Origin of the sequence: Amycolatopsis orientalis DSM 40040 = KCTC 9412, from assembly GCF_000478275.1 — a bacterium.
In the GTDB taxonomy this organism is placed as follows: Bacteria; Actinomycetota; Actinomycetes; order Mycobacteriales; family Pseudonocardiaceae; genus Amycolatopsis; species Amycolatopsis orientalis.
This window is the reverse complement of sequence record NZ_ASJB01000043.1, coordinates 1-230,686: the sequence shown is the minus strand read 5'-3', so window position 1 is coordinate 230,686 and position 230,686 is coordinate 1. Positions and strand designations below refer to the sequence as shown.

Genomic DNA, 230,686 nt, shown 5'->3' with positions numbered 1-230,686 from the left:
AGGAAAGGTCCTTTCCTAGCAAATTTTGCTAGGAAAGGACCTTTCCTGGCGCGCGGGGGTTAGTGGGCCGAAGCGACCAGGGGTTCGGGTTGGCGCTGTTTCGGGACGAAAGCGGTCAAGACGAGACCGAGGAGCGCCGCGCCGGCGGCGACCACGAAGCTCAGCCGGAATCCGGTCGCGGACGGGACGGAGACCCCGCCGACGGTGATCGCCAGTGAGGCGAGCATGGTCGCCATCACCGCACTGGACGTCGACGTGCCGACGGACCGCATCAGCGAGTTCAGCCCGTTCGCGGACGCGGTTTCGGTGACCGGCACCGAGCCCATGATCAGCGCGGGCATGGCCGCGTAGGCGATGCCGACCCCACCGCCGATGATGATCGACGCCACGATCAGCTCGAAGGCGTTGTCCATCAGCACCGTCGCGAAGAGGTACCCGGCCGCGATGGTGGCCGCCCCGGTCATCAGCGTCGTACGCGGGCCGTAGCGCTCGATGAGCCGCGCCGAAACCGGCGACAACATGAACATGACCACGCCGTTCGGCGCCAGGCAGAGCCCGGCCTGCACCATCGTCAGTCCGAGTCCGTACCCGGTCGAGGCCGGAGCCTGCAGCAGCTGCGGGAACGACAACGCCAGCGAGTACAGCGCGAACCCGATCATGATCGACGCGAGGTTGGTGAACAGCACCGGCCGCCGTGCGGAGACCCGCAGGTCCACCAGCGGATCGCGGCGCCGGAGCTGGTAGAGGCCCCAGACCAGCAGGATCGCCACCGCGACACCGGCGAAGCCGAGCGTGCGGACGCTTCCCCAGCCCCATTCGCTGCCCTTGACGATCGGCAACAGCAGGCAGACCAGCCCGGCCGTCAACCCGAGTGCGCCGAGGTAGTCGAACGGCGCGGGTGTCTTCAGCGGCGACTCCGGGATCACGAACAGGATCAGCAGGCCGCAGACCAGCCCGAGCCCCGCCGACGCCCAGAAGAGGACGTGCCAGTCGGCGTTCTGCGCGACCAGCGCCGACACCGGGAGTCCGATCGCCCCGCCGACGCCGAGCGTCGAACTCATCACGGAGATCGCGGCACCGACACGTTCGGGCGCGAGTTCGTCGCGCATGATGCTGATGCCGAGCGGGATCGCGCCCATCGCGCAGCCCTGCAGCCCGCGGCCGACGACCATCAGCGCGAGCGAACTGGTCAGCGCGGACACCACCGAACCGGCGACCAGGAAACCCAGGCTGATCAACAACAACCGGCGCTTGCCGTAGAGATCGCCGAGCCTGCCGCTCACCGGCATCACCACGGCTCCGGCGATGAGGGTCGCCGTCACCACCCACGACGCGTCAGCCGGAGTCGTGTCGAGCAACCGGGGAAACGCCGGGATGAGCGGGACGACGAGCGTCTGCATGAACGAGGCCACCAGACCGCAGGTGGCGAGCACGACGACGAAGAGCCGGGGCGAAGGTGCCCGGCCTGCCGGATTCACCATGCGCCATCCCATGATCCGACCTTACACAGCACCTCCCTCCCTCGTGAACCTCTGACCGACGGGATCACAGCCAGGTGCGGACCCCACCATGACCCGAGCAGGTGCCCCGGCGATTCTGGCTGTAGCTATAGGAACCGTCCTTGCAAAGAGCGGTCGCGCCGTCGGGCGCGCCCGGGCCGGTCGCCGGCCGGTGGACACAAACGCCGTCGGTATTGCGGTAATAGTCGCTTCCGCACTCCGTCAGGTCCGGCGCCTTCGCCGTGGGCGTCGTCTTCGGACGCGTCGTCGGCAGCGGCTGAACCGGTGTGGATACCTCGACCGAGGTCGGGGTGGACTGGACGAGTGGCTCGGGGGTGGGCACCGACGTGGGTGGCGCCGAGCTGCTGGTCGGTGACGGCGACGTCCGGACGGTGCTGCTCGGCGAGCCCACCTTCCCGGTGGGCGCGGTCTCCACGCCACAGCCACCGGCGACGAGAATTCCTATCGCCAGGGCCATGCCCAGCTTCATCGTTCTCTTCGGCAAGACGACCTCCCCGGCACTTGGTAGTGCCGCGTAGTCGGGAGATCGTCAGCCGGTGTTACGGCTGCCAGAGGGTCAGTCGACCATCGTGCCGCAACTGATGTTCAGCGCCGTCGCCGTCATGCTGCGCGCATGATCCGATGCGGCGAACGCGGCGACACGGGCGACGTCGTCCAGTGACGCCGTTCGCTTGAGCATCGTCGACTCGGTCATGTCGCGGATGGCGTCTTCGAGTCCGGCGTCCGCCGGGATCGTCTCCGGGATCCCGCCGGTGCGCAGGGTCACGACCCGGATACCGTGCGGGCCGAGTTCGCACGCCAGCCCCCGGCGCAACGCTTCCATCGCGCTGAACGCGACCTGCAGCCCGCCGAGGTGATACCCCGGCAGCGGATCACCGTCACCGCCGAACATCAGGATCACCCCGGAGCCCTGCCCGATCATGTGCCGGGCGGCCGCCCGCGCGGTCAGGAAGTTCGTCCGCACCGCCGTCCGGACCGGGCTTTCGAAGTCCGCCAACGACATCTCGACCAGCGGAGTGCCCTGGACGTCGTTGTGCGTGATCACGTTCATCGAGACGTCGACACTACCCGCCGAAGAGGCCACCGCGGCGGCATGCTCGTCGATGGCCGTTTCGTCGAGCGCGTCGAACTCCGCCGTCTCCGCTTTCCCGCCCGTGGCACGGATTTCGTCCGCCAGTTCGTCGAGCTTCTTGAGTGTGCGGCCGGTGAGATGGACCGTCGCGCCCTCTCTGGCGAACCCGCGGGCCACCGCGCTCCCGATTCCTCCCGCCGCCCCGTAGATGATCGCGTTCCTGCCTTCGAGCAACATCTGATCCTCCTACTTACCGTCGAGTGCGATGAGACCTTCGGGCATTCCTTCCAGGTGGACTTCGGTCCACAAAGGAACCCAGTCGTCGATCTCGTGGAACCGGCGCAGTTCGGCCACGCCGCTGAGCCAGCCCATCCACGAGCCGTAGGGCGGCTTCTCCTCGGAAAATCCACTTTGGACAAAGGTCAGCTTCGTTCCCCCGCCGGAGTCTTCGAGTTCCCAGGAGGTGACGACACCGTGCTCGTACGCGAGCGACATCCTGGAGCCGGGTATCAGATCGACGATCTTCGCCGGGGCGGGATCCTGCTCCAGCGAACCCATCGCCCACCGGCCGCCGACCTCGACCTCCGCCTCGATCCGGGCGCCGAACCAGCGGGTGAACACGCCGGGGTCGGCGATCGAGGCGTAGACCTCGCCTCGCGGCGCGTCGATCAGTACTTCTTCGCTCATCCGGGGAGAAGTCAGGTCGCAGCGGGCGGTGAGCGAGCGGCCTTCGACGTGGTCGACCAGGTTCGTCACGGACAGCGCCCAGAACGTGTGCATCATCCCGAGCGGCGAATCCGGGTCGGCGAGCAGCGCGTCGAAGTCCGGCAAACCGGTCTGGCTGAACGACAGGGCGGTCGTGTCCCCGTCTTCCGTCAGCGCGATCTCGACGACCGTCTCCTTCCCCTCGACCGTCCAGGCGAACCGCAGGACGTTGTCCTCGGCCAGCAACAGTCGTTGTCGCGGACGATCGCCTTCCGGCGTGTAGCGGCCCCAGAACTCGTACCGGGACGGCAGTTCGACTTCCGCGTACTCGGAAAGCCACGTCCGCAGAGCTTCGGCCTCGGTCAGCGCACGCCAGACCTCGTCGATCGGCGCACGCACGCGCACCCGGAACCTCGTCGGTTCAGTCACGGGCATCTCCCTTCGGGTAACAGGCCACGGCGAGCTTGAAGGCGTCGCCTTCCGCTCCGCCGTAGCGGGTGAACAGGTCCTGCAAAGTCGTCTTCAGTTCGTCGAGGAATTCCTGGCGCCGCTCCGGTTCCACCCGGATCTCGCCGGAGACGCCGATCGACGGCAGTTCCGGCGCGGTCCGGTCGAGCGCGGCGACGTCGGACTGGACCTCCTCCATGAGGTCCACCAGGTAGCCGAGGCTCAACTCGTCCCGCGCCGCCCGTGGGCCGATCCGGCCGACCAGAGCGGGCGACAACCAGTACGAACGCGCTGTCGCCTGGTACACGCCCTCACTGACGGCGCGCACCTTCCGCTCCGACACCTGCTTCACGAGCCCGGCGTCCACCAGGCGTTTCACGTGGTAGTAGACCCGCTGCGGGGTCTGGTCCAGCACTGCGGCGACCTCGGTGCAGGACCGCGGCTCCGCCAGTTGCCGCAGAACGTCCACCCGCTGCGGTTTCAGCAACGCCTCCGCCTGGTCCATCCGCTCCAGGTACTCGACGTCCTTCACGGCACCTCACCCTCGATCACAAAAACAAGTTTGAACGTAAAAATCTCTTTTGTCAATCAGGTCCCTGCTCCCGGACGCACGAAGGCCCCCTTCACCGCGTGAGACGCAGTGAAGGGGGCCTTCACGTACTGGACGGACCCAGATGGGGCCGTTTACTCGTAGATCTCGCCCTTCGCGGCCTTCTCGACCAGCGACGCGGGCGGGGTGAAGTGGTCGCCGTAACGCTCCGCCAGCTGACGCGCGCGGTCGACGAAGCCCTGCAGGCCACCCTCGTACTGGTTGATGTACTGGATGACACCACCGGTCCACGCCGGGAAACCGATGCCGAAGATCGAGCCGATGTTGGCGTCGGCGACGGTGGTGAGCACGCCCTCGTCGAAGCACTTCACGGTCTCGAGCGCCTCGGCGAACAGCATGCGCTCCTTGAGGTCCTCGAACGGGACCTCGGCGCTGCCCGACTTGAACGCCTCGCGCAGACCCGGCCACAGACCGGCCCGCTTGCCGTTCTCGTCGTAGTCGTAGAAGCCCGATCCGGTGGAGCGGCCCTTGCGGTCGAACTCCTCCACCATCCGGTCGATGACGCCCTCGGACGCGTGCGCGTTCCAGGTACCACCGGCCGCCTCGATCGCTTCGCGCGTCTCCTTGCGGATCTTGCGCGGCAGCGTCAGGGTCAGCTCGTCCATCAGCTGCAGCGGCGGGGCCGGGTACCCGGCCTGCGAACCGGCCTGCTCGATCGACGCGGGCTCGACACCCTCGCCCAGCGCGGCGACGGCCTCGTTGATGAAGGTGCCGATGACGCGCGAGGTGAAGAAGCCGCGGCTGTCGTTGACGACGATCGGGGTCTTCTTGATCTGCAGGGTGTAGTCGAAGACCTTCGCCAGCGTGGCGGGCGAGGTCTTCTCACCGCAGATGATCTCGACCAGCGGCATCTTGTCGACCGGCGAGAAGAAGTGGATCCCGATGAAGTCCTCGGTCCGCTGCACGCCCTCGGCCAGCGAGGTGATCGGCAGGGTCGAGGTGTTCGAGCCCAGCACGGCGTCCGGGTTGACGAAACCTTCGATCTCCTGGAAGACCTTGTGCTTCAGCTCGACGCTCTCGAAGACGGCCTCGATCACGAAGTCGACGCCGGCGAAGTCCTCCGCCTTGTCGGTCGGCTTGATCTTGGCGAGCAGCGCGTCGGACTTCTCCTGCGTGGTCTTGCCGCGGGAGAGGGCCTTCTCCTCCAGCTTGACCGCGTAGCCCTTGCCCTTTTCGGCGCCTTCGAGGGTGACGTCCTTGAGCACGACGTCGATACCGGCCTTCGCCGAGACGTACGCGATCGCGGCGCCCATCATGCCCGCGCCGATGACGCCGACCTTCTTGGCCGTGTACTTCTCGAAGCCTTCCGGCCGCGAGCCACCGGAGTTGATGCTCTGCAGGTCGAAGAAGAACGCCTTCGTCATGTTCTTCGACACCTGGCCGGTGGCGAGGTGCACGAAGTAGCGGGTCTCGACGGTGATCGCGGTGTCGAAGTCGACCTGCGCGCCCTCGATCGCCGCGGCCAGGATCGCCCGCGGGGCCGGCATGTTCGCGCCCTTGATCTGCTTGCGCAGGTTCGCCGGGAACGCGGGCAGGTTCGCCGCGAAGCTCGGGTTCGACGGGGTGCCGCCCGGGATCTTGTACCCCTTGACGTCCCACGGCTGCACGCCGCCCTCGGGGTTGGCCTTGATCCACGCCTTCGCGGCCGGGACCAGTTCCTCGACGGTGCCGACGAGCTCGTGCACGAGGCCGAGTTCCTTGGCCTTGGCCGGACGGTGGCGCTGGCCCTGCAGCAGGACGTTCAGCAAGGCGCTCTGGATGCCCAGCAGCCGCACGGTGCGGACGACGCCACCGCCGCCGGGGAGCAGGCCGAGGGTGACCTCGGGGAGGCCGATCTGGCTGCCCTTGACGTCGGCCGCGATGCGGTGGTGCGTCGCGAGCGCGAGTTCGAGCCCGCCGCCGAGCGCGGCGCCGTTGATGGCGGCCACGACCGGCTTGCCCAGCTGCTCGAGCCGGCGCATCTGGCTCTTCATCAGGGCGCTGCCCTCGGTGAGCTCGGCCGCGTTCTCCGGCTTCGCCTTGATCAGGTCGTTGAGGTCGCCACCGGCGAAGAAGGTCTTCTTGGCCGAGGTGAGGACGACACCGGTGATGCTGTCCTTCTCCGCCTCCAGGCGGTCCACGACCACGCCGAGCGACTCACGGAAGTCGGCGTTCATCGTGTTGGCGGACTGCTTCGGGTCGTCCAGGGTGAGCACGACGATGCCGTCGGCGTCCTGCTCCCAGCGGATGGTCTTCGCTTCAGTCATTGTCTCTTCCTCAGACCCGCTCGATGATGGTCGCGACGCCCATGCCGCCGCCGATGCACAGGGTGACCAGGGCGCGGCGCGCCTGACGGCGCTCCAGCTCGTCGACGACGGTGCCGACCAGCATCGCGCCGGTGGCGCCCAGCGGGTGACCCATCGCGATGGCGCCGCCGTTGACGTTGACCTTCTCCTCGTCGAGGTGCAGGTCCTTGATCCACTTGAGGACGACCGAGGCGAAGGCCTCGTTCAGCTCCCACAGGTCGATGTCGTCCGGGGTGAGACCGGCGAGCTTGAGGACCTTCTCGGTGGCCGGGGTCGGGCCGGTGAGCATGATCGTGGGCTCGGAGCCGACGGTCGCGGTCGCCACGATGCGGGCGCGCGGGGTCAGGCCGAAGTCCTTGCCGATCTGCTCGTTGCCGACCAGGACCACCGCGGCGCCGTCGACGATGCCGGAGGAGTTGCCGCCGGTGTGGACGTGGTTGATCTTCTCGACCGAGTGGTACTTCTGCAGCGCGACGGCGTCGAAGCCGCCCAGCTCGCCGATGCCGGCGAAGGCGGGCTTGAGCTTGCCGAGGCCCTCGATGGTGCTACCCGGGCGACGGTGCTCGTCGTGGTCGAGGATCGTGACGCCGTTGATGTCCTTCACCGGGACGACGGACTTCGCGAAGTAGCCGCCGGACCAGGCCGCTTCGGCCTTCTCCTGCGAACGCACGGCCCACGCGTCGACGTCCTCGCGGGAGAAGCCCTCGATGGTCGCGATCAGGTCGGCGCCGGTGCCTTGCGGGACGATGTAGTTGTCGTAGGCGGTGGCCGGGTCCATGAACAGCGCGCCGCCGTCGGAACCCATCGGCACGCGCGACATCGACTCGACACCGCCCGCGATGATCAGCTGGTCCCAGCCGGAGCGGACCTTCTGCGCGGCCGTGTTGGTGGCTTCGAGGCCGGAGGCGCAGAAGCGGTTCAGCTGGACGCCGGCGACCGACTGCGGCAGGCCCGCGTTCAGCGCGGCGGTGCGCGCGATCACGGCGCCCTGCTCGCCGACCGGGGATACGACGCCGAGAACGATGTCGTCGATCACGGCGGGGTCGAGGTTCGGGTGCCGGACCTTCAGTTCCTCGATGAGGCCGACCACGAGATCGACCGGCTTGGTGCCGTGGAGGGCACCGCCCTTGTTCTTGCCGCGAGGCGTACGGATCGCCTCGTAGATGTAGGCCTCGCTACTCACAGAAAAACTCCTCCGCAGTACGGCGCTGTATCAGGGATGGACACAGCCGGGTCGTACCGGCCGGTAGCCATGCTAATGGGGATTAACATAAACCGCGATAACCCCATGGTGTCAATGGGTTGCGATCCACGCAACCGGCGCTATCGTGTGTTCACCTATGGATCACCCGACCGAGCGCCAGGCCCGACCGCGCGACCGCAAGGCCCAGCTGGCCGGCCTCGCCGCGGAGCTGTTCCGCGCCCGCGGGTTCCACGGCGTCGGGATCAACGACATCGCCGCCGCGGCGGGGATCACCGGGCCCGCCCTGTACCGGCATTTCGCGGACAAACAAGCGGTGCTGTCCTATGTCGTGCTCTCGGGCATCGACGAGATGGAGGCGGCGACCACCGAGACCCTCGCCGACCTCGATCGCCCCGTTCCCGCCCAGGTCAAGGCCCTGTTGGACACCCTCGCCGCCCAGGCCGTGGAGCGGCGTGAGGTCGCCGCGCTGTGGCGCTGGGAGGGCAGGCACCTGCCCCGGGAGGGCCGCCGGGAGATCCGCCGCCGCTCGGGCGCGGTACTAGCGGCGTGGTCCAAGGCACTCCTCGCGCTGCGCCCCGAACTGACCCCCGACGACGCCGAGCTGCTGTGCTGGGCGGGCCTGAGCGTCTTCGGCAGCGTGTCGGTCCATCACACGTCCGTGGCGAAGAAACGCTTCGCGCAGATCCTCGTGCAGCTGGCGGAGGCGGTGCTGCATGTCACACTGCCCGAACCCGCCGAACCGCCGGAAGACACGCCGTCGATCGCGCTCGGTGAGCCGTCCCGCCGCGAGCAGCTCCTCGCGGCCGCGACCGAGTTGTTCGGCCAGCGCGGCTTCCGCGCGGTGAGCATGGAGGAGATCGGCGCGGCGGCCGGGATCGCCGGTCCGAGCGTGTACCGGCACTTCCCCAGCAAGGCCGCGCTGATGGTGGCGATCGGGCACCGGGCGGCCGACAGGCTCGCGCTCGCCGCGGAACGCGCCTTGCGGACCGACGACGAACGCGACGCGCTCCGCAGGCTGGCGGCGTCCTATGTGCACACCCTGCTGCACACGCCCGAACTGCTGGTGTCCTTCTCCGGCAGTCCGATGGAGCTGCCGGAACGGGACAAGGCGGATCTGATCAGGGTCCAGCGGGACTACGTCGCGCGCTGGATCGCGCTGACGTCGGAAGTCCGCCCGGAGCTGAGCCTGCGCGAAGTGAAGATCACCGTGCACGCGGCGCTGACCATCGCGAACGACCTCGCGCGCACCCGGCGGGTCAACGGCCGCCCGAACATCGAGGCCGAGCTGACGACGCTGATGCACGCGGTGCTGGGCGTCTGAAAGTCAGCTCTCGGCAAACTCGCGTGTGCCGCAAAGGCGCGAAGGGCACGATGTGCGCGTGCCCACGAAACGCGGCCTGCATCTGGTGACCCGGGAAGAAGACCACAAGGTCACCACGCTGGAACTCTTTTTCGACCTGGTCTTCGTCTACGCCATCACCCAGACCACGCAGCTGATGGCCGATCACCTCAGCCCGCTCGGCATCGGGCAGGGGGTGGCCATGATCGCCGTGCTGTGGTGGTGCTGGTGCGCCTACGCCTGGCTGGCCAACACCCTGCACGTCGACCGCGGCCTCACCCAGCTGGCGATGTTCGCCGCGATGGGGACGATGTTCCTGGTCTCGCTGACCATCCCGGAGGCGTTCACCGACCTGCCCGGCGGCCTGTACGCGCCGCTGATGTTCGTCGGCTGCTACTTCGTCGTGCGGCTGCTGCACCTGATCGCCTACCTCGGGGCCGGGCGGAACGATCCGGAGCTGCGCAAGACCGTGCTGAAGATGTTCGTCGGCCTGCTCCCGAGCGTCGCGCTCCTGACCGTCGCGGCCTTCTTCTCCGGCTGGGTGCAGCTCGGCATCTGGGCCGCCGCCCTGCTCGCGGACTACGTCAACGTCTTCCGGACGCGCTCTTCGGACTGGCGGCTGCACCAGCCCGGCCATTTCGCCGAGCGGTTCGGGCTGATCGTGATCATCGCGCTCGGCGAGTCGATCGTGGCGATCGGCATCGGGATCAGCTCGTATCCGATGTCCTGGCCGATCACGCTCGCCGCCGTCTTCGGGCTCACCCTGGCTTCGGCGATGTGGTGGATGTACTTCGCCGTCGTCGCGCACATTTCCGAGCGCAACCTCAAACGCGCGGAAGGCGTGGAGCGGGTCCAGATCGGGACGGACACCTACACGTTCCTGCACCTCCCGCTCATCGCCGGGATCGTGCTCGTGGCGCTGGGGCTGAAGAAGACGCTGCTGTACGTGTCCGACACGGTGAACCACAGCCTCTCCGACGGCCTGCACGGCACGCCGATCTGGGCGCTCACCGGCGGGCTCGCGCTGTACCTGATCGCGTTGAGCGGGCTGCGGCGCCGCAACCTGGGCGCGTGGAACATCCAGCGGCTGGTGCTCGCGGTGGTCCTGCTGGCCGCGACGCCGTTGCTGGAACTGGTACCCGCGATCGCCCTGATCGGCGTCGTGGCCCTGGCGACGGTGGGGCTGGTGACCTTCGAGCGGACACGGCTGAAGAAGCTGCCTGCGCCTCGTGAGTGGTAATGACGGTTCTAACCGTCATTACCACTCACGAGGCGACCCAGGCCCCGCCGCCGCGCAGATCCGATGACGTCGCGAAAGCCGGCGCGCCGTGAGTAATCCGGGCCCCCACCACCATCGAAATCACTCACCAGCGTGACGTTCGCCTCCCCCGTGGTGGCGCTTCCGCCCGAGGAGAGTTAACCTACTCGTGAGTAGGTAAGCGAGGCAGGGAGACTCACCGTGGGTGCGCCTAGGAAACGAGACGCGATGGGCCTTGGCCTGTCCGCGCTCACCCGGCTGGCCGGGAGCAAGGTCATTGAACGGGCAGGACTGCGGAAGCCCGTGCAGAACCTGGTCAGCGCCGGGACGCGGAACGGCTTCCGGGTCGCCGGGGCGGCGGGAAGGACGTTCAAGTCCGCCCAGCGGCTCGGCAAGCCCGCGCGGCTCGCGCCGGCGGAGGACACGGGGCTGTTCGATCTCACCCCGAGTGAGGATCAGCAGCTCATCGTCGAGACCGTGACGGAGTTCGCGGCCGAGCAGCTGCGGCCCGCCGCGGCCGACGCCGACGCGAAACTCCAGGCGCCCGAAGGCCTGCTGAGCCGCGCCGCCGAACTCGGGATCACGCTCGTCGGCATCCCCGAGGAGCTGGGCGGCGTCGGCACCGAGCGGTCGGTCGTCACGAACGCGCTGGTCGCCGAGGCCCTCGCGCACGGCGACCTCGGCCTCGCGGTCGCCGTGCTCGCGCCGTCCGCGGTCAGCACCGCGCTGGTGTCCTACGGCGACGAGCAGCAGCAGGCGGACTACCTGCCCGCGTTCGTCGGCGAGAACGTCCCGGCCGCGGCGCTGGCGCTGCAGGAACGCACGGCGCTGTTCGACCCGTTCAAGCCCGCCACCAAGGCCCGGCGCACTCCGAAGGGCTACCAGCTCGACGGCGTGAAGTCGCTCGTCCCGAGGGCCGCGGACGCCGAACTGTTCATCGTGTCAGCCGACCTCGAAGGGCGCGGCCCGGCGCTGTTCCTCGTCGAGTCGTCGAACTCCGGTGTCACCATCGAGTCCGAACCGGCGATGGGCCTGCGCGGCGCGGCGACCGGGAAACTGCATCTGGAGAAGGTCGCCCTGCCCGCCGGAGCGCTGCTCGGCGGCGGCAAGGCCGAGGTCTTCACCGAGGTCGTCCGGCTGTCGCGGCTCGGCTGGGCCGCTCTGGCCGCCGGGACCGCCAAGGCCGTCCTCGACTACGTGGTGCCCTATGTCAACGAGCGCAAGGCGTTCGGCGAACCGGTGAGCCACCGCCAGGCCGTCGCGTTCTCGGTGGCCGACATCGCCATCGAACTGGAGGGACTGCGGCTGGTCGCGCTGCGCGCCGCCGCCCGCGCCGAACAGGGCAAGCCGTACGCCCGCGAGGTCGCGCTGGCCCGGAAACTGGCCACCGACAAGGGAATGCAGATCGGCAGCGCCGGGGTGCAGCTGCTCGGCGGGCACGGGTTCGTCAAGGAACATCCGGTCGAACGCTGGTACCGCGACCTCCGTGCCATCGGCGTGATGGAAGGCGCCGTCCTTCTCTAGGACTTGCGAAAGGCAATCATGATCAACCTTGAGGTTCCGAAGAAGGCCGGCACCCTGATCAACCAGGCGTACCAGGCCGCGGCCGAGGTGTTCCGGCCGATCTCGCGCAAATACGACCGCGCGGAACACACCTACCCGGCCGAACTCGACATGTTCGCCGCGTTGCTGGACGGGCTGAACTCCTCCGGTGAGGGCGGCGCGGGCGCGGCGGGCGTCCGCCGGTCCGAGAAGAACGAGAAACCGGGCAACCGCAACGGTTCCAACCTCAACATCGTGCTCGGCACGATCGAGATGTGCTGGGGCGACGTCGGTCTGCTGCTGTCGATGCCGCGCCAGGGCCTCGGCAACGCCGCCATCGGCTCGGTCGCCACGGACGAACAGCTCAAGAAGTTCTCCGGGCTGTGGGCCGCGATGGCGATCACCGAACCGGACTGCGGCTCGGACTCGGCCGCGATCACCGCGACCGCGCGCCTCGACGGCGACGAGTACGTGATCAACGGCGAGAAGATCTTCGTGACCGCCGGTGAACGCGCCGACGCCGTCGTCGTCTGGGCCACCCTCGACAAGTCGAAGGGCCGCGCGGCGATCAAGTCGTTCGTCGTCGAGAAGGGCACGCCCGGCTTCGAGGTGGTGCGCGTCGAGCACAAACTCGGCATCCGCGCCTCCGACACCGCCGTGCTGCGGTTCGAAAACGTCCGCGTGCCCAAGGAGAACCTCCTCGGCACACCGGAGATCGACACCGCCAAGGGTTTCGCCGGGGTCATGCAGACCTTCGACAACACCCGCCCGCTGGTCGCCGCCATGGCGATCGGCGTCGCCCGCGCGGCCTTGGAGGAGACCCGGAAGATCCTCACCGACGCCGGGGTGACCATCGACTACGACAAGCCCGTCCACAGCCAGCACGCCGCGGCCGCCACGTTCCTGCAACTGGAGGCCGACTACGAAGCGGCGTACCTGCTGACCATGGAGTCGGCGTGGATGGCCGACAACCGCAAGCCGAACTCGCTGCAGGCCTCGATGGCCAAGGCGAAGGCCGGCCGCTCGGTCGTCGAGATCACGCTGAAATGCGTCGAACTCGCCGGAACCCTGGGCTACACCGAGGAATCACTGCTGGAGAAGTGGAGCCGGGACGCGAAGATCCTGGACATCTTCGAAGGCACGCAACAGATCCAGCAGCTGATCGTGGCGCGCCGGATCCTGGGCAAGACGAGCGCGGAGCTCAAGTAGCGCGTGAAGTGTCATAAGGGGTCCCCATAGGGCGATTTCGGTCCTATGGGGACCCCTCATGACACACGTGAGGGGTCCCGTGCAGCTGCACACGGCGTCCGCACCGGCACGCTTTTCGTTTATCACCAACAGACTCCGCGACCACGACAACACCATCCGGCGACCCTCGTGACGGGCCCGGCAGGGGTACTCTTCTAGTTTTCCCTGCCCGCCAAGGCCGGAGTCGCGATGAGACTCTCCGCTCGACAGCTCTCGCCCGTCACACACTGGTGCCTCATCGTCCTCAGCGTCACGGCCTGCTACTTCGCCACCGGCCAGATCGGCATCCAGTGGGCGATCGTGCGGGAGCAGATCTCGCCGCTGTGGCCGGCGGCCGGGGTCGCGCTGGCGGTGCCGATCCTGCTCGGGCCGCGGTTCTGGCCGGGGATCACCTTCGGCGCGCTCCTGACGAACATCACCCTCGGGCCTTCGCTGCTCGTGGTCGTGGTGATCTCCGCGGGGAACACCCTCGGTCCGCTCCTGGGCTACCACCTGATGCGACGGCGCGGGTTCCGGCCTCAGCTCGACAGGCTCCCGGACGTCGTGCTGCTGGTCGTCGTCGGCGCGATCGGGGGTACGGCGATCAGCGCCTTGATCGGCACCGGCGCGCTGGTCACCGGGGGCGGGCTCGCGGCCGCCGACTTCTGGCCGACCGCGCTGGTCTGGTGGACCGGCGACGCGATGGGCGTCCTCACCATCACTCCCCTGTTGCTGCTCGCACAGAGATTCCAGCGGCCGAGCCGGATTTCCCTTGCCCGCTGGGCGGAAGCGGCCGCGCTCGGCGTCGGCACGATCGGCGTGTCGATCCTCGCCGGGACCAGCCCGCCCAAGCTGTTCGTCGTGTTCCCGGTGCTGATCTGGGCGGCGCTGCGTTTCCGGCAGGCGGGGGCGCTGCTGTGCTCCCTCTGCGTCTGCGCCTTCACGATCTTCGCCGCTGCACGCGGCCTCGGGCCGTACGGCGGCTACGAACTGGTGACCAGGATGCTGCTGGTCCAGGCGTTCGACGCGGTCGTCGGGCTGACGGCGCTGATGCTGTCCACGATCGTCCTGCAACGTGACCGCGCGACCGCCGAGATCACCGACGCCTGGCGTCAGATCACCGAAATGGTCGACCTGATCGCGCCGCGCCAGTCGTTGCGCAGCGCGATGACGACGCCGCGCGAACCTGACAAGGGCGACGAACTCGCCGGCTGAGTGTTTTTGAGAGGTAAGGCAAACGTGGCGTGATCGACTCGATGCCGTGAAGGTCCCCTTCCCTACCCTCAAGGTAGCGAAGGATGCCTTCACTACTTGGCGACCTACGTGGGACTCCCTCACGAGACGCACGTTCCTGACCGGGGTCGTGAGTGGTAAAGAGCGTTCTAACGCTCCTTGCCACTCACGACCACCTCGCGAAACCGCACAAACGACCCAAGCCGGACACTTGTCTTCAGAAGACCCTCAAATAAGGCTCAGGCGACCTGCTCGTCGAGGAAGCGGTCGAGGTAGCGCCACGTGGTCCCGCGCGCCTTCCGGCCGGTGAGGACACCCAGGTGCCCGCCGGGCGCCGTCTCGAAGGTGACCGACGGCGCGTTGTCCAGCAGCCCGGTGAGCCGCTCGACGGCACCGCGCGGCGCGATGGTGTCGTTCTGCCCGGCGATGACCAGGGTCGGCACCTTGACGCCGGACAGCGCGATGATGCGGCCGTTGAGGTCCACTGTGCCCTCGGCGAGGTCGTTGGCGCGGAAGAACCGGTGGTAGATCTGCCCGAAGGTCCGGCCGGGGTAGGCGATCATGTTGTCCATGAAGTGGTCGACGGCCTCGATCTGCGCCAGATAGTCCCGGTCGTCGAGATTCTTCAGGATCGCCAACGGTTTGGTGATCTCTTTACTGATCCCGGTCGCGCGGAAGACGCGGCTGACCAAATAGGACGGTGCGCCGCCGAGCACGCGGTAGATCGGGGTCAGCAGGTGGCCGCCGGTGAGGTCAACCAGCGGGCGGAACGGCGCGATCAGCGGGATCGCGGTGAAGTCGAACGGCGACGCGATGGTCGCGATCGACTCGATCGGCAGCTCGGGCTGGTCGGCGGCGGTCAGCAGGGAGAAGATCCCGCCGAGGCACCAGGCGATGACGTGCACACCCTGGCCGCCGGAGTCCTCGCTGACCTTCCGGATCGCCCGCGGGAGCACCTCCTCGATCCAGTGCTCGATGCCGAGGCGCCGGTCGGAGAAGGCGACGTTCCCGTAGTCGACCAGGTAGGTGTTGCGGCCGCCGTCGACCAGATGCTCGGCAAGGCTGCACCCGCGGCGCAGGTCGAAGCACAGCGCGGGCGCGGCCAGCGGCGGCACCAGCAGCACCGGCGGGCCGGAGGCCGGGGCCTTGCCGTTCGTCAGCCGGTACACCGACCGGTTGGGGCCCTGGTCGATCAGGACGCGCGGCACCGGGCGGAGATCGGCGACCCCACCGTGCAGCACCTTCCCGACGACGTTCGACGCGGCGGCGGCGAGCCGTGCCGGGGGTGTTGCCATGAGGTGCCTCCTGGAGGGATGAACGCGGTAAGACGCAATCTTGCCGCCTACGGGCGCACGACTCAACACCGTCGCCGTTCCAGGCCGTCCACTTCGGACGGTCGCTAGGCCGTCCGAGTTAAGAACCGGGCTCCTTCTCCGCCGCCGGGGCACTGCGCGCGGCCCGCGATTCGTAGTCCGCGCGAGCACTGGAATGCGTTGCCGAGGCCAGAATCCGGTCGCCACCGAGCGCGCGGACCAGCCCCTCGCCGACCCGCCTCGGCAGCAGCCGTGTGATCCTGCCCATGGCGTCCAGCGATCCGGGAACGAAGACGTCGAATTTGGGACGGCGCAACGCATCGGCAATGGCCTGCGCCACATCTTCCGGCCCGACCGACTTGAAGAACTTCGCCTCGCCGAGTCCGCTGGCCAGTTCCGTGCGCACGACGGCGGGCATCACGCACGAGACCAGGACCCCCGTCCCCCGCAGCTCCAGATGCACCGATTCCGACAAACCGACGACCGCGTGCTTCGTGGCGCAGTAGGTGGCCGCACCGGGGAAACCGGCCTTCCCGGCCATCGACGCGATGTTCACGATGTGGCCGGTGCCACGCGGGCGCATCCGTTTGACCGCTTCCCTGGTGCCATGGATGACCGCGTGCAGATTGATCTCGAGCAGGCGCCGGGTGGCGGCGTCGTCCTCTTCTTCGAGCGGCGCGAGCGGCATGATGCCCGCGTTGTTGATCAGCACGTCGATCGGGCCGACGCGCCGCTCGACCTCGTCGAGGAACTCGGTGAAGCCCTGGGTGTCGGTGACATCGAGCGGCAGCGCCTCCGCGCCCAGTTCGGCCGCGGTCTTCTCGGCGAGGACCTGGTCCAGGTCGCCGATGACCACCTTGGCGCCGAGCCGGGACAGCGCCGTCGCGGTGGCGGCTCCGATGCCCTGCGCCGCTCCGGTGATCACGACGACCTTGCCTGCCAGGGAACGTTCACGCTTGGCCATGCTGGGCTCCTCTGTGACTTCACTGTCCGGGGCACTGTTGGCGATGTGTCAACTATGGTGCACCCGAAGCCGCGACGACGCCAGTCCTAGGGCCGCTGCTCGAACACCTGCCCGATCCAGCCGTTGACGTCGAAGCGTTCCGTCGGCTTGAAGCCCTGACTCTCGTAGTAGCGCTGCAGGTCGCCGTCGCCACCGGCCCAGCAGTCGACCCGCACCAGCCCGATGCCGCGTTCCCGCGCCTCGGCCAGCGCGAACTCGATGAGCCGCGAGCCGACCCGGTGACCGGTGAACCGGCGCGAGGTCAGCAGCAGGCCGATGTAGATCTCCGGCTCGTCGACCGGCGAGACATGCGGGAAACGGTCACCGAGGATGATCGCCCCGGCCACCTGGCCGTCGATCTCGGCGAGGTACAGCCCCGGCCCGTCGGCCATCCCGCGGACCCGCTCGACTCGCTTCGGGATCGTGGACCACGGCTCGCTCCCCCACTGCCCTTCACTGCCGCGCGAGGCCAACCACGCGACGACCTCGTCGAACATGTCCAGCAACGTTCGGAAGTCCCCAGAACCACCCTGACGGATGACGAAATCGCTCATTTCTCCGTTCTACAACATCGTGAGGACACGCGGGCCTTCCGTCGTGATCGCGACCGTGTGCTCGACGTGCGCGGCCCGGCAGCCACTCGCGGTGTGCAGTGTCCAGCCGTCTTCCGCGGTCCGGTACTCGTCGGTGCCGTCCGCGATGTACATCGGCTCGATCGCCAGCACCAGCCCCGGCTTGAGCCGCATGCCGCGGCCCGGCCTGCCCTCGTTCGGCAGATGCGGGTCCTCGTGCATCGCGCGCCCGATGCCGTGTCCGCCATGGTTTTCGAGGAGGCCGTACCCGGCCTCGCGGCCGACGGTCCCGACAGCGTGGGAGATGTCGCCCATCCTGCCGCCCGCCAGCGCGGCGGCGATCCCGGCGGCCAGGCCACGCTCGGTGGTCGCGATGAGTTCGAGGTCGGCGGGGTCGGCGGTGCCGACGACGTAGCTGATCGCCGCGTCACCGTGCCAGCCGTCGATGCAGGCGCCGCAGTCGATGCTCACCAGGTCGCCGTCGTTCAGCCGGTAGTCCGACGGGATGCCGTGGACGACGGCGTCGTTGACGCTCGCGCAGATCACGCCGGGAAACGGCGTCGGCGCGGAGTGCGGCCGGTAGTTCAGGAAGTTCGGCTTCGCGCCGGCGTCCCTGATCACCTGCGCGGCGACCTCGTCCAGCTCCTTCAAGCCGACGCCGATCGCCGACGCCTTCTTCACCGCTTGCAACGCCTGTGCCACGACCCGGCCGGACTCGCGCATGGCGTCCAGCTCACCAGGGGACTTCAACTCGACCATGACGATAACTATACCGGTATAGTTATCGCCATGGTCAAGTGCGACCGGCCACCCCACGCATCCAGAGGACTGAACGCGGGGGTCAGGCGACGCCGAGGTGCCTCGCGATCAGCATCCGCTGCACCTCGGAGGTGCCTTCGCCGATCTCCAGGATCTTCGCGTCCCGATAGAACCGGCTCACCGGGAACTCGTTCATGAAGCCGTACCCGCCGAAGATCTGCGTCGCGTCGCGCGAGTTGTCCATGGCCGCGTTCGACGCGACCAGCTTCGCGATCGACGCCTCCTTCTTGAACGGCTCGCCGCGCAGCATCTTCGACGCCGCCGCGTAGTACGCCAGGCGCGCGGTGTGCGTGCGCACCTCCATGTCGGCGATCTTGAACTGGATCGCCTGGTATTCGCCGATCTTGTGCCCGAACGCCTCGCGTTCCTTGACGTACCGCAGGCATTCGTCGACACAGCCCTGCGCGAGACCGACGCTCAGCGCGGCGATCGCGACCCGGCCTTCGTCCAAAATGGACAGGAACTGGGCGTAGCCCCGGCCCCGCTCGCCGACCAGGTTCTCCGCCGGGACGCGGACGTCGTCGAACGAGAGCTCGTGCGTGTCCGAGCAGTTCCAGCCGACCTTGGAGTACTTCGGCGCCACCGCGAAGCCCGGCGTGCCGGACGGGACGATGATCGCCGAGATCTCCTTGCGCCCGTTCTCCTTCACGTCGGTGACGGCGGTGACCGTGACCAGTTTCGTGATGTCGGTACCGGAGTTGGTGATGAACGATTTGCTGCCGTTGATCACCCAGGTGTCGCCGTCGAGCTTCGCGCGGGTGCGGGTGGCGCCCGCGTCCGAGCCGCCGCCCGGTTCGGTGAGCCCGAACGCGCCGAGAGCGGTCCCCGCGCACAGCTCGGGAAGCCACTTCTCCTTCTGCTCCTCGGTGCCGAACCGGTAGATCGGCATGGCGCCCAGGGAAACCCCGGCCTCGACGGTGATCGCGACCGAGGAGTCGACCCGCGCCAGTTCCTCCAGCGTCAGGCACAGCGCGAAGTAGTCGCCGCCCATGCCGCCGTACTCTTCGGGGAAGGGCAGGCCGAACAGGCCCATCTCGGCCATTTTCGCGACGATCTCGTACGGGAACTCCTCCCGCTCGTACAGGTCGCCGATGACCGGGGCGACCTCGGAGCGCGCGAACTCCTCGACCGTCTTGCGCAGCGCCTCGTACTCGTCATCCAGCCGAAAGTCGATCATTGGTCATCCTTTTGGGGTGTCACAACGGCTACCGTCTCGTCCAGCGCGACCTGTTGGCCCGCCCGGACGGGGAGTTCGCTGACCACGCCGTCGATCGGCGCGGTGATCGTGTGCTCCATCTTCATCGCCTCGACGACCACGAGCGGCGTCCCCGCGCTCACGACGTCACCGGCGGCGACCTTGACCACGAGCACGGTGCCGGGCATCGGGCTGGTGACCGGTCCGGCGCCGCCCGCGGCCCCGGCGGCCGAGCGCAGCCTTTCCCGCTCACCGATCGCGAAGCTGTGCCCGTCCCGCGCGAGCCAGACGGTCTTCCCGCGTCCGGCGGCGTGCCGGTAGCGGTGGAAGCCGGTGGGATGCCGGACTTCGAGCAGATCGCCGTCGCGTCGCGCGGAAACCCGCGCCGGGGCACGGCCGTCGACACTGACGAGCGCGTCCGCCGGGGTGCCCTGCACCCGGACGACGACTTCGGAGCCGCCGGACTTCAGCGCGAAGTCGATCCCGCCGGACGCGCCGAGCCGCCAGCCGTCGGGAACGTCCCAGGGATCGACGACCGATCCATGCGGCTGCAGGGAAAGCAACCTGTCGAGCGCGGCGGCCACGAAGAACTCCGGCGGCACCTCTTCGGAGACCAAAGTGGACAGTCGCCGGTCGACGAGCCCGGTGTCGAGCTTGCCGTCCCGGACATCGGCGTCCGCGAGCAGTCCGCGCAGGAACGCGACATTCGTGCCGAGGCCGAGCAACGCGGTGTCGGCGAGCGCCAGATCGAGCCGGTGCAACGCGGCCGCGCGGTCCGGTCCCCAGGCGATGACCTTGGCCAGCATCGGGTCGTAGTTCGAACCGATGACCGCGCCCTCGCTCATCCACGAGTCGACGCGCACGCCTTCGCCGGACGGTTCGTGGACCGCGAGGACGGTTCCGCCGGTCGGGATGAAGCCACGGGCGGGATCCTCGGCGTACACCCGGGCTTCGACGGCGTGGCCGTCGAGCCGGACGTCGTCCTGCGACACCGTGAGCACGTCGCCCGCCGCGATCTTGACCTGCCACTCGACGAGGTCGAGCCCGGTCACCAACTCGGTCACCGGATGCTCGACCTGCAGGCGCGTGTTCATCTCCATGAAGAAGAACTCGTCGGGCGCGGTGGCCGAGACGATGAATTCGACCGTGCCCGCGCCGACGTAGCCGACCGACCGCGCCGCTTCGACGGCGGACGCGCCCATCTTCGCGCGCGTGTCTTCGTCGAGGAGCACCGACGGCGCCTCTTCGATGATCTTCTGGTGCCGCCGCTGCAGGCTGCACTCGCGTTCACCGAGGTGGATCACGTTGCCGTGGGTGTCGGCGAGTACCTGGATCTCGATATGCCTCGGCGTGGTGACGAACCGCTCCATCAGCAGGGTGTCGTCGCCGAAGGAACCCTTGGCCTCACGGCGGGCGGACTCCACCGCGTCGTCCAGTTCGGACAGCGCGGTCACCAGCCGCATCCCCTTGCCGCCGCCACCGGCGGACGGCTTGAGCAGCAGCGGGAACCCGACCTTCTCCGCGGCAGCCGCGAATCCGCCTTCGGGAATGTCCACATCGGACGCACCGGGCACGACCGGGACACCGGCCTTGGACACCGTCGCCTTGGCGCGGATCTTGTCGCCCATGGCGTCGATCGCCTCGACCGGCGGCCCGATGAAGACCAGCCCGGCTTCCGCGCAGGCGCGGGCGAATTCCGCGTTCTCCGCGAGGAAACCGTAACCTGGGTGGACCGCCTGCGCGCCCGTGTCGAGCGCCGCCTGGACGATCGCCGGGATCGACAGATAGCTTTTCGCCGCTTCGGCCGGGCCGATGCGGACCGCCGTATGCGCCTCGCGGACGTGCTTGGCGTCGGCGTCCGCGTCGCTGTACACCGCGACCGAGCGGATGCCGAGCCCCCGCAGTGAACGGATCACGCGGACGGCGATCTCCCCGCGGTTGGCGACCAGAACCGTGTCGAACATGCTCACATCCTGAAGACGCCGTAGTTGACATCGGACAAAGGCGCGTTGGCCGCCGCGGAGAGCGCGAGACCGAGCACCTTGCGGGTGTCCGCCGGGTCGATCACGCCGTCGTCCCACAGCCGCGCCGTCGAGTAGTACGGGCTGCCCTGCGCCTCGTACTGCTCGCGGATCGGATCCTTGAAAGCCTCTTCGTCCTCTGTGGACCATTCGCCGCCGCGGGCCTCGATGGCGTCGCGGCGGACCGTCGAGAGGACCGACGCCGCCTGCTCGCCACCCATCACCGAGATGCGCGCGTTCGGCCACATCCACAGGAACCGGGGCGAGTACGCGCGGCCGCACATCGAATAGTTGCCCGCGCCGAACGAACCGCCGATGACGACGGTCAGCTTCGGCACCCGGGCGCAGGCCACCGCGGTGACCATCTTCGCGCCGTGCTTCGCGATGCCGCCCGCCTCGTAGGCGCGGCCGACCATGAAACCGGTGATGTTCTGCAGGAACAGCAACGGGATCGAGCGCTTGTCGCACAGTTCGATGAAATGCGCGCCCTTCATCGCGGACTCGGCGAACAGCACACCGTTGTTCGCGATGATGCCGACGGGATGGCCGTGGATCCGGGCGAACCCGGTGACCAGCGTCGAGCCGTACTCCTTCTTGAACTCGCCGAACCGGCTGCCGTCGACGATGCGGGCGATGACCTCGCGGACGTCGTAGGGCACGCGCGGGTCGGTCGGGACCACGCCGTACAGCTCGTTCGGGTCGGCGGCAGGCTCCTCGGTCGGGAGGACGTCCCACGGGCGGGGCGTACGCGGTCCCAAAGTTGACACGATCGAGCGAACAATGCGGAGCGCGTCGGCGTCGTCGTCGGCCAGGTGGTCGGTGACGCCGGACTGACGCGAGTGCACGTCACCGCCGCCGAGTTCCTCGGCCGTGACGACCTCGCCGGTCGCGGCCTTCACGAGCGGCGGGCCGCCCAGGAAGATCGTGCCCTGATTGCGCACGATGACCGCTTCGTCGCTCATCGCCGGGACATACGCGCCGCCCGCGGTGCAGGAGCCGAGCACGGCGGCGATCTGCGGGATGCCGCGTGCGGACATGGTCGCCTGGTTGTAGAAGATCCGGCCGAAGTGTTCACGATCCGGGAAGACCTCGTCCTGCCTCGGCAGGAACGCGCCGCCGGAGTCCACCAGGTAGACGCACGGCAGGTTGTTGTGCAGCGCAACCTCTTGGGCGCGCAGGTGCTTCTTGACCGTCATCGGGTAGTACGTGCCGCCCTTGACCGTGGCGTCGTTCGCGACGATCACGCATTCGCGGCCCGAGACCCGCCCGATTCCGGTGATGATCCCGGCCGCGGGCGCTTCGTCGTCATACAGTCCGGTGGCGGCCAGCGGGGACAGCTCCAGGAACGGCGAACCCGGGTCGAGGAGGGTGTCGACCCGGTCGCGCGGCAGGAGTTTCCCCCGCTCGACGTGGCGGGCGCGGGACTTCTCCGTGCCCCCGAGCCGGGCCGCGGCGAGCCGCTTGCGCAGGTCCTCGACCAGCTCGGCGTGGGAGGTGACGCTGCGGGCGTACTCGTCGCTGCCCGGGTCGGCGGAAGTGCTCAGTACGGGTGTGTCCATGGCTCCTCGTCGCCAAGTTAGCCGTCGTTAACTTGCCCGCGTAGGTTAACGCCCACTAACCCACTCTGTCCACCGGTCCGTCCACCGGGCGGGGACTGAAGGACGCTTTACCCTCATGACATGCGACGAAGGGGCCCTTCACCGCGTGACATGCGGTGAAGGGCCCCTTCAGCCCTCGCTACGGAAAATCAGCCGATCGCGGAGACCAGCGTGTTGTAGTAGCCGCCGCGCTGGCCGGCGACGGTCGGGTGGTACGAGTTGACGATCGGCCAGGTGAGGCTGTGCAGGTAGTCGTCGGCCGACGAGCAGATGTTGTGCCCGGTGAAGGCACCGCGCACGTCGACGAACTTCGCGCCGTTCGCGGACGCACGGGCCGAGAGCACCGACGCCAGCGCGTCGGAACCCGAGTTGATCGCCGTGCGCTTCGTGTCGCTCAGCCCGACCGAGCACGAACCCGGCACCGTGTAGAAGCGCGGGTACCCGAGGACGACCAGCTTCGCGCTGGGCGCCTTCGACCTGATCTTGCTGTAGACGTTGTCCAGCAGCCCGGGAAGCGTGTTGTTCACGTAGGTCTTCGCGGTGTTGACCCGGTTGACGCAGGTCTGGTCACTGCTGGTGGTGCAGGTGGTCATGACGTCGGCGAAACCGGCGTCGTTGCCGCCGACCGAGACCGTCACCAGCGTGGCGCTGGAGGTGACGTTCGCGATCTGGTTGAGGACGTCGCCGGTGCGAGCCCCCGAGCACGCGACGAACTTGAAGGTGGTCCCGGCGTGGGCGTTGGCCCACAGCTGGGGATAGGCGTTGGCGCTGCGCATGCAGTCACCCGAGCTCCCGTAGCTGCCGGCACCGACGCCGGACGAGTACGAGTCGCCGAGCGCGACGTAGTTGGTGGCGGCTTGCGCGGTACCGGCAAGACCGAAGGTGGCAAGGACGGCGACCCCCAGGGCCGCGATTGAACGAGTGAAGGAAAGAGCTTTGATCCGAGCAGGGACGGCCATGGTCACTCCTTCGTGACAAGTTAACGAGACACAGCATTACCAGGTGGTAGCTCCACGCAAAAGGGTCATTTCCCCAGGTAACCCGCTTGGCCCAGGCTGGAAGTACGGCCGCGTGTTAGCGCTCGCTAACACGCGGCCTTAATATGGCCAGATGCCGGCGAACCCCACCCCACTCGTGAACGGCGAGAAGGCGAACAGGCGCGAACAGATCATGGCCGCCGCCGCCGAGCTCTTCGCCCACCACGGTTTCCACGGCGTCGGCATCGACGACATCGGCGCGGCCGTCGGCATCTCCGGGCCGGCGCTGTACCGGCATTTCCGCAGCAAGGACGCGATTCTCGGGGAGATGCTGAACTCGATCAGCCGCTATCTCCTCGACGGCGGGACGGCGAGGGCGAGCCAGCGGGACGAGCCGGGCGAGGTTCTCGAAGCACTGGTGCATTTTCATGTGGACTTCGCGCTCGCGCATCCCGCGTTGATCACCGTCCAGGAGCGCAACCTCGCCAACCTCACCGACGCCGACCGCAAGCAGGTCCGCGCCATGCAACGGCAGTACGTCGAGGTGTGGGTGCGCGCGATCAGCGACGCCGTCCCCGGCATCGGCGAGCGGCAGGCACGGTCGGCGGCGCACGCGGTCTTCGGGTTGATCAACTCGACGCCGTACAACCGCCATCTCGGTGACAGCGAACTCGCCGAAATGCTCTGCCGTCTCGCGCTCGGTGCGCTGCGCTCGGCCAAGTGACCCCGTCCGGGTTTCGGCCTGTCGCCACTTTTCCGTTCTCTGGTGTTTGATAGGCACGTGGAGCCGGACAGGAGCGAGTACGAGCGGAGGCTCGTCGAGAAGGCGCAGCGTGCGCTCGTGGCGATCAGCCTCGGGGACGACGCCGAGGCGCTCGACGAGCTCACGCCGACCGCCGTCGAGCCGAAGGCCCGCTCCGAAGAGACCAAAGAACTCGTGATGATGCTGTTCGGCGAATGCAGCGCCATGGTGTCGACGCTGGGTGATGGAGGAAGTGCCCCGGTCAAGGTCCAGGTGTTCGACGAGGACGGCGAAGAGGTCTCCATCGACCAGGCCGACCCTCCCGTCCGGACGGCCGTGCGCACGCTGCTGGCCGAGGTGCACGGCAACAGCGAAGCCGCGCAGGAGCAGGTCGAGATCGCGCTCGCCAACGCCGCCCCGGACGAGGTCGACAGCCTGGTGCTGCAGGCCCTGCGCTGGACGATCCGGCTTTCGGTGGAATGCCTCGACCGGGATCTGCCGGTGGCGCCCTGGATCTCGGACGCCGTCGCCGACTAGGCCACGCCCTGAGCCTCGTGAGTGGTAATGACGGTTCTAACCGTCATTACCACTCACGAGCCCCTTTACCAACCGCGCGATCTGCTCGGTCTCGATCAGGAACGAGTCGTGTCCGTAGGGCGAGCCGATGACGGCGAAGTCCGCCCCGGCGACCCCGTCCGCGATCGCCCGCGAGTGGTAGAGCGGGTAGAGCCGGTCGCTGTCGACTCCGGCGGCGATCGTGCGCGCGGTGACCCTGGCGAGCGCGTTCGCGACGCCGCCGCGTCCGCGGCCGACGTCGTGGGTGTTCATCGATTCGGTGAGCACCACGTAGCTGCCGGCGTCGAACCGGCGGGACAGTTTCCCGGCATGATGGTCCAAATAGGACTCGACGGCGAACCGGCCGCCGTGCAGTGGATCCTCTTCCTCCTGGTACCGGCGGCCGAACCGTTGCGACAGCTCACCTTCACTGCGATAGGTGACGTGCGCGATCCGGCGCGCGATACCCAGCCCGACGTGCGGGCCGCCGCCGGGGAGGTCGTGGTAGTCGCCGCCGTGCCAGCCCGGATCGGCGCGGATGGCGTGCAGTTGCGGTGCGGCCCAGGCGATCTGGTCGGCCGAAGCCTGCGCCGTCGAAGCGAGGACGAGCAGGGCCTCGACCCGGTCCGGGGTGCTCACCGCCCATTCCAGCGCGCGCATCCCGCCCATGGAACCGCCGAGCACCGCGGCCCACCGGCCGATGCCCAGCGCGTCGGCGAGGACGACCTCGGCCGCCACCTGATCCCGGACGGTCACGGCGGGAAACCTGCTGCCCCATGCCTTTCCGTCCGGATGCCGCGACGACGGCCCGGTCGAGCCCTGGCAGCCACCGAGGACGTTCGGGACCACCACGAAGAATTCGTCCGTGTCGATCGCCTTGCCCGGTCCGATCAGGCCGTCCCACCAGCCGGGGCTGACGTGACCTTCCTCCGCCGGCCCGACCGCGTGACTGTCCCCGGTCAACGCGTGTTCGACGAGGATCGCGTTGGAGGCACGGGAATTCAGTGTTCCCCAAGTCTCGTAGGCGAGGGTGAAACGCAGTTCCGGCCCGGTTTCGAGCATCTGGACGCCGGTGACGAACCGGCGCCGCCCAGGCGGATCTCCCTCCCGCCACGCACCGGTGACGGGAGGGAGATCGGGAGCCTGGGTCACAGAGCCGCCTTGGCCGCCCGGAATCCGGCCTCGAGGTCGGCCTTGAGGTCCTCGATCCCTTCCAGTCCGACGGCGAGCCGCACGAGCCCGGGCGTGACCCCGCTCGCCAGCTGCTCCTCCGGGGCGAGCTGGCTGTGCGTCGTCGAGGCCGGGTGCACGATCAGGCTGCGGACATCGCCGATGTTGACCAGCTGACTGTGCAGTTCCGTACCGTCCACAAAGGCCCGTCCGGCGTCGGCACCGCCGCGCAGGTCGAAGGACAGGACAGCGCCCGCCCCCTTCGGCAGGTACTTCTTCGCCGCCTCGTGATACGGGCTCGACGGCAGTCCGGCGTAGTACACCTTCTCGACCTCGTCGCGCTGCTCCAGCCATTCGGCCAGCGCCTGCGCGTTGGACACGTGCCGCTCCAGCCGCAGCGACAGCGTCTCGATCCCTTGCAGGATCAGGAAACTGTTCAGCGGCGCGATCGCGGCGCCGGTGTCACGCAGGATCTGCACCCTGGCCTTGGCCGCGTACGCGCCGGGTCCGAGCGCCTCCCAGTACTTGAGGCCGTGATAGCTCGGATCGGCCTCGGTGAAACCGGGGAAACGCGCGGGATCCTTGCCGAAGTCGAAGGTCCCGCCGTCGACCAGCACGCCGGCGACCGTGGTGCCGTGGCCGCCGAGGTACTTGGTCGCCGAGTGGACCACGATGTCGGCGCCGTGCTCGATCGGGCGGACGAGATACGGCGTCGGCACGGTGTTGTCCACCACCAGCGGGACGCCGGACTCATGCGCGGCGTCGGCGACCGCGCGGATGTCGAGGACGTTGCTGCCCGGGTTGGCCAGCGTCTCGGCGAAGAACAGCTTGGTGTTGGGCCGGACGGCGGCCTTCCACTGCTCGATGTCGTCCTGGTCCTCGACGAACGAGACCTCGATGCCGAGTTTCGGCAGCGTGTAGTGGAAGAGATTGTAGGTACCGCCGTAGAGCGACGGGCTGGAGACGAAGTGGTCACCCGCGTTCGCGAGGTTGAGGATGGCCGCCGTCGTCGCCGCGGACCCGGAGGCGAACGCCAGCGCCGCGACACCGCCTTCGAGTGCGGCGACGCGCTGCTCGAGGACGTCCTGCGTGGGGTTGTTGATCCGGGTGTAGATGTTGCCCGGCTCGGCGAGGCTGAACAGGTCGGCACCGTGCTGGGTATCGCGGAACACGTACGAGGTGGTCTGGTAGATCGGGGTGGCCCGCGCGCCGGTGGCGGTGTCCGGCGCCGCGCCCGCGTGGATCTGCTTGGTCTCGAACGACCATCCGTCCGCGCTCATCGCGATTCTCCTAGCGGCTCAAGGGTTTCGGCTGTTGTGACCGAAGCTAGCTCCGCCGGACGGAGCACCCAAGCACTCTCAGGAGGTGGGATTCCGTTCCTGAAGAGCGGATAGCGAGGTCTGAGGTGTGCGGCGGTCCCACCTGCTGGACAATCGCCCCATGGTTTCCGTGCGGAGCGTGGTCGATCGAGTGGGTCCGACCCTGCTGCACGCCCTCCAGGTGCCCGAAGAGTCCCCCGCCGTCGGCGACGTCGTCATCGCCGAACCCGGCAACACGCTCGCCGCGGGCGACCTCGTCCTCGGCGTCGCGATCACGGAGACCCCGGACGCGGCGGAACTCGTCAAGCTCAGCGCGTCGAAAGGCGCTGCCGCGGTGCTGCTGAAACCTCCGCTCGCGGCGAAACCGTCAGTGAAACGGGCGGCGAAGGCGGCGGACATCGCGTTGATCGAAGTCCGCTCGGCGGCTTCGTGGGCTCAGCTCGTCTGGCTGCTCAGGACCGTCCTCGACGCGCTCGCCGACGAGTCCGACGCACTGGAGGACGGCGGCGGCCCCGGTTCGGGCGATCTCTTCCGGCTCGCCGACGCGGTCGCTTCCGTCGTCGACGCGCCCGTCACCATCGAGGACACCAACTCACGGGTCCTCGCCTACTCGGCCCGGCAGGATCTGACCGACTCGGCGCGCGTGTCCACGATCATGGGCCGCCGCATCCCCGACGACGTACTCGCGCGGTTCCGCTCGCGAGGGGTGTTCCGCGAACTTTCCCGTGGGCGGCAAACGATCTTCGTGCCCGCGCAGCGCGACGGCACGCTGCCGCGGCTCATCGTGCCGATCCGGATGGGCGGGGAACTGCTGGGCTCGATGTGGGCGGTCGTCGCGGGCCCGGTCTCCGACGAACGCGCGGCCGCCTTCGCCGACGCGGCCCCCGTCGTCGCGCTGCACCTGCTGCGCCGCCGCGCGCACACCGATTCGCAACGCCGGGTCTCGGCCGAACTCCTGCGTGCGGTGCTCGAAGGGAAGGCCAGCCCGCGCAAGGCGATCGCCGAACTCGACCTCTCCGAGGAGCCGCACCGCGTCGTCGTCATCGAGGTCTCCGGCGGTGACGGCCGCGACGACGAAGGGCTGCGGCTCGCCCTCCTCGAACGGATTTCGCAGGGCGTCGGCAGGCGGCCGGTGGCCACCGAACTCGGCGGCGTCCTCTACGCCGTCGTCCCGGACGGCGACGGCTGGGGCGAACTCCGGGCCGCGCTCGAAGCCCTGCCGTCGTCGAGGAGGGGCGGGACACCGCGGGCGGCCGCGGGCTCGGCCTGCGAGATCGGCGACCTCGCGACGTCGCGCGCGCAGGCCGACGAGGCGTTGGGCCTGCTCCGCGCCAAGCTCGTCCCCGGCCGCGTCGTCGCCTTCGACGAGGCGTGGACGGCCCTTTCGCTGCATCGCGGGGCGACGGCGGCGAGTACGGCGAAGGTCGCCGAACTCGGTCCGCTCGGTCTGCTGCGCGCACACGACGAAGCCCACGAGAGCGGCTACGTCGACACGCTCTACCAATGGCTCCGCTACCCCGGCGACCCGCGCGCGGCCGCGAAGGAACTCCGGATCCATCCCAACACCCTGCGGTACCGCATGCGACGGCTGCTCGACCTCGTCCCGCTGGATCTCGACGATCCCGACGTCCGGCTGGCGTTGATCACTCAGCTCGTTTCCCTGCGGTGGAGTTGATTCCACTACAAACTGCGCGATAACGAACACTTTGTAGTTCGACAAAATCGTGTGCAGACGTCAGGAAAGGGTCTTTCAGGACTTATATCGTCGTGAAAGACCCTTTCCTGACATCCGGCGGCTAGTGCGCGCTGGCGCGATATCCGTCCTCGATGGTCTGACGTACCGCGGCGAGCAGATCCGCACCGGGGTAAAGCGGCAAAAGCACACCGGGTCCGCCGTCGACCCGGAGCGCGGCTTCGTAGCCGTGCCCCGGAGTTTCGACCAGGCCAACGATGACATCGGCCGGATTGCCTTCGGTGTCGACGGTGCGGACACGCCGCTCCCGCCGCCAGTCCTGATTTGTCATGCGCAACAGAATGGCAGCTTACCGGCCAGTAAGATCAACATCTTGACTCGATCGTGCTGCATTTACCGATCCGCAGGTTGCACGGCCGCGTCCACCCCCAGCGAACGCAGCCGTACGTCAAACCCGATAACCGAGGTCGTCGGCGACGAATCGCTTCGGCACCATCCGGATCCAGACGGTCCCTTTCACCTCAGGATCATCGTGCAGGTAGGAACGGAAACGCGCATCCCATTTGCCCTCGTCCGGCCCGAGATACCGGCTGAGCAGCCGCTGTCCACGGGGGACGTCGAACGGCAGCACCTCCGCTTCGCCTCGCGCGAGCACCTGCCTCACCAGGCCGGTTCCGACGTCACAGACGTCGACCGTGAGCGCGATCGACGGCGACTCGCGGACAAGACCGGCCAGCCGCGCCCAGGGTCCGGTGAGGATCCAGAACGCCCGGTCCTCCCAGAGATACCAGGTCGGGCGCACCGTCGGCCCGGCCGTGGCGACCCTCGCCGTCAGCGGACCGGCGAGGAATTCGTCGACGTCGAACATCAGATCTCGAGCAACGTCTTGCCGACCGTGCCCCGCGACTGCATCGCCGCCTGCGCGTCCGCCGCCCGTTCGAGCGGGAACCGTTGGCCGATCACGGGTTCCAGCCGTCCCGCGGCGGCTTCGGCAAGGGCGGACTCGGTGAAGGCCCGCATCTCCGACGGCCCGCCGAGCCCCCGGATCACGGTGACACCGCGCGCGGCGGCGTCCTCTTCGGACACCTCGGTCCACGCTCCGCTGGACAGTCCGTAGATCAACATCCGCCCGCCGGGCTTCAGCAACCCGAACGACGCCGTCCCGACCTCACCCCCGACCCCGTCGAACACGACATCGACCTCGCCCGCCTTCGCCGCCCAGTCCGGCTCCCGGTAGTCGATCGCCAGATCGGCTCCGCGCTCACGGACGTGCTCGACCTTCGCCGGACCGCCCGCCGCGCCGACGACCTCCGCCCCCGCCGCCTTGGCGAGCTGGACGACGAGCCCGCCGACACCCCCGGCCGCGGCCTCGACCAGCACACGCTCCCCTGGCCGGATCCGCGCGGCGGTCACGAGCGCCGTCGCCGTGCGGCCGTCGGCGAGGATCGCCACCGCCGCGTCCAGTGCCAGGCCGTCCGGAACCTCGAAGACGGACTCGGCCGCGACGGCGACGCGCTGTGCGTACCCCCCGGAGCCTCCGGTCGACGTCACGACGCGTTTGCCGACCAGCGCGAGGTCGGTCCCCTCGCCGACGGAGCTGATCACGCCGCCGACGCCGTTGCCCGGGATCATCGGCAACTCGGCGCGGAACGGCCCGCCGCCACCCGCCCGGAACTGCGTCTCGACGAACGTGATGTTGGCGTAAGCCACCTCGATCAGCACCTGGCCCGCTGCGGGCACCGGATCGGGGGCCTCGCCCGCGACGAGTACTTCGGGCCCGCCGAACTCTTTCAACCACACGGCTCTCATGTGACCCAAGGTGCAAGCTCCAGCTGACTGGAGGTCAAGCGCCTGTGCCGGGAGAACCACGATCGGTTCTTCAGATTGTCGTCCGCACACGATGACACCGCCGTCCGGGTGCATCACCGTGAGTGGCAGCACCTTCTAGTTAACCGCCGCAGGAGGCATCCAGTGCGTATCGCCGTCCCCCGTGAAATCAAGAGGCACGAATACCGGGTGGCGCTCACCCCGGCGGGCGTGCACGAACTGACCGGGCGCGGCCACGACGTCTTCGTCGAGACCGGCGCCGGCCTCGGATCGTCCATCACCGACGAGGAGTACGTCGCCGCGGGCGCGAAGGTCCTCGCCACGGCGGAGGAGACCTGGTCCGAGGGCGAACTCGTGCTCAAGGTCAAGGAGCCGATCGCCGAGGAGTACCCGCGGCTGCGCGGCGACCAGGTGCTGTTCACCTACCTGCACATCGCCGCCGACCGGCCGCTGACCGACGCGCTGCTGGCCGCGGGCACCACCGCGATCGCGTACGAGACGGTGCAGACCCCGAACCGCGCGCTGCCGCTGCTCGCGCCGATGTCGGAGGTCGCCGGGCGGCTGGCGCCGCAGGTGGGCGCGTTCTCCCTGATGAAGCCGAGCGGTGGCCGTGGTGTGCTGCCCGGTGGCATCCCGGGTGTCCACCCGGCGCGCGTGGTCGTGATCGGCGGCGGTGTCGCCGGCCTCAACGCGGCGCGGGTCGCGCTCGGCCTCGGCTCGGATGTCGAGATCCTCGACACCAACGTCGACCGTCTCCGCCAGATCGACAACGACTTCGGCGGCCGCATCCGCACGGTGACCTCGAACGCGCTGTCGGTCGAGCAGGCCGTCCTCGAGGCCGACATGGTCATCGGCGCGGTGCTCGTGCCGGGCGCGAAGGCGCCGAAGCTCGTCTCGAACGAGCTCGTTTCGCGGATGCGTCCCGGCAGCGTGCTGGTGGACATCGCGATCGACCAGGGCGGCTGTTTCGCCGACTCGCGGCCGACCACGCACGACGAGCCGACCTACAAGGTCCACGAGTCGGTGTTCTACTGCGTCGCGAACATGCCGGGCGCTGTCCCGCGTACGTCGACCTACGGGCTGACCAACGTGACGCTGCCGTACGCCGTCCAGCTGGCGGAGCACGGCTGGCAGAAGGCGCTGCAAGCCGACGCTTCGCTGGCGAAGGGCCTCAACACGCACGCGGGCGCCCTGACCAACGCCCCGGTCGCGGCCGCGCACGATCTGCCCGCCACGGACCTGGCCACCGTCCTGGCCTGATCCCCACCGAAGCCACACTCCCACGCGAGGGGCCTTTGCCACCCCAGTGCAAAGGTCCCTCGCTCCTTTTCTCGTGAGTGGTAATGACGGTTAGAACCGTCATTACCACTCACGAGCCCAGCACCCACAAGACCTACCCGCACTCCTGGCCCACGAGACCTACACGCACTCCGGTCCCACCACTCACTGGGCCAGGGCGCTCTGCGCCCGACGCCACCCACTTCCGACCGGCAAGGGCCCCCTGCGCCCGAAGCCAACCCACTCGAGACCGCAGGCGGACGCACCGTCGGGGCTCCGGGGGCTCGGCCCCCGGGAGATACGACGAAGCCCCACCTCGGGGCAGACGCGCCAGCGTCAACCAAGGTGGGGCACAGGGGCTGAGGGCGGCCCGCTCAACCAGCCTGGGGGTCACTGGGAGCGGGCCGCCTCCTACATCGTAGGTAATAAGTCGCCGTCGCGCTGCATGGGGTTGCCATGTCGTTCGAATTATTTCTTCACAGACTGCCGCGTCAGTCGGTGAACTTCCGCGCTCTTCGACCTAAAACCGGTAGTCAGCGGCCGTTCGGCCCAGCGGCGGCTGCGCTGGGGGACGGAGTCGTCACCGCATCGAACGTGATGAAGGTCGCTTTCGGCGGATTGACCCCTTCCGCGGGTGCGGACTCACCGCGTACGGCAGGATGTCGCGTGATCGGCCTTCGTCAACAAAAGGGGACGGTATGCACGACGGCAGTGGCCGCATCGCGGTGCAGAATCTGAGCAAGCAGTTCGGTGCGGTCAACGCGGTCCAGAATCTGAGCTTCACCGTGGAGCCTGGTTCGGTGACCGGCTTCCTGGGGCCCAACGGGGCCGGGAAGACCACGACGCTCCGGATGCTGCTCGGGCTGGTGACGCCCACGAACGGCACGGCGACCATCAACGGGCGCCCGCACGACCAGCTGGGTAATCCGGCGAGGGTCGTCGGCTCGGTGCTGGAGAACGAGGGCTTCCACCCTGGACGCACCGCGCGGAATCACCTGCGCGTGTACTCCGCGGCGATCGGGATGCCGGATCAGCGGGTGGACGAGGTCCTCGGCCTGGTCGGCCTGTCGTCGGCGGCGGACCGCAAGGCGGGCGGGTTCTCGCTCGGTATGCGGCAGCGGCTGGCGCTGGCGACGGCGTTGCTGGGGAATCCGCAGGTGCTGGTGCTGGACGAGCCCACGAACGGTCTCGACCCCGAAGGCATCCTGTGGCTTCGGAACTTCCTTCGCGCCTACGCGCGTGAAGGGCGCACGGTGCTGGTCTCGAGCCACCTGCTGAACGAGGTGGAGCAGACGATCGACCAGGTCGTGATCATCAGCCAGGGCATGACGCGCTACAACGGCTCGCTGGACCAGTTGCGCAAGAGCAACCAGTCCCGCGTGCTGGTGCAGTCCGCCGACGCGAGCGGGCTGGTCGCGGCGATGCAGGAAGCGGGCATCACGCAGGTCTCGCCGATGCCGGACGGGCGCGTCGCGGTGTCCGGTGCGACGGTGCAGCAGATCGGTGACATCTCCGCCAAGGCGAGCATCGCCGTCTACGGCATGCAGGAGGAGACCGCGGATCTGGAGCGGATGTTCTTCCAGCTGACCCAAGGGCAGTACGCCGCGCCTCAGCCCGGCATGCAGGGCCCGCCGCCGGGCTACCAGGGTCCGCCCCCGGGTTACCAGGGCCCGCCGCCCGGTTACCAGGGTCCGCCGCCGGGTTATGCCCCGCAGAACACCCCGCCGCCCGGGTTCGCGCCGCCGAACACGCCGCCGCCGGGGTTCGCGCCGCCGCAGCAGCAACAGCAGCAGTTCCAGCAGGGCCAGCAGCCCCAGCAACAGCAGTACCAGCAGGCGCCCCCTCAGCAGGCGCAGCAGCAGGGTCAGAACGAGGGCTGGGGAGGCCAGGGCTGATGGGCAACCTGATCAAGGCGGAGTTCCGCAAGACGCTCACGCTCAAGGCGTGGTGGGCGCTGATGATCCCCGCGGTGGTCTTCGCGTTCGCGTTCGCCCTGTTCTGGGGCATGGTCACCAACGACTTCAGCGACTTCCTCGGCCGCTCCGACACCCGTGAGCTGACCGAAGCGCTCGGGATCTCGACCGGCGAACTGCCGGTCGGGCTGCTCGCGCTCGGGCACGGCATCAACATCGGCACGATGATCCCGATCATCTTCGGGGTCTTCGCGCTCGCCGGTGAGTACACGAAGAAGACGATCACCACGACGTTCCTCACCGCCCCGAACCGGGTTTCGGCGCTGAGCGCGAAGATGATCACCTACGTGGCCTGGGGCGCGATCTACGGCGTCATCATCGTGGCCGCGGCGAGCCTCGGGACCGTGATCACGGTCGACAGCGAGCGCCTCCCGACCGCGGGCCAGTGGCTGGGCGTGCTCGGCGCGGGCGTGCTCGCGACGATCCTGGCGACCCTGTTCGGCATCGGTGTCGGCGCCGTGTGGCGCAGTGTGATCGGAAGCATCATCACGCTGACGATCTGGATGCTCGTCGTCGAGAACGTCCTGGTGTTCGTCTCGTTCGGCGCGTGGGACATCACGTGGCTCGGCGGGGTGCTGCCGAACGGCACGGTCAACGGCATCGTGGGCGCCATCGGTGCGGAAGCCTTCGGCGCCGCCGGCGTCAAGGTGCCGGGTCTGCAGGACGAGACGGCGTGGGCGCTGCAGTACGCGGCGGGCGCCCCCGGCGCGTTCTCGTGGTGGGCGTCCGCGCTCATCTTCTTCGGCTGGACGATGATCTTCTTCCTCGCCGGATGGGCCGTGAACCAGAAGAAGGACATCACGTAAGTCGCAGCCACACGCGCCATGAAAGGTCCTTTCCTTGCAAAATTTGCAAGGAAAGGACCTTTCATGGCGTTCGGCCCTGCGCGAACCGGCCGGGGTTGTCGGTACCGCCGCCTAGGCTGGCGGGGTGACCACTGCTCCACCTCGCCCGCGTCAAGCCAGCCCTGCTCGTGAGACGGCCCCGGTACCCACCGGAGGCTGGATCCGGCGGTTGGCCGCTTCGTGCTGGAAACACCCCTGGCTGGTCGTGCTGTCGCTGGGCGCGGCGATCATCGGCGTCGGCCTCCAGGCCGCCGGTCCTCTGCTGATCCGCGAAGCGCTCGACGACGCAGTCGCGGGCGAAACCTCCCGCCTCGGCCTGCTCGCCGCCGTGATGGCGGTGGTGCAGGTGCTGACCTTCGGCAACGCCTTCGCCCGCCGGTACGTCGGCGGACGGCTGGCCCTGGACGTGCAGCACGATCTGCGCCGCCAGGTGTTCAACGCGGTCTCCCGGCTCGACGGCGGCAAGCAGGACGCGTTGCGCACCGGCCAGGTCGCCTCGCGCGCGATCTCGGATCTGCAGCTGGTCACGTCGGTCCTGATGCAGGTGCCGCTGTCGGCGGGGTCGGTGATCTTCGCGCTGCTGTCGCTGGGCGCGATGCTGTGGATGTCCCCGACGCTGACCTTGATCGCGATGGTGGTCGCTCCCGCGATCGCGATCATCATGGCGGTGAGCCGGAAGCGGCTGTTCCCCGCGACGTGGGCGGCGCAGCAACGCGCGGCCGATGTCGCGCAGCAGGTCGAGGAGACCGTCACCGGCGTACGCGTCGTGAAGGGCTTCGGTCAGGAAGCGCGCGAAGTCGCGAAGTTGGAGAACACGGCGAAGAAGCTCTTCGCCGAACGTATGCGCGCGGCACGGCTGTCCTCCCTGCCGACGGCCACGACGGCCGCGCTGCCCGCGGCGGGTCAGGTCGCGGTGCTGGCGGTCGGCGGCGTACTCGCGCTGAAGGGCGAGATCAGCCTCGGCACCTTCCTGGCGTTCGCGACCTACCTCTCCATCCTGATCGGCCCGGCCAGGATGATCTCCAGCCTCGTCGTCCAGGCCCAGCTGACCAGGGCGGGCGCGGAACGGGTCAACGAACTGATCGACGCGCAGCCGGACGTCGTCGACAGCCCGGACGCGCGCCCCTTGCCCGAGGGCCCGCTCGGTGTCCGGCTGGAGGACGTCTCCTTCGGCTACACGCGGTCGGATCCCGTGCTCGACGGCCTCACGCTGGAAGCCCGGCCGGGCGAAACGCTCGCGCTGGTCGGCACCGCCGGTTCGGGCAAGTCGACGATCTCCCTGCTGCTGCCCCGGTTCTACGACGTGCACAGCGGTTCCGTGCAGGTAGGTGAGCTCGACGTCCGCGACGTCCGGCAGCGGGATCTGCGCAGCGTCATCGGCGTGGTCTTCGAGGAGGCGTTCCTGTTCTCCTCGTCCGTGCGCGACAACATCGCCTATGGCAGGCCGGACGCGAGCGACGAAGAGATCCGGGCGGCCGCGCGGGCGGCGGAAGCGGACGAGTTCATCCAGCGGCTCCCCGACGGCTACGACACGCTCGTCGGCGAGCGCGGCCTGACGTTGTCGGGCGGTCAGCGGCAGCGGCTCGGCCTCGCTCGGGCGCTGATGACCGATCCGCGTGTGCTGGTCCTCGACGACGCGACCTCGGCCATCGACACGGTCACCGAAGCGGCGATCCACGACACGCTGCGATCGGTCACCGAGAGCCGGACGACCCTGCTGATCGCGCACCGCCGTTCCACCCTCGCCCTCGCCGACCGGATCGCCGTGCTGGACAAGGGCCGCGTCGTCGACGTCGGCACGGAGGAGGAGCTGCTGGCGCGGTGCCCGCTGTTCCGCGAACTCGTCGCGGGTCCGGGCGACGACGTCGAGGAGCCGCATCGCTGCGAGGGTCTCGACTGCGGCCCCGCCGGGATCACCCCCGCCCTGTGGCCACGGCAGGAGGACGCCGACGAGCTGGCGGGCGAGCGGCGGAAGGGCTCCGGCGGCGAATGGGACGTCGACCTGCCGCCGAGCGGCGAACTCCTCGAAGGTGTCCGGAAGCTGCCGCCCGCCACGGACACTCCGCGGCTGCCGGGCACGGATGTCACCGCGCCCGAGCCGAAGTTCCGCCTCGCCCGCCTGCTGAAACCGGTGCGCGGCCCGCTCGCCGTGGTGATCGGGCTGGTCGCCGCCGACGCGCTGGCCACCATCGCGATGCCCGCGCTGTACCAGCACGGCATCGACAACGGCGTCCGCGCCGGGGCGGAGGCGGTGATCTGGCTGGCCGCCGGCATCGGCGCGTTGGTGATCCTCGTGGACTGGCTGGTGGTCTACCTCCAGACCAGGATGACGGCACGGGTCGGCGAGACGGTGCTGTATTCGTTGCGCGTACGCAGTTACGCCCATCTGCAACGACTAGGGCTCGACTTCTACGAACGCGAACTGTCCGGCAAGATCATGACCCGGATGACGACCGACGTCGACGCGCTGTCGACGTTCCTGCAGACCGGCGTGGCACAGGCCGTGGTGAGCGCGCTGACGCTGGTCGGCATCGCGGCGGCGCTGATGATCACCGACATCGGCCTGGCCGCGTATGCGCTCGCGGTGCTCCCGATCCTCATCGTGGCGACGGTGATCTTCCGCCGCGCCTCCTCGAAGGCGTACACCGAAGCTCGCGAACGCGTCAGCGTGGTCAACGCGGACATGCAGGAGAACGTGAGCGGGCTGCGGGTCGCGCAGGCGTACACCCGCGAGGAGCGGACGGCGGAGAAGTTCGCCTCCCGCAGTGACGAGTACCGGCGTTCCCGGCTCCGCGCGCAACGCTATGTCGCGACGTATTTCCCTTTCGCGGCAATGCTTTCCGGACTGGCCGAGGTCGTGGTGCTGATCGTCGGCGCGAACCGGGTCGCGGCGGGCACCCTGTCGGCCGGTGTGCTGGTGGCGTTCCTGCTGTACCTGGGCCAGTTCTTCTCGCCGATCCAGCAGCTGTCTTCGGTTTTCGACGGCTACCAGCAGGCGCGGGTCGGCCTGACGCGCATCGGCGATCTGTTGCGCACGCCGACTTCCGTCCCCGAAGCGGAAAACCCGGTCGCGGTCCCGGAACGACTGCGGGGTGAGGTCTCCTTCAAGGACGTCGACTTCGCTTACACCGCGACGGACGAGCCCGCCTTGACCGGGCTTTCGCTGGAGGTTTCGGCCGGGGAGACGGTCGCCTTGGTCGGCGCGACGGGCGCCGGGAAGTCGACGGCGGTGAAGCTCGTCGCGCGGTTCTATGACGCGACCGGCGGCGTGGTCCGGATCGACGGGACCGACATCCGCGAGTACGACCTGGCCGCGCTGCGCGCGCGGATGGGCGTGGTGCCACAGGAAGCGCATCTGTTCTCGGGGACCGTCGCGGACAACGTGCGCTACGGCAGGCCCACCGCGACGGACGCGGAGGTCGAGGAAGCGGTCCGGTCGGTCGGCGCGCTCGACGGGGTCGCCGCCCTCCCTGCCGGTTTCCACCAGCCCGTCGGCGAACGCGGACGGTCGCTTTCGGCCGGACAGCGGCAACTCGTCGCCCTCGCCCGCGCCGAACTCGTGGACCCGGACGTCCTCCTGCTCGACGAGGCGACCGCGGCCCTCGACCCGTCCACCGAAGCCGCCGTCCTGCGTGCCACGGAACAACTCGCGCGCCGCCGCACGACGTTCGTCGTCGCGCACCGCCTCGCCACCGCCGCCAAGGCCGACCGGATCGTGGTCCTGGACCACGGCCGGATCATCGAACAGGGCACGCACAGCGAACTCCTGGCCGCGGACGGCCACTACGCGCGCCTGTGGTCCCTGGGCTGACAACGATGCCCCGCATTCAGTCCTCTGAATGCGGGGCATCGCCCGGCGGGCAAGGGAATTTCGGTCGCGCGCGAACACCCACGCGTGTCAGCATCACGGCAAATGAACGAAGAGATCCCGGCGCGGCAGATCCGCGCCGTCCACACCGAAACCACGATCCGCGTCTACCAGGCGTATTCACCGGCCATCGCCGACGCGGCGCTGAAAGCGGGCACGTTCGCGCCGCCGTTCAAACGCGAACGGATGACCTGGATCAAGCCGTCCTTCCTGTGGATGGCGTACCGCTGCGGCTGGGCGGCCAAGCCCGGCCAGGAACGCGTACTCGCCCTCGACATCACTCGCGAGGGTTTCGCCTGGGCGCTCGAACACGCGGCGCTCAGCCACTACGACCCGGACGTCCACCCCGACCGGGAGACGTGGCGCCGCCAGGTCAAGACCAGCCCAGTCCGCGTCCAATGGGACCCGGAACGCGGCATCCGGCTCGGTCCGCTGAAGCACCGCTCGCTCCAGATGGGGCTGAGCGGCGAAGCCGTCGATCGCTATGTCGACAAATGGATCACCGCGGTCACCGACGTCACCACGACCATGCGCGACATCGGCGCGCTCGTCGCCGCGAACCGCATCGACGAGGCCGAAGCGCTGCTGCCCGCGGAACGTCCGTACCCCAGCGTTTAGTCCTCTGAATGCGCAGGGCTCTGAATGCGGAAACCCTCAGGACCGCCAGGCGAGACCGCTCATCCCGGCGTCCTCCAGGTCCCGCTCCGACGCCCACCGGAAGGTCCCCGGCCGGACGTGGACCCCGGCCGTCACCGCCCAGTCCGGCTCGTCGGGCTCGACGTGCTCCATCTCCTTGAAGTCGGAGAGCGTCGGCCACACCGCGCAGCACGAGTCGCACATCAGCACGACCTTGCCGGATTCGGTGACCAACGGGCGCACGCGCCCCTCGTCCCAGAACGACGGACACTCGTCCAGCCACATCGGCTGCCACCACCTCGCGGGCGACCGGCGACCGGCACGACACCGGCCGCATCCTCCAGCCAGCAAAGCCCGCCGACGTGAACTCCAGGCTGTCCTGGCACGACCACTTCACCAAGCTTACCCGACAAAACAGTGACCTGACCTGCACAGATATCGACAGCGACAGCAAAGGTCCCCCGCTCCCCCGAGTGGCCGCGACCCCTTCCCCCGCGTGGCCTGTTTTCGATCTCTTGATCGAGTCAGTGACCCATCACCTAGTGCGCCACGCCTCACACAGGCCAGTTCCATCACACGGCCGCCACCGAGGGGGTTAGCCTGGTAGGCGCATCAGCGGTGTTCAAGATCTCGAGACGGATAGAGGCGAGTCCAAGCCGTGTCCAGCAGCAGCCCTGCGTCACAATTCGGCCCCAACGAGTGGGTCGTCGAGGAAATGTACGACCAGTTCCTCGCCGACCCCACCTCAGTCGATGCCGCCTGGCACGACTTCTTCGCGGACTTCAAGCCAACGCAGGCCGCGCAGACGAAGGCTGACGACGCACGTCAGACCGTCAAGGATGGCCCGGGCACCAACGGCCAGGCCTCCACGCCGTCGCCGCAGACGGTCCGCAACGCCGAGTCCACCGCGAAGCAGACCGCTCCGAAGACGGAGACCAAGGCGCCCGCGAAGCCGGCCCCGAAGACCGAAGCGAAGGCGGCCGCGCCCAAGGCGGCCCCCGCGAAGGCCCCGGCGAAGGCTCCCGCCAAGCCGGCCGAGAAGGACGCCGAGCCGGAGTCGAAGCAGCTCCGTGGCGCCGCGGCCGCGATCGCGAAGAACATGGACGCCTCGCTGTCGGTGCCGACGGCGACGAGTGTGCGCGCCGTTCCGGCGAAGTTGATGGCCGACAACCGCATCGTCATCAACAACCACCTCAAGCGCACGCGCGGCGGCAAGATCTCCTTCACGCACCTCATCGGTTACGCGATGGTCCGTGCGCTGAAGGACTTCCCGAACATGAACCGGCACTACCAGCTGATCGACGGGAAGCCGTTCGCGATCACGCCGGAGCACGTGAACTTCGGTCTCGCGATCGACATGAAGGGCAAGGAAGGCTCCCGCACGCTCGTCGTGGCCTCCATCAAGGCCACCGAGAACATGACCTTCATGCAGTTCTGGCAGGCCTACGAGGACATCGTCAAGAAGGCCCGCACCGGCAAGCTGACCGCCGACGACTTCGCCGGCACCACGATCTCGCTGACCAACCCCGGCGGCATCGGCACCAACCACTCGGTGCCGCGACTGCAGGCCGGTCAGGGCGCGATCATCGGCGTCGGCGCCATGCAGTACCCGGCGCATTTCGAGGGCACCAGCGAGAAGGCCCTGGTCGACCTCGGCGTGTCGAAGATCATGACGCTGACCTCGACCTATGACCACCGCATCATCCAGGGCGCGGAGTCTGGCGAGTTCCTCAAGCGCATCCACGAGCTGCTGCTGGGCGAGGACGGCTTCTACGACGACGTCTTCACCAGCCTGCGCCTGCCGTACGAGCCGATCCGCTGGGTCGCCGACATCCCGGACGGCCCGGTCGACAAGACCGCGCGCGTGATCGAGCTGATCGACGCCTTCCGCATGCGCGGTCACCTGATGGCCGACACCGACCCGCTGAACTACCGGCAGCGCAGCCACGCCGACCTCGACGTCCTCTCCCACGGCCTGACCCTGTGGGACCTGGACCGCGAGTTCCCGGTCGGCGGCTTCGCCGGCCAGGAGCGGATGAAGCTGCGGGACATCCTCGGGGTGCTGCGCAACTCCTACTGCCGCACCGTGGGCATCGAGTACACGCACATCCTCGACCCCGAAGAGCGCCGCTGGATCCAGGACCGCGTCGAGATCCCGCACGAGAAGCCGGACCCCGCCGTCCAGAAGTACGTGCTCTCCAAGCTCAACGCCGCCGAGGCGTTCGAGACCTTCCTGCAGACCAAATACGTCGGCCAGAAGCGGTTCTCCCTCGAAGGCGGCGAGACCGCGATCCCGCTGCTGGACACGCTGCTGGACAAGGCCGCCGAGCACGAACTCGACGAGGTCGTCATCGGCATGCCGCACCGCGGCCGCCTGAACGTGCTCGCGAACATCGTCGGCAAGCCGATCGCGCAGATCTTCCAGGAGTTCGAGGGCAACCTCGACCCGGGCCAGGCGCACGGCTCCGGTGACGTGAAGTACCACCTCGGTGCCGAGGGCAAGTACTTCCGCATGTTCGGCGACGGCGAGACCAAGGTGTCGCTGACCGCGAACCCGTCGCACCTGGAGACCGTCGACCCGGTCCTCGAGGGCATCGTCCGCGCGAAGCAGGACATCCTCGACAAGGGCGGCGAGGGCTTCACCGTCCTCCCCGTCCTCATGCACGGCGACGCGGCCTTCGCCGGCCAGGGCGTCGTGGCCGAGACCCTGAACCTGGCGCTGCTGCGCGGGTACCGCACCGGCGGCACCGTGCACGTCATCGTCAACAACCAGGTCGGCTTCACCACCGCGCCCGAGCACTCGCGCTCGAGCCAGTACGCCACCGACGTCGCGAAGATGATCGGCTCGCCGATCTTCCACGTGAACGGCGACGACCCCGAGGCCGCGCACTGGGTGGCCAAGCTGGCCGTCGACTACCGCCAGGCGTTCCACAAGGACGTCGTGATCGATCTGATCTGCTACCGCCGCCGCGGCCACAACGAGGGCGACGACCCTTCGATGACGCAGCCGGCGATGTACGACATCATCGACACGAAGCGTTCGGTCCGGAAGACCTACACCGAATCGCTGATCGGCCGCGGCGACATCTCCGTCGAAGAGGCCGAAGCCGCGTTGCGCGACTTCTCCAGCCAGCTGGAGCACGTCTTCAACGAGGTCCGCGAGCTGGAGAAGCACCCGGCGAAGGCCAGCCCCTCGGTCGAAGAAGAGCAGCAGGTCCCGGCCAAGGTGCCCACCGCCACCACCACCGAGGTCATCGAGCACATCGGTGACGCGTTCCTCAACGTGCCCGAGGGCTTCACCCCGCACCCGCGGGTCAAGCCGGTCATGGAACGCCGCCACAAGATGTCCCGCGAAGGCGGCATCGACTGGGCCTTCGGCGAACTGCTCGCCTTCGGCTCGCTGGCCATGGAAGGCCGCCTCGTGCGCCTGTCCGGCCAGGACTCCCGCCGCGGCACCTTCACCCAGCGCCACTCGGTGCTGATCGACCGCAAGACCGGCCAGGAGTACTCGCCGCTGGCCAGCCTGGCCGAGGGCCAGGGCCGCGTCATGATCTACGACTCGGCGCTGTCCGAGTACGCGGCGGTCGGCTTCGAATACGGCTACTCCGTGGCCAACTCCGAAGCGCTGGTCATGTGGGAAGCGCAGTTCGGTGACTTCGTCAACGGCGCGCAGACCGTCATCGACGAGTACATCTCCTCCGGCGAGGCCAAGTGGGGCCAGCTGTCGGACGTCGTGCTGCTGCTGCCGCACGGTCACGAGGGCCAGGGCCCGGACCACACCTCCGGCCGCATCGAGCGCTTCCTCTCGCTGTGCGCCGAAGGCTCCATGACCGTCGCCGTGCCCTCCACCCCGGCGAACTACTTCCACCTCCTCCGCCGTCACGCGCTCGACGGAGTCAACCGGCCGCTGGTGGTCTTCACTCCCAAGTCGATGCTGCGCAACAAGGCGGCGACTTCGGCGGTCGAGGACTTCACCGGCCAGTCGAAGTTCATGTCGGTCATCGACGACGCCGTCGTCGACCCGTCGAAGGTGCGCAAGGTCCTGCTGACGTCGGGCAAGCTGTACTGGGAACTGGTGGCCGAGCGGGCGAAGCGCGAGGCGAACGACATCGCGATCGTGCGCGTCGAGCAGTACTACCCGCTGCCGAAGAAGAAGCTGCTGGCGGCGCTCGAGCGCTACAACGGCGCTCCCGCGGTCTGGGTCCAGGAGGAGCCGGAGAACCAGGGTGCGTGGCCGTTCTTCGGCCTGAACCTGCCGCGGAAGCTCCCGGAGGTGTTCTCCGGCCTGGACGTCGTCTCGCGGCGCCCGATGGCGGCGCCGTCGGCCGGTTCGTCCAAGGTGCACGAGGTCGAGCAGAAGGCGCTGATCGCTCGGGCCTTCGACTGAGCCACTGATCGCCTGACGTGAGCTGAAAGGGCCCTTCACCGCATCCCACGCGGTGAAGGGCCCTTTCGCTGCGTCTGATGCGGGGAAAGCGTCCTTCAGCCCCCGGTGTCGAAAACGGTGGGTCCCGTTCGTATAGGGGTAAACGAACCGAAGGAGACACCATGAACACGCTGCTCGACGGCCTCAAGCTCCCCGAATCCGCCCGCTGGCACGACGGCCGCCTCTGGCTCGCGAACTGGGGAACCGGCCAGGTCCTCGCCGTCACGCCCGACGGCGAAAGCGAAGTGATCGCGACCGTGCCGACGATGATGCCGATCACGCTCGACTGGCTCCCCGACGGCCGCCTTCTCATCGTCGACGGCCCGAACGCCCGGCTGCTCAACGCGGATCTCAGCACCTACGCCGATCTCTCGCCCGTCGCCTCCCTGTGGAACGAAGTCGTCGTCGACAGCCGCGGCAACGCCTACGTCAACGGCTCCAGCGACCTGCAGCAGCCCGGCGTCATCGCCGTCGTCACTCCGGACGGCGAAGTACGCCAAGTCGCCGACGGCATCCTGTTCGGCAACGGGATGGCCATCACGCCCGACGACAAGACGCTGATCGTCGCCGAGTCGTACGGCAGCCGGCTCACCGCGTTCGACCTCGCCGAGGACGGTTCACTGTCCGGCAGGCGCGTGTGGGCCGACCTCGGCGGCGACCACCCCGACGGCATCTGCCTCGATGCCGAAGGCGCCGTCTGGTACGCGGACGTGGCGGGCAAGCACTGCGTCCGCGTCCGCGAAGGAGGCGAAGTTCTTCAGAAGGTCGAGTCCGACCGAGGGTGCTTCTCCTGCACGCTCGGCGGCGAGGACGGGCGTTCGCTCTACGTCCTCGCCGCGGAGTGGCACGACTGGGAGAACCCGTTCGGCGACGGACCGACCGGACAGGTCCAGGTCACCGAAATCGGCTAACCGATCGCCTCGGAGGTCGCCTTCGCGACCTTCAAGGCGTTCTCTTTGCACAACGTCTGGTCGAGGGGCTTGGACGGATCGGCACCGCTCACGATGATCTGTGCTTCGACGTTGCCTTGATAGAGCTTGATCGAGCACTGCCCGTCGGACCGGATGTCGTTGTAACCCGCCTTGGTCGCCTTCGCGAGACTCTGGATCACTTCGCCGCCGTCCTTCATGGCGTTGTCGTAGCCCGCTTTGGCCCACTCCTCGCCCGCGCCCGTGCCCGGTTCCTTCGACTTCGCCAGGTACATGGTCACCGAGGCCGACGGAGCACCGGATTCACGCCAGGAGCACGAAGAGGCGGTGTAGATGATGTCGTTGTTCGAGGTGCTCGCCGGTTCCTCGCCCTTCGGCGGTTCGAGCGGCGGCAGGTTCCTCACCCCGGTCCCGATCTTCTGGCAGGCGGGCAGCGTGGAGTACTTGTCCGGCGGCCCGGTCTTCTTGGACGAGGTCGGCGCCGCGGACGAGGACGAACCGGAGTCGCCGGACAGCAGCAGGAAAGCGGCGACCCCGCCACCGCCGAGCAGCACCACCGCGCCGACGACGAGGCCGACGATGAGCCCGGTGTTCGACTTCTTGGGCGGGGGGCCGTAACCGGGCGGCGGATACCCCGGATATCCCTGCGGCGGATACGGCTGCTGAGGTCCCTGCTGATAGGGCGGTCCGGGGTGCATGCGGAGAGGTTAAAGCCTTACCAAGGTCCTTAGTGGACGAACCCGGCAACTGGGGGCCGAATCACCCTCCGGAGACGGGAAGGCCCCCTTCCCAGCAGGAGGAAGGGGGCCTTCACGTACTCCAGGGGTGGATCAGAGGGTCAGCGACCAGCTGTTGATCGTGCCGGTGTCGACCCGGTACACGTCCTGCACCTTCAGCTTCCAGGCGCCGTTCGCGGCCTCGGCCGAGGCGTTGACGGTGTACGTGGTGTTGATGTTGTCGGACGAGTCGTTGCTCGAACCCTTCAGGCGGTAGGAGCTGCCGTCCGGCGCGACCAGGTCGATGACCAGGTCACCGACGTAGGTGTGCGTGATGTTCACCGCGACCTTGGTGGTGCCCGAGGCGTTGCGGGCGCAGTTGGCGACGGTGACCGTGCTGGTCACCGCGGCACCGGCGTCGGGGATGGCGACGGGGGTGCTGTTGGTCTGCGTGCCACAGGGCGTCGGCTCGGGGCCGGGGCCACCGGTGCCGGTGTAGAGCAGCACGTTCGGCGAACCGGTGCCCGGGTTGGTCACCTTGTCCTTGGTGCCGTTGGCGACCAGGGCGTCACGGACCTGCTTCGGCGTGGCCGACGGGTTCGCGGAGGCGTAGAGGGCCGCCGCGCCGACGACGTGCGGGGTCGCCATCGAGGTACCGCTGATGGTGTTGGTGCCGTTGTTCAGCCACGTCGACGTGATGCCGCTGCCCGGCGCGAAGATGTCGAGGCAGGTGCCGACGTTGGAGAAGCTGGACCGAGCGTCGGTGTTCGTGGTCGAGCCGACCGTGATCGCTTCCGGCGTCCGGGCGGGCGACGTGTTGCAGGCGTTGGCACCGTTGTCGTTACCGGCCGCGAGACCGTAGGTGATTCCCGCCGCGATCGACCGCTGGACGGCCTGGTCGAGGGTGCTCGAAGCACCGCCGCCGAGGCTCATGTTCGCGACGGCCGGCTTGACGGCGTTCGCGGTCACCCAGTCGACACCGGCGATGACGCCGGCGGTCGTACCGGAACCGGAGCAGTTCAGCACGCGGACGGCGACGAGCTTGACGCCCTTGGCCAGACCGTGCGCGGTCCCGCCGATGGTGCCGGCGACGTGGGTGCCGTGGCCCTGGCAGTCCGTCGCGTCGTTGTCGTTGTCGACGGTGTCACGACCGTGGGTCGCGCGTCCGCCGAAGTCGGGGTGCGTGGTGAGGATGCCGGTGTCGATGACGTATGCGGTGACGTTCGACGCCGTGGTGCTGTAGCTGTACTTCTGGTCCAGCGGAAGGCTTTGCTGGTCGACCCGGTCCAGGCCCCACGACGGCGGGTTCAGCTGGTCCGCCGAGATCGAGACGGTCTGGTTCTGCTCCACGTAGGCCACCGCGGAGTCGGCGGCGACGCGCTTCGCCTGCTTTTCGGTCAGTGCGCCGGAAAAGCCGCGGACCGACGAGGCGAAGGTCTTCTCGACCGTGCCGCCGTGACGGCTCGTCAGGCTCTTCGCGGTGGCTTCGACCGACGAGCCGTCCTTCAGCACGACGATGTAGCTGTCCTTGATCGCCTTGTCGCTCCCGGCGTTGACGATCGAACCCTCCGCCGCCGACGCGACGGTGGTGCCGCCGAGCGCCGTGAGCGCGGCGACCGCCGCCGCCACACCGAAGACCGGCAGCCGTCTCTTCAAGGTTCCCAGGGAATTGTTCAAGATATTCCTCCCAGGCAGGGTCGACCCACGGGCGTGAAACGGCCCGCCGGATCTAGGGGATGACTCAGAGGTGAAGCGCGTTCCACTTAGGAGCGCAGGCTGAGACTAAGTCGCGTTTTCACCCCAAGGAAGACCTTGCATTACGGACATCTCGGGAGTAATGGGTGCGTCTCAAGTGCAGGTCGGGCACCGTTCAGCCCCCGCCTTTAGTCGCTTTTTGCGCCCGTACGGCCCACGAAGAATTGGGGATCCGCACACCTGGTGGTCGCTTTCCCGCCCACCGGGCGTTTCACCGGCATGGAAGTACACACGGATGGCCGCCTACGAAAGTCGCGACCTCGCCGCGCGGAAATCGATTTCCATCCTACCTTCGGATGGAGCATGCTCGTGCCCATGTTGCTCAGACAGGAGATCCCGGCCGACCGCGAGGCGATCCACGCCGTCCACCTGGCCGCGTTCGCGAAACTCAGTGTCCCGGTGGTCGAGGCGAAACTCGTCGACGAGCTGCGTGACGACGGCGACCTGATCACCGCACTGTCCATCGTGGCCGAACGCGACGGCGAAGTCGTCGGACATGTCTGTTGCAGCCCGGGATGGATCGGCGAGGACGGGAAGTCGGCCGTCGGTCTCGGCCCGCTCGGCGTGCTGCCGGAGTACCACGCCTCGGGTATCGGGTCGGCGCTCGTGCACGCGGTCCTCGGCGCGGCCGACGCGCTCGGGTACGGCGCTGTGGTCCTGCTCGGCGATCCGCGCTACTACTCCCGCTTCGGCTTCGTCCTCGCCGAACAGCACGGGATCACGCCGCCGGTCGCGGAATGGGCGCAGCATTTCCAGGTCCGCACCCTTCGCGCCCACGACCCCGGTCTCCAGGGCACTTTCCGCTACTCGCCCGCTTTCGATCGCCTCTGACCCTCCGCCCCTCTTGCCCCCTCGCGTTTCGTCCTCTGGATGCGGTACTTGCACGCGCAACCACCGCATCCAGAGGACGAAACGCGAGGGGTCAGGAGGGCGCGAGGAGGTTGTTCCGCCGCAGGAAGTCCTCGGCGACGTCGAGCGGGTTACGCTTCTCCTCGCTGAACTGGACGTTCAGTTCGGTCAGCTGATCGGTCGTGAGCGCCGCCGAGACCCGGTTCAGCGCGTCGACCTCCTTGGGCGACAACGTCCCCTTCGCGACGAGCGGCACGATGTTCTGCGCGGGGAACATGTTCTTGTCGTCCACCAGCGGCACGAACCCGTTCGCGGCGATCGTCGACGACGTGCTGAAGAGGTCGGCGACCTGGATGTCCCCGGACTTCAGCGCGGCGACCGTGACCGGACCGCCGGTGTCGGTCGTGCGGATCTCGGCGAACTCGCAACCGTAGAGGGTCTTGATCTTTTCCTTCCAGCGGCTGCTCCACTGGCCGGGGCCACCGAACACGAGGTCCCGGCAGCGCGGGCCGAGGTCGGAGAACGTCCGCACCCCGGAATCGGCGAGTTCCTTGCGCACCACCAGAAGATCCTTGTCCTCGGCGGGCGCCTGGTCGAGTACCTCGAATCCGGACGGCAGTTTCCGCTTCAACTGGGCGTAGACGTCCTGCGGCGTGGTCGCCTGTGTCTCCTTGTCGAAGTAGCGCAGCAGGTTCCCGCTGTAGTCCGGAACCACCGAAAGCGACTTGTCCTGCAGTGCCTTGACGACGACCTCGCGGCTGCCGACCGGCGGGCGCACGGTCACGTTCTCCGCACCCGCGTTCCGCAGCGCGCCGGCGTAGATCTGGGCCAGCAGAAGACTTTCCCCGACGTCGGACGCGCCGATGATGATGTCGCCGGTCGCGCCGCCCTCGGCGCCCCCGGCCAGCGGGTTACCACAACCCGATGCCAGCAAAGCGATTCCGGCGAACAGTGCCGCCACCGTCCGCCTCATACCTTCGCCTTCTTCCCGCTCGCGGCCTGCGCCAGCCGTACTCCCTTGGGTACCAGCGCGCGCTGGACGCCCGCCAGGACGAGATCCAGCGCGACGGCGAGCAACGTCGTCAGCACCGCGCCCGCGACCACCTGCGGATAGTCCAAAATGGCCAGTCCGTCCAGCAGGAACCGGCCGAGTCCGCCGAGTCCGACGTAGGCGGCGACAGCGGCCGTCGCCACCAGTTGCAGCATCGAGTTCCGCACGCCGCCGAGTACCAGCGGCAGCGAGATGGGCACCTCGACCTTCCACAACCGTTGCCAGCCGGTCATCCCGATGCCCTGCGCCGCGTCGACCACGCCGTGATCGGTCGCCTGCAGGCCCGCGTAGGTCCCCGCGAGGATCGGCGGGATGGCGAGCACCACGAGCCCGATGATCGTCGAGATCTCGCTTTCGGTGAAGAGCAGGAACAAGAAGGTCACCAGGCCGAGCGTCGGCAGCGCGCGGATCGCGTTGCCCCCGCTCACCAGGAGTACCGCGCCGCGGCCGGTGTGCCCGACGTACAGCCCGAGCGGGATCGCGATCAGCAGCGCGAAGCACAAGGCCAGCACCGTGTAGCCGAGATGCTGCAGCAGCCGGGTGAGGACACCGTCCGTACCCTGCCAATGGGCCGGATCGCCGAACCAGTTCAGCACGTCGCCGATCATTTCGCCCCCGCCGTGGTCGCCACCCGGTCCCAGGGTGTGAGGAGATCGCGCAGCCGCACCAGCACCAGATCGACGATCAGCGCGAGCAGCAGCGTCGCGACGATGCCGACGACGATCGGGGAGAAGTACTCGCGCTGGAAGCCGTCGGTGAACAGCACGCCGAGCCCGCCGGTGCCGATCAGCGCGCCGACGCTGACCAGGCTGATGTTGCTGACCGAGGCCACCCGGATCCCGGCGGCGAGCACCGGCACGGAAAGCGGCAGTTCGACGGTGAGGAACCGGCGCGCGGGTTTGTAGCCGACCGCGGTCGCCGCCGCGACCACATGCGGCGGGACGGCGTCGAGCGCGTCCAGCACCGGGCGTACCAGCAGGGCGGCGGTGTAGACGGTGAGCGCGACGATGACGTTGACGCTGTCGAGGATCTTCGAGCCGATGATGCCCGGGATCACCACGAACAACGCCAGCGACGGGATCGTGTACAGCAGGTTCGACACCACCAGCAGCACGGACCGCACCGCGGGGAACCGGTGGCCGAGCCAGCCGGCCAGTACCGCGATCAGCAGGCCGAGTACCAGCGGCACCAGCGAAAGGTAGACGTGGTCGAGCAGGTCACCGAAGAACTGCGCCCGGTTGTTGGCGCTGCCGAGATAGCGCCCGAGTTCCCCGAAGAAGTCGCCCATCAGGAACCCAGCGGCAGCGCTTCGATCACCTCGAGGACCTGCTTGGCTCTGACCACACCGAGGACCTTGTTGCCGGAATCGACGACGACGCCGAGGCTCGCGGGCGACGACAGCGCCGCGTCGAGCGCGCCGCGGACCGGGGCCCCCTGCACGTACAGCGATCCGCCGGCGACGAGGTCGCTCTCGGCCAGCTCACCGTCCACAGAGGACTGAGGGCGGAGCCAGCCGCGCGGCTGGCCCTCGGCGTTCACCGCGAGCAGCCACTCGTCGGACGGCCCCGGCGCCGGCTTGCCGACCTCGACCCGCTCGACCTCCTCGACGACGATGCCGTCCGCCGAGAGGAACGAGAGCCCGCGGTACCCGCGGTCCTTGCCCACGAACGACGCGACGAAGTCGTCGACGGGATGGCGCAGCACGTCCGACGGCGTGCCGTACTGGGCGAGCACACCGCCCACGCGGAGCACGGCGATCTTGTCGCCGAGCCGCACGGCCTCGTCGATGTCGTGGGTGACGAACACGATCGTCTTCCCCAGCTGCGACTGCAGGCGCAGCAGCTCGTCCTGCAGTTCTTCCCGCACGATCGGGTCGACGGCGGAGAACGGCTCGTCCATCAGCAGCACCGGGGAATCCGCCGCGAGCGCCCTGGCGACACCGACGCGCTGCTGCTGGCCGCCGGAAAGCTGCGCGGGGTAGCGCTTGCCGAGTTCCGTGGGCAGGCCGACGGTTTCGAGCAGCTCGGCCGCGCGTTTGCGCGCCTTGCCCTTGTCCCAGCCGGACAACAGCGGCACGGTGGCGATGTTGTCCAGGACGGTCCTATGTGGAAAGAGACCCGCGTGCTGGATGACGTAGCCGATGCCGCGGCGCAGCAGGGCCGGGTCGCCGTCGCTGACGTCCTTGCCGTCGAGCAGCACCGTGCCCGAGGTCGGCTCGACCATGCGGTTGATCATCCGGAGCGACGTGGTCTTGCCGCAGCCGGACGGTCCGACGAAGACGGTGATGGTGCCGTCCTCGACGGTGAGGTTCAGGTCGTCGACCGCGACCGTCCCGTCCGGATACCGCTTGGTCACGCCACGGAACTCGATAGTCACGTGTCTCTCCCCATGTCTGGTCGAAAAACCGTAGCCCAGATCGTGGGCGTTGGCACGGTGTCTCAGGGATCGGTTCGCCGTCCCGTGTCCTAGGCTGCGCGCTGTGAGTTCTCTCGTCGACGACGTCCTGGCGGCGCACGGTGTCCAGGTGCGACCGCTCCATCAGGTGATTTCCCTGCTCCGGACGGATTGGCGTGACCTCGGCGAACTCATCCGCGTCAGCGCCGCGCCACGCCGGAGTGTCGAAGACGTCCTGAACGCGCTCGGCGACGACCTCGAACGAGTCGAATCCCGCTTCCGGCTGGCCCCGGCCGCCCGCGAGAAGTACGCGCGCTTCGAGGCGCGGGACCGGAAAACCGACCCCGACCTGCTGAAGACCATCACCAGTTACGTCGAGAACGTGCCCGCTCCGATGGCCGCGCTCGACCACGTACAGGCGACGCCGGAGACCGTGCTGAACCGCGCGCTGTGGCTGGACGAGCGGTACGACCTCGGCACGGCGAAGCTGCTGTTCCTCGGCGACCACGACCTCACCTCCTTGGCCGTGCGCTCGCTGCGGCCCGACGCGGACCTCACCGTCGTCGACCTCGACGATCGCGTGCTGGCCTACATCGACGAACTCAGCGAGCGGTCGATCCGCACCCTCCACACGGATCTGCGGGTCGGCCTGCCACCCTCGGTCACCGGGCGGATGGATCTCGTGTTCAGTGATCCGCCTTACACTCCCGAAGGCATGGGCCTGTTCGCGGCACGCGGCGTCCAGGCGCTCGCCGAACCCTCGGACGGGCGACTGCTGCTCGCTTACGGTTACAGCCCCCGCCATCCCGCTCTGGGCGCACAGGTACAGCGGGCGCTCGCGACACTCGGGTTGACCTTCGAGGCGATCCTGCCGGATTTCAACCGGTACTTCGGGGCGCAGGCGATCGGGAGCGCGGCGGACCTCTACGTCTGCCAGCCGACCGCGAAGTCGAAGAAGAACCGCGGCGGCAAGGGGAAGGCCGCGATCTACACGCACGGCCCGCAGTCGGTGGAGTCCGCCGGGGCGGCCAAGCCGTCGCTGCTCGACAAGCTGCACGAGATCGCCACCGAAGGCGGGCTGGCGCTGGAATCGCGGCCGGTCGACTGGTCCGTCTCCGGGCCGGAGGGCGACGCGGTCGCGATGGACCTCTCGGCCGACCCCGGCCCGTGGCTCCTGCGGACCCTGCTGGGCACCAACGCGCGACGTCTGGCGCTGCTGGTCCCGAACTCGCATCCGGACCTGACCAACGCCGAGGCGCAGGGCGCGCTCAACCGGCTGGTCGGGGCGAAGTACCGGCTGCGGCTGCTGCGCAGCACCCCGGACAACCGGCACGCCGTCGTCGTCGCGGACGCCGTCGAACATCCGTCGGAACTGCTCACCCGGGCACACGCGCGGCTGGCGAACGTCTCGCTGGACGTCCCGTCGGATCTGACGGACGCGCGGCTGATCGACCTGCCGCGGCACCGGCTGACCGAACTGCTCGACTGAGTTCTGCTCGGCTGGGTTCCGCAACCCCCACACGCCATGAAAGGTCCTTTCCTTGCAAAATTTGCAAGGAAAGGACCTTTCATGGCATTTGAGAGGCTGTGAAAGTGCCCGTCACACCACGCCGTCGGCCTCGGCGGCCTTCGCGACCGCGGCGGCCACCTCGGGCGCGACCCGCGGGTCCAGCGGGCTCGGGACGATGCGGTCCGGACCCAGGTCGTCCTGCGCGACGGAGAAGATCGCCTCGGCCGCGGCCAGCTTCATGTTCTCGGTGATCGCCCGCGCACCGGAATCCAGCGCGCCGCGGAAGACGCCGGGGAACGCCAGCACGTTGTTGATCTGGTTCGGGAAGTCGCTGCGCCCGGTCGCCACGATCTTGGCGTACCGCGATGCCACGGCCGGGTGAACCTCGGGATCCGGGTTGGACAGTGCGAACACGATCGCGTCGTCGGACATCCCGGCCAGCAGCGTCTCGTCGATGGTCGCCCCGGACAGGCCGAGGAAGACGTCGGCGCCCTTCAGCGCCTCACCGAGTCCGCCGCGCAGACCGGCCGTGTTCGTGGTCTCGGCGAGCTTCCGCTTGATCGGGTTCAGCCCTTCGCGGCCCTCGTGGATGATCCCGCGCGAGTCGAGCACGGTGACGTCCGCGACGCCGGCGTTCTGCAGGATCCTGGCGCAGGCCACACCCGCCGCGCCCGCACCCGAGACGACCACGCGCTGACCGGAGATGTCCTTGCCGAGGACCTGGTTCGCCCCGCGCAGCGCGGCCAGCGTGACGATCGCCGTACCGTGCTGGTCGTCGTGCATGACCGGGCAGTCGAGGGCCTCCTTGAGCCGGTCTTCCAGCTCGAAGCAGCGCGGCGCCGAGATGTCCTCCAGGTTCACCGCGCCGTACGACGGGCGCAGCCGGACCAGGGTTTCGATGATCTCGTCGACGTCGGTGGTGTCGAGCACCAGCGGGATCGAGTCGAGCCCGCCGAAGGTCTTGAACAGGACCGACTTGCCTTCCATGACCGGCAGCGAGGCGCTCGCGCCGATGTCACCGAGACCGAGCACCGCCGTACCGTCGCTGACCACCACGACCAGCCTGTCCGCCCACGTGTACCGCTTCGCCTTGGCCGCGTCCTCGGCGATCGCCCGGCTCACCTTCGCCACCCCAGGCGTGTACGCGACCGAAAGGTCACGGGGCGAGGAGATCGGGCGTGTCGCGGCCACGGAGAGCTTGCCGCCCTCGTGTCCTTCGAAGATCTCGGTGTCGGTCACTGGCGTGGTCATCGTGGTTCCCGTCATTGCTTCCGCCGTGTCTAAGGACGGCGAAGTCTCGATTCGAGCGTAAGTCACTGCATTCTCCTGGGACTGCGAGCGGGGGAACTGGTAGATGGGCAGGCCGAAGGGCATGGCCCGGCCCACCTGGGGTAACTCGTCCTCCGACACGGCAGCCCAGCGCGGTAGCGCCGGCCTGTCGGCGAAGCGTCCAATCGGCCGTCGGTGCCGTGGGTGTGGCGACGGCCGCGGACGCGGCGGTCCGATCATTGTGACAGGACCACGGACCAGTGTGCCCCTCTGGTGCGGTTGATGTCACAAACGGGCCCGGCTTTCCGCAGCTCAGGAGTGGTTTCCCAAGACGTCCGTCCGGCTTGGGAAGGCGGTGCCTGCCCTCGTTAGCATTGACGTCATGCAAGCCAGGCGCCTCAGCATCCCCGAGTGCTTCGAATTCACCCCTCGGGTTTTCCCCGATCACCGCGGCCGGTTCGTGGCGCCTTTCCAGGAGGAGACGTTCACCAAGACGGTCGGGCATCGGCTTCGCCTGGCACAGACCAACACCAGCGTTTCCCGGCGCGGCGCCATCCGCGGCGTGCACTTCGCGGACACGCCTCCCGGGCAGGCGAAATACATCTACTGCGCACGCGGTTCGCTGCTCGATGTCGTCGTCGACCTCCGTGCCGGCTCGCCCACCTTCGGCGAATGGACGTCGGTGCTGCTCGACAGCACCGAGTACAAATCGGTCTACCTCGCCGAAGGCCTCGGCCACGCCTTCATGGCGCTGGAAGACGACACGGTGATGGTCTACCTCTGCTCCGAGCCGTACAACCCGGCGGCCGAGCACGGCATCAACCCGATGGACGCCGACCTCGCGCTGCCGTGGCCGCACGACATCGAACCCCTGCTGTCCGAAAAGGACACTGACGCGCCCAGCCTCAAAGAGGCCTTGGAGCAGGGAATTCTCCCGCGTTACGACGAGTGCGTCGCGTACTACGAGAAGCTGCGGGCCGAAGGCTAGGGCAGCACGTCCTCCCGCAGCACCCGGTCCACGTTCCGCTCCGCCAGCGCGGTGATCGTCACGAACGGGTTCACCCCGGTGCTGCCCGGGATCAGCGATCCGTCGGTCACGTAGAGGTTCCGGTAGCCCTTCACCCGGCCGTACAGGTCGGTGGCCTTGCCGAGGACCAGCCCGCCCAAGGGGTGATAGGTGAACCGGTTCTCGAACGACCTCGTATCCCCGAACAGATCACTCCGGTAGATCGTGCGGTTCGCCCGGTTGACCTTGTCGAACAACGACTTCGCCGCGTCGATCGACGGCCTGCCCTGCGAAGCGCGCCACTGGAGCCGCGCGGAGTCGCTGGCGGCGTCGTAGGTGAAGTGGCCGCGTTCGGGGTTCTTCGTGATCGCGAGGTACAGGCTCAGCCACGTCTCGATCCCGGCGGGCACCGGCGCGACCTCGGCGAAGACGGGGTTGACCGGGTCGTCCCACGCGTCGATGCCGAGCGCGGGCATCCCCGACTGCAGTGAGCCGCCGAGGTCCCACGCGTGGTTGGCGCGGCCCAGCATCACGTTGCCGTTGGTCCCCCAGCCGCGGCCGACCTCGTCGTTCAGTTCGGGCAGCGTCCCGGTTTCCCGCGCCCGCACGAGCAATTCCGTCGAACCGAGGCTGCCGGCACCGAGGAAGAGGTACTTCGCACCGAGCTGTTTCCTCGCCACGACCGTGCCGTTCTCCGACGTTTCGTGTACTGCCAGCACGTAGGTGCCGTCGGTCTGGCGCGTGATCCCGCGGACCTGGTGCAGCGTCTTGATGGTCACGTTCCCGGTGCCGAGCGCGGCCGCGAGATAGCTCTTGTCGAGGGAACGCTTGCCGTGGTTGTTGCCGTAGATGACCTCGGACGCGAGCGCCGACCGCGGCACCGTGCCCGCTTCTTCCTGTTTCAGGTACTCGAAGTCGTAGACACTGGGCACGAACACCGTTTTGAGTCCCGCTCGCGCCGCCGCCTTCCGGGAAACCCTCGCGTAGCGGTAGGAACGACAGGTTTCGAACCACCGCGGGTCGATGTTGTTCACCCCGAGCGCCCGGTTGGCCCGGGGAAAGTACGTCCCGTACATCTCGTCCGCGTCGACGGCGGGCAGGATCTCCTCGAAGTACGACCGCCTCGGCGTCACGGCCATCGCGCCGTTGACCAGCGAACCGCCGCCGACCCCTCGGCCGACGTAAACGGACATGTCGCCGTAGTCCACCCTGTCGAGGACACCGGGGTACCGGTCGATGTCGCGGTTGGCCAGGTCGAGCCAGAGGAAGGACGCGAGCGGGGCCTGCGTCCGGTTCTTGAACCACATGGCCCGCCGGTCGGGCTGGAGCATGTCGCAGAAGACCTTGCCGTCGGGGCCGGGTTTCGCCCACAGCTTGCCCATTTCGAGCATGACGGTGGGGATCCCGGCCTCGCCGAGGCGGAGCGCGGTGACGGCGGCGCCGTATCCGGTGCCGATGACGACGGCGGGCGAGAAGTTTTGTGCCGGCTGCCCGGCACGCGCGGTGGAAATCGTGGTCAGCCCGAGAGCGGCGGCGGAGTTGAGTGCGGTGAACCCGAGGAAAGTGCGGCGCGACAGTGGGGACATGGGCCGATGATCACCCGCCGCTTCCGGCCGCTTCAAGACCGAATCCGAAGAGGATTCGCGTCAGCTGGGTAAACACCGTTAATGTTCACTCGAACGTGGCGATTTCCGGGATCCCCCTGGGTACTTTCCCCGATGTGGCCGCAAGCGGCGCAGACCACTCTTTCCAGTCATGAGACGTCTTCTCGCAGCGACCGCGGCCGCACTGTCCGCCGCCGCCCTCTTCGCTTTCCCCGGCCTCGCCTCCGCGGCGCCGTCACCCTTGCCCGACTTCGACTTCTCCGCGTGCCCCGCCCCGCCCGCCAACGCCGATCCTGGCACCTGGCGCTGTGAAGTCTTTGTCTCCCAAGGAGTCCTGACCGTCGGCGACCGGGAGATCGCGCTCGGGGAGATGCGGCTGACGTTCTCCGAGGGCGAGGTGGACGGGAAGTACGCACAGGTCTTCGGCGAACTGCGCCACGCTCCCGCGAGGATCGATGGCGCTTTCGGCGCGAGCATGCAGCTGAAGTACGGCGGCTACTCGGACTTCCAGTCGAACGACGAACGCCGCGGCGAACTGGACCTGTACGCCGTTCTGCGACATCCCTTGCTGCCCAAGGGATGCACGCTCGGGACGTTCGACGCGCCGCTCCACTCGGTCGTCAAGGACGATCCCGCCGTGCCCTTCGAGGTGCTCTCGCAGAACCCGAAGACGGTGAAGTTCGGCGTCGTGGACACGCAACTCGCCCTGCCCCGCACGACCGGTTGCGGACGGCTGGCGCCGGTGGCCGACCGCCTGCTCGGCCTGCCGTCACCGAGCGGCGCGAACACCTTCAAGCAGACGACCTACGTGCAGTTCAAAACCCTCTGACCACCCGCATTTCGTCCTCTGAATGCGGCGCTGGGGTCGTGAGTGGTAAGTGTCGTTAGAACGACACTTACCACTCACGACGCAAGTCGGCGAGGTGTTCGGTGACGCGATCGAGGAACCTCCTCAGCGAGGTCAAAGTGACCACTTCGCCGGTCTCAAAGGAGACGCAGGGAGGCTTCTCGACATCAGGGTCATATGCCGTCACCGTGACCAGTGCGTCACCCGGCAAGACTGCGCCCGCCGAGGACGTTCCACCCCACGAAGACGGGGCTGGACGCGCCTCGCTCAGCTGATAGATCCAAGCCTCGTCGCTGTCCAGGCGGGTCGCCTGGACGCACAAGAGTTCGTCACCGTCCTCGAACACCTCGATCGCCATTCCGGAATCCTGGCATGCCGATCCGCGAAGGTGCTCACTTCTTCTTTGTCACCCAGATGGTGATGGTCGCGGTCACGACGACCTTCCCGTTCGTGTCGGTGATCGTCACCGGTACGGGAAGCTCGAAACCCTCGTCGCCGAATTCCGGCAACTCCGGCAGTTCGGCGACGGCCCGCAGGCCGGTCTCCGCCTTCGCGACGTAGGAGACCGTCATCCCCTTGGGCAGCCAGCGATGCGTCGTCGGGACGGTCGCCTCGGCGAGCATGCCCATGGCGATCTCGGCGAGGTTGCACGCCGCGATCGCGTGAAAGGTCTTGATGTGGTTGTAAACACCCCACCACTTCGGGGACGTCACCTCACACCGGCCGGGACGCAGTTCGCGCACCGACGGGAGCACCGTCCGGAAGTACGGCACACGCAGGCACATCGCCGCCGAGAACAGCTGTTTGCCGACCGGCTTGCCCGCCAGCCGGTTCCACATCGCGTAGGTCGGGTTCTGCGCCATCACGGTCTCCTCACCATGTTACTCGTCGGTAGCATAACCGGACCGCAGGCTATATTCGCAACGTGGCACATCGGCTCTTCCTCCTCCGGCACGGCCAGACCGAGTGGTCCGTCAACGGGCGGCACACCGGACGCACCGACATCCCGCTCACGACGGCGGGCGAGGGACAGGCCCGCGCGGCGGGCGGTTCCCTGCGCGCGGTGCTCGGCGGCTCCCCCGCGCTCGTCCTGTCCAGCCCCCGCACCCGCGCGCTCCGGACGGCCGAACTGGCCGGGCTGCGCGTCGACGAGGTCACCGAAGAGCTGGCCGAATGGGATTACGGCGACTACGAAGGCATCACCACCCCGGTGATCCGCGAGACCGTTCCCGGGTGGACGGTCTGGTCGCATCCGATCCCCGGCGGCGAAAGCGCGGAGGACGTCAACACCCGCGCGGACAAGCTGATCGACCGCGTCCGCGAACCTCTCGGCAAGGGCGACGTGATCCTGGTCGGCCACGGGCACTTCAGCCGTGTCCTGGTCGCGCGCTGGATCGGGCTGCCGTCGACGGCGGGCGTCCACTTCGGACTCGACCCGGCCGGCATCGCGGTACTCGGCGACGAACGCGGCGAACCGCAGATCGAACACCTCAACCTGCTCCCCACCACGGAGGATTAGTGTCCGACGAGCGCATCCGGCGCATCAAGGAAGAAGACGTCGACGCCGTCGTCCGGCTCGTCTACGACCTCGCCGAATTCGAACGCGCCCCCGACGAATGCCACCTCACCCCCGAGCAGCTGCGCACCGCGCTGTTCGGGGAGGCACCGGCACTGTTCGGTCACGTCGCCGAGGTCGACGGCGAAATCGTTGGTTACGCGCTCTGGTTCCTCAACTTCTCCACGTGGCGCGGGGTGCACGGCATCTATCTGGAGGACCTCTACGTCCGGCCCGAACAGCGCGGCTCCGGCCTCGGCAAGGCACTGCTGGCCACCCTCGCGGCGGTCTGCGTCGAGCGCGGTTACGCCCGTCTCGAATGGTCGGTGCTGAACTGGAACCCGGCGCAGGGGTTCTACAAGTCCCTCGGCGCGGTGCCGATGGACGAGTGGACCGTGGACCGGCTCACCGACGAGCCCTTGAAGGCGCTCGCGGCCCAGGTCTAGCCGTTTAGCGTCCGAGGTCTAGCGGCCGTCCTGTTCCTCGCGCTCACGCCGCGCCGCACGACCCGCGGCACCGTCGCGTTCGGCGGCCTCTTCCTCGGTCTCGCCTTCGCGCAGCCCGAGCGCCCAGGCGCGCGACGGGCGGCGGAACAGCAGCACGATGACGCCGACGCCGATCAGGCCCAGCGGCACGCCCCACAGCGGCTGCCCGGAGGGGCCCGCGCCGTACCAGCCGACGCCGACCAGGATCAGCGCGACGACCACCCCTGGCGACCTCGCCCAGGTCTTCCCCAGCACCAGGCCGGCCGCGCAGGCCAGCGTCCCGGCGGCGAGGACGAGGTAATAGGCGACCTCGGCCACCAGGTTCTCCGGTCCGGCCTGGCCGTTGACCAGGAGCAGGACCGCGAACACGATCAGGGCGAGTCCCGGCAGCGCGGTGATGATCCCGGCGAGGCGGACTTCGCGGGGCGCGGGCGAGAGCTTGTCGGCGATGGACACGGCGAAACAGCCTTCCAGGCTTCCGGACACGGAGATCCACCAGGGCGGGTCACCGTACGTGAGCACATTCGATCGTATGCCACCCGGACGGCCGGTTTCCCCTGACCGCCGGGTGGGAAGAATTGGAGACGTCGTCGATGAGCGGGCGGTCGGCCCGGGTGCACTTGTCACGACGCGCTGTCATCCCCGGCAGTGAGGAGGGACGCCCGCCACAGGGTCACCAGGTGCAGCTTCGAGGACGCACGTGCCGTTGAGCTTCGCGTCACCTGACGCTCCCCTCTTCGGGCCGAAGTCACTTACCCTGCGGTAGTGCGTGCCATCCTCGTCGTGAACCCCCAGGCCACCTCGACCACCGCGGGTGGCCGTGACGTGCTGGCGCACGCGCTGGCCAGCCAGGTGAAGCTCGACGTCGTGGAGACCGACTACCGCGGCCACGCGATGGCCGTGGCGCGCTCCGCCGCCCGCGACGGGATCGACCTGGTGGTCGCCCACGGCGGCGACGGCACGGTCAACGAGGTCGTCAACGGTCTGCTCGCGGACTCCGACGGCGATCCGGCCGAAATCGGCGAAGTCCCCATGCTCGGGGTCGTGCCGGGAGGCTCGGCGAACGTCTTCGCCCGCGCGCTGGGGATCGCGCACGATCCGGTGGAAGCGACCCACCAGCTCCTCAACGCCATCGAGAACGACCGGAGCCGCGCGGTCGGCCTCGGACTCGCCGACGGCCATTGGTTCACCTTCAACGCCGGCCTGGGCTGGGACGCCGACGTCGTCGGCCGCGTGGCCAAGCGACGCGGCAAGCAGACCACCGCGGGGCTCTATCTCCGGGCCGCCGTGGCGTCGCATCTGCGGCCCCCGCTCGGCAGGCCACCCCTCACCGTGCGGATCCCGGGTGAAGAGCCCACCGAAGTGCTGACCGCTTTCGTGTCCAACACCGATCCATGGAGTTACCTGGGTGACCGTCCCGTTCACCTGAACCCGGGCAGCTCGTTCGACACCGGATTGGGCCTTTTCGCGTTGAGCGGTCTGGGATTGCCCACCGTGTTCAAGCATGTACGGCAGGCATTGCTCACGAAGAGCAACCAACGCGGACGACGTCTCCTTCGTCACGATGACCTGCCGATGATCCGCATCGACGCTGCTGAACCGGTAAACTTCCAGGTGGACGGCGACCTCGTCGGCCAGCGGACGAGGGTGGAGTTCTTCAGCGTCCCGGGAGCACTGACAGTAACCGTCTGACGACCGGACCGCTGATCGCCTGCGGCAAAGTACGACCTGCCGCTCATCGACGCAGAACCTCCGCTCACCGCATCGGCCTTCCCTTCGGGAGACCGTTTCGGAACGAAACCGCAGGTCAGGAGCGTCGCTCGGCCGGGTGAGCTGACTCACCGATCTTCAGAAAACCCTTGTCGAAACGGGTGCTTCGTGAAAGCATTCACAAGCACCCAAAAAAACGACCGCCATGACGACTATGGCGCGGAGTACCGCGCCGTTATGAAGGAGCTCAGAAACATGGACTGGCGCCATGACGCGGCCTGCCGAGACGAGGACCCCGAGCTGTTCTTCCCCGTGGGAACCAGTGGTCCGGCTCTGTCGCAGGTAACGCAGGCGAAGGCCGTGTGCCACCGCTGCACCGTCGCATCCGACTGCTTGGCCTGGGCATTGGCCAGCGGGCAGGACGCAGGCGTCTGGGGCGGGATGAGCGAGGACGAGCGACGGGCCCTGAAGCGCCGTCGTACGCACATCGGCACGCGTACCTCCGCCTGAGTCTTTCGAGACTCAGCACTCTTCATCTCAGCATCACAGCGCAGAACTCAAAGTAGCGACAACACCCCAAGCTTCGGGAAATCCCGCGGCGCAGTGGCTGCATGGCCCTGCGTTGCGAGGTGACACGTACCCGACTTGAGCTTAACAAGCGAGGCCGACACGCCCCCACGGGGGTGTGGCTTCACTGGACTTTCACGAAGTCCTCCCGCGGAACCGTTGCAGGGCCGGCGCCACTTCTCTTCGGGCGCCGGCCCTTAAACGTGTCCGGGTGGGACAGTCCACTGAGGATGATCAAAGAGGACTGTCCACTACGGCCGGTTCAGAGCCTGCGCGAAAGCGGGATCCGCAAGGCGGCCTCGGTGCCCGCCCGGCGGCCGCCCGATTCCTCGGATTCCCCGCGTAGTCCGCGCAGGGACAGCGAACCGCGCAGTTCCGACTCCACCAGCGTCCGCACGATCTGCAGCCCGAGGCCGTCGCTGCGTTCGAGGGAAAATCCCGAAGGCAGTCCGCGCCCGTTGTCCCGGATGACGACGTCGAGCCAGCGGGCCGACCGTTCCACCACGAGTTCGACCTTGCCGGGCCGTCCGCCGGGGAACGCGTGCTCGATGGCGTTCTGGACCAGCTCGGCCAGCACCATCACCAAGGGCGTCGCGATCTCGGCGACGACAACGCCGAACGAACCGGTGCGCGAAAGCCCGACCTGGGATTCGGCCGTCGCGACCTCGCCGACCATCGGCAGGACGTTGTCGAGCAGCTTGTCGAGATCGACCCGCTCGTCCACGGAGATGGACAGCGCCTCGTGCACCATCGCGATCGACGAGACCCGGCGCACGGACTCGCCGAGCGCCAGCCGTGCCTCCTCGCTGGAGGTCCGGCGCGACTGGAGCCGCAGCAGCGCGGCCACGGTCTGCAGGTTGTTCTTCACCCGGTGGTGGATCTCGCGGATGGTCGCGTCCTTCGACAGGAGGGCGCGGTCGCGGCGCTTCACCTCGGTGACGTCGCGCACCAGCACCAGCGCGCCGGCGGCCTGCCCGGCCGGGCGCAGCGGCAGCGCACGGAACAGCACGACGGCGCCGCGGCGTGAATCCGCCTCCGTACGGCTGCTGGGCTTGCCGTCGAGCGCCTCGATGATCCGGTGCGAGACCTCGGTCGCGTCGAACGGGTCGCGGATGAGGGACCTGGTCAACGGCGCCAGCCGCTGCCCGACGAGGTCGGATTCGTGCCCCATCCGGTGATAGGCCGACAACCCGTTCGGGCTGGCGAAGACCACGGTGCCGGTCGGGTCGAGGCGGATCAGGCCGTCGCCGACCCGCGGGCTGGTGTGCGTGTCCGTCTGGTTCCCCGGGCTGGGGAAGGTGCCGTCGACGATCATCTGGCACAGGTCGCCCGCACTGCCGAGGTAGGCGATCTCGAGCGGGCTCGGCACCCGGGAGGCCGCCAGGTTGGTCTCGCGGCTGAGGACGGCGATCACCGTGCCGCCGAACACCACCGGGATGGCCTCGCGGCGCATCGGCAGGTCGCGGTACCAGTGCGGGTCTTCTTCACGGCAGATCCGCACCTCGCGGCTCGCCTTGGCCAGCTGCGGATGCTCGTCCACGGTGAACCGGGAGCCGACGACGTCCTCCGGATGGGCCGTGGGCGCCGTCGTAGGGCGTGCGTGCGCGACACAGACGTAGTCGCCGCCGTCGGGCTGGAGCTCTTCGGAGACGGCGACCCAGAGCAGGAAGTCGGCGAAGGAAAGGTCGGCCAGCAGCTGCCATTCGGCGACCACGGTCTGGAGATGATCCGCGGCTTCGCCGGACAGACCGGTGTTCTCGGCGAGCAGATCGGAAAGGGTGGACACGTCCCCATCCAAGCAGGGTGAGGGCCGCATGACACACTGAAGAGGTTGACCCTGGCCCAGCGGTGTCGTATCACCCCGCGAGGGCCACTTGGACAAGGAGTGGAACATGTCGAAGCGCGCCCGCAAGCGTCGCGACCGTAAGAAGAACGGCGCGAACCACGGCAAGAAGCCCAACGCCTGATCATCGATCAGACGGCGAAGGCCCCCGCACCGATCCGGTACGGGGGCCTTCGCGTGTCCGAGGCGCTTATTCGAAGGTCTGCTCGATCTTGAGCTCGGTGCGCTCGATGGTGATCGCGCCCTTGCTCTGCACGGTCTGGCGGATCGAGGCCCGCAGCCGGGACTTCAGGTCGTCCGGCGCGTGGTCACCGCCGCACTTCCTGGCGAGCAGCTGCTTGATGTGCTCGTCGATGCCGTATTCCTCGAGGCACGGCGGGCAGTCCTCGATGTGCTTGCGCAGGGCCGCGTCGCGCTCGGCACTGCACTCCTTGTCGAGCAGCAGGTAGATGTCGGCGAGGGCTTCCTCGCATTTGACCTTGTCGTCCGCGCCGCTGCAGTAGTCGTCGGTCATCGCCCCGCCACCTCCTGCTGTTTGCCGGCGCGGATGAAGCCCCGCTCGCGGGCGACATCGGCGAGCAGGTCACGGAGCTGGGCGCGGCCGCGGTGCAGCCGGGACATCACGGTGCCGATGGGCGTGTCCATGATCTCGGCGATCTCCTTGTACGCGAAACCTTCGACATCGGCGAGGTAGACCGCGAGGCGGAACTCCTCGGGCAGCTTCTGCAGCGCTTCCTTGACGTCGGCGTCAGGCAGGTTGTCCATCGCCTCGACCTCGGCCGAGCGCAGCCCGCTGGAGGTGTGGCTCTCCGCCTTGGCGATCTGCCAGTCGGTGATCTCCTCGGTGGGCTGCTGCACCGGCTGGCGCTGACGCTTGCGATAGCCGTTGATGTAGGTGTTCGTGAGGATGCGGTACATCCACGCTTTGAGGTTCGTACCCGCCTTGAAGGAGGCGAAGGCCGCGTACGCCTTCAGATACGTCTCCTGGACGAGATCCTCGGCGTCGGCGGGATTCCGGGTCATCCGCATGGCGGCCGAGTACAACTGATCGAGCAGGGGCATCGCGTCCCGCTCGAAGCGCTCGGCCCGCGCGGCCACCTCTTCGGCGTCCGTGCCCGTTTCCGGCGCGGGATTCTGCGTGCTCGGCAAACCGTTCCCTTCCCGATCGGCGTCGATGCGCTTGTGCGCATGAGACGTCGTCGAGTTTACGCGCGGGCGGATCACCTGGCCGCCCGGCGTGCGCGGGATCAGGATTCGGGGAGCTTCGAGTGTGGTGGACACGTGCCTTTCAACAGTGCGGCCCGGCCGGGCATTCCCGGGCACGCTCGTAGACTCCGCCCATGGCAGGCAAGGGAACCCCGGCGACGGCGCTGCTGGCGAAGCAGAAGGTGCCGCATGTGCTGCACGCTTACGAGCACGATCCGCGCGCCGAGTCGTACGGCCTCGAAGCGGTCGAGGCGCTGGGGCTGGAGCCCGCGCGCGTGTTCAAGACACTGGTCGCCGAGGTCGACGGGAAACTGACCGTCGGTGTGGTCCCGGTCACCGGTCAGCTGGATCTGAAGGCGCTGGCGGCGGCCGCGGGCGGGAAGAAGGCGAAGATGGCCGACCCCGCGGCCGCGCAGCGCGCGACGGGGTACGTGCTCGGCGGGATCTCCCCGCTCGGACACCGGAGCCGGCTCCCGGTGGTGATCGACGCCTCGGCGGAGAAGTTCGAGACGGTGCACTGCTCGGCCGGGCGCCGCGGCCTGGAGGTCGAACTCGCACCCGCCGACCTGGTGCGGCTCACCGGTGCCGTCCTGGCCCCCATCGCCGCCTGACTCCCCTCCCCGCCGGACCCCTCGCATTTCGTCCTCTGGATGCGGTAGTTGCCATACGCAAGTACCGCATCCAGAGGACGAAATGCGTCAGGTGAGGGGGCGCAGCACTCGCTCGAGCCATTCGGCGGCCGCGCGAGACACGCCTTCGAGGTCGGCGCTGAGGTTGTGGTCGCCCTTGAGCACCACGATCTCGTGATGCGGACCGCCCTTGGGCAGGCCGAAGGGGTCACGCTCGCCCTGGACGACCAGCGTCGGCACCTCGACGGCGTCCAACTCGGCCTGTCGGGTCTTCTCCGGCTTCCCCGGGGGATGCTCGGGGAAGGCCAGGCAGAGCACCGCCACCGCCTGTCCCGCCGCGGCCGTCCGGCAGGCGACGCGAGCGCCGGAGGACCGGCCGCCGAACACGATCGGGAGATCGTCGAACCGCGCGGAGATCTCGTCGGCCACGGTGAGCCAGGCGGTGTCGAGCTGCGTGGCCGGAGCGGGTGCGCGACGGCCCGCGACCCGGTACGGCTGCTCGACGAGCGCGACGTGCACCCCGGCCGCCTGCGCCGCCCGCGTGACCGCGACCAGATCCTTCGCGCCGATGCCGCCGCCCGCGCCGTGACCGAGCATCAGCACGGCGATGCCCTCCTCGGCGCAGTGCAGCTCGGCCCGCGCGGGGCCGTAAGCGGTGTCGATCTCCAGTTTCGTCATGGGTTCGGCAGCTCGAAGAGCGCGCTGTCGGCGGCGGGTTCGACGCGGTCCAGCAGCTCCGGGCCGTTGTTGCGGACGTTGTTGACCAGGCTGGACACCGGCCGCAGCTCGATCGTGTCGACCAGTTCCGCCGGGGGCGGGACGAGCAGGTCTGTGACGTCCGGCAGGTCGGGGTCGAGCCAGGTGTCCCACTTCTCGCGCGGCATCAGCAGCGGCATGCGGTGGTGGATGTCGGCGAGCCTGCCGACCGAGTCCGTGGTGATCACCGAAAAGGTGATCAGCGGGTCGGCGTCCTTGTCGTCCTTCGGCCGCCAGCTTTCCCAGATGCCGGCGAAGGCGAGCGAAGCGTCGTCGGGGCCTGTCATGAAGAAGGGCTGCTTCTCCTTGCCGTCACGGCGCCACTCGTACCAGCCGTCGGCCGGGACGAGGCAGCGCCGGGCGGACACCGCCTTCTTGAAGGACGGCTTCTCCTTCGCGGTCTCGGCGCGCGTGTTGATCATCTTCGAGCCGATGCCCGGGTCCTTCGCCCAGAACGGGACCAGGCCCCACCGCATCATCCTCAGCGACCGGACGGCCGGTTCGTCCTCGAGCACCGCGCCGTCGGCGTCCCGCGGATGCCGCTGCACCACGGTGACGACGTCCTTGGTCGGCGCCACGTTGTGATCGGTCCGGATCCGGCCTTCGGTCAGGTCCACCGCGGCGAACTCGTCGATCAGCGCGGCGGGGTCCTTCGTGGCGGCATAGCGCCCGCACATGCGAAAACCTCCTCGTCGAAGAGCCATCGTTACACGCTCGCCAGAGGTTGGCGAGCGGCATGGGATCATTCTTCCGCGGTGTTCGAAGAGCAGGAGGCGGTTTGTCGGGCAAGGACTGGCGCAGACTGGACGAATCCGATGTGCGGATCCGTCCCGGCAAGGGCACCAGACCGCGCAGCAAACGCCGCCCCGAGCACGCCGACGCCTCCACCGCGATGGTCATCGGGAAGGACCGGGGGCGCTGGACCTGCGCCATCGACGCGGATCCGGACCGGGTCGTCACCGCGATGCGGGCGCGCGAGATGGGCCGGGTCTCGGTCGTCGTCGGCGACACCGTCGGCATCGTCGGCGACGTGAGCGGCAAACCGGACACCCTCGCCCGCATCATCCGGGTGGACGAACGCTCCAGCGTGCTCCGCCGGACGGCGGACGACACCGACCCCTTCGAACGGGTGGTCGTCGCCAACGCCGCGCAGTTGCTGATCGTGACCGCGCTGGCCGACCCCCCGCCGCGCACCGGGTTCATCGACCGCTGCCTCGTCGCCTGCTACGCGGGCGGGCTCGAACCGGTCCTGTGCCTGACGAAGGCCGACCTCGCCAGCCCGGACGAACTCCTCGCCGGGTACGCGGGCCTCGACATCCCGGCCGTGGTCACCCGGCACGACGAGCATCCGGACGAGCTGACCGAGCGGCTCAAGGGCCGGGTCACCGCGCTGGTCGGGCATTCCGGGGTCGGGAAGTCCACTTTGGTCAACCGGCTGGTGCCGGACGCCGGACTGGCGACCGGCGTGGTCAGCGCGGTCGGCAAGGGCAGGCACACGTCCGTCGCCGCGGTCGCGCTCGCCCTGCCCGGCGGCGGCTGGGTGGTCGACACCCCCGGCGTCCGCTCGTTCGGGCTCGCGCACGTGACCGCCGACGACATCGTGCTCGCGTTCGAGGAATTCGCTGAGGCGGCCGAGGAATGCCCCTCCGGCTGCGGTCACCTCGGGCCGCCGTCGGATCCGGACTGCGCCCTCGACGACGTGGTCACCGAGGGTCACGCTAGCCCGGAGCGACTGGTCTCTCTGCGCCGCCTTTTGGGCTCCCGAGCAGGTCACGAAGACGATCGGTAACTAATTTCGGCGAGCCGCGATAACCCGTTCGGATTAGATCAACTTTTCTGAGGGGTCCTTTTGAAGCGCGTAACCATCCTCGCCGCCATCACGACGGCCGCCGCACTGGCGCTGTCCGCTTGCGGCGGCGAGACGCAGCCCGGCGCGGCTGCCCCCGCTTCTTCCGAAGCGAAGAGCTCACTTTCGTCGCCGCTCGGCGACTCGATCCAGCTCGCGGCGCTGACCCGCGAGAGCACCAAGAAGGCCAAGTCGTCGAAGATGACGATGGAGACCGTCGCGGGCGCCGAGAAGAGCACCGCGTCCGGGCAGGGCCTGTACGACGGCGAGAACAGCAAGCTCGCGATGATCATGGACAGCGACGGCAAGAAGCTCGACATGCTGTTCATCGACAACGCGCTGTACTTCAAGCTCGACGCGGAGGACAAGGCCGAGCTGAAGACCGACAAGGCGTACGTGAAGATCTCGCCCGAGGGCAAGGATCCGATCTCGCAGCTGCTCGGCAAGATGATGTCGAAGGCCGTCAAGGACAGCGACCCGTCCCGCACCCTCGAGCAGATCTCGAAGGCGGGCAAGATCACGAAGTCGGACCAGGTCGAGCTGAACGGCGAGCTGACCAACCACTACGTCATCGACGTCGACGTACGGAAGGCACTCGCCCTGATCATGGGCGAGATCGGCATCCCGCTGCCCGCCGAAGCCGTCAAGCAGCTCGACGCGAAGCTCGAGGGCAAGAACGTCACCATCCTCACCGAACTGTGGCTCAACGCCGACCAGCTGCCGGTGCAGGTCATCTCGGACCAGACCGCGTTCGTGAAGGCGATGGGCGCCCCCGGCGACGGTGTCGCCAAGACCACGGTCAAGTACACCGACTGGGGTGGCCCGGTCACCGTCGCCGCCCCGCCCGCGGACCAGGTCGGCGACATGGCGGAGATCATGAAGAAGGGCGGCCGGTGACGGGCACCGCGGTCAAACTCGTCGCGGCGGCCGCGGCCCTGGGCCTCCTGCTCACGGGCTGCGGCACCCGCCCGGACGCCCCGGCGGAGAACAAGGGTGGCGAGCTCGCGCTGGCCACCCCGTTCACCGACGCGCTCGGCCTCGTCGAAGCCGCGAAGCAGGGGACGCGCAAGTCCAAGTCCTCCAAGGCGACCATCGACGCCGTACAAGGAGACTCCAAGGTCACGGGCACTTTGCTGGCGTACTACGACGGTGTCGCCACGAAGGTCGAGGCGAATATGACCGCCGACGGCGAATCCGGCATCCTGCGCCTGGTCGACCAGACCCTGTTCGTCAAGCTTCCCCCGGCCGAGAAGGCCGAGCTCAAGACGGACAAGAACTGGGGCAAGATCGACCTGAACAGCGAGGACCCCCGAACGAAGGCCATGGGGAAGGCCATGCTGAAGTCGTTCGAGATGGGCGACCCGGCGAAGCTGCTGGAACTGGTCGAAAAGACCGGCAGCATCATCAGGTCGGAGCAGACCCAGCTGACCGGCGTCCCGGTGAACCACTACTTCGTGGAATTCGACGCCAAGAAGCAGTTCGACCTGTTCGTCGGTGATGACATCCCGGCCGACCAGCGGGCGAAGTTCGAAAAGCGGTTCGAAGGCAAGGATCTGCGGATCCCGGCGGAGCTGTGGCTCAACGCCGAGCAGCTGCCGCTGAAGATCACCATGGACATGACCTCGTTCATGAAGTCGATGGGCGGTCGCGAGACCGGCGAGGCCAAGTCGACCTACCTCTACAGCGACTGGGGCACGCCGGTGGACGTCACCCCGCCGCCCGCCGCCGAAGTCGGCGACTACCTCGAAATGGCGAAGAAGGCAGGGCGCTGAAGCCAGGCCATGCGCGTGAAGGCCCCCTTCCCTCGGTTCAGCCGAGGGAAGGGGGCCTTCACGTTCCGCGGTTCACTGGCTACGGTAGTGGTACAGACCATTCACCCGAGGGAGTCCTATGCGTGCCACCGGATTCGCCGCCGTCTGTACCGCTCTCCTGTTGCTGGGCGGCTGTTCCGCCGGCCAGGAACCGGCGGCGCCACCGGTGGCCGCCGACGCGGCGCAGCTGGCCTCGGCGGCAGGTGCGGGCACGCAGAAGGCCCGGTCGTCCAAGATCGCGCTGGAGACCACCGCCGACGACGGCCGCAAGGTCGTGGTGACCAGCTCCGGGCTCTACGAAGGACCGAACAGCAAGTTCTCCATGGTCGCCGAGGTCGCGGGCGAGAAACGGGACCTGATCTTCGCCGACGGCGTCCTCTACTACCACCTGTCCGACGCACAGGTCCAGGAACTGAAGACCGGCAAGGAATGGGTCAAGATCACCGCCGGTGGCAAGGACGCGATCTCCGCGGCGAACGGCGAGCTGATGACGCAGGTCGTCGAGACGATGGATCCGACGCGCACGATCGACCGGATCTCGAAGTCCGGCAAGGTCGTCAAAACCGAGCAGGCCGACGTGAACGGCACGGCCACCACGCATTACGCCCTCGACCTCGGCGGTGCGCCCGCCGAGATGTGGCTCGACGGTGACCAACGCCCGGTACAGGTCAAGCTCGGCAAGGCCACGGTCAAGTACGACAGCTGGGCCTCGGACGTGGTGATCATCGCGCCGCCGCCCGAGGCGATCGCCGACAGCCGCTGAGCCGTTCCCCCGATCGGGGTGTGACCCACCGCTGTGTTTCGCTTGGGTACCCGCTCTCGAAAGCAGGTCCTCATGCGGAGAACGGCACTACCCGCCGTCGTGCTCGTCCTCGGAGCGCTGCTCGGTGCGTGCGACGGCGAAACCGTCTCGTTCGCCGACGCCCGCGCGCTAGCCGACGGGACCACGTCCGCCATCGACGGCAAGGCCGCGAAGTTCGCCACCGACGTCACGGCGGGCGCGATGCGCTCGAAGAGCCAAGGGCAGGCCCGGGTCGCGCGAGCGGGTACCGCGCTGACCATGACCACGGACTTCCTCGGCGAACCGCTCGAACTGAGGCTGATCGACAAGGTCGTCTTCGTGAAGGTCCCCGAGAGTGCCCGCGAGGACGTTCCCGGCGGCAAGCCGTGGGTCAAGGTGTCCGCCGACGGCGCGGATCCGTTCTCCCAGGTCGCCGGCGGCAGCATCGACCAGCTGGCGAAGCAGAACGACCCCGGCCGTGCCCTGGACCAGATCCGGCGGGCGGGCACGCTCGTCGAGTCCGGGCATACCGAACTCGACGGCGTGTCGGCCGAGCGTTACCGGCTGGATCTCGACGTGGCCGCGCTGGGCGGCGACCTGCCTGCCGGGCTGTCGGCGGAGGCCGTCGGGGAGCTGGGCGGCAAGCTCGGGAAGCTCCCCATGGAACTCTGGCTCGACGACGCGCATCAGCCGCTGCGGGTGGTGCTCGATCTGGCGCCGGTCCTCGCCGCGTCGGGCGTACCGGACAGCGCGCAGGCCAGGATCACCACGCGCTACACCGACTGGGGGACGCGGGCCGAAATCCAGGCGCCGCCGCCGGACCAGATCGGGGAGATCCCGGCGGGCTGACCCCGTCACCCCCGTCGCGTGGCGTCCCGCCCCACTCGCGTTTCGTCCTCTGGATGCGGTACTTGCGCGCGCAATTACCGCATCCAGAGGACGAAACGCGGGCGTGGGTTACAGGAGTTCCAGGAGGAAAGGGAGTTCTTGGGGGGCGTACCAGGCGAGTTCGTGGTCTTCGGCGTCGCCGAGGGTGAACTCCGCGTCCGGGTCGCCGAGGTCGGCCTGGTCGATCACCGCGGCGGCGGCCCGCACGGACTCCGCGGCCTCGGCCGCGTCGACGTGGATCGCGGCGACGTCGGAGATCTTCACCGGTCCGGACAGCCGGACGACGGCGGCGTCGAGATCCGGGCGCAGCGTGACCTCGTCGATGTCGGCCGAGATCACCACCCGCCGCGGCTCCGGCTTCTCCTCGGCCGCGATCAGCCGGAGCGACGCCCTCGCCGCGTCGAGCAGCGCGGCGTACTCGAGTTCTTCGTCGGATCCGCTCGCGTAGGACTCCCGCAGCGCCGGCGTCAGCGCGAACCCGGTGCCACTGCGCGCCCGGAACTCACCGGCGGTCTCGAGATCACGGAGCATCGCGATCGTCCCGGGAAGATAGACCCTCACCAGTGCGCACCCTTCAGTTCTTCCAACGATTCCTCGATCATCCCGGCGAGCAGGTCCACATCGGACACGGCCTTGCGATCACCGTTCAGTCCGAAGTAGACACCCCCGTGATACGAGGTGACCCCGATCGCCAGCGCCTGATTGCGCACCAGCGGCATGACCGGGTACATCTCCACCATCTTCGCCTGTCCCGCGTAGAGCGGCACCTGCGGGCCCGGCGAATTCGTGATCAGCACGTTGAAGATGCGGCCCGACATCGACCCGGCGGCCCGCGCGCCCAGCGAATGCAGCGTCGCGGGCGCGAAACCGCCGACCGTCAGCAGGCCGCGCGCGGCGACCGAGCGGCCCGAGTCGAGGTGATCCGCCATCGCATGACCGATGTGCTGCAGCCGCAGCACCGCGTTCGGCTCACCCACCGGCAGATCGACCAGATAGGCGTCGACCTGGTTCCCCACCAGCGCGGGCGTCGAGTACTCGGCCGTCTCGGCGTCGCGGACGGCCATCGGTACCAGCGCGCGGACCGTGGTCGCCGCGGTGAGGCTCGACCCGCGGGAGAGCAGCCATTCCCGCAGCGCGCCGGTGATGGCGGCCAGCACGACGTCGTTGACCGTGCCGCCGTGCGCGGCGCGGACCTTGCGGTAGTCCTCCAGCCGCGTGCGGACCACGGCGAACATCCGGCCGCCGGAGGTACGGACGTTGAGCGGCCCGGACGGCGCCGGATACACCATGGTCTTCAGCGCCGACGCGACATCGCCGACCGTCTCGGACACCTTGCCCGCCATCGCGGCGGCGTCGTGGGTGATGGACCGGACGTTCTCGACCAGTTCCGTCGGCCGCTGCACCGTCTCGGCGACCGCGTCGAGGATCAGCTGTGTCCGGCTCGGTTCGCGGCGCGGATGCCAGGTGTCGTCGAACGGTTCCGGCTCCTGCGGGGTGGCGTCGAGGATCAACTGCCCGATCTCGATCGTGCCCAGCCCGTCCACAACGGACTGATGCGTCTTGGTCACCAGCGCGATGCGGTCCCCCGCGAGGCCCTCGACGAAGTACGCCTCCCACAGCGGCCTTCCGGGGTCGAGCCGCCTCGACATCAGCCGCGCCACGAGATCGAACAGCTGGCCGTCGGAGCCCGGTTGCGGCAGCGCGGACCGGCGGACGTGGTAGTTGAGGTCGAAGTCGACGTCGTCGACCCACACCGGCCGGGCGAGGTGGCCCGGCACCTCCAGCACCCGCTGGCGATAGCGCGGCAGGAACGCCAGGCGCTGCCCGATGAGGTCCAGCAGCTGCTCGTAGGTGAAGCCGTCGCGCGGCCGTTCGAAGGTCGCCACGCCACCGACGTGCATCGGGGTCGAGTGGTCTTCCACGTACAGGAACGAGGCGTCCAGCGCGGAGAGGCGGTCGGGCATGAGCCGATCCTTACATAGTGGGACACTCGCCGGTGTGGGTGATGACTCGGTGATCTCGCCGAAGGACCGGTTCCTGACGGTGTACGGCCGGAAACCGGTGCTCGAGGCATTGGACGACGCGGCTCTCGAGGTGGACAAGGTGATTCTCGCCGACACCGTGCGCGGGCCGAACGCCGCCGAGATCCAGCGTGCCGCCAAGGCCGCCGGGGTGCCGGTGCAGCGGGCGAGCGCGCACCGCGTCAAGGTGCTGGCCGGCAACGGCAAACAGGACCAGGGCGTGCTCGCCGACGTCGTCGCGCCGCGGATGCGGTCGCTGCACGCGGCCCTGTCCGAGGGCAGGCCGCCGTCCCGGGTGCTGCTGCTCGACGGGATCACCACCCCGGCGAACGTCGGGATGATCCTGCGCACGGCGACCGCCGCCGGGCTGGAGGGTGTCATCGTGCCGCGGCGCGGGGTCGCCGCCCTCGACCCGATGGTGGTCAAGGCCTCGGCCGGGGTCGCGTTCCGCGCGCCGGTGCTGCGGTGCGGCAGCGCGCGCGAGGCCGCCGAAATGCTCACCGAGGCCGGGTACGGGATCTACGCGCTGGGCGCTTCGGCCCGCGATTCGGTGTTCGACGTCGAACTGCCGCAGCGCGCGGCGTTCGTACTGGGCGGGGAGACGAACGGCGTCGGCGCCGAGGTCGGCGAACTCGTGACGGAATGGGTGTCGATCCCGATGCCGGGCGAGGTCGAGTCGCTGAACGTCTCGGCCGCCGCCGCGGTGCTGTCCTTCGAGCTGGTGCGCCGCGCTAGGGCTTCAGGAACCGCTAGGGCTTCGGGAACAGGGCGCTGAGCTCGGTCAAGGTCTCCTCGACCGACGTGTGGTGCACCCCAGCCATCCCGGCGGCCACCGCCGCGCGGACATTGTGCGAAGCGTCGTCGACGAACACGCACCTTTCGGCGGGCAGTTCGAGCAGCCCCGCGGTGAGCAGGTAGACCTCACGCTCGGGTTTCGCGACGCCGACCTCACCGGAGAAGACGAGCGCGTCGAAGAACGGGTCCAGCGTGCGCTTGGCCTCGTCCGACGCCCCGGGTGCGTTGGAGAGCAAGGCCGTTTTGATGCCGCGTTCCCTGGCCGCCAGCAGGAAGGCGTACGGCTCGTCCGCGCCGGCGTCCGTCAGCACCCCGACGTAGTCGATGACCAGCCCTTTCAGCATCGGCCCACGGTACACAAGCGATCACCACCCGGTTCATCCTCTCGGGCGGTTCCTGTCGCCGCCTCGCCCGCCGCCGGGCCCTGAGTTGCTGGGCGTGGCCGAGGGGGCCGCGGAGGGGGACGACCGATGACTTCGTACACACTGAGACGGCTGAAACCGTGTGAACCGGCCTACCGGACCACGAACCGCCCCGACGGGCCGACACACCGGGCTCCGACGCCGGACAACCAGCTCGTACTGGACCTGCGACTCCCCGGCAAGGAGTTCACCGAGGTACCCCGTACCGAACCCGGGCCGGACACGCCGGACAGACGGCAGGTGGGCAGGCTGCTGACCACCATCCTCGAAGCCTGCGACGGGCGCCGTCCGGCCGCCCAGATCGAGCCGATCCTCGATCCCGCCCTCCACAATGCGCTGCTCGCCCGCAGCCGTCAGCGGCCGCCGGGCGGCTACCGGCCGAAGTCGATCCACCTGTGCCATCCGGCGGACGGCGTCGTCGAGGCCTGCGCGACCGTCGAGCAGAACGGGCGCTGCCTCGCGCTGGCCGCGCGGTTCGAGCGGACCCCGGCGGGCTGGGTGTGCACCCGCTTCCACCTGCTGAAGCCTCCGCGCCGGGTCTCCGCGCTCCGGCTGGCGGCATGAGAAAGGGGCCTTCACCGCGCCGGTCGCGTGCGGTGAAGGCCCCTTTCCCTGTCTGTCTTAGCGGCGCGGGCCCTTCTTGCCCTTCTTCTGGGAGGCGCGCTGCGCGGCGCGACGCTCCCGGCGGGTCCCGCTCTGGTCTCCGCCGTCGCTGCCGGCACTGTCCGAATGCGACTCGACGCCGCCGTCCTCGGACGGGCCCGACATGGTCAGCCCGGATCGCGCACCGCCGCCGAGTCCCTTGCCGCGCAAGGCGGACGGCACGGATTCGGTGTCTGTCGCCGGACCCTGCGGAGGCGTCGGACGGGCGTGGCGGCCGTCGCCGTTGGCCTGGCCGTTCCCGGACGCGACCCCGGCGGGCAGCGCCGCCGCGGACTCCGGCGCCGGGGCGGCGGGCTCGGCCTGCTCGACCTGGAGGTTGAACAGGAAGCCGACGGCCTCCTCCTTCAGCGACTCCAGCATCGCGCGGAACATGTCGTAGCCCTCGCGCTGGTACTCGATGACCGGGTCGCGCTGCGCCAGGGCCCGCATGCCGATGCCCTCCTTGAGATAGTCCATCTCGTAGAGGTGCTCACGCCACTTGCGGTCGAGCACGGTGAGCATGACCTGGCGCTCCAGGCTGCGCATCGCGCCTTCGCCGACCTTGGCGTCGATCTCGGCCTCACGCTCGTCGTACGCGCGGTGGGCGTCTTCGAGCAGCGCCTCGCGCAGCCCGTCGGCGTCCAGGTCGTCGTCCGCGGTGAGCTCTTCCCAGGTGACCTTGACCGGGTACAGCGTCTTGAGCGCCGTCCACAGCTTCTCGTGGTCCCAGTCCTCGGCGTAGCCCGAGGAGGTCTCTTCGGTGACGTACGCGTTGATGACGTCGACCAGCATGTGCTCGATCTGCTCGCGCAGATCCTCGCCCTCGAGGACGCGCAGGCGCTCGGCGTAGATCACCTTGCGCTGCTCGTTCATCACCTCGTCGTACTTGAGGACGTTCTTGCGGATCTCCATGTTCTGCTGCTCGACCTGCGTCTGCGCGCTCTTGATCGCCTTGGAGACCATCTTGTGCTCGATCGGCACGTCGTCCGGCAGCCGCATGGTGGTCATGACCCGCTCGACCATCGTCGCGTTGAACCGGCGCATGAGCTCGTCACCGAGCGACAGGTAGAACCGGGACTCGCCCGGGTCGCCCTGACGGCCGGAACGACCGCGGAGCTGGTTGTCGATCCGGCGGGACTCGTGCCGCTCGGTGCCGAGCACGTAGAGCCCGCCCGCCGCGCGGACCTCCTCGGCCTCGGCCTTGGTCTCCGCCTGGATCTCTTCGAGCACCTTCGGCCAGGCGGCCTCGTACTCCTCGGAGTGCTCGACCGGGTCGAGGCCGCGCTCACGCAGTACCTCGTCGGCGATGAGGTCCGGGTTGCCGCCGAGCACGATGTCGGTACCGCGGCCCGCCATGTTGGTGGCGACCGTGACCGCGCCCTTGCGCCCCGCCCTGGCGACGATCAGCGCCTCCCGGTCGTGGTGCTTGGCGTTGAGGACCTCGTGCGGGACACCCAGCTTGAGCAGCAGCTTCGACAGGTGCTCGGACTTCTCGACACTCGTGGTGCCGACCAGGACCGGCTGGCCCTTCTCGTGCCGCTCGGCGATGTCCTCGGCGACGGCCTCGAACTTGGCCTGCTCGGTCTTGTAGATCAGGTCGGCCTGGTCGGCGCGGACCATCGGCTTGTTGGTCGGGATCGGCACCACACCCAGCTTGTAGGTCTGGTGGAACTCGGCCGCCTCGGTCTCGGCGGTACCGGTCATCCCCGACAGCTTGTCGTAGAGCCGGAAGTAGTTCTGCAGCGTGATCGTGGCGAGCGTCTGGTTCTCGGCCTTGATCTCGACGCCTTCCTTGGCCTCGATCGCCTGGTGCATGCCCTCGTTGTAGCGGCGGCCGTGCAGGATGCGGCCGGTGAACTCGTCGACGATCAGGACCTCGCCGTCGCGGACGATGTAGTCCTTGTCGCGCTTGTAGAGCTCCTTGACCTTCAGCGCGTTGTTCAGGTAGCCGACCAGCGGCGTGTTCGCGGCCTCGTAGAGGTTCTCGATACCGAGCTGGTCCTCGACGAAGGCGACACCCTTCTCGGTGACACCGACGGTGCGCTTGCGGATGTCCACCTCGTAGTGGACGTCCGGCTTCATCAGCGGGGTCATCCGCGCGAACTCGATGTACCAGCGCGAGGACTGGTCGGCCGGGCCGGAGATGATCAGCGGCGTCCTGGCCTCGTCGATGAGGATGGAGTCCACCTCGTCGACGATCGCGAAGTTGTGGCCGCGCTGGACGCAGTCCTCGAGGCTCCACGCCATGTTGTCGCGGAGGTAGTCGAAGCCGAACTCGTTGTTCGTGCCGTGCGTGATGTCGGCGGCGTACTGCTGGCGGCGGACCTCCGGCGTCTGGTCGGCCAGGATGACCCCGACCTCGAGACCGAGGAAACGGTGGATCCGGCCCATCCATTCGGCGTCACGTTTGGCGAGGTAGTCGTTCACCGTGATGACGTGCACGCCCTTGCCGGAGATGGCGTTCAGGTACGCGGGGAGGACCTGGGTCAGGGTCTTGCCCTCACCGGTCTTCATCTCCGAGACCTGGCCGAGGTGCAGCGCGGCGCCGCCCATCAGCTGGACGTCGTAGGGCCGCTGGCCGAGCACGCGCCAGGCCGCCTCCCTCGCCACCGCGAACGCCTCCGGCAGGAGGTCGTCGAGTGACTCGCCGTCCGCGTGCCGCTTACGGAACTCGTCGGTCTTCGCCCTCAGCGCCGTGTCCGAAAGTTCCTTGACGTCGTCTTCGAGGGTGTTGATGTGATCGGCGATGTTGCGCAGCCGCTTCACCATCTTGCCCTCGCCCGCGCGGAGCAGGCGGTTCAGCACCATCCGGTCGACCTCACTAGCTGAATTGTGATCGCACCCGAGCCGATCCCGGGCAGTCTCGTATGCGGCGGCGCCGGGTTACGCACCGCCATCCGACCCCCATCGTAGGGAACACCTCGGTGTTCGCGCACGCACCGTCGGTCGGTACCTGACCGGAGCGGGACATATCCCGCCTGATCCGGACATGACGGCGGCCCACACGCGAGCACGTGCGGGCCGCCGTTCGTGGACGTTGCGGACGTGGGAGGCCGGCTAACTCAGCCGGATGACGCCGTAGTCGAAGCCTCGCCTCCGGTAGACGACGCTCGGGCATCCGGCGTCGGAGTCGTTGAAGAGGTAGAAGTCGTGGCCGACCAGTTCCATCTCGTAGAGGGCCTGGTCCACCGTCATCGGTACCGCGTCGTGTTTCTTCTCGCGGACGACGCGACCGGGCTGATGTTCGGTCACCCCGTCATCCCAGCGCTGCTGCTGGGGCATCTCGAAGTCGTCACCGCTCTCGACAGCGAAACCGTTGGCCATGGGTTCGGCCTCTGGCGCTTCGAGCACAGCGGTGCCTGCCAGATGTCGGGTGTCGGTGGTCATCCCACCGGCGACCGCGATCGAAGTCGCCTCGGCGACGGATTCCGGGCGGCTGCGGCCATAGTGCACGCGCCGTCGGTCGTGTGTCTTCCGCAACCTGTTCTCGAGCTTGTTCAGTGCGGAATCCAGCGCTGCGTAGAAGTCGCCGGCACACGCTTCGGCGCGTACGGCGGGGCCTCGGCCCTTCCCGGTGATTTCGACGCGCTGACAGTTCTTCGACTGTCGGCGATTGGGCTCGTGGAAGAGCTCCACGTCGTAACGGATGACCTTCTTGTCGTAGCGCTCTAGCCGGGCCAGCTTTTCGCTGACGAGTGCCCGATAGTGGTCGGGCACCTCCACGTTGCGGCCCTTAACGACGATGTCCATACACGACCTCCCTCGCTGAAATGACTGCGAGCTGTAGATGTGTTCACTAGGGCGCCGGTAAAGCGGGGACGAAGCCCGGATCGCGGGCGATGAGGGAACTCGGCATGCGGCAACGACGTCTCGTGTCGGATGTCCGAGCGCGGACTCAGCGCGGCTCCGGCGCCAGGGACATGGGCTGGTCACCTCCCTGCCTGCCGGGATTGCTGATAGCGCTGCACGTTAGCTGCATCACGCCGCGAGCAACAGCCCCCGAGCCGGGGGATATCAGGACGTGAGACCTCGTCACCGCACGCGACGACGATCGTGGGGACAGCGGGACAATCCGGCCTGTCGGGCGTCGTCCCCGTGATTTGTTTTCACGCGGACGGCGCAAGCCTTCGGACAGGAAAAAGCCGAGGGTGACGCTGCCCGGGGAATCCGCCGCCACCCCGGTGGAGTGGCGGGCAGTTGGAGTGCTCCCCGGTAGCTGCCTCATATCCCGTCAACGCCCTTGTACCCATTCTCGTTCCCGATCATTCATCACTCTTGTAGGTGACCTTCCGATCACCCGGCGGCGGCCAGTGCGATCACCGCGGAAACGTGAATTCCGCTTGCGTCCAAAAGGCGTGCACAAGCGGCAGCCGTCGCTCCGGTTGTGATCACGTCGTCAAGAAGAATGACCGGCGTCCCCCTCGGCGGGGCGGCTCCGACTGCGATGCGGATACGTCCGTCGAGATTCGCCACCCGCTCGGTTTTGGACAGTCCCGCGGCGTCACGGACACCCGCCTTGAGCCTGAGTACGGGCGCCACCGTCGCGTGTTTTCCGTGCCATGCCAGGTATTTCGCGCATTCTTCGGCCATGCGCTGGACATGCGGACCGCCTCGGACGCGCGAGGCGTGACGTCTCGACGGGACCGGGACGAGACAGCAATCCGGCTCAGGGAGCTGGAGCAGGGCCTCACCGATGGCCATGCCGAGGGACGGCGCCAGGTCGCGCCGCCCGCGCTCCTTGTAGGCGAGGATCAGGCGGCGGGCTTCGTCGGCGTAGCGGGCCAGGGCGTAGACGGGGACGAGGCCGATCGTCGGGGCGCGGGTGATCTCACTGAGCGAACCCCAAGCGGTCTGACAGGTGGGGCAGCACGGGGCGCCGGGAGCGCCGCAGGCGGCGCAGCGGGCGGGGATGAGGAGATCCAGGAGTGCGGACACGGGGCGAGTGTCGTGCTGGGCTCCGACAGTTCTGGGGTCCGGTGTGTCATGAGGGGTCCCCTTTGGACACTTTTGGTCGTCAAGGGGCCAGTGATGCACGCTCGGGGTGCCGTTGGGGTGGGAGACCGCAGTCGAGGAGAAGGCACTGTTGCCGCTAGTGTCTCTAGTGGCGCCAGGAAAGCTGGCGATACTAAAGGTCCCTTGCTCCCTTTTCGGTCGGGAGCAGCCGGGGTCGTGGACGGAACACCGCGCGTCAATGAGGGAATTGGGACGTTGAGTGCCCCCAATTCCTTCACCGACGACCCCGATGCCCGCAAGACAGTCACCTTCGCGCAGGTCACCGGTCGTGAGGTTCGAGTGTGGAGGATTTGGGACGTTGAACGTCCCAAATCCTCCACGCCAGGGAAGGAGTCCTTCCCGGACTTCCCAGCGTCACCGGCGGCTCCGCCGGACGTGCGCTCAGCCCGGGTAGAACGGGTCCGCGTCGGTCACCGTATGCGCCTGCGGCCGCCAGACCTCACCCAGTTCCGAGGCGACCCACAGCCCACCCGCGTCCGCGACCAGGTTCGGCCTGCTCGGCGCCGCGGTGACGCCGTGGACCGGCGGGGTCAGGTTCGAGCTGTTGAAGGTGTCCATCCGCTGCCCGTCCAGCGGCACCTTGACCACCGGCAGGGAGCTGGACGACGTCGCGACGATCAGGTGGTCCTGCGTCGCCCAGTCGACGTCGACGACGTCCTTGAGCTGACGCTCCTGAAGCGAGCGCGGCGCCCGCAGCGCCACCGAGTCCGCCGTCCGCACGATCGAGGCGATCACCAGCTGCCCGTTGACCACCGCGGCCAGCCGCGATCCGTCGCGCGAAAGCCGGAGTTCGGTGATCTGACCGAGGCCGGTGAGCATGGTCGCGTCGACGCCCGCCTTCACCCAGCGCCCGTCCGCGGCCAGCGTGACCCTGGCGACGGTGTTGTGGTCGACGACCGTCCAGACCTCGCCCGAAACCCCGCCGCTGCCGCGTGCGATCGGCCGCCAGGTCGGACGGCTCAGGCTGCCGCCGAACAGGTCCACCGAGTCGAGGTCGCGGTTGAGGTCACCGACCCGGAGCCATTGCCTGCCGTCGCGCTCTTCGACGACCGCGAGCCGGTTCCCGTCGACGGACTGCGCGGCGCTGACGACCTTGTAGCCGCCGTTGCCCGCCGGTCCGCCGACCGGGGCGCCGTCGCCGAGCGACCGGACCCGGCCGTTCACGGTCATCAGCCCGCGCAGGCCCGAATTGGGCGCGATGTCCGCGTTGTACTCGGGAAGTTCGCTGGCACGCCAGTATTCGTGGTCCGGCACCAGCGCGGTGCCGTCGGCCAGCAGCCGGATCCGGCTCAGCGTCACCGTCTGCAGCGAGAGGACGATCTGCGCGGCGATCAGGCTCCGGTCCGCGTTACTGGCCCCGCCGACGCCGGTCAACGCGACGTCCAGGGTCCCGTCGTCCGTGCTGCGCACGTTGGTCTCGGTGGTGACCTGGTCCCCGAGCAGGTCCTTGACCGCGCCCTTCAGCCCTTCCGACGGCCCCTGCAGCACCAGGTCCATCACCCGGCCCGGCAATCCGGACTGCGGTTTCGCCGCGACGTACCGGAGGTCGGGGACGAAGGTGCCCGAATCGGGCGAGTAGAAGCTGATCGGCACCCGGAAGTAGTTGACCGAGAAATCCTCGTCGGTGATGACGAGTTCCTGCGGCGGATCCACGATCCGCCATTGGCCGTTCTGCTGCTTCCGGACCTTGAACTGCTGCGAGTACTCGGCCTTCAGCGGGATGAACGCGCTGTCGGGGCTCAGGTTGCCGAGTTTGAACCCGCGGACGTTCACCAGCTGCTCGTCCGGGTTGCCCTGCGGCGACGACGTGTCGTAGACCGTGCCGAAGGTGTCGTCGATGATCGTCAGTCCGGGCGACGGCTTCCAGTTGCGCCGGGCTTCGTCGTCGAGGTAGACCCGCGCGTTGTCGTTCCCCGTCCCCGGGGTCGCGGAGCTGCGGATGAACTGGCGGGTGACGGTCAGCGAGTCGATCCCGGCCTGCGGTTCGGGGACGTCCACCGGTGCCTGCGGGGGTTTGTCCCCGGAGACGACGACGGGCTGGGATTCGAGCGGGATGTTCGCGCAGCCTGCGACCAGCAGGAACACCGCCAGCAGGGTCAGCAGCCGCTTCACCGGCCGACCTCCTCGGGCTCGGCGAGGATCGCGTCGGGCGCCGGACGGACTTCGAGCAGTCCGGACGACGAACCGTGCGGGTCGCTCGCCTTGTGATCGGGCGGCGGCAGGATCAGCGGGCTCTCCCCCATCGGGGTGTCCTGCCGCCTCGGCAGCACGAGCCGGAAACAGGCGCCGTGGCCGGTCTCGCCCCACGCGTCGAGCACGCCGCCGTGCAGGCGCGCGTCCTCCTGGCTGATCGCGAGGCCGAGTCCGGTGCCGCCGGTCCGGCGGTTGCGGGACGGGTCGGCGCGCCAGAACCGGTTGAACACCAGTTCCGCCTCGCCGGGGCGGAGACCGACGCCGTGGTCGCGCACGGTGATGGCGACCGCGGTCTCGTTGACCGCCAGTGTCAGCACCACCGGGTTTCCTTCGCTGTGGTCCACCGCGTTGGCCAGCAGGTTGCGCAGGATCCGCTCGACGCGGCGCGCGTCGACCTCGGCGGGCGCCTCTTCCTCCGGCAGCACCAGCTCGACCGCGCTGCCGGCGTTGCCCGCGATCACCCGGACCTGTTCGACGGCCCTGGTCGCGATCGGCCGGACGTCGATCAGCTCGGCCGACAGCTCTTCGACACCCGCGTCGAGCCTGCTGATCTCCAGCAGGTCGCCGAGGAGGGCTTCGAACCGGTCGAGTTCGTCGACCAGCAGCTCGGTGGAGCGGGCGAGCCCCGCCGGGAACTGCTCGCGGGACGCGTGCAGCACGTCGGCGGCCATCCGGACGGTGGTCAGCGGGGTGCGGAGTTCGTGCGAGACGTCGGAGGTGAACCGGCGCTGCAGCCCGCCGAAGTCCTCCAGCTGCCGGATCTGCCGCTGGATGCTCGCGGCCATCTCGTTGTAGGACACGGCGAGTTTGGCCAGATCGTCCTCGCCGAGCACGGCGAGCCGCTGGTCCAGCGCGCCGCCCGCGAACTGCTCGGCCGCCGCGGCGGCCTGCCGGACCGGCCGGACCACCTGCCGGGTGACCAGGTTCGTGATCCCGGCCAGCAGGAGCAGCAGCACGAGACAGCCGACCAGCAGCGTGTTCTGCACGGTCGAGACGGTGTTCTGCTCGCTGGTGAGCGGATAGAGCAGGTAGAGCTGGAGCGGGTTGATCATCGTGGTCACCGGGGCGCCGACGATCAGATACGTCGTCTTGCCGCCGTCGGCCTCGGTGACCGTGTGCATCAGGTAGCTGACCTGTTCGGTCTCCACGAACTGACGCAGCCGCACCGGCACCCGGTCATACGGACCGGCGGCCACCGGCCGGATCGACTGATCGCGGCCACCGGCGGCCAGCACCGGTTCGAAGGTGCCCGCGGCCCCGGCGCCGTCCTGCGACGTCGTCGTGCTGGAGATCTTCTTCAGCGCGTTGTTCAGCCGCGCGACCATCGCTTCGGGCGTTTCGGCGCCGACGCCGACCAGTTCGCTGGCCGCGGTCTCGACGACCGCCCTCGTCTGCGCGATCGCCGCGTTCTGCTTGGTCTCGAGCAGCCGTTCGGTGATCTGGTTCTGCAGCACCATGCCCAGCACGAACACCACGGCGGCCGAGAGGGCCAGCGTGGACACCGTGACCCGGAACTGCAGCGAATGCCGCCACAGCTCGTTGGAGGCGACGGCCTTACCGCGCACGAAAACCACGATGCGCCGGAGACGGCGCATCGTGGTTTGGGCGAGCTTGGCCGAACGTCCACTCATGGGGTGATCACGGCGGGCCGGCCTTGTACCCGACGCCGCGAACGGTCAACACCACCTCGGGGTGTTCCGGGTCCTTCTCGACCTTCGAGCGCAGCCGCTGGACGTGCACATTCACCAGGCGGGTGTCGGCGGCGTGGCGGTAACCCCACACCTGCTCCAGCAGCACCTCGCGGGTGAACACCTGACGCGGCTTGCGGGCGAGCGCGACCAGGAGGTCGAACTCGAGCGGGGTCAGCGGGATGGCCTTGCCCTCCCTGGTCACCTCGTGACCGGGGACGTCGATCGCGAGATCGCCGATCGTCAGCGACTCGGCGGGCTCGGCCTCGGTACGGCGCATCCGGGCACGGACGCGGGCCACGAGTTCCTTCGGCTTGAACGGCTTGACCACGTAGTCGTCGGCACCCGACTCGAGCCCGAGGACGATGTCCACGGTGTCGCTCTTGGCGGTGAGCATGACGATCGGCACCCCGGACTCGGCCCGGATCGCCTTGCAGACGTCGATGCCGTTCATCCCGGGCAGCATGAGGTCGAGGAGGACCAAGTCCGGTTTCAGCTCACGAAGCGCGGGCAGCGCTCGTGAGCCGTCGGCCACGACGGCTGTGTCGAACCCCTCCCCACGCAGCACGATGGTGAGCATCTCCGCGAGAGCAGGGTCGTCGTCGACGACCAGAACACGTGCCTTCATAAAGCTATGTTCGCACTAGTTTCCCCGCGCGAGCGCGCGACCCGGCGATGTGACCACCAGAAAGATCATCGAATCGGGCAAATTGCTCCATCCGAGTAGGGTCTTCGGCCCCTAGAGGGAACGCCGGAGCCTGGTGAAGAGGCGCGGTGAGTCGATCGCGAACACGCCGGTCAGGACGTCATCGCGGTGGAAGGCGGCCACGAAACGCTTCGACGTGACATCGCCCTCGACGATCCGGACGTCTTCGGTGGCCACTCCGGCGAACTGGATCCGGTGTCCGTACTGATCGGACCAAAAGTAACCGTGCCGGGCGAAATGCGTGACGGTCGAACCGGCGAGCAGATTGGCGACCGCCACGCCCGCCTGGTCGTTCGCGGCCGTCCAGTGTTCGGCGCGGATCCGCCTGCCGCGCAGGGGGCAGCGGTACCGCGCGACGTCACCCACCGCGATCACCCGGGGATTCGCTGTGACACAGCCGGAATCGACCAGCACCCCGTCGTCGACGGCGAGCCCGGAACCGGTCAGCCAGTCAGTGACCGGTCGCGCGCCCACTCCGGCGACGACGAGGTCCGCCGGGATCTCCCTCCCGTCCGCGAGCCGCACTCCGGTCACGCGATCGGTCCCGGTGAGACCGGCGACGGGAACGCCGGCGAGCAGCCGGACATCGTTCTCGGCGTGCAGCGCACCGCACACCGCGCCCATTTCCGGGCCGACGACCGACGCGAGCGGCACGGGCGTCGCCTCGATCACGGTGACGTCGTTGCCGAGCAGGCGGCACGCGGACGCGACCTCCGCGCCGATGAATCCCGCTCCGATGACGACCACCGAAGAAGGACCGGCCGCGAGGTCGCGTTTCAGCGAGGTGGCGTCCGCGAGCGTCCGCAAGGTGTGAACGCCTTTCAGATTCCTTGCCGCGCCAAGGGTTCTGGCGACCGCACCGGTCGCGATGACGTAGCCGTCCGCGGCGATCGTGGTGCCGTCGTCGAGCACCACGCCGTCGCCGCCGAGCTTTTCGGCACGCACGCCGAGGTGCCATTCGGCCTCGAGCGCGTCGAGACCGGCTTGCCCGGCGAGGGCGAGATCGTCGGCGGAAACCTTGCCCAGCAAGAAATCCTTCGACAGCGGCGGCCGATCATACGGCGGTTCCGCGCCGATCATCACCAGCCGTCCGCCGAAACCCCGCGCGCGCAGCTCCTGTGCCGACCGGAGTCCCGCCAGCGACGTCCCGACGACGGCGACGGTTCTCAGCGCCTGTCGGCGGAGCTGAAGTCGCACCTCGGAAAGGGACCGAACGCGTGAACCCGCCCCTGCCGAAGGCCCCGCTATCGCGGTGGCAGGACGCCCTGATCTGCCATCGAGAGGCGGAAGACCAGGCAGCGTCCTGCCGACGTCGATCGCGGACGCGGGTTCACCACAGACACTCAAGCCACTTCCTGGCGCGCCTCGGTGTCCACGTAGATCACGCCGTCGGCGACGACGACCGGGTAGGTGCGTACGGCGTCTTTCGCGGGCAGGCAGGCCGGGACGCCGGTCCGCAGGTCGAACCGCGCGGCGTGCAGCGGGCATTCGACGAAGCAGCCCTCGATCCAGCCGTCGGCGAGCGACGCGTCCTGGTGGGTGCAGGTGTCGTCCAGGGCGTAATAGCCGCCTTCGGCGTGGAAGACCGAAACGGGAACCGGGCCCTCCACACGGAGAGCCTCACCCTCGGGAAGTTCGGAGACGGAGCAGGCACGGATCATCGGGGCCTCCGGGGAAAGGACCGACGGTTTGTTGATGTTGCGTATTACGAGACGGGTCGTGCTCTGCGCAACAATCGCCCCCGAGGGGCCGGTGCGTCAAGGGATTCGCCCACTCAGCCGAACGGATGCGGGCGAAACGGCTACTGTTGCGTCATGCGGAACCAGGACGCGGGGAACGCAACACCCAGCCAGGTGCAGTCCGTCGACCGCGCGATCAGTGTGCTGGAACTGCTGGCACGCAACGGGGAAACGGGGATCACCGAGATCGCGGGCGAACTCGGCGTGCACAAGTCGACCGCTTCCCGGCTGCTGAGCGTCCTGGAATCCCGCGGCCTCGTCGAGCAGCTCGGCGAGCGCGGCAAATACGCGATCGGCTTCGGCGTCGTCCGGCTCGCCGGCGCCGCCACCGGCCGGATGGACCTGGCGAAACTGGGCAGGCAGACCTGCCAGGGACTGGCGGAAACCCTGGGCGAGACGGTCAACATCGCGATCGCCGACGACGGCGTCGCGATCAACATCAGCCAGGCCCGCGGCTCGGCCGCGATCACCACGCAGAACTGGACCGGCCAGCGCACCCCGCTGCACGCGACGTCCAGCGGGAAGGTCCTGCTCGCGTACATGGGAGACGTCGAGCGCAAACGTTTGCTCCGGCGGAAACTCGAACAGTTCACCCCGCGGACCACGGTCGATCCGGATGAGCTGACCGCCGAACTGGAGCGCGTGGCCGAGGACGGGTACGCGGCCTGTTTCGAGGAGCTGGAGCTGGGGATGCACGCGGTCGCGGTGCCGGTGCGCGGGCCGGGCGGCGACGTCGTCGCGGCGATGAGCGCGTCCGGTCCGTCGTACCGGCTTTCGAAGCAGCGGGTGCGGCAGATCGTCCGGCCGCTGACCGAGGCTTCCGCGGACCTCTCGGCTCAGCTGGGGTACTTCACCGAGTGAGGTGACCGGTCCTGTCACACCCCTCCAGCGCGCCATGAAAGGTCCTTTCCTTGCGAAATTTGCAAGGAAAGGACCTTTCATGGCGCGCGCGGGTTGAAGCAGCCGACCGTTTCGGCTCTTGACAGCGCGCCCGCACGTGCCGCACTTTGTTGCTGAAGACGGAACACCGCGCCTCATCCGCAACAACGCCTGTCACCCCGATGCCCGCATGTCCACTGTGGACACCCACGGGCAGGCAGGAGGTTCCCTCACCATGTCCCCCGGACCCCGTGTGGTCGTGATCGGCGCCGGTATCGTCGGCTGCGCGATCGCCGACGAACTGACCGAACGCGGCTGGACCGATCTCACCGTGCTGGAGCAGGGCGACCTGTTCACCACCGGCGGGTCCAGTTCGCATGCGCCCGGCCTGGTCTTCCAGACCACCGGCTGCCGCGCGATGACCGGGTTCGCCCGGTACACCGTCGCCAAGTACGGCGCGCTCGACCTCGACGGGAAGCCGTGCTTCCGGCCGGTCGGCGGGCTGGAGGTGGCCACGACGCCGGAACGGCTCGCCGATCTGAACCGACGGCACGGCTGGGCGACGGCGTCAGGGGTCGAAAGCAGGCTTGTCGATCCGGACGAGTGCGCCGCGCTGCATCCGCTGCTCGATCCGGCCAAGGTGCTCGGCGGCTTCCACATCCCGTCCGACGGCCTGGCCGCCCCGCTGCGTGCGGCCGAGGCGCAGGCTCGTCGCGCGATCGGGCGCGGCGCGAAGTTCCTCGCGCGCCAGAAGGTCGTCGGCATCGAAAGCGCGGGCGGGCGGGTCACCGGAGTCACCACCGGCACCGGGAGCTTCCGCGCGGACGTCGTGCTCTCCTGCGCCGGGATGTGGGGCCCGCTGCTCGGCGAACTGGTGGACCTCGTGATCCCGCTGGTCCCGATGGCGCATCAGTACGCGCGCACCAGTCCCCTGCCGTCCCTCGCCGGTGTGACCGAGGAGGCCACCGGGCCGATCCTGCGGCACCAGGACGCCGATCTCTACTTCCGTGAGCACGTCGACAGGATCGGTATCGGCGCCTACGGACACCGGCCGATGCCGTTGCCCGCCAAGGAGATCGGTGCCGGAGAGGGGATGCCGTCGGAACTGGCGTTCACCCCGGCGGACTTCGAGACGTCCTGGGCCGCCGCCGTCGGCCTGTTGCCCGCGCTCGGCGAGACCAAGGTCGAAGAGGGCATCAACGGCCTGTTCTCGTTCACCCCGGACGGGATGCCGCTCCTGGGCGAACATCCCGGTCTCGACGGGTTCTGGGTCGCCGAAGCCGTCTGGATCACGCATTCGGCCGGGGTCGCGCGGGCGATGGCGCGGTGGCTGGTGGACGGTCAGCCCGGCACGGATCTGCACGGCTGTGACCTCGCCAGGTTCGAGCGGGTGCAGCTGGCCCCGGACTACGTCATGACACGGAGTTGCCGGAGTTTCGTCGAGGTCTACGACATCGTCCATCCGTTGCAGCCCATGGAAGAACCGCGGCCGCTGCGCACGAGCCCGTTCTACGAGCGGCAAGTGGAACTCGGCGCGTTCTTCCTCGAAGCGGGCGGCTGGGAACGGCCGCACTGGTACGAGGCGAACGCGAACCTGCCCGAGGTCGACCTCATCCCCGCCCGCAACGACTGGGCCGCGCGGTACTGGTCACCGATCGGCGGCGCCGAAGCACTGGTCGCGCGGCAGCGGGCCGCGATGTTCGACATGACATCGCTGAAACGCGTGGAGGTCACCGGCCCCGGCGCGCTGCCGTTCCTGCAGACCATGACCACGAACCAGCTCGACAAGAAACCCGGTTCGGTCACCTACACCCTTCTGCTCGACGAGGACGGCGGCGTGCGCGGCGACCTGACCGTGGCCAGGCTCGGCGCCGAGCGGTTCCAGGTCGGGGTCAACAGCGCCATCGACATCGACTGGCTGCGGCGGCATCTGCCCGGTGACGGCGCCGCGCAGATCCACGAGACCACCCCGGGAACCTGTTGTATCGGCCTGTGGGGACCGCTCGCGAGGGCGGTGCTGCAACCACTGTCCACAACGGACTTCTCACACCAGGCCATGGGCTACTTCAAGGCGAAACAGGCCTACATCGGCCAGGTCCCGGTGACCGCGATGCGACTGTCCTATGTGGGCGAACTGGGCTGGGAGCTGTACACGAGCGCCGACCTCGGGCGCGAGCTGTGGGACACGCTCTGGGAAGCCGGGCGAAAGCACGGCGTCATCGCCGCCGGACGCGACGCGTTCTCCAGCATGCGGCTGGAGAAGGGCTACCGCCTGTGGGGCACCGACGTCACCGCGGAGCACGACCCGTTCGAGGCCGGACTCGGCTTCGCCGTGCGGATGGACAAGGGCTACTTCATCGGCCGGGACGCGCTGGCGGGCCGCTCGGAAGACACCGTCACGAGGAAGCTGACCTGTCTCACCATCGACGATCCGTACTCCGTCGTACTCGGGAAGGAACCGGTGTACGCCGAAGGCCGTCCCGTCGGCTACGTCACCAGTGCGGCGTACGGCTACAGCGTCGGGAAGAACATCGCGTACGCGTGGCTTCCCGCCGGGTCATCGATGCCGGGCACGCCGCTGGAGATCGAGTACTTCGGCGAGCGGATCCCCGCCATCGTGGCCCGGGAACCGCTGTTCGACCCCGGCATGACCCGGCTCAGGAGTGCCGCATGAGCGCATACGACGTCATCGTCATCGGCCTCGGCGGGATGGGCAGCGCGGCCGCGTACCGGCTCGCCCGGCGCGGGCAGCGGGTGCTGGGCATAGACCAGTTCGCGCCGGTGCACAGCCTCGGGTCCAGCCACGGCGGCTCGCGGGTCACCCGGCAGGCGTACTTCGAGGACCCGGCGTACGTCCCGCTGCTGGTGCGCGCGCACGAACTCTGGGATGGGATCGAACGCGACTCCGGCCGCGAGATCTTCACCCGCTGCGGCGGGATCATGCTCGGCGGCCCGGATTCCCGGACGGTGTCGGGAAGCCTGCTGAGCGCACGGAAATGGGGTCTGCCGCACGAGATACTGGACGCCGCCGAGGTCCGGCGCCGGTTCCCGACGATGAATCCGGCCGAGGACGAAATCGCGCTGTACGAGGAGAACGCCGGATTCGTGGTGCCGGAAGGCAGTGTGGCGGCACATTTACAGCTGGCCGCGCGGGCCGGAGCCGAGCTGCACCACGAGGAGAAGGTCCTTTCGTGGCACCAGACGTCCACCGGCGTCCGGGTCAGGACGTCGCAGAACTTCCACACCGCCGGGCAACTGGTGATCTGCCCCGGCGCCTGGGCCCCGGAACTGCTCACCGAACTCGGCGTCGACTTCACCATCGAACGCCAGGTCCAGTACTGGTTCGCGCCTTCGGGCGGGGCCGAGCCGTTCCGCTCCGAACGGCATCCGATCTATGTCTGGGAGGGCGAGAACGGCCGCCAGTTCTACGGCTTCCCGTCACACGACGACGCCGGGAGCGTCAAGGTCGCGTTCTTCCGCGGCGGCGAGACGTGTACGCCGGAGACCATCGACCGGACGGTGCACGCCGAAGAGGTCGCCGAGATCTCCGCGTTCGTCGGCCGGAAGATGCCGACGTTGCCCGGGACCTTCCTGCGCGCGGCGACCTGTATGTACACGAACACCCCGGACGAGCATTTCGTCATCTCCCGTCATCCCACCCACGAACGCGTGGTGATCGCCTGCGGATTTTCCGGGCACGGGTTCAAGTTCGTGCCCGTCGTCGGCGAGGTGCTCGCCGATCTGGTGGTGGACGGCGCCACCGCGCATCCGATCGCCCTGTTCGACCCGGCCCGCTTCGCCGGAGTCCCGAGATGACGAGTCTCATCCCGACACTGGCGGGCGGCTACTACACGAATCCCGGGATCTTCGCGGCCGAGCAGGAAAAGCTCTTCGAGCGGAAGTGGTTCTGCGCGGTACGTTCGGCGGATCTGCCCTCGGCGGGAGACTTCCGGACCGTCCGAATCGGACGCGAGAGCGTCATCGTCAGCCGCGGCCGGGACGGCGGGCTGCGAGCGTTCTTGAATGTCTGCCGTCATCGGGGCGCGCGGCTGTGCACCGAGGAGTCGGGCACGGTGAAACGGGCGTTCCAGTGCTCCTACCACGCGTGGACGTACGGGCTCGACGGGAAGCTGATCGCGGCGCCGAACCTGGCGAGCCTGCCGGACATCGACCGCACCGGCTACGGACTGCACTCCGTGCGCTTGCGGGAATGGCTGGGTTACGCGTGGGTCTGCCTCGCCGCGGACCCGCCGTCGTTCGAGGCCGACGTCGTCGGCGCGGTCCGCGAGCGGCTGGGCGACGTCGAGTCGATCGAGCGCTACGGCCTGGACGGGCTTTCGGTCGGGCGCCGGATCACCTACGACGTCAAGGCGAACTGGAAGCTGATCGTCGAGAACTTCATGGAGTGCTACCACTGCGCGACGATCCACCCCGAGCTGACCGAGGTGCTGCCCGAGTTCGCCGATGGATACGCGGCACAGTACTTCGTCGGGCACGGCGCCGAATTCGGCGAGGACGTCGACGGGTTCACCATCGACGGTGGTTCGGGCTTCGCGCGGCTCGACGGCGTCGCGAGTGAGCAGGACAGGCGGTACTACGCGATCACCATCCGGCCGCAGGTGTTCGTGAACCTGGTGCCGGACCACGTGATCTTCCACCGGATGTACCCGCTCGCGCCGGACCGGACGGTCGTGGAATGCGACTGGCTGTACTCGAAGGAGGTCGTCGAGTCCGGCCGGGACGTGTCGAGGTCGGTGGAGTTGTTCCACCGCGTCAACGAGCAGGACTTCGACGCTTGTGAACGCTGCCAGCCCGCGATGGCGTCCCGCGCCTACGCCGGAGGCGGGGTCCTGATGCCCTCGGAGCACCACATCGGCGAGTTCCACACCTGGCTACTCACGCATCTAGAGGACTGAATGCGGTAGTTGCGCGCGCAAGTACCGCATCCAGAGGACTAAACGCGAAGGGTGGCGGCCAGCGCGGCGGCATCGACACCGGCGACGCCGTCGAGGACGTGCCAAGGCGCGAGCCAGCCTGCCGCGGCGAGTTCGTCGTAGACCACCGAGCACCGCTTCTGGAGCGCGTCGTCGGTCTCGAAGGAATCCCGGGCACGGGCGGCGTCGCCCTCCGCTCGGCGCTGCGCGCGTTCGGCGGCGACGTCGGCGGTGACCCGCAGCAGCAGATGCGCGGCGGGCACCGGCAGCCCGAACCGGTCGATCTCCAGGCCGCGGAGCCACCGGACGAACTCACCGTCCGCGCCCTGGTGGAGCCGGGCGGCGCCGTACGCCGCGTTCGACGCGACGTACCTGTCGAGCAGCACGACGTCGTGATCGTCGAGCCGGGCGCGGATCTCGTCCGCCGCGCCCCGGCGGTCGAGCGCGTAGAGCATCGCCATGCCGTACACGGAGTCGGCGAGGTCGCCGTGCCCGCGGTGCAGCGCCTCGTGCACGAGGTCGGCGTGCACGCTTTCGCCGTAGCGCGGGAACGCGATCGACGTGACGCTCGCTCCGGCGGCGTTCAGCGCACCGGTCAGCGCGTCGGCGAGCGTCCGCTTCCCGGCGCCGTCCAAACCTTCGATCACCACGAGTTTTCCCACACCGACACCCTATGACGCGGTGGTCGACCGGCGGGCCAGACGGGTCAGCTCACGTCCGGCCCACCGGTCCGCTAGGGGACGCGCCGCTTCGAGTGCAGGAAGAAGCCGGCGATACCGATGAGGAGCAGCCCGCCGAAGATCAGCAGCGGGACGAAGCCGGTGTCCTGCGCGTCGGGCGCGGGACCGCCGTCGCCGCGAGGCATCACCTGGGCGTTGTAACCGCCGGCCTTGCCTTCCTGGGCGTAGGGCGAGCCCGCGAGCATCGCGCCGTACCGGCCGGAGACCGTCTTCTGGTACTCAGCGAGCGTGGCCGACGTACCGGCCGCGTAGCCGCCGGCGCCCGCGTCGAGCAGCGTCACCCGGCCGTCGCGCAGCGCGTACCAGGCGTCGACCTGGGGTTCGTGGAGCAGCGTCGCGCCTGCGGGCAGCCGCCGGGCCAGCGCGCTCTCCCGGTCGCCCGACGCGATGTTGCCGACCCGCCAGGCGCCGTCGTCACCGCGGACCGACCAGAGGGTCGCGGTCTGCCCGTCGGACGCCGTCACCGGGACGGCGACGTACGCGAGTTGCCCGGCGACCGCGCCGTCACCGGCGACGAAATCCCTCGAAAGCTCGTAAACCGGGAAGGTTTCGTCGACGACGCTGACCGACGGCGCCCGACCCGATCCACTCGTCTGGATGAAGAAGCGGCCGATCTCGGCACGCAGCGTGGGATCGTCGGCAGCCGCCTTCGCGGCCGCGAGATCTTCACTCGACAGTTGGTCCGCGCGCGCTCCGGGCGCCGACATCAGCAGGACCATCGCGACCAGGCCGGCGAGCCCGAGGATCCGCCGCGCGCTCATCGCCGGATCCCGGTGAGGGTGTGGGTCCAGGTGAAGGACCGGTTGCCGGCGTAGTAGTCGTAGGTCGACCAGTTGTAGCGGTTGCCGGTGGGCAGTGGATCCCCCCACGAGACCCACTTCCGGCCGGCGTCGTAGCCGTAGAGGACGTGCATGTGGCCGCCGCCCGCGGCCCAGCCGACCCGGGTCTGCACCGGCTGACCGGCGCCGGTCTGGGCCTGCACGGCGGAGTACGTGATGCGTCCCTTGACGTAGTTCCCCGGGGCCGAGAAGCCGAGCTTGCCGAACGCGCGGCGGACGTCGCCCAGCGTGCCGGGGCGGTCCGCGCAGTCCGGGCGCCGCTCGTCGTGGGCGATCCGGCAGAATTCGTTCTGGGCGACGGTCACGCCGTGGTGCGCGGCGATGGTGTTCCCGGAAGCCACCCAGCACCACTGCGACTTTTCCTGCACCTGCATGACGATGGGGTTCTGGTAGGCGGGGAGTTGACGGACCGGCGGCGAGGGCAGCGCGCTCGCCGGGGTCTGGACCGCGAGCCACGCCGCGAGCGTCACGGCGCCCGCGGCGCAAACCCTGCTCGAGAACACAGGCACGACGGGCCTCCTGGTCACCATGGCGAACCAATGTGGTCACAACGGTGAACAGAAGGTTCACGGAGAGCAAGATGGGCACTCGGCGGAACGGACCGTTCCGGGGCGTTTCCACACCCCGGAACGGTCACTCTTCCGGGGTCAACCACCCCGAACGGGGGACGTAGTGTTCACAGTGCGCTGCTAACGTGAACGTTCCGCAGTGTTCACGCTCAGCGCACACACTGGTCTGGTGAAAGGACGAGCGGTGACACGAGAGAGTGCTGATGCGTTCTCAGCGGGAAAGCACGCCTCGAACGGGGCTGACGCGTTCTCGACGGGGAAGCGTGCATCGAACGTGGACACCTCGACGATGATCGACGGAACACGGCGCCAACCCCTCGAAGCCCTGCCCAAAGAGCTGGTCGAAGCCCTGCGCAGCGGCGAGTTCCACCATGCGCTGCGGCAGGCGATCGCCTACCGCGGCCTCTCGCTCGCCCGGCTCCGCGCCCACCTCGGCCTCCGCGGTGTCCAAATCGGACAGTCGACGTTGAGCTACTGGCAACGCGGATTGCGCCAGCCGGAGGTACCCAAGGCGCTCCCGGCGGTCCGCGCCCTCGAATCGGTGCTGCAACTGCCCCCCGACGCGCTCGTCGTGCTGATCGGGCCGCGGACCGGGCGGGCGCGCGGGCACCAGATGGCCGCGTCGTTCCACGACATCCGGTCCGGCGACATGGGCTCGATCGTCGACCAGCTGCTGGCCGAGCTGGGCGCGTATCCGTCGTCCAACCGCTACAACGCCGACCTGGAGATGCTCGCTGTCCACGACACGATCACCTTCGACGCCGCGCACCGGCAGGTCGCCCTGCACACGCGGCTGGTGTGCCGGGCGCGCCGCCACGGCCCGGACCGGTACGTCACGGTCTACAACGGTGATCCCGGCTGCCATATCGGCGACGTCGAGCTGATCACCGCGGAGGGCTGCCGCGTCGGGCGGATCCGGCGCAACGCCGAGGCCGAGACGATGGCGACCGAACTGCTTTTCGACCGGAAACTCGCCGAGGGCGAGATCCACGTCTTCTGCTTCGAGGTCCGCGACGACTCCGGCACCGCGTCGCCCGGGTACTTCCGGATGCTGCGGGACCAGTGCTCCAGCTACCTCGTGCAGCTGAAGTTCGCGCTCGGCGCGCTGCCCGCCCGCTGCACCCGGCAGTTCCGGACGCGCGACGACGCCGTGCCCGTCGAATCCGAGGAGCTGCCGTGCGACATGGGCGGCGTGACCAGCGGCTACTTCAGCGACGCCGGACCGGGGCTGGCCGGCATCGAGGTCGAGTGGCGCTAGCGCGTGCAATGAGCCTTTTTCACCCTGGTGTCGCTCGCCGGAAGTTCGTACCGGAAGTCTGGCTCCTTCCCATCACGCGAGTTCCGTCTCTGGGCACAGATCTCTCGCGCCCAGGTACCACGAGTGCCGAACTCGCGTGATCCAGAGGGACACACCCGTGACTGGAAGCGACACTCACGTGATTGGGGGCGGAACTCGGCCACAAGGCGAGCACCCACTTCCAGCACGAATTTCCAGCGCAGGACGCTGGGTTCCGAGGTGGGGGTGTCGTGAGTGGTAAGTGTCGTTAGAACGACACTTACCACTCACGACCCTGAGCTTTCGGGGCCGACGACTGGGGCGGTGGGCTCTGACCGGCGGCGTGTCCCGGGTCCTGAGGGGCCTGACCTCTCGCAATTAGTCGACTACTTGCGACCGTCAGCACCGCCAACCAGGATGAAAAGGCGCAATGAAAGGCCCCTTCATGGCAGCGGTCAGTACCGGTAGTGGTCCGTCTTGAACGGGCCTTCGACGTCCACGTCGATGTACTCGGCCTGATCCTTGGTCAGCTTCGTGAGCTCGCCGCCGAGCGCGTCGAGGTGGATCTTCGCGACCTTCTCGTCGAGCTTCTTCGGGAGGCGGAAGACCTCCTTGTCGTACTCCTCGTACTTGGTGAACAGCTCGATCTGCGCGATCACCTGGTTGGAGAAGCTGTTCGACATCACGAACGACGGGTGCCCGGTCGCGTTGCCCAGGTTCAGCAGACGCCCTTCCGACAGCACGATGATGCTCTTGCCGTCCGGGAACACCCACTCGTCGACCTGCGGCTTGATGTTGATGCGCCGGATGCCCGGGTAGCGCTGCAGGCCCGCCATGTCGAGTTCGTTGTCGAAGTGGCCGATGTTGCCCAGGATCGCCTGGTGCTTCATCTTCGCCATGTGCTCGACGAGCACGACGTCCTTGTTGCCGGTGGTCGTGATGATGATGTCGGCCTCGCCGAGGACGTTCTCCAGCCGCTTGACCTGGTAGCCGTCCATCGCGGCCTGCAGCGCGCAGATCGGGTCGATCTCGGTGACGATCACCCGCGCACCCTGGCCGCGCAGCGATTCCGCGGCGCCCTTGCCGACGTCGCCGTACCCGCAGACGACCGCGACCTTGCCGCCGATGAGGACGTCGGTGCCGCGGTTGATGCCGTCGATCAGCGAGTGCCGGATGCCGTAGCGGTTGTCGAACTTCGACTTGGTCACCGCGTCGTTCACGTTGATCGCCGGGAACAGCAGCTCACCGGCCGCGGCGAGCTGGTAGAGCCGCAGCACGCCGGTGGTGGTCTCCTCGGTGACGCCCCGGATGCCCTCGCCGATCTTGGTCCACTTGCCGGTGTCGGCCGCGACCGAGGCGCTCAGCAGCTGCAGGAAGACGCGGAACTCGTCCGAGGTGTTCTCGTCCGGCGAGGGGACGACACCCGCCTTCTCGAACTCGGTTCCCTTGTGCACCAGCATGGTGGCGTCGCCGCCGTCGTCGAGGATCATGTTGGGCCCGATCTCACCACTGTCGTCCCAGGTGAGCATCCGCTCGGTGCACCACCAGTACTCCTCCAGCGACTCGCCCTTCCAGGCGAACACCGGGACACCCTTCGGCTCCTCGGTGGTGCCGTGCGGGCCGACGACGACCGCGGCGGCGGCGTGATCCTGCGTCGAGAAGATGTTGCAGGAGGCCCAGCGCACTTCCGCACCCAGGGCGACGAGGGTCTCGATCAGCACCGCGGTCTGTACCGTCATGTGCAGCGAGCCCGAGACCCGGGCTCCCCGCAGGGGATACACCTCGGCGTACTCGCGGCGCAGCGCCATCAGGCCGGGCATCTCGTGCTCGGCGAGGCGGATCTCCTTGCGGCCGAACTCGGCGGCCTCGAGATCGGCGACGGCGAACTCGATGCCGTTGCGGGTGTCGTGCCGCTTCGCAACGCTTTCGGGGGTCATATGTGCGCTTCCTCCAAGGATGGATGACATCGGAACAGTACCGTTGTCGGCTCAACGCCAACTGGAACGGTTTGGAGGCCTTCACCGTGGTCATGCCGGGTCCCGACACTCGCGTCGTCGAAATACGCGTACCCGGGCTAGTGGGCACGAGCGGTGAAAGCCTGCTGGATTCGACGTCGGTGGTCGACGTCGCGGGCGACGGGATCGGCAGGCTGATCCGGCCGTCGGACCGGCTGCGCCGTCCCGCTCCCGGTCCGGTGCTGCCCGCGCTCGGCCGTTCGATCCCGCGCATCCTCGAAGGCTACCTGTGGAGCGGGATGACGTCGGGGGGCGCGGCCAAGGCCACCTGGGCGCTGCTGTTCCCCTTCTCGCTGGCGAACGTCGCGCACTGGATGCTGCCGCCGGTCCCGGAGGGCAAGCGGTTCGCCGCGGTGCTCGGCACCACGTGCCGCGGTGTGCTGAGGGTGGCCTCGCTGCTGCTGACCATGTTGCTGATCAGCCAGCTCGCGGTGGTCTCGCTCGACCTGTTCGCCGCGCAGTGCCTCGCGCCCGGCTCGGCCTGTCTGCCGGGCGCGCCGTCTTTCCTGCGGGATTTCGCGCCGCTGCGGACCGCGATCGGCGTGCTGCCGCTGCTGGTGCTGATCTTCGTCCTCGACCGGATCCCGTCGTCGGACTGGCGTTCACGGAACCGGCTGCACCGCGAACACAGTTCGAGCCCGCTGCAACCGCAGGACCTGCCGCGGACGCCCGGCCTGCGCACGCTGCACACCGTCGCCGCCTTGACCTGTGTCGCGCTTCCGTTGCTCGGCGGGCCGTTCCGGCTGCCGACCGCGACGTTCGACCTGGTCGTCTGGATCTGCGCGCTGGCGCTCGTCCTCGCCGCGCTCGTGGCCTCGACGGTCGGTTTCTCGGCCGGGCCGGTGGTCCGCGGCGGGCTGATCGCGTTCGCCGTCGCGCTGGTCGGGATCGCCGTCGTCCGCCGGACCCCGCTGCCCGCCGGGCTGACCGGTGGCGGTCTCGGCGGAGCGGACGGGACGGTCGAAGCGCTCGGCGCGGCGATGGTGGCGGTGACCGTGCTGTTCGCGCTGCTGCTCGTCCCGGCGGCGTTGCTGGGCCGTCCCACCTGGAAGCATCTGCCGCACCGGTTGCGGCCGTGGCTCGGCGGCTGGGCGGCCGCCCCGGTCATCGCGCTCGCCGGTCTGCTCGGCGGCGGTTTCGGCGCGGGACTAGCGGTCGCGCTGCGGCAACTGGTCGGCGCGAACGATCTGCGGCTGCCCGACACCTACGTCCTGGTGACGGTGCTGTGGGGCGCCGGACTCGCCCTCGCCGTCGTGCTCGGCGTGCTCGGCTTCGCGGTGGCCGTCCCGCTGCGGCGGCTGAGGCGCGGCATCCCGAAGATCGTCGAGCTGATGGAGATCGGCAAGGCTCAGGAAGAGGAGGCCGCGCGCGTCTGGGCCCGTGCCTCCTGGGAACGCAAGCATTTGCACCACCTCGCGCTCACGGTCGCGCTCGCGATGGCGGCGGGCGGCGGCGCGCTTTTGGTGGTGCGGTTCGGTTTCGGGCATCTGCCAGGCTGGTTCACCCCGCTTTCGACGATCGGTGTGTTCGCCCTCGGCGCGCTGGCCGCCGGTCTGCTGCGGGTCGTGTTCGCCGCGGCGACGACGCCCAAGCGCAGCCGTCACCTCGGCGCGCTGGCGGACCTCGTGTGCTTCTGGCCGCGCGCCGCGCATCCGACCGTTCCGCCGAGTTACGCGCTCAAGGTCGTCCCGGAACTCGCGGACCGGGTCAAGGAACATCTGGCCGATCCCGGCACCCGGGTCGTGCTGTCCGGGTACAACCTCGGCAGCCTGCTGACCGTGCTCGCCGCGGCGCGTGTGATCGCCGATCTCCCGCCGGAGGACCGCGAACGCGTCGGGCTGCTGACCGCGGGCTCCCCGCTGCAGTGGGGTTATCAGCGGGCCTTCCCCGCGATGCTGCCGCAGGCGCAGCTCGCCGGGCTGTACGAGGATCTCGACGGCCGGTGGCGGGCACTGTGCCGCGGCACGGACATCTTCGGCGGCGGCGTCACGACGTGGCGGCACCGCGTGGTGGGCGGGAAACTGCTGGGCGACGGCTATCTGCCCGGCGGCGGCACCGGGCCGCTGGCCGCGGAAGCCGACGAGCAGGGCGTCCTCGTGCTCGGCGGCGATCACTGGCTGCCCGACCCGATGCGCGGCCCGACCGGACGGCACCGCTGGGCGCCCGGCGTCCTCAAGCACACGGACTACGTCGTCGACGCCGAATGGGACAACGCCGTCGCGATGGCCGCCGGACTCGGCCGTCCCCGCCCGACGAACCCTTGGGGCGAGCAGGGATCGCTCTTCGGCGACTTCCCCCAAATGCGCTGAAGGGAACTTTCCCCGAGTAGGACGCAGCGAAAGGGCCCTTCACCGCATGACATGCGGTGAAGGGCCCTTTCAGCTACCTACGTCAGTTGGCCTTGCGACGCACGCGCAGCAGGACCAGGACGCCGACACCGGCCAGGACCAGCAGGCCACCGGCCCACAGCAGCCAGGCGTTGTCGAAACCGGTGTCCGCGAGGCCGCCGCCGTTGCCACCGTTACCGCCGACCGCGGGGGCCGGGGCGGTGGTGCTGCTCGGGGTTTCCGACGTCTGGGTCGGCTTGCCCGAGGTGGTCGGGGCGGACGTCGGCGGCTTGGCCGTGGTGGTCTTCGTCGGCTCGGTCGGCTTCGTCGGCTCGGTCGGCTTGGTCTTCTTTTCACCACAGGCGAACCAGTGGCTGATGTCGGCCTGCTGACCGCCGCCGTTCATCGGCGAGCGCAGCTTTTCCCACGGCGGGGTCGCGGCGAGGCCACGCTTGCCGGGCTCGTAGATGTTGTAGCCGTCGCCGCCCTTGACCACGATCGCGGTGACGGTGACACCTTCAGCGACCGCGGTGATGTTGAGGTACTTGTCCTTTTCGGTGCCACCGGTGAAGGTCAGGTCCTTCGTGGAGATCTCGGTGCCAGGGAGCTTGGCCTTCTCACAGGTGCTGACGTTCTTCGGGGTCGGGATGGCCCGGCCGTCGTCGGTGTGGCACGCCAGCGCGGTGCCCGTGACACCGAGCAGGGCGGCGGTCGCCAGCGCGACGACGGTGGCGGCGGAGCGGACACGCCGTCCGGTGATGATCTGCATTCAGAGCTCTCCTGTACCGATCGGGGGACAAACGAGCAAAGCGAGGTGCCTCTTTAGGGGTGAAGGTCAACTCGCGGTGCTTCTACACGAGCCCCGTTCACCCACCAGGGGGAAGTAAGAGCCCGGACGCTATCGCACACCGATTTCACACCGAAACCGGGGCCCCGAACAGCGCGGCCCACCATCCACAAAGGAATGGTGGGCCGCCGAAACGAGAATGATCAGTCCGATACGGACGCCGTGACCTCGCCCTTGTTCTTCTTGCCGAGAAGCGAATGACGACGGCCGTAGGCGAAGTAGATGACGACGCCCAGCGCCATCCACGCCAGGAAGCGCAGCCAGGTCAGCACGGTCAGGTTCAGCATCAGCCAGAGACAGGCGACGATCGCCAGGATCGGGATCACCGGAACCCACGGCACCCGGAACGCGCGGGGCAGATCGGGCCGGGTCTTGCGCAGCACCAGCACACCCGCGGAGACCAGAACGAAAGCGAAAAGCGTCCCTACGTTGACCATTTCCTCGAGTTTGTCCGCCGGGAAGAACGTCGCCGCGACCGCGACCAGCCCGCCGACGACGATGGTCGCCCGCTTCGGCGTGCCGTGCTCCCCCGTCTTCGCGAGCCCGCGCGGCATCAGGCCGTCACGCGACATCGCGAAGATGATCCGGATCTGGCCGAGCATCAGCACCATGACGACGGTCGTCAGACCGGCGAGGGCACCGACGGAAATGATGTTGGCCGCCCAGTCGACGCCGTTGGCCGCGAACGCGGAGGCGAGCGTCTTCTTGCCGCCGTCGCCGGCCGAGGTCGCGAGATCCTTGTAGTTCACCATGCCGACGACCACGAGCGACACGGCCACGTACAGCACCGTGACGATGGCGAGCGAGCCGAAGATGCCCCGGGGCACGGCCTTCTGCGGGTTGCGGGTCTCTTCGGCGGTGGTCGCGACGATGTCGAACCCGATGAACGCGAAGAACACCAGCGACGCCGCGGCCAGCAGGCCGAAGACGCCGAACGCGCTGCTGCCGCCACCGGCGACCAGCGAGAACAGCGACTGGTCGACCCCGGTGGACGCCGATTCCGCGGCGGGCTGCGCGTCCGGGACGAACGGGGTGTAGTTCGAACCCTTGATGTAGAAGATGCCGAGCACGATCACGAACAGCACCACCGCGACCTTGATCCCGGTGATCACCATCGAGAACCGCGACGACAGCTTGGTGCCGACGGCGAGCAGCGTCGCCAGCACGAGCACCACGAGCAGGGCGCCCCAGTCGACCGGGACCGGGCCGATCTCGAAGGTCGTCTTCGTGCCCTTGCCGAAAATGTAGGAGAGCACGGTTTCGAGGTACGCGGACCAGCCCTTCGACACCGCGGCCGCGCCGACCGCGAGTTCGAGGATGAGGTCCCAGCCGATGATCCACGCCATGAACTCGCCGAACGTGGCGTAGGAGAACGTGTACGCGCTCCCGGCCACCGGGACGGTCGACGCGAATTCCGCGTAACAGAGGGCGGCCAGCGCGCAGGCGATGGCCGCGAACACGAACGCGAGCGAGACCGACGGCCCCGCGAAGTCACCGGCCGTCCGCGCGGTGAGGGTGAAGATCCCGGCACCGATGACGACGGCGACACCGAAGACGGTCAGGTCCCACGCACCCAGGTTCCGCCTGAGCTTGGTCCCCGGCTCGTCGGTGTCAGCGATCGACTGCTCGATGGATTTCGTACGCCACAGACCATTCCCGGGCACCCTTGACCTCCTACACCTCACTGCGGTTCAACGGACCCTATCTCCCGGCCGGAACGCGAGCGCGGTGGGAGAGCAACGAAGTAGGCGAAGGTCGCGACGGTAACCGGCGCGACACGGACAGTTGCTCCGAACGGCCGTCACGGTGCGATGGTTTCGCGCCGCTTCTCGTGAGTGGTAATGACGGTTCTAACCGTCATTACCACTCACGACCGAGGTGACCGGGCGGCCCGGCTCAGGCCAGCGCGCGATCCAGGTCCGGCTCGAGGTAGATCAGTTTCGCCGTCGGCACCTTCGCGCGCACGCGCGCTTCGGCGTCGTCGATGGCTTGCGCGATCTCGGCGGTCTCCAAACCGGGCACCAGCGCGAGTTTCGCGGCCACCAGCATCTCGTCCGGGCCGATGTACAGCGTCCGGATGTGGATGACCCGCTCGACCTTGCCCGCGGCGAGTTCGTCGACGATCGTGTCAAGGTCGGCCCCGGAGGCGCCCTCGCCGATCAGCAGGCTCTTCATCTCGATGATCAGGATGATCGCGATGACCCCGAGCAGCAGGCCGATCGTGACGGTGCCGATGCCGTCCCACACCGGGTCCCCGGTGACGACCGAAAGGCCGACGCCCGCGAGCGCGAACACGAGGCCGAGCAGCGCGCCCGCGTCCTCCAGCAGCACCACCGGCAGCTCCGGTGTCTTCGCCTGGCGGATGAACGCCCACCAGCCCACGTCGCCCTTGATCTTCTTCGATTCCTGGATCGCGGTGTAGAAGGAGTACGACTCCAGCCCGATCGCGACCACGAGGATGCCGACGGCGACCAGCGGCGAGGTCAGGTCTTCGGGATGCGAGATCTTGTGGATGCCCTCGTACAGCGCGAAGACCGAGCCGAGGCTGAAGAGCATCAGCGCGACGATGAACGAGTAGAAGTACCGGTCGCGGCCGAAGCCGAACGGATGCGTGCGGGTCGCCTTGCGCTGCGAGGTCTTCTGCCCCAGCAGCAGCAGGCCCTGGTTCGAGGTGTCCGCGAGCGAGTGCACGGACTCGGCGAGCATCGAGGACGACCCCGTGATGAGGAAGCCGGTGAACTTCGCGGCCGCGATTCCGGCGTTCGCCACGAGCGCGGCGATGATCGCCTTGGTTCCGCCACCTGCAGACACGTGCAACTCCCCGATAGTGTCCCGATATGCCGGGTTCGAAGGCTAGCAGTGCAGATGAGCCCCGGTGCGCCGGGCGGGACAGGTCACAGAATTGTCGGCACCCCTCGCTAGTCTCGCCCCTCTCATGACCTGGGGAGGTGCCCGTGCCGCGATTCGGCGTGCTCGGACCGTTGACGATCGAGGGCCCGTCCGGGCGGCGCACGACGCCGCGCGGCGATCATCAGCGCACCCTGCTGGCCGTCCTCCTGCTGAACGCGAACTCGTCCGTGCCGGTCGACGTGCTGGTCGAGGCGCTCTGGCCGGAGACGCCGCCCAAGTCCTACGCCTCGAATCTGCACACCTACGTCTCCCGCCTGCGGGCACGGATCGCAGGGCTGGAGATCGAGCGCGATCCGCTCGGCTACCGGCTGGCGGTCGGGCCGGGCGAACTCGATCTGCTGTCCTTCCGCGAGGCCGCCGCGGCGGGGAAGGCGGCGGCCAGGGCGGGTGATCCGGCGGCGGCCGCCGGGCACTATCGCCGCGCGCTCGCGGAATGGCGCGGGCCGGTCCTGTCGGGACTGCACGTCCCCCGGCTCGACGCGGACGTCGCCCGGCTCGAGTCGGAACGTCTCGCCGCCTTCGAGGACTGTGTCGACGCCGAACTGTCCGACGGCAGGCACGGCGAACTCACCGGCGAACTCCAGGCGATGATCACCGAACACCCGTTGCGCGAGCGGCTGGCCGCGCAGCTGATGATCGCGTTGCACCGCGCCGGGCGGCAGGCCGATTCGCTGGCCGTCTACCGCGGTCTGCGCGCCACCCTCGTCGAGGAACTCGGCGTGGAGCCCGGCGCCGAGGTCCGCCGCGTGCACGCCGCCGTGCTGCGCGGGGAGGATCCGGTGCCGGCCACCAAGACGGCGGCGGTCTTCCCGCTCTGCCAGCTCCCGCCGGACATCGCGGATTTCGCCGGCCGCGAGGGCGAGATCGCGCGGCTCTCCGGACTGCTCGGCGACGGCGCGGGCGTCCCGGTCGCGGTGATCACCGGCGAACCCGGCGCCGGCAAGTCGACCCTCGCGGTCAGCACCGCGCACCGGCTGCGCCGGTCCTTTCCGGACGGCCAGCTGTTCGTCCCGCTGGCGGGCGCCTCCTCCCCGCGCGACCTCGCCGACGTCCTCGGTGATCTCCTGCGCGCGCTGGGGGTCACCGGCCCCGCCATCCCGGACGACGTCGAAGCGCGGGCGGCGGTCTACCGCGGCCGCCTCGCCGACAGGCGGGTCCTCGTGGTGCTCGACGACGCCGCGGGCCCGGATCAGATCCGCGCGCTGCTGCCGGGAACGCCGGGCTGCGCCGTGCTGATCACCAGCAGGCAGCGGCTTTCCGGGCTCGCCGGGGCGGATCGCCTCCACCTCGCCCCGCTGTCCGGCGACGAGGCGATGGCCCTGCTGGAGCGGCTGGCCGGGCCGGACCGGGTCGGCGCCGAACGCGCGGACGCGGAGCGGATCGCCAAGGCCTGCGGCAATCTCCCGCTGGCACTGCGGATCGCGGGCAGCAGGCTCGCCATGCGGCCGGGGCTGCCACTGGGGAGACTCGCCGGGAAACTGGAGGACGAGGTCTCGCGCCTCGACGAACTGCGGGTCAGCGATCTCCAGGTCCGGGGCAGTATCGCGTTGAGCTACCAGGCGCTGAGCCCGGCCGCGCGGCGCGCGTTCCGGCTGATCGGCCGGTGCCGCACCCTCGACCTTCCCGCGTGGGCGGTCTCGACCCTCATCAACGACACCGCCGACGAAGAGGCGGAGGAGGCCATCGACGAGCTCGTCGAAGCCAGTCTGCTCGAACCCACCGGTCTCGATCCGACCGGTGAGCAACGGTTCCGAGTGCACGACCTCGTGCGCGTGTTCGCCACCGAACTCGGCAGGGAACAGGAGACCCGTGCCGAACGGGTGGCCACCGTCGCGAAGGTGTCGGACGCGGCGCTGTGCCTCGCCGACACGGCGGCCCGCCGTCTGCCGAGGACGGTGCCGATGCCGCTGTCGGATCAGGATGTGCCCGCGCAACCGCTGGCGCCCGAACTGGTCGAACGGCTGCTGCGCGATCCCGGCGCGTGGTTTTCGGTGGAGCGGGCCAATCTGGTCACCGCCGTGTCGTCGCTGTGCGCCGTGGGCTGGCGGCGGAAAGCGTTGCGGATACTGGAAAGGCTGAGCGCGTATCTGTATCTGCACAGTCATTTCACCGATATGCGGACGGCGTACGAGACCTTGCGCGACGCCGCCCGTGAGGCGGGCGACAGGCATATCGTGGTCATCGCCGAGGCGAATCTGGCGGTGTTGCTGCACGCCCGCGGCGAATACGAACGCGCCGCCGAGGGCTACCGCGAATGCTCGAAGGAATTGGCGGCACTCGGCGACAGTTCCGCGCAGGCGTGGGTCGAGACGAATTTGGCGCACTGCCTCGTCGGTCTCGGCCGGGCCGGGGAATCGCTGCACGCCGCGACCCAGGCGCGCGCACTGTCCACTGTGGAGGAAACCGGGCCGGGGGCGTACGCGCGGCATGCGGAATCCGCCGCGCTGCACCGGCTCGGCAAGGTCACCGAGGCGCTGGAGATCGACCGCAGGATCCTCGCGCACGCCCGCGAACACGGTGACGAACGTCAGCTCGGCGTTGCACTGCAAGGACTTTCGTGGTCCCTGATGCTCGACGGGCGTCCGGAGGAGGCACTGGAGACGATCGAGGAGTCGGTCCGGGTACTGCGCCGGACGACGGCGAAATCGGCGCTGGCGAAGTCGTTGCGCACACAGGGCGCGATCCTCGCGGGAGCCGGACGGCGCGTCGGCGCGGTGAAGGCCTACGAGAACGCGCGGCGGCTGGCGGGCGCCCTCGAAGAACGGCCGCGGGAGCTTTCCTGCACCCGCGCCATCGCGGCGAGCTGGATCGGCGACGGCCAGGCCGATCGCGCGATTCCCGTGCTGCGCCACTGCCTCGACGAATTCCGCGCCATGGGCGGGAAACCCGCGACGGGCCTCACCCTGCACGTGCTGCGCAGGGCGTACGAGGCCGTCGGGGAGACGAAGGCGGCCGAGGCGGCGGGTGAAGAGGCGAAGCGATTGGAAGTCCCCCACGACGCCAACGCTTCGACCCTCGTCCGGTTGCTGTTGTCGCTCACCGAACCCGCCCCGGCCTGACCGGGTGGTGCCCGACCCCTCAGACGAGCACCACCCGGAAATCACTGTGCGGCGAACCGCGGCTCACGCCGGTCCGCGGAGAACCAGGCCAGCACGACCACCAGCGCGCCGTTGGCGGCGGCGTCCCACGCCGACGGCGATGCGGGTTCGAGCCGCGCGACCGCGAACGCGTTGAGCAGGCCGGCGACGGTCAGCATCACGCGGGTGGACTGCGCTCCGGTGGCCACGAGCGCGGCGGTCAGCAGCACCTGCGCGCCGAGGGTGACGAGCACGACCAGCGGGAGGTTCAGCCGGTTCTCCGCCGCGGCGGCGAGACCGTGCAGGCCGGAGCCGGCGGCTTTGACGGACTCGATCACCTCACCGGCGATCCCGGCCATCGCCCGCGCCGAGAGGACCAGGTCCTGGCCGTCCGACAGCAGGCGCACCCTGTCGACGACGGGGACGAGCGCGGTCACCACGGCGAAGCCGAGCGCGGCGAGAAGGACGCCGGGGCGCGCGGGAACCCGCACCCGGTAAGCGCGTCCGCTCGCCGCGTCGGAAGGGGAAGTCACTGCTGGTCACTCCTTGGCTATCGACATCCGGGAGGAGCCGACGCCAAGCGCCGGGTCACCCCTTCGGGCGATAGTCGCGGAACCCACCACACGGAACGCACACACTTCGGCCAAGCACCCCATGCATTTCGTCCTCTGGATGCGGTGGTTGCACGCGCAAGTACCGCATCCAGAGGACGAAATGCATGAAAGGAGGAGGTCAGCAGGTGCCGGCGGTGGCGCGGAAGACCTGGGTGCGTTCACCGGAAAGCGGCTGGACGCGCACGGCGGGATCGGCGGCCGGGAGCCACACCGACTGGCCGCGCCGGAGTTCGACCTGCTCGCCGTCGTCGGCGGTCACCCGCAGGCTGCCCGCGGTGCACAACAGGATCTGCGGCCCGACGTCGTGGACGGCGACCTCGCCGTCGTCCCCGGCTTCCCATTCGATCCGTGACAGCTCGAATTCGGGCGCGTCGGTGCGGTACACCGACATCCGCGCCTCCTGTTCGCCGCTCTGGACCGGCATCTCACCGCACGCGAAGTCGACGACGCGCAGCAACTCCGGCACGTCGACGTGCTTCGGGGTCAGCCCGCAGCGCAGGATGTTGTCCGAGTTCGCGAGGATCTCGACGGCGGTGCCGTGCAGGTACAGGTGCAGGTTCCCGGCGGGCAGGTAGATCGCCTCGCCCGCGCTGAGGGTGAGCCGGTTGAGCAGCAGCGCGGCGAGCACGCCCGCGTCCCGCGGATGCGATTCGCCGAGTTCCAGGATGGTCCGGCATTCGACGTCGAACTCGCCGCGTTCCTGCACGTGTTTCACGCACGAATCGAGGACCTCGGGCAGCAGCTCGTCGAGCGCCGCCTGCGGCAGCGTGATCCAGGTGGTGAACAGCGCGCGCAGCCCGGCGGGATCCGGCTGGGCCTCCAGCAGCACCGCGTACTTCGCCAAACCGGGCGTTTCGATCGCCTTCAGCAGCGAGATCGTGCGCTCCGGGTCGCGGAAGCCCGCCAGCGCGTGGAACTCCGTCAGCGCGCAGACGAGTTCCGGCTTCGCCGTCGGATCCGGGTAGTTGCGGTTCGAGGCGTCGCGCGGGATCCCGGCCGACTCCTCGCGCGCGTACCCCTCCGCCGCCTGCGCGGCCGACGGGTGCGCCTGCATCGAAAGCGGCTCCTCGGCGGCGAGGATCTTCAGCAGGAACGGCAGCCTGCCGCCCCAGCGGTCGGCGCAGCTCGTGCCGAGCTGGCCGACGGGATCGGCTTCGACGAGCTCCAGCAGGCTCCGCTCGGTGCCGTCCGGGCCGATGACGTGGGACGGGTCGCCGGGGTGGGCGCCCATCCACAGTTCCGCCTCCGGATGCGGCGCCGGCACCGGACGCCCCAGCAGCTCGGGGATCGTCGTTCTCGATCCCCATGCGTAGGGCCGCACGGCATTGCGCAGCAGCTCCACTGTCACCTCAACTCCTCGCCGGGCACGGGTGGTGCCGGCCCTCATCCTTCACGTCGCGCGCGGGGCTCACGCCGTTGCAGGCGTGTACCTCCCGGCGCCGCCGATGCTGCCGACGGCCAGCCCCAGATAGACCGCAGCCAGCTCGAAACGCAGCGCGAGAACGGCCGCACGCACGATCTCGTCCGTTTCGATCTCTTCGGCCGGGGCGAGCACTTCCGAACCGGGCAGCAGGTCTTCCGCCTGGTAGCGGGCCGCCTCCGTGGCGGGCCCCGTCCGAACCGAGAGGAGCAACACCCTCGGCGCCAAGCCGACCCCCTCCTCCGGGTCCGCGAAGATATCGCGCTCCGCGCCCCCGGACAACGCCGCACGCCGCAAAGCGGGCCTGGCCAGCGCCTGGCGGTAGTCCTCCACGTCACAGACGAGTGCCGCGTGGGCGGCGAAAGCGTGGGCCGCGTGCTCGCCGACGGCGACCGCGACCGGGTCCAGCCCCCACAGGAGCGGCTGCCGATCGGCCAGCTTCAGCGCCATCGCCTTGGCCGGATTCGCGAACGAATCCCTCGCCAGGTAGTCCTTTTCGGCTTCCGCGTCGAGGTGATCGGCCAGCTGCTCCAGGTCGGCCACCAGCAGGCCGAGGGCGTTCGCGGTGAGCAGCGCGGCGGCGAGCCCTCGGGGGAAGGCCATCTCCGGCGGCACCGGGAGCCTCGGCGCGAGCAGCAGCCCCTTGCCCGCGATGGCGGCCGCGACCGGCCCTTCGGCGGGGGCGGACAGCACGACGCGCGCGCCGAACCGGGCGGCGCGTTCCAGCGAGGCGGCCAGTTCGCGGTCACCGGCGTCGTCGGTGTGCGCGAAGACGACGTCGAGCGCGCCGATCCAGCTGGGCACGACCTCGGCGACCACCACCGGCACCGGGCACGACGGGGTCAACAGCGCGGCGACCAGCCTGGTCAGCGTCCGGCTGACGCCGGGCCGGTCGATCAGGACGAGCGAGCGCGGGCGTCCGACGTCGAGGCGATCGCTCAACTCGATTTCGGCCGCCGCTTCGGCTGTCGCCCTGACCTGGGCGCCGGCCATCGCGGCGGCACGGAGAAGCCCCGCGCTGTCGGCCTCGGCCAGCCTCGCGGGATCGTCGAGCAGGGAATCGTCAGGGACCGTCGGCATGAGCGCCATCCGGGGTCGTGGGCTCGGTGGCTTCGTCCAGCAACAGTACCGGGATTCCATCACGGACCGGATACACGCGACCACATTCCGTGCAGGTCAGCGCATCGGCCTCCGGATCAGCCGTCGTCCCCGTCCGCAGCGGCGCGTGGTCGGGGGATGGGCAGGCCAGGATCTCCAGCAGCTGTGCGTCAAGCGTGACGGCCATGATTACTCCCTACCTGTGGGTACGTCGTGGATGCCACCGTCGAGACCAAGTGATGTCCCTATGTGTGTTTTCACGACACATTCGTTACCCACGGACTATCGCCAGTACGTCTTCGGTCAGCGCCCGGACGGCCTCGGCGTCGGCGGCCTCGACGTTCAGGCGGAGCAGCGGCTCGGTGTTGGACGGGCGGAGGTTGAACCAGCCGCCGCCGGGAAGCTGCACGGTGAGCCCGTCCAGCTCGTCGATCTCGACGCCGTCACGCGCACCGAAGGCGTCCTTGACCGCGATCATGCGCGCGACCTGGTCGTCGACGGTCGAGTTGATCTCGCCGGAGGCCGCGTAGCGCGAGTACTCGGCGGTCAGCTCGGACAGCGGGCCCGTCTGCTCGCCGAGGGCGGCGAGGACGTGCAGCGCGGCCAGCATGCCGGTGTCGGCGCGCCAGAAGTCACGGAAGTAGTAGTGCGCGGAGTGCTCGCCACCGAAGATCGCGCCGGTCTTGGCCATCTCGGCCTTGATGAACGAGTGCCCGACCCGGGTGCGCACCGGTTTGCCGCCGTGCTCGGCGACGATCTCGGGAACGCCCTTCGACGTGATGAGGTTGTGGATGATGGTGCCGCCCGGCTCCTTCTCCAGCTCACGGATGGCGACCAGCGCGGTGATGGCGCTCGGCGACACCGGCTCGCCGCGCTCGTCGACGACGAAGCAGCGGTCCGCGTCGCCGTCGAAGGCCAGGCCGGCGTCGGCGCCTTCTTCGCGCACCTTCGCCTGGAGGTCGACGAGGTTCTTCGGGTCGAGCGGGTTGGCCTCGTGGTTCGGGAAGGAGCCGTCGAGCTCGAAGTACATCGGCACGATCTCGATGGGCAGGCCCGCGAAGACGGTGGGCACGGTGTGGCCGCCCATGCCGTTGCCCGCGTCGACGACGACCTTCAGCGGACGGCTGCCCGAGAGGTCGACGAGCTTGCGCAGGTATGCCGCGTAGTCGGCGAGGACGTCCTTCTCGGTGACCGAACCGCGCTGGCCCGCGAAGGCGGGGACGCCCTGCTCGACGGTGTCGCGGATCTCCGCGAGACCGGAGTCCTGGCCGACCGGCGCCGCACCCGAGCGACACAGCTTGATGCCGTTGTACTTCGCCGGGTTGTGGCTGGCGGTGAACATGGCGCCCGGCAGGTTCAGCGACCCGGACGCGAAGTAGAGCTGGTCGGTGCTGGCGAGGCCGATCGTCACGACGTCGAGGCCCTGCGAGGTCACGCCGTCGGCGAAGGCGGCGGACAGCTCCGGCGAGGAGTCGCGCATGTCGTGGCCGATGACGATCGCGTCCGACTCGGCCTTGATCAACAGGGCGAACGCCGAACCGAGGTCGCGGACGAGTGCCACGTCCAGCTGTTCACCGACCACGCCGCGAATGTCGTAGGCCTTCACGATGCCCGAAAGGTCTGGCACGCCTGCTCCCCGCCAATAGTCTCGTTACAACGCCCTCTGGCGCGCTCGAAAGCCTACCGGCGAGCCCTCGCGTCAGGCGCGGCCGGGCAGGACGCGCAGGTGGCCGCGCCTGCCCGAGGGGCCTTCGGGTTCGGGGTCCGGCGCGGGCTTGTCCGAGCGGCCCGCTTCGCGGACGGCCTCGGCCAGCGCTGTCAGCTCGTCGGCGGACGGGTCGGGGGCGGCGAAGGCCCCCTCGTGCCGGACGACTTCCCAGCCCTTGGGCACGGTCAGCCGCAGGGCGTGGGCTTCGCAGAGGTCATAGGAGTGCGGCTCGCTCGCGGTGGCCAGTGGCCCCACGACGGCTGTCGAATCGCTATAGGCATACGTGAGCGTGGCGACAGCGGGTTCGAGACAACCCGTTCGCGAACACTTTCGTACGCTCCGCACGATCGAGAACGATAGCGCGTCGCGGGCCCGGCGTACCGGCGACACGCGCTTCGACTCGCCGAGCGCGTACCCTACGGATCGTGGCGACGGCTCGTGATTCCCGACAGCGACGGCGGATGCGCCGGGACCGGCACGGCCGGGGCCTGCGCGGAGCGCTGTATCCGTCGACCCTTCCCGCGGCCGCCAGCAGGGCGGAAAGGTTCGACGCGCTGGTTTTGGACGCGCTCGAACCGATCGAAGCGCGCTGGCGGCACGAGCTGACGAAGCTCGACGTCGCCGTCGACGACGTCCCCGAAGTTCGCTCGGATGGAGCACCGAGCGGAGTGGACGGCGTGTTGCACGACGGCGCCGTCCCGCTCTCGCGCCTCGTCCCCGCCGGCGTCGACCGCGCGGGCCTGCCGACGCGCGCCCGCATCGTCCTCTACCGCCGCCCCCTCGAAGCGCGCGCGAAGGACCCGGGCGAACTCGCGGAACTCGTGCACGACGTCCTCGTGGAACAGGTCGCGGGCTATCTCGGCGTCGAACCCGACGTCATCGAAGGCGAATAACCCGCCCGCCCTACCCCAGCGCCACTACCCCAGCCCCCGCCCTTCCCCGGGGGGCGTCCCCAGCCCAGCGTACCGCGAGGGACCGACGGGACCTGCGAAAACGGGGCTGAAGCGCTGAGTTGCCCACAACCGAGCCGACCTGTGGACAACTCCGCCGCGCAGGTGCTCATGCTGGTGCCGGTGTCCCCAATGTGGCATTGGGGACCTTCAGCGTCCCCAACGCCACATTGGGGACACCGGAGCCCAACACGCAAGGAGAAGGCCGACGTCGCAAGGAGCCCAGCCTCAAGAAAGCGAAGGGCGCCGCCGCGTAGGTACAGCGGTCAGCAGCGTGAACAGCACCGCCGCCACCTGCGCGAGCAGCAGCAGGTTCCGCGTGGTGCCCTGGTGCTCCACCACCACCTCCGAAGGCTGCGGAGGCACCGAGACGGCGACCTGGTGGCCCCAAGCCCGCACGATCGGCACCGCCTTACCGTCCACACTCGCCTGCCAGCCCGCCTCGAACTCCGCGGCCAGCACGAGCAGCCGCCCGGTCGGCCCCTCCGACACGCGCACCCGCACGTCCGGCAGCCCGGCCTGCACCGGCGCCACCCCGGGCGACGCCCCCGGCGCGCCCTTCCCGGTCACGGCCGCCTGCGCCAGTTCCGGCGAGATCAGCGCGACCTGCCCGGCGGCCGGCAGCAACCGCAGGACCGGACGGCCGTCCGAGGTCGGCGCGGCAGGCGCGACCAGGTCCGGCGCGAGCGCGGTCAGGCCGTTCACCCCGGCGGGCAGCACGACGTACTGCACCCCGGAGGCCGCGGCCGCCGCGAAGGCCTGCTTGACCGCGTCCGGCGAGCCCTGCAGCAGGTCCCGGCGCCACGCGGCCAGCCGGTCGGCGCTGCCGGGCGTCGGGGCGAGTTCGTCGTCGCCGTAAGACGGCAACCGCCCGCCGGTCTGCCGGACGGGTTCCCCGATCACCAGCACCGAGCGCCCGTTCGCGGCCAGTTCCGCCGAGATCTCCGGAGCCAGCGCGGGCCGGGCACCCGACCTCAGCGGACCTTCCCGGCCCGCGACGACGGCGCCGGTCGCCAGCGCCAGCAGCACGAGCACCCCGGCCACGGCCGTGACCTTCGCCAGCCACGGCGCCGGTTCGACGCTCACCCCGCCCCGCCGCCAGGTCGCCAGCACCGTCCACAACAGTCCCGCGGAGATCACCAGCAACGGCACCCCGGCGTACCCGGTCGCGTGCGCGCCGCCCGACATCGGCGTCACCGCCACGAACCGCACGGCCACGAGCCCGAGTACGCCCAGCGCGACGACCGCGACGCCGGCGCCGGCGCCCTTCGACGGCCGGATCACCAGCGCGACGATCGCGGCCGCGACCAGCACCACCCCGATCGGCCAGGCGCCGGGACCGCCGGGATCCAGCCCGGCGAGATCGGCCCCGGAGGCGGCCGTGGCGGCGCCGCCGAGTCCGTGCAGCAGCAGTTCCGGATTCCTCAACAGCACGCTCGGCCACGGCAGCAGCAGCGCCAGCGGCAGGAAGACCACGATGCCGACCGACGCGATCCGCCGCGCCAGCCCGGTCGGCGAAGGCAGCACGACGAACCCGATCACCAGGCCGACCAGCGCCAGCGCGTGCGCCAGCGGCGAGAACGCGCCGATCAGCGCCAGCCCGATCGCGCTCAGCGCGGAAACGTGCAGCCACCGCGAGTCCGCGCGGACGAGCAGGCCAACGATGCCCGCGATCACCAACGGCAACAGCAGATGCACGACGACGACGTCGAGCCGTCCTTGCGCGACCGAAGCCGTGGCGGCGGGAACCACGCCGTACGCCGCCGCGACGACGGCACGCACCCATCGACGCACCCGAAGGTGCCGAGTGGCCACGTACGCGCTCAGCGCGGCGAGCGGGATGTCACCGATGAGCAGGATCGCGACCAGCGCCGCGGGTCCGCCGATCGGCGTGAAGAGCGCGCCGAGGGTGCCCAGCACCGGCAGCGTCGCGGGCGCGGGACTCGCCGTGCCGCCCGCGATCGCGTGCCACGGCGCGAGATACGACGACCAGATCTCGCCGAGCCCGCCGACCGGCAGCAGTTTCCCGCCGAAGAGGTCCAGCCCGAGCCGCGAACCGTTGACCACGAAGGCGAGCGCCGTCAGCACGACGAGCATCAGCACCGGCGGGGCGAACACGGTCGCGCCGAGCACCCGCTTCCGGTCGACCTCGACGAAGACGAGTTCCGGCTCCGGACGGCTCCCGCCGTCGCGCGGCACCGGCGACGGCTTCGACAGTTTCGGCCTGCCCGCGACGGGTTCTTCGGCGGCCTCGGGGACCGCGACCGCGACGACCGCGCTGGGCCGTCGCAGCCCTGTGCCCCGTGAGCCGACACCCCGCATCGCCCCGGCGGGCAGCGCGCCCGGGCCGACAGGACGGTCTCTCCCCGCCTTCACCGCTTCCGGCGGGATCCAGGCGCCCTCCTGATCGGCGGTCTCCGGCACGGTCCCGAGCGCGAAATCCCGTTCGACACCACGCCGGACAAGACCGACGACACCCGCGCGGACCGCGTTGCGCACCCGCGTCATCCGTCCGGTGAAGAGACCGCGGACCGCTCCGGGCCCGCCGCCCTCCCGGCGTTCGGCGCGGGCCGCCCGCAATCCACCGCGACCACGCAGCAGGTGCCAGGTCGCCGCGAGTTCCGCGCCCGCCTCACCGGTCCGGCGCAGCAACAGGAACGCGAGCGCGCGCAGCACCGCGAAGAACGGGATTCGAAGAAGGCCGAACCAAAACGACGGCGCGGAACAATTGACCAGGAACACCCGGAGGCCGTGCACGCGGTTGGCCGTGGCGAGCGACATCCCGAGCGCGTCCGGTTTCCGCTGCCCGGTACTGAGCGCACGGGCGTGCCGGAGCCGGGCCGAAGGCACGGAAAGCACGCGGCCGCCCGCGGCGTTGGCCCGCCAGCCGAAGTCGAGATCCTCACGCAGCAAGGGAAATCCCGGATCGTAGCCGCCGAGGTCGTGCCAGGTTTCCCGGCGCACCAGCGTTCCCGCGCTCGGCACGGCGAGCACCGCGGTGGCGGTCTCTTCCGGCGAGATCTGCTGCCGATGGCCGATGGCGTCGGTCGACAACCCGGCTTCGACGATCAGTCGCGGGTCGCTCCAGTCCACCGCGAGCGGGCCGAGCACCGTCGCCGCGGGCTCGTTTTCGGCCGCTGCCAACAGGTTTTCGAGACAGTCGGGTTCCGGCGCGCAGTCGTCGTGCAGCAGCCAGACCCAGCCGCCGGGATCACCCCAGCGTTCGACGGCGTGCTCGACGGCCTCACCGACGGCGGCACCAAAGCCCACGTCATCCGAAAGTGTGAGAATCCCGTCCAGGACCGGAGCCTCGTCCGGACCTCCGACGACGCCTTCGGGCGCGGCCGCTTCGGCGAGGATCTTGGCCGTCCGGTCGGTGGATCCGGTGTCGACGGCCAGCACGTGCCGGGGCCGCACCCCGCTGCGCCGCAGCGCGGAAAGCGCCAGTGGCAACCAGTTCTCGCCGTTGTGACAGACCACAATGGCCAGAACGGGGACCGTGCGCAGTGCGGGTGAGGCGGCAGTGCGGGACAACGGGCACTCCAGATGTGGCGGCGAAGTCGAGTGCCGCCACCCTACGACGCGACCCTGTCACCCGTTGGTGGCCCCACTGTGTGGAACAAGAACCGTGGAACAAGGACTGTGGAACTGGGACTGTGTTGAACCAGGCCCGGCAGGAAGCGATCTCCGGCGCACGGGGGGTGCCGGAGATCGCTGTCACACAGCTCGTTTCTTCAGTTTCCTACGCTCGCGTTCGGAGAGCCCGCCCCAAATACCGAACCGCTCGTCATGCGCGAGGGCGTACTCGAGGCACTCGTCCTTGACCTCGCAACCGAGGCAGATCCGCTTGGCTTCGCGGGTGGAGCCGCCCTTCTCCGGGAAGAACGCCTCCGGGTCCGTCTGCGCGCAGAGGGCCCGTTCCTGCCAGTCCTGCTCTTCCGCGGAGGCATCGTCGAAAAGTTCGGTGAGATCTCCCAGTTGCTGCTCCGGGACCTCGCCCCAACCCACGACTTGCCCCCATTCCCTTCCATCTGCTTCCAACCGCACGTCCGCCTCCTCGCTGTCCACGCACTCCCCAGGCTGGCGGTGTTGAAACACCATCCGCCGCCCCCTTCCAGCGACGAATGACATCACTGTGATTACACCCGTGTAGTGCGGTCAGGTCAAGCGGAGTAGCGAGTTCGGGGGATACCTCGGCCTCATCGCGCAAGGGGACACGCCGAGAACTTCACATCGGGCATACGGAAGACTGGAGGGGTGCAGAGATCAGCAGTGCGGCCAAGCCCGATCTTCCTCGGCATCCTCGCGGTCACCGTCCTGGGCGGTGTACTGGCGGCTTTCGGTGACGCGACCACGCTTTCCAGCCAGAAGTACGACCCGTTGCTCGTCGCCGGGGTGGTGCTGCTCGTCGCCGGCGGCTGGGTGGCGTCGCTGACGCTGCACGAGTTCGGGCACGCGATCGTGGCCTTCCGCGGCGGTGACCACAGCGTCGCCCACAAGGGTTACCTCTCCATGGACGTCCGGAAATACACGGATCCGGCACTGTCCATCATCCTGCCGTTGGTATTCCTCATCATCGGCGGCATCCCGCTGCCGGGTGGCGCGGTCTGGATCGAACACGGGCGCCTGCGGTCCCGCGGCGTCCAGTCGTGGGTGTCGCTCGCCGGGCCACTGAGCAACCTCGCCGTCGGCGTGGCGCTGACGCTCGTCGTCGCGCTGGTGCCGATGTCGAGCGGGCTGGTGATCGGGCTCTCGTTCCTGGCGCTGCTTCAGATCGTCACGTTCATCCTGAACATCCTGCCGATCCCCGGCCTCGACGGCTGGGGCGCGATCGAGCCGTACCTTTCGCCCGGCGCGCGCGAGTTCGGCGCGAAGGCCCGGCCGTGGGCGCCGCTCGTGCTGTTCGGCGTGCTGTTCCTCGTGGACGAAGCGAGCCGCCTGTTGTGGCGAGCGTCCTTCGCGATCTTCGACGCCGTCGGCGGCTACACGCTCGCCGCGCAGTACGGACAGGTCGCGTTCATGTTCTGGAAGTAGTTTTCAGGCGCCGTCGGGGTGCTCGGTGAACCACTGGTGCGCCCGCTTCCAGACGCGTTTGAGGCCGGACCGCTCGCCGAAGTAGTCGCCCGCCATGCCGACCACCGGCAGTTTCCCGAGCACCCGGTGGAAAAGACGGCCGTGCGGGCGCTTCTCCAGTTCGTCGACGATGGCCAGCAGCCCGCGGCCGAGTCGCCACAGGGTGCCCGCAGCCGCCTTGAAGGTGATCTTGCCGTGCTTCTTCTTCGCGTCGTCGAGTTCTTCGGTGAGCTTCGCCGCTTCGTCGTCTTCGGCGGCCTTGTCGTGTTCGGCGTGTTTACCCGCGGCGATCACCGGATCGATGTCGCGTTCGAAGAGCACCCACGCGATCAGCCGGACGCGGGCGCCGACGTCGGTCACGCCGTACTCCCCCGCGATCGCGCACAGCAGGACTCCTTGGGACGCGGAGCCGAGCGCGTCCTGGACGGGCAGCCTGTCGGCGAGCGCGCCGCCGAGACCGGGGATCGCGGTGATCAGCGCGGTGACCCGGCCGACCCGGTTCACCCACCAGTTGGTCCGCTGGTAGTTCGACATCTCCGCCCAGGCCGCGGTGCCGGGCACCTTCACCGAGGTGATCCCGTCGAGCAGCTTGTCCTTGAGTTTGGGCTCGACGCCTTCCAGCGCGTCCTCGCGCCGTCCCCTGGCCTGCAGGCCGAACGGATCCGCGTCGCGCAGCGCGTCGACCATCGGACCGCAGGCGCGGACGAACGGCCGCAGCACCGCCACGACCTGGCGATCCGAAATCGCTTCACCCATTTTTGACTCCCTTGCCCGCCTTCGCCGCCGTGCCCAGGCCACCGCCCAGTACCAGCGCGCCCGGCAGTGCCCCGCCGCCGATCAGCAGCAGCGCCCGCCAGTCCTGTACCAGCACCAGATCACCACCCGGACCCGTCACGCCCATCCCGAGTACGACTAGTACCCAGACGAGCAGCGGAATCACCGAAAAGGACGGACGGATCACTTTCGCGGTCGTCCGCACCAGCAGTGGTGTGGTGAGCACGGCGAGCACCACGGTCACCGGCATCGGCGCGTCCCCGAGCTTCGGCAGCACGATGCCGTCGAGCCGGAGCGGCAGGAAGAACAGTTCGAGCAGCCCGAGCAGGAACGCGTCGAAGCACAGCAGGACCAGCAGCCCACGCTGGTACGCCGTGAGCGGCTGGGGCGTGACCGTCACTTCGCGAGTCCTCCGAACAGGTCGGCCGCGGCACCTTCGACCGGTCCGTGGGCGAGCACGAAGTACTCGTTCGGGGTGATCGGCTGCGCGACGTCGTTGCTCAGCGCGAAGTGGTCGGCGAGCCTCGGCGGAGCGGGCACGCTCACCTGGGTCTCGTGCGCCCGCAGCGCGGCGACCTTCGCCGGGAGATACGCGGAGACGTCGAGGACGGTGGTGATCGTCTCGTCCGGCGTCACCGGCAGTTCGCCGTCTTCGGGGACCTTGAACGGTGACCGCCCGCGCAACGCGGCGAGCCCGGCGGCGACGGCGTCGCGCGAAGAAACCGTGTGGAACACCCGTTCGACCGACGCGGCCTTCGGCGCGGCGGCCATCGTGATCTCGTGCGCGCGGATGTGGTCGGGATGCCCGTAACCCCCGAAAGCGTCATAAGTGACCACGACCTGAGGACGGACGTCGTCGAGGATCTCGGCGAGCTGAGCCACCTGCTCCTCGATGTCGCCGCCGGAGAACGCGCGCGGATGGGCCGCGGACGGTGTCCCGGCCATCCCCGAGTCGCGCCAGCGGCCGATGCCGCCGAGATACCGGTGCCGCGAGACGCCGAGCGCGGCGCACGCCGACTCCAGTTCGCCCGCGCGGTACCCGCCGAGCTGGTCGGAAGCCCACGAACCGAGCCCGCCGAGAAGCGGCGGGATGATTTCGCCTTCCTCACCGAGCGTGCAGGTGACGACGGTCACGTCGGCGCCTTCGGCCGCGTAACGCGCGATGGTGCCGCCGGTGGTGAGGCTTTCGTCGTCCGGATGGGCGTGCACCAGCAGCACTTTGGCCTGAGCGGAGATCACGGCTTGAAGACTAATTCGAACACGGCGGGCTTTCCTTTATAGGGTGTCGGGAACGGAAGCCGCAGAGCACCGACCTTAGTCGGGCGACTCTCGGTTATCCTCGCGCGAGTCACGGCCCTTGCGCCGTGACCATATGTACCCCCACGAAGGGCATCTTGGTGAGCACTGAAGCAGCATCGTCGGACCTCGGCGGCGTGTCGGGTTCGGTTCTGTCCATCTCCGACCTGAGCGTCTCGTTCCCGACCGACGAGGGCGTGGTCGACGCCGTCAAGGGCATCGGTTTCGACGTCAAGCCGGGTGAGATCGTCGCGGTGGTCGGCGAGTCCGGTTCCGGCAAGTCGGTGACCTCGATGTCGGTGCTCGGGTTGCTCCCGAAGACGAGCCGGATCGCGGGTGAGCTCCGCCTCGGCGAGCGCAACCTGGCCGATCTCAAGGAGAAGGAACTCCAGAAGATCCGCGGAAACCAGGTCGCGATGATCTTCCAGGAGCCGATGACCGCGCTGAACCCCGTCTACACGGTCGGCTGGCAGCTGCGCGAGGCGCTCCGCTCGCACCAGGACATCTCGAAGGAAGCCGCCGACAAGCGCGCCATCGAGCTGCTGGAGATGGTCGGCATCCCGAACCCGCCGCTGCGCTTCAAGCAGTACCCGCACCAGCTCTCCGGCGGTCTGCGCCAGCGCGTCGTCATCGCGATGGCGATCTCGTGCGACCCGAAGGTGATCATCGCCGACGAGCCGACCACGGCGCTCGACGTCACCGTGCAGGCGGAGATCCTCGGCCTGCTGCGCAAGCTGCGTGACACCCTCAACACCGCCATCGTGCTGATCACGCACGACATGGGCGTCGTCGCCGACCTCGCCGACCGCGTGGTCGTGATGTACCAGGGCAACATCGTCGAACAGGCGCCGGTGCGCGACCTGTTCGCGTCGCCGCAGGTGGAATACACGCGCAAGCTGCTCGCCGCGGTGCCCGTGCTGGGCCAGCGTCCCGAGGGCCGCCGCCTGCTCGACGATTCCGGCATCTCCGCCGACAGCGACGAGGCTTCGAAGATCGCCGAGGACATCCGTCTCGAGGACTCCGAACTCGCCGCGGTGATCGAGGAGAACGCGCCCGCGCTCGAGATCAAGAACCTCGTGCTGGAGTACCCCGGCCGCCGCGGTCAGGCGAAGAACCGCGCGGTGGACGACGTCTCGCTGAGCATCGCCAAGGGCGAGATCGTCGGCCTGGTCGGTGAATCCGGTTCCGGCAAGTCGACCGTCGGCCGCTGCGCGATCCGCCTGCTGACCCCGACCGAGGGCACCGTGTCGATCGCGGGCAAGGACATCACGAACATGTCGAACAAGGAGCTGCGCCCGCTGCGCCGCTACTTCTCGATCGTGTTCCAGGACCCGGCGTCCACACTGGACCCGAAGATGACCATCGGCGAGTCGATCGCCGAGCCGATGGTGCTGCACAAGTTCCTGCAGGGCAAGGCCCTGAACGAGCGGGTCGCGTCCCTTTTGGACAAGGTCGAGCTCGGCGGCCACTACCGCAACCGGTACCCGCACGAACTCTCCGGCGGCCAGCGCCAGCGCGTCGCCATCGCGCGGGCGCTCTCGCTGGACCCGGCGCTGCTGATCGCGGACGAGCCGACCTCGGCGCTGGACGTGTCGGTGCAGGCACGCGTGCTGGACCTGTTCCTGGACCTGCAGCGCTCGCTGCAGTTCGCCTGCCTGTTCATCAGCCACGACCTCGCCGTCGTCGACCTGCTGGCCGACCGCGTCGCGGTGATGCAGCACGGCAAGCTGGTCGAGGTCGGTACGCGGGACCAGGTGCTGCACTCGCCGCGCGAGGAGTACACCCGTCGTCTGCTCTCGGCCGCCCCGGTCGCGGACCCGGTGCTGCAGGCCGAGCGCCGCGCGGCCTGGGAGGCCGGCAAGCTGGCCCCAGTGGCCGACTGACGCTCCAGTAGTACGTGAGGCCCCCTTCGCCGCGTCTAGCGCGGTGAAGGGGGCCTTCGCGTACTTGGGGGCGGAGGGGTGCGGGCCATTCCCCCCTCGCCAAGTGTCCAGCCGCCAGTTCCACCCACAGAAGCGCGTGAAGGCCCCCTTCCCTCGGCTGAGCCGAGGGAAGGGGGCCTTCACGCGCTAAAGAGGGCCTTACGCCTTCATCCGGCGCTGCCGCGGGTCGAAAGCGTCCCGCAGGCCGTCACCGATGAAGTTGATCGTCAGCGAGATCAGCACCAGCACGATGAACGGGCCGAAGAACAACGCAGGCCGGTTCTGCAGCTGCGAGTAGTTCTCGAGGATGACGCGGCCGAGCGAGGTGTCCGGCAGCTGCACCCCCAGCCCGATGAAGGACAGCGCCGCCTCGATCAGCACGGCCTGCGCGATCGCGAGGGTCGCGTTGACCGTGATGAGACCGACCATGTTCGGCACCAGGTGCTTGAACACGATGTGGAACGTCCCGGCACCGGACGCGCGGGCGGCGTCCACGAATTCACGCTGGGACAACGACATCGACTCGGCCCTGGCGATCCGCGCGATCGGCATCCAGCCGAAGGCGGCCAGCACGATCGCGACGATGTACCAGGTACCGCCGCCGAACACCTTCGCCAGGATGGCGGCGGCGGCGATCTGCGGAACGATCAGGAACAGGTCCGTCACCCGGGAGATCGCCGAGTCGGTGAAGCCGCGCAGATATCCCGCCATGGCACCGAAAATGGTGCCGATGGTGGTGGCGACGATCGACACGATGAGCGCGATCAGGAGCGAGTACTGGGTGCCGCGCAGGATCTGCGACACCATCTCCTTGCCGACCTGCGTCGTGCCGAGCGGGTAGTCCCCGCTGGGCTTGGCGAAGGACGGGAAGGAGCTGTCCTCGTAGTCGTACGGCCAGAAGATCGGCATGATGATCACGGTCAGCACGAGCAGCAGCAGGATCGCCGTGCAGACCATCGCCAGCTTGTGCCGCAGGAACTTGCGCAGGACCAGCTTGCCCTGGCTCCGGGGCTCGGGCAGCGCCTCCGCGGGAAGCTTGCCTTCGGCGGCGGCCGCGGAGTCGTCCGCCGCGATGAGGGAGTTCAAGTCAGCCAACGCGAATCCTCGGGTCCAGGATGCCGTACATCAGGTCGGCGATCAGGTTGGCGACGATGATGCTGCTGGCGATGAGCACCAGCCACCCCATCATCACCTGAGTGTCGTTCTTGACCACGGCTTCGACGAGCAGCTTGCCCATGCCATTCCAGTTGAACACCGACTCGGTGATGATCGCGCCCGAAAGCACGGCACCGAAGTTGACGGAGAACAACGTGGTGACCGGGATGAGCGCGTTCCGGAAGGCGTGCCGGAAGATGACCCGGCCGTTGCCGAGGCCCTTGGCACGCGCGGTCCGCACGTAGTCCGCGTTCAGCGTCTCCAGCATCGAAGCGCGCTGGAACCGGCTGTACGCGGCGAAGCTGATCGCCATGATGGACAGGGTGGGCAGCAGATACGCGCCGACATAGCTGGCCAGGAAACCGCCAGGTCCGTCGAAGTTCAGCGATTCCGGACTCGTGGTGCGGATCCAGGGATTACCGAGCACATCGGACAGTCCCAGATCCCGTACCCAGCCGTTGAACTGGATCGCGTAGCCCTTCAGCACGATGGCGACACAGAAGATCGGCATCGAGAACAGCAGGAAGGCCAGCGTGGTGGCGACGTAGTCGATGATCGAGTACTGCTTGACCGCCGCGACCACACCGACGAGAACGCCGAGGATGAGCGCGAGGATCTCGGCTCCGACGACGAGCTTCAAGGTGACCTCGAACGCGGCCATGACCTTCGGGAACACCGGGGCCTGCGCGTTGCCCTGGGCGATGGAAACGCCCCAGTCGCCGGTGATGAAGTTGCCCAGCCACGAGAAATACCGCGGGATGATGCCCTGGTCGAGCCCGAGCCGCGCCGCCGTCTCCGCGAGTACCTGCGGGTTCATGGCCGGGTTGCTCTTCAGCTCGGCGAGCGGGTCGCCGGTGCCGGCGACCATGATGAAACACAGAAAAGTCCCGACCAGCAGGACGGGAATCGATATCGCCAGACGGCGAAGAATGTAGATCACCAGGTTCAACGAACTGCTCCTCATCCGGGCCTGGTCGCCGAAGTGCTGGACCGTCGCCCGGTTGTCCACCGTAGTGGCGGTAACCCTACGGTCAACAGCTACTTCCGGCGGGTAGGGGGGCCCGGCTTGTGGCCGGACCCCCTTACCACCTCCGATTGCCTCGGCGAGAGGTGAAAAAGCGGGGCCTAGACCCTACTTCTTCTCCCACTCACCGGCGTTCCACAGGACACCGTTGTACGACTGCATGTAAGTGCGGTCGATGCCCTTGAACGCCCACATGGACGGGGTCTGGAACAGCGGCAGCGTCGCGTACTCGTCCGCGATCGCCTGGTCGGCCTTCTGGTAGCTCTCCAGCTGGACGGCCTCGTCGGTGGCCTTGACGGCCGCCTCGAACGCGGAGTCGATCGTCGGGTTGGACAGGCCCTGGTAGTTCTGGCTGCTGTCGTCGACCCGGGTGATGTAGATCGACTTCTGCTCGGCCTTGAACGGAGCGGCGGACCAGCCGAAGAGCGCGGCGTCGTAGTCGCTGGCCGCGAGACGGCCACCCTTCAGGAAGTTCGCGTCCTGGTCGTCCGTGATCTCGATACCGGCGAGCTTGGCCTGCGAGATGATGATCTCGACGGTCTGCTGACGGCGGGCGTTCTGGTTGTGCGAGATCTTGAACGACGCGCGCTGGCCGTCCTTGGCGAAGATACCGTCGCCACCCTTGACCCAGCCGGCGTCGGACAGGGTCTTGGCGGCGGCTTCGGCGCCCAGACCGGCCTTGCTGCTGTACAGGTCCTTGAAGCCCTGCTCGCCCGGCATGAACACGATGCTGTTCAGCGGGGTCGCGTCGGCCTGGACCTCCTTGAGGAGCTTGTCGGTGATCTCCTGGCGGTTCACGACCTCGAAGAACGCCTTGCGCAGGTTCTTGTCCTTGAACATGCGCTTGTAGTTGAGGTCGATGTGCTCGAAGGTCAGCTGCGAGGCCGAACCGTAGGTGACGCCCTGAGCGGAAAGGCTCTTCAGGGTGCCGGCGGCGGTGGCGTCGGGCTGGGTCGAAGCGGCGACGTCGATCTCACCGTTCTGCAGCGCGGTCGCCATGGCCTTGGTGTCCTCCATCGCCTTCACGACGATCTTGGAGGGGCCACCCTTGCCACCGATCCAGTTCGGGTTCTTCTCCAGCGTGACGGCCTTCTGGTTGGCGTCGAACTGGGTGATCTTGTACGGACCCGAAGCCGGCATGTCCTCGGCCTTGAACTGCTTGAAGCCGTTCGTCCAGAAGTCACCGGCGGCCTTGAGCTGGGCCGCGTCGCTGGTCGGGGTCAGCTTCGTGATGTCCGGGACGTTCGCCTTCTTCTCGACGATGTGCGCGGGCATGATCGCGGTCGAGTTGAAGAGACCCTTGTAGTCCAGGTACGGCTCGGTGTACTTGGTCTCGAAGGTCAGGTCGTCCTTGCAGGTCGCCTGGTTGATCAGCTGGTAGCCGGTCGTCGAAGCGGCGAGGAAGGCCTGCTTGCCATCGGAGGTCTTGGCGGCACCCGAGTGCGACAGCCACGACAGGTACATGTCGTCACAGTCGAACGCTTCGCCGTCGGACCACTTGACGTTCGGCTTGATCTTGTAAACGACGGTCTGCGGCGACTTGGAGGTGACCTCCCAGGAGTCGAACACGTCGTTGTTCAGCAGCACCTTGTTGTTGCCGTCGAGCACATCGGCGCCGGCGAGCACGGCGGTCAGGATGTAGGTGTTGTACGACGTGTTGGTGTCGGGCGTGTCGTTGTTGTAGCCCGAGTACCCGTCGTCGATACCCACGGTGACGGTGCCCTCGTACCCCTTGAGGTCCGCGAGCTTGAAGTTTTCGCCGTTCTGCGCCTTGCCGGTCGCCATGCTCTTGATGTCGGTAGACGACCCGTTCTGGTCGGAACTACCGCTGTCGCCACCGCTGCATGCGCTCAGCACAAGCGCGGAGGCCGCGACCAGCGACCAGGCGGAGACTGCCTTGGACTTCCTCATGAAGTGTGCCCTCCTAGCACTGGGTTCCTGAGATCGGAACAGGACCCCACACCGCTCCGGTGAGATGGCCCGGAGCCTATGACACGCCAAGCAACCTCATTTGGCGCACTGCGGGTGCACGCTAGAAAGGAAATGCACGAACAGTCACCAGTTCCGGGGCGATCGTGACCAAAGGGTAACTTCCGGCTGACTTCGAGAAATATATTGGTTACCAGGAGGAATCAGTCCGCCACTCGAACGTGCCGGGAAAGGTCACCCTCCGGCGCGAACTTGACCGCGATTCGGCTACTTCGGACCGCGCGTCCAGTTCACCGCCGACCCGAAAGGGCCCACCATAGGAGGACCAGCGGTTACTCCGGAAATACCAGAGCCGATGGCGAGGGTATCGGCCAGCTGGAACAACGGAATGGCAACATTCCGGCGCCACAATTCCGGTTCGAGGGTCGAAAGCGCGTCGGCGGCGGGCGTGGTGCCGGTCAGGGCCGCGTCGATCGACGGCTGCAGGGCCGGGTCGCAGAAGCCCAGCGGGTTCCCCGGCACGACCGCCTTGGTCTTGTCGGCGAGCTGATCAGGACGGCAGCCGAAGGCCGACGCCAGCACCGACGCGGCGTCCGCACCGCCGGTGGCCTGGCCGATCACGGCGATGTCGATGCCGACGTTGCCCGCGCCCTCCGCCGTCGTCTGCTGGATCCCGTTGAGCACCGGCATGGCCAGCAGCGTCGAGAACAGCTCCCTCGGCTGCGGCGCGATCGCGTTGACCTCGATCCCCGCCGCCACCAGTTGCGCCGTCAGCTCCTTGGCGATCGTCGCGTACGGCTCCTGTTTGGCGGGCGAGGCGACGACCAGCGAAAGGTTCTTCCCGTTCTTGCGCCAGGTCCCGGCTTCCTTGGTGTACCCGGCGGACTTGAGCAGCTCCTCGCCCTTGGCGGGGTCGGCCGTCGACGGCGGGCCGGGCGCCGGGATCGTCGGCTGGAAGCCAGTGCCCGACGGGACGCGGACCTGGGCGTCGGCGCGGAGTTTGTCCGACGGGCCGCCCTCCGCCGCCTCGGTGATCAGCTTGCCGCGGTCGATCAGCGCGGTGACGCCTTCGCGGACCCGGGGATCCGACAGCGTCTGGCTCACCGGCCGCAGGAGGATCTGCGCGACCGTCGGCCGGGCGACCGTGTGGAGCTGGACGGCGGACCCCAGTTCGCCGAGCCGTTTGAGGCCGGTGCCGCCGGTCCTGGTCATCACGAACTGGTCGTTGCCGCTGCGCAGAGCGGCCAGGGTGCCGTCCTCGTCGGCCGCTCGCAGCACGATCCGGTCCAGCGCGGAGGGTTTCTCCCAGTAGCGCTCGTTGCGCTCCAGGATCACCTCTCCGCGCGCGGTGTCGATGCTCTTGATCGAGTAGGGGCCGGCGACGGCCGGGAAGGTGGTCGCCAGCGCGCCCTGCCAGCCGTTCGGGGCGTCCTTGAGCAGATGGGCGGGCAGGAGGTTCGCGAACAGCGTCTGCCAGCCGGGGTACGGCTTGCTGAAGCTGACCTCGACCCGCTTGCCGCCTTCGCGCGACTGGATGTCGGAGATCAGGCGGTAGCCCGCGGCGCCGATGACGCCGGGCTGGTCACGCATGGCCTCGCGGAGGTACGCGAAGTCCTCGGCGGCGATCGGCGCGCTGTCGGACCAGGAGGCGTCCGGCCGGATCGTGTACGCGACCGTGAACGGCTGTTGCGAGACGACTTCGGCGGACTTCATCAGGTTCTTGTCCAGCTCGACGCTGCCGTCGTCCTTCGGGCGGAACACCGACGGGAGCAGAAGCTGCGAAAGCGCCGACGTCACCTGGGAGGCGTCAGCGAGGTTGTGCGGGTTGTAGCCGCCGAGGACATCGTCGACACCCACGACGACCTGCGAAGGCGTCTTCGTGGTCGAGGAGCTCACCGGGGAGGCCGAGGAGCTGACCACGGGTGGCGGCGGGGTGTTGCTGCAGGCGGCGAGGAGCACGGTCGCGCACGCCAATATGGGCGCCGCTGTGGTCACTAACCGCACGCGTGAATCCTCCTGGTTTGTCCCTCGCCATGCTGCCACGATGATCCGTACCGCCGCTGCGAGATTCCCATATCGGCCCTGTCGTCGCCCGACCGGATGCCGTCCCTCCTCCGGTGGACGTGCGGGAGGCCCGGGAGGTTCCTGCTCAGGTCATGGGAAAACGCTTAGCTTCGCGAACTAGCCGCCAGCTAGCTTGCCGGGGTGACCAAACGCGCGCTCGTCCTCGTGGTCGTGCTCATGTCCACGTTCACCTTCCCGCTGACCATCACGGGCGCGTCGGTCGCCCTGACCGACATCGCGGACGACCTGGACGCCGGTCTCGCGGCCACCCAGTGGGTCGTCAACGGGTACAACGCCTGCTTCGCGAGTTTCCTGGTCTTCGCGGGTTCCCTCGCCGACGTGCTGGGCAGACGGCGGATCTACGTGGCGGGTCTCGCGCTGTTCGTCGGCGGCGGGATCGCCTGCACCGTGGCCGGGAACATCGTCGTGCTCGACGTCGTCCGCCTGATCGCCGGGACCGGGGCCGCCGCGGCGGTGACCGGCGGGCTGGCGATCCTCACCGAGACCTTCCAGGGCGCGGCGAGGACGAGGGCGTTCGGTCTGGTCGGGACGGTGCTCGGGATCGGGCTCGCGTTCGGGCCGTCGATCGGCGGCCTGCTGGTCGATCTGCTGGGCTGGCGGGCCGTCTTCGGTGCCCCGGCCGCCGTGGCCGCCCTCGTGCTGGCGCTGACGCCGCTTCTCCCGGCCGTTCCCGGTACGGCCGGGCGCCGGATCGACTGGGCGGGCGCCGGGCTCTTCACGGGCGCGATCATGCTGCTGATCTTCGCGCTGGTCGAAGCGGGCGAACTCGGCTTCGGACATCCGCTCGTCGTCGGCGGCCTGCTGCTGGCCGCCGTACTCGCGGTGGTCTTCCCGTTCGTGGAGCGGCGGCGCGCGGATCCGCTGTTCGACCTCGCCCTGCTGGCCAACCGCGGCTTCACCTCGCTCGCCGTCGCGGCGGGCGCGCTGGTGACCATCCTGGTGCCACTGCTGGTCTACCTGCCGTCGTACCTGATCGAGGTCGTGCGGCTCAGCGCCGGGGAGGCCGGGCTGTGGCTGCTGATGCTCACCGCGCCGACCGTGCTGTTCCCGGCCGTGGGTGCCGCGCTGGCGCGACGGCTACCGCCGTCGTGGTTCGTCGCGGGCGCGGTCGCCGTGAGCGGGGCGGGCGCCTTTCTGCTGATGACCATGAACGCGTCGTCCGGGGTGCTCTCGTTGCTCGCCCCGCTCGTTCTGGTGGGGGCCGGCACGGGATTGACGATGGGATTACTGGACGGTTTGGCAATCGGTTCCGTCGGCCCGGAACATTCCGGAACGGCGGCCGGAATGTTCACCACCGCGCGATTGGCGACGGAAACGATCGCGATCGCGGTTGTCGGTGCCGTTCTCGCGTCGATTACCGGAGGGAACCTGTCCGGCGAGTCCTATACGGACGCATTTCGGATCGTTTGTTTCGCGCTGGGTTGTGTGGGGGTTCTCGGCACGGTCTCCGCGGCCGTCCTCTCACCGCGCCGGGAAGCCGTTCCGGTGATGTGAACGCGGGTCCAAAAAGGAACGCGGAAAAACGCGGGAAATCGTATTTCTCACCGCAGGAGCCCGATCAACTACTGAGAGTAATGCTCCGAACTTTCTGATCATGGCCGACCGTCCATACAGGACCGTGCGGCGGAGGATGTCCGGTTGGTGCCTTCTGCGCGGTTCGCGGCCATCCTGACCGGTTCGTCCCGGGAGTCCGTGAACCGTCCACAGAGGTACATGAAGGCCCCCTTCCTTGCGCCTGGCGCAAGGAAGGGGGCCTTCATGTACTGCGAGCTGCGGGAGACTAGCCCCGGTTCTTGTTGCGGTTGCGCTCCTTGGCGCGCTGGTTGACGTCCAGCGTGACCTTGCGGATCCGGACGACGTCCGGCGCGACCTCGACGCACTCGTCGACGGAGCAGAACTCCAGCGCCTCTTCCAGGCCCATCTTGCGCGGGCGGGCCAGCGTCTCCATCACGTCGGCGGAGGACTGACGCATGTTGGTCAGCTTCTTCTCCTTGGTGATGTTGATGTCGAGGTCCTCGGCGCGCGGGTTCTCGCCCACGACCATGCCCTCGTACACCTCGGCGCCCGGCTCGACGAAGAAGGTGCCGCGGTCGGCCAGCTGGATCATCGCGTAGGCGGTGATCGGGCCGGAGCGGTCGGCGACCAGCGAACCGGAGTGACGGGTGCGGATCTCGCCCGCCCACGGGAAGTAGCCCTCGAACACGTGGTTCGCGATACCGGTGCCGCGGGTCTCGGTGAGGAAGTCGGTGCGGAAACCGATCAGGCCACGCGCCGGGAGGACGTAGTCGAGCTTGATGCGACCCGAACCGTGCCCGCCCATGTGCTCCATGCGGCCCTTGCGGGCGGCGAGGAGCTGCGTGATGCCACCGAGGTGCTCCTCCGGGGCGTCGATCGACAGGCGCTCGAACGGCTCGTGCAGCTTGCCGTCGATCATCTTGGTGACCACCTGCGGCTTGCCGACGGTGAGCTCGAAGCCCTCACGGCGCATCTGCTCGACGAGGATCGCCAGCGCCAGCTCGCCACGACCCTGGACCTCCCAGGTGTCGGGGCGCTCGGTCGGCAGCACCTTGATGCTGACGTTACCGATCAGCTCCTGGTCCAGCCGGGCCTTGACCAGTCGCGCGGTGACCTTGTCGCCACCGCTGCGGCCCGCCAGCGGCGAGGTGTTGACACCGATGGTCATCGAGATCGCGGGCTCGTCGACGGCGATCCGGGGCAGCGCCTCGGGGTTCTCGACGTCGGCCAGCGTGTCACCGATGGTGATCTCGGGGATACCGGCGATGGCGACCAGCTCGCCCGCGCTGGCCTCGGTCGCCGGAACGCGGGTGAGCGCCTCGGTGACCAGCAGTTCGGAGATCCGGACGTTCTGGATGGTGCCGTCCTCACGCATCCAGGCCACGGTCTGGCCCTTGCGCAGGTTGCCGGAGTGGATGCGGATCAGCGCGATCCGGCCGAGGAAGTTCGACGCGTCGAGGTTGGTGACCAGTGCGCGCAGCGGGCCTTCCTTGTCCGCGAAGGGCGGCGGCACGTGGCGCAGCAGGGTCTCGAACAGCGGGTCGAGGTTCTCGCTCTCGGGCACCGCGCCGTCGGCGGGCTGCTCGAGGCTCGCCTTGCCTGCCCGTGCGGAGGCGAAGACGACCGGCAGGTCGAGGATCGCGTCGAGGTCGGCGTCCTCGATGTCGCCCGCCAGGTCGAGAAGCAGGTCGTGGGTCTCCTCGACGACCTCGGAGATCCGGGCGTCGGGGCGGTCGGTCTTGTTGACCACGAGGATCACCGGCAGACCGGCTTCGAGGGTCTTGCGCAGCACGAACCGGGTCTGCGGAAGGGGGCCCTCGCTGGCGTCCACCAGCAGGACGACGCCGTCGACCATGGCGAGGCCGCGTTCGACCTCACCGCCGAAGTCGGCGTGACCGGGGGTGTCGATGACGTTGATGGTCACCGGGCCGTTCTCGGTCTCGCGGTGGATGGAGGTGTTCTTCGCGAGAATGGTGATGCCCTTTTCCCGCTCGAGCTCCCCGGAGTCCATCACGCGGTCGACGAGTTCGGCGCGCTCCTCGAAGGCGCCGGACTGCCGGAGCATGGCGTCGACGAGGGTCGTCTTGCCGTGGTCGACGTGTGCGACGATGGCGACGTTGCGCAGGTCGGGCCGTGTCTTGCCGGAAAGGCGGCCGGCATCGACTGCGGTGGCGCTGGCTGCGGGCACGCGAAGGCTCCAAAGGTTTCAAGTTCGGGTGTGGTGCCCGCGCCGCCTCGAGTGCTCACTCACGCGATCGAGTAACGTCGGCCGACTTTGGCCATACGCGGACCACACCAGGGTACCTGTAGCCGAACTGTGAGCACCCCCACGCCCCAAGATCGGTTAGCCTCACCTAACGTGAGAGGGCGTGGCGGGCGCCGCCGACGGAGTCCGACGAGGAGCGCGAGTGGGCAAGAAGAAACCCGACGACCCGCACAAGCTCGTGCGCAAGTGGATGAAGTCCGGCAAGGTCAAGAAGAAATGCTGCCGGTCCAAATCGCGCTGCGGGAAATGCCCCGTTCTCGCACTGAAAAAGGCGAAAACGAAGATCGCGAAAGCGGCCTGACGAGGACGCCGGAAAGATCGTCAGCGCACCACCGCCTCGTTGACCGCCCGCAGTTCCGGCGCGGTCCGGGTCGGCGAGAACTCGATCACCTCGTAGGCGGCCATGTGCTTGACCGAGAACGGGTCGGTCGCGAGGATCGCGTCCAGCTTTCCCCTGGCCATGGGCCTGGTGATGATGACGCCGCCGATGCGCGGGTTGCGCCTGCCGGAGGCGAGGAAATGCCCGTGCTCGTACTGCTTGGTCAGCCACTCGGCGTGATCAGGGAGCACATAGTCGATTTCTTCGATGGGTGCTGTGTAAGTCAGCAGGACGACATACATGAGATGACGGTAGACCCCGATCCCTAATGTGACAGGCGTACTGCCCCGGCCGATATGAAGTGTTGACGCGACATGCCCGGAATGAGTGACTCACCCCTTATTCCACGTCGCGTGTAGTCCTCTGGATGCGGTGGTTCGATGCCGAAGCACCGCATCCAGAGGACTACACGCGCGGGCTGCGGTACCCTCGCCGGTATGCGCGCGCAGAACGCCCAGTGGTGGCCGCCCTCCGGCGGCCCCGAAGTCCTGCGCTGAACCAGACGAGCGCACCACCAGGCCGCCCCACCGGGCGGCCTTTTTCGTGCCCGGACCCTGGGGCGGCCCGAATCCGGAAGGAAGAAGGCAGATGATCAGGTTGTCCGGGATCACCCCGTCCGGCCACGTCCACGTCGGGAACCACCTGGGGGCCATCTCCCGCTGGGCGGACGAGGGCGGGCCGGACGACCTGTACTTCGTCTCCGACCTGCACGCCATGACGAACTCGCACAATCCGGCCAAACTGCGCTCGATGGCCTCCGAACAACTGGCCGTGCTGATCGCGGCCGGGATCGAGCCGGACCGGGTGTTCGTGCAGTCCGACATCGCCCGCGAGCTGGGCGCGCTCAACTGGGTCCTCGAATGCACCTGCAACTACGGCGAGGCCGCCAGGATGATCCAGTTCAAGGAGAAGTCGAAGGGCCGCGCCGGGGTCCGGCTGTCCCTGCTGACCTATCCGGTGCTGATGGCGGCCGACATCCTCCTGCAGGGCGCGGACGAGGTGCCGGTCGGCGAGGACCAGCGGCAGCACGTCGAGCTGGCGAGAACGCTGGCGAAGCGGTTCAACTCGACGTACGGCGACGTGTTCACCATGCCGAAGGCGGTGCTGCCGCCCGCCGGGGCACGGGTCATGGACCTCGCCGAGCCGACGCGGAAGATGTCGAAGTCGACGAAGGAGGAGGCCGGGGTGGTCTTCGTCCTCGACGAGCCGGACCAGGTCCGGCGGAAGGTCAAACGCGCGAAGACCGACGGCGGCTCGAAACCGGCCTACGCGCCGGAAACCCGGCCGGGCATGGCGAACCTGCTGGACATCCTCGCGGCCTGCGTCAAGGAGAAGTCCGAAGTCCTCGCCGACCGGTTCGACTCCTATGGCCAGGTGAAGGAGGCCGTCGCCGACGCCCTCATCGAGGAGCTGCGGCCGGTCCGGGAGCGCGCGCTGGCGCTGCTGGCCGACCCCGGTGAGCTGGAGCGTGTCCGCAAGGCGGGTGCGGTCCGGGCGGCGGAACGGGGTGAGCACCGGCTGCAGTCCGCGCTGCGGCTCATCGGCGCCGGCTGAAGTTCCGTGAAGGACTCCTTGAGGGGCTCTGGGGCCCTCAAGGAGTCCTTCACGGAATTGGGAGCAGGGCGTGCAGGGCGGGCAGGAGGACGCGGTCCGCGGGCAGCCAGTCCAGGTCGTCGAGGTCGCGCGCGGAAACCCACCGGACGTCCTCGTGCTCCACCGCCCGAGGCTCGTCCCCCGCCGCGACCAGCGAAGCCGCGTAGATCCGCAGCACCTTCCCGCCCGGCAACGGAACGTCGTCGCCGACCCGGCCCCCGATCGTCACGACGACGTCGAGTTCCTCCAGGCATTCGCGCGCCAGAGCGGCCTCGTCGCCTTCGCCGTCCTCGACCCGTCCGCCCGGCAGTTCCCATTGCCCGGCGTGGTCGGCGGGCCAAGCCCGCTGCTGCGCCAGCAACTGTCCGTCCCGCACGATGGCGGCGCCCACGATCACCACGGGCACACCCTACGACCGCGCCGCCTGCCAGACGATCTGGAAGCGCGCCCCGCCATCGGGTGACTCGCCGACGCGCACCCGGCCACCGCGCCGCCGGACGGCCTCCGCGACCATCGCCAGCCCCAGCCCGGTGCCACCGGAGGACCGCGCCCGCGAATCGGAGACGCGATAGAACCGGTCGAAGACCCGCTCCCGGTGTTCCGGCTCGATCCCCGGCCCGTCGTCGTCGACCACCACCCGCACGGTGGAGCGCGCCGCGAGCACCGACACCACGATCTGCCCGCGCGCGTAGCGGCAGGCGTTGCGCAGCAGGTTGCTCAGCACCAGTTCGACCTCGGCGTGCGTGGCCAGCGCCCAGGCGGTGCCGACGGTGCCGCTCACCCGGATCTCCGGCGCGTCCGAAGACACCCGGGTCATCCGCGCGACCGCCGCCCGCACCTCGCTCACCAGCTCGACCGGTTCCGCGGGCGGGACCTCCCCCGCGTCGGACCGCGCCAGCGCCAGCAGCCCGTCGAGCAGCGCGGAAAGCCGTTCCGCCTCCTCGAGGACGTCCGACAGCGTCTCCTGGGCGAGGTCGGGATCGGGATTGGTGACCGCGACCTCGGCCTGCACGCGGATCGAAGCGACCGGCGACCGCAGTTCGTGCGCGGCGTCCCCGGTGAACCGCCGCAGCCGCTCGGCGCCCTCCTCCTGCCGCGCCAGCAGCGCGTTGAACTCCTCGGCCAGCGCGCGGAGTTCGTCGTGCGAATCCGGCAGCGGCAACCGCGCGCCCGGCGGGAGCGCCCGCACCGAACCGCGCATCCGGGCCACCGGCCGCAGCGCGAACCGCACCAGCAGCCATGTCGCGATCCCCGCGCCCACCGCGCCGACGGACGCCACCACGAACAGCCAGAGACCGCCTGAGTGCACCGCCGTCGCGAAGCCGACCAGCCCCGCCCCCGCGACGACGAGCCGCTGCTGGCCGTCGGGCGCGGTGACGACTGTCCCGGCCCATCGCCAGCTGTGCTCACCGCCGGTCGTGATCGATTCCCCCGCCTTCAGCGCGCGGATCTCGGCCGGCCCGAGGTTCGCGGGCGGCAGACCGTCCACCGGCCCGCCCCCGGTGTCGAGCACGCGGACGGTGACCGCCGATCCCGACGGCGTCCGCCCGGCGGCGACATCGGCGGTCGCGGTACCCAGCTGGGCTCCGAGTTCGTCGTCGACCGAGCCGATGAGCAGCGGCTGGAGATTGTCACCGGCGACCGCCGCGAGCCCGAGCAGGAAACCGAGCGTGACGGCCGCCGCGAGCAGGGTGATCCGGACCTGGAGCGAGCGGCGGCGCCACCAAGACGGCGAGCCGATCACCCCTGTCCCGCCGGTGCGATGACCTCGTCGAGCTGCGGATCCGAGGCCAGGTAGCCGTGCCCGCGCACGGTCCGGACCAGGGCACCGGCGCCGACGGCGTCGAGTTTGCGGCGCACGTAACCGACGTAGACCTCGACGACGTTGCGGGTCGCGGCCTGTTCGTCACCCCAGACCGCGCGGAGCAGTTCGTCCTTGGTGACCACCGTTCCCGCCCGGCCCGCCAGCACCTCCAGCAACGCGAACTCGCGCGGGCTGAACGCGACCTCGATGCCGTCGTAGCGGACTTGCCGCAGGCTCCGGTCGACTTCGAGCGCGCCGATCCGCAGCGGCCCGCGGGTCGCGTCCGGCGATGTCCGCCGCAGCACCGCGCGCACCTGCGCGACCAGGACGACGAACGAGAACGGCTTCACGAGGTAGCCGTCGGCGCCGAGGTCGAGGCCGTCGGCCTGGTCGACCTCGCCGTCCTTCGCGGAGATCATCAGCACCGGCGTGGTGACGCCGAGCGCCCGCAGCCGTTCGAGCACGCGGTAGCCGGAAAGGCCGGGAAGCATGATGTCGAGCAGGACGACGTCGAAGGACCCCGTCTGCGCGAGCCGCAGCCCGCTGGGCCCGTCCGCCGCCGTGACCACGTCCATGTCCTCGGCGCGCAGCCCGCGCAGCAGCGCCTTGCGCACGCCGGGCTCGTCGTCGACCACCAGTACTCGAGGTTTCACGTCACTCATCATTCACGGTTTCACCAGCTCACGCGCGACCTCTCAGCGCCATCTCAGCTCGGGCGGCGGAGTCTGAGTGGTGTCTCAGCGTTTCCGGGGAAGCGTTGTCGCCAAGACCCGAGCACACTGGGGTTCGGGGAAACAGGGAGAGACAGCATGGATCCGAAGAGGAAGGCCCTCACCGCGGCGGTGGTGGGGACGGCACTGGGTGTCGGCGGGCTCGCCGTCGTCGCGATGCCCGCCACCGCGGGTGACGCGCCCGTCTTGCCGCAGATCAGCGCCGAGGAGCTGGTTCAGTCCACGCTCAACGCCAAGCCGTCGTCGTTCGACGGGAAGGTCAAGGTCAGCAACGACCTCGGCCTGCCGCAGATCGGCAGCACGCTGCCCGGAGTGTCGGCGCTCAGCATCGACTCGGCGCAGGTCTCGACCGACGGCGCGGGCAAGAGCAAGGTTTCGCTGACCGAAGGCTCCTCCCAGCAGACCATCGTCAAGAACGGCGAGACCGTCTGGGAGTACAACTCCAAGGACAACTCCGCCACCAAGATCACCATCCCGCCGGAACTGGCCAAGGAGCACAAGGGCGCCGTCGAGGGCCAGGCCGTCGACCCGGCCACCGCGGCCGCCGAACTGCTCGGCAAGGTGCGCGAGAGCAGCACCATCGCCGTCGACGGGACGTCGTCGGTGGCCAACCGCTCCGCCTACGAGCTGGTGCTGACGCCGAAGCCGACCGAGCGGACGCTCCTGCGCGAAATCCGCGTCGCGGTCGACTCGCAGACGCGGCTGCCGCTGCGGCTGACGGTGCTGGCCAACGGCAACGCGTCACCGGCGTTCGAGGTCTCGTTCAGCGAGATCAACTTCGCGAACCAGCCCGCGTCGAACTTCGAGTTCACCCCGCCGAAGGGCGCGAAGGTGACCGAGAAGACCGCCGAGGTCGACCCGAAGAGCCGTGAGCTCGCCGAGCAGGCGAAGAACGACGTCAAGGTCGTCGGCGACGGCTGGGACACCGCGATCACCGGCAAGATCCCGGCCGACGCGCTGGCGAAGGCCGGTAGCGCCAAGGACGAGGAAGGCCGTCAGGTCGACCCGAAGGCGCTGCTTTCGCGGTTCGCCAAGCCGGTCAGCGGCGCGTGGGGCAGCGGCTGGCTGGTGACCACCAAGGTCGGCAGCGGTGTGCTGACCGACGACGGCCGGTACGCCGTCGGCGCGGTGCCGGAGCAGGTCCTCTTCGAGGCATTGGCCGCGAAGTGACCACCACGTTCGAGGCCGGGGCGGACGTCTCCCAGGAGGCGTCCGCTCCGGCGGTACCCATGGCGGCCCGCACCAGGGGCCTGCGCAAGGTCTACGGCCGCACGGTGGCCGTGGACCACGTCGACCTCGACGTTCCCGAAGGCGCCGTGCTGGGGATGCTCGGCCCCAACGGTTCGGGCAAGACGACGACCATCCGGATGCTGCTCGGTCTGGTGCGCCCCACCGAGGGCGAGGTCGAACTCTTCGGCAAGCGGATGCCCGACGAGGCCGCGCACGCGCTGCCCGACGTCGGCGCGCTGGTCGAAGGACCGGGCTTCCACCCTTTTCTGTCGGGGCGGGAGAACCTGCTGCGCGCGGCCGCGGCCGAACCGAGGCTGGCTTCGGCCGGAATCCCCGGAGCGGTCGACGCGGCGCTTGAGCGGGTCGGCCTGAGCGGCGCCGCGAACCGGCGCTACAAGGGGTATTCGCTGGGGATGAAGCAGCGGATGGGGCTGGCGAGCGCGTTGCTCGTGCCCAGGCGGATGGTCGTGCTCGACGAGCCGACCAACGGCCTCGACCCGGCCGGGACACGGGAGATCCGCCGGATCATCGGCGAACTGCACGCCGACGGCGTCACCGTGCTGGTGTCGTCGCATCTGCTGGCGGAGGTCGAGGCGACCTGCACGCATGTCGCGGTGCTCCAGTCGGGGAACGTGATCGCCCAGGGCGAGCTCTCGGAACTGCTGGAGTCGGGGAACGCGGCGCTGCTGGTGCGGACGCCGGACGCCGAACTCGCGGTGGAGACGTTGCGGGAGCACAGGATCGGCAGCAGGCTCACCCCGGACGGCGTCCGCGTGGACCTCACCGCCGCCGAGGCTCCCGACGTGCTGCGGCATCTGGTGACGGCCGGGGTGGCCGTGCACGAGGCGGCCAGGGCACGGACCGGACTGGAAGACCTGTTCGCCCGGCTGACCCAGCCGGAGTCCACTGTAGACGGTGAGGGGGAGTCGTGACCCACGCTCTGGCCGCGGCACCCGCGGCGAGGACCGGCCAGGACAGCGTCGGCCTGATCCGGCTGTACCGCGCCGAACTCCGCTGGATCTTCCGGCGGCCCCGCACGCTGGCCGTACTGGGCCTGCTCGCGCTGATCCCGGTGGTCATCGGCGTCGCGCTGACGCTCGTCGACCCGGCGGAGACGAGCGGCGGCGGTGGTGGCGGCGGGGACGGCGCGCTGCTCGCCTCCGCGGTCAGCAACGGGTTCATCCTCCCCGTGGCGGCACTGACCATGACGCTGGGGCTGCTGCTTCCGCTCGCTTCGGCGATGGCCGGGGCGGACGCGATCGCCGGCGAGGCGGCCCACGGGACGCTGCGCGGCTGGCTGATCGCGCCGGTCGGCCGGGGCAGGCTGCTCGCGATCAAGGCGTTCGGCGTCGCGACGGTTTCGACGATCGCCGTGCTGGCCATGACGTTCACCGGTTTCGTCACCGGCCTGGTCATCAGCGGCACCGACTCGATGTTCACCCTCACCGGCTCGACGCTGAGCGTCTGGGACGCGCTGGGCCGCATCCTGCTCGTGGCCGCATGGGTGGTCCTGCAACTGTGGGCGGTCGGCGCGGTCGCGCTCGCGATCTCGGCGTTCACCGAACATCCGATGCTGGTCGTCGCCTCGGTGCTGGCCGGGACGATCGTGTTCACCATCCTCGGCTTCCTGGACGCGGTCTCGTGGCTGCATCCGTTCCTGCTCAACGAGAACTGGGCACAGGCACCGGCCTCGGTACTGATGGACCCCCTCGACACGGCGATGCTCGGCGAAGGCGCCCTGCGCGCCGCCTGCTACATCGCCATCGGACTCTCGATCGCCTACGCGAGGCTCACCACCCGAGACGGGTGACGCGACTCCCGCGTTTCGTCCTCTCGATGCGGTAGTTCGCGTACCCAACTACCGCGTTCAGAGGACGAAACGCGGAAGTTGGGCGACGCCGTCCGGGTCCAGAGCGAGCCGGACGGTGTCGCCGGGGCGCAGATCGGCGGTCACCGGCGCGACGGCGTCTACAGTGGACAGGTCGCCACCGGGTGCGACAGCGTCTACAGTGGACAGGTCGCCGCCGGGTGCGACGACGAGCCGCACGTGCTCCCGCCGGTGCACCACCGCCGTCACCTCACCCTCGACCCCGTTCTCCGCGACCCTCAGGCCATGCGGCCGCAGTCCCAGCCGGACCGGGCCGTCCTTGACGTCGGGAAGCGTGACGTCACCGAGCGCGGTCCGCACCGTGCCGCCGGACGCCTCGCCGTCGACGAAGGTCGTCACGCCGAGGAAGCGCGCCACTCCCTCGTCCACCGGCTGCCTCCAGACGCGGCGCACCGCGCCCTCCTGGCGGATCTCACCGTCGTCGAGGACGGCGACCCGGTCGGCGAGCGTGAACGCCTCTTCCTGATCGTGCGTGACCAGCAGCGCGGTGATCTTGTTGCGCCGCAGCAACGCCGCGAGGTCGATCGCCAGCTGTTCCCGCAGTCCGGCGTCCAAACCGGACAGTGGCTCGTCCAGCAGCAGCAACCGCGGTTCCGGCGCCAGCGCGCGGGCCAGGGCCACCCGCTGCGCCTGCCCACCGGACAGTTCGGTCACCCGCCGTCGCTCGTAACCGGCGAGTCCGACCAGGTCCAGCAGCGCGCGCACCCGCCCGGTGTGCTCGGCGCGCGGGACGTCGTGCATCCGCAGGCCGAACGCGATGTTCGCGGCGACGTCCTTGTGCGGGAACAGCTGCCCGTCCTGGAACACCAGCCCGAACCCCCGCCGGTGCACCGGCACGCCGGAAAGGTCCTCGCCGTCCCAGCGCACCGTGCCCGAGGTCAGCGGCTCCAGCCCGGTGATGGCCCGCAGCAGCGTCGACTTCCCCGAACCGGACGGGCCGAGCAGGGCCAGCACCTCGCCGTCGGCGATGTCCAGCCGGGCGTCCTTCACCGCGGCGAAAGATCCATAGTGGACGGTCAGATCCCGTACCGACAGCGACACTAGAACTCCCCTACCGAATTCTGCCCGCGGACCGCGCCGAACCGGTCGATCAGCACCACCGCCGCCACGGTCACGATCATGAGCAGCGCGCAGGCCGCGTAGGCCATCTGGTTGTTCAGCTCACCCGGGCGTGAGATCAGCGTCGCGACGGCGACCGGCAACGTCGGCGCGTCCGGCCTGGCCAGGAAACTCGTCGCGCCGAACTCGCCCAGCGCGACCACGTAACCGAAACCGGCCGCCGCGACCAGCGATCGCGCCGTCAGCGGGAGGTCGATCTCCCGCCACACCCGTGCGGGGCTCGCACCGAGCGTCGAGGCGGCCTGCCGCAGCCGGACGTCGACCGACCGCAGCACCGGCAGCACCATCCGCACGATCAGCGGGATGATCACCAGCGCCTGGGCGAGCGGGACCAGCAGCGGCGACGTCCGCAGGTCACCGGGAAGCGCGTCGAGCGTGATGAGATAGCCGAAACCCACGGTCACCGCGGACACGCCCAGCGGCAGCATCAGGGCGGCGTCCATCGTCTCGCCCATCCCCCGCGCCAGCCTGCCCGGTGTGCGCCGCAACGCCACCAGCACCACCGAGGCCAGCACCCCGACGATCATCGCGAGCAACGTGGCGTCGAACGCCGTCCGCAGCGACATCGAAGCCGCGTCCCAGCCGGAAACCTGGAGCGCGCCACGGGTTCCCCGGCTGCCGAGGGCTTCGTACCCCGCCAGGCTCCAACCGTCCGAAGTGGACACCGACTCGACGAGCAGCGCCACGATCGGCGTCATCAGCAGCGCGATCACCGCCAGTCCCGTCCCGGCGGCCCACCACTCGCCCCCGCGGGGACGGCGGGCGGTCTCACTCCGCGCCCGCAGCCGCACCACGTTCTCACGGCGGCGCCTGGCGAGCGCGCCCACGACGAGCGCGGCGACGACGGCCGCGAACTGCACGAGCGACAGCGCGGCCGCGCCGGAAAGGTCGAGCAGTTCGACCGTGCGCAGGTAGATCTCCGTCTCCAGCGTCCGGTACTTCGCCCCGCCGAGGATGAGCACGACCCCGAAGCTGGTGGCGCAGAACAGGAACACGACGGCCGCGGCCGACGCGATGGCAGGCGCGAGCGCGGGCAGCGTGACCGTGCGGAAGGCACGCCACGGCGACGCGCCGAGTGCCCGTGCCGCGTCCACGGTGCGCGGGTCGAGATGGCTCCACAGCCCGGAAACCGTGCGCGCGACGACGGCGACGTTGAAGAAGGCGTTGGCCAGCACCAAGGGCAGGAGCCCGCCGTCGGGCCAGAGCGCGCGGAAGGCGAGGCCGACCACGACGGTCGGCAGCACGAACGGCACCAGCACGAGCGTCCGGACCAGCGCCACCCCCGGCAGCCGCACCCGCGCGAGAAGGAACGCCACCGGCAGGCCGGCGAGCACCGCGACGACCGTTGAAGCCCCGGCACTGGCGAGGGTGAATCCGGCGAGGTTCCAGGTCAGCGGTTCACCGATGGCCGCGGCGACCCCGCCGGAGCCGAAGCCCCGGCCGATGATCGCCGCGACCGGCCAGGCGAAGAACACCACGAGGAAACCGAGCGGCAGCACGGCGAGTGCGGCCAGCCCGGCGCCACGCGGAGTCAGCCTGGTGGTGTTCAGCCTTCGAACAGCGTGCGCCACTGGGCGATCCACTGCTCGCGCCCGGCCTGGATCTTGGCCGGTTCGAGCGTCTTCGGCTGCTGCGGCAACGGCGCTGCCTGCGCCCAGCCCTGCGGAAGCTCGACGCCCTGACGGGCCGGGTAGACGTACATGTTGCTCGCCACGGTCACCTGGAACTGCTGGGACAGCAAGAAGTCCACCACCTTGCGGGCCTTCTCGACCTGCTTGCCGCCCGCCAGCACGCCCGCGTACTCGACCTGGCGGTAACAGGTGTCCAGCAGCGCCTTCGTGCGCGGCTTGCCGTCTTCGCCGATCTCGGCGGCAGGCGACGACGCGTAGGAGACGGCGATCGGCCGCGGGCCCTTGCCGGAGGAACCGGAGAATTCCTTGGTGTATGCCTCTTCCCAGCCGCTGACCGTCTTGAGGCCGTTGGCCTTCAGCTGCGACCAGTAGCCCTGCCAGCCCTGCTCGCCGAACTGGGCGATGGTGCCGAGCAGGAACGCCAGACCCGGCGACGAGGTCGCGGGGCTCTCGGCGACCATCAGGTCCTTGTACTTGGCGTCGGCCAGGTCCGCGAACGACTTCGGCTCCGGGATCCCCTTGTCCGCGAAGTACCGGGTGTCGATGTTCACGCAGACGTCGCCGAGGTCGACGGCGGAGAGCCGGTGCTCGGGGTCGATCGAGTAGCGCTGGGGGCCGCGATCGGCCTCCGGGCTGGTGTACTGCTCGAACACACCCTCGCCGAGCGCGCGGGAGGCGAACGTCGAGTCGATGCCGTACGCGACGTCGCCGATCGGATTCGCCTTGGTCAGCACCAATTTGTTGGTCAGCGCGCCCGCGTCACCCTGCTTGAGCACGGCGATCTTGATCCCGGACTGCCGCTCGAACGCGTCGAGGACGTCCTGCGGGGCGAGCCACGAATCGTGCGTCACCAGGGTGACGGTCGTCGGCCCCTGCGGGCCCTCTCCCGAGTTCCCGGAGAGCGAGCAGCCCGCGACGAGGGCGGCCACCGTGCCAGCCGCAACGAGCGTGCGGAGGGCGCGTTTCATCTAGCCTCCTACGTTTTCAAGGGGGGACCCGTGGCAAACGTGCAGCGTAGCCGACGGCGTACCACCATGGAGTCATGGCGGAAATCTTGAACGACACACAGGCCGACGAAGCCGTGACGAAGCTCTCCGGCTGGACGCGCGACGGCGTCACGATCGAGCGGACGGCGAAGCTGCCGAGCTTCCCGAAAGCCATCGAAGCGGTGGACAAGGTGGCCGAACTGGCGGAGGCGGCCGACCACCATCCCGACATCGACATCCGCTGGCGGACGGTGACGTTCCGGCTCAGCACCCACTCCGCCGGCGGGCTGACGGAGAAGGACTTCGCGCTTGCCTCGCAGATCGACGGGGTACTCGACGGCATGTGACGTCCGCGACGATCGCGCCACGTCGCCGCTTCTCGGACGTCCTTCCAGTAGGGAACAACGAGAAAGGACGAGTGATGACGCAGGCGATCGTGGTGGGGTTCTCGGCATTCGGCGCGATGGTGGCCGCTGCGGCCGGGGTGCTCTGGTACACGGCCCGCGAGCGGCATCACCAGCACGATCAGTGACCTTGATCACACTGGTTCCGCGCAAGTAACGCGGAGGCTGATCAACGCGCTGTTCCCGGCGGACCTGTCGCTTCTCTCCCCCGGGGAACCGCCGTGAACAACGCCTCCATCACCGCCGCGCAGCGCGCCTGGGTGACCGTCTTCGCCACCGCCATCACGCTGCTGGCGATCGTCGTGCTGGGCCTCCTCGGCTAAGCCGAGTACGCCTCACGGGCGGCGACAAGCTCCGGAAGGTGCTTCGCCGCCCACTCACGGCATGCCTCCATCGCCGGGAACAGCGTCCGGCCGAGTGCGGTGAGTTCGTACTCCACCCGTGGCGGCGTCTCGTCGTACGCCGTCCGCGTGATCATGCCGTCGCGCTCCAGGGCCCTCAGCGTTTCCGTGAGGACCTTCGAGGTGACACCCCGCAGCGGTACTCGCAGTTCGGAGAACCGGCGCGGCCCCTCTTCCAGGCACAGCACGACCAGACCCGCCCATTTGTCGCCGATCCGGAACGGCGTCAGATTCGACGGGCAGCCGGGCGCGAACATGTCGGGGCGCAAAGGCTTCACCCCTTCGAAGTTACCCGCGTCCACGCCGCCAGATCGGCCGCGGCTTCCCGGTAGGTGCGCGAGCCGGTGGACATCGCGATCACCAGGTCGTAGGCGTCGTCTTCCGGCGCGTCGAGATCGTGTCCGTTGAGCCCGTAGAAGACGAACGTCGCCATCCAGGAAAGACGCTTGTTTCCGTCGACGAGCGGGTGGTTGCGTACGACCGACTCCAACAGGACCGCGGCTTTTTCGTGCAGCGTCGGATAGGCATCCTGGCCCATCAAGGAAGCCTGTGGCCGGTGTGCGGCGGAGTCGAGCAGCCCTAAGTCACGGACTTTGGGCACCCGGAGATCTTCCGCGAGCGTCAGGAGGTCTTCGACGGTGAGATACTCGATCACTGGGCGAGACGGTCGAGCAGAGCGGCATAGCGCTCTCGGCCGTCCTTCGACAGCGCCCGGACACGATCGTCGCGAACGCGGCGCCCGGCGGCCTCGGTGATGGCGCGGACCGTGGCTTCGTGCTTGCTCACGCCGTCGGCCTCGGCCAGCAAGGCGAGAGCGCGCTCCTGCTCGTCGTTCAACCTCAGGGTCATGGCCATGCCGTCGATGATACCACTCTGGTAGCACGCCCCTGCGCGTATTTTCCCCGGGTGAGCGTCGAGACCCTCGGATACTCCGAACACCGCCAGGTGTGGCACCGCTTCTACGCGGACTTCGCCTTCCGGCCCAGCACGGACCGGTTCCAGTGGCCCGGGATCAGCGAGCCGTCGGGTTCGGTGACCTGGAGCCTGACCGCCCTCGACGACGACCCGGAGCACCTGCGGCTGGACCGGCTGGTTTCCGTGGTCCGACGGGGCCTGACCGCCTGCGCCGACGAGCTGTACGCGCTCGATTGGCACCACGACGCGTACCGGTTCCCGACCGCCGCGAAGGACTGGCCGCTCAGCCCGTTCCCCGACGGCGACTACTACATCTACCTCACGCCGGACTTCCGGCTCGGCACGTTCGGGCATCCGTGGGAGTACACGCTCTGCGTGTTCGGCGAAGCGCTGGTGACGGCGATTTCGGCGGAACTCACCGAAGTCCTCGGCGAGCCTCTACGCAGGTCCGCGTAGACCGGATTGCCGCTTCCGGGCCGACGCGCCGCACGGCCGGTGGGCGCGACTCTTCAGTGGCCATCCGAACCAGTGAGGAGATCCACCATGAACCGTTCCACCGCGGCCGTCGCCAACGCCTTCTTCCTTTTCCTCGGCGTCGCCGGCCTGATCGTCCAGATCGTCTCGGGCGTCCCCGGATTCCCCGACGTCCCGCCCGGCCCGTTCATTCTCGGCGTGACCGGGATCCTCGTCCTGACGTTGTCCGCCCGGTTCCGCTGGATCCTCTTCCTCGGCGTCGCCGCACCGGTGTTCATCCTGGTCGGCGCCCTGCTCGAAGGCTCCTTCTGGGGACGGCTCGCCGACGTGGGCGACTTCGGCCCGTTCGCCGGGACCGCGCTGCTGATCGGCGGGGTGATCGCGGCCGCCGCCTGCGGTGTCGCCGCCGTCTCGCAGGCCTACCGCCGGGTGGCCGTGCGCTGAACCGGAAAAAGGGGACGATCGGAGGTTGCTCTCCGCGCCTCGCGTCTCTTAGCTACTCGAACGAAGGTTCTTCGAGAAGTGAGGGGTGTTCCATGGCAGGTCTGCGCAGGCGTGAGGTGCTCGCGGGCGCGGTGGCACTGGCGGGCGCGGCGACGATCGGGCTGAACCCCGGCACCGCCGCCGCGGCGACGCAGCAGCGTCCGGGCGCGCAGTTCCCGCCGTCGCTGGACTTCGGCGACTATCCCGTGGTCGCGCGGGTCCGGTCGCGGCGGGCGCTGGAGCATCTGCGGGTGCTCAGCGACCGGATCGGCCCCCGGATCGCCGGCACCGAGGGCGAACTGCGCGCCAAGGACTACATCGTCAAGGTCCTGCGTGACCTGCGCTATCAGGTCACCGTGCAGCCGTTCCCGATCGCCGACAAGTTCCTGGGCGGCCTGTCGGTCGGGAGCGACAGCTGGCAGACCGGTTCGTCGCCGCAGGGCGCGCAGGACGTCACGCGCGAGGCGGTCGTCGTCGACGCCGGTGACGGGACCACCCTGCCCGACGATCTGACCGGCAAGATCGTGCTGATCGCGGCGGTGGCGAACAAGGCGGACGCCTACCTGACGGCCGCGCAGCGCGGTGCGGTCGCCGTCCTGCTCGGCCGGATCGGCGCCGACCCGGCGCGGAAGCTGTCCGCGTTCTCCCCGACGCTGGCCACCCCGGTGACCATCCCGGTGCTGGGACTGGCCCAGGTCCAGGTGGAACGCCTGCGGGAGCGGCTCGCCAAGGGCACGGTGACGGTCAAGGCGTCGGCCGTCCACCACAAGAACCTGACGTCGCACAACATCATCGCCGAGCGGCCTGCCACCTTCCCCGGCAAGGACGACGGCGTGGTCATGGTGACCGCGCACTACGACAGCGTCCCCGGCTCCCCGGGCGCGAATGACGACGGCAGTGGCACCGTGCTGTGCCTCGAACTCGCGCGCGTCCTGCGGTATCTGCCGACGAACAAGACGCTGCGGTTCGCGCTGTGGGGTTCGGAGGAGTACGGCCTGATCGGCTCGCGGTACTACGTCTCGCAGCTGTCCGACCCGGAGACGAAGCGGATCGCGGGCTGCTTCCAGAACGACATGGTCGCCACCAGCTGGGACCCGGCGATCACCTACTGGCTGCTTTCGGTCGACGGTGCCGACAACGCCACGACCGCGGCCGTCAACGCCGCCGCCAAACGACTCGGCTACGACCCGCGGGTCAAGGGCCCGGTCGCGCGCGGTTCGAGCGACCACGTGCCGTTCTTCGAGCGCGGGATCGCGTCGGGCAACTTCAGCTGGCGTGGCGAGACGGGACCGGCGCTGCTGGAGCCGACCTACCACACGCCGGAAGACACCATCAAGGACAACGTTTCGCTTGAGCGGCTTCAGGTTTCGCTGGAGCTGATCGGTTCCGCGGCGTACAACCTGCTGCGGAAGTAGCCAGGCTCGTGAGTGGTAATGACGGTTCTAACCGTCATTACCACTCACGAGTTGCGATCAGACGTTGAAGCGGAACTCCACCACGTCGCCGTCCGACATGATGTAGTCCTTGCCCTCCATGCGCACCTTGCCCGCGGACCGGGCGGCGGCCATGGAGCCGTGCTCGATCAGATCGGCGTACGAGACGACCTCCGCCTTGATGAAGCCGCGCTCGAAGTCGGTGTGGATGACGCCAGCGGCCTGCGGGGCGGTCGCGCCCTGCGGGATCGTCCAGGCGCGGGACTCCTTGGGGCCGGCGGTCAGGTAGGTCTGCAGGCCGAGGGTGTGGAAGCCGGCGCGCGCGAGCGAGTAGAGGCCCGGCTCGTGCTGGCCGACGGACTCCAGCAGTTCGCGCACGGACTCCTCGTCGTCCAGTTCGAGCAGCTCGGCTTCGACCTTGGCGTCGAGGAACACCGCGTCCGCGGGGGCGACCATCTTGGCCAGCTCTTCGCGACGGGAATCGTCGGTGAGGATGCCCTCGTCGGCGTTGAAGACGTAGAGGAACGGCTTCGTGGTGAGCAGGCTCAGCTCGCGCAGCGCCTCGAAGTCGACCTCGTTCCTGGCCTGGAACAGCGTCCGGCCCGCGTCGAGGATCTCCTTGGCCTTGACCGCGTTGTCGAGGGCGGGCTTGGCTTCCTTCTTGGTCCGCGCCTCCTTCTCGAGCCGGTGCAGCGCCTTGTCGAGCGTCTGCAGGTCGGCGAGGATCAGCTCGGTGTTGATCGTCTCGATGTCGCTCGCCGGATCGACCCGGTCGTCGACGTGGATCACGTCCGGATCGTCGAAGACGCGGACGACCTGGCAGATCGCGTTGGCCTCGCGGATGTTCGCGAGGAACTTGTTGCCGAGCCCCGCACCCTCGGACGCGCCCTTCACGATGCCCGCGATGTCCACAAAGGACACGACAGCGGGCACGGTCCGCTCGGAGCCGAAGACCTTGGCGAGCTCGTCCAGCCGCGGATCCGGCAGCGGGACGACGCCGACGTTGGGCTCGATCGTCGCGAACGGGTAGTTCGCCGCGAGCACGTCGTTGCGGGTCAGCGCGTTGAACAGGGTGGACTTGCCGACGTTGGGCAGGCCGACGATACCGAGGGTGAGACTCACGGGCCAGAAGTCTACGTGCCACCCGCTCCGGCGTCCGGCGGCGGGCGCCGAGGGCTTGATCGCGGTGTCGGATTTCCGCCAGCCGAGCCCTCGACCTGGTGGCACGATCGAAGACATGACCGAGCAGACCCTGGCCGAACGGGCCGTATGGCGCGACACCGAACGGTGTTACCGCGCCGTCGCCGCCCGTGATCCCCGGTTCGACGGCCAGTTCATCATGGCCGTCCGCACCACCGGGATCTACTGCCGCCCGTCCTGCCCCGCGTCGACGCCGAAGCAGCAGAACGTCCGCTTCTACCCGACGTCCGCCGCGGCGCAGGCCAACGGCTTCCGCGCCTGCCGCCGCTGCCTCCCCGACGCCGTCCCCGGTTCGCCCGACTGGGACATCCGGGCCGACCTCGCCGCGCGGGCGATGCGGCTCATCACGGACGGGACCGTCGAACGCGACGGCGTGCCGGGGCTCGCGCGACGGCTCGGCTATTCCGAACGTCAGCTGGGGCGCGTCCTCACCGCGGAACTCGGCGCCGGACCGCTCGCGCTGGCCAGGGCACACCGGGCGCATTCGGCACGGCTGCTGATCGAGATGTCCGGGCTCCCGCTGACCGACGTCGCGTTCGCGGCGGGTTTCTCCAGCGTCCGCCAGTTCAACGAGACGATCCGCGAGGTCTTCGCGACGACGCCTTCGCAGCTTCGGGCCGCGAGCCTGCGTCGCGGACGCCGTAAGACCGAGGAAACGCCGACCGGCACCCGGCTCAGCCTGCGGCTACCGTTCCGTAAGCCGTTCGACGCGGACGGCGTGCTGAACTTCCTGGCCGACCGGGCCGTCCCCGGCGTCGAGCACGTGACGCGCGACGAGTCCGGGGTGACCGGCTATGCCCGCACGCTGCGGCTCGCCCACGGCACCGGCGCGGCGCGGCTGACGGCGAAGGACGACCACGTCCTCTGCGACCTGCGGCTCACCGACCTGCGGGATCTCAGTAGCGCGGTGGCCAGGATGCGGCGGCTGCTCGACCTCGACGCCGACCCCGAGGCGGTCACGCGGGTCCTCGGGGCCGACCCGGCGCTCGCACCGCTGGTCGAGGCGATCCCGGGGATCCGGGTGCCGGGCGCGGTCGACGGGGACGAACTCGTGCTTCGCGCGATGCTGTCCCCGGCCGAGACGGCCTCGCTCGCCGAGGCCCTCGGCGACCGCGTACCCAGCTGCGACGAGTCCTTGGAGGGACTGACCACGGTGTTCCCGACGGCGGCCCAGGTCGCCGAACACGGTCCGGACCGGATCACCGCGGTGGCCGCCGCGCTGGCGGACGGCGTCGCGGTCCACGTCGGCCGTGACCCGGTGGAATTACGGGCGGAGCTGCTCGACCTCCCCGGGATCGGACCCCGGACCGCGGACTACGTCCTGATGCGCGTCCTCGGCGCGCCGGACGTCCTGCTGACCGGCGATCCGGCGCTGCGCCGAGGAGCGGCCGCGCTGGGCATCGCCGACGACGAAAAGACGCTGGCCGAACGCGGACGGGCATGGCAGCCCTGGTCCTCGTACGCCGGCATGTACCTGTGGCGCGCTTGAAAGGGAAGATGATGAGCATCGCGTATTGGTCCACAATGGACACGAAGATCGGCCCGTTCACCGCCGTGGTGGCGGGTGACGGAGCCGTGCTCGCCTCGGGCTGGACGGGCGACGTCGGCGAACTGACACCGCTGATCTCGCCGTCACTGGCTCCCGGCGAGGTCAAGCAGCGGCGAGACCTGGGGCCGGTGAGCACCGCGATCCGCCGGTACCACGACGGTGACCTGGACGCGGTCGCCGAGGTCGAGGTGCGGCAGCGGTCCGGCGCTTTCCGGGAGCACGCTTGGGAAATCCTGCGGAAGGTGCCCGCCGGTGAGCCGGTGAGCTACGCGGAATACGCGGCGCTGGCGGGAAATCCGTCGGCCGTACGGGCGGCCGCTTCGGCGTGCGCGAAGAACGCGGCGGCGCTGTTCGTGCCCTGCCACCGGGTGGTGCGGACCGGCGGTGCGGTGGGGAACTTCCGGTGGGGTGTGCCCGCGAAGCAGTGGCTGCTGACCCACGAAGCCGCCTGAGCCACACCCTCATCCGCGCGCTATGAAAGGTCCTTTCCTTGCAAAATTTGCGAGGAAAGGACCTTTCATTGCACGCGAGGCAGCGGTCAGGCGGCGTGGATCTCCACGGTCGACCCGGTACGCGCCTTCCGGACCCGCAGCCGGGTCGGGATCCGCTGCCGCAGCTCCTCGACGTGCGAGACCAGCCCGACCACGCGCCCACCGGCGCGAAGCTCGTCGAGGATGTTCATGACGATGTCGAGCGTTTCGGCGTCCAGGGTGCCGAAGCCCTCGTCGATGAACAGGGTGTCCAGTAGCGCTCCACCGGTTTCGGCGGCGACGACGTCGGCGAGGCCCAGCGCCAGCGAGAGCGACGCGAGGAAGGACTCGCCGCCGGACAGCGTCTTCGCGGGCCGGACGGTGCCTGAGTAGTCGTCGAGCACGTCGAGTCCGAGCCCGCCGCGGGTACCGCGGGCACCGGCCGCGTCCGAGTGCACGAAGGAGTAGCGGCCCTGGCTCATCGTCCGCAGGCGGGCGGTCGCCGCGACCGCGACCTCCTCCAGCCGGGCCGCCAGGACGTACGAGCGCAACGACATCTTCCGCGCGTTCTGCCCGCGTCCGTTGACGACTTCGGCCAGCGCCTTCAGTTCGAGGTACCGCTCCTCGACCGGCGCCAGGTCGGCCATCATCGCCGTCATCCGCGCCGCCAGCCCGGTCAAGTCCGTGTGCCGGGTCGTGGCCGTCCTCAGCGCCACAAGGGCCTGCTCGGCCTCGCCCCGGGTGTCCCGCGCGGCTTCTTCGGAAGCGGCGACGTCGATCTCGTCCTCCGGCGAGATGCCGAAGAGTTCCGGTTCGGCCAGCGCGCGCCGCTCGGTCTCCTCCATCACCTTCGCGTCGGCGAGGCTGTTCTCCAGTTTCGTGATCTGCTCGTCCGGCCGGGCCGCGGCACGCATCTGGTCGAGATCCGCGAAACCCTTGGCCCGCAACGCTTCCTCGACCAGTTTCGCCTGCTCGTCGCGGCGCTCCCTGGCACCTGCGACGGCGAGCCGTGCTTCGGCGAGCGCGTCGAGGCGGGCCGCGAAACCCAGCAGGTGCCGACGCCGGGCGGCGACATCGGAGAACTCGCCGCGGGCGCTGTCCAGCCGCCGTTCCCGTTCGGCCAGCCGTTCCGTGAGGCCCCTGACCTCGGTCTCGACCTCGACCGCGCTCCGCTCGGCGGTGCGGCGGCGTTCGGCCAGCTGCTCGATCTTCCGTTCCAGCGTGACGAGCCGGGTTTCGAGCGCGGGCTTGCGACCGGCCTTTTCGGACAGTGTCGCGACCAGCTCGCGCGCCTCGCCGAGGCCGGTCCGCAGTGTTTCCGCGGTGTGCTCACCGAGCCGGTCGATCAGGGCCGCCAGCCGGTTCTCGGCCTCCAGCAACGCGGCTTTCGCCTTCTCGCGGCGACCGTCTGCCTGCTGTTCCGCGATTTCGGCGCGCCGTTCGTCTTCGGGATCGACCAGTCCGCCGGTGTGCCCGGCAGGCGCCGGATGCTCGGTCGCGCCGCAGACCGGGCAGTCCTCGCCCGCGCGGAGACCGGCGGCGAGTTCGGCTGCCATCCCGTCGAGGCGGCGCTCGCGCAGGTCCAAGCGGTGCCGACGGGCCTGCTGATGGAGGTCCACGGCCTCGCTGACCGTCGCACGCGCCCGCTCGACGACCTGCCGGGCCTTGGGCAGCTCGTCGGCGTCGCGGAGCAGGGTGGTCAGCTCGTCGACTCGGAGGCGGGCACCGTCGAGTTTCGCTTCGGCTTCGGCGGCGGCGGTCACCTCAGCGCGCAGGGCCGCGACCTTTTCCGGGGCGGAATCGAGTTCGGCGGCGAACTCCTCCGCCTGCCTCTTCGCCTTTTCCGCGGCCGCGTCCAGCTGCTTCCGGCGAACCAGATCCCGTTGCTGCTGCTCGCTTTCCGCCACGAGTTCGGCGAGTGCCCCGGCCTCCTCCCGCACCCCGCCGGCGCGAGCGCGAAGCTCGGCGGCGGAACCGTCCGCGGCGTCGGGCACCTCACGGGCCCGGAGGGCTTCCGTGGCTTCGGCCTCCGCGAGCTGAGCCAGCCTGCGTTCGAGCAGATCGGCCTCCGCGACCACGCCCGCCGCACGGTGGGCCGCCTCGACCTCCTCGGCCCACTCCGCGCGCTGTTCGGCCTGCTCGGCGATGGCCGAAAGACGGGTGTACGCGGTCCGCACGCGGCGAATGCGTTCGGCGGTGGTCCGGTTCTCCTGCCAGATCGCCTCGGCGGTCTTCGCCGCCGTCCTCGCCTTGCTTTCGCGTTCCCGCGCCGCCGCGACGCGCTCGGCCGACTCGGCGAGGATCTCTTCGACCCACTCGGCCTGTCCCTCTTCGGGCGCTTCCTGCTGGGCGACTTGCGCGAACCGCGCGACCCATTCCCGCAACGACTGCTGCCGTGCCTGCAGCTCACGGCCGCGTTCGGCACGCAGGTTCGCGAACCAGTCTTCGACGCACGCGAAGCGCTCGGTGCCGAACAGCCGCTCCAGCAGCTCCTCCCGCTCGGCCGTGCTCGCGCGCAGGAACCGCGCGAATTCGCCCTGCGGGAGCAGTACCACCTGGAAGAACTGCTCGTGCGTCATCCCGATGAGCCGTTCGACCGTGCGCGCGACCTCGTCGATCCGGGTGATGCCCTCGGCGACGTGCCCGGCGGGCACCGTCCCGACCCAGTTCAGCACCGCCTTCGCCTGCTGGACGGTCATTCCCTCGCCGCGGCGCTTGGGCCGCTGGTATTCGGGGTTGCGCGCGATCCGCATCCGCTGGCCCTGCACGGTCAGTTCGAGGACGACCTCGGTGACCTGGTCGGGTTCGGCGAGATCGCAGCGCAGCCGCTTGACCTCCCCGCGAGCGCCGGGGACCGTGCCGAACAACGCGAACGCGATGGCGTCGAGCAGGGTCGTCTTCCCCGCGCCGGTGTCGCCGTGCAGCAGGAACAGCCCGTCGGCGCCGAGCGCGTCGAAGTCCACCACCTCGCGGCCCGCGTACGGGCCGAAAGCGGCGACTTCCAGTCGGTGCAACCTCATACTTCGCGCTCCCTGCCCGCGGCGCCGAGGGCAGCCAGCACCAGGCGTTCCTCGCTCTCCGACGGCGCCGAGCCTCGGCAGTCCTCGAGGAAGTTGCGCGTGATCTCGACGTCGGATCGCCCGCGGACGGCGTCGGCGTATTTCAGCGCCGTGCCGTCGTGCCCGCCTTCGGGCTGCCAGTCCAGGTGGACGGCGTAGGGGAACCGCTCCCGCAGTTTGCGCATCGCGTCGATCGGGCGGACCCGGTCGGTGATGGTGCAGGAGAGGAAATGTTCGGTGAGACCGTCGTGTTCGGGGTCGGCCAGGAGATCCGCCAGTTCGCCGCGGAGTGTCGCGAGCCGGCGGGGGACCGGCAGCTCATGCCGCCGGACCTCCGCGAGGCCTTCGGCGCCCAGATCCACCAGCCAGACCGATTTCCGTTGGCGTGTCTCGGAAAACGAGTACGCCAGCGGGCTGCCCGAATAGCGCAGGTGCTCGGCGAGGGTCTGCGGGCCGTGGAGATGGCCGAGCGCGACGTAGTCGACGCCGTCGAACACCGAACCCGGCACCTGCTCGACCCCGCCGACCGCGATGGTCCGCTCGGATTCGGTCGGCTCGCCACCGGTGACGAAGGCGTGCGCGAGCACCACGGACCGGGTCCCGGACGGCCGCGTGGCGAGATCCGCCCGGATCCGCCGCATCGCCTCGGTGAGGACGCCGGTGTGGCCGCGGGCCTCGGGCACACCGAGGGCGTGGCGCGCGGGCTCCGGTTCGAGGTACGGGATGCCGTAGAGCGCGACTTCGCCGTATTCGTCGGGCAGGAGCACCGGTTCGTCGAGGCCGTCGATCGTGGCGCGCAGGTGCAATCCGCCCGCCGCGGCGAATTCGGCGAAGGCGCCCAGCCGCGGCGCGGAGTCGTGGTTGCCCGGCGTCATCACCAGCCGGGCCCCGGCCTGGCGGAGCCTGCCCAGCGCGGTGGTGGCCACGCGGACCGCCTCCGCCGAGGGCACCGCGCGGTCGTAGATGTCCCCGGACACGAGCACGACGTCGACCGACTCGGCGACCACGAGATCGGCGAGGTGACCGAGCACCGCTTCTTGCTCGGCGAGCAGATCGGCGCCGTGGAAGGTGCGGCCGATATGCCAGTCGGACGTGTGCAGGAGCTTCACGCAGCCCAAGGTAGGGCCGCGCACCGGCCGGAGAGCGGAGGCGCGCCCTTGGTGCGGCCGAGGTTTCCGACACGCCGGGGACGGCGCAGGTCAGATACGGAGCGCGACCGCGCCGCTCCGTTTTTGTCGGTGGGTTCCGCCATGATGTCCCCCGACTCGGATCGGGAGGGGAGGTACCGGTGGCGACGGTGATCACCACCGCGGCCGTCGTGCTCGCGTTGCTGCTGCTCGTGGCCGTCGCGCTGCTGTGGCGGCTGTACAACGACGGCATGCGGCGGGCCGACGCGGCGGCGAAACTGGTCGCCGCCGAACGGTCGAAGCTGGATCAGCAGCAGCTCGCGCTGCGCCGGTACGAAGTGGCGTTCGCCTCGATCAGCGGCCGCGGTGAACTGGGCGAACAGGTGCTCCTGGAGACCGCCCGCGCGCTCGGGCTCCGCGAGGAGCTGCACTTCACCCTGCAAACGGACCTGGCGGGCGGCGGCGCGGCGAAACCGGACATGGTGCTGCGGGTCGGCGGCGGGCGGACGGTGCCGGTCGACGCCAAGGCGAGCATGGCCTGCTGGGCCGAAGCGGTCGAGACCAACGACCCCGAAGAGCGGCTCGACGCGCTGCGCGTCCACGTCCGGCAACTGCGGTCGCGAGCGGCCGAACTGGCGGGCAAGGGCTACCAGCGCTGGGCGGACGCGATCTACGGGACGATCATGTTCGTCCCCTCCGACGCAGCCGTGGTGGCCGCGCTGGACACCGATCCGGAGCTGCTGCGCTGGATGCTGGACCGGCGGGTCTTCCTCTGCGGGCCGACCGGTTTCGCCGTACTGGCGTCCGCCGCGCTGTTCGCGGCGACCGAGCGGGCACTGGTCGAGGACGTCGAGCAGGTCCGGGCGGGTGCCGCGGCCGCGCACCGGGCCGCGGGCAACGCCGTCGACGCGCTGAACCTGTCGAGCACCCACCTGCAGCGCTTCATCTCGGCACGGCGACGCGAACTGGAGGCACTCGAAAGTTTCCGGAGCACGGTCTCCCCGCTGACGGACGCGGCGGGCAGCCCGGCGCCGGTGCCGCTCATCAGGAAAGCTGACGAACTCCCCGCCTCGTGAGTGGTAATGACGGTTAGAACCGTCATTACCACTCACGAGGCGACCCAGGCAGAGCCTTCGCCACCTGCGGTTACGGAACCGGAGGCTCCGTTTCGGCTCGCCTGACAACCTTGTCGCGGCCCCGCCCGTACTTCCTCCAGGAGATGCCCGGGCAGTCCGTCCGGGTGGTCCGGAATGACCACTACCAGGCGATAGACATACCGCCTGTTGGCGGTATGTCCACAGCTTGGATATACGGTGGGGCCTGTGACCGCGATTCGCGATCGCCAGAGCGATCCTGATGCCGACGACGTTCCCGTTGCCTGGGACGAGCGTCCCCTCGTCGGCGCCAGGCGTGGGCTGCCCTGGTGGGCGGCCGTCCTGGTGGGCTTCGGGCTCGCCATCCTTGGCGCCTTCGTCGACATGATGATGCAGAAGGACCTGGGCCTGCTGTTCAAGGCGTGCTACGCGCTCGGCGCGGTGGCCGCCGTGGTGGCCGTCCAGCGCCGCGGGCTGTTCGGCCCGATGGTGCAGCCGCCCCTGGTCCTCGCCGTGACCGTCCCGGGGGTCATCCTCCTGACCTCGGACGGCAGCAAGGGCACGGACCTGCTTTCGAGAGCCTTCGACGTCGGCCAGCCGCTGATCAACGGCTTCCCGACGATGGCCATCACCACCGGAGTCACCCTGGCGATCGGCATCTTCCGGATCTACCGCGAACGCGATCCCGACGCCCCGGTGAAGCTGAAGTCCGGCGCGAAGCCGGAACGCCGCGACGAAGGCAAGCCGCCGGTCAAGCCCGCCGCGGGCCGGGGCCGTCCGCCCGCCCGGACCGGCCAGACCCCGCCCCCGCCCTCGCGCCGGGGTGCGCCGAGGGACGACGCGCCGCCGCGCCGCCGTCCCGTCGACGACGAACGCCGTCCTCGCCGCGACGCCGAACCCGGCGCCCGCAAACCGCCGCCCCCGGGACGTCAGCCCCGGCGGCCGCGGCCGCCCGAAGACGGCGAACCCCGCCGACGCGACCCCCGTGGCGAAAGCGCTCCCGGTGCCCCGCGCCGCCGCCCGCCGCGGGCGGACGATCCGCGCCGCGGTGGCCAGCCGCCCCGCCGCTCCCGCCCCTGGGACGACGAGCGGTGAGCAAGGGACCTTTGCTCTCGTCTGAGCCGCTGACCAGCGCTTAAGTCGAAGAAAGGGCCGTTCGAGGAAGTTCCTCGAACGGCCCTTTTCGTATCGGGGACTCAGGCCTTGGCGGCCTTCCGCAGCTCGTGCGGCAGCGCGAACGCGATCTTCTCGTTCGCCGTGGTGACCTCGTCGACGTTGTCCCAGCCCCGCTCGGCCAGCCACGCCAGCAGGTCCATGACCAGGACCTCCGGCACCGAAGCACCGCTCGTGACACCGACGGTCTCGACGCCTTCGAGCCACGCTTCGTCGACTTCGTGCGCGAAGTCGACCAGGTGCGACGCGCGCGCCCCCGCCTTCAGCGCGACCTCGACCAGCCGCTTCGAGTTGGACGAGTTCGTCGAGCCGACCACCAGCACCAGGTCGCATTCGGCGGCCATGGCCTTGACCGCGACCTGGCGGTTCGTGGTGGCGTAGCAGATGTCATCGCTGGGCGGGTCGGCCAAGCCGGGGAACCTGTCCCGCAGCTGATCGACGCGCTCCATGGTTTCGTCAACCGAAAGGGTGGTCTGCGAAAGCCAGATGACCTTCGAGGGGTCGCGGACCTCGACCTTGTCGACGTCCTCGGCGGTGTCGACGAGCTGCACCTTGTCGGGAGCCTCGCCGGCGGTGCCTTCGACCTCTTCGTGGCCTTCGTGACCGATCAGCAGGATGTCGTAGTCGTCCTTCGCGAACCGGTTGACCTCCTTGTGCACCTTCGTCACAAGGGGGCAGGTCGCGTCGATGGTCCGCAGGTTGCGCTCGGCCGCCTCGGCGTGCACCGCGGGCGAGACGCCGTGCGCGGAGAACACCACCAGCGCGCCTTCCGGCACCTCGGAGGTCTCGTCGACGAAGATCACCCCGCGTTCGCGCAGGGTCTCCACGACATGCCGGTTGTGCACGATCTCCTTGCGCACGTACACCGGCGCGCCGTAGAGCTCGAGTGCCTTTTCGACGGCGATGACCGCGCGGTCGACACCGGCGCAATAGCCGCGAGGCTTCGCGAGCAGGACACGTTTGCCACCTGCCGGCACACCGGACTCGGTGATCGTCGGACTGCCGGCTGGCGTGATTCCGGGACTCGCAGAACTCATGACCCCCAGGGTACGGGCTGCCCCGGGGGCACCTCGCACTCACGTTCAGGTGACCTGCGAACCCCTCTAAAGTATGTGCGTGGAGTCACGTCCTGTGAGCCGACCCACCCGTTCGGTTGGGCAGGATGGACCAGATACGGCAGGCTAGACGTATGAAGCCTCTCCCGCTCCCCCTCCGGGTCGCCGCGGGCCTCGCCGTCACCACCGCCGAGCGGGTTCGCGAACTTCCCAAGCAGCTCACCGGGCTCCCCGTCACGGTGGTCAGCCAGGTGCTCCAGTTCTCCATGCGTGTGCAGCAGCACGTCACCGAGCTCGCGATCAAGGGCGACGACGCGCTGTCGGGCCTCCGGCCGGTCGAGGACACGCCCAGCTGGGCGACCTTCGACGAGGACCTGCCGCCCGACCTCGGCGAACGCCGCTACGAACGCGACTCGTGCGTGATCCCGCTGCACGAGGACGCCGAGGTCCCCGAGCCGCGCGCCGAGACCAACGGCCGCCTTCACGACCTCGAAGCACTCACCGAAGACCCCTGGGCCGAGGAGGAGCGCGCGCTCGCCGAGGACCACGCCGACGGCGAGTTCGACAGCGTGGGCGCGCCCGTCACCTCCGGCCCCGCCGGGCTGAGCGACTACGACACGCTCACCCTGCCGCAACTGAGGGCCCGCCTGCGCCGGTTCGACCTGGCCCAGCTGGAGGAACTGCTGGCCTACGAACGCGCGAACGCGGACAGGGCGTCGTTCGTCGGCATGCTCGCGCGCCGTATCGGGAACGTGAAGAAGGCCGACGGCGACAGCGACAGCGCGGAAGGCCAGTGAGCGCCGAACCTGCCTCCGCCACGGCGGGTCCGTCCACCACCGCCGAGAACCCGTGGCCGGTCCGCACGGTCGCCCGCAAGGTCGGCGAATGGATCAACCGGCTCGGCGCGGTCTGGGTGGAAGGCCAGGTCACGCAGATCTCGGCCCGGCCGGGCACCAACACCGCCTTCCTGACGCTGCGCGATCCGTCGGCGGACGTCTCGATGTCGGTGACCTGCCCGATGGGCCTGCTGCGCACGATCGAACCGCCGCTGCGCGAGGGCGCGAGCGTCGTGGTGCACGCGAAACCGACGTTCTTCATGAACCGCGGTTCGCTGAGCCTGCGCGCCAACGAGATCCGCGCGGTCGGCATCGGCGAACTGCTCGCGCGGATCGAGCGGCTGCGACGGCTGCTGGCCGCCGAAGGCCTGTTCGCGCCCGAGCGCAAGCGCAAACTCCCGTTCCTGCCCAAGGGGATCGGCCTGATCACCGGCCGCGCGTCCGCCGCCGAGCGCGACGTGCTGGTGAACGCGCAGGCCCGCTGGCCGCATGTCGCGTTCAAGGTGATCAACACCGCCGTGCAGGGTTCGCTCGCGGTACCGCAGATCCTCCAGGCACTGTCCAAACTGGACCGTGACCCCGACGTCGACGTCATCGTGATCGCGCGGGGCGGCGGCAGTGTGGAAGACCTCCTGCCGTTCTCCGACGAGGCGTTGTGCCGCGCGGTGTCCGCGGCGGGGACCCCGGTGGTCAGCGCCATCGGGCACGAGCCGGACACCCCGCTGCTCGACCACGTCGCCGACCTCCGCTGCTCGACGCCGACGGATGCCAGCAAGCGGATCGTGCCCGACGTCCGCGAGGAGACCCAGCGGGTCCGCCAGATGCGCGACCGCGGGCGCCGCGCCCTGCACGGCTGGGTGGACACGCAGGTCAGGCTGCTGAACCAGACGCGCAGCCGTCCCGTGCTCGCCGACCCGCTCGGCCCGGTCCAGCGGCGTTCCGACGACGTCGAGATCCACCGCGAACGCGGGCGCCGCGCGATGCTCACCCTGCTCGCCAAGGACCAGGCGGAGATCGCCAGCGCCCGCGCGCGGCTGACCGCGCTCGGCCCGGCGGCGACCCTCGAACGTGGTTACGCGGTGGTGCAGTACACCGACGCCGAAGGCAACCTCCAGGTACTCCGGTCCGTCTCCGAAATCGCGGGCGGCGCGAAACTGCGCGTCCGGGTGGTCGACGGCGCGATCGGCGCCGTCGTCTCGGACGGACCGGAGGAGGATCGTTGACGGCGAGTTTCCTGCCTTTGACCGTCGATGCCGCGAAGCGCGCGGACGCCCCCGAGGTGCTGCGCCACGCACTCCTGACCGACCGGGCGGCCGCCGAATGCTGGACGGTGCTGCTGGCGGGCTGCGAGTTCTCGACCAAGCGGGATCTCGACGCCCGGTTGCGCAAACTGTCGGAGGCCACGGCCGAGCACGTCGGCACCCGTTGGTGGTTCGCGGACGGGGCCGGGCACCGCAAACGGGTGGCGCGGGCCCAGGAGAACCTCGTCGCGGCGATCGCGGAGGGTGACGGTCAGGAGTTCGCTCTCGCCTTCGTGGGTTACGACAACGCCATGGCCGGCGCGGTAGTGTGCGCGGGTATCGGCAAGCACCGACGTCCGGTAGAAGGAAGCACAGCGTGAGCAAACCCGGTGGCGAGACCGCCGAACTCGGCTACGAGCAGGCCCGCGACAGGCTGGTCGAGGTCGTCCGCGAGCTGGAAGCGGGCGGGCTGTCCCTGGAGCAGTCGCTCGCCCTGTGGGAGAAGGGCGAGCAGCTGGCGAAGGTCTGCGAGCACCATCTCGAAGGCGCGCGCGAGCGGATCGAGGCCGCGCTGTCGTCGGTGGAGGAAGAGACCGGCGACGGTCAGTGACGTTCACCATGCTCTCGGGTCGCCGCCGGACCGTGGGTATCTGAGAGACTGGGACCCCGCCGAGTTCCCTGACCCGGGAGGCCTCATGCCCACCCCCACCTCGTCCGCCGGCTCTTCTCGACGCCCTGAAGCGCCCGATCGCAACCTCGCGATGGAACTGGTCCGCGTGACCGAAGCCGCCGCGATGGCCGCGGGCCGCTGGGTGGGGCGCGGGGACAAGATCGGCGGGGACGGCGCCGCCGTGGACGCGATGCGCCAGCTGGTCTCGACCGTGTCGATGCGCGGCGTGGTCGTCATCGGCGAGGGCGAGAAGGACGAAGCCCCGATGCTGTTCAACGGGGAAGAGGTCGGCAACGGCGACGGGCCGGACTGCGACGTCGCGGTCGACCCGGTCGACGGCACGACCCTGATGGCGAAGGGCATGCCGAACGCGCTGGCCGTGCTCGCCGTCGCCGAACGCGGCGCGATGTTCGACCCGTCCGCGGTGTTCTACATGGAGAAGCTCGCCGTCGGCCCGGACGCCGCCGGCAAGGTCGATCTGGCCGCCCCGGTCGCGGAGAACATCCGCCGGGTCGCGAAGGCCAAGAACTCCAGCGTTTCCGACGTCACCGTGTGCATCCTCGACCGGCCGCGCCACGAGCGGCTGATCAAGGAGGTCCGTGACGCGGGCGCCCGGATCCGCTTCATCTCCGACGGCGACGTCGCCGGCGCGATCGCCGCGGCCCGGCCGACCACCGGTGTCGACATGCTGCTCGGCATCGGCGGTACCCCGGAAGGCATCATCGCGGCCTGCGCGATGAAGTGCCTCGGCGGTGAACTGCAGGGCCGTCTGTGGCCGAAGGACGACGCCGAACGCGAGAAGGCGCTGGCCGCGGGCCACGACCTCGACCGGGTGCTCGGCAACGACGACCTCGTCCGCGGTGACAACGTCTTCTTCTGCGCCACCGGCGTCACCGACGGCGACCTGCTGCGCGGCGTGCACTACCGCGCGGGCGGCGCGACGACCCAGTCGATCGTGATGCGGTCGAAGTCCGGCACGGTCCGGATGATCGACGGCTACCACCGGCTGACCAAGCTCCGCTCGTACTCGTCCGTCAACTTCGACGGCCACCTCGACGATTCACTGGAAGACGACGTCGTTCCCCCGCTCCCCTAAGGAGAATCAGTGCTGAAGCGCGTGCTCGTGGTCCTGCTGGCGGCGATGGTCTTGACGCCGGTCGGGCAGGCCACGGGCGCGGGCGACCTCGTCGGCGGCAGAGAGGCCGACGAGCCGTATCCGTTCGTCGTTTCACTGCATTCGGCCTCCGGCAAGGCTTTCTGCGCTGGGGCGCTGATCACGGCGGACTGGCTGGTGACGGCCGGGCACTGTGTCGAGGGCAAGAACGCGGCGAATCTGAGCGCACGGATCGGCAGCAACGACAACACCACCGGCGGCGAAATCGCGAAACTCGCCGAGATCGTGGTGAACCCGGCCTACAACCCGGCGCCCGAACACGCGGGCGGCGATCTCGCCCTGGTGCGGCTGGCCGCTCCGGTGAAGACGGCCCCGATCCCGATCGGGGCCATCGTCGCGCCGGGGACGCCGACGCGGCTGCTCGGCTGGGGCCAGACCTGCCCGACCTCGGGCTGCGGCAAGGGCACGGCGAAACTGCGGCAACTGGACACGAAGATCGTCGAAGGCGTGCGCTGCACCGCGAAATTCGACGGCGCCGTGGAGTTGTGCACCGACAATCCGGACGGGAAGTCGGGCTCGTGCTACGGCGATTCCGGTGGGCCGGAGATCGCGAAGGTCGACCAGAAGTGGGTCCTGCTGGGCACGATCAGCCGTCCGGGCAACGCCGACCCGGTCTGCGCCACTTCGCCGTCGATCGCGACTTCGGTGGTGGCTTACGCGCAGTGGATCGCGGAGAAGACCGCGCCTCCGGTGCCCGCTCCCCCGGCTTGAGAGAACGGGCTGAAGGGGCCCTTGCCCTCATCTCACGCGGCGAAGGGCGCCTTCCCCGCGTCGCATGCGGGGAAAGGTCCTTCAGCCCCGACTACGCGCGCTACTCCGCGTTGCTCGAGTGACCGGGGAAAAGATGCGCGTCCGGGTCCAGCAGCACCGCGATGTTGTTGACCGCCGTCGCCGCCTCGCCGAACCCGGTCGCGATCAACTTCACCTTTCCCGGATACGCCGCGACGTCGCCCGCCGCGTAGACGCGTTCCCGCGCTGTCGCCATGGTCGAGTCGACCGCGATCGCGCGGTGGTCGATCCGCAGCCCCCAGCTTTCGATCGGTCCCAGATCGGCGGTGAAGCCGAGCGCGGCGACCACCGAATCGGCGGGCAGCACCTCGGGCTCGGCGCCTTTGACCTGGACCTCGACCTCCGCCAGGCTCCCGTCGCGGTCGACGAACCGGGTGACCTCGGCGTCGGTGATGATCCGCACGCCGAGTTCCCGCACCTGCCGCACGATCGATTCGGCCGCGCGGAACTTCGCGCGCCGGTGCACGAGGGTGACGCTCGCGGCGACCGGGTGCAGGGCGAGCACCCAGTCGAAGGCCGAGTCCCCGCCGCCGACGACGACCACGTGCTGACCGGCGTGCGCCTGCAGCGACGGCACGAAATGGACCATGCCGCGGCCGAGCCAGCCGTCACCGGCGGGCAACGGACGCGGGGTGAACTCGCCGATCCCGGCGGTGATCAGCACCGCGCCCGCGCGCAGAACCTGGCCGCCGTCGAGCGTGATGGTGATGCCGTCTTCGACGCTTTCGAGTTTTTCGGCCTTGCGCCCGAGCAGATACCCGGGTTTCCACGGCGCCGCCTGATCGAGCAGGCCCTGCACCAGGTCCCGGCCGCGGACCTCCGCGAATCCGCCGACGTCGTAGATCATCTTTTCGGGGTACATCGCGGTGACCTGCCCGCCCGCCTCCGGCAGTGAATCCACGACGGCCATCGAAAGACCGCGGAATCCCGCGTAGTAGGCGGCGAAAAGACCGGTCGGACCTGCCCCGATGATGACGAGGTCGTACGACGTTTCCCCAGCGGACTCGCTCATTCGGCACTCTCCCGGCCGGTGGTGGGCGGCGTGATCGAGAACACAATCGATCCTAGCCCTCGCGTGCCGAAAGACACGGAGCGCGCCTGGTGTCCCTGCGCGAAACTTGAGACATGGCTGAACAGGAATTCCGGATCGAACACGACACCATGGGCGAGGTGCGCGTCCCCGTCGACGCCCTCTACCGCGCGCAGACGCAGCGCGCCGTCGAGAACTTCCCGATCTCCGGCCGGGGCCTGGAGCGCGCCCAGATCCGCGCGCTCGGCCTGCTCAAGGCGGCCGCCGCGCGGGTCAACGCGAAGCTCGGCGTGCTGGACACCGACGTCGCCGAGGCCATCGCGAAGGCCGCCGACGAGGTCGCCGAGGGCAAGCACGACGCGCATTTCCCGATCGACGTGTTCCAGACCGGTTCCGGGACCTCGTCGAACATGAACGCCAACGAGGTCATCGCGACGCTCGCGTCGAGGGCCCTGGGCCGCGACGTGCACCCGAACGACCACGTCAACGCCTCGCAGTCCTCGAACGACACCTTCCCGACGACGATCCACGTCGCCGCGACGGAAGCCGTGCTGTCCGACGTCATCCCGGCGCTGGAGTACCTGGCCGCCGCCATCGAGACCCGCGCGGCCGAGTGGGCGGACATCGTGAAGTCCGGCCGTACGCATCTGATGGACGCCGTCCCGATCACCTTCGGCCAGGAGGCGGGCGCGTGGGCGTCACAGGTCCGGTTCGGTGTCGAGCGGCTGCGTTCGGGCCTGCCACGACTCGGGGAGCTGCCGATCGGCGGCACCGCGGTCGGTTCCGGGCTGAACGCGCCGGAGGGGTTCGGCGCCGCTGTTTCGCAGGAACTGGCTTCGGTGACCGGTCTCCCGCTGACCGAAGCGCGCGACCACTTCGAGGCGCAGGCCACGCAGGACAGCGTCGTCGAGACCTCCGGGCATCTGCGCACCGTCGCCGTGTCGCTGAACAAGATCGCGAACGACCTGCGCTGGCTGGGTTCCGGCCCGCGCACCGGGCTCGCCGAACTCGCGCTGCCGGATCTGCAGCCGGGCTCTTCGATCATGCCGGGCAAGGTGAACCCGGTGATCCCCGAGGCGACGCTGCAGGTGGTCGCCCAGGTGATCGGGAACGACGCCGCGGTCGCCTTCGCCGGCGCGGCGGGCAACTTCCAGCTCAACGTGAACCTGCCGGTGATCGCGCGCAACGTGCTCGAATCGGCGCGGCTGCTCGCGGCGGTTTCGCGGCTGCTGGCGGACAAGGTGTTCGCGGGTGTGACGGTGAACGCCGACCGCGCGCGCGAGTACGCCGAAGGTTCGCCGTCGATCGTGACGCCGCTCAACAAGTACATCGGCTACGAAGAGGCCGCCGCCATCGCGAAGCAGGCGCTCAAGGAGCTGAAGACGATCCGCGAGGTCGTGCTCGAACGCGGTCACGTCGCGAACGGCAAGCTCACCGAGGCCCAGCTGGACGAAGCGCTCGACGTGCTCCGGATGGCGCGCGGAGGCCGTTAAGCGCCAAGAGCGACAACGGCCGCGTAGAGCGGTGAGGCGAGCGAAGCCGCCAACCCGCCCGAAGGCGTTGATTCGGTGAACAGGTGCAGCCAGGTCAGCACCGGACCGAGCAGCAGGGCGTGCACGAGCGCCGGATCGGGCCGTCGCGAGAGTTCCCCTCTCGCGACGGCCCGATCCAGCATTTGGACCAGATAACCGCGTTCACGCCCAAGGAAGACCTCCGCGAACCGTTCTTCCAGCACCGGATCCGCCCGGACGTCGGCGAGCAGTGAGGGCAACGCCTTCCGCAGTTCCACACCGTCCAAAGAGGACTGGATCACGGCGAGCACCGCCGCCACGTCGCCCCGCAGCGAACCGGTGTCCTCCGGTGGTTCGAGGTCTTCCGGATGGATCACCGCGGTGAACACGAGTTCCGCCTTGGACCGCCACCGCCGGTAGACCGCGGCCTTGCCGACCCCCGCCCGCGCCGCGACGGCGTCGATCGTGCAGCGCTGGTAACCGGTTTCGGTCAGCAGCGCCCGCACGGCCTCGCGGACCGCGTCGTCGATTCCTTCTTCCCTCGGCCTGCCTCGCACCATGGAGCCCAGTTTACGAGACTGACAGTTCCGTATATCGTCCGGGGATGACCTGGACCAGAACCTCCCGCGAAATCCTCCCCTGTCCGCCGTCCGCGCTCTGGGCGCCGCTGGCCGACTTCACGCGCTGGCCCGAGTGGGACCCCGACCTCGTCAGCGTCGAACTGCACGGTCCCGCCGAGGTGGGATCGACCGGTTTCCTCGTACCGACCGGAGCCGTGCGCGGCCCGCTGCACTCACGGGTCGCCAAGCCGTTCACGATCACGTCCCTGGTCCAGGACCACGAGATCGCCGTCCGCCAGCCGATTCCCGGCGGCGCCATGGACATCACGCTCAGGCTGACGGCCGTCGGCGACGACCGGACGGAGTTCGTCCAGGAGGTCACGCTCTCCGGGCCGTTGCGCGCGGTCATGGTCGCGGTCATCGGTGGTGACGTCGTGAAGCATTTCGACGTCAAGTGCGCCCGGCTCACCGATCTCGCGGCGGCGCAGGCCGATCACGACGCCTGAAGACACCAGCGCGACCCCGATCAGCTGGGAGAAACGGAAATCCTGCATCCCCAGCGCCAAGGAGACGACGAGCCCCGCGACCGGCATCAGCCCGACCAAGACCCCCGCCCGGTCGGCGCCCAGCACCGAAACCGCCGAGTACCAGAGCACGAACGCCAGCGTCGTGACGACGATCGTCAGGTAGCCCAGCGCGATCAGCTCCCGCCCGTCCGGCAACGCCCACGCGCCGGACGGATCGGCGATCGTGCCCGCCACGGCGCCGCCGACGCCCGCGACGCAGCAGCTCCAGGTCGCGGTCGCCATCGGCCCGAGCCGGTCCAGCAGGCCGACAGCCAGCAGCGTGAACAGCGCCTCGCACACCATCGCCAACGCCGCCAGCACCAGTCCCTGCCACCGCGCCGCGCCGCCGCCGGAGAGCACCGCGATCCCGAGTCCGGCGAGGATCGCGCCGGTCACCGTGCCGAGCGACGGCCGCCGCCCCGCCGCCAGCGGGGCGGCGATCGCGAGCACGAGCGGCGTGCCGCCGAGGAACGCGGCGACCAGGCCGGGTTCGGCGTAGCGCTGCGCGAACAGCAGGCACGCCTGGAAACCGATCATCCCGGTCGCCGCGACGGCGATCAGCGACGGCACGTCGCGCAGGGCGGGCAGCGGCATCGGACGCCCGAGCAGCCGCGCCCACCCCAGCAGGAGCACCCCCGCCAGCGCGTAGCGCAGCGCCTGCCCGGTGATCACCGGGTAGCCGTCGAGCATTCCCGTCACCGGCACGGACGCGCCGACGATCAGCACCCCCAGTACGCCGATCGTCACACTTCTTCGTTCGCTGTCCATGCCTTCACGATGTCGGCGTTTTGGCCCGAAGCACAGGGCCAGATCGCGATGGAACGACAGGACCATAAATCGGCGCAACCGAAACCGGCACGGTTTCCGTCTCGGGGGTATGCGCCTGGGGATCGTTTTCGTGCCGTTGTTCGTGCTGGTGGCCGCCTGCGGTGGTGGGCCGCCGCCACCGTCGGATCCGGGCACGCTGCTCTTGCGCGCCAAGACCCACGTCGGCATGCCGAGCCCGAAACCCGCGCTGCTGCCCGAATTCAGCCTCTACGGCGGCGGAAGGCTGCTCGTTCCCGGTGAATCCGAGGGGGCCTTGCAGGTCGTCCGCGAGAAGCACCTGGACGACGAGGCGGCGAGAAGCGTCTACGACGCGGCTTACGACGCCGACCTCGACCGCGACGAATACGTGCCCAACGACGTGATCGACGGCTATCTGCTCGTCTTCACGCTGTACGGCGGACATCAGGTCCGTGCTTCCACCCCGGAGGCAGAATCCGGTGGCAGGCTTGAAGAACTCGCCGATTTCCGGGAAGACCTGGCCGAGGTCGCGAAGGGCGCCACTGAGGTCGCAGGCACTTACCGGCCGACCCGGCTGGCCGCTATCGCCTGGGCGTCCTCTCAGAATCCCGAAAGTTCCGATGTGCGGCCGTGGCCCTTCGCGTCCTTCACCGGTACCCGGCACGTCGACGGCGGTCTCTGCGTCGTCGTCGAAGGAGAAGCCGTGCGCGAGGCCGAGAAACTGGCTAGGTCCGCCACCGTCGGGACGCGGTGGCGGACGGCGGAGACGACCTGGCTCGTCGTCTTCCGGCCGCTCCTGCCCGACGAGAAGTCCTGCGCGGATCTCGTCGTTCCGCCGCAGGGGTAGGTCTGGCAGGACCAGGCACGCGCCCGCGGCGTCCGGGATACTCGACGGCATGACCGACACGGCCGAACTGGGCGAATTCCTCAAGGCACGCCGGGCCGCGCTGGACCCGGCCGACCTCGGTCTGCCGACGGGGTTCAACCAGCGGCGGGTCGCCGGGCTGCGCCGCGAGGAGCTGGCGCAGCTGGCCGGGATCAGCGTCGACTACTACACGCGGCTCGAACAGGGCCGGGCGCGCAACGTCTCCGATTCGGTCCTCGAGTCGCTGAGCCGGGCGCTTCGGCTGCACCGCGACGAGGAGACCTACCTTCGCAACCTGGCCGCGCCGAAACGCAAACGCCTCGCGCGGCCGCGGGCACAGCGCGTCCGGCCGGAACTGCGGACGATGCTGAACGCCCTCCACGCACCCGCGTTCGTCTTCGGCCGCTATCTGGACGTGCTGGCCTGGAATTCGCTCGGCGGGGCGCTGTCGTTCGACTTCGCCGCCAGCGCCCCCGGCGAGCGCAACATCCCGAAGATGTTCTTCCTCGACGAGAACGCGCGGGAAATGCATCCGGAGTGGGAGACCGTGGCGAAGGAAGTCGTGGCGAACCTGCGCTCCGAGAGTGGGAAGTACCCGGACGACCCGTACCTCGCGCAGCTCGTCGGCGAACTTTCCCTGGGCAGCGAGGAGTTCCGGAAACTGTGGGCCAAGCACACCGTGCGCGAGAAGGCGCACGCGTGGAAGGTGATGATCAATCCGATCGTGGGTGAACTCCGGCTGCGCTACGAGACGCTGCGGCTGCCGGACGATCCGGACCAGGCCCTGGTGATCTACACCGCCGAGCCCGGCTCCGACAGCGAACGGGCGCTCGGCCTGCTCGCGAGCTGGGTCGCCGATCCCGCACACGCCTGACCGCCCTTTTCCAGCGGGAGGCCGTGAAGGACTCCTTGAGGGACTCAGAGTCCCTCAAAGTTCCCCTCACCCGTTCCGGAAGGCCATCACGAGCCTCAGCAGCACCACCAGGCGCAACGGCGGCGCGTGAAGGTCCCCTTCACGCGGCTCAGCCGAGGAAACTCGACCTTCACACCTTCCCGAAGTCCTTGAAGCCGCCGACCCGATCACCACCCGCCCGGCCCGGCTTCACCGCGAAACTGTCGGTGCCCCGGGTCATGATGGACCCATGTTGCTCACCGCGGTGGTGACCGCGTCGGCCGAACTGGCCGCCACGAGGTCCAGGAAGGCGAAGATCGCCACCCTGGCCGCGCTGCTGCGCGCCGCCGACGAGCTGGAGCTTCCCGCGGTGGTCGCGTTCCTCACCGGGCAGCCGACGCAAGGCCGGATAGGCACCGGCTGGCGGACGCTGGCCGAGCTGAACGCGGCTCCGGCCGCCGAGCCGTCGTTGACCGTGGCGGAGGTCGACACGGCACTCGGCACGGTGGGGGCGGCGTCCGGTTCGGGCTCGGTGAAGCTGCGCGCGGAGACGTTGCGGGCGCTGTTCACCAAGCTGACCAAGGCCGAGCAGGAGTTCCTGTTCCGGCTGCTCACCGGTGAGCTGCGGCAGGGCGCGCTCGAAGGGATCATGGTCGACGCCATCGCGGCGGCGTCGGAGATCCCGGCCGAAGACGTCCGGCGGGCGTTCATGTTGTCCGGGCAGCTCCCGGTGACGGGCCTGGCGGCGATGACGGGCGGCAAGGAGCGGCTGGCGGAGTTCAAGCTGGCCTTAGGCAGGCCCATCCGGCCGATGCTGGCGTCGCCGGCGGAGTCGCTGGACGAGGCGATCACCGAACACGCCGAGGCGCTGGTCGAGTACAAGATGGACGGCGCGCGGATCCAGGTCCACCGCGACGGCGACGAGGTGCACGTCTACACCAGGACACTGCGGGAGATCACCGGCAGCGTCGGCGAGCTGGTGGAACTCGTGCGCTCGCTGCCCTGCACGTCGGTGGTGCTCGACGGCGAGACGCTGGCACTGACCGACGAGGGCAGGCCGAGGCCGTTCCAGGAGACGATGAGCCGGTTCGGCAGCACGCGCGAGGAGCAGGTCAAGGCGTTGCTGCTGCGGCCGTACTTCTTCGACTGCCTGCATCTCGACGGCGTCGACCTGCTGGACGCGCCGCTGTCCGAACGGAACGAGGCCCTGCGCAAGGTCGCCGGGGAGCACGTCATCCCCGGCGAGATCGCGCCCGCCTCGGCCGAAGGGGTGCTGGAAGCGGCGATGGCCGCCGGGCACGAGGGCGTGATGGTCAAGGACCTCGCGTCGCCGTACGCGGCGGGCCGTCGTGGGCGGGCGTGGCTCAAGGTGAAGCCGGTGCACACGATCGACCTGGTCGTGCTCGCCGCGGAATGGGGACACGGCAGGCGCACCGGCACGCTGTCGAATCTGCATCTCGGCGCGCGTGACCCCGACGGCGGGCCGCCGATCATGGTCGGCAAGACGTTCAAGGGGATGACCGACGAGCTGTTGGCCTGGCAGACGAAGACGTTCCAGGAGATCGAGACGCACCGCACGGACTGGGTGGTGCACGTCCGGCCGGAGATCGTCGTCGAGATCGAACTCGACGGGGCCCAGGTGAGCACCCGGTATCCGGGCGGGCTGGCGCTGCGGTTCGCCCGCGTCGTGCGGTACCGGCCCGACAAGGAGGCCGCCGACGCCGACACGATCGACACCGTCCGGGGCCTCCTCAAGCCTTAAAGCCGCATTTAGTCCTCTGAATGCGTTCCTTGCGCGCGCAAGTACCGCATTCAGAGGACGAAACGCATCAGTAGCAGCGGTCCGAGGAGATCCGGTACGTGTAGTTGTTCGAGAGGTTGGAGGTCAGCTCGAACCGGATCTTGTGATAGACCGGCGGCTCCCCGAGCACGCCGTGCTTCACCGTGCGCTCCTTGCCGGGCGCGATGGCCCCGCTCCAGATGCCCTTGTCGAAGACGTCGTCGATGATCTGGACGAGCATGCCCCGGTAGTCGTGGTTGTGCACGGTGATGTCGATGTTCTGCCCCGCGCTCACCTCGACGACCTTGGTCGACGCGCCCATCAGCGGCCCGCCCTCACAGACCTTCGACGCCGCCGAAGCAGACGGTGCCATCAGCAGGGTGCCCGCCAGGGCGACCGGGACGACGGCGAACAGCTTCTTCTTCATCGGTTCCCCACAACGGTCTTGACGACATTGGACTGGACGGCGAGGTCGAGGCCGATCTTCATGTTCCCGCCGCAGTAGGCCTTCTGGCCGTTCTTGAAGTGGACGGTCAGATCCCCGGCGCATTCGAAGACCTTGACGTCCCAGGTACGCGTGCCCGGCTTCAGGCAGATCGCGTCCTTCCCGGCCCGGCGCATCCAGCCGTGATAGCCGGATTCACAGGTAATGATCGGATCACTGCCCGAGGCGGACGACGGCGCCGCCTGCGCGGCGGTCACCGGCAGGAGCGCGACGGTGAGCGCTGCCCCGGCCAACGCGGCGACCTTGACGTACGGACGCATGGATTCCCTTTCCGCAATTTATGTGAGAGTGTTTCGGAAAATCCCCATCCGGAATTCCGGACGCCGATGACGTTAAGGGCGTCCGCGATCACTCGGGAAGCGAATCGCGACCAGGAAATGGCCATGGCCATTAAAAGAACGTCCACGCAGGTCAGCGCTTTGGCCATCGGGCCGGATGGTCAAATGACGCGGACCGAGAAGTACACCGCGCGAGCCTGCGGCAGCAGGATGTGGCCCTGCTCGTCCGCCATCTTCCAATAGACCTGGCAATGCCCGGGGTTCTCGGGCGCGCGGACGTCGACCGAGACCCGCACATGCTCGCCGGGCGCCGTCTGCGGAACCGGCACGCGTTCGGGCGTGACGCATTCGCCCGGATTGCCGAACGAACCGGCACGGACGAGATAGCGGCCGACCCATCCGACCGTTCCCGCGTTGCGCAGTTCCCACGTCTTCACGAACGCCGACCCGGCCCGCACCTCGCTGCCGTCGGGCACGGTCACGTCGGCGACGAATTCGGACGCGTCGCCGACGGGAGCCGAGGGCGACGCGGGCCCGAAGGGATTGACGAAGACCAGCACCAGCGCCGCCACGAGTACCAGCGCCACGGCCCCCGCGAGCACGAACGCCGTCCGCCGCGCACGTGCGGGAGCGGGTTCGGGCGCGGGACCGGCGGTCAGCGCGTCACGTGCGCGTTCCCATTCACCGCGCCAGCTGTGGCGGACCTCGTCCTCGTCACCGCCCAGCACCCCGACGGCGAGCACGCGCACGAACTCCCAGGACGTCTCCCAGCTGGGCAGATGCCGTCCGCGCGCGGCGGCGGAAAGCGCGGACTTCGAAGCGAGCGCGCCGTACTCGTCGCGCATCCGGTCGTAGGAAGGGTCGCCCGCAGCCCGTTTGAGTTCCCAGAGCCGCCGCGCGAACCCGGCGACGGGCCCGCTGTCCTCCGCCGGTCCCCGGGCGACCCGCCCGCGGCGCCCCGGCTCCCGCTCGACGTCCATCGCCTCCACGATATGACCCGTCGAGCGGGATTCCCCGGCGGCGTCCCGCCCCGATCGAGTGGCGACTTGCGGTGGTGACGGGACGTTCGCACCCGGTCACCCATAAAGTAGGCGAAATGCAGGCTTCCAAGATCGCGCGTGCCTGGTTCGGCGCGACAGCGCTGGTGGTGATCGCCGGTCTCGCCGCCCAGATCCCGGTCTCGGCCGGCACCACGGGCGGCACCTTCCAGACCCCGGCCGGACGGGTGGCCAACCTGCTGGCCTTCTTCACCATCGACTCGAACATCCTGGTCGGCGTCGGCGGGCTGCTGCTCGCGCTCGGCGTCGCGGGCCGGTCGACGCTGTCCGGCGTGCTGCGGCTCACCGGTCTGGTCGGCATCACCGTGACCGGCGTCGTCTTCCAGGTCGCGCTGGCCGACCTCTACGACCTGCACGGCTGGGCCGCCTTCGCCGACACGATGCTGCACAAGGTGTCACCCCTGATGTGCGTCGCGGGCTGGCTGCTGTTCGGGCCGCGCGGCCAGCTGTCGTGGCGGGTACTGGGGTGGTCGCTGCTGTACCCGCTGGGCTGGCTCGCGGTCACGCTGGTGCGCGGCGCGTTCATCGGGTTCTACCCGTACCCGTTCGTCGACCCCGGCATCAACGGCTACGGCGGGGTCGCCTTCAACTGCGTGCTGATCGGCGTGCTGTTCACCGGGCTCGCGGCGGCCGCGGTCGGCTTCGACCGCACCTTCACCCGCCGCGACGAGCCCGAAGACTTCGCCGAGGACGAACTAGCCCCGGACCCGGCGGAAGGCGTTGAGCGGATCCGCGACGCCGGCACGTACTAGCGTCCGCACCGCGCCGAGCCGACGGTCCACCGGTTTCCCGGCGGCGACCCGGTGCATCTGCTGGGTGTGCCACTGGATTTCGAGCAGGCTGTCGGCCAGCCGGATCCCGGTCCGCGGGGCCTTGCGCTCGGCGCGGACGTCCTCGCCACGCAGCAGACGCCCCGGCAGTCCCGGGTCGACGATCAGCGGCCTGCCGAGACCGACGACGTCCAGCGCGCCGGACCGCAGCGCGGCCGCCATCCCGTCCGGGCTGGTGAAACCACCGGTGACCATCAGCGCGACGTCGGTGAGCTGCCGGGCTTTCGCGGCGTAGTCGAGGAAGTAGGCCTCACGGCTGGCGGTGCTCGCCCGGCCGGAGCCCATCATGGCGGCCTTCTCGTAAGTGCCGCCGGAGACCTCCAGCAGGTCGATCCCCGCTTCGCCGAGTTCGCGGACGACTTCGAGCGATTCCTCCTCGCTGAAGCCGCCGCGCTGGAAGTCCGCGCTGTTGAGCTTGACCGCGACCGGCACGGAGTCGCCGACCTCGGTGCGCACGCGGGCGACCACTTCGAGCAGGAACCGGCGCCGCCGCAGGGCGTCGCCGCCCCAGCCGTCGGTGCGCTGGTTGGTGAGCGGCGACAGGAACTGTGAGACGAGGTAGCCGTGCGCGCCGTGGATCTGGACGCCGCCGAACCCGGCGTCGACGACCGTGCGCGCGGCCACGCCGAAGCGGTCGATGATCGCTTCGATCTCGTCGCCGGTAAGCGCCCGCGGTGTGGCGAACACGGACCGGATACCGCGATCGCCGAACGGCACCGCGGACGGCGCGACGGGCTGCCGTGACAGGAATCGCGGGCTCTGGCGGCCGGGATGGTTGAGCTGGACCCACACCGCGGTCTCGGTCCCGTCGACCGACCGCGCCCACGGCTTGAACTCGGTCGCGTCCGGCTCCCGCGGCACCGCGACGTTGCGCGGTTCGCCGAGCGCGGTGGGGTCGACCATGACATTGCCGGTGATCAGCGTCCCGGCACCGCCCCGTGACCAGGTCCGGTACAGCTCGGCCAGTTCCGGGGTGGGCCGGTTGCGGCGATCGCCGAGCTGCTCGCTCAGCGCGGCCTTGGCCAGCCGATTCGGCAGGATCGCGCCGCACCGCAGTTCGAGCGGCTGGGCCAGCAGTTCCTTGGACTCGCTCATCGCGCTTCCTCCCGCCGTTACCTACTGAGCAGTATCCCTACTCGAAGTAACATACTCGCGGTATGTCGAGTACTCAAGGTCGGCCGAGCAGCCGGGGCGGGACCGGCTCCACCCGTGCCTGCGCTTTCACCTCATCGGCCATCGCTCGCGCCCATGCCTGAAGTCCGGGGACGTCGATTCCGTGCGGCCGCGCCGCGCGGAAGGGCTCGATGTTGTCGGCACCCCGTTCCAGCAGCGAAGCCGCGCCGTTCCCGTTCCCCCTCGCCGCGTGAGTCAGCCCCACGGCGAGCTGCGCGAGGCCACGCCACAGCTCCCGCTCCGGGCCGTCAGTGGTCTTCCACGCGTCCTCGAACACCTCGTGCGCGTGAAACGGACGGCCCGCGTCGAGCAGGCGCTGGGCCTCGGCGACGGTGTCTTCGGGGGTCCGTTCGATGCCCTCGGGCTGCCGCTCGACCCCGTCCGCGCCGTACGGGAGCGGCCTGCCGAGGCCGTCCCGGGGGCGCGCGTTGCGGGCTCGTCCGGCTTCGTCGCGGTCCCGGTCGGTCATGCCGCCATTGTCCCACGCGGGTATCCTGGGGCCTCGTGCGCTTTCTCGACGGGCATCGGCCCGCTCACGACCTGACCTACGACGACGTGTTCCTCTTGCCGAACCGTTCGGACGTGGAGTCCCGCTTCGACGTCGACCTGTCCACTGTGGACGGCACCGGCGCGACGATCCCGATCGTGGTGGCCAACATGACCGCCGTCGCGGGCCGCCGGATGGCCGAGACGGTCGCCCGGCGGGGCGGGCTCGTGGTCCTGCCGCAGGACGTCGACGTGGCCGCGGTCGCCGACATCGTCACCTGGGTCAAGAGCCGCCACCCGGTATGGGACACCCCGCTCGTGCTGACCGGCGGGGACGCGGTGGCCGACGCGCTGAACCTGGTCGGCAAACGCGCCCACGGTGCCGTCGTCGTGGTGGACGAGGACGGCAAGCCCGTCGGCGTCGTCGACGAAGCGGCCTGCGCCGGTGTCGACCGCTTCGCGCGGCTGGCCGACGTCGCGGAGCCCGCCGTCGTCACGGTCCCGCTGGACACCCCGCCGCGTGAGGTTTTCGAGCGCCTGCACGACCACGGTGGCCGTCTCGCCCTCGGCATCGACGAGAACGGCAGGCTCGCGGGTGTCCTGACCGAGATCGCGGCGCTGCGCGCGGAGATCTACACCCCGGCCGTCGACGGCGGCGGGAACCTGCGCGTCGCCGCGGCGATCGGCGTGAACGGCGACGTCGCGGCGAAGGCCGAAGCCGTCCTCGCGGCGGGCGTCGACGTGCTGGTCGTCGACACCGCGCACGGGCACCAGGAGAAGATGATCTCCGCGCTCAAAGCCGTCCGTTCGGTGAACCCGCGGGTCCCGGTCGTCGCCGGGAACGTCGTCACCGCGGAGGGCACCCGCGACCTGATCCACGCGGGCGCGGACGTCGTCAAGGTCGGCGTCGGCCCCGGCGCCATGTGCACCACGCGGATGATGACCGGCGTCGGCCGCCCGCAGTTCTCCGCCGTCGCCGAATGCGCGGCCGCGGCCCGCGAACTGGGCAAGCACGTCTGGGCGGACGGCGGCGTGCGGCATCCGCGCGACGTCGCGCTGGCACTCGCGGCCGGCGCGTCCGCGGCGATGGTCGGCTCCTGGTTCGCCGGTACCCACGAATCCCCCGGTGACCTGCGCTACGACGAGCAGGGCAAGCCGTACAAGGAGTCGTTCGGCATGGCGTCGAAGCGCGCCGTCGGTGCCCGCACACGGACGGACAACGTGTTCGAGCGCGCGAAGAAGGGCCTGTTCGAAGAGGGCATCTCGGCGTCGCGGATGGCGCTGGACCCGGCTCGCCCCGGCGTCGAGGATCTGCTCGACTCCATCGGCTCCGGTGTCCGGTCGGCCTGCACGTACGCGGGCGCGCGGACGCTGGAGGAGTTCCACGAGCGCGCGGTGCTCGGCATCCAGTCGGCCGCCGGTTTCGCGGAGGGACGCCCGCTGCCCGCGGGCTGGTGATTCCGGGGCTGCCCCGTATCACCCGAAAGCACTATGGTGCGCGGGGTGAGACGCCTGAGACGGATCGTGGCGGCGGCGCTGGACCGCCGCCACGCGGACACCGACGAAATCACCGGACTCCGGTCCATCATCGCCGCACAGGCCGCGGAGCTGGAGCGGCTGCGCGGAGTGCTGGAGCACCACACCGCCTGGCTACAGGACCACGGCGGGGGGCTGCGGGACGCCGATGCCCGCACCACCACGGTGGAGGCCCGGCAGCGTGCCCTCGACGAGCGGCAGGAAGCGCTCGACGGCTGGCTCGGCGGCCACGACACCGCGTTCGAAGGACTTCACGTCCGTATAGGTCAGCTCGAAGCGGCCCGTGACGTCCGCACCTTCACCCACTGGCTCGATCAGCACGAACTCGCGGCCACGCCGAAGATCTCGATCGTCCTGCCGACGCACAACCGCGCCGCGCTGCTGCCGCGCGCCATCGCTTCGGTCGAGGCACAGCGTTATCCCAACTGGGAACTGGTGATCGTCGACGACGCCAGCGCGGATTCCACCCCCAAGGTGCTCGCCGCCCTCGAAGACCCGCGTATCCGGTCGATCCGCGTCGCGCACGGCGGGGTCTGCGCCGCCCGCAACGCCGGGCTGGCCGAGGTCACCGGCGACGTCGTCGCCTACCTCGACGACGACAACACCATGCATCCGTTGTGGCTCAAGGCGTTGGCCTGGGCGTTCGGCGGGCATCCGGAGATCACCGCGGCCTACGGCGGTTTCGTCATCGACGACATCGGCGGCCTGCCGACCCTGTTCCTGCGCCGATACGACCGGGAAACGCTGCTGGAGGAGAACCTCGCCGACATCGGCGCGGTCGCGCACCGGGCCGGCCTGCCCGAGGCGCGGTTCGACGAGTCCTTGGTGGAGATGGGCGACTGGGACCTGCTCCTGGCGCTGACCGCGGACCGCGATCCCCTGGTCGTCCCGGCGGTCTCCTGCTACTACTCGACGGCGTCCGAGGACAGGCTTTCCCACGGGCCCACCTACGACGCCGACTTCGCGGCCATCCGCCGCAAACATTCCGGAACCGAGGACACCCCGTGAGCGAACCCGCCAAGATCCTCGTCGTCGCCCTCGACGCGTGCGACCCCGCCACGATCCGTGAACTCGCCGCGGCGGGCGAGGTGCCGACGTTGGCACGCCTGCTCGAAAGCAGCGCGTCGGCGACGACGCACAACCCGTACGGCCTGTTCGTCGGCTCGCTGTGGAGCAGTTTCTTCACCGCCCGCACGGCCGCGCGGACCGGGTTCCACTGCTGGGAAGAGGTCGACACCAAGACCTACGAACGGCGGTTGACCAGCCCGCTCGAAATCCGGGGCACCCCGTTCTGGGAGACACTTTCCGAAGCGGGCAAACGCGTCGCCGTCCTCGACGTCCCGCATTCGCGCGCGGACAAACCGCTCAACGGCGTCATGGTGAGCGAATACGCCTGCCACGACAGGCATTTCGGCTTCCACACCTCACCGCCTGAGCTGGCGAAGGAGATCGAGGCCGAGATCGGGCTCACGCCGATCCTCACCGCCGAACCGGATCTGGTCCGCGACTGGGCCCCGGACGACTACCTCCACCGCGAAGGTCCACATCGGACACCCGGCGAGGAACGCGCGCTGACCCACGGGCTCGTCGCGGGGATCGGCCAGAAGACCCAGGTGTCGACCAAGCTGCTCGCCGAAGGCGGCTGGGATCTTTTCCTTTCGGTGTACGGGGAATCCCACAGCATCGGCCATCAGCAGTGGCATCTGCACGACCCCGCGCACCGCGACCACGACCCGGCGCTCGCCGCCGAACTGGACCCGATCCGCTCGGTCTACCGGAGCCTCGACACCGCGATCGGCGAGCACCTCGCCCTGTCCGGACCGGACACCACGGTCTTCGTGCTGCTGAGCCACGGCATGGGGCCCAGGTACGAGGGAAGTCACCTGCTGCACGAGATCCTGCGCCTGCTCGACGAGGTCGAGTCCGGCGGGCTGCGCGGCAGCGGCCCGATGACGCTGGCCAAACGCGCCTACTCCGCGCTGCCAGGTCCACTGAGGACCGCACTGGCGTCCGCCGCGATGCCCTTGCTGCGCAAGCGCCTGGCCGCGGCACCCCTGCCGGCGGTGCCGAACTGGGCGACCGCCGAACAGCGGGCGAAGCAGCGTTTCTACCTGTCCCCCAACAACTTCGTCTTCGGCGGGGTGCGGATCAACCTCGTCGGCCGCGAACCGCACGGCGTCGTCCGGCCCGGTGCCGAGTACGAGGCCGTCTGCACGCGGCTGACCGAGGACCTGCTCTCGCTGGTGAACGTCGCGACCGGAAAGCCTGTCGTGCGCGAGGTTTCGCGCACCAGCGACCACTACGACCGCGAGGCCGACGACACCCTGCCGGATCTGCTGATCGACTGGGCCCGCACGGGACCGATCGAAACGGTGTGGTCTCCCAAGACCGGCGTCGTCTATGGCCCGGACGAGCATTGGCGCACGGGCGACCATCGCCCGGACGGACTCCTGCTCGCCAGTGGTCCCGGTTTCGAGCCGGGCGCGAAGCTGCCGGACCTGGACGTCGTCGATCTGGGAGCGACCCTCTCCGCGATGCTCGGCGTCGAACTCACCGACGACGTGGACGGACGGCCGCTGCCCTGGGCGAAACCGGTCACCTGAGCACCCGAAGACCGCCTGGTCGTGAGTGGTAAGTGCCGTTAGAACGACACTTACCACTCACGACACCCTCGGCACCTCAGGGTGAAAGCGCGCGCTAGCCGTGGTCCTCCAGCATCTCGGTGACCAGGGCCGCGATCGGCGACCGCTCGGAACGCGTCAACGTGACGTGCGCGAACAGCGGGTGACCCTTGAGCTTCTCGATCACCGCCGATACGCCGTCGTGCCGTCCGACCCGCAGGTTGTCACGCTGCGCGACGTCATGCGTGAGCACGACCCGCGAAGCCGTGCCCAGCCGCGAAAGCACGGTCAGGAGCACATTGCGCTCCAAGGACTGTGCCTCGTCGACGATGACGAACGTGTCGTGCAGCGACCGGCCGCGGATGTGGGTCAGCGGAAGCACCTCGAGCATGCCGCGGTCGAAGACCTCGTCGAGGACGTCCTGGCTGACCAGCCCGCCGAGAGTGTCGAACACCGCCTGCGCCCACGGCTGCATCTTCTCGCTCTCGGAGCCGGGCAGGTAGCCCAGGTCCTGGCCGCCGACCGCGTACACCGGCCGGAACACCACGACCTTGCGGTGCTGGCGGCGTTCCATCACCGATTCCAGCCCCGCGCAGAGCGCGAGCGCCGACTTTCCCGTACCGGCGCGTCCGCCCAGCGAGACGATGCCGACATCGGAGTCCAGCAGGAGATCCAGCGCGACCCGCTGTTCGGCCGAACGGCCGTGCAGCCCGAACGCCTCCTTGTCACCCCGCACGAGCCGGATCCGCTTGTCCGCGGTGACCCGGCCCAGCGCGCTCGAACTGCCCGCCAGCAGCCTCAGACCGGTGTGACAGGGCAGTTCACCGACCTCGGGCATCCCGAACTCCGCCGGATCCACGGAAGACCCGCTGAACAGCGCGTCGACCAGGGTCTGCGGCACGTCCACATCCGCCATGCCCGTCCAGCCCGAGGGCGTCACCTCCTGCGCGCGGTACTCGTCGGCTTCGAGGCCGACGGCGCCCGCCTTGACGCGCAGGGGGATGTCCTTGGTCACCAGCGTGACCGACGCGCGTTCCGCCGCCAGGTTGAGCGCACAGGCGAGGATGCGGTGGTCGTTGGAGTCGGTGCGGAAACCGACCGGGAGCACCGTGGGGTCGGAGTGGTTCAACTCCACCTGCAAGGTTCCGCCGTGCTCGCCGATCGGGATCGGCGCGTCGAGCCTGCCGTGCTGACGACGCAGGTCGTCGAGCATGCGAAGCGCTTCGCGCGCGAACCAGCCCAGTTCGGGGTGGTGACGTTTCGCCTCCAGTTCACTGATGACGACCAGCGGGAGCACGACCGCGTGTTCGGCGAAACGAGTCACCGACCAGGGGTCAGAGAGCAGGACCGACGTGTCGAGCACGTAAGTGGACCGCTGGGATTCGGGCGAGATCGAGGCTTTCTCCGGGCCAGGGGCACCGGTCGAAGAACGGCCAGAGGCCTTGCGGGGTGAACGCTGCGCAGTCACGACGGCATCTCCCTCGTGGGCGTGGCACCACGCCCGCACTCGCTGGGCCGGGCACCTCCCTGGCTAACCGCTCCTTCTGACGCTCTCCGCGTCAGTCGGCACGGCCGCGAGGGCCGGGTGCCGGCCCCCTCGTGCATCCACTGGGCGGCTCAGCCGCCCTGTCGACAACCGCCACGACCAGGGCCTCCCGCGAGAGTCCGCATGGGACGCGAACCCTCACTTCCGGAAGGTACCGGCGTCCGGGCGATCGCGCAGGCAGCCACCACGGTGATTCGCCAAACCGTCATCTCACTGTCGGTCGCCTGACACCGACGCCCAGTCACCATCACGGTGAGTAGTGATGATCTCCATTCAGGGACGCTCGTTGACGCGACCCGGTCGGATTAACGCGACAGAGGGCGTTCACCCTACGAGCTTCGGGCTTCTACCACGCTTCGTAGCGGAGCGCATTTTGTGACCTGGACAGAGAACCGGACCGAGTGAAGACGGCCATTTCGGGCTCACACAATGGGCTTACGAGATGGTCACAAGTCCTGAATAGCGAGTAATTTTCTCACTACGGGACACCCCCACCGGATTTCGGTGCCCCCGATCCCTGAATATCTCTACCAAGGAGTGTGCGAAGTGCTGAAGAAGGCTGGTTTCGTTTCCGCCGTCGCCGCGGGCATCATGATGGTCGGCGGGACCGCGTTCGCCGCGACCGGTGACACCACCGGCACCCCGGACCCGACGTTCGGCGACGCCTACAACACCTTCATCGAGGGCGGTGGCGCGCTGGGCTACGGCGCTGCTTCGCTGCTCGCCGGCGCCTACACGGGTGTGGCCACCACCCCGGCCCTGATCCTCCACTCGCTGGAGCACCACCACCACTGATCTTTGGGTGTGGACGTCGAAGGCCCCGGAAGTGCACTCCGGGGCCTTCGTCTTGTCCGGGATCAGGAGCCGAAGCGCCGGTGCCGCCACGCGTAATCGCGCATCGCGCGGAGAAAATCGACCCGGCGGAATGCGGGCCAATAAGCTTCGGTGAACCAGAATTCCGAATGCGCGGATTGCCAGAGCAGAAATCCGGAAAGCCGCTGCTCACCCGAGGTGCGGATAATCAGATCCGGATCCGGCTGACCCGAGGTGTACATGTGTTCGGAAATATGGTCGACATCCAGGATCTTCGCGAGCTCGCGGATCGAGGTGCCCTCGTCGGCGTGCTGGAGCAGGAGCTTGCGGACCGCGTCGGCGATCTCCTGACGCCCTCCGTAACCGACCGCGACGTTGACTTCCATCCCGGAGCGGCCTTCGGTGCGCTCCGCGGCCGCGCTGAGGGCCTTCGCGACCTCAGGGGGCAGCAGGTCAAGGGCTCCCACGATGCGGAGCCGCCAGGGTGTGTGCGGCGCGGCGAGTTCGTCGGTGACGTCGGTGATGATCTTCAGCAGCGGGCTCAGCTCCTCGGCCGCGCGGCCGAGGTTGTCGGTCGAGAGCAGCCACATCGTGACGACCTCGACGTCGGCCTCGTTGCACCAGCTCAGGAAGTCGGCGATCTTCTTGGCGCCGGCGCGATGGCCGTCCGCTACGTCGGTGAAGCCCGCTTCGCGCGCCCAGCGACGGTTGCCGTCCAGCATGATGGCGATGTGACGCGGATGGCGTCCCTTGGCCTGCTGGATCAGGCGCCTGCCGTAGGCGCTGTACACGACGTCTGACAAGAAGGACCGAAGACTCACGCCACCGGAGGGTACGCACCCCGCGCGTCCCAGTGGGACGCGCCACGGACACTGGCGAAAAACCTACGGTGCCGTAACCTGACAGTGTGAGCGTAGAGACCGAACCCCAGCCGTCCGGCCCCGCGCCCTTGGTGGACACCCGTCCTCGTCTGCGTGGGCACATCCACTTCTGGTCCTTCTTCGTCTCCGTCGCCGGAGCAGCGTCCCTCATCAGTCTCGCGGCGTCCACCGTGTCGCCTTTGGCCGCTTTGGCCACTTCGGTCTACGGCCTCACCGTGCTCGGCCTCTTCGGCGTCAGCGCCCTCTACCACCGTCGCTTGTGGAGCCCGCGAGCATACGAATGGATGAAGCGTGCCGACCATTCGATGATCTTCCTGTTCATCGCCGGCACCTACACGCCGTTCACCCTTCTGGCGATGTCCCAGCCGACCGGGTACATCGTGCTGGCCATCGTCTGGGGCGGCGCGATCGGCGGCGTCACCCTGAAGATGCTGTGGCCGAACGCGCCCAGGTGGCTGGGCGTGCCGATCTACATCGCGCTGGGCTGGGTCGCCGTCTTCGTCCTGCCCGAACTGGGCTCCCACGCCGGCATCGCCGCGCTCGTGCTCCTCTGCGTCGGCGGGCTCTTCTACACGATGGGCGCGGTGTTCTACGCCGTGAAATGGCCGAACCACTTCCCGGACACGTTCGGCTACCACGAGTACTTCCACGCGTGCACCGTGCTGGCGGCGGTCTCGCATTACGTCGCGATCTGGCTGGCGATGTACTCCTGACCAGGAGGGACACACGCGTGTTCCCTCTGGCACAGGAAAGTGCCTTCTTCCGCCGCGCCGCGACGCCGGTCAAGATCGCCACATGACCAAGAACGCCCCGCCCCGCTCCCTCGACGAGACCGCCCTCAGCGCCTTCCTCGCGGAGCACACCTTCGGCGCCCTCGCGACCCTCCGGCGCGACGGCCGCCCGCATCTCTCCACCGTCCTCTACGACTGGAACCCCGTAACCCGCGAGGTCCGGATCAGCACGACCGAGGAGCGCCTCAAGGTCAAGCAGCTCCGCAACAACCCCACCGCGTCCCTCTACGTCTCCAGCGCCGACCACTGGACATTCGCGGTCGTGGAAGGAAAAGCGGAACTCTCCGAAGTCACGCGGACACCCGAAGGTGAACGCAGGCTCTTCATCACCCTCAAAACCGACAAACTCTATGGAACGGCCCTCGACATCGCTTAGCGTGCACCTGGAAAAGGCCAGGTGAGGAGACGCCCGATGTGGGAGAAGCGGATGGAGTGGCCGCTCAACGCCGCCGCCGTGCTGTTCCTGGCCGCCTACGCGTGGCCGATCCTCCAACCCTCGATCGGGGGGACCGGCCGGCTCTGGTTCGAGGTCGTCACCTGGCTCGCCTGGGCGGTCTTCGCCCTGGATTACGGCGTCCGCCTCAAGCACGCCGAGGACAAACGGGTCTTCCTGAAGAACAACATCTTCGACCTGCTGATCATCGTGCTCCCGCTGATCCGGCAGCTGCGCCTGCTCCGGCTGGTCACCGTGCTGAACGTCCTCAACCGCAACGCCGGCCTGTCGCTGCGCGGCCGCGTCGTGGTCTACACGGTGGGCGCGACGGCGCTCATCGTGTTCTGTTCGGCGCTCGCCGTGCTCGACGCCGAACGCGCCGCGCCGGACGCGCCGATCACCGACTTCCCCGACGCGGTGTGGTGGTCGATCACGACCATCACCACGGTCGGCTACGGCGACCGCTATCCCATCAGCGGCACCGGCCGCGTCGTCGCGGTCGGGCTGATGGTGGCGGGGATCGCGCTGCTCGGCGTGGTCACCGCGACGCTGGCCTCGTGGCTGATCCGCCGGGTGGCCGAGGCCGACGAGAACGCGCAGGCCGTCACCCGCGAGCACCTCGACGAGTTGACGCGTGAGGTGAAGGCGTTGCGGGCCGAACTCGCCGAGCAGCGGGCCGGACTCAGTCCCGCAGCATCGGAGCCGCTAGGTACTGCTCGGGGATAGCGAAGGCGTCCACGAGCGTCCGCGCGTGCGGGCGCAGGTCGGCGCACAGCGCGTTCACCGCGGCGGTGACGGCCTTCGACCGGGCGGAGGTCAGGCGGCCGTGTTCGAGGAACCAGCCCCGGTCCGCCTCGATGTTCGCCAGCGCGTAGAGATCGCAGACCCGCTCCAGCAGCTCGCGGGCGTCCGGGTCGGCGCAGCGCTCGATGGCGTCGACGAACGCTTCCAGCACCACTCGATCGACGTGCACGCGCCCGGCCCGCAGCACGTGGTCCTGGGCGTCGTTGAAGACGCCGAAAGGATCCGAAGCGGCCTTACGAAGCCTCTGTGCGACTCCGCCGAGCACGTGCTCTTCGCGGTCTTCGAACAGCTTCAGGTGCCACTCCCGCGAGTACAGCACGTCGCTGTCGTCGGCTTCGGTGAGCCGCTCGACGACCTTCCGCGCGGACGTCCGTTCGATCACGGCCTCGACGAACTGCTCGGCCACGAACCGCGCGGTCGCGAGCGGGCTCAGATCCTCGAAGTGGTCCTTGTAGCTGGTCAGCAGGCCTTTCGCGACCAGCTGCAGCAGCACGGTGTTGTCACCCTCGAAGGTGGTGAAGACGTCCGTGTCGGCCTTCAGCCCGGCGAGCAGGTTCTCCGACAGGTAACCGGAACCGCCGCACGCCTCGCGCGCGGTCTGGATGGCGGCCGTCGCGTGCCAGGTCGAGACGGCCTTGATCCCGGCCGCACGCGATTCCAGTTCGCGTTGCTCCTCCTCCGGCGCGTCTTCGGCGATGTCGTGAAGCTTCGCGACGAGTGCTTCCTGCGCGAAGTGCAGCGCGTACGACGTCGCCAGCGCGGGCAGCAGTTTCCGCTGGTGGGCGCGGTAGTCGAGGATCACGACCTCCTCGCCTTCGGGCCTCGCGAACTGCCGCCGTTGCTCGCCGTAGCGGATGGCCAGCGTCAACGCGCGTTTGGTCGCGCTGCCGGCGCTGCCCGCGACGCTGACCCGGCCGCGGATCAGCGTGCCGAGCATGGTGAAGAACCGGCGGCCGTCGCTTTCGATGGGGCTCGTGTACGTGCCGTCCTCGGCGACGTCCCCGAAGCGGTTGAGCAGCGCCTCGCGCGGAACCCTCACCTGGGTGAAGGTGAGCCGTCCATTGTCGACGCCGTTGAGACCGGCCTTGCGGCCGCAATCCTCGATCTCGACGCCCCGCGCCTTCTCGCCGCGGATCGGCACCAGGAACGCGTGCACGCCGCGCGACTCGCCGCCGGTGATCAGTTGCGCGAACACCACCGCGAGTTCGCCGTCGCGGGCGGCGTTGCCGATGTATTCCTTCATCGCGCCGCGGTCCGGCGTGTGCACGACGAACTCACGCGTGGCCGGGTCGTAGGTCGCGGTGGTGCGCAGGTGCTGGACGTCCGAGCCGTGACCGTGCTCGGTCATCGCGAAGCAGCCCAGCACCTCCAGGTCCTTGATCTTGCGCAGGTAACGCTCGTGGTGACGTTCGGTGCCGAGCAACTGCACCGCCCCGCCGAACAGACCCCATTGGACCCCGGCCTTGACCATCAGCGAAAGGTCGCCGAAGCCCAGCATCTCGAACGACATCACCGATCCGCCGACGTCGCCGCCACCGCCGTACGCCGGGTCGAAACCGAGTCCCGGCCGGTCGGTGCGGGCGAGCAGGCGCAGCCATTCGAGGACCTGGGCGCGATGCGCTTCGACGTCGAGGTCGACGGGGTCCTTGAAGTCCTCCGCCGCCATCTGTGCCCGCACCGCGCGGCGGAGTTCCGCCCACCGTCCATCGAGGACGGTGGTGAGCGCGTCCGGGTCGATCTTCGCGGGAAGTCCTGGTGTGTCCACGATTCCTCCGATGCGGTGCGGTCTGCGTTCAGCCTGCCGCACCGCATCGGGGAGCGCAGGACGAATCAGACCGGGCGGCCGTTGATCGTGGTGTTCTCGAACCGCAGGTCGTCGATGTGTTCCAGGGTGTTCTTCGTGTTCGCGACGCCATCGAAGCGGCAATCGCGCACCCGCAGGCCACGGACGTGTGAGTTCGGCAACCCCCGGACGTTGAACGCCGCTTGGCCGCACTTCGTACTGGACGAGTTGCTGATGGTGAACGGCCCGAACCGCGGCACGTAGGGGCCGGTCTGGCCGTTGTAATCCGGGAGGACGTACCCGATCGAGCGCACGAACGTGCCCGAAACCCGGTCGAGGTTGATGTTCTCGGTGAAGCCACCGCGCAGGGTGTTCGACTTGACGTACAGCGCGTACTTCGTCTCGCCGGTGACCCTGAGCCGGTACGCGTAGACGTCGCGGATACCGCCGGTCTGCTCGCTACCGCAGGTGATCGCGCCCCAGTTGCCGTTCATCACGCAGTCCGCGACGACGATGTTCTGACACGGCACGGCGATCCTGCGCCCGTCCGCGTCGCGGCCGGATTTGAGCGCGATGTTGTCGTCGTGCGCGCCGAGCACGCTGTTCACGATCACCACGTGATCGCAGGATTCGGGATCGCACGCGTCGGTGTTGGAGTGGGCCGGGTTCGGATCCGTCTTGACGCCGTCGATCGTGACGTTCCGGCACAGCGTCGGATGCAGTTGCCAGAACATCGGGTTCTTCAGCGTGACACCCTGGATGAGGACGGTGTCGCACGCGTACGGCTCGACGAACGCCGACCGCATGGCGTGCCCGGAGCCGGGAACGACCCGCTTCTCCGGCGGGGTTCCCTTGGCCACCAACGATTCCAGGTACTCGCGGTCCTTGCCCTTGTTCCATGACGACGTGTCGTTCGCGTCGAGCGTGCCCGGCCCGGTCAGCGCGATGTTGGACTCCTTGTAGGCGTAGACCATCGGTGACCGGTTGACGCACTCGATGCCCTCGTAGCGGGTGAGCACGTTCGGGAACTTCGACGCGTCGGAACCGAACTTGAGCACCGCGCCCGCGGCCAGGTGCAGGTCCACGTTGCTCTTGAGGTACACCGCGCCGGTGACGAAGGTGCCCTTCGGCACGACGACGTGCCCGCCGCCCCGCGCGTTGGCCGTCTCGATCGCCTTCCTGATCGCGGCGGTGTTGTCGGTCTTGCCGTCGCCCCGGGCACCGAAGTCGAGGACCGAGTACGTCCGGTCCGGGAAGACCGGGAGCTTCGTCCGCGCGACGATGTCGTTGGCCGCGGGCCAGGGAAGCACGGGGACCGAGACCCCGTCTGGGGCCGCCGAGGCGGTGGGCGCGAGCACCGTGCTCGCGGCCACCACGACGCCGCCCTTGATCAGCTGCCGCCGGGTGAATCTGCCGTCCATGACGCCTTCTTTCGCGAGAGGACTTAGGTCAAGACGGCGGAATCCCGACTGTAGGGGCAGAACCCGGCCTCAGGAAAGGTCCGGTCCCTGTGAGCGGAGATCGTCGACCTTGGTCATCGCCTCCCGGAGTTCGGCGAGCCAGGCGTCGGCATGCTCCCCGACCAGCCGGACCGCCCAGGCCAGCGCCTCCGACCGCGAGCGCGCGACACCCGCGTCGACGAGGGTGTCGAGTACCAGGCGCTCAGGCTGCCTCAGCCTGGTCATCACCGGTGCCGAATGGGTGGTGAAGAGCCGCCGCGTGCCGCCGAGGCTCGCGCCCCAGGCGACCTTGCGCTGGTACCGGTGCTCCGCCTGGCGCGCGATCTCGATGCGCTCGTCGCGGGTCTCCTCCCGGAAGCGGCTGATCCGGCCGTCTTCGGCCGCCGCACGGGCGGCGTCGTCGGCGTATTCGCCGGTGAGGGGCTGGAGTTCGCCGACGATGACGATCTCCTCGCGATCCACGGTGACCTCGGGGTCACCGGCGAACCAGCCGTCGGGAAGCCGCCCGCCGAACCACGCCGCCGCGTCGTCCGCCGCCGGGATGTCCGCCTGCTGCCAGCCGCCCCGGCCCTTCCAGCCACCGCGTCCCATATGCCTCGCCGTCCTGAAGTAGGTGTGCATGCTCGCCTCCGCGATTACATGATTACAACGCTACCGACGCTACGCGCGCAACGGCTGATATTCACCGCTGTTCTCCCCCGGCGAAACCTGAGGCAACCTGATGAGCCGCGCGGACGTATCCCCTCCAGCAGATGACGGAAAAGGGGAACCTCATGCTGAAGAAGGTCATGATCGGCGCTCTCGTGCTCGGAGCGGCCCAACTGGCGGTGATCGCGCCCGCCACGGCGGAGACCAGGGACGTGTCCTGGTTCTTGTCGCCGACCGAAGTCGAACCCGGCGGGCAGATCTACGCCGAGACGAAGGCCGCGATGGGCGGTTGCGGACCGGCGACCCCGGTGACGTCGCCGGGGTTCGCGGCGCCGCTTCAGTGGACGATCGGCGGCAACTGGGGGAAGGCCGCCGGCTACGGCAAGGTCGGCAAGACGCCGGGCAAGTACACGGCGACGTTCACCTGCTCGGACGGCACGAAGACTTCCCGCGCTTTCACCATCATCGGAACGCCGCCGACCACGAAGCCTCCGACGTCCACGAAGCCTCCGACCACGAAGCCGCAGAAGCCTGCGAAGCCCACTGCGGCCAAGCCGAAGCCTCAGGTCGCGGTGAAGCCGGTCGGGGCCCCGCAGACCGGCGGCGGCGCCTTCGGCCCTCTGACGTGGGAGTGGTGACCGCCCACCGACCGCTTGGCTGAAGGGGCCTTTCCTCTCATCTCATGCGGCGAAGGGCGCTTTCCCCGCATCGCATGCGGGGAAAGCGCCCTTCAGCCCACGTCAGGTGAGCTGAGACCGCAGTTCCTCGGCCGTCGTGACCGGACGCTCGCACACGTACCCACGGCACACGTATGCGGCGGCCGAGCCGTCCACCAGCGGGCGGTCGGCCAGCAGTGGCACGCCGTCGGCGTCCGGGACCCCGGCGACCACGACGGCTCCGTCCGGCAGTGACGCGACAGCCGCGGCCAGCAGATCCGCGCGCGAAGCGGCGTCCGGCCCGACGACGGCGACCTGCACCGGCCCGGCCGCGGCGGCTTCGGCGACGGAAAGCCAGTGCCCGGCGAAACGCGGCGCGTGGGCGGCGAGCCGGCCCGCACGCGCCAGCGCCCGCTCGGCCGCCTCGCGGTACCGGCCCACCTGATCGTGTCCCGCCAGCACGGACGCGGTCAGCAACGCGTTCGCCAGCGCCGAAGCCCCCGACGGACTCGCGTTGTCGGTCGGGTCGGAAGGCCGCTGCACCAGGACTTCCGCGTCGTCGGCCGTGTCGTAGTAAGCCCCGGGCGAGTCCGGGACGCCGAAATGCGCCAAGGCGAGGTCCAGCAACGTGATCGCGTCGGTGAGCCAGCGCGGCTGCCCGGTCGCCTGATGGAGTTCGAGCAATCCCTCGGCGAGGCACGAGTAGTCCTCCAGCACCCCCGCCGTCGTCCCGACGACGCCGTCGCGCGAGGTCCGGCGCAGCCTGCCGTCCACGAAATGGGTGTCCATCAGGAAAGCCGCCGCGCGGGCGGCCGCGTCAATCCACTGTGGACGATTCAGCCGGGCACCCGCCTTGGCCAGCGCGCCTATCGCGAGCCCGTTCCAGGCGGCGATGACCTTGTCGTCGCGGGCGGGCTGAGGACGTCCGTCGCGCGCGGCCAGCAGTGTCCGGCGGACCCGCTCGTAGCGCTCCGCGTCTTCGGGATGCGGCTCACGCAACCTCAGCGTCGAAGCACCGTGCTCGAAATTACCCCGATCGGTCACCTGGAACAGCTCCGCCGCCCAAGCACCGTCCTCCGCACCGAGCACCTCGGTGAGCTGCGCGGGAGTCCAGACATAGGTGAGTCCCTCGACGCCGTCCGTGTCGGCGTCGAGCGACGCGGCGAAACCGCCTTCGGCCGTCCCGAGGTCCCGCAGCAGGAATCCCGCGGTCTCCTCGACCGTCCGGCGCGCGTACCCGAGCCCGGTCACGCCGTGGAACCGATCGTAGAAGCGCAGGAGCAACCCGTTGTCGTACAACATTTTCTCGAAGTGCGGCACTTCCCAGCGCGCGTCGACCGAATAGCGCGCGAACCCGCCCGCGAGCTGGTCGTTGAGCCCGCCGAGCGCCATCGCTTCGGCCGTGTGCTCGACCACGGAGAGCCCGGAACCGGTGCGCTGGTGGTGACGGAGCAGGAAGGTCAGCGCCATCGTCGGCGGGAACTTCGGCGCTCCCCCGAAACCCCCCGTCTCGGCGTCGTAGTCCTTCCGCAGCGCCGAGACCGCGGAGCCGAGGGCCTCGCCGTCCACAACGGACTCGGGAAGCGGACCGCTCTTCTCCGTGAGATGGGCGATGATCTGCTGGGCACCGGAACGCAGCTCCTCCGGACGCTCGCCCCACGCCTCGGCGACCGCGACGAGCAACTGCGAGAACGACGGCATCCCCGGCCGCGGTGACGGCGGGTAGTAGGTCCCGCAATGGAACGGCTCGCCCTCGGGGGTCAGGAAACACGTCATCGGCCAGCCGCCCTGGCCGGTCATCGCCTGCGTGGCGGTCATGTACACCGCGTCGATGTCCGGGCGCTCTTCGCGGTCCACCTTGATGTTGACGAAGTTCGCGTTCATCAGGGTCGCGGTGGCTTCGTCCTCGAACGACTCGTGCGCCATGACATGGCACCAGTGGCAGGCCGCGTACCCGACCGAAAGCAGGATCGGCACGTTCCGCCGTTTCGCCTCGGCCAGCGCCTCTTCCCCCCAAGGCCACCAGTCCACCGGGTTCTCGGCGTGCTGCAGCAGGTACGGGCTGGTCGCGGCCTTCAGGCGGTTCGACATGTCTCCAGGGTCGCACGCCGAAAAGCACGAGCGCACGACGGCCGACTGCGCGACACTCACCCGGTGCTACTGACCATGACGACCACCCGGAACCCGGCCACCGACCTCGGCTTTCTCCTGCACAAACATCCGGGGAAAGCACAGTCGTTCCCACTCTCGGCCGGGACGGCGCACGTCTTCTACCCGGAGGCGTCGGACGAGCGCTGCACGGTCGCGCTGCTGGTCGAGATCGACCCGGTGGACCTCGTGCGCGGCGGCGGGACGTCGTTGACCCAGTACGTCAACGACCGGCCGTACGCGGGTGGCTCGTATCTGGCGGTGGCGCTGCGGACGGTCTTCACCACGGCGCTGGCGGGCCGGTGCGTGAACCGGCCGGAGCTGGTCGACGAACCCTTCCCCCTGGAGATCCGCGTGCCTTCGCTGACCGCGCGCGGCGGCGCGGAGGTCGTCCACAGGGTGTTCGAACCGCTCGGCTGGCAGGTCGAGGCGAAGCCGATCCCACTCGATCCCGAGTTCCCGCAGTGGGGTGACGCCCGCTACGTCGACCTTCGACTGACGGGGACGCAGCGAGTCGTCGACGCGTTGCGGCATCTGTACGTCCTGCTGCCCGCGCTAGACGGGGACAAGCATTACTGGGTCGGCCAGGACGAGGCGGACAAGCTGCTGCGTGCCGGCGAGGGCTGGCTCGCCGGTCATCCGGAGCGGGACCTGATCACCAACCGGTACCTCGAACGGCGACGCCCGATCGTCTCGTACGCGCTCGCCCAGCTGGCCGAAGCCGACGACGTCCCGGCCGAGGCCGAAGCCCGGGTCACCGAGTTGCCGGACCGGCCCGAACCGCTGGCCGTCCAGCGGCACGGGAGTGTGCTCGCGGCACTCCGGGCGGCGGGCGCGCGGCGTGTGCTCGACCTCGGCTGCGGTGGTGGTGCGCTGCTGCGCGTGCTCCAGAAGGACCTGTCGTTCACGGAGATCGTCGGAGTCGACGTGTCGGCGAGCGCGCTCGACATCGCGGAGAAGCGGCTGAAGGACAAATCGCGGGTGACGCTGCGGCAGTCCGCGCTCACCTACGCCGATCCGTCCTTGGCCGGATACGACGCGGCGGTGCTGATGGAGGTGATCGAACACGTCGACGAGGAGCGCCTGCCCGCGCTGGAGCACGCCGTGTTCGGTGTCGCCGCGCCTCGGACCGTGCTCGTCACCACGCCGAACGCCGAGTACAACCGGCACTTCGAATTCCTCGAAGAGGGCCGCTTCCGGCATGCCGACCACCGTTTCGAATGGACACGGGAGCAGTTCCGTTCGTGGGCCGAGGGTGTCGCGTCGCGGCGCGGCTACGACGTCCGTCATCTGCCCGTGGGACCGGTGTCCCAAGAATCAGGACCGCCGACCCAGATGGCGGTCTTCACGTCTCGAAAGGAGGCCGTGGCATGAAGCTGACCATTCCCGACATGTCCCTCGTCGTGCTCGTCGGGGCCTCCGGGTCCGGCAAGTCGACCTTCGCGCGCACGCATTTCGCGCCGACACAGGTGCTGTCCAGTGACTACTTCCGCGGTCTGGTGGCCGACGACGAGAACGATCAGAGCGCGTCGGCCGCCGCGTTCGACGCACTCCACTACGTCGCGGCGAAGCGACTCGAAGCCGGCCGGGTCACCGTGATCGACGCGACGAACGTCCAGCGCGCGTCGCGGGCGAGCCTGCTGAAGCTGGCGAAGGAGTACGACGTCCTTCCGACGGCGATCGTGCTGGATCTGCCGGCGAAGGTCTGCCAGGAACGCAACGAGTCGCGTCCGGACCGCGACTTCGGCGAGCACGTCGTCCGCCGTCAGCGCGGCGAACTGCACCGATCGCTGAAGTCGTTGGAGCGTGAGGGTTTCCGCCGCGTGCACGTGTTGCGGAGCGAAGCCGAGATCGCCGAGGCGGAGATCGTCGTCGAGCCGCTGCGCAACGACCGCCGCGAGCTGACCGGGCCGTTCGACGTCATCGGCGACGTCCACGGCTGCCGCGAGGAACTGGAGGAACTGCTCACCGAACTGGGTTACGTCGACGGTGTGCATCCCGAAGGCCGCACCGCGGTGTTCGTCGGCGACCTCGTCGACCGCGGCCCCGACACCCCCGGCGTGCTGCGCCGCGTGATGGCGATGGCCGAGGCGGGCAGCGCACTGGTCGTCTGCGGGAACCACGAACAGAAGCTGGTCCGCGCGCTGAACGGGCGCAAGGTCCAGGTGACGCACGGGCTGGCGGAGTCACTGGAGCAGCTTTCCGCGCAGGACGAGGACTTCCGCGCGAAGGCGCACGCCTTCTGCGAAGGGCTCATCGCGCACTACGTCCTCGACGGCGGCAAACTCGTCGTCGCGCACGCCGGCCTGCCGGAGAAGTACCACGGCCGCGCGTCCGGCCGGGTGCGGAGCACCGCGCTCTACGGCGACACCACCGGCGAGACCGATGAGTACGGCCTGCCGGTGCGGCTGCCATGGGCACGCGACTACCGCGGCACCGCCATGGTCCTTTATGGACACACACCGACGCTGGAACCGGAGTGGATCAACGGGACCATGTGTCTCGACACGGGCTGTGTCTTCGGCGGGAAGCTGACCGCTTTGCGGTACCCGGAACGGGAAGTCGTCTCCGTCAAGGCGAAGAAGGTCTGGTACGAACCGGCCCGGCCGCTCGAACCGGCGCGGCCGCTGGACGGGCGCGAGCCCGCGGTGCTGGAATTGGGCGACGTCACCGGGAAGCGGATCATCCAGACGCACCACCACGGTCGCGTCGGGGTTTCCGCCGAGCAGTCGGCGGCGGCCCTCGAAGTGATGAGCCGGTTCGCCGTCGACCCGCGCTGGCTGCCGTACCTGCCGCCGACCATGGCGCCGTGTTCGACGTCCGCTTCGGACGGCTACCTCGAACACCCCGAGGAGGCTTTCGCGGAGTTCCGCGCGGCGGGTGTCCAATCCGTCGTCTGCGAAGAGAAGCACATGGGCTCGCGCGCGGTCCTGCTCGTATGCCGTGACGACGACGTCGCGCCCGCCCGGTTCGGGATCCAGGGTTCCGGTGCGGTGTACACCCGCACCGGGCGCCCGTTCTTCACGCCCGAGCAGAACGCGCAACTGCTCAGCGGTGTGCGCGAAGCGGCGTCAGAGCTGTTCGAGGAGCTGAACACCGGCTGGCTGCTGCTCGACGCGGAGTTGCTGCCGTGGAGCGCGAAGGCGGGTTCACTGATCTCGAGCCAGTACGCGGCTGTGGGCGCGGCGGCCCAGGCCGTGCTGCCCGCCGCCGTCGCTTCGCTGGATGCCGCCGCCACTCGCGGGATCGACGTGTCGGAGCTTCTGACGCGGACACGGCTTCGCGAGTCCACTGTGGACGCGTACCGGCAGGCGTACCGGCGTTACTGCTGGCCGACCGACGGCCTCGACGGCGTCCGGCTCGCGCCGTTCCAGGTGCTGGCGTCGTGCGGCCGGTCGTACCACGACCGGCCGCACGAGTGGCACCTCTCACTGCTGGACCGGCTCACCGGCGACCTGTTCACGCGCACCCGGACACTGGCCGTCGACACCACGGACCCGGCGTCGGTGGCGCGCGGCGTCGAATGGTGGCTGGAGCTGACCGGTGCGGGTGGCGAGGGCATGGTCGTCAAACCGGCGGCGAACCTGACCCGCGGCGCGCGCGGGCTGGTGCAGCCGGGGGTGAAGGTGCGCGGGCGGGAGTACCTGCGGATCATCTACGGGCCCGACTACACGCTGCCGGAGAACCTCGAACGGCTTCGCAAGCGGGGGCTGGCCCGTAAGCGGGCGCTGGCGCTGCGTGAGTACGCGCTGGGCCTGGAGGCGCTGGAGCGGCTGGCGCGCGGGGAACCGCTGTGGCGGGTGCACGAGTGCGTGTTCGCCGTGCTGGCCCTGGAGTCGGATCCGGTCGACCCGCGCCTCTGACCCGCTTCGGGCGCGCTATGAAAGGTCCTTTCCTTGCAAATTTTGCAAGGAAAGGACCTTTCATAGCAGCGCTCAGTCGGACTTGGCGGTCGGTTTCTCCGTCTTGGCGACGGGCTCGGCGGCCTTCTCCCCCGAAGCCTCGGGCGCCTCGTCAGCAGGCGTCTCCGAACCCTCCGAAGAAGCGGCCGGTTCGTCGAAGCTCTCCGGAAGCCGCTTCAGGTGCTTGGTCATCGATCGCACCAGCAGCGCGACGGCGATCAGGAAGAGGATCAGGATCAGGAAACCCACCGGCGACGACTTGCCGAAGTCCTCACCTTGGCCGCCGTTGTCGCCGTTGCCGGGCTGCTGCGCCAGGAACTGCGACGACACCGTCACCGGAACGACGGCGAACGCCGGCACCACGAAACTCATTCAGCCCACCTTCTCCTTCAAACCGGCGAACAGATCGTCCTCCGGCAGCGTGCTGTCCACCAGTGAGCGGACCAGCTCGTACTCCTCGGTCGGCCAGACCTCGCGCTGCAGGTCGCGCGGGACGGCGAACCAGCGGCTGTTCGGGTCGATCTGGGTGGCGTGCGCCTTGAGGGCCTCGTCACGCTGCTCGAAGTAGTCGCCGCATTCGACGCGGGTGGTCACCCGCTCCATGACGTCGGCCTTCTCAGGGTCCCACGACTTCAGCCACTCCTCGTACGGCGACTCCAGGCCGCGCGCGAGCAGCGCCTCGTGGAAGATCGTCATCCTGGCGCGCGAGAAGCCGTGCACGTAGTACAGCTTCAGCGGCTGCCACGGCTCGCCCGCATCCGGGTAGCGCTCCGGCTCGCCCGCGGCGTCGAAGGCGGCGACCGAGATCTCGTGCGTGCGGATGTGGTCGGGGTGCGGGTAGCCGCCGTTCTCGTCGTAGGTGACGATCACGTGCGGGCGGAACTCGCGGATGACCTTCACCAGCGCGCCGGTGGACTCCTCCAGCGGGACGACCGCGAACGAGCCCTCCGGGACCGGGGGCAGCGGGTCGCCTTCGGGCAGGCCCGAGTCGATGAAACCGAGCCAGACGTGGTTCACGCCGAGGATCTTGGCCGCGCGGGCCATCTCCTCCCGGCGGATCTCGGTCATGTTGGCCAGTACTTCGGGACGGTCCATGGCGGGGTTCAGCACGCTGCCCGCTTCGCCGCCGGTACAGGTCACGACCATGACCTCGTGTCCTTCGGCGGCGTACCTGGCCAGCGTGGCGGCGCCCTTGCTCGACTCGTCGTCGGGGTGCGCGTGCACCGCCATCAGGCGGAGGCGTGACTTCGGCGGTTCATCGGCTAACACCATGCTCCGAACGTCCCCTTCTCGTTCCGTATTCCCCTGCGACCCTGCCTGACGGCCCGCGCGACCGGGCGCGGATACTCGAGGGGAACCACTCGCATACGGCTCCATTGTCCCTGCGAGCACGACGACACCGACCGGGAGGCCCGGGTTGAGCACGGGACAGGATGCTCCCACCGCGGAAAGCACCCGGACGGACCTGCCCGAGGGCCGGTACGGCAAGCCCCGCGCCGCGCGGCCGTCACGCTGGCGGCGCCTGGTGTTCGGCCTGGTCGCGCTGCTGGTCAGCGGCGGCATCGCCTACGTCGCGTACCTGAATTTCGGCAGCGCGCCCATCGAGGGCGAGCGCGTCTCGTTCGCTGAGAAGCCGGGCGACGCGATGGAGATCACGATCAACGTGACCAGGGACGACGTGAACCGTCCCGGAGTGTGCGTCGTCCGGGTCCGGGACAAGACCGGAGCGGAAAGCGGACGCAAAGAGGTCCTGATTCAGCCTGGTTCGAAGCACAGCAGGGTGACGACGACCATCAAGAGCATCGGAAGGCCGGTCACGGCTGATATCTTCGGGTGCTCATACGACGTACCACGGTACCTGTCAAGGCCATAGCGGCCAACGGGGTGAAACGGGCGCCCAACGCCGAGGCGCGACCGAAATCGACCGGCGGCGATACCTCGCGCCGTGTTACTCTGATCTACCGGCACGGCCCAAGACGGGCCGTGTTTTTCCTTTATCTCAGCCAGGCCGGCGCGCCATGTCGGCCCGGTGGCCGGCTTGTACACCCAAGCCTGGCAGGCCCTACTAGGAGATGGTGACCGTGAGCGACACAAAGGTGACCTGGCTGACCCAGGATGCCTACGACAGGCTCAAGCAGGAACTCGACCACTACATCGAGCTCCGCCCGGTCATCGCTGCGAAGATCAACGATAGCCGGGAAGAGGGCGACCTCAAGGAGAACGGCGGCTACCACGCCGCCCGCGAAGAGCAGGGCCAGCACGAAGCCCGCATCCGCCACCTCCAGGAACTCCTCCGTTCGGCCAAGGTGGGCGAGCCGCCCGCCAACGACGGCAGCGCGGGACCGGGCAAGGTCCTCACCGTGCGCTACGACGGTGACGACGAGGACGAGAACTTCCTCTTGGCGACCCGCGAAGAGGGCACCGAGGGTGACCTGGACGTCTACTCGCCGGAGTCGCCCCTCGGCAAGGCGCTGCTCGGCGCCAAAGAGGGCGAGACCCGCGAGTACGAGCTGCCTAACGGCAGCATCCAGAAGGTGACGCTCGTCAAGGCCGTGCCCTACACCGGCAAGTGAGCCACACCGCGCGCCGCTTTGCGGCCGAAGGCCCCGGAAACTCGATGAAGGGGCGCCCTCCGCACGCAGCGTGAGTTGCCTGCGAACCGGCGCCTCTTCGGCGATTTTTCGTCAGCGCGCGACAAGCAACACTGCGCGCCCGGCCCTATATGGCCGGGCGCGCATATGAGCCATTAGCGTGACCCCCGGAGAAATCTGGAGGGAAACGATGAGTGAGCTACCGATCTGCGTCGCTTGTGGCATGCAGTACGCGGAACCCCGGTCCGACTGTCCCGTCTGCGAGGACGAACGTCAGTACGTCCCGCAGGCGGGACAACGGTGGACCGATCTGAAGACCGTACGCGAGAGCGGGACGTATACCGCACGCGTCGAGGAGCAAGGACCCGGCCTGATCGGCGTCGGCTCCACCCCCAACTTCGCCATCGGCGAGCGGGCACTGCTGGTCAAGGCGGAATCCGGCAACTTCCTGTGGGACTGCGCGGGCTACCTCGACGACGACCTCGTCGCCAAGGTCCGTGATCTCGGCGGGATCACCGGCATCGCGATCAGCCACCCGCACTACTACACGACGATGGTCGAATGGGCCCACGCCTTCGACGTGCCCGTCTACCTGCACGAGAACGACCGGCAGTGGATCGGCAGGCCGGACCCGGCCATCAAACTGTGGAGCGGCGCGACCCTCGACGTCGCCCCCGACCTGCGGCTGCTCAACCTCGGCGTGCATTTCGACGGCGGGACCGTGCTGCACTGGCCGGGCGGGGAGAACGGCCACGGCGCGGTGCTCTCGGGCGACATCCTGCAGGTCATCCCGGACCGTCGCTTCGTCGGAATGATGTACAGCTACCCGAACCTGATCCCGGAGCGTCCGGAGGTCGTCCGGCGCGCGGCCGAGATGCTCGAACCGTACGCGTTCGAGGCGATCTACGGCGCCTGGTGGGACGCCATCATCCGCACCGACGGGCACGCGGCCGTCCAGCGGTCGGCGAAGCGCTACCTCGCCCAGGTGCTCTGACGTTCTCGTGAGTGGTAATGACGGTTAGAACCGTCATTACCACTCACGACCGGGCCAGCCGTTCCAGCAGCGGCCGCACCCGCGGCGGAACCGGCGTCGACAACGCGATCGACGTAGAGGTCCGCCGCACGTACGGCGCACCGACCACCTCGTCGACCACCCGTTGCAGGTCGTCGTTGTTGCGGGCCACCATCCGCACGAAAAGGTCGCCCTGACCGGTGGTCGCGTAGACCTCGCACACCTCGTCGATCGCGGACAGCGCCTCCACGACCTCGGCCCGGCGGCCCTGCGCGATCTCGAGGACGGCGAACGCGGTGAGGCCGTAGCCCATCGCCGCGAGGTCCAGTTCGGGCGGGAAACCGCCGAGGATCCCGCGTTCGGTCAGCCGGTCCAGGCGGGCCTGCACGGTGCCCCGCGCGACGCCGAGACGGCGCGCGCATTCGAGCACGCCGAGCCGTGGCGAGTCGGTGAGCAACAGCAGCAGCCGCGCGTCCAGCGCGTCGAGCGTGTCCGGCATCGCCCCTACCTCCTACGCAGTTTGTCCACTATGACAGCACGGGCCCCGCCATCACTGGGCATAGTGTGCAGCAAAATCTTTGACCATTGCACATTTTGTCTCGCGCTCGGATGCTTCTGGGCATGACGCACACAGTGGAACCCCAGGGTGCTCTTGACGACGTGAGCTACGACCAGCTGCGTCAGCTCGTCGGCCTCGTCGACCACGACTCTTCGACCGACCCCTTCCCGGTGAAGTCGATGGACGCGGTGGTGTTCATCGCGGGCAACGCCACGCAGACCGCGTGGTTCTACCAGGTCGCGTTCGGCATGCAGCTCGTCGCGTACTCGGGCCCGGAGACCGGGAACTTCGACCGCAAGTCGTTCGTGCTGAAGTCCGGCTCGGCCCGCTTCGTGATCACCGGCGGCGTCAAGCCCGACTCCCCGCTGCTGGACCACCACCGCCGTCACGGTGACGGCGTCATCGACCTCGCGCTCGAGGTCGCCGACGTCGACCGGTGCATCGACCACGCCCGCGCGCAGGGCGCCACCGTCCTCGAGGAGCCGCACGACGTCTCCGACGAGCACGGCACCGTGCGCGTCGCCGCGATCGCGACCTACGGCGAGACCCGCCACACGCTGATCGACCGGTCGAAGTACACGGGCGTCTACCTGCCCGGCTACGAGCCGCGCGAGAGCAAGATCGTCCGTCCCGAGGGCGCGCCGAAGCGGCTGTTCCAGGCCGTCGACCACTGCGTCGGCAACGTCGAACTCGGCAAGATGGACTACTGGGTCGACTGGTACCACCGCGTCATGGGCTTCGTGAACATGGCGGAGTTCGTCGGCGACGACATCGCGACCGAGTACTCGGCGCTGATGAGCAAGGTGGTCTCCAACGGCAACCACCGCGTCAAGTTCCCGCTCAACGAGCCGGCGATCGCGAAGAAGAAGTCGCAGATCGACGAGTACCTCGAGTTCTACGGCGGCGCGGGCTGCCAGCACATCGCGCTGGCCACGAACGACATCGTCGCCACGGTGAAGGCGATGCGCGCGGCGGGCGTCGAGTTCCTCGACACCCCGGACTCCTACTACGACGACCCGGAACTGCGCGCGCGGATCGGCGAGGTCCGGGTGCCGATCGAGAAGCTCAAGGAGCACCGCATCCTGGTCGACCGCGACGAGGACGGCTACCTGCTCCAGATCTTCACCAAGCCGATCGGCGACCGCCCGACGGTGTTCTACGAGCTCATCGAGCGGCACGGTTCGCTCGGCTTCGGCAAGGGCAACTTCAAGGCCCTGTTCGAGGCCATCGAGCGTGAGCAGGAGCGTCGCGGCAACCTCTGACCCCGGCAGTTCGCAGGCGCGAAAGGGCTCTTCATCGCACTTTGTGCGGTGAAGAGCCCTTTCGCTACGTGAGCGGCCCGACTTTGTCGGCGCGGGGTGGTACACCGGACACGGCCTAAAATGGCCGACGAAAATCTCAACGCTCACCGGAACCGGTGGCGTCTTCGGACCGTCAGTGTGAAGACGTCAGCATGCAGCTTGTGGAAGGGTCCCGATGCCGGACAACGTCGACGCCAGCGAACAGATGGTGGACAACTGGACGAAGCAGATCCAGGAGACCGCCGCGCGCTATCAGGCGATGGCGGCGCGCATGCAGGGGCAGACCGTGACGGAGCGGTCGAAGGACAACACCATCGAAGTCACGATCGACTCGAAGGGCCTGCTCACGAACCTGGTCATCTCCGAAGCCGCGAGCGGCAAGCGGATGGCCGAGGTCTCGTCGCAGGTCATGCGGCTCGTCCAGCTCGCGCAGTCGAGGATCCCCGAACTGCTGCAGCAGGCGATGGCCGAAACGGTCGGCACCGGCGACGAGACGGCGAGCCGGGTGATCGCGGAAGCGCAGAGCACCTTCCCCGAAGCGCCGCCGGAGGAGGACATCGCCCCGCCGGAGCCCGAGCGGCACCACCGCTTCGGCCCCGAGGAGGAAGAGCCCCCGCCGCCCGCGCCGGCCACACCGCCGCAGCCGAAGCCGATCCCGCGGCGCCGCCGCACGCAGGACGACGACGAGGACGATTTCGGCGGCAGCATTCTTTCTTAGCCGTACATCCGGCCGGGTAGAGGGGAGACACCATGGCAGGCAAGGGTTACGAGCTCGGCTCCGACCTCGACGCGCACGCCAAGCAGATCGACGGCATCGCCGACGGCCTGCGGACAGCGGTCGACGCCGCACAGCAGGTGAGCATGCCGACCGACGCGTACGGCATCATCTGCCAGCCGTTCCGGATGATGCTCGACCCGGTCGAGCAGTTCGGCATCGACGCGCTGAACAAGGCTGTCGAGGCCGCGACGGCGGTGGCGAACAACGTGCGGTCGGCGTCCAACGCCTACCACGCGCAGGACGAGAACTTCGCCGCGGAACTCAAGAACGTGCAGGTGCCTGACTGATGCCCGAGGGGAATCCGCTCGTCGCGAAGGCGCCGACGGACGGCGACGGCCCGGGGCCGCTGACGGCCGGGAACAGCGAATACGGCTACGCGGCGGGAATCGGCGTCGCCGAGTCGGCCATGGACGCCTTCAACGGCATCTCGAACGGCGACTGGGTGGGCGGCGGGCTCGGCGTGCTGAGCCTCGCCGGCGAGATCGCCAGTGCCGCGATCGACCCGTTCGGCTACCTCATGTCCTCGGTCGCGTCGTTCCTGATGGAGCACATGCAGCCGCTGAAGGACATGCTGGACGCGGTGGCGGGCGATCCACCGGTGATCCAGTCGTACTCCGAGACCTGGGGCAACGTCGCCAAGAAGCTGGAAGACACCCAGGTCGAGTTCTCGAACACGGTCAAGAACGGCACCTCCGGCTGGACCGGCGAGGCGGGCGACCAGTACCGCAAGCAGGCCGCGGAACAGGCCGAAGCGATCAGCGCGGCGGCGACGGTCGCGGGCGGGATCAGCACCGTCGTGATGATCTTCGGCGAGATCGTCGCGTTCGTCCGCGAATTCATCCGCCAGCTGATCGCGGACGCGGTCGGCAAGCTCATCGCGTGGGTCATGGAGACGGTGTTCTCCCTCGGCTTCGGCACGCCCGTCGTAGTCGCGCAGGCTGTCACCGCGATCGCCAAGTGGGCCGCGAAGATCGCCGACAAGCTCAAGGAACTGTGCGACGCGATGCGGCGGGTCTCGCCGCTGCTCGGCAAGCTGGTCGACGTCTTCGAGAAGATCATCAAGATCTTCGGCAAGATCGCGGGCAAGGTCACCGGGCTCGACGCGCTCAACCCCAAGAACATCAAGGCGGGCGGCTTCGTCCAACGTGGCGGCCGCGGCGGCGGCTCCGGCGGGCCCGACGGCGGCGGCACGGGTTCCGGGAACGGCCCGGACGGCGACGGCTCCCATGGTTCGGGCGACGGTTCGGACGGCTCGAATGGTTCCGATGGCGACTCCGGCCGCTCGAACGGTTCCGACGGCGACTCCGGCCGCTCGGGCGATTCCGGCTCCGGCGATTCGGGGTCGAACGGCTCGAACGGCTCCGACGGCTCTCGCCCGAGCGATTCCCCGTCGAGCACCACCCGCGGTGGCGACGGGGGCGGCTCACCGTCCACAAGGGATGGTGCCGGTTCCCCGTCCCGCTCGGACGGCGGATCTCCCAGTCGCACCGGCGATGGCGACTCACCGTCCACTTCGGACGGTAACCTCGGCAGGGCGCCGGACGGCGGCGGTTCGTCACCGCGCTCCGACGGCGGCTCTCCCGCCCACACCGGCGATGGCGGCTCCCCCAGTGCCGCCCGCGCCGACGCGCCCGCCCCGCACACCCGCACCGACGGCGGCTCGCCGAGCCCGGCCCGTGCCGACAGCGGTCCGGCGCCGCAGACCCGGACCGACACCGGCGGTTCACCGAGCCACACCCCGGACGGTGGTTCCCCGGCGCCGCACACGCGCACGGACACGGGCGGATCGCCCACCCACACACCGGACAGCGGCTCTTCAACCCCGCACGCCCGCACGGACACGGGCGGTTCCCCCACCCACGCCCCCGATGGCGGCTCCCCCGCGCCACACACCCGCACGGATACCGGCGGATCCCCCACCCACACCCCGGACGGTGGTTCCCCCGCGCCGCACACACGCACCGACACCGGTGGGTCGCCCAGCCACACCGGCGACGGCGGCGTTTCGCCCCGGACGCACGGCGGTGACGGCGGCGGGACGCCCACCCCGCGGTCCGACCCGTCGCCCGGCCACCACGCCGGCAACGACGGCGGCGGCCCCACCCGCCCGACCGACAGCGGCACCACGACCAGCGGTACCGCGCCCACGGCGCCGCGCCTCGGCGACGCCGGTCCGTCACATGTTCCTTCGCAGCGCGGTGGCCCCGGTGGCGACGGTTCGCCCGGTGTCCCGCCGCAGGGTCAGCCGGTCGCCGGCGGTATGCCGCCCCAGGGCGCTCCCGGTGGCGGTACTCCCGGCGGCACCCCGGGTTCGCCCGGCGGCAGGCCGCCGGGCGGTGGCTGGACGGGCACGCCCGGTTCGCCGCGCACCCCGGACACGCACGCCCCGCGCACTCCCGACACCCACACCGGCCCCAGCCGCGGTCCCGGTCAGACCGGTCCCGGCGGGCGGCCGAACCAGCCGCATCAGCCGCAACCGGTGGCCCGTGGCAACGACTTCGGCCCCGGCGCGCAGCCGCACACCGGCACCCCGGGCACACCCGGCCCCGGCAACCGGCCCGGCGGCACCGGTCCCGGCAACACCGGACCGGGCGGCCGCGGCCCCGGTGGCCACTCCGGACCGCCGCATTCGCCGGACGGTCACGGTCCCGACGGGCACGGCCCGCGCCAGGACCCGGACGGTCATCCCGACGGCTCACCGCACGACCGCGGCCCGGACGGCGAACCGGACCGCCCGCTGACGCCGGACGAGGTCAACCAGCGGCATTCCGAAGGCACCCCCGCGGGCAGCTCGTACCACCGCGGCGACCCCGACATGGGCGACCTGCCACACCGCGTCCAGCCGGACCCGGACGGCCGCTACACCGTCGACGTGCACGTCACCCCGGACGGGCACGCCCGGATCGGCAACCGCACCTACACCCCCGAGGAATTCGCGGACATCCTGCGCCGCAACGGCGATTACGACGGCCGTCCGATCAGGCTGATCGGCTGTGACGCGGGCTCGAACGACTTCGCGCGCCGTCTTTCGCGGGAACTCGACACCGAGGTCATGGCGCCGAGCAGGCCGGCGTGGACCGACTCGAACGGACGCGTCTTCTCGTCCGACTACGAGATCGGCCCCGACGGCCGTACCCGGCCGCGGATCCCACCGAACGGCGAGTGGGACATCCACAGCCCCGACGGCACCGCCCGCCGGGCGAGCGACGACGGCTTCACCCCGGACACCTCGCACGCGGACAAGCAGGCCGTGGACGCCGACAGCGCCCGCAGCCGCGGCGACGGCGACGAACCGCCGGACCAGGACGCCGACACGTCGACGAGCGGTCAGGGCAACCAGCCGCAGCACCCGAACCGCAATCCCGAATCCCGTCAGCAGGAACAGGACCTGCTCGACCCGGACCGGCAGCGGGAGCGCCGCCAGAATCCGCAACGGGTCACGGACTTCACCCCGCAGTCCTCGGGCGACCCGATCCCGGTCCGGCCGAACGACCCACCCCCCGGCGCGCCCCGTGCGCCGCGCGCGGACGAGCCGTTCCCCGGCAACCAGCGGCTCGAGCCGAACCGGAGCTACGAGGTCCGCGACGCCGACGGGAACCCGCGCGGGACGTATCACACCGACCACACCGGCCGGGTCACGCATATCGACACCAGCCAGCCGAACGTGCCGCACCGGATGCCGGACGGTTCACCGAACCCCGCCTACCGGGCGAACCCGGATCTGCTGCACGCGCAGCCGAACACGACCTACCGGGTCGAGATCGACGGCGAGCACCAGGTGTTCCGCACCGGCGACAACGGGATCCCCGAGCCCGCCGTCCGGTTCCACCGGCCGGACTTCCCGGCCGACAGGCACGTCGACATCGGCCCGGATCATCCGGGCTCGCCCACCCCGCCGCGGCCCGGTCAGCCGTTCGTCGCCCGCACCGACCTGCAGGAGAACACCGCTTACCGGGTGCACGACAGCAACGGCGACTACCGGGGCACCTACTACACCGACGGCAACGGCAGGGTCCGCTGGGCGGAGGTCGAGTCCGGCCGGATCGCGCGGACGAACCCCGATCTCGCCAACATGCCGAGGGCCGACATCGGCGAGGTCCGGCTGGTGCAGCGGATCAACCCCGACGCGGAGACTCCGCCCGGTGTGCGCAATCCGCAGGACTTCGAAGGTTCGACCAGGCGGGACGTCACCCTCGACAAGAACAAGTCGTTCTTCGACGACCACACGCCGCCGTTGGAACCGAATTCGCGCTACGTCGTGGAGAGCGAGTACAAGGACGGCGACAAGACCGTCACGAGGCAGCGCGCGGTCTACTGGACCGACGAACACGGCAACATCCGGCTCGCCGAGACCTACCAGCCGCACCATCCGGACCTGAACTACCCGAAGCCGAACATGGTCTACAACGTCGACGGCGGGCGGTTCGTGTACGAGACGGGGCCGGAGGTCGGCAACCGCCACACCAGCCGGTCCTACGACACCGACACGGTCGCGCACACGAGCCACGACCTGGAACGCGCGGACAAGCACGAGATCGACCGCCGGGACGAGTCCTCGCAGAAACGCGGTGGCGGCGTCGAAGGCAAGGAACCGGAGCTGGACGCCGACGGCAACCCGACCGGCCGCAACATCAACAAGTACGACGGCGGGCATATCGCGGGCAACCAGTTCCGCGGTCCCGGCGAGTTGCTCAACATGCTCGGCCAATGGCGGGCACAGAACCAGGGTCTGCACTCCGCCGGCGACGCGCATTGGTACGCCTTCGAAAGCGACCTGTCCGACTTCCTCGACCCGAAGAAACACACCGACGGCGCGACGCGGAGCATCGAGCAGGTCGACACGTTCGCGCTGCGCGCCGACGGCGACCGGGCGCCGCACACGTTGCAGGTGCGGTGGGTGGAGAATGTGACCGACGCGGACGGGAACGTCGTCCGCACCGTGCGCATCCGGAGTTTCCCGAATGTGCCACCTAGCGCAGGCTCAGGAGCAGGGGGCGGTACCTGATGGCGATCGACGCCACGCAACGGCAGGAGCTGACGAACGAGGTGGGCATCGCCCTCCTCGACGCGGCACCCGAGGGCTGGCGGCGCATCGACCTGATGTGCCTGGCCAACATCGACGTGCACGATCTGGCGCTGACGGTCCTGATGAACGACGGGTCCAACCCGGCCGTGCTGATTCCCGAGGAAGTACGCCAGAGCCTGCTCCGGTTGCGCGAAGGCATGCACGAGCCGGACAAGGGCACCTGGTTCTCCGCGCGGGTGATCCTCGACCCGCCGGGAACGATCTACGTCAAGTACAACTACGACTGGGATCCCTTGTGGAACCCGTCGATCGCGACCGAAGGCTGGGCGCGTGACCTCGAAGCGTTCCCGCGCGACGAGCAGCACATCCCGGACTGGCTGAGGGCGAAGCTGGCCGAAGCGGAAACCGCGGAGGAGAACCGATGACCACCGCGCAGGAACCGTTCGGCGCCAAGGAACAGGACCGGATCTGGAGCCTGGTCTCCAATCTGGTGACCAACTTCTGCCCGGCGGACTGGTCGCAGGTGATGATCACCTACCGCGCCGTCGGCGATTACACGGAACTGTCGGTGATGGTCCGGCGGGCCACCGACGGCGGGTTGAACCGGTGGACGCCGCGCCCGGAACTGGCACGGTTGCTCGCCGAGCTGCGGACCGGGATGTACCGGCCGGGCCGGGGAACGTGGAACGAGGCCACCGCGCACGTCCACCTCGATTCGCGGATCGAGTCGGGTTACGTCTGGGATCAGGAACCGACGTGGGACGGCGAGCCGCCCACGTCGGCGTTCGTGCGTGAACTGGCCGACTTCCCGCGCGACGCGGGAATGGTGCCGGACTGGCTGGCGGAGCGCGCGGGCCGGGCGGCGGTCGCGACCCTCGCCGCGGAGTCCGACGCGGACACCGCGGCCAAGGAGGCGCTGGCCGCCGCCGATCAGGCCGCCGTCGAACTGGAACTGGACCCCACGCGTTACCGCATCGGCGAGATCGCGGACGGCGCCTGGTGCCTGGTGCCCGAGGGCGGTCGCTGGTCGGTCTTCTGGGCACAGGGCGAGGACCGCGTCGCGCGAGCCGACTTCGCCACCGCGTGGGAAGCCGCGCGGTACTTCACCGGTCACCTGTACCTGAACCGGTCCGCGTTCCGGGACGAACTGCCACCGGATGCCAAGCGGCCGACGTCGGCCTGGCCGATCCAGCCGATGAGCGACGACGGCGGACTCTCGCTGTACGCCGGAAAACGGCTGGTGACCCTGCCGCCGGGGACCGAGATGGACCGCTACGGCGATCCGTCGGGAAACACGTTGTTCGCCGCCCGCACCGAGTTCACCCACCGGTCGCACAAGGCCGAGCGGGCACAGCGCGAGTACCACCTGTACCGGCTGGTCGAACCGGTGCGCGCGATCACCGGCACCGCTGTGCCCTGGTACGAACAGGCCGGTGGCGGTACGGCGTACGTCCTCGCCCGTTCGGTCGCGGATCTGCTCGCCGACGGCTCCCTCGTGGAGATCGAGCAGGCGACCACGCAGCCCCCGCCGCCGCGGGTCTGAGGGGAGTGCCGATGACCGCACCAGGACCGCTCACCCCGGAACAGCAGCACCAGATCATCGCCCAGATCGGCAATGGCCTCGCCTCGATGGCCCCGGCGGGCTGGCGGCGGCTGCGGACCGAACACCGGGCCGTCGGCAGGCATCTCGAGACCGACGTCCTCATCACCGGGCCGGACGGCGTGACCTATTCCCTCGCGCCGCCGCCGGAACTGATCCAGCTCCTCGGCACCCTGCGGTCCGGGATGTACCAGCCCGGTCAGGGCACCTGGCTCGGCGCGACGCTCACCTTCGACACCGTGCAGGGCACGTCCGTCGATTTCGCCCTCGACCAGGAGCCGACCTGGCGACGGCCCCCGCCGCCGATCGGCTTCCAGGACGAACTCCGGTTCTTCCCGCGCGCCGAGCAGTACATCCCGTCCTGGTTCAGGCAACGAGCCGGCCTGGAACCCGCCCAGCCCGCCGAGCCCTTGGTGGCGACCCCGCCCGCGGAGACACCGGAGGCTTTGAAGGCTCCGCGTGTCTACGACGGAATCGACGAATCGGGCCGTCCTGTGGTGGATCGCGAGCCGCTGTCCCCCGCCGAGCGGGATCGCGTACTCGAGTACCTCGACGGCGCGCCGGTCGTGCTGGCGTCACGGACCTACGACTCCGACGCGTTCGATCCGGACCGGGAACCGTTGGTACCGCTGAACTTCCGCACGGACGGCCGGTGGTACTGGCCGGGCGCGGTCGCCTACTACCTGCGCGAGCACGACGTGGCGCCCGATCCCGAACTGCTCACCCACATCCGGGCACTGCGGTTCACCTTGCCGGAGGTCGGCGAACCCGAACGTGAACTCGCGGTCGCCGCCATCACCGGCCCACCGTCCAGTTAGGACGGTGTCGGCCTGGCCGTCGAGTGGCGAACCGTGAACACTCGCGCTCAGACGACCGTCCAGCCCGCCTTCTGCAGTGCCTCCGCCACCTCGGTGCAATGCGAAGGACCGCGGGTCTCCAGCGCGAGCGAGATCTCGACCTCACCGAGCGCGAGGCTCCCCGAAACCCGCGAGTGCTCGACGTCCAGCACGTTCGCGCCCAGTTCGCTGACCTTCGAGAGCACCGAAGCCAGCGAACCCGGCCTGTCCGGCACCCGGAGCCGGAGTTTCAGATAGCGGCCGCCCGCGGTCATCCCGTGCCGGACGATCTGGAGCAGCAGCACCGGGTCGACGTTGCCGCCCGAAAGGATCGCCACGATCGGCGGCTCGAAGGCGCCCGGATGTTGCATCAGTGCCGCGACTCCGGCCGCGCCCGCCGGTTCGACGACCAGCTTCCGCCGTTCCAGGCAAAGCAGCACTGCCCGCGAAAGCGATTCCTCGGTCACCGTCACGATTTCGTCGACCAGTCCGGCGACGTGCGCGTAGCTGACCGGTCCCGGTTCACCGACGGCGATCCCGTCGGCCATCGTGTGCATCTCGCGCAGCCGGACCGGCGCGCCCGCGGCCAGCGACGGCGGATACGCGGCGGCCTCTTCGGCTTGGACACCGACGATCCGCACGTCCGGGCGAAGCGCCTTCACCGCCGACGCGACGCCGCCGACGAGGCCGCCGCCTCCGGTCGAGACCAGCACCGTCCGGACGCCGGGGACCTGATCGAGGATCTCCAGCCCGACCGTGCCCTGTCCGGCGATGATGTCCGCGTGGTCGAAAGGGTGGATGAACACCGCCCCGGTGCGCTCACCGAACGCGATCGCCTCGGCCAGGGTCTCCTCCAGCACCTCTCCGTGCAGATGGACGTCGGCGCCGTAGCCCCGGGTGGCGGCGAGTTTCGGCAGCGGCGCGCGTTGCGGCATGAAGACCGTCGCCTTCGTGCCGAGCAGCGCCGACGCGAGCGCGACCCCCTGCGCGTGATTGCCCGCGCTCGCCGCGACCACCCCTCGGGCGCGTTCTTCGGCGGACAGGCCGTGGATCCGGGTGTACGCGCCGCGGATCTTGAACGAACCGGTGCGCTGGAGGTTCTCGCATTTGAGATGGACCGGGCCGCCATGGAGCTTCCGGAGATCTCTGGCGTGCTCCATCGGAGTCACGCGCGTCACGCCTTCCAGCAGCTCACGGGCCGCCCGGACCTTCTCGACGTCGACCAGTTCCATGCCCGGATGATGCCACCTGACGGATACATCACGTGACGAGTTCACTGTCCGGGTACTCTTGACGACAGCGGCGAAGGCGACCAGGGAGTACGCATGGCACGGGGGAACATCGGCAGGGTCCGGGCGACCCGTTCCGCCGGGATGCTCCCGGTCGTGCTGGCCCTCACCTCGGCCGCGCTGCTGACCGGCGCCGCCGTCTACACCGTCGATCGCGCCGGATGCGTGGATCCGGGCCAGTACATCCGGCACGACAACCACATCGAACTCGTCGGCGGCTGTGTCGACGGCTCAGAACTGCCCGTCGCGCCGCAGGGGACCTCACACGAAGCCGATTCGAAGATCGACGGCGTTCAGCCCAGCAACTACCGCCCCTAGCCGGGCACTTCTCCTCGCGACACCACGCTGACCAGCAAAAAGTGAGCAAGGGACCTTTGCTGTCATTTAGTTAGCGTAGGTACGCTAACGATAGCAAAGGTCCCTTGCTCTTTTCCTGGGCTCGGCGGCGGTCAGCCCAGGGCTTTGGCCAGATCGTCGATCAGGTCGCTGCCGTCCTCGATACCGACGGACAGGCGCAGCAGGTTGTCCGGCACCTCGAGGGTGGACCCGACGGTGCTCGCGTGCGTCATCCGGCCCGGGTGTTCGATGAGCGATTCGATGCCGCCCAGCGACTCGGCGAGAATGAACAGCTTCGTCTTCGACGCGACGTCGAGAGCGGCCTGCTCACCGTCGACGTGGGTGAACGAGATCATCCCGCCGAAGCGCCGCATCTGCTTCGAGGCGACCTCGTGCCCCGGGTGCTCCGGCAGGCCGGGGTAGTAGACGTGCTCGACCTTCGGGTGCTTCAGCAGCATCCGGGCGATCAGTTCGGCGTTGTCGCTGTGCCGTTCCATCCGCAGCGCGAGCGTCTTGATCCCGCGCAGGGTCAGCCACGCGTCGAACGGGCCGGGCACCGCGCCCGCCGCGTTGCGCAGGTAGAACAGCTGCTCGCGCAGTTCGTCCTCGTTGGTCAGGATCGCGCCGCCGACGACGTCGGAGTGCCCGCCGAGGTACTTGGTCGTCGAGTGCAGGACGACGTCGGCACCCAGCGAAAGCGGGTTCTGCAGATACGGGGTGGCGAAGGTGTTGTCGACGACTAGCCGGGCACCGGCGCCGTGCGCGACCTCGGCCAGCGCGGCGATGTCGGCGATGCCCAGCATCGGGTTCGTCGGCGACTCGCACCAGATCAGCTTCGTCTCCGGCCGGATCGCGGCGCGGACCTCGGCGATGTTCCCGAGATCGGCGACCGTGTGCTCGACGCCCCACAGGCTGAGCACCTTGTCGATCAGCCGGAAGGTGCCGCCGTACGCGTCGTTGCCGAGCACGAGGTGGTCACCGGGGCGCAGGGTCGCCCGCAGCAGGACGTCGCTCGCCGCCATTCCCGACGCGTACGCCAGCCCGTGCCGGGCGCCTTCGAGCGCCGCCAGCGCGACTTCCAGCGCGGTCCGGGTGGGGTTCGCGGTACGGGAGTACTCGTAGTCGCCCTCGCGCGTGCCGCCGACGCCGTCCTGCGCGTAGGTCGACGTCTGGTAGATCGGCACGATGACCGCGCCGGTCCGGGGATCAGGGGTCTGCCCGGCGTGGATCGCGCGCGTCTCGAAGCCCAGCAGAGAGTAATCGTCGGCCATACCGTCCAGGGTACGACCACCACCTCGAGATCCCATCGTCTGGGATCGAACTCACCACCGCGCGGGTGGCGGACCCGGCTGGTGCGGCGGCGGAGGACCAGGTGGCGGGTAGCCGCCCGGCGGCTGGGGATAGCCGAAGTTCTGTGGCGGTGTGAACACCGGGGGCTGCTTCCCGGCCCCCAGCCAGCGCCCCGTGGGCGGGATCAACGCCAGCACGATGGTCGCGATCGCCGGGATCAGCAACTGGACGATCAGCCCGAGGAATCCGTAGACGACCGCGACTCCTCCATACGCATAGACGATGTCCGCCCCGCTCGCGCGCAGGATGATCGAGACGATCCCGAAGAAGATTCCCGCGCCCGCGCCGATCACGACGAGCATGCGCCCGGTGCTCTTGCGCCGGAGCAACAGGATCCCGCCGATCAACAGGAGCACCCCGACGGCGAGGTCGAGGATCCCGCCGACGATCAAGTACGGCCGCACCCGGTTGAACAGCAGGATGATCACCCAGACGAGACCGGACAAGAACCACACGCCGCCGAGGATCGCGAGGATCCCGGCGATGATGCCGGTGGCACCGTTCGGATTCCGCGCCATTCCCGGCGGCGGATAGGCGCCGGGTGGCGGATAGCCGCCTTGCGGCGGGTACTGCTGGAACGTCATCACTCCCCCTGTCGAGATCCTCGCCCCATCCTGTCAGCCCGGCTACCAGCCCGGAAGCCGATCCTGCTTGGGCGGCTCCTCGCCCTCACGCCGTTTTCCCTCCAGCCAGTCCGAAGTCGGCCGGATCACCGACAGCACCAGAGCGGAGACCGCGGTCGCGAACACCATGAACGCGACGACGTCGTTCTCGACGAGCGGCTGCCCGTCCACCGTGGCGAAGAAGTAGGTCTGGATCTCGCCGTTCGCGAGGACGGAGACCGCGAGCGCGAGCGCCGTCCCGGCGACGATGAGGACGCGGCCGAGAGGTTTCCGCAGGAGCAACAGGACACCGCCCACGAACAGGGTCACCGCCAGCACCCCGTTCCAGGCCGCACCCACGAAGTACCGCGGTGACGCCTCGAGCAGCGCGAGTTGCACGACGAAGGCGCCCGCTTCGGACAGACAGCGCATGCCACAAAGGAAAGCGAGGACGGCCGCGCCGATCGCGGTCGCCGAAGACTGGTTCTGGCTCATGGAACTCCCCCAGGTCGAGCCGAGTCCGGAAGCCTCAGGATCTCACCAGCCGGGCTGCTGGGGAAACTGATTCCGCGGCCGGTAGGGCTGGGTGGGGGACGGCCGCCAGCGCAGGTACTTCAGCGTCGGCGGGATGATCGCGAAGATCAGCGTGAACGGGGCGAACGCGAACATGACCACCCTGACCACGGCGATGAACGTCTTGAATTCGAACTGCAGGCGGAAGTACACATCGTAGGTCCCGTTGAACGCCAACGGTTCCACCAGCACGGCGGCGATCACCATCAGCGAGCCGAGCGCCAGGAGGACGGCGCCGGCGACGGAGCGGAAGAACGCCGACAGCGCACCGATCAGGAGGAGCAGCGCGGCCAGCAGGTACAGCCCCAGCATGGTGAGCACGAGTCCGGGCAGATTGCCGATGCTGAACCCCGACGGCAGCCTGAGGAAGAAGTAGATCGGGATGTACCCGGCGCATCCCGCGGCGACGAGGCCGAACAACGCGGCGATGATCGCCGTCGCGCCGGTCGGCCGTGCCTGCGCTGCGGGGTAGCCGAAACCGCCCGGTCCGGGCTGCTGCGCGGGATATCCGTACGGACCGGTCACGTCGCCCCCATCAGCCGGGTGTGGGTTAACGGCGCTCACCCTAGCCCGGTGTTCCCGGTCATGACCGGCGTTTCGGAAGACCCCGGTGAAAACGCCGACGCCCCCGGCCGGTGGGCCGGGGGCGTCTTGAGCGCGACGTTCAGTGGCGGTGACTCACCACTGCTGCGGCGGCTGACCGGGCTGCTGCCCCGGCTGACCGAAACCGCCACTTGGCGGCCCCTGCTGGCCGGGCTGCTGGCCGAAACCACCGTGCTGCTGCGGCTGCTGGCCGAAGCCACCCTGCTGCGGCTGACCCGGCTGCGCGAAACCACCGCTGGGCGGACCGGGCTGGCCGGGCTGCTGACCGAAACCGCCCTGTTGCTGACCCGGCTGCGGGAATCCACCCGAAGACGGGCCGGGCTGACCGGGCTGACCGTAGGGGCCCGGCTGCGGCTGACCGTACGGGCCGGGCTGACCCGGCTGGCCGAAGCCACCCTGCGGCGGACCGCCGAACCCACCGGGCTGACCGCTCTGCGGGGCACCGAGCACCGAACCGCCGCCACCGAGGCCGACGAACTGCGCGGTTCCCGGGATCAGGCCCAGCACACCGATGATCAGGATCAGGATGCCGAAGATCAGGTGCGGCAGGCCGATGCCGATGCCGACCTTGTCACCCAGCGGCCCGAGCTCGCGCTTGAACTCCTCCGACGGCGTGGTGCCGAGCAGGAGGAGCAGGCCGAAGAGGAACAGCAGCGCGCCGGACGCGGTGACCGCGATCGGCACGATCTTCTTGAGCGAGGCCGGAAGCTTGCCGACCAGGGCGAGACCGGCACCGGACGCCGTCGCGACGAGCGAGGCGACCAGCAGCAGGATCACGTACAGCCAGACGACGCCGGGGCCGACCGTCCCGGCCTTGTCGAGGAACTGCTGCAGTGCCTCGTCGCTCGGAGCGTTGCCGAGGCCTTCGGAGTAGTCGCTCGCGTCACCGAAGTACACGAAGCTGAAGATCAGCGCGAGGAGACCGAGAAGGCCGACCAGACCACCGGCGATGAACCCGAACATCGGGTTCCCGCCGCCGCCACCGGCGGGAGCGGGGCTGTAGCCCTGCGGCGGTCCACCGAAACCGGGCTGCTGGCCGAAACCGCCCTGCGGCGGTCCGCCGAAGCCCTGTTGCGGCTGGCCGAAACCGGACTGCTGCTGTCCCTGCGACGGGTCGAACCCGCCCTGCTGGGGACCGCCGAAGCCCTGCTGCTGACCGAAGCCGCCACCCTGGGCGCCGTAGGCACCGGCGGCCGGGTTGTCGGCCGCGCTCGGCGGCGGGGCGTACGGGATGGCGGGCGGCTGCGAACCCGGCGGCACGAGCTGCGTGGAGTCGGCGCCGGGGGCTTCCCCGCCACCGCTCACCGGCTGCACGACCTGGGTCGCGTTCGCGTCACCGGAACCCTGCTGCACCGGCGGCACGACCTGCGTCGCGTCGCCGCCGGGCCGGGCGGGCTGCACGACCTGCGTGGGCTCCGGCGTATCGCCGAACCCGCCACCCTGGGGCTGCTCATACGACGGCTGCCCGTACTGCGGTTGCCCGTAGTCGGGCTGCGCGGGCTGGCCGGGCTGCACCACCTGGGTCGGTTCCGGGGAACCGAACGGGTTGTCTTGCTGCGGCTGGGGGCCACTCGGGGGTCCCTGCGGTGGCTGGGCGCCACCCCAAGGCTGATTCGGTGGCTGCGGAGCACTCATTTGGGTCTTGAACCCCCTTGACGAGGACATAAAAGTTCAACTCACCCGACACGCTATCGGATAGCCGGGTGGGCCGCTCGTAACGCCCCGGCCCGGCCGTCCGATGGAATGCCTCTTTACCGTCCCGCGAGAAACGCGAGCAGGTCGTGACGGGTGACGACGCCCGCCGGCTTGCCGTCGACCAGCACCAGCGCGCCGTCGGCGCCCGACAGCGCGTTCATCGCCGAACCCACCTGTTCACCGGCGCCGATGGTCGGCAGCGGCGCCGACATGTGCTGCTCCAGCCGGTCGGCCAGCTGTGCCTTGCCGGTGAAGAGCGCTTCGAGCAGATCGCGTTCGTTGACCGCGCCGACGACCTCGGCCGCCATGACCGGCGGCTCCGCGCTGACCACGGGCATCTGGCTGACGCCGAACTCCGCGAGGATCGCCACCGCTTCGGCGACGGTCTCGTTCGGGTGGCTGTGCACCAGGCTGGGCAGCGAGCCGCTCTTCTTCATCAGGACGTCGCGGACGGTCGCGCCGCTCGAATCCGGCGGCAGGAAGCCGTAGGAGGACATCCAGCTGTCGTTGAACACCTTGGTGAGGTAGCCGCGGCCGCCGTCGGGCAGGAGCACGACGACGACGTCGTCCGGGCCCAGCCCCTCGGCGAGCTTGAGCGCGGCGGCGACGGCCATCCCGCACGAGCCGCCGACGAGCAGTCCTTCTTCGAGCGCGAGGCGGCGCGTGATGTCGAAGGAATGCGCGTCCGACACGGCGATGATCCGGTCGGCGATGTTCCGGTCGTAGGTGTCCGGCCAGAAGTCCTCCCCGACGCCCTCGACCAGGTACGGCCGCCCGGATCCGCCGGAGTACACCGAACCTTCGGGATCCGCGCCGATGACCTGGACGCGGCCGTCGCTGACCTCCTTGAGGTACTTGCCGGTGCCCGAGATGGTGCCGCCGGTGCCGACGCCCGCGACGAAATGCGTGATCTTGCCCTCGGTCTGGCGCCAGAGTTCCGGGCCGGTCGAGTGGTAGTGGCTGGCGGGGTTCTCCGGGTTGGCGTACTGGTTCGGCTTCCAGGCGCCTTCGATCTCGCGCACGAGGCGGTCGGAGACGTTGTAGTAGGAGTCCGGGTGCTCCGGCGCCACCGCGGTCGGGCAGACCACGACCCGGGCGCCGTAGGCCTTGAGCACGTTGCGCTTGTCCTCGCTGACCTTGTCGGGGCAGACGAACACGCACTTGTATCCCTTGCGCTGCGCCACCATGGCCAGCCCGACACCGGTGTTGCCGGAGGTCGGCTCGACGATGGTGCCGCCGGGCTTCAGCTCGCCGGAGCGCTCCGCCGCTTCGATCATCCGCAGCGCGATGCGGTCCTTGACGCTGCCGCCGGGGTTGACGTACTCGACCTTGGCCAGGACGAGCGGTTGCAGCCCCTCGGCCAGTGCGTTCAGCTTGACCAGAGGGGTGTTGCCCACGAGGTCCACGATGTGCTCGACGTAATCCACGTGGACAGCCTAAACGCCGCAGGTCGGGATGTGTCCACTCAACCGAGCGGGTCACCCGGCGCCGGAACGCGCCATCGGAAAGAGTGGTGTCGGTCGCGTTCACCTTTGACCCGCACCCACCTCCGGTGGAGGATGCGAGGTGAGCAACCGCTTAGCGCGTGTCTGGATCGAGAACAAGGGAGTGTCGTTCCATGCCCGAAGCCGTCATCGTCTCCACCGCCCGATCCCCGATCGGCCGCGCCGGCAAGGGATCGCTGGTGAACATCCGCCCGGACGATCTCACCGTGCAGATGGTCCGCGCCGCGCTCGACAAGGTCCCCGAACTCGACCCGACGCAGATCGAAGACCTCATGCTGGGCTGCGGTCTCCCCGGCGGCGAGCAGGGCTTCAACATGGGCCGCGCGGTCGCCGTCGAACTCGGCTACGACCACCTGCCCGGCTGCACCATCACGCGGTACTGCTCCTCCAGCCTGCAGACCACCCGCATGGCGCTGCACGCGATCAAGGCGGGCGAAGGCGACGTGTTCATCTCCGCCGGTGTCGAGACCGTTTCGCGCTTCGCCAACGGCAGCTCGGACTCCTGGCCGAACACGCACAACCCGCTGTTCGCCGACGCCGAGGCCCGCACCGCGCAGGTGGCCGCCGAGGGCGCCGACAGCTGGACCGACCCGCGCGAGAACGGCGCGCTGCCGGACGTCTACATCGCGATGGGCCAGACCGCCGAGAACCTCGCGCGACTGAAGAACGTCTCGCGTGAAGAGATGGACGAGTTCGGTGTGCGTTCGCAGAACCTCGCCGAGAAGGCCATCGCGGACGGCTTCTGGGCCAAGGACATCACCCCGGTGACCCTGCCGGACGGCACCGTGGTCTCCAAGGACGACGGCCCGCGCGCCGGTGTCACCCTCGAAGGCGTCTCCGGCCTCAAGCCGGTGTTCCGCCCCGACGGCCGGATCACCGCCGGCAACTGCTGCGCGCTCAACGACGGCGCGGCCGCGGTGATCATCATGTCCGACACCAAGGCGAAGGAGCTGGGCCTGACACCGCTCGCCCGCGTCGTCTCGACGGGCGTTTCGGGGCTGTCGCCGGAGATCATGGGCTACGGCCCGGTCGAGGCGTCGAAGCGGGCGCTCGCGCGCGCCGGGATGTCGATCGGCGACATCGACCTCGTCGAGATCAACGAGGCGTTCGCGGCGCAGGTCATCCCGTCGTACAAGGACCTCGGGATCGACATCGACCGGCTGAACGTCAACGGCGGCGCGATCGCCGTCGGCCACCCGTTCGGCATGACCGGCGCGCGGATCACCTCGACGCTGATCAACTCGCTTCAGCACCACGACAAGCAGTTCGGCCTCGAGACGATGTGCGTCGGCGGCGGCCAGGGCATGGCGATGGTGCTGGAGCGCCTCTCCTGACCCTCTGACCTGCGAGAAGGGAGCAAGGGACCTTTGCTCGCGTTCGTTAGCACACTAACTAACGCGAGCAAAGGTCCCTTGCTCCCTTCCGGGCCTAGTGGGTCATGATCGGCGGGGCCGCGGGGACCTCGCCGTCGGCCGCGCCTTCCGGCAGCGCGGGCTTGGTCTTCGGCAGGAACGCCGCCGGGACCAGGCACAGCGCCAGCAGGATCATCGACCACAGGAACGTCGTCGAGAACGAGTCCGCGGCCAATCCCGCGGCCGCCTCGTGGGTGGCCGGGTTCATGATCGCGCCCGTCGCGGCGAGCTGCCCCTGAGCGGTCGGCACGCCGAACTTCCCGGCCAGCTGCGCGGCCAGGATGATCGACAGCACCGCCGCGCCGATAGCGCCCGCGGTCTGCTGGAAGATGTTCGTCGCCGTCGACGCCCTCGCCATGTCCTTCGGCTCCAGCGTCTGCAGCGCGGCCGAGGTGATCGGCATCATCGTCGCGCCCATGCCGAGCCCGATCACGAACAGCGCCGAAAGCAGCAGCCAGTACGGCGTCGTCGCGGTGACCTGCGTGAACGAGATCAGCCCGGCGAGCATCAGCACGAGACCGGGCAGGACGATCTTCCTGGCGCCGATCTTGTCCGCCAGCCTGCCCGCGATCGGCATGGTCAGCATGGCGCCGAAACCCTGCGGTGCGAGCAACAGCCCCGCGTTCATCGCCGACTCGCCGCGGGCGAGGACGAAGTACGTGGGCAGCAACAGCATCGCGCCGAAGAACGCGACGCAGAAGAACGTCATCGTCACCATCGCGATGGAGAACGACCGGTTCTTGAACAGTTTCAGGTCGACCAGCGGGTTCGAAACCCGGTTCGCCCGGAGCACGAACGCCACCAGCAGCACGATCCCGGCCAGCGCGGGCAGCCAGACGTCCACCGCGCCGACACCGCCTGCCGACGGGATGTTCGAGACACCGAAGATCAGCGCCGCCAGTCCCGGCGACACCATCAGCATGCCGGCGAAGTCGAACCGCTCGCCGGGCTCCGGCCGATCCTTCGGCAGCAGGCGCCAGGCCAGCAGGATGGTGATCAGGCCGATCGGCACGTTGATGTAGAAGATCCAGCGCCAGCTCACCGCGTCGACCAGCCAGCCGCCGAGGATCGGGCCGCCGATCGGGCCGAGCAGCATCGGCACGCCGAGCACACCCATCACCCGGCCGATCCGGTGCGGCCCCGCGGCCCTGGTCAGGATCGTCATACCGGCGGGCATCAGCATGCCGCCGCCGAAGCCCTGCAGGACCCGGAAGGCGATCAGCGATTCGACGTCCCAGGCCATCCCGGTGAGCATCGAGCCGATCAGGAACAGCCCGATAGCCGTCAGGTAGAGCCGTTTGGTGCCGAACCGGTCCGAGGCCCAGCCGGTGATCGGGATGACCGTGGCCAGCGCCAGCATGTAGCCGGTCGCGACCCACTGGATGGTGTCGAACGACGTCTGGAACTCGATGGTCAGCTTCTGGAGCGCGACGTTGACGACCGTCGTGTCGAGGATCGCCATGATCGCGCCGAGGATGACGACGCCGGCGACCTTGAGCACGCCTGCGTCGAGTTTGTCTCCGGCGGGCGCGGCCGGACCTTGCGTTGACATGTGAAACCCGTCCCTGCTGATCAGCGGACGCGACGACCCCCGCCGGTCGCGACTGCGAGATTGATGCCCGGCCACTGCGCCGGGCCTTCCCCATGACGCTTGTGCACTGATACACAAGCGAGAACAGGTAGCCGAGGGTAGCCGAACACGGGTTTTACCTGCCAACTTTTTCCCCGTATGCGGGCCGAAAGGGCAATCGAGCATACGGTTTGTCACACTGAGTGATCAGCAGATGCCGTCGGTCGGGGCAGGGTTGCCGAGTCCGAAGAGGGGACGCAGCTTGAGCCCGATCCAGGTGCCGCCGAGCGCGAACACTCCCCACAGCCAGCCGTGCAGGCTGCCGACCGAGATACCCCCGAGGTAGGCGCCGATGTTGCAGCCACCCGCCATCCGCGCGCCGACGCCCATCAGGATCCCGCCGAGCACCGCGGCGACGGCGGTCCGCCACGGGATCGAGCTGTGGATCTTCCACGCGCCCGCCGCCGCGGCGGCCACGCCCGCGCCGATCATGATGCCGATGTCGGTGAGGCTGTTCTTGTCCCTCCAGATCGGCGCCGCCAGCGAAGCGGCGTTCGCCTTGAGCCGCCAGAATTCCCAGGTTTCCGGGTGCAGCCCGAACACCTGCAGGATCTTGGCGCCCCACAGGCTGAACGCGCTGGTGACACCCCAGATCCCGCCGGACACCAGGAAGACCGCGCCCGCCAGCACCCCGAGGACGACGGCGCCGACGAGGATCGGCCAGGAACCGCGGAAGACGCGCGCGAAGCCGTGCGCGGTCGGAACGGCGCCGACCGGTGGCGGATTGCGGCGCTTCTGCACGAACCGGGTGCCCAGCACGATCGCGGCGAGGACGGCGACGGTGATCGCCCACGAACCGAACCAGCCGACGTGGTCGGCGAGCAGGATCCCCCTGAACTCCGGCCAGCCCGAAAGCAGCGGATACGCCCACGTGTAGAGGACCGAGCCGGTGACGAACCCGCCGAGGGTCAGCACGATCGCCGACTGCCCGGAGCCGACCGCGAACAGCGTCCCCGACGCGCACGCGCCGCCCAGCTGCATGCCGATGGCGAAGATCGTCGCGCCCACGAACAGCGCGAGCCCCAGTCCGCCCGCCGTCGGATTCGGGGTGCTGCCGAACAGGCCGGAACCGGTGCCGACGATCAACGCGATCAGCGTCGCGGCCGTCCCGAGCAACAGCGTGTGCGCCCGCAGACCCTGGCCGTTGCCGACCGCGATCAGCTGGCGCCAGGCCGAAGTGAAGCCGAAGCGCGAGTGGAAGAGCGCGAGCCCGAGCAGCAGCCCGAGGATGAGCAGGACACCGAACTTCGCGCCGTGCGCGGCCCAGACGTACCAGGTCAGCCCGACGGCGAGGACACCCGCGACGGCCAGCGGCACGGTCTTGACCGGCTCTTCCGGTTCCGGGACGGGGGCGGCGCAGGAGGTCGGGAAGTCGAGGAGTTTCTTCGCACCGGCTGGGGTTTCCGTCGTCGCCACCAGGACTCCAGATCGATCGGCGGGTTGGGGACGAGCAACGTTAGGACCGGTGACCGGCCGGTCGCAGCCCGTCCCACAGTGTGCGACGAACGGGCGCTCTCTCGCGGCCGGATGGCGGCGGCGACAGCAAAGGTCCCCCGCTCCCCCGAAACGCGTGAAGGCCCCCTTCCCTCGACTCAGCCGAGGGAAGGGGGCCTTCACGCGTTCGGGGCTTACGCCGCCGTCTTGATGCAGATCGTGGTCGGCGGCGTCGAGTACACCGCCGCGCGCGTCGCTTCGGTGCCCTCACAGGACATCTTGTCCGCGGCGGGTGCGATCTTCACCAGTTCCGCGTCCTTGGCGGGGTCGGTGCAGGACACCTTCTGGTAGCCGGCGGTGCTCGAGTTGTAGCCCTTGAGGCAGTCGCCCTGCTTCGCGTTGACGATCAGGCACAGCTTGTACGAGATCCGGCCGGACATCGAGATGGTGTCGTAGTCGCCCTCGGGGCAGGACTCGTCGCCACCCACGCGGGCGGCGATCTTGACGTTCGCCTCCGGGGCGCCGCAGTCGGCCTTCTTCGGCTCGTCGGCCGTCCGCGAGAACTCGGTCACGCTCAAGCAGTCACCGGCCTGGGCGTTGCCCGTCCCGGTGAAGTAGTTGAACAGGAAGAGTCCGCCGCCGATCGCGACGACGAGCACCGGGATGGCGAAGCGCAACCAGCCGAGCTTGGACCGCTTGGGCGCCACCGGCTGACCGCCGGGAGGCGGACCGAAAGCATCGGGCTGTCCCACCGGCATTTGGCCCCCAGGGGCCGGCTGGGAAGTGGTCACCGAGAAACCTCACAGGTGTGAAGAGGAATGAGAACCCCGGTATCAAACACGTATCGTGATCAGCGCCACCCACCGACCCCCCGAACGAGTGAAAATCCCTGGTCGAGGTCGCTACTTCAAGCTCTTGACGCAGACCGTCGAAGGCGGCGTCGAGTAGCCCTTGAGGTGGGTCGCTTCCGTGTCGTCACAGGAGGCGGCGCCGTCGACCACCTTCACGACCTCCGCGTCCTTCGCCGGATCCGAGCACGGCACCTTCTGGTACGCGACGCTGTCGGCCAGGAAGTTCTCGAGACAGTCGCCCTGCTTCGCGTTGATCATCATGCAGAGCTTGTACGAGGAGAACGTCTTGTCGACGGTGAGCTGGTCGTACTCGCCCTCCGGGCAAGCCCCGCCGGTCTCGGTCTTCGCCCCGGCCTTCGCGTTGGCTTCGACCGAACCGCAGTCCGCCTTGGCCGGATCCTCGTCGACGTCGCCGAACGTGGTGACCGCATAGCAGGAACCCACCTGGATGTCGTCCGTGCTGGAGAGGTACCCGACGATCCACGACGACGCGCTGAGCACGACGAGCGCGACCGGTACCAGGACACTCACCCAGAACCACTTGGATCGCTTCGGCCTGACGGGTTCGCCGCTGTGCTCGGTCATGGGGTCAGGGTATTCACGGGAACGGGAAAGGGCGCCCCGATCGCTCGGAGCGCCCTTTCGCGGAGACCTGGGGTCAATCGTTTTGGAAGTACGACAGCAGTCGCAGGATCTCGAGGTACAGCCAGACCAGCGTGGTCATCAGGCCGAAGGCGGCGAACCACGCCCACTTCGACGGCATGCCTTCGCGGATCATCCGGTCGGCCTGGTCGAAGTCGAGCAGGAAGCTGAACGCCGCGACACCGATCACCACGAGGCTGAAGATGATCGCGATCGGCCCGCCGTCACGCAGCGGGTTGAAGCCGAAGAAGCTGGTGATGAGGTTGACCAGCATCAGGATCGCGACACCGACGACGGCGCCGATGATCCACTTCGTCAGCTTCGGGGTGACCTTGACCGCACCGGTCTTGTAGACGACCAGCATCGCGATGAACACACCCGCGGTACCGATGATCGCCTGGATCGCGATGCCGGGGTAGAGCAGTTCGAAAAGCCCGCTGATGGCACCGAGGAAGACACCCTCGGCAGCCGAGTACGCCAGCGTGAGCGGGCCGCTCGGCTTCTGCTTGAAGATGATCACGAGCGAGATCACGAGGCCGACGATCATGCCGCCGACCAGCGCGCCGATCACGGCGCCCGGGATGGCGGTGATCTTGCCCGAAGCCGAGGTCGTGACCTGGCTGATCGCCCAGATCGCGGTGAGCACACCGGTCACCAGCGCGGTGCCGAGGCTCAGCGCCGTCTTGATGACGACGTCGTCCACGGTCATCGGACGGTCGTCGGCGCCGGCGGAGGTCTGCGGAGGACCGTAGCCGGGCACCCCGCCCTGGGGTTGGTTGAAGCCTACGTTGGGTCCGTACTGAGCCGCGCCACGCGGCAGGTTCCGGAACGCCGGGTTGCTACTGGATCGCACCTGATCCTCCTGGATCTACTGGCACCTGCATCGGGTTCAACGACCGCGGGGGCCGCCCGGTTCCCGTCGAAGTAAAGACGACTTTACTCACATTCGGGGCCGAGCCCATCTCCCCCACCGTATGCGGCGGAGATCACCGACCGTTCACCGATACCCCACCTGATGCCGTATTGCCAAAACCGCTGCTCACCCGCCACCCTCCACGGTGCGTGTTCGGATAATCACCGAAGGCGTGTCGGGGAACCTATCGATCGTGTGACCTGCGTCGACGTAAAGGCGCCGACGGCAGAACACGGCCAAAGGAGTCAACACACCATGGGGTGGACCACACGCCCGAGCGTGCGTTCGCGCGCCTTGACCAGCCTGATCGCGACGTGCCTGCTCGGCGCTCTGTCCGCCACCGTCGCGGCGACACCGGCCTCGGCCGATCCGAAAGAGGGCATCGGCTACAAAGTCACACCCGGCCAGACGGTCGACAACAAGGCCAGAGAACGGGACTGGCTCGGTTCCTACGTCGTCAACGGCAAGCACGTGTTCTGCGTCTCCTTCCAGCTGAAGGCACCGAACACGGACGAGAAGTACAAGCCCGGTGACGAGCTCCTCGACAAGTGGGGCGCGAAGCTCCCCGAAGACACCGCCGCCAACATCTCGTACCTGTTGCTGCGCTACGGCGGCACCCAGGACAACGCCGAGGCGGCCGCACTCGCGCACCTGCTGCACTCGTGGACGTCGAAGCCACGTTCCGACGCCGACCTCAAACCGGACCGCAAGGCCGAGGAGATCGGCTACGACGTCCAGGGGCAGCTCGCCAAGCTGAAGGCGCAGCACGCCGACGCCGCCACGGCCGTCGAGAAGCTGACCAAGGACGCCGAAGCCAACCGCGGCCCGTGGACCACCGCGATCGCGCCGCCGAAGGAAGACCAGCACATCGGCACCGCGGGCGAGTGGACGATCAGCGTCAAGAACGCCAAGGGCAAAGGCGTGTCCGGGGTGCCCGTGCGGCTCACGCCGTCGAACGCGACGATCGACGGCGGTGAGAGCACCAAGCCCGCGTCGACCTCGAACGCCAAGGCCGAGAAGGCCACCACGGTGAAGACGGGCGAGGACGGCACCGTGACCGTCAAGGTGACGCCGACCGGTGACCAGCCGAAGCTGGCCAGTTCGCTGTCCGCCCCCGCGGACCGGCCGTACGTGCAGTTCCCGGTCGAGACCGGGGTGCAGAAGGTCGTCTCGACCGGCGGCGAAAAAGAACTGAAGGCCCAGGGTGTCGCGGTCGTCTCGAAGCCGGGCAAGGTCCAGGTGAGCAAGGTCGACGCGAAGACCGGCAAGGGCATCGCGGGCGCCGCGCTGCGGATCACCGCCAAGGACAAGACCGCGGCGGCGGTCGGCCACGACGGCAAGCCGCTCAACGGCGCCGACGGCAAGCCCGCCGTCGTCACCACCGAAGGCGAGAACGGCACGGTCACCGTCGAGAACCTGCGGACCCCGCAGGAGATCTGCGTGATCGAGGTCAGCGCGCCGCCGGGCTACACCAACGCGTTCGACCCGAAGAATCCGCCGTCCGCCTGCGGCGAGGTCAAGCCGGGTGAGACGCTGGCGCTCAAGGTCGCCAACACGCCCAACGAGGTACCGCGCACCATTCCCGCCGGCGACCGGCCGGTGGCGATGATGCAGGGCACCGTCGAGAATTCGGCGTCGACCGCCGGGATCCTCGGCGTCGGCGCGCTCGCGCTGCTCGGTTCGATCTCGGTGGGCGTGGCCGCGCGGCGGTCTTCGCGACGCTAAGAGGGTTCGGAATGTCAGTACGCCGCGGGTTCGCGCTGGGAGCCGTCACGGTCCTGTGCGCGGACCTGATCGCGGCCTTGATCATCTGGCCGCCGACGACGGTGGTGGCGGGGACGGCTCAGCCCGTCTCCGTCCCCGTCGCGGGCGGGGCACCGGCCGCGCCCGCGCAGCAGGAGGTCGCGCCTCCGCCGGAGATCGTCCCCACGACCCCGGCCGCGGCCCCGCCGCCGCCGTCGACGGCGCCTGAAGCCCCGAAACCGCAGGGTCCGGGGACGATCAGGCTGCCCGCGGGCGGCGCGGCGAAACTCGTGCGCAAGGAACTGGGGCCGGGTGCGGAGCTTCCGGTGCCGGAGAACCTCGGCGAGGTGACCTGGTGGGGCGCGGAACTGAGTTCGGCCACCGGCGCGAGCGTGTTCGCCGGGCACGTGAACTGGAAGGGCGCGACGGGTCCGTTCGCGGAACTGTGGAACGACCGGATCGGCGGCGCGGTCACCGTGGTCGACAAGACGGGGAAATCCTGGCAGTACAAGGTTTCCCAGCTGATCACACTGAAGAAGAACGAACTGCCGCAGCGGGCCGACGAGTTGTTCGGCCAGTCCGGTCCACATCGGATAGTCCTCGTCACCTGCGGCGGCCGCTGGGTCGGCGGCGAGACCGGTTATGCCGAGAACCGGGTCGTCATCGCCGACCCGGTCTAGTTACCCGTGAGTAACTTCACCGGCGCCATGGTGGTCAGCGTCGTCGTGATGCAGCAGAATGCCTGTGGACGCGGGCGAGCACGGTGAAGGGTGAAGCAGATGGCGACTTTTCTGGTGACCGGGGCGACCGGACTGATCGGGCGCCAGTTCACCCGGCTGCTGCTCACCAGGGAGGACGTCGACAAGGTCGCGCTCGTCGTCCGCCCGTCCTCACAGGACAAACTCGCGAAACTCGTCAACTCCTGGCCGCATCCGGAACGCGTCACCCTCGTCACCGGTGATCTCGGCGAGCCTCTGCTCGGCGTCAGCGAAGAGGATCGAGAGAAGCTTCGCGGTGTCGACAACGTCGTGCACCTCGCCGCCCTTTACGACCTCACCGCCGACGACGAAGCCAGCATCAAGGCCAACGTCGAAGGCACCGCGCAGGTGATCGCGCTCGCCGCCGACCTGAACGCCGGCTGCCTGCACCACGTGTCCTCGGTCGCCGTCGCCGGTGATCACGAGGGCATGTTCACCGAGGAGATGTTCGACGTCGGCCAGCGGCTCGTCACGCCGTACCACCGCACGAAGTTCGAGGCGGAGCGCCTGGTGCGCGAGCAGCAGGACGTGCCGTGGCGGGTGTACCGGCCCGCGGTCGTGGTCGGGAACTCCGAGACCGGCGAGATGGACAAGATCGACGGCCCGTACTACCTGTTCCCCGCGATCAGCAGGCTGGCAGGCCTGCCCGACCTGCCGATCGTCGGCCCCGACCTCGGCGACACCAACGTCGTCCCGGTCGACTACGTCGCCGAATCGCTGCTCGCGCTGGTCACCACCAAGGGCCTCGACGGGCGCGCGTTCCACCTGGTCAACCCGGAACCGCAGCCGGTCGTCTCGGTGTACAACGCCTTCGCGAAGGCGGCCGGTGCGCCGACGATCTCCGTGCAGCTCAACGAACGCGTGTCCAAGGGCATCGTCAACCTGGTGAAACTGAGCGAGCACATCCCCGGTTTCACGATCGCGCGCGACGCCGTGATGGAGCGGCTCGGGATCCCGCCGGTACTGCTGGAGACCATGGCCTTCCCGTCGGTGTTCTCGTCGGCGTCGACGCGCAAGGCGCTGATCGGCTCGGGTGTCGAGGTGCCCCGGATCGAGGACTACGCGCCCACGCTGTGGCGTTACTGGCGTGAGCACCTGGACCCGTTCCGCGCCCGCAAGCACGGCCCTCGCGGCGAACTGGACGGCCGTCGCGTGATCATCACCGGCGCGTCGTCGGGGATCGGCCGGGCGACCGCGATCAAGGTCGCGGCGGCGGGCGGTGTGCCCCTGCTCGTGGCGCGGCGCCAGCACGAACTCGAAGAAGTGCGGGACGAGATCATCGCCGCGGGTGGCACCGCGTCGGTGTACCCGGCCGACCTGACCGACGAGGAATCGGTGCACAAGGCCGTCGACGCGATGCTCGCCGAACACGGCCGGATCGACATGCTCGTGAACAACGCCGGCCGGTCGATCCGCCGGTCGATCAAGCTTTCGTACGACCGGTTCCACGATTACGAACGCGCGATGGCGATCAACTACTTCGGCGCGGTGCGGCTGATCCTCGCGGTGCTGCCGCATATGTCCGAGCGAAAATTCGGGCACATCGTCAACGTCTCGTCGATCGGCGTGCAGGGAATCGCGCCGCGCTTTTCGGCATACGCGGCGTCGAAGGCCGCTTTGGACTATTTCTCCCGGATCGCCGCGACCGAGACCCACGGCGACGGAATCACCTTCACGACCATCCACATGCCTCTCGTGCGCACACCGATGATCCGGCCGACGAAGATTTACGACGCGTTTCCGACGAAATCGCCGGACCAGGCGGCGGACATGGTGATGAAGGCGCTGAAGGACCGCCCGAAGCACATCGGCACGCCCGCCGGGCAGGCGATCGGTCTCGCCTACACGCTCACCCCCGGACTCACGGATGCCGTGGCCTACCAAGGTTTCCGCGTGTTCCCGGACTCCGCGGCCGCGGGTGGCGGCGGCGGGCTGAAAATCGGGAAGGGCGAGCAGCATCTGTCACGGGCGGCGGTCGCACTCGCCCGGCTCAGCCGCGGCTTCCATTGGTGACACTGCGCACACGGGTGGCGGCCGTTCAGGTAGGGACAGCAGCTGAGAGCCGACACACGTCGGTGAATCACGAAGCCTGGCAACGGCGACGCCGGGTACGCAGGTACCGTCGTGACCATGGTTCCCGAGCGAGACAACGGCCTGTTGCCCCTGCGGCGCGAGTACACCCAGGCCTGGCACGGCTTCGACCGGAACGAAGTGCGCCAGTATCTGGATCATCTCGAAGCGCAGGTGCATCGCATGATGACCGACCGCGACGCCGCGATCGCGCAGGCGACGGCGGCCACGCGCGAACTCGAAACCGTGCGCCACGAGGTGGCGAAGCTCAACGCCAGAATCGAGGAGCTGAAGAAGCCTCCGGAGCGACTCGAAGACCTCGACGAGCGGATGCAGCGCACCGTGACGCTCGCGCAGGCACGCGCCGCGGAGATCACGAAGCGTGCCGAGGTCGCGGCCGAGAAGCACTGGGCGTCCTCGAGCGAAGCGTCGAAGAAGCTCCGTGAGCGCTACACGCGGCTCGTCGCCGAGCTGGACAAGCAGGCGGACGCGCTGCACTCCGAGCACGAATCCGCGCTCGCCGAGACGCGGGCCGAGGTCCAGCGGCTCACCGTCGAGGCCGCCCAGCGCCGGGAACTGCTGGACAACGAGGCCGAGCGCAAGCGCCGGAAGATCGAGCGCGAATTCGATCAGACGATCGCGGCCCAGCGCGCGGCGCACGAGAAGCACATCACCGACCAGCAGACGGCCAGCAAGAACCAGGCCGAACGCCGGATCGCGGAGGCCACCGCGGAGGCCAAGCGCCGCATCGACGAGGCCACGGCCGAAGCCAAGCGCCGGCTCGACGAGGCCACGACGACAGCGGCCCAGCGCACGACGGCCGCCCAGCGGAAGGTCGAACGGCTGGCCGAGATCCGCGAGCAGGCCCGCAAGAGCCTGCTGCAGGCCGACGAAGTCCTGAAGGGCAGCGAAGCGATGCTCGCCGCGCTGCCCGAGGAGTCGGTGATCCCGCACGCTTCGAAGCTCGTCGGTGGCGACAGCAAACCCGAAGAGACGAAGCCCGCGGGCAAGCCCGCCGAGCCTCCCGCGTCGAAGGCCGCCGCCCCGGCCAAGCCCGCTTCTCCGGCGCCTGCCGCCGCTGCGCCGAAGAACGGACAGAGCGACCAGAACGGTCAGAAGGCCAACGGACAGAAGCCGGCGCCCGCCAAAACCGGCTCCTGACCAGCACGAATTAGCAAGGGACCTTTGCTGTCACTCTCCAAAAGAGAGCGATAGCAAAGGTCCCTTGCTCTCTTCGGGGAGGCGGTCAGGTGGTGGTGCGGGTCCGGTGTCTCGAAGGCCCCCGTTGAGAGGTTCACCGTCGCAAAGGGGGCCTTCGAGACACAGCCGCGAGTGACCGCGTCTTATTTGAGAGGTAAGGCAAACGTGGCGTAATCGACTCGATGCCGTGAAGGTCCCCTTGCCTACCCTCAAGGTAGCGAAGGAGGCCTTCACTACTTGGCGACCTACGTGGGACTCCCTCACGAGACCGGGACCTGTCCGCGAAGGGCAGTTTTCGGGGGCTCGGCGTCCGGTTGATGCCTAAAGGCACGTTCCTGAACGGGGTCGTGAGTGGCAAAGAGCGTTCTAACGCTCTTTGCCACTCAC

At 69.1% G+C, this 230,686-nt stretch carries 208 protein-coding genes and 1 pseudogene; 95 read left to right on the top strand and 114 right to left on the bottom strand.

The genetic code is table 11. The annotated features are described in order from the left end of the window. Positions 1–59: 59 nt before the first annotated feature. Both L324_RS12935 and L324_RS41580 read right to left on the bottom strand, forming a co-directional pair. Positions 60–1,493 carry an MFS transporter gene (locus tag L324_RS12935; RefSeq protein WP_081736309.1) on the bottom strand — a complete coding sequence of 478 codons (1,434 nt, stop codon included), beginning with the start codon at positions 1,491–1,493 and terminating at the stop codon, positions 60–62. A gap of 52 nt (positions 1,494–1,545) precedes the next feature. After that, complete coding sequence (locus L324_RS41580; protein WP_328286150.1) at positions 1,546–1,842, bottom strand: DUF3761 domain-containing protein; 297 nt, start codon at positions 1,840–1,842, stop codon at positions 1,546–1,548. On the opposite strand from L324_RS41580, the gene L324_RS44010 reads away from it, so the two are divergent. Further along, positions 1,787–2,038, top strand: a complete 252-nt coding sequence (locus tag L324_RS44010) for a hypothetical protein (RefSeq protein WP_037306718.1) — start codon at positions 1,787–1,789, stop codon at positions 2,036–2,038. The two genes, L324_RS41580 and L324_RS44010, sit on opposite strands and share 56 nt — an antisense overlap. Before the next feature lie 38 nt (positions 2,039–2,076). Here the strand turns inward: L324_RS44010 and L324_RS12925 are convergent, their stop codons facing one another. The 5 genes from L324_RS12925 to L324_RS12905 form a co-directional block, all read right to left on the bottom strand. After that, complete coding sequence (locus tag L324_RS12925; RefSeq protein ID WP_037306716.1) at positions 2,077–2,829, bottom strand: SDR family NAD(P)-dependent oxidoreductase; 753 nt, start codon at positions 2,827–2,829, stop codon at positions 2,077–2,079. A gap of 9 nt (positions 2,830–2,838) precedes the next feature. Next, positions 2,839–3,732: an SRPBCC family protein gene (locus tag L324_RS12920; protein ID WP_173426370.1), complete on the bottom strand. Its 894-nt coding sequence runs from the start codon at positions 3,730–3,732 to the stop codon at positions 2,839–2,841. Further along, the gene (locus tag L324_RS12915) at positions 3,719–4,276 is read right to left on the bottom strand and encodes a helix-turn-helix domain-containing protein (RefSeq protein WP_037306714.1); all 558 of its coding nucleotides are present in this window, start codon (positions 4,274–4,276) and stop codon (positions 3,719–3,721) included. The genes L324_RS12920 and L324_RS12915 overlap by 14 nt, the downstream gene beginning before the upstream one ends. 152 nt (positions 4,277–4,428) lie before the next feature. Continuing rightward, a complete protein-coding gene (locus L324_RS12910; RefSeq protein ID WP_037306712.1) occupies positions 4,429–6,600 on the bottom strand; it encodes a 3-hydroxyacyl-CoA dehydrogenase NAD-binding domain-containing protein in 2,172 nt (723 codons plus the stop codon). Between the two features lie 10 nt (positions 6,601–6,610). Then, a complete protein-coding gene (locus L324_RS12905) occupies positions 6,611–7,822 on the bottom strand; it encodes an acetyl-CoA C-acetyltransferase (RefSeq protein ID WP_037306710.1) in 1,212 nt (403 codons plus the stop codon). A 157-nt stretch (positions 7,823–7,979) separates the two neighbouring features. Here L324_RS12905 and L324_RS12900 point away from each other — a divergent pair, with 157 nt between their 5' ends. The 5 genes from L324_RS12900 (at position 7,980) to L324_RS12880 (ending at position 14,424) form a co-directional block, all read left to right on the top strand. Then, on the top strand, positions 7,980–9,164 hold the full coding sequence (locus L324_RS12900; protein ID WP_037306708.1) for a TetR/AcrR family transcriptional regulator: 1,185 nt from the start codon (positions 7,980–7,982) through the stop codon (positions 9,162–9,164). A gap of 52 nt (positions 9,165–9,216) precedes the next feature. Beyond that, entirely contained in the window at positions 9,217–10,422 is a 1,206-nt protein-coding gene (locus L324_RS12895; RefSeq protein WP_152546814.1) for a low temperature requirement protein A, read from the top strand. A 246-nt stretch (positions 10,423–10,668) separates the two neighbouring features. Further along, the gene (locus L324_RS12890; protein ID WP_037306704.1) at positions 10,669–11,964 is read left to right on the top strand and encodes an acyl-CoA dehydrogenase family protein; all 1,296 of its coding nucleotides are present in this window, start codon (positions 10,669–10,671) and stop codon (positions 11,962–11,964) included. Between the two features lie 18 nt (positions 11,965–11,982). Further along, entirely contained in the window at positions 11,983–13,191 is a 1,209-nt protein-coding gene (locus tag L324_RS12885) for an acyl-CoA dehydrogenase family protein (protein ID WP_037306702.1), read from the top strand. A gap of 228 nt (positions 13,192–13,419) precedes the next feature. Continuing rightward, positions 13,420–14,424 (top strand): MASE1 domain-containing protein, encoded by a 1,005-nt coding sequence (locus L324_RS12880; protein WP_037306700.1) that lies wholly within the window; start codon positions 13,420–13,422, stop codon positions 14,422–14,424. A gap of 257 nt (positions 14,425–14,681) precedes the next feature. Here L324_RS12880 and L324_RS12875 read toward each other — a convergent pair whose 3' ends face one another. From L324_RS12875 to L324_RS12840, 8 genes are all read right to left on the bottom strand, one after another. Further along, a complete protein-coding gene (locus L324_RS12875; protein WP_037306698.1) occupies positions 14,682–15,737 on the bottom strand; it encodes an alpha/beta fold hydrolase in 1,056 nt (351 codons plus the stop codon). Between the two features lie 118 nt (positions 15,738–15,855). Beyond that, a complete protein-coding gene (locus L324_RS12870) occupies positions 15,856–16,719 on the bottom strand; it encodes an SDR family oxidoreductase (RefSeq protein WP_037306695.1) in 864 nt (287 codons plus the stop codon). An 86-nt stretch (positions 16,720–16,805) separates the two neighbouring features. Beyond that, the gene (locus L324_RS12865) at positions 16,806–17,312 is read right to left on the bottom strand and encodes a GNAT family N-acetyltransferase (RefSeq protein ID WP_037306693.1); all 507 of its coding nucleotides are present in this window, start codon (positions 17,310–17,312) and stop codon (positions 16,806–16,808) included. Between the two features lie 9 nt (positions 17,313–17,321). Next, positions 17,322–18,089 carry a type I methionyl aminopeptidase gene (gene map / locus L324_RS12860; RefSeq protein ID WP_037306691.1) on the bottom strand — a complete coding sequence of 256 codons (768 nt, stop codon included), beginning with the start codon at positions 18,087–18,089 and terminating at the stop codon, positions 17,322–17,324. 82 nt (positions 18,090–18,171) lie between these two features. Next, complete coding sequence (locus L324_RS12855; protein WP_037306689.1) at positions 18,172–19,326, bottom strand: acyl-CoA dehydrogenase family protein; 1,155 nt, start codon at positions 19,324–19,326, stop codon at positions 18,172–18,174. Continuing rightward, positions 19,323–21,308, bottom strand: a complete 1,986-nt coding sequence (locus L324_RS12850) for an ATP-binding protein (RefSeq protein WP_037306686.1) — start codon at positions 21,306–21,308, stop codon at positions 19,323–19,325. The genes L324_RS12855 and L324_RS12850 overlap by 4 nt, the downstream gene beginning before the upstream one ends. A 2-nt stretch (positions 21,309–21,310) precedes the next feature. Then, complete coding sequence (locus tag L324_RS12845; RefSeq protein ID WP_037306684.1) at positions 21,311–22,924, bottom strand: carboxyl transferase domain-containing protein; 1,614 nt, start codon at positions 22,922–22,924, stop codon at positions 21,311–21,313. 188 nt (positions 22,925–23,112) lie between these two features. After that, positions 23,113–23,922, bottom strand: coding sequence for an SGNH/GDSL hydrolase family protein (locus L324_RS12840; RefSeq protein WP_051173872.1), 810 nt, complete (start codon positions 23,920–23,922; stop codon positions 23,113–23,115). Positions 23,923–24,073: 151 nt separating this feature from the next. Between L324_RS12840 and L324_RS12835 the strand changes: the two genes are divergently transcribed. Beyond that, complete coding sequence (locus L324_RS12835; protein WP_037306681.1) at positions 24,074–24,664, top strand: SACE_7040 family transcriptional regulator; 591 nt, start codon at positions 24,074–24,076, stop codon at positions 24,662–24,664. Between the two features lie 57 nt (positions 24,665–24,721). Continuing rightward, positions 24,722–25,219: a hypothetical protein gene (locus L324_RS12830; RefSeq protein WP_037306679.1), complete on the top strand. Its 498-nt coding sequence runs from the start codon at positions 24,722–24,724 to the stop codon at positions 25,217–25,219. A 36-nt stretch (positions 25,220–25,255) separates the two neighbouring features. Here the strand turns inward: L324_RS12830 and metX are convergent, their stop codons facing one another. Continuing rightward, a complete protein-coding gene (metX, locus tag L324_RS12825) occupies positions 25,256–26,389 on the bottom strand; it encodes a homoserine O-acetyltransferase MetX (protein ID WP_037306677.1) in 1,134 nt (377 codons plus the stop codon). Next, positions 26,386–27,687: a bifunctional o-acetylhomoserine/o-acetylserine sulfhydrylase gene (locus L324_RS12820; RefSeq protein ID WP_037306675.1), complete on the bottom strand. Its 1,302-nt coding sequence runs from the start codon at positions 27,685–27,687 to the stop codon at positions 26,386–26,388. The genes metX and L324_RS12820 overlap by 4 nt, the downstream gene beginning before the upstream one ends. A gap of 160 nt (positions 27,688–27,847) precedes the next feature. Here L324_RS12820 and L324_RS12815 point away from each other — a divergent pair, with 160 nt between their 5' ends. Beyond that, complete coding sequence (locus tag L324_RS12815) at positions 27,848–29,401, top strand: PucR family transcriptional regulator (protein WP_037306673.1); 1,554 nt, start codon at positions 27,848–27,850, stop codon at positions 29,399–29,401. Between the two features lie 121 nt (positions 29,402–29,522). Here L324_RS12815 and L324_RS12810 read toward each other — a convergent pair whose 3' ends face one another. The 3 genes from L324_RS12810 to L324_RS12800 all read right to left on the bottom strand — a co-directional run bounded on the left by L324_RS12810 (position 29,523) and on the right by L324_RS12800 (position 31,228). Further along, complete coding sequence (locus L324_RS12810; protein ID WP_007033850.1) at positions 29,523–29,750, bottom strand: hypothetical protein; 228 nt, start codon at positions 29,748–29,750, stop codon at positions 29,523–29,525. Between the two features lie 117 nt (positions 29,751–29,867). Beyond that, complete coding sequence (locus L324_RS12805) at positions 29,868–30,287, bottom strand: pyridoxamine 5'-phosphate oxidase family protein (RefSeq protein ID WP_037306669.1); 420 nt, start codon at positions 30,285–30,287, stop codon at positions 29,868–29,870. Continuing rightward, on the bottom strand, positions 30,287–31,228 hold the full coding sequence (locus tag L324_RS12800) for a zinc-binding dehydrogenase (protein WP_037306667.1): 942 nt from the start codon (positions 31,226–31,228) through the stop codon (positions 30,287–30,289). Before L324_RS12800 ends, L324_RS12805 begins: the two co-directional genes overlap by 1 nt. A 162-nt stretch (positions 31,229–31,390) precedes the next feature. Between L324_RS12800 and ald the strand changes: the two genes are divergently transcribed. The 5 genes from ald (at position 31,391) to L324_RS12775 (ending at position 39,828) form a co-directional block, all read left to right on the top strand. Next, positions 31,391–32,506, top strand: coding sequence for an alanine dehydrogenase (gene ald, locus L324_RS12795; protein WP_037306664.1), 1,116 nt, complete (start codon positions 31,391–31,393; stop codon positions 32,504–32,506). Positions 32,507–33,222: 716 nt separating this feature from the next. Next, positions 33,223–34,419, top strand: a complete 1,197-nt coding sequence (locus L324_RS12790) for an ABC transporter ATP-binding protein (protein WP_037306662.1) — start codon at positions 33,223–33,225, stop codon at positions 34,417–34,419. Further along, positions 34,419–35,303 carry an ABC-2 transporter permease gene (locus L324_RS12785; RefSeq protein ID WP_037306660.1) on the top strand — a complete coding sequence of 295 codons (885 nt, stop codon included), beginning with the start codon at positions 34,419–34,421 and terminating at the stop codon, positions 35,301–35,303. Before L324_RS12790 ends, L324_RS12785 begins: the two co-directional genes overlap by 1 nt. 124 nt (positions 35,304–35,427) lie before the next feature. After that, complete coding sequence (locus L324_RS12780) at positions 35,428–39,153, top strand: ABC transporter ATP-binding protein (protein WP_152546813.1); 3,726 nt, start codon at positions 35,428–35,430, stop codon at positions 39,151–39,153. A gap of 102 nt (positions 39,154–39,255) precedes the next feature. Beyond that, entirely contained in the window at positions 39,256–39,828 is a 573-nt protein-coding gene (locus tag L324_RS12775; RefSeq protein ID WP_037306658.1) for a DUF4291 domain-containing protein, read from the top strand. Between the two features lie 36 nt (positions 39,829–39,864). Here the strand turns inward: L324_RS12775 and L324_RS12770 are convergent, their stop codons facing one another. Beyond that, positions 39,865–40,131, bottom strand: coding sequence for a hypothetical protein (locus L324_RS12770; protein ID WP_037306656.1), 267 nt, complete (start codon positions 40,129–40,131; stop codon positions 39,865–39,867). A 373-nt stretch (positions 40,132–40,504) separates the two neighbouring features. Between L324_RS12770 and L324_RS12765 the strand changes: the two genes are divergently transcribed. Both L324_RS12765 and L324_RS12760 read left to right on the top strand, forming a co-directional pair. Then, positions 40,505–44,233 (top strand): multifunctional oxoglutarate decarboxylase/oxoglutarate dehydrogenase thiamine pyrophosphate-binding subunit/dihydrolipoyllysine-residue succinyltransferase subunit, encoded by a 3,729-nt coding sequence (locus L324_RS12765; RefSeq protein ID WP_081736308.1) that lies wholly within the window; start codon positions 40,505–40,507, stop codon positions 44,231–44,233. Between the two features lie 161 nt (positions 44,234–44,394). Beyond that, on the top strand, positions 44,395–45,183 hold the full coding sequence (locus tag L324_RS12760) for an SMP-30/gluconolactonase/LRE family protein (RefSeq protein ID WP_037306651.1): 789 nt from the start codon (positions 44,395–44,397) through the stop codon (positions 45,181–45,183). Here the strand turns inward: L324_RS12760 and L324_RS12755 are convergent. Together L324_RS12755 and L324_RS12750 are read right to left on the bottom strand one after the other, a co-directional pair. After that, entirely contained in the window at positions 45,180–45,899 is a 720-nt protein-coding gene (locus L324_RS12755; protein WP_037306648.1) for a hypothetical protein, read from the bottom strand. The two genes, L324_RS12760 and L324_RS12755, sit on opposite strands and share 4 nt — an antisense overlap. 132 nt (positions 45,900–46,031) lie before the next feature. Next, positions 46,032–47,594 (bottom strand): S8 family peptidase, encoded by a 1,563-nt coding sequence (locus L324_RS12750; protein ID WP_051173871.1) that lies wholly within the window; start codon positions 47,592–47,594, stop codon positions 46,032–46,034. 393 nt (positions 47,595–47,987) lie between these two features. Between L324_RS12750 and L324_RS12745 the strand changes: the two genes are divergently transcribed. Further along, positions 47,988–48,503: a GNAT family N-acetyltransferase gene (locus tag L324_RS12745; RefSeq protein ID WP_037306847.1), complete on the top strand. Its 516-nt coding sequence runs from the start codon at positions 47,988–47,990 to the stop codon at positions 48,501–48,503. A gap of 91 nt (positions 48,504–48,594) precedes the next feature. On the opposite strand, the gene L324_RS12740 is transcribed toward L324_RS12745, so the two are convergent. The 4 genes from L324_RS12740 to L324_RS12725 are packed head-to-tail and all read right to left on the bottom strand — an operon-like array spanning position 48,595 to position 51,948. Then, a complete protein-coding gene (locus tag L324_RS12740) occupies positions 48,595–49,494 on the bottom strand; it encodes an ABC transporter substrate-binding protein (protein ID WP_037306646.1) in 900 nt (299 codons plus the stop codon). Next, positions 49,491–50,180 carry an ABC transporter permease gene (locus tag L324_RS12735; protein ID WP_037306644.1) on the bottom strand — a complete coding sequence of 230 codons (690 nt, stop codon included), beginning with the start codon at positions 50,178–50,180 and terminating at the stop codon, positions 49,491–49,493. The genes L324_RS12740 and L324_RS12735 overlap by 4 nt, the downstream gene beginning before the upstream one ends. Then, positions 50,177–50,860, bottom strand: a complete 684-nt coding sequence (locus L324_RS12730) for an ABC transporter permease (RefSeq protein WP_037306642.1) — start codon at positions 50,858–50,860, stop codon at positions 50,177–50,179. The genes L324_RS12735 and L324_RS12730 overlap by 4 nt, the downstream gene beginning before the upstream one ends. Then, positions 50,860–51,948, bottom strand: coding sequence for an ABC transporter ATP-binding protein (locus L324_RS12725; RefSeq protein ID WP_037306639.1), 1,089 nt, complete (start codon positions 51,946–51,948; stop codon positions 50,860–50,862). The genes L324_RS12730 and L324_RS12725 overlap by 1 nt, the downstream gene beginning before the upstream one ends. Positions 51,949–52,051: 103 nt before the next feature. Between L324_RS12725 and L324_RS12720 the strand changes: the two genes are divergently transcribed. Beyond that, positions 52,052–53,455 (top strand): bis-aminopropyl spermidine synthase family protein, encoded by a 1,404-nt coding sequence (locus L324_RS12720; protein ID WP_037306637.1) that lies wholly within the window; start codon positions 52,052–52,054, stop codon positions 53,453–53,455. Between the two features lie 111 nt (positions 53,456–53,566). Here the strand turns inward: L324_RS12720 and L324_RS12715 are convergent, their stop codons facing one another. Next, positions 53,567–54,742 carry an NAD(P)-dependent malic enzyme gene (locus L324_RS12715; protein WP_037306635.1) on the bottom strand — a complete coding sequence of 392 codons (1,176 nt, stop codon included), beginning with the start codon at positions 54,740–54,742 and terminating at the stop codon, positions 53,567–53,569. Between the two features lie 385 nt (positions 54,743–55,127). Here L324_RS12715 and L324_RS12710 point away from each other — a divergent pair, with 385 nt between their 5' ends. Further along, positions 55,128–55,733, top strand: a complete 606-nt coding sequence (locus L324_RS12710; protein ID WP_037306633.1) for a dTDP-4-dehydrorhamnose 3,5-epimerase family protein — start codon at positions 55,128–55,130, stop codon at positions 55,731–55,733. Here L324_RS12710 and L324_RS12705 read toward each other — a convergent pair. Next, complete coding sequence (locus L324_RS12705) at positions 55,730–57,337, bottom strand: GMC oxidoreductase (protein WP_037306631.1); 1,608 nt, start codon at positions 57,335–57,337, stop codon at positions 55,730–55,732. The genes L324_RS12710 and L324_RS12705 overlap by 4 nt on opposite strands. 169 nt (positions 57,338–57,506) lie before the next feature. Between L324_RS12705 and L324_RS12700 the strand changes: the two genes are divergently transcribed. Then, positions 57,507–58,184 carry a hypothetical protein gene (locus L324_RS12700; protein WP_037306629.1) on the top strand — a complete coding sequence of 226 codons (678 nt, stop codon included), beginning with the start codon at positions 57,507–57,509 and terminating at the stop codon, positions 58,182–58,184. Between the two features lie 67 nt (positions 58,185–58,251). Here L324_RS12700 and L324_RS12695 read toward each other — a convergent pair whose 3' ends face one another. Continuing rightward, the gene (locus L324_RS12695) at positions 58,252–58,560 is read right to left on the bottom strand and encodes a hypothetical protein (RefSeq protein ID WP_037306627.1); all 309 of its coding nucleotides are present in this window, start codon (positions 58,558–58,560) and stop codon (positions 58,252–58,254) included. Between the two features lie 34 nt (positions 58,561–58,594). Next, entirely contained in the window at positions 58,595–59,065 is a 471-nt protein-coding gene (locus L324_RS12690) for a hotdog fold domain-containing protein (protein WP_037306625.1), read from the bottom strand. A 62-nt stretch (positions 59,066–59,127) separates the two neighbouring features. On the opposite strand from L324_RS12690, the gene L324_RS12685 reads away from it, so the two are divergent. Beyond that, a complete protein-coding gene (locus L324_RS12685; RefSeq protein ID WP_037306624.1) occupies positions 59,128–59,721 on the top strand; it encodes an acid phosphatase in 594 nt (197 codons plus the stop codon). Further along, positions 59,721–60,203 carry a GNAT family N-acetyltransferase gene (locus tag L324_RS12680; protein ID WP_037306622.1) on the top strand — a complete coding sequence of 161 codons (483 nt, stop codon included), beginning with the start codon at positions 59,721–59,723 and terminating at the stop codon, positions 60,201–60,203. The genes L324_RS12685 and L324_RS12680 overlap by 1 nt, the downstream gene beginning before the upstream one ends. Positions 60,204–60,221: 18 nt before the next feature. Here L324_RS12680 and L324_RS12675 read toward each other — a convergent pair whose 3' ends face one another. Continuing rightward, the gene (locus L324_RS12675) at positions 60,222–60,728 is read right to left on the bottom strand and encodes a hypothetical protein (protein ID WP_235783506.1); all 507 of its coding nucleotides are present in this window, start codon (positions 60,726–60,728) and stop codon (positions 60,222–60,224) included. Between the two features lie 279 nt (positions 60,729–61,007). Between L324_RS12675 and L324_RS12670 the strand changes: the two genes are divergently transcribed. Together L324_RS12670 and L324_RS12665 are read left to right on the top strand one after the other, a co-directional pair. Continuing rightward, the gene (locus tag L324_RS12670; RefSeq protein ID WP_037306620.1) at positions 61,008–61,934 is read left to right on the top strand and encodes a diacylglycerol/lipid kinase family protein; all 927 of its coding nucleotides are present in this window, start codon (positions 61,008–61,010) and stop codon (positions 61,932–61,934) included. A gap of 273 nt (positions 61,935–62,207) precedes the next feature. Further along, positions 62,208–62,462, top strand: a complete 255-nt coding sequence (locus tag L324_RS12665; RefSeq protein ID WP_037306843.1) for a WhiB family transcriptional regulator — start codon at positions 62,208–62,210, stop codon at positions 62,460–62,462. A gap of 319 nt (positions 62,463–62,781) precedes the next feature. Here the strand turns inward: L324_RS12665 and L324_RS12660 are convergent, their stop codons facing one another. Further along, positions 62,782–64,305, bottom strand: coding sequence for a sensor histidine kinase (locus L324_RS12660; RefSeq protein ID WP_037306619.1), 1,524 nt, complete (start codon positions 64,303–64,305; stop codon positions 62,782–62,784). A gap of 106 nt (positions 64,306–64,411) precedes the next feature. Here L324_RS12660 and L324_RS44275 point away from each other — a divergent pair, with 106 nt between their 5' ends. Continuing rightward, positions 64,412–64,486, top strand: coding sequence for a 50S ribosomal protein bL37 (locus L324_RS44275; protein WP_098515123.1), 75 nt, complete (start codon positions 64,412–64,414; stop codon positions 64,484–64,486). A 66-nt stretch (positions 64,487–64,552) separates the two neighbouring features. Here L324_RS44275 and rsrA read toward each other — a convergent pair whose 3' ends face one another. Both rsrA and L324_RS12650 read right to left on the bottom strand, forming a co-directional pair. Further along, on the bottom strand, positions 64,553–64,876 hold the full coding sequence (gene rsrA / locus L324_RS12655) for a mycothiol system anti-sigma-R factor (RefSeq protein ID WP_037306616.1): 324 nt from the start codon (positions 64,874–64,876) through the stop codon (positions 64,553–64,555). Beyond that, positions 64,873–65,511 (bottom strand): sigma-70 family RNA polymerase sigma factor, encoded by a 639-nt coding sequence (locus L324_RS12650; protein ID WP_037306842.1) that lies wholly within the window; start codon positions 65,509–65,511, stop codon positions 64,873–64,875. The genes rsrA and L324_RS12650 overlap by 4 nt, the downstream gene beginning before the upstream one ends. Positions 65,512–65,702: 191 nt before the next feature. On the opposite strand from L324_RS12650, the gene ybaK reads away from it, so the two are divergent. Next, entirely contained in the window at positions 65,703–66,179 is a 477-nt protein-coding gene (ybaK, locus tag L324_RS12645) for a Cys-tRNA(Pro) deacylase (RefSeq protein WP_037306614.1), read from the top strand. A gap of 87 nt (positions 66,180–66,266) precedes the next feature. Here the strand turns inward: ybaK and L324_RS12640 are convergent, their stop codons facing one another. Continuing rightward, a complete protein-coding gene (locus L324_RS12640) occupies positions 66,267–66,875 on the bottom strand; it encodes an alpha/beta hydrolase family protein (RefSeq protein ID WP_037306612.1) in 609 nt (202 codons plus the stop codon). Next, positions 66,872–67,630 (bottom strand): SOS response-associated peptidase, encoded by a 759-nt coding sequence (locus tag L324_RS12635; protein WP_037306610.1) that lies wholly within the window; start codon positions 67,628–67,630, stop codon positions 66,872–66,874. The genes L324_RS12640 and L324_RS12635 overlap by 4 nt, the downstream gene beginning before the upstream one ends. 101 nt (positions 67,631–67,731) lie before the next feature. On the opposite strand from L324_RS12635, the gene rsgA reads away from it, so the two are divergent. The 5 genes from rsgA (at position 67,732) to L324_RS12610 (ending at position 72,240) form a co-directional block, all read left to right on the top strand. Continuing rightward, positions 67,732–68,742 (top strand): ribosome small subunit-dependent GTPase A, encoded by a 1,011-nt coding sequence (gene rsgA, locus L324_RS12630; RefSeq protein ID WP_037306609.1) that lies wholly within the window; start codon positions 67,732–67,734, stop codon positions 68,740–68,742. A gap of 60 nt (positions 68,743–68,802) precedes the next feature. Then, on the top strand, positions 68,803–69,696 hold the full coding sequence (locus L324_RS12625) for an SCO4651 family lipoprotein (RefSeq protein WP_051173870.1): 894 nt from the start codon (positions 68,803–68,805) through the stop codon (positions 69,694–69,696). Continuing rightward, a complete protein-coding gene (locus tag L324_RS12620) occupies positions 69,693–70,571 on the top strand; it encodes an SCO4651 family lipoprotein (RefSeq protein ID WP_037306607.1) in 879 nt (292 codons plus the stop codon). Before L324_RS12625 ends, L324_RS12620 begins: the two co-directional genes overlap by 4 nt. Positions 70,572–70,689: 118 nt before the next feature. Next, positions 70,690–71,373, top strand: coding sequence for an SCO4651 family lipoprotein (locus L324_RS12615; protein ID WP_037306605.1), 684 nt, complete (start codon positions 70,690–70,692; stop codon positions 71,371–71,373). Between the two features lie 72 nt (positions 71,374–71,445). Next, positions 71,446–72,240 (top strand): SCO4651 family lipoprotein, encoded by a 795-nt coding sequence (locus tag L324_RS12610; protein WP_037306602.1) that lies wholly within the window; start codon positions 71,446–71,448, stop codon positions 72,238–72,240. 108 nt (positions 72,241–72,348) lie between these two features. Here the strand turns inward: L324_RS12610 and L324_RS12605 are convergent, their stop codons facing one another. Together L324_RS12605 and L324_RS12600 are read right to left on the bottom strand one after the other, a co-directional pair. Next, positions 72,349–72,840: a DUF6912 family protein gene (locus tag L324_RS12605; protein WP_152546811.1), complete on the bottom strand. Its 492-nt coding sequence runs from the start codon at positions 72,838–72,840 to the stop codon at positions 72,349–72,351. Continuing rightward, positions 72,837–74,243, bottom strand: coding sequence for a WS/DGAT/MGAT family O-acyltransferase (locus tag L324_RS12600; RefSeq protein ID WP_037306599.1), 1,407 nt, complete (start codon positions 74,241–74,243; stop codon positions 72,837–72,839). The genes L324_RS12605 and L324_RS12600 overlap by 4 nt, the downstream gene beginning before the upstream one ends. Before the next feature lie 34 nt (positions 74,244–74,277). Between L324_RS12600 and L324_RS12595 the strand changes: the two genes are divergently transcribed. Further along, complete coding sequence (locus tag L324_RS12595) at positions 74,278–75,075, top strand: TrmH family RNA methyltransferase (protein ID WP_037306596.1); 798 nt, start codon at positions 74,278–74,280, stop codon at positions 75,073–75,075. Here L324_RS12595 and L324_RS12590 read toward each other — a convergent pair. Next, positions 75,050–75,439, bottom strand: a complete 390-nt coding sequence (locus tag L324_RS12590; protein WP_037306594.1) for an HAD-IA family hydrolase — start codon at positions 75,437–75,439, stop codon at positions 75,050–75,052. The genes L324_RS12595 and L324_RS12590 overlap by 26 nt on opposite strands. 126 nt (positions 75,440–75,565) lie before the next feature. Here L324_RS12590 and L324_RS12585 point away from each other — a divergent pair, with 126 nt between their 5' ends. Next, entirely contained in the window at positions 75,566–76,081 is a 516-nt protein-coding gene (locus tag L324_RS12585; RefSeq protein ID WP_037306592.1) for an Rv3235 family protein, read from the top strand. Positions 76,082–76,138: 57 nt separating this feature from the next. Here L324_RS12585 and secA read toward each other — a convergent pair whose 3' ends face one another. The 8 genes from secA to L324_RS12545 form a co-directional block, all read right to left on the bottom strand. Then, positions 76,139–78,967, bottom strand: coding sequence for a preprotein translocase subunit SecA (gene secA / locus L324_RS12580; protein WP_037306589.1), 2,829 nt, complete (start codon positions 78,965–78,967; stop codon positions 76,139–76,141). Positions 78,968–79,216: 249 nt separating this feature from the next. After that, positions 79,217–79,909 carry a ribosome hibernation-promoting factor, HPF/YfiA family gene (gene hpf / locus L324_RS12575; RefSeq protein WP_037306587.1) on the bottom strand — a complete coding sequence of 231 codons (693 nt, stop codon included), beginning with the start codon at positions 79,907–79,909 and terminating at the stop codon, positions 79,217–79,219. Between the two features lie 543 nt (positions 79,910–80,452). Further along, the gene (locus tag L324_RS12570) at positions 80,453–81,094 is read right to left on the bottom strand and encodes a ComF family protein (protein WP_037306585.1); all 642 of its coding nucleotides are present in this window, start codon (positions 81,092–81,094) and stop codon (positions 80,453–80,455) included. 459 nt (positions 81,095–81,553) lie between these two features. Next, complete coding sequence (locus L324_RS12565; RefSeq protein WP_037306582.1) at positions 81,554–83,284, bottom strand: LpqB family beta-propeller domain-containing protein; 1,731 nt, start codon at positions 83,282–83,284, stop codon at positions 81,554–81,556. Beyond that, the gene (gene mtrB / locus L324_RS12560; RefSeq protein ID WP_438938450.1) at positions 83,281–84,960 is read right to left on the bottom strand and encodes an MtrAB system histidine kinase MtrB; all 1,680 of its coding nucleotides are present in this window, start codon (positions 84,958–84,960) and stop codon (positions 83,281–83,283) included. The genes L324_RS12565 and mtrB overlap by 4 nt, the downstream gene beginning before the upstream one ends. 43 nt (positions 84,961–85,003) lie before the next feature. Further along, the gene (gene mtrA, locus L324_RS12555) at positions 85,004–85,681 is read right to left on the bottom strand and encodes an MtrAB system response regulator MtrA (protein WP_005150760.1); all 678 of its coding nucleotides are present in this window, start codon (positions 85,679–85,681) and stop codon (positions 85,004–85,006) included. Between the two features lie 111 nt (positions 85,682–85,792). Further along, positions 85,793–86,929: an NAD(P)/FAD-dependent oxidoreductase gene (locus L324_RS12550; RefSeq protein ID WP_037306836.1), complete on the bottom strand. Its 1,137-nt coding sequence runs from the start codon at positions 86,927–86,929 to the stop codon at positions 85,793–85,795. A 173-nt stretch (positions 86,930–87,102) separates the two neighbouring features. After that, positions 87,103–87,420, bottom strand: a complete 318-nt coding sequence (locus L324_RS12545) for a bifunctional 3-phenylpropionate/cinnamic acid dioxygenase ferredoxin subunit (protein ID WP_037306578.1) — start codon at positions 87,418–87,420, stop codon at positions 87,103–87,105. 153 nt (positions 87,421–87,573) lie between these two features. Here L324_RS12545 and L324_RS12540 point away from each other — a divergent pair, with 153 nt between their 5' ends. The 4 genes from L324_RS12540 to L324_RS12525 all read left to right on the top strand — a co-directional run bounded on the left by L324_RS12540 (position 87,574) and on the right by L324_RS12525 (position 93,293). Next, complete coding sequence (locus L324_RS12540) at positions 87,574–88,359, top strand: IclR family transcriptional regulator (RefSeq protein WP_037306576.1); 786 nt, start codon at positions 87,574–87,576, stop codon at positions 88,357–88,359. A gap of 253 nt (positions 88,360–88,612) precedes the next feature. Beyond that, positions 88,613–91,051: a GcvT family protein gene (locus L324_RS12535; protein ID WP_037306573.1), complete on the top strand. Its 2,439-nt coding sequence runs from the start codon at positions 88,613–88,615 to the stop codon at positions 91,049–91,051. After that, positions 91,048–92,193, top strand: a complete 1,146-nt coding sequence (solA, locus tag L324_RS12530) for an N-methyl-L-tryptophan oxidase (protein WP_037306571.1) — start codon at positions 91,048–91,050, stop codon at positions 92,191–92,193. The genes L324_RS12535 and solA overlap by 4 nt, the downstream gene beginning before the upstream one ends. Then, positions 92,190–93,293: an aromatic ring-hydroxylating oxygenase subunit alpha gene (locus L324_RS12525; RefSeq protein ID WP_037306569.1), complete on the top strand. Its 1,104-nt coding sequence runs from the start codon at positions 92,190–92,192 to the stop codon at positions 93,291–93,293. Before solA ends, L324_RS12525 begins: the two co-directional genes overlap by 4 nt. A gap of 38 nt (positions 93,294–93,331) precedes the next feature. Here the strand turns inward: L324_RS12525 and L324_RS12520 are convergent, their stop codons facing one another. The 3 genes from L324_RS12520 to L324_RS12510 all read right to left on the bottom strand — a co-directional run bounded on the left by L324_RS12520 (position 93,332) and on the right by L324_RS12510 (position 95,393). Then, positions 93,332–93,961, bottom strand: a complete 630-nt coding sequence (locus L324_RS12520) for a dTMP kinase (RefSeq protein ID WP_081736306.1) — start codon at positions 93,959–93,961, stop codon at positions 93,332–93,334. 83 nt (positions 93,962–94,044) lie between these two features. After that, positions 94,045–94,812, bottom strand: a complete 768-nt coding sequence (locus L324_RS12515; protein ID WP_037306566.1) for a hypothetical protein — start codon at positions 94,810–94,812, stop codon at positions 94,045–94,047. After that, entirely contained in the window at positions 94,809–95,393 is a 585-nt protein-coding gene (locus L324_RS12510; protein WP_037306565.1) for a papain-like cysteine protease family protein, read from the bottom strand. The genes L324_RS12515 and L324_RS12510 overlap by 4 nt, the downstream gene beginning before the upstream one ends. A gap of 355 nt (positions 95,394–95,748) precedes the next feature. Here L324_RS12510 and L324_RS12505 point away from each other — a divergent pair, with 355 nt between their 5' ends. Next, positions 95,749–96,717 carry a hypothetical protein gene (locus tag L324_RS12505; protein ID WP_037306834.1) on the top strand — a complete coding sequence of 323 codons (969 nt, stop codon included), beginning with the start codon at positions 95,749–95,751 and terminating at the stop codon, positions 96,715–96,717. Between the two features lie 473 nt (positions 96,718–97,190). Here L324_RS12505 and ahcY read toward each other — a convergent pair whose 3' ends face one another. Continuing rightward, positions 97,191–98,672, bottom strand: a complete 1,482-nt coding sequence (gene ahcY / locus L324_RS12500; protein WP_037306564.1) for an adenosylhomocysteinase — start codon at positions 98,670–98,672, stop codon at positions 97,191–97,193. 92 nt (positions 98,673–98,764) lie between these two features. Between ahcY and L324_RS12495 the strand changes: the two genes are divergently transcribed. After that, on the top strand, positions 98,765–101,059 hold the full coding sequence (locus L324_RS12495) for a hypothetical protein (RefSeq protein ID WP_051173878.1): 2,295 nt from the start codon (positions 98,765–98,767) through the stop codon (positions 101,057–101,059). Positions 101,060–101,141: 82 nt separating this feature from the next. Here L324_RS12495 and L324_RS12490 read toward each other — a convergent pair whose 3' ends face one another. The 3 genes from L324_RS12490 to L324_RS12480 all read right to left on the bottom strand — a co-directional run bounded on the left by L324_RS12490 (position 101,142) and on the right by L324_RS12480 (position 104,735). Continuing rightward, positions 101,142–101,846: an LPXTG cell wall anchor domain-containing protein gene (locus L324_RS12490; protein WP_051173869.1), complete on the bottom strand. Its 705-nt coding sequence runs from the start codon at positions 101,844–101,846 to the stop codon at positions 101,142–101,144. Positions 101,847–102,067: 221 nt separating this feature from the next. After that, positions 102,068–103,588, bottom strand: a complete 1,521-nt coding sequence (locus L324_RS12485) for an amino acid permease (RefSeq protein WP_037306562.1) — start codon at positions 103,586–103,588, stop codon at positions 102,068–102,070. 232 nt (positions 103,589–103,820) lie between these two features. Then, the gene (locus tag L324_RS12480) at positions 103,821–104,735 is read right to left on the bottom strand and encodes a cation diffusion facilitator family transporter (RefSeq protein ID WP_037306561.1); all 915 of its coding nucleotides are present in this window, start codon (positions 104,733–104,735) and stop codon (positions 103,821–103,823) included. A 143-nt stretch (positions 104,736–104,878) separates the two neighbouring features. Between L324_RS12480 and L324_RS12475 the strand changes: the two genes are divergently transcribed. Beyond that, the gene (locus tag L324_RS12475) at positions 104,879–107,893 is read left to right on the top strand and encodes an AfsR/SARP family transcriptional regulator (protein WP_037306560.1); all 3,015 of its coding nucleotides are present in this window, start codon (positions 104,879–104,881) and stop codon (positions 107,891–107,893) included. Between the two features lie 41 nt (positions 107,894–107,934). Here L324_RS12475 and L324_RS12470 read toward each other — a convergent pair whose 3' ends face one another. From L324_RS12470 to L324_RS12445, 6 genes are all read right to left on the bottom strand, one after another. Continuing rightward, positions 107,935–108,444 (bottom strand): hypothetical protein, encoded by a 510-nt coding sequence (locus L324_RS12470; RefSeq protein WP_037306558.1) that lies wholly within the window; start codon positions 108,442–108,444, stop codon positions 107,935–107,937. 199 nt (positions 108,445–108,643) lie between these two features. Beyond that, positions 108,644–109,867: a mannose-6-phosphate isomerase, class I gene (manA, locus tag L324_RS12465; RefSeq protein WP_037306557.1), complete on the bottom strand. Its 1,224-nt coding sequence runs from the start codon at positions 109,865–109,867 to the stop codon at positions 108,644–108,646. Between the two features lie 66 nt (positions 109,868–109,933). Next, entirely contained in the window at positions 109,934–111,025 is a 1,092-nt protein-coding gene (locus tag L324_RS12460) for a hypothetical protein (RefSeq protein WP_037306830.1), read from the bottom strand. Next, on the bottom strand, positions 111,009–111,230 hold the full coding sequence (locus L324_RS12455) for a Trm112 family protein (RefSeq protein ID WP_005150815.1): 222 nt from the start codon (positions 111,228–111,230) through the stop codon (positions 111,009–111,011). The genes L324_RS12460 and L324_RS12455 overlap by 17 nt, the downstream gene beginning before the upstream one ends. Positions 111,231–111,314: 84 nt before the next feature. After that, a complete protein-coding gene (locus L324_RS12450; protein ID WP_037306556.1) occupies positions 111,315–112,670 on the bottom strand; it encodes a phosphomannomutase/phosphoglucomutase in 1,356 nt (451 codons plus the stop codon). Positions 112,671–112,742: 72 nt separating this feature from the next. Next, a complete protein-coding gene (locus L324_RS12445; RefSeq protein WP_074038239.1) occupies positions 112,743–113,096 on the bottom strand; it encodes a DUF3499 domain-containing protein in 354 nt (117 codons plus the stop codon). Positions 113,097–113,212: 116 nt separating this feature from the next. Here L324_RS12445 and L324_RS12440 point away from each other — a divergent pair, with 116 nt between their 5' ends. Beyond that, positions 113,213–113,644 (top strand): metallopeptidase family protein, encoded by a 432-nt coding sequence (locus tag L324_RS12440; RefSeq protein ID WP_037306554.1) that lies wholly within the window; start codon positions 113,213–113,215, stop codon positions 113,642–113,644. A gap of 285 nt (positions 113,645–113,929) precedes the next feature. On the opposite strand, the gene L324_RS12435 is transcribed toward L324_RS12440, so the two are convergent. Continuing rightward, a complete protein-coding gene (locus tag L324_RS12435) occupies positions 113,930–117,235 on the bottom strand; it encodes a glycosyltransferase family 2 protein (RefSeq protein WP_037306553.1) in 3,306 nt (1,101 codons plus the stop codon). Between the two features lie 183 nt (positions 117,236–117,418). After that, complete coding sequence (locus L324_RS12430) at positions 117,419–117,802, bottom strand: WhiB family transcriptional regulator (protein WP_007028952.1); 384 nt, start codon at positions 117,800–117,802, stop codon at positions 117,419–117,421. 171 nt (positions 117,803–117,973) lie between these two features. Here L324_RS12430 and L324_RS12425 point away from each other — a divergent pair, with 171 nt between their 5' ends. Then, positions 117,974–118,735: a site-2 protease family protein gene (locus L324_RS12425; protein WP_037306552.1), complete on the top strand. Its 762-nt coding sequence runs from the start codon at positions 117,974–117,976 to the stop codon at positions 118,733–118,735. A 3-nt stretch (positions 118,736–118,738) separates the two neighbouring features. Here L324_RS12425 and L324_RS12420 read toward each other — a convergent pair whose 3' ends face one another. From L324_RS12420 to mshB, 3 genes are read right to left on the bottom strand one after another with little or no spacing between them, the layout of a single operon-like run. Next, complete coding sequence (locus tag L324_RS12420) at positions 118,739–119,530, bottom strand: hypothetical protein (RefSeq protein WP_037306551.1); 792 nt, start codon at positions 119,528–119,530, stop codon at positions 118,739–118,741. Next, the gene (locus L324_RS12415) at positions 119,523–119,948 is read right to left on the bottom strand and encodes a hypothetical protein (protein ID WP_037306549.1); all 426 of its coding nucleotides are present in this window, start codon (positions 119,946–119,948) and stop codon (positions 119,523–119,525) included. Before L324_RS12415 ends, L324_RS12420 begins: the two co-directional genes overlap by 8 nt. After that, the gene (gene mshB, locus L324_RS12410) at positions 119,945–120,787 is read right to left on the bottom strand and encodes an N-acetyl-1-D-myo-inositol-2-amino-2-deoxy-alpha-D-glucopyranoside deacetylase (protein WP_037306548.1); all 843 of its coding nucleotides are present in this window, start codon (positions 120,785–120,787) and stop codon (positions 119,945–119,947) included. The genes L324_RS12415 and mshB overlap by 4 nt, the downstream gene beginning before the upstream one ends. A gap of 158 nt (positions 120,788–120,945) precedes the next feature. Between mshB and L324_RS12405 the strand changes: the two genes are divergently transcribed. Continuing rightward, positions 120,946–122,727 (top strand): ABC transporter ATP-binding protein, encoded by a 1,782-nt coding sequence (locus L324_RS12405; RefSeq protein WP_051173868.1) that lies wholly within the window; start codon positions 120,946–120,948, stop codon positions 122,725–122,727. Positions 122,728–122,925: 198 nt separating this feature from the next. On the opposite strand, the gene L324_RS12400 is transcribed toward L324_RS12405, so the two are convergent. The 4 genes from L324_RS12400 to L324_RS12385 all read right to left on the bottom strand — a co-directional run bounded on the left by L324_RS12400 (position 122,926) and on the right by L324_RS12385 (position 128,851). Continuing rightward, positions 122,926–123,852 carry an ABC transporter permease gene (locus L324_RS12400; RefSeq protein ID WP_037306546.1) on the bottom strand — a complete coding sequence of 309 codons (927 nt, stop codon included), beginning with the start codon at positions 123,850–123,852 and terminating at the stop codon, positions 122,926–122,928. A 1-nt stretch (position 123,853) separates the two neighbouring features. Then, positions 123,854–124,870 carry an ABC transporter permease gene (locus L324_RS12395; protein WP_037306827.1) on the bottom strand — a complete coding sequence of 339 codons (1,017 nt, stop codon included), beginning with the start codon at positions 124,868–124,870 and terminating at the stop codon, positions 123,854–123,856. Positions 124,871–125,053: 183 nt separating this feature from the next. Beyond that, positions 125,054–126,856, bottom strand: a complete 1,803-nt coding sequence (locus L324_RS12390; RefSeq protein WP_037306545.1) for an ABC transporter family substrate-binding protein — start codon at positions 126,854–126,856, stop codon at positions 125,054–125,056. Positions 126,857–127,141: 285 nt separating this feature from the next. Beyond that, entirely contained in the window at positions 127,142–128,851 is a 1,710-nt protein-coding gene (locus tag L324_RS12385; protein WP_438938449.1) for an ABC transporter family substrate-binding protein, read from the bottom strand. A gap of 228 nt (positions 128,852–129,079) precedes the next feature. Here L324_RS12385 and L324_RS12380 point away from each other — a divergent pair, with 228 nt between their 5' ends. Further along, a complete protein-coding gene (locus tag L324_RS12380; RefSeq protein WP_037306543.1) occupies positions 129,080–130,453 on the top strand; it encodes an MFS transporter in 1,374 nt (457 codons plus the stop codon). A 286-nt stretch (positions 130,454–130,739) separates the two neighbouring features. On the opposite strand, the gene typA is transcribed toward L324_RS12380, so the two are convergent. Then, a complete protein-coding gene (gene typA, locus L324_RS12375) occupies positions 130,740–132,662 on the bottom strand; it encodes a translational GTPase TypA (protein ID WP_037306542.1) in 1,923 nt (640 codons plus the stop codon). A 220-nt stretch (positions 132,663–132,882) separates the two neighbouring features. Between typA and L324_RS43075 the strand changes: the two genes are divergently transcribed. Further along, positions 132,883–133,041: a hypothetical protein gene (locus tag L324_RS43075; RefSeq protein WP_162835861.1), complete on the top strand. Its 159-nt coding sequence runs from the start codon at positions 132,883–132,885 to the stop codon at positions 133,039–133,041. Positions 133,042–133,061: 20 nt separating this feature from the next. On the opposite strand, the gene L324_RS12370 is transcribed toward L324_RS43075, so the two are convergent. After that, on the bottom strand, positions 133,062–133,361 hold the full coding sequence (locus tag L324_RS12370; protein ID WP_037306541.1) for a YciI family protein: 300 nt from the start codon (positions 133,359–133,361) through the stop codon (positions 133,062–133,064). 346 nt (positions 133,362–133,707) lie between these two features. Here L324_RS12370 and trpS point away from each other — a divergent pair, with 346 nt between their 5' ends. Further along, complete coding sequence (gene trpS, locus L324_RS12365; protein ID WP_037306540.1) at positions 133,708–134,673, top strand: tryptophan--tRNA ligase; 966 nt, start codon at positions 133,708–133,710, stop codon at positions 134,671–134,673. A gap of 49 nt (positions 134,674–134,722) precedes the next feature. Here trpS and L324_RS12360 read toward each other — a convergent pair whose 3' ends face one another. From L324_RS12360 to L324_RS12350, 3 genes are read right to left on the bottom strand one after another with little or no spacing between them, the layout of a single operon-like run. Next, entirely contained in the window at positions 134,723–135,112 is a 390-nt protein-coding gene (locus L324_RS12360; RefSeq protein WP_037306539.1) for a (deoxy)nucleoside triphosphate pyrophosphohydrolase, read from the bottom strand. Between the two features lie 9 nt (positions 135,113–135,121). After that, on the bottom strand, positions 135,122–136,456 hold the full coding sequence (locus tag L324_RS12355) for an ATP-binding protein (protein WP_037306538.1): 1,335 nt from the start codon (positions 136,454–136,456) through the stop codon (positions 135,122–135,124). After that, positions 136,453–137,181: a response regulator transcription factor gene (locus L324_RS12350; protein ID WP_037306536.1), complete on the bottom strand. Its 729-nt coding sequence runs from the start codon at positions 137,179–137,181 to the stop codon at positions 136,453–136,455. Before L324_RS12350 ends, L324_RS12355 begins: the two co-directional genes overlap by 4 nt. A 144-nt stretch (positions 137,182–137,325) precedes the next feature. Here L324_RS12350 and L324_RS12345 point away from each other — a divergent pair, with 144 nt between their 5' ends. Genes L324_RS12345 through L324_RS12335 form a run of 3 tightly spaced genes read left to right on the top strand, consistent with a single transcriptional unit; the run spans position 137,326 to position 140,287 of the window. Continuing rightward, positions 137,326–138,417 (top strand): LolA family protein, encoded by a 1,092-nt coding sequence (locus tag L324_RS12345; protein WP_037306535.1) that lies wholly within the window; start codon positions 137,326–137,328, stop codon positions 138,415–138,417. Further along, positions 138,414–139,409, top strand: a complete 996-nt coding sequence (locus L324_RS12340) for an ABC transporter ATP-binding protein (RefSeq protein WP_037306534.1) — start codon at positions 138,414–138,416, stop codon at positions 139,407–139,409. The genes L324_RS12345 and L324_RS12340 overlap by 4 nt, the downstream gene beginning before the upstream one ends. Then, positions 139,406–140,287: an ABC transporter permease gene (locus L324_RS12335; RefSeq protein ID WP_037306533.1), complete on the top strand. Its 882-nt coding sequence runs from the start codon at positions 139,406–139,408 to the stop codon at positions 140,285–140,287. Before L324_RS12340 ends, L324_RS12335 begins: the two co-directional genes overlap by 4 nt. A 57-nt stretch (positions 140,288–140,344) precedes the next feature. Here L324_RS12335 and L324_RS12330 read toward each other — a convergent pair whose 3' ends face one another. The 3 genes from L324_RS12330 to L324_RS12320 are packed head-to-tail and all read right to left on the bottom strand — an operon-like array spanning position 140,345 to position 144,083. Next, the gene (locus L324_RS12330) at positions 140,345–141,406 is read right to left on the bottom strand and encodes an ABC transporter ATP-binding protein (protein WP_037306532.1); all 1,062 of its coding nucleotides are present in this window, start codon (positions 141,404–141,406) and stop codon (positions 140,345–140,347) included. Next, complete coding sequence (locus tag L324_RS12325; RefSeq protein ID WP_037306825.1) at positions 141,406–142,983, bottom strand: ABC transporter permease; 1,578 nt, start codon at positions 142,981–142,983, stop codon at positions 141,406–141,408. Before L324_RS12325 ends, L324_RS12330 begins: the two co-directional genes overlap by 1 nt. A gap of 47 nt (positions 142,984–143,030) precedes the next feature. Continuing rightward, positions 143,031–144,083 carry a thiamine ABC transporter substrate-binding protein gene (locus L324_RS12320; RefSeq protein ID WP_037306530.1) on the bottom strand — a complete coding sequence of 351 codons (1,053 nt, stop codon included), beginning with the start codon at positions 144,081–144,083 and terminating at the stop codon, positions 143,031–143,033. Between the two features lie 74 nt (positions 144,084–144,157). Between L324_RS12320 and L324_RS12315 the strand changes: the two genes are divergently transcribed. Then, entirely contained in the window at positions 144,158–144,448 is a 291-nt protein-coding gene (locus L324_RS12315; protein WP_037306529.1) for a 4a-hydroxytetrahydrobiopterin dehydratase, read from the top strand. Between the two features lie 376 nt (positions 144,449–144,824). On the opposite strand, the gene L324_RS12310 is transcribed toward L324_RS12315, so the two are convergent. The 3 genes from L324_RS12310 to L324_RS12300 are packed head-to-tail and all read right to left on the bottom strand — an operon-like array spanning position 144,825 to position 145,761. Then, positions 144,825–145,163, bottom strand: a complete 339-nt coding sequence (locus L324_RS12310) for a winged helix-turn-helix transcriptional regulator (RefSeq protein ID WP_037306528.1) — start codon at positions 145,161–145,163, stop codon at positions 144,825–144,827. Between the two features lie 17 nt (positions 145,164–145,180). Further along, positions 145,181–145,561 carry a type II toxin-antitoxin system death-on-curing family toxin gene (locus L324_RS12305; protein ID WP_037306527.1) on the bottom strand — a complete coding sequence of 127 codons (381 nt, stop codon included), beginning with the start codon at positions 145,559–145,561 and terminating at the stop codon, positions 145,181–145,183. Further along, positions 145,558–145,761 (bottom strand): hypothetical protein, encoded by a 204-nt coding sequence (locus L324_RS12300; RefSeq protein WP_037306526.1) that lies wholly within the window; start codon positions 145,759–145,761, stop codon positions 145,558–145,560. The genes L324_RS12305 and L324_RS12300 overlap by 4 nt, the downstream gene beginning before the upstream one ends. A gap of 51 nt (positions 145,762–145,812) precedes the next feature. Here L324_RS12300 and L324_RS12295 point away from each other — a divergent pair, with 51 nt between their 5' ends. The 3 genes from L324_RS12295 to L324_RS12285 all read left to right on the top strand — a co-directional run bounded on the left by L324_RS12295 (position 145,813) and on the right by L324_RS12285 (position 148,193). Continuing rightward, a complete protein-coding gene (locus L324_RS12295; protein WP_037306525.1) occupies positions 145,813–146,277 on the top strand; it encodes a DUF2716 domain-containing protein in 465 nt (154 codons plus the stop codon). A gap of 87 nt (positions 146,278–146,364) precedes the next feature. Beyond that, a complete protein-coding gene (locus L324_RS12290; RefSeq protein WP_037306524.1) occupies positions 146,365–146,739 on the top strand; it encodes a hypothetical protein in 375 nt (124 codons plus the stop codon). 92 nt (positions 146,740–146,831) lie between these two features. Then, positions 146,832–148,193, top strand: a complete 1,362-nt coding sequence (locus L324_RS12285; protein ID WP_037306523.1) for a M28 family peptidase — start codon at positions 146,832–146,834, stop codon at positions 148,191–148,193. A 57-nt stretch (positions 148,194–148,250) separates the two neighbouring features. On the opposite strand, the gene ychF is transcribed toward L324_RS12285, so the two are convergent. Further along, the gene (gene ychF / locus L324_RS12280) at positions 148,251–149,333 is read right to left on the bottom strand and encodes a redox-regulated ATPase YchF (RefSeq protein WP_037306522.1); all 1,083 of its coding nucleotides are present in this window, start codon (positions 149,331–149,333) and stop codon (positions 148,251–148,253) included. Between the two features lie 115 nt (positions 149,334–149,448). Between ychF and L324_RS12275 the strand changes: the two genes are divergently transcribed. Further along, complete coding sequence (locus L324_RS12275) at positions 149,449–150,900, top strand: DNA-3-methyladenine glycosylase 2 family protein (protein ID WP_037306521.1); 1,452 nt, start codon at positions 149,449–149,451, stop codon at positions 150,898–150,900. 11 nt (positions 150,901–150,911) lie between these two features. After that, a complete protein-coding gene (locus L324_RS12270; protein WP_037306520.1) occupies positions 150,912–151,412 on the top strand; it encodes a methylated-DNA--[protein]-cysteine S-methyltransferase in 501 nt (166 codons plus the stop codon). Positions 151,413–151,498: 86 nt separating this feature from the next. On the opposite strand, the gene L324_RS12265 is transcribed toward L324_RS12270, so the two are convergent. Continuing rightward, positions 151,499–154,450: an AAA family ATPase gene (locus L324_RS12265; protein ID WP_037306519.1), complete on the bottom strand. Its 2,952-nt coding sequence runs from the start codon at positions 154,448–154,450 to the stop codon at positions 151,499–151,501. Next, entirely contained in the window at positions 154,447–155,598 is a 1,152-nt protein-coding gene (locus tag L324_RS12260; RefSeq protein ID WP_037306518.1) for an exonuclease SbcCD subunit D, read from the bottom strand. The genes L324_RS12265 and L324_RS12260 overlap by 4 nt, the downstream gene beginning before the upstream one ends. Positions 155,599–155,777: 179 nt before the next feature. Here L324_RS12260 and rmuC point away from each other — a divergent pair, with 179 nt between their 5' ends. Beyond that, on the top strand, positions 155,778–156,692 hold the full coding sequence (gene rmuC / locus L324_RS12255; RefSeq protein ID WP_037306517.1) for a DNA recombination protein RmuC: 915 nt from the start codon (positions 155,778–155,780) through the stop codon (positions 156,690–156,692). 246 nt (positions 156,693–156,938) lie between these two features. Further along, positions 156,939–157,805 (top strand): DUF6542 domain-containing protein, encoded by an 867-nt coding sequence (locus tag L324_RS12250; RefSeq protein ID WP_037306514.1) that lies wholly within the window; start codon positions 156,939–156,941, stop codon positions 157,803–157,805. A gap of 101 nt (positions 157,806–157,906) precedes the next feature. Here L324_RS12250 and L324_RS12245 read toward each other — a convergent pair whose 3' ends face one another. After that, positions 157,907–158,920, bottom strand: a complete 1,014-nt coding sequence (locus L324_RS12245) for a 4-hydroxy-3-methylbut-2-enyl diphosphate reductase (RefSeq protein WP_037306513.1) — start codon at positions 158,918–158,920, stop codon at positions 157,907–157,909. 152 nt (positions 158,921–159,072) lie between these two features. On the opposite strand from L324_RS12245, the gene L324_RS12240 reads away from it, so the two are divergent. From L324_RS12240 to L324_RS12215, 6 genes are all read left to right on the top strand, one after another. Beyond that, positions 159,073–159,735: a lipid droplet-associated protein gene (locus tag L324_RS12240; protein WP_037306512.1), complete on the top strand. Its 663-nt coding sequence runs from the start codon at positions 159,073–159,075 to the stop codon at positions 159,733–159,735. Next, on the top strand, positions 159,732–160,997 hold the full coding sequence (gene xseA / locus L324_RS12235; RefSeq protein WP_037306510.1) for an exodeoxyribonuclease VII large subunit: 1,266 nt from the start codon (positions 159,732–159,734) through the stop codon (positions 160,995–160,997). The genes L324_RS12240 and xseA overlap by 4 nt, the downstream gene beginning before the upstream one ends. Next, complete coding sequence (locus L324_RS12230) at positions 160,994–161,395, top strand: hypothetical protein (protein WP_037306509.1); 402 nt, start codon at positions 160,994–160,996, stop codon at positions 161,393–161,395. Before xseA ends, L324_RS12230 begins: the two co-directional genes overlap by 4 nt. Then, a complete protein-coding gene (locus L324_RS12225) occupies positions 161,392–161,625 on the top strand; it encodes an exodeoxyribonuclease VII small subunit (protein WP_037306508.1) in 234 nt (77 codons plus the stop codon). The genes L324_RS12230 and L324_RS12225 overlap by 4 nt, the downstream gene beginning before the upstream one ends. A gap of 85 nt (positions 161,626–161,710) precedes the next feature. Then, complete coding sequence (gene glpX, locus L324_RS12220) at positions 161,711–162,781, top strand: class II fructose-bisphosphatase (RefSeq protein WP_037306507.1); 1,071 nt, start codon at positions 161,711–161,713, stop codon at positions 162,779–162,781. A gap of 9 nt (positions 162,782–162,790) precedes the next feature. Further along, positions 162,791–163,570 carry a S1 family peptidase gene (locus L324_RS12215; protein ID WP_037306506.1) on the top strand — a complete coding sequence of 260 codons (780 nt, stop codon included), beginning with the start codon at positions 162,791–162,793 and terminating at the stop codon, positions 163,568–163,570. A gap of 100 nt (positions 163,571–163,670) precedes the next feature. Here L324_RS12215 and L324_RS12210 read toward each other — a convergent pair whose 3' ends face one another. Further along, complete coding sequence (locus L324_RS12210; RefSeq protein ID WP_037306505.1) at positions 163,671–164,660, bottom strand: NAD(P)/FAD-dependent oxidoreductase; 990 nt, start codon at positions 164,658–164,660, stop codon at positions 163,671–163,673. A gap of 113 nt (positions 164,661–164,773) precedes the next feature. On the opposite strand from L324_RS12210, the gene L324_RS12205 reads away from it, so the two are divergent. Beyond that, positions 164,774–166,171, top strand: coding sequence for a class II fumarate hydratase (locus L324_RS12205; protein WP_037306504.1), 1,398 nt, complete (start codon positions 164,774–164,776; stop codon positions 166,169–166,171). Here L324_RS12205 and L324_RS12200 read toward each other — a convergent pair. After that, positions 166,168–166,749, bottom strand: coding sequence for a TetR/AcrR family transcriptional regulator (locus L324_RS12200; protein ID WP_037306503.1), 582 nt, complete (start codon positions 166,747–166,749; stop codon positions 166,168–166,170). The two genes, L324_RS12205 and L324_RS12200, sit on opposite strands and share 4 nt — an antisense overlap. 44 nt (positions 166,750–166,793) lie before the next feature. Between L324_RS12200 and L324_RS44125 the strand changes: the two genes are divergently transcribed. Beyond that, positions 166,794–167,255: an SRPBCC family protein gene (locus L324_RS44125; protein WP_369094793.1), complete on the top strand. Its 462-nt coding sequence runs from the start codon at positions 166,794–166,796 to the stop codon at positions 167,253–167,255. Here the strand turns inward: L324_RS44125 and L324_RS12195 are convergent. Beyond that, positions 167,253–168,083: pseudogene (locus L324_RS12195) on the bottom strand (DMT family transporter); the annotation flags it as partial. The gene L324_RS44125 and the pseudogene L324_RS12195 sit on opposite strands and share 3 nt — an antisense overlap. A 109-nt stretch (positions 168,084–168,192) precedes the next feature. On the opposite strand from L324_RS12195, the gene L324_RS12185 reads away from it, so the two are divergent. The 3 genes from L324_RS12185 (at position 168,193) to L324_RS12175 (ending at position 171,620) form a co-directional block, all read left to right on the top strand. Then, complete coding sequence (locus L324_RS12185; RefSeq protein WP_051173867.1) at positions 168,193–168,948, top strand: hypothetical protein; 756 nt, start codon at positions 168,193–168,195, stop codon at positions 168,946–168,948. Between the two features lie 49 nt (positions 168,949–168,997). Further along, positions 168,998–169,840, top strand: coding sequence for a helix-turn-helix transcriptional regulator (locus tag L324_RS12180; protein ID WP_037306499.1), 843 nt, complete (start codon positions 168,998–169,000; stop codon positions 169,838–169,840). A gap of 268 nt (positions 169,841–170,108) precedes the next feature. Further along, positions 170,109–171,620, top strand: a complete 1,512-nt coding sequence (locus L324_RS12175; protein ID WP_037306498.1) for an ATP-dependent DNA ligase — start codon at positions 170,109–170,111, stop codon at positions 171,618–171,620. 67 nt (positions 171,621–171,687) lie between these two features. Here the strand turns inward: L324_RS12175 and L324_RS12170 are convergent, their stop codons facing one another. From L324_RS12170 to L324_RS12160, 3 genes are all read right to left on the bottom strand, one after another. Next, complete coding sequence (locus L324_RS12170; protein WP_037306497.1) at positions 171,688–172,065, bottom strand: hypothetical protein; 378 nt, start codon at positions 172,063–172,065, stop codon at positions 171,688–171,690. Continuing rightward, on the bottom strand, positions 172,062–172,403 hold the full coding sequence (locus L324_RS12165) for a hypothetical protein (protein WP_037306496.1): 342 nt from the start codon (positions 172,401–172,403) through the stop codon (positions 172,062–172,064). Before L324_RS12165 ends, L324_RS12170 begins: the two co-directional genes overlap by 4 nt. A 179-nt stretch (positions 172,404–172,582) precedes the next feature. After that, entirely contained in the window at positions 172,583–173,401 is an 819-nt protein-coding gene (locus L324_RS12160) for an NBR1-Ig-like domain-containing protein (protein WP_037306495.1), read from the bottom strand. Between the two features lie 116 nt (positions 173,402–173,517). Here L324_RS12160 and L324_RS12155 point away from each other — a divergent pair, with 116 nt between their 5' ends. Then, the gene (locus L324_RS12155; RefSeq protein WP_037306494.1) at positions 173,518–174,231 is read left to right on the top strand and encodes a Pr6Pr family membrane protein; all 714 of its coding nucleotides are present in this window, start codon (positions 173,518–173,520) and stop codon (positions 174,229–174,231) included. Here L324_RS12155 and L324_RS12150 read toward each other — a convergent pair. Together L324_RS12150 and L324_RS12145 are read right to left on the bottom strand one after the other, a co-directional pair. Then, on the bottom strand, positions 174,175–175,404 hold the full coding sequence (locus L324_RS12150) for an NADH:flavin oxidoreductase/NADH oxidase family protein (protein WP_037306493.1): 1,230 nt from the start codon (positions 175,402–175,404) through the stop codon (positions 174,175–174,177). The two genes, L324_RS12155 and L324_RS12150, sit on opposite strands and share 57 nt — an antisense overlap. Before the next feature lie 73 nt (positions 175,405–175,477). After that, on the bottom strand, positions 175,478–175,951 hold the full coding sequence (locus L324_RS12145) for a DUF309 domain-containing protein (RefSeq protein WP_037306492.1): 474 nt from the start codon (positions 175,949–175,951) through the stop codon (positions 175,478–175,480). 35 nt (positions 175,952–175,986) lie between these two features. Here L324_RS12145 and guaB1 point away from each other — a divergent pair, with 35 nt between their 5' ends. From guaB1 to L324_RS12130, 3 genes are read left to right on the top strand one after another with little or no spacing between them, the layout of a single operon-like run. Next, on the top strand, positions 175,987–177,426 hold the full coding sequence (gene guaB1, locus L324_RS12140; protein ID WP_037306491.1) for a GMP reductase: 1,440 nt from the start codon (positions 175,987–175,989) through the stop codon (positions 177,424–177,426). Positions 177,427–177,471: 45 nt separating this feature from the next. Continuing rightward, positions 177,472–178,512 (top strand): glycosyltransferase family 2 protein, encoded by a 1,041-nt coding sequence (locus tag L324_RS12135; RefSeq protein ID WP_235783505.1) that lies wholly within the window; start codon positions 177,472–177,474, stop codon positions 178,510–178,512. Next, positions 178,509–180,107: an alkaline phosphatase family protein gene (locus L324_RS12130; RefSeq protein ID WP_037306489.1), complete on the top strand. Its 1,599-nt coding sequence runs from the start codon at positions 178,509–178,511 to the stop codon at positions 180,105–180,107. The genes L324_RS12135 and L324_RS12130 overlap by 4 nt, the downstream gene beginning before the upstream one ends. A gap of 94 nt (positions 180,108–180,201) precedes the next feature. On the opposite strand, the gene phoH2 is transcribed toward L324_RS12130, so the two are convergent. Next, the gene (gene phoH2, locus L324_RS12125) at positions 180,202–181,488 is read right to left on the bottom strand and encodes an RNA 5'-3' helicase PhoH2 (protein ID WP_126737523.1); all 1,287 of its coding nucleotides are present in this window, start codon (positions 181,486–181,488) and stop codon (positions 180,202–180,204) included. Between the two features lie 729 nt (positions 181,489–182,217). Here phoH2 and L324_RS12120 point away from each other — a divergent pair. After that, positions 182,218–182,466 (top strand): hypothetical protein, encoded by a 249-nt coding sequence (locus L324_RS12120; RefSeq protein WP_037306486.1) that lies wholly within the window; start codon positions 182,218–182,220, stop codon positions 182,464–182,466. Between the two features lie 62 nt (positions 182,467–182,528). Here the strand turns inward: L324_RS12120 and L324_RS12115 are convergent, their stop codons facing one another. Next, positions 182,529–183,305 carry an isoprenyl transferase gene (locus L324_RS12115; RefSeq protein WP_037306485.1) on the bottom strand — a complete coding sequence of 259 codons (777 nt, stop codon included), beginning with the start codon at positions 183,303–183,305 and terminating at the stop codon, positions 182,529–182,531. Positions 183,306–183,436: 131 nt separating this feature from the next. Between L324_RS12115 and trhA the strand changes: the two genes are divergently transcribed. From trhA to L324_RS12100, 3 genes are all read left to right on the top strand, one after another. Continuing rightward, positions 183,437–184,078, top strand: a complete 642-nt coding sequence (trhA, locus tag L324_RS12110) for a PAQR family membrane homeostasis protein TrhA (protein WP_037306484.1) — start codon at positions 183,437–183,439, stop codon at positions 184,076–184,078. A gap of 82 nt (positions 184,079–184,160) precedes the next feature. Further along, positions 184,161–184,532, top strand: a complete 372-nt coding sequence (locus L324_RS12105; RefSeq protein ID WP_037306483.1) for a pyridoxamine 5'-phosphate oxidase family protein — start codon at positions 184,161–184,163, stop codon at positions 184,530–184,532. Positions 184,533–184,568: 36 nt separating this feature from the next. Beyond that, entirely contained in the window at positions 184,569–185,315 is a 747-nt protein-coding gene (locus tag L324_RS12100; RefSeq protein ID WP_037306482.1) for a potassium channel family protein, read from the top strand. Here L324_RS12100 and L324_RS12095 read toward each other — a convergent pair. The 3 genes from L324_RS12095 to abmR all read right to left on the bottom strand — a co-directional run bounded on the left by L324_RS12095 (position 185,272) and on the right by abmR (position 189,227). Further along, positions 185,272–187,158, bottom strand: coding sequence for an acyl-CoA dehydrogenase family protein (locus tag L324_RS12095; RefSeq protein WP_037306481.1), 1,887 nt, complete (start codon positions 187,156–187,158; stop codon positions 185,272–185,274). The genes L324_RS12100 and L324_RS12095 overlap by 44 nt on opposite strands. 65 nt (positions 187,159–187,223) lie before the next feature. Further along, the gene (locus L324_RS12090; RefSeq protein ID WP_037306480.1) at positions 187,224–188,597 is read right to left on the bottom strand and encodes a glycoside hydrolase family 28 protein; all 1,374 of its coding nucleotides are present in this window, start codon (positions 188,595–188,597) and stop codon (positions 187,224–187,226) included. A gap of 69 nt (positions 188,598–188,666) precedes the next feature. Next, positions 188,667–189,227 (bottom strand): ATP-binding transcription factor AbmR, encoded by a 561-nt coding sequence (gene abmR, locus L324_RS12085; protein ID WP_037306479.1) that lies wholly within the window; start codon positions 189,225–189,227, stop codon positions 188,667–188,669. Between the two features lie 161 nt (positions 189,228–189,388). Here abmR and L324_RS12080 point away from each other — a divergent pair, with 161 nt between their 5' ends. Then, the gene (locus L324_RS12080; protein ID WP_235783504.1) at positions 189,389–189,922 is read left to right on the top strand and encodes a hypothetical protein; all 534 of its coding nucleotides are present in this window, start codon (positions 189,389–189,391) and stop codon (positions 189,920–189,922) included. A gap of 102 nt (positions 189,923–190,024) precedes the next feature. Here the strand turns inward: L324_RS12080 and L324_RS12075 are convergent, their stop codons facing one another. Further along, positions 190,025–192,031 (bottom strand): thioredoxin domain-containing protein, encoded by a 2,007-nt coding sequence (locus L324_RS12075; protein ID WP_037306477.1) that lies wholly within the window; start codon positions 192,029–192,031, stop codon positions 190,025–190,027. Between the two features lie 63 nt (positions 192,032–192,094). On the opposite strand from L324_RS12075, the gene L324_RS12070 reads away from it, so the two are divergent. Together L324_RS12070 and L324_RS12065 are read left to right on the top strand one after the other, a co-directional pair. Next, the gene (locus L324_RS12070) at positions 192,095–193,462 is read left to right on the top strand and encodes a 3' terminal RNA ribose 2'-O-methyltransferase Hen1 (RefSeq protein ID WP_037306476.1); all 1,368 of its coding nucleotides are present in this window, start codon (positions 192,095–192,097) and stop codon (positions 193,460–193,462) included. Then, the gene (locus L324_RS12065) at positions 193,459–195,951 is read left to right on the top strand and encodes a polynucleotide kinase-phosphatase (RefSeq protein ID WP_037306475.1); all 2,493 of its coding nucleotides are present in this window, start codon (positions 193,459–193,461) and stop codon (positions 195,949–195,951) included. The genes L324_RS12070 and L324_RS12065 overlap by 4 nt, the downstream gene beginning before the upstream one ends. A 72-nt stretch (positions 195,952–196,023) precedes the next feature. Here the strand turns inward: L324_RS12065 and L324_RS12060 are convergent, their stop codons facing one another. Both L324_RS12060 and mca read right to left on the bottom strand, forming a co-directional pair. After that, entirely contained in the window at positions 196,024–196,362 is a 339-nt protein-coding gene (locus tag L324_RS12060) for a hypothetical protein (protein WP_037306474.1), read from the bottom strand. Beyond that, entirely contained in the window at positions 196,363–197,262 is a 900-nt protein-coding gene (gene mca / locus L324_RS12055) for a mycothiol conjugate amidase Mca (RefSeq protein ID WP_037306472.1), read from the bottom strand. Positions 197,263–197,407: 145 nt separating this feature from the next. On the opposite strand from mca, the gene L324_RS12050 reads away from it, so the two are divergent. The 3 genes from L324_RS12050 to L324_RS12040 all read left to right on the top strand — a co-directional run bounded on the left by L324_RS12050 (position 197,408) and on the right by L324_RS12040 (position 199,575). Beyond that, complete coding sequence (locus L324_RS12050) at positions 197,408–197,863, top strand: DUF4307 domain-containing protein (protein ID WP_037306471.1); 456 nt, start codon at positions 197,408–197,410, stop codon at positions 197,861–197,863. A gap of 199 nt (positions 197,864–198,062) precedes the next feature. Next, positions 198,063–198,563, top strand: coding sequence for a transcription elongation factor GreA (gene greA / locus L324_RS12045; protein WP_016337198.1), 501 nt, complete (start codon positions 198,063–198,065; stop codon positions 198,561–198,563). Positions 198,564–198,771: 208 nt separating this feature from the next. Further along, a complete protein-coding gene (locus L324_RS12040) occupies positions 198,772–199,575 on the top strand; it encodes an MBL fold metallo-hydrolase (protein WP_037306470.1) in 804 nt (267 codons plus the stop codon). 43 nt (positions 199,576–199,618) lie between these two features. Here the strand turns inward: L324_RS12040 and L324_RS12035 are convergent, their stop codons facing one another. Beyond that, positions 199,619–200,092, bottom strand: a complete 474-nt coding sequence (locus L324_RS12035; protein WP_037306469.1) for an Lrp/AsnC family transcriptional regulator — start codon at positions 200,090–200,092, stop codon at positions 199,619–199,621. A gap of 122 nt (positions 200,093–200,214) precedes the next feature. On the opposite strand from L324_RS12035, the gene hppD reads away from it, so the two are divergent. From hppD to L324_RS12000, 7 genes are all read left to right on the top strand, one after another. Further along, complete coding sequence (gene hppD, locus L324_RS12030) at positions 200,215–201,414, top strand: 4-hydroxyphenylpyruvate dioxygenase (protein ID WP_037306467.1); 1,200 nt, start codon at positions 200,215–200,217, stop codon at positions 201,412–201,414. 214 nt (positions 201,415–201,628) lie between these two features. After that, the gene (locus L324_RS12025) at positions 201,629–202,171 is read left to right on the top strand and encodes a YbaB/EbfC family nucleoid-associated protein (protein ID WP_037306466.1); all 543 of its coding nucleotides are present in this window, start codon (positions 201,629–201,631) and stop codon (positions 202,169–202,171) included. Between the two features lie 32 nt (positions 202,172–202,203). Next, the gene (locus tag L324_RS12020; protein ID WP_037306465.1) at positions 202,204–202,518 is read left to right on the top strand and encodes a type VII secretion target; all 315 of its coding nucleotides are present in this window, start codon (positions 202,204–202,206) and stop codon (positions 202,516–202,518) included. Continuing rightward, positions 202,518–207,236 (top strand): DUF8616 domain-containing protein, encoded by a 4,719-nt coding sequence (locus tag L324_RS42765; RefSeq protein WP_037306464.1) that lies wholly within the window; start codon positions 202,518–202,520, stop codon positions 207,234–207,236. The genes L324_RS12020 and L324_RS42765 overlap by 1 nt, the downstream gene beginning before the upstream one ends. Beyond that, positions 207,236–207,682 (top strand): hypothetical protein, encoded by a 447-nt coding sequence (locus L324_RS12010; protein WP_037306463.1) that lies wholly within the window; start codon positions 207,236–207,238, stop codon positions 207,680–207,682. The genes L324_RS42765 and L324_RS12010 overlap by 1 nt, the downstream gene beginning before the upstream one ends. Then, complete coding sequence (locus L324_RS12005; protein WP_037306462.1) at positions 207,679–208,800, top strand: TNT domain-containing protein; 1,122 nt, start codon at positions 207,679–207,681, stop codon at positions 208,798–208,800. Before L324_RS12010 ends, L324_RS12005 begins: the two co-directional genes overlap by 4 nt. A gap of 11 nt (positions 208,801–208,811) precedes the next feature. After that, positions 208,812–209,675, top strand: a complete 864-nt coding sequence (locus L324_RS12000) for a ferredoxin (RefSeq protein WP_037306461.1) — start codon at positions 208,812–208,814, stop codon at positions 209,673–209,675. 47 nt (positions 209,676–209,722) lie between these two features. Here the strand turns inward: L324_RS12000 and ilvA are convergent, their stop codons facing one another. After that, positions 209,723–210,925: a threonine ammonia-lyase gene (gene ilvA, locus L324_RS11995; protein WP_037306460.1), complete on the bottom strand. Its 1,203-nt coding sequence runs from the start codon at positions 210,923–210,925 to the stop codon at positions 209,723–209,725. A 93-nt stretch (positions 210,926–211,018) separates the two neighbouring features. On the opposite strand from ilvA, the gene L324_RS11990 reads away from it, so the two are divergent. After that, entirely contained in the window at positions 211,019–211,300 is a 282-nt protein-coding gene (locus L324_RS11990) for a hypothetical protein (protein ID WP_037306459.1), read from the top strand. 131 nt (positions 211,301–211,431) lie between these two features. On the opposite strand, the gene L324_RS11985 is transcribed toward L324_RS11990, so the two are convergent. The 6 genes from L324_RS11985 to L324_RS11960 all read right to left on the bottom strand — a co-directional run bounded on the left by L324_RS11985 (position 211,432) and on the right by L324_RS11960 (position 217,568). After that, on the bottom strand, positions 211,432–212,589 hold the full coding sequence (locus L324_RS11985) for a cystathionine gamma-synthase (RefSeq protein ID WP_037306458.1): 1,158 nt from the start codon (positions 212,587–212,589) through the stop codon (positions 211,432–211,434). A gap of 51 nt (positions 212,590–212,640) precedes the next feature. Beyond that, positions 212,641–213,252, bottom strand: coding sequence for a hypothetical protein (locus tag L324_RS11980; protein ID WP_037306457.1), 612 nt, complete (start codon positions 213,250–213,252; stop codon positions 212,641–212,643). A gap of 42 nt (positions 213,253–213,294) precedes the next feature. Next, positions 213,295–213,765 (bottom strand): hypothetical protein, encoded by a 471-nt coding sequence (locus L324_RS11975; protein ID WP_037306456.1) that lies wholly within the window; start codon positions 213,763–213,765, stop codon positions 213,295–213,297. A 42-nt stretch (positions 213,766–213,807) separates the two neighbouring features. Beyond that, positions 213,808–214,368, bottom strand: a complete 561-nt coding sequence (locus L324_RS11970; protein ID WP_037306455.1) for a hypothetical protein — start codon at positions 214,366–214,368, stop codon at positions 213,808–213,810. A gap of 153 nt (positions 214,369–214,521) precedes the next feature. Further along, positions 214,522–215,964: a hypothetical protein gene (locus L324_RS11965; protein ID WP_037306454.1), complete on the bottom strand. Its 1,443-nt coding sequence runs from the start codon at positions 215,962–215,964 to the stop codon at positions 214,522–214,524. 233 nt (positions 215,965–216,197) lie between these two features. Beyond that, complete coding sequence (locus tag L324_RS11960) at positions 216,198–217,568, bottom strand: cystathionine beta-synthase (protein WP_037306453.1); 1,371 nt, start codon at positions 217,566–217,568, stop codon at positions 216,198–216,200. A 191-nt stretch (positions 217,569–217,759) separates the two neighbouring features. Here L324_RS11960 and L324_RS11955 point away from each other — a divergent pair, with 191 nt between their 5' ends. Continuing rightward, complete coding sequence (locus L324_RS11955; protein WP_037306452.1) at positions 217,760–218,980, top strand: acetyl-CoA C-acetyltransferase; 1,221 nt, start codon at positions 217,760–217,762, stop codon at positions 218,978–218,980. A gap of 94 nt (positions 218,981–219,074) precedes the next feature. Here L324_RS11955 and L324_RS11950 read toward each other — a convergent pair whose 3' ends face one another. The 5 genes from L324_RS11950 to L324_RS11930 form a co-directional block, all read right to left on the bottom strand. Continuing rightward, positions 219,075–220,610 carry a DHA2 family efflux MFS transporter permease subunit gene (locus L324_RS11950; RefSeq protein WP_037306451.1) on the bottom strand — a complete coding sequence of 512 codons (1,536 nt, stop codon included), beginning with the start codon at positions 220,608–220,610 and terminating at the stop codon, positions 219,075–219,077. Positions 220,611–220,835: 225 nt separating this feature from the next. Then, on the bottom strand, positions 220,836–222,104 hold the full coding sequence (locus L324_RS11945; RefSeq protein ID WP_037306450.1) for a YeeE/YedE family protein: 1,269 nt from the start codon (positions 222,102–222,104) through the stop codon (positions 220,836–220,838). A 212-nt stretch (positions 222,105–222,316) separates the two neighbouring features. Next, positions 222,317–222,913, bottom strand: a complete 597-nt coding sequence (locus tag L324_RS11940; protein ID WP_235783503.1) for an LppU/SCO3897 family protein — start codon at positions 222,911–222,913, stop codon at positions 222,317–222,319. Between the two features lie 111 nt (positions 222,914–223,024). Then, complete coding sequence (locus tag L324_RS11935) at positions 223,025–223,558, bottom strand: LppU/SCO3897 family protein (RefSeq protein WP_037306447.1); 534 nt, start codon at positions 223,556–223,558, stop codon at positions 223,025–223,027. 73 nt (positions 223,559–223,631) lie between these two features. Then, positions 223,632–224,468, bottom strand: a complete 837-nt coding sequence (locus L324_RS11930) for a Bax inhibitor-1/YccA family protein (protein WP_037306446.1) — start codon at positions 224,466–224,468, stop codon at positions 223,632–223,634. Between the two features lie 315 nt (positions 224,469–224,783). On the opposite strand from L324_RS11930, the gene L324_RS11925 reads away from it, so the two are divergent. The 4 genes from L324_RS11925 (at position 224,784) to L324_RS11910 (ending at position 230,260) form a co-directional block, all read left to right on the top strand. After that, positions 224,784–226,253 (top strand): SpaA isopeptide-forming pilin-related protein, encoded by a 1,470-nt coding sequence (locus L324_RS11925; protein ID WP_037306445.1) that lies wholly within the window; start codon positions 224,784–224,786, stop codon positions 226,251–226,253. Between the two features lie 11 nt (positions 226,254–226,264). After that, positions 226,265–226,951 carry a class F sortase gene (locus L324_RS11920; RefSeq protein ID WP_037306444.1) on the top strand — a complete coding sequence of 229 codons (687 nt, stop codon included), beginning with the start codon at positions 226,265–226,267 and terminating at the stop codon, positions 226,949–226,951. Between the two features lie 99 nt (positions 226,952–227,050). Further along, entirely contained in the window at positions 227,051–229,042 is a 1,992-nt protein-coding gene (locus L324_RS11915; protein ID WP_037306820.1) for an SDR family oxidoreductase, read from the top strand. 117 nt (positions 229,043–229,159) lie between these two features. Beyond that, on the top strand, positions 229,160–230,260 hold the full coding sequence (locus tag L324_RS11910; protein WP_037306443.1) for a coiled-coil domain-containing protein: 1,101 nt from the start codon (positions 229,160–229,162) through the stop codon (positions 230,258–230,260). The last annotated feature ends 426 nt before the right edge of the window (positions 230,261–230,686 follow it).

Bases quoted from the DNA above. Each gene is read 5' to 3' on its own strand.
- L324_RS12390 (WP_037306545.1), bottom strand. From the start codon at position 126,856: ATGAGGAAGTCCAAGGCAGTCTCCGCCTGGTCGCTGGTCGCGGCCTCC.
- L324_RS12740 (WP_037306646.1), bottom strand. From the start codon at position 49,494: ATGAGGCGGACGGTGGCGGCACTGTTCGCCGGAATCGCTTTGCTGGCA.
- L324_RS12150 (WP_037306493.1), bottom strand. From the start codon at position 175,404: ATGAGCGAGTCCAAGGAACTGCTGGCCCAGCCGCTCGAACTGCGGTGC.
- L324_RS12185 (WP_051173867.1), top strand. From the start codon at position 168,193: ATGCGCCTGGGGATCGTTTTCGTGCCGTTGTTCGTGCTGGTGGCCGCC.
- L324_RS12035 (WP_037306469.1), bottom strand. From the start codon at position 200,092: ATGCCGGACACGCTCGACGCGCTGGACGCGCGGCTGCTGCTGTTGCTC.
- L324_RS12730 (WP_037306642.1), bottom strand. From the start codon at position 50,860: ATGGGCGACTTCTTCGGGGAACTCGGGCGCTATCTCGGCAGCGCCAAC.
- secA (WP_037306589.1), bottom strand. From the start codon at position 78,967: ATGGTGCTGAACCGCCTGCTCCGCGCGGGCGAGGGCAAGATGGTGAAG.
- L324_RS12345 (WP_037306535.1), top strand. From the start codon at position 137,326: ATGGATCCGAAGAGGAAGGCCCTCACCGCGGCGGTGGTGGGGACGGCA.
- L324_RS12000 (WP_037306461.1), top strand. From the start codon at position 208,812: ATGACCGCACCAGGACCGCTCACCCCGGAACAGCAGCACCAGATCATC.
- ybaK (WP_037306614.1), top strand. From the start codon at position 65,703: ATGGCAGGCAAGGGAACCCCGGCGACGGCGCTGCTGGCGAAGCAGAAG.
- ahcY (WP_037306564.1), bottom strand. From the start codon at position 98,672: ATGACCCCCGAAAGCGTTGCGAAGCGGCACGACACCCGCAACGGCATC.
- L324_RS12600 (WP_037306599.1), bottom strand. From the start codon at position 74,243: ATGCCCGACCGCCTCTCCGCGCTGGACGCCTCGTTCCTGTACGTGGAA.
- L324_RS12710 (WP_037306633.1), top strand. From the start codon at position 55,128: ATGCAAGCCAGGCGCCTCAGCATCCCCGAGTGCTTCGAATTCACCCCT.
- L324_RS12290 (WP_037306524.1), top strand. From the start codon at position 146,365: ATGAACCGTTCCACCGCGGCCGTCGCCAACGCCTTCTTCCTTTTCCTC.
- glpX (WP_037306507.1), top strand. From the start codon at position 161,711: ATGCCCACCCCCACCTCGTCCGCCGGCTCTTCTCGACGCCCTGAAGCG.
- L324_RS12210 (WP_037306505.1), bottom strand. From the start codon at position 164,660: ATGAGCGAGTCCGCTGGGGAAACGTCGTACGACCTCGTCATCATCGGG.
- L324_RS12265 (WP_037306519.1), bottom strand. From the start codon at position 154,450: ATGAGGTTGCACCGACTGGAAGTCGCCGCTTTCGGCCCGTACGCGGGC.
- L324_RS11935 (WP_037306447.1), bottom strand. From the start codon at position 223,558: ATGACCGAGCACAGCGGCGAACCCGTCAGGCCGAAGCGATCCAAGTGG.
- L324_RS12855 (WP_037306689.1), bottom strand. From the start codon at position 19,326: ATGATCGACTTTCGGCTGGATGACGAGTACGAGGCGCTGCGCAAGACG.
- trpS (WP_037306540.1), top strand. From the start codon at position 133,708: ATGATCAGGTTGTCCGGGATCACCCCGTCCGGCCACGTCCACGTCGGG.
- L324_RS12785 (WP_037306660.1), top strand. From the start codon at position 34,419: ATGGGCAACCTGATCAAGGCGGAGTTCCGCAAGACGCTCACGCTCAAG.
- L324_RS12745 (WP_037306847.1), top strand. From the start codon at position 47,988: ATGTTGCTCAGACAGGAGATCCCGGCCGACCGCGAGGCGATCCACGCC.
- L324_RS12690 (WP_037306625.1), bottom strand. From the start codon at position 59,065: ATGGCGCAGAACCCGACCTACGCGATGTGGAACCGGCTGGCGGGCAAG.
- greA (WP_016337198.1), top strand. From the start codon at position 198,063: ATGGTGACCGTGAGCGACACAAAGGTGACCTGGCTGACCCAGGATGCC.
- solA (WP_037306571.1), top strand. From the start codon at position 91,048: ATGAGCGCATACGACGTCATCGTCATCGGCCTCGGCGGGATGGGCAGC.
- L324_RS12200 (WP_037306503.1), bottom strand. From the start codon at position 166,749: ATGGTGCGAGGCAGGCCGAGGGAAGAAGGAATCGACGACGCGGTCCGC.
- L324_RS44125 (WP_369094793.1), top strand. From the start codon at position 166,794: ATGACCTGGACCAGAACCTCCCGCGAAATCCTCCCCTGTCCGCCGTCC.
- L324_RS12545 (WP_037306578.1), bottom strand. From the start codon at position 87,420: ATGATCCGTGCCTGCTCCGTCTCCGAACTTCCCGAGGGTGAGGCTCTC.
- ilvA (WP_037306460.1), bottom strand. From the start codon at position 210,925: ATGGAACTGGTCGACGTCGAGAAGGTCCGGGCGGCCCGTGAGCTGCTG.
- L324_RS12935 (WP_081736309.1), bottom strand. From the start codon at position 1,493: ATGGGATGGCGCATGGTGAATCCGGCAGGCCGGGCACCTTCGCCCCGG.
- L324_RS12020 (WP_037306465.1), top strand. From the start codon at position 202,204: ATGGCAGGCAAGGGTTACGAGCTCGGCTCCGACCTCGACGCGCACGCC.
- L324_RS12060 (WP_037306474.1), bottom strand. From the start codon at position 196,362: ATGAGTTTCGTGGTGCCGGCGTTCGCCGTCGTTCCGGTGACGGTGTCG.
- L324_RS12495 (WP_051173878.1), top strand. From the start codon at position 98,765: ATGCCGGGTCCCGACACTCGCGTCGTCGAAATACGCGTACCCGGGCTA.
- L324_RS12090 (WP_037306480.1), bottom strand. From the start codon at position 188,597: ATGGACGGCAGATTCACCCGGCGGCAGCTGATCAAGGGCGGCGTCGTG.
- mca (WP_037306472.1), bottom strand. From the start codon at position 197,262: ATGGTGTTAGCCGATGAACCGCCGAAGTCACGCCTCCGCCTGATGGCG.
- L324_RS12760 (WP_037306651.1), top strand. From the start codon at position 44,395: ATGAACACGCTGCTCGACGGCCTCAAGCTCCCCGAATCCGCCCGCTGG.
- L324_RS12800 (WP_037306667.1), bottom strand. From the start codon at position 31,228: ATGAGAGCCGTGTGGTTGAAAGAGTTCGGCGGGCCCGAAGTACTCGTC.
- L324_RS12275 (WP_037306521.1), top strand. From the start codon at position 149,449: ATGACCGAGCAGACCCTGGCCGAACGGGCCGTATGGCGCGACACCGAA.
- L324_RS12065 (WP_037306475.1), top strand. From the start codon at position 193,459: ATGAAGCTGACCATTCCCGACATGTCCCTCGTCGTGCTCGTCGGGGCC.
- L324_RS12145 (WP_037306492.1), bottom strand. From the start codon at position 175,951: ATGACCGACCGGGACCGCGACGAAGCCGGACGAGCCCGCAACGCGCGC.
- L324_RS12175 (WP_037306498.1), top strand. From the start codon at position 170,109: ATGTTGCTCACCGCGGTGGTGACCGCGTCGGCCGAACTGGCCGCCACG.
- L324_RS12805 (WP_037306669.1), bottom strand. From the start codon at position 30,287: ATGTTCGACGTCGACGAATTCCTCGCCGGTCCGCTGACGGCGAGGGTC.
- L324_RS12525 (WP_037306569.1), top strand. From the start codon at position 92,190: ATGACGAGTCTCATCCCGACACTGGCGGGCGGCTACTACACGAATCCC.
- L324_RS12870 (WP_037306695.1), bottom strand. From the start codon at position 16,719: ATGGCCAAGCGTGAACGTTCCCTGGCAGGCAAGGTCGTCGTGATCACC.
- L324_RS12240 (WP_037306512.1), top strand. From the start codon at position 159,073: ATGAAGCCTCTCCCGCTCCCCCTCCGGGTCGCCGCGGGCCTCGCCGTC.
- L324_RS12320 (WP_037306530.1), bottom strand. From the start codon at position 144,083: ATGAAACGCGCCCTCCGCACGCTCGTTGCGGCTGGCACGGTGGCCGCC.
- mtrA (WP_005150760.1), bottom strand. From the start codon at position 85,681: ATGAAGGCACGTGTTCTGGTCGTCGACGACGACCCTGCTCTCGCGGAG.
- L324_RS12040 (WP_037306470.1), top strand. From the start codon at position 198,772: ATGAGTGAGCTACCGATCTGCGTCGCTTGTGGCATGCAGTACGCGGAA.
- L324_RS12880 (WP_037306700.1), top strand. From the start codon at position 13,420: ATGAGACTCTCCGCTCGACAGCTCTCGCCCGTCACACACTGGTGCCTC.
- L324_RS12420 (WP_037306551.1), bottom strand. From the start codon at position 119,530: ATGGGTGAAGCGATTTCGGATCGCCAGGTCGTGGCGGTGCTGCGGCCG.
- L324_RS12770 (WP_037306656.1), bottom strand. From the start codon at position 40,131: ATGTGGCTGGACGAGTGTCCGTCGTTCTGGGACGAGGGGCGCGTGCGC.
- L324_RS12635 (WP_037306610.1), bottom strand. From the start codon at position 67,630: ATGTGCGGGCGCTATGCCGCCACGAAGGACCCCGCCGCGCTGATCGAC.
- L324_RS11990 (WP_037306459.1), top strand. From the start codon at position 211,019: ATGGCACGGGGGAACATCGGCAGGGTCCGGGCGACCCGTTCCGCCGGG.
- L324_RS12700 (WP_037306629.1), top strand. From the start codon at position 57,507: ATGAGACGTCTTCTCGCAGCGACCGCGGCCGCACTGTCCGCCGCCGCC.
- L324_RS12640 (WP_037306612.1), bottom strand. From the start codon at position 66,875: ATGACGAAACTGGAGATCGACACCGCTTACGGCCCCGCGCGGGCCGAG.
- L324_RS12585 (WP_037306592.1), top strand. From the start codon at position 75,566: ATGACTTCGTACACACTGAGACGGCTGAAACCGTGTGAACCGGCCTAC.
- L324_RS12245 (WP_037306513.1), bottom strand. From the start codon at position 158,920: ATGAGTTCTGCGAGTCCCGGAATCACGCCAGCCGGCAGTCCGACGATC.
- L324_RS12715 (WP_037306635.1), bottom strand. From the start codon at position 54,742: ATGACGGGAACCACGATGACCACGCCAGTGACCGACACCGAGATCTTC.
- L324_RS12810 (WP_007033850.1), bottom strand. From the start codon at position 29,750: ATGACAAATCAGGACTGGCGGCGGGAGCGGCGTGTCCGCACCGTCGAC.
- L324_RS12615 (WP_037306605.1), top strand. From the start codon at position 70,690: ATGCGTGCCACCGGATTCGCCGCCGTCTGTACCGCTCTCCTGTTGCTG.
- L324_RS12455 (WP_005150815.1), bottom strand. From the start codon at position 111,230: ATGGCCGTCACGCTTGACGCACAGCTGCTGGAGATCCTGGCCTGCCCA.
- L324_RS11915 (WP_037306820.1), top strand. From the start codon at position 227,051: ATGGCGACTTTTCTGGTGACCGGGGCGACCGGACTGATCGGGCGCCAG.
- L324_RS12735 (WP_037306644.1), bottom strand. From the start codon at position 50,180: ATGATCGGCGACGTGCTGAACTGGTTCGGCGATCCGGCCCATTGGCAG.
- L324_RS12490 (WP_051173869.1), bottom strand. From the start codon at position 101,846: ATGCAGATCATCACCGGACGGCGTGTCCGCTCCGCCGCCACCGTCGTC.
- L324_RS12695 (WP_037306627.1), bottom strand. From the start codon at position 58,560: ATGGCGATCGAGGTGTTCGAGGACGGTGACGAACTCTTGTGCGTCCAG.
- L324_RS12900 (WP_037306708.1), top strand. From the start codon at position 7,980: ATGGATCACCCGACCGAGCGCCAGGCCCGACCGCGCGACCGCAAGGCC.
- L324_RS12790 (WP_037306662.1), top strand. From the start codon at position 33,223: ATGCACGACGGCAGTGGCCGCATCGCGGTGCAGAATCTGAGCAAGCAG.
- L324_RS12885 (WP_037306702.1), top strand. From the start codon at position 11,983: ATGATCAACCTTGAGGTTCCGAAGAAGGCCGGCACCCTGATCAACCAG.
- L324_RS12890 (WP_037306704.1), top strand. From the start codon at position 10,669: ATGGGCCTTGGCCTGTCCGCGCTCACCCGGCTGGCCGGGAGCAAGGTC.
- hpf (WP_037306587.1), bottom strand. From the start codon at position 79,909: ATGGACATCGTCGTTAAGGGCCGCAACGTGGAGGTGCCCGACCACTAT.
- L324_RS12075 (WP_037306477.1), bottom strand. From the start codon at position 192,031: ATGTCGAACCGCCTGAAGGCCGCGACCAGCCCGTACCTGCTGCAGCAC.
- L324_RS12920 (WP_173426370.1), bottom strand. From the start codon at position 3,732: ATGCCCGTGACTGAACCGACGAGGTTCCGGGTGCGCGTGCGTGCGCCG.
- L324_RS12665 (WP_037306843.1), top strand. From the start codon at position 62,208: ATGGACTGGCGCCATGACGCGGCCTGCCGAGACGAGGACCCCGAGCTG.
- L324_RS11955 (WP_037306452.1), top strand. From the start codon at position 217,760: ATGCCCGAAGCCGTCATCGTCTCCACCGCCCGATCCCCGATCGGCCGC.
- L324_RS12705 (WP_037306631.1), bottom strand. From the start codon at position 57,337: ATGTCCCCACTGTCGCGCCGCACTTTCCTCGGGTTCACCGCACTCAAC.
- L324_RS12755 (WP_037306648.1), bottom strand. From the start codon at position 45,899: ATGCACCCCGGACCGCCCTATCAGCAGGGACCTCAGCAGCCGTATCCG.
- L324_RS12835 (WP_037306681.1), top strand. From the start codon at position 24,074: ATGCCGGCGAACCCCACCCCACTCGTGAACGGCGAGAAGGCGAACAGG.
- L324_RS12820 (WP_037306675.1), bottom strand. From the start codon at position 27,687: ATGAGCGCGGACGGATGGTCGTTCGAGACCAAGCAGATCCACGCGGGC.
- L324_RS12440 (WP_037306554.1), top strand. From the start codon at position 113,213: ATGCGCCGGGACCGGCACGGCCGGGGCCTGCGCGGAGCGCTGTATCCG.
- L324_RS11950 (WP_037306451.1), bottom strand. From the start codon at position 220,610: ATGTCAACGCAAGGTCCGGCCGCGCCCGCCGGAGACAAACTCGACGCA.
- L324_RS12350 (WP_037306536.1), bottom strand. From the start codon at position 137,181: ATGATGAGTGACGTGAAACCTCGAGTACTGGTGGTCGACGACGAGCCC.
- L324_RS11925 (WP_037306445.1), top strand. From the start codon at position 224,784: ATGGGGTGGACCACACGCCCGAGCGTGCGTTCGCGCGCCTTGACCAGC.
- L324_RS12540 (WP_037306576.1), top strand. From the start codon at position 87,574: ATGCGGAACCAGGACGCGGGGAACGCAACACCCAGCCAGGTGCAGTCC.
- L324_RS12875 (WP_037306698.1), bottom strand. From the start codon at position 15,737: ATGGCAACACCCCCGGCACGGCTCGCCGCCGCCGCGTCGAACGTCGTC.
- L324_RS12165 (WP_037306496.1), bottom strand. From the start codon at position 172,403: ATGCGTCCGTACGTCAAGGTCGCCGCGTTGGCCGGGGCAGCGCTCACC.
- L324_RS12105 (WP_037306483.1), top strand. From the start codon at position 184,161: ATGACCAAGAACGCCCCGCCCCGCTCCCTCGACGAGACCGCCCTCAGC.
- L324_RS12005 (WP_037306462.1), top strand. From the start codon at position 207,679: ATGACCACCGCGCAGGAACCGTTCGGCGCCAAGGAACAGGACCGGATC.
- L324_RS12080 (WP_235783504.1), top strand. From the start codon at position 189,389: ATGACGGAAAAGGGGAACCTCATGCTGAAGAAGGTCATGATCGGCGCT.
- L324_RS12515 (WP_037306566.1), bottom strand. From the start codon at position 94,812: ATGAGCGCGCGGCGGATCCTCGGGCTCGCCGGCCTGGTCGCGATGGTC.
- L324_RS12535 (WP_037306573.1), top strand. From the start codon at position 88,613: ATGTCCCCCGGACCCCGTGTGGTCGTGATCGGCGCCGGTATCGTCGGC.
- L324_RS12910 (WP_037306712.1), bottom strand. From the start codon at position 6,600: ATGACTGAAGCGAAGACCATCCGCTGGGAGCAGGACGCCGACGGCATC.
- L324_RS12460 (WP_037306830.1), bottom strand. From the start codon at position 111,025: ATGCCGACGGTCCCTGACGATTCCCTGCTCGACGATCCCGCGAGGCTG.
- L324_RS12170 (WP_037306497.1), bottom strand. From the start codon at position 172,065: ATGAAGAAGAAGCTGTTCGCCGTCGTCCCGGTCGCCCTGGCGGGCACC.
- L324_RS12315 (WP_037306529.1), top strand. From the start codon at position 144,158: ATGGCGGAAATCTTGAACGACACACAGGCCGACGAAGCCGTGACGAAG.
- L324_RS12270 (WP_037306520.1), top strand. From the start codon at position 150,912: ATGAGCATCGCGTATTGGTCCACAATGGACACGAAGATCGGCCCGTTC.
- L324_RS12370 (WP_037306541.1), bottom strand. From the start codon at position 133,361: ATGTATGTCGTCCTGCTGACTTACACAGCACCCATCGAAGAAATCGAC.
- L324_RS12845 (WP_037306684.1), bottom strand. From the start codon at position 22,924: ATGGACACACCCGTACTGAGCACTTCCGCCGACCCGGGCAGCGACGAG.
- L324_RS12180 (WP_037306499.1), top strand. From the start codon at position 168,998: ATGACCGACACGGCCGAACTGGGCGAATTCCTCAAGGCACGCCGGGCC.
- L324_RS12205 (WP_037306504.1), top strand. From the start codon at position 164,774: ATGGCTGAACAGGAATTCCGGATCGAACACGACACCATGGGCGAGGTG.
- mtrB (WP_438938450.1), bottom strand. From the start codon at position 84,960: ATGCGCCGTCTCCGGCGCATCGTGGTTTTCGTGCGCGGTAAGGCCGTC.
- L324_RS12850 (WP_037306686.1), bottom strand. From the start codon at position 21,308: ATGTTCGACACGGTTCTGGTCGCCAACCGCGGGGAGATCGCCGTCCGC.
- L324_RS12010 (WP_037306463.1), top strand. From the start codon at position 207,236: ATGGCGATCGACGCCACGCAACGGCAGGAGCTGACGAACGAGGTGGGC.
- L324_RS12865 (WP_037306693.1), bottom strand. From the start codon at position 17,312: ATGAGCGATTTCGTCATCCGTCAGGGTGGTTCTGGGGACTTCCGAACG.
- L324_RS12025 (WP_037306466.1), top strand. From the start codon at position 201,629: ATGCCGGACAACGTCGACGCCAGCGAACAGATGGTGGACAACTGGACG.
- L324_RS12505 (WP_037306834.1), top strand. From the start codon at position 95,749: ATGATCGACGGAACACGGCGCCAACCCCTCGAAGCCCTGCCCAAAGAG.
- L324_RS11920 (WP_037306444.1), top strand. From the start codon at position 226,265: ATGTCAGTACGCCGCGGGTTCGCGCTGGGAGCCGTCACGGTCCTGTGC.
- L324_RS12160 (WP_037306495.1), bottom strand. From the start codon at position 173,401: ATGGACGTCGAGCGGGAGCCGGGGCGCCGCGGGCGGGTCGCCCGGGGA.
- abmR (WP_037306479.1), bottom strand. From the start codon at position 189,227: ATGGGACGCGGTGGCTGGAAGGGCCGGGGCGGCTGGCAGCAGGCGGAC.
- map (WP_037306691.1), bottom strand. From the start codon at position 18,089: ATGGTCGAGTTGAAGTCCCCTGGTGAGCTGGACGCCATGCGCGAGTCC.
- L324_RS12310 (WP_037306528.1), bottom strand. From the start codon at position 145,163: ATGTTCGCGCCCGGCTGCCCGTCGAATCTGACGCCGTTCCGGATCGGC.
- L324_RS11910 (WP_037306443.1), top strand. From the start codon at position 229,160: ATGGTTCCCGAGCGAGACAACGGCCTGTTGCCCCTGCGGCGCGAGTAC.
- hppD (WP_037306467.1), top strand. From the start codon at position 200,215: ATGACGCACACAGTGGAACCCCAGGGTGCTCTTGACGACGTGAGCTAC.
- L324_RS12610 (WP_037306602.1), top strand. From the start codon at position 71,446: ATGCGGAGAACGGCACTACCCGCCGTCGTGCTCGTCCTCGGAGCGCTG.
- L324_RS12155 (WP_037306494.1), top strand. From the start codon at position 173,518: ATGCAGGCTTCCAAGATCGCGCGTGCCTGGTTCGGCGCGACAGCGCTG.
- L324_RS11975 (WP_037306456.1), bottom strand. From the start codon at position 213,765: ATGAGCCAGAACCAGTCTTCGGCGACCGCGATCGGCGCGGCCGTCCTC.
- L324_RS12590 (WP_037306594.1), bottom strand. From the start codon at position 75,439: ATGCTGAAAGGGCTGGTCATCGACTACGTCGGGGTGCTGACGGACGCC.
- L324_RS12285 (WP_037306523.1), top strand. From the start codon at position 146,832: ATGGCAGGTCTGCGCAGGCGTGAGGTGCTCGCGGGCGCGGTGGCACTG.
- L324_RS11985 (WP_037306458.1), bottom strand. From the start codon at position 212,589: ATGGCCGACGATTACTCTCTGCTGGGCTTCGAGACGCGCGCGATCCAC.
- L324_RS12430 (WP_007028952.1), bottom strand. From the start codon at position 117,802: ATGGTGTTTCAACACCGCCAGCCTGGGGAGTGCGTGGACAGCGAGGAG.
- L324_RS12300 (WP_037306526.1), bottom strand. From the start codon at position 145,761: ATGGCCATGACCCTGAGGTTGAACGACGAGCAGGAGCGCGCTCTCGCC.
- L324_RS12815 (WP_037306673.1), top strand. From the start codon at position 27,848: ATGGTTTCCGTGCGGAGCGTGGTCGATCGAGTGGGTCCGACCCTGCTG.
- L324_RS12775 (WP_037306658.1), top strand. From the start codon at position 39,256: ATGAACGAAGAGATCCCGGCGCGGCAGATCCGCGCCGTCCACACCGAA.
- L324_RS42765 (WP_037306464.1), top strand. From the start codon at position 202,518: ATGCCCGAGGGGAATCCGCTCGTCGCGAAGGCGCCGACGGACGGCGAC.
- rsrA (WP_037306616.1), bottom strand. From the start codon at position 64,876: ATGACCGACGACTACTGCAGCGGCGCGGACGACAAGGTCAAATGCGAG.
- L324_RS11980 (WP_037306457.1), bottom strand. From the start codon at position 213,252: ATGACGTTCCAGCAGTACCCGCCGCAAGGCGGCTATCCGCCACCCGGC.
- L324_RS12100 (WP_037306482.1), top strand. From the start codon at position 184,569: ATGTGGGAGAAGCGGATGGAGTGGCCGCTCAACGCCGCCGCCGTGCTG.
- L324_RS12925 (WP_037306716.1), bottom strand. From the start codon at position 2,829: ATGTTGCTCGAAGGCAGGAACGCGATCATCTACGGGGCGGCGGGAGGA.
- L324_RS12840 (WP_051173872.1), bottom strand. From the start codon at position 23,922: ATGGCCGTCCCTGCTCGGATCAAAGCTCTTTCCTTCACTCGTTCAATC.